The organism is Mesorhizobium sp. M0938 (genome assembly GCF_040319125.1).
GTDB classification, from domain to species: Bacteria; Pseudomonadota; Alphaproteobacteria; order Rhizobiales; family Rhizobiaceae; genus Mesorhizobium; species Mesorhizobium robiniae.
The window spans coordinates 1-222404 of the sequence record NZ_JAMYNS010000002.1 but is presented as its reverse complement, the minus strand read 5'-3'; the positions used below and the strand labels follow the sequence as shown (position 1 = coordinate 222404).

General features: G+C 62.0%; 221 protein-coding genes, 1 tRNA gene, 2 pseudogenes and 1 riboswitch (1 of these 225 running past the window's edge). Of the genes and pseudogenes, 118 read left to right on the top strand and 106 right to left on the bottom strand.

Features of this window, described 5'->3' with window-relative positions; translation table 11 throughout:
- Positions 1-338, top strand: the 3' portion of a protein-coding gene (locus tag NKH73_RS03745) for a TetR/AcrR family transcriptional regulator (RefSeq protein ID WP_352928241.1). Its footprint begins 304 nt before the window's first position; only the last 338 of its 642 coding nucleotides appear in the window; its start codon lies beyond the left edge, outside the window; its stop codon occupies positions 336-338.
- Between the two features lie 67 nt (positions 339-405).
- On the opposite strand, the gene rpmE is transcribed toward NKH73_RS03745, so the two are convergent.
- Entirely contained in the window at positions 406-627 is a 222-nt protein-coding gene (rpmE, locus tag NKH73_RS03740) for a 50S ribosomal protein L31 (protein ID WP_352928238.1), read from the bottom strand.
- Between the two features lie 233 nt (positions 628-860).
- On the opposite strand from rpmE, the gene NKH73_RS03735 reads away from it, so the two are divergent.
- Positions 861-2663, top strand: coding sequence for an ABC transporter transmembrane domain-containing protein (locus tag NKH73_RS03735; RefSeq protein ID WP_352928235.1), 1803 nt, complete (start codon positions 861-863; stop codon positions 2661-2663).
- 14 nt (positions 2664-2677) lie between these two features.
- Here the strand turns inward: NKH73_RS03735 and NKH73_RS03730 are convergent, their stop codons facing one another.
- The 11 genes from NKH73_RS03730 to NKH73_RS03680 form a co-directional block, all read right to left on the bottom strand.
- A complete protein-coding gene (locus NKH73_RS03730) occupies positions 2678-4582 on the bottom strand; it encodes a DUF3857 domain-containing transglutaminase family protein (RefSeq protein WP_352928232.1) in 1905 nt (634 codons plus the stop codon).
- Positions 4583-4823: 241 nt separating this feature from the next.
- Positions 4824-6308, bottom strand: a complete 1485-nt coding sequence (locus tag NKH73_RS03725; protein ID WP_352928229.1) for a carboxypeptidase M32 — start codon at positions 6306-6308, stop codon at positions 4824-4826.
- Between the two features lie 215 nt (positions 6309-6523).
- The gene (locus NKH73_RS03720) at positions 6524-6940 is read right to left on the bottom strand and encodes a hypothetical protein (protein ID WP_352928227.1); all 417 of its coding nucleotides are present in this window, start codon (positions 6938-6940) and stop codon (positions 6524-6526) included.
- A gap of 339 nt (positions 6941-7279) precedes the next feature.
- Positions 7280-8311: a peptidoglycan -binding protein gene (locus tag NKH73_RS03715; protein WP_352928224.1), complete on the bottom strand. Its 1032-nt coding sequence runs from the start codon at positions 8309-8311 to the stop codon at positions 7280-7282.
- A gap of 1 nt (position 8312) precedes the next feature.
- Complete coding sequence (locus tag NKH73_RS03710) at positions 8313-9338, bottom strand: MotA/TolQ/ExbB proton channel family protein (RefSeq protein WP_352928221.1); 1026 nt, start codon at positions 9336-9338, stop codon at positions 8313-8315.
- A gap of 105 nt (positions 9339-9443) precedes the next feature.
- On the bottom strand, positions 9444-10136 hold the full coding sequence (gene trhA, locus NKH73_RS03705) for a PAQR family membrane homeostasis protein TrhA (protein ID WP_352928219.1): 693 nt from the start codon (positions 10134-10136) through the stop codon (positions 9444-9446).
- 148 nt (positions 10137-10284) lie between these two features.
- Positions 10285-11085, bottom strand: coding sequence for an inositol monophosphatase family protein (locus NKH73_RS03700; RefSeq protein WP_352928216.1), 801 nt, complete (start codon positions 11083-11085; stop codon positions 10285-10287).
- 82 nt (positions 11086-11167) lie between these two features.
- Positions 11168-11734: an elongation factor P gene (gene efp / locus NKH73_RS03695; RefSeq protein ID WP_352928213.1), complete on the bottom strand. Its 567-nt coding sequence runs from the start codon at positions 11732-11734 to the stop codon at positions 11168-11170.
- A 175-nt stretch (positions 11735-11909) separates the two neighbouring features.
- Positions 11910-12941, bottom strand: coding sequence for a tetratricopeptide repeat protein (locus NKH73_RS03690; protein WP_352928210.1), 1032 nt, complete (start codon positions 12939-12941; stop codon positions 11910-11912).
- 1 nt (position 12942) lies between these two features.
- On the bottom strand, positions 12943-13590 hold the full coding sequence (locus tag NKH73_RS03685) for a thiamine phosphate synthase (protein WP_352928207.1): 648 nt from the start codon (positions 13588-13590) through the stop codon (positions 12943-12945).
- Between the two features lie 134 nt (positions 13591-13724).
- Positions 13725-14654, bottom strand: a complete 930-nt coding sequence (locus NKH73_RS03680; RefSeq protein ID WP_352928204.1) for a DMT family transporter — start codon at positions 14652-14654, stop codon at positions 13725-13727.
- 134 nt (positions 14655-14788) lie between these two features.
- Between NKH73_RS03680 and NKH73_RS03675 the strand changes: the two genes are divergently transcribed.
- The 10 genes from NKH73_RS03675 to NKH73_RS03630 all read left to right on the top strand — a co-directional run bounded on the left by NKH73_RS03675 (position 14789) and on the right by NKH73_RS03630 (position 22022).
- Positions 14789-15238, top strand: a complete 450-nt coding sequence (locus NKH73_RS03675; protein ID WP_352928201.1) for an Lrp/AsnC family transcriptional regulator — start codon at positions 14789-14791, stop codon at positions 15236-15238.
- Between the two features lie 239 nt (positions 15239-15477).
- Positions 15478-16248, top strand: coding sequence for a sulfite exporter TauE/SafE family protein (locus tag NKH73_RS03670; RefSeq protein WP_352928198.1), 771 nt, complete (start codon positions 15478-15480; stop codon positions 16246-16248).
- A 273-nt stretch (positions 16249-16521) separates the two neighbouring features.
- A complete protein-coding gene (locus NKH73_RS03665; protein WP_352928195.1) occupies positions 16522-16926 on the top strand; it encodes a hypothetical protein in 405 nt (134 codons plus the stop codon).
- Positions 16927-17316: 390 nt separating this feature from the next.
- Positions 17317-17847, top strand: coding sequence for a protease adaptor protein RcdA (gene rcdA / locus NKH73_RS03660; protein ID WP_292397823.1), 531 nt, complete (start codon positions 17317-17319; stop codon positions 17845-17847).
- Between the two features lie 88 nt (positions 17848-17935).
- Positions 17936-18445, top strand: coding sequence for a crossover junction endodeoxyribonuclease RuvC (gene ruvC / locus NKH73_RS03655; protein WP_352928191.1), 510 nt, complete (start codon positions 17936-17938; stop codon positions 18443-18445).
- A gap of 151 nt (positions 18446-18596) precedes the next feature.
- Positions 18597-18866 (top strand): AbrB/MazE/SpoVT family DNA-binding domain-containing protein, encoded by a 270-nt coding sequence (locus NKH73_RS03650; RefSeq protein WP_352928189.1) that lies wholly within the window; start codon positions 18597-18599, stop codon positions 18864-18866.
- The gene (locus NKH73_RS03645; protein ID WP_352928186.1) at positions 18844-19263 is read left to right on the top strand and encodes a type II toxin-antitoxin system VapC family toxin; all 420 of its coding nucleotides are present in this window, start codon (positions 18844-18846) and stop codon (positions 19261-19263) included. The genes NKH73_RS03650 and NKH73_RS03645 overlap by 23 nt, the downstream gene beginning before the upstream one ends.
- Before the next feature lie 27 nt (positions 19264-19290).
- Positions 19291-19911 carry a Holliday junction branch migration protein RuvA gene (ruvA, locus tag NKH73_RS03640; protein ID WP_352928183.1) on the top strand — a complete coding sequence of 207 codons (621 nt, stop codon included), beginning with the start codon at positions 19291-19293 and terminating at the stop codon, positions 19909-19911.
- A gap of 43 nt (positions 19912-19954) precedes the next feature.
- Positions 19955-20992 carry a Holliday junction branch migration DNA helicase RuvB gene (ruvB, locus tag NKH73_RS03635; protein WP_352928180.1) on the top strand — a complete coding sequence of 346 codons (1038 nt, stop codon included), beginning with the start codon at positions 19955-19957 and terminating at the stop codon, positions 20990-20992.
- Positions 20993-21113: 121 nt separating this feature from the next.
- Entirely contained in the window at positions 21114-22022 is a 909-nt protein-coding gene (locus tag NKH73_RS03630; protein WP_352928177.1) for a metallophosphoesterase, read from the top strand.
- 6 nt (positions 22023-22028) lie between these two features.
- Here NKH73_RS03630 and NKH73_RS03625 read toward each other — a convergent pair whose 3' ends face one another.
- Positions 22029-23279 carry a glycoside hydrolase family 5 protein gene (locus NKH73_RS03625; protein ID WP_352928174.1) on the bottom strand — a complete coding sequence of 417 codons (1251 nt, stop codon included), beginning with the start codon at positions 23277-23279 and terminating at the stop codon, positions 22029-22031.
- 132 nt (positions 23280-23411) lie between these two features.
- Between NKH73_RS03625 and ybgC the strand changes: the two genes are divergently transcribed.
- The 9 genes from ybgC to ftsH all read left to right on the top strand — a co-directional run bounded on the left by ybgC (position 23412) and on the right by ftsH (position 33463).
- Positions 23412-23885, top strand: a complete 474-nt coding sequence (gene ybgC / locus NKH73_RS03620) for a tol-pal system-associated acyl-CoA thioesterase (RefSeq protein WP_352928171.1) — start codon at positions 23412-23414, stop codon at positions 23883-23885.
- Between the two features lie 285 nt (positions 23886-24170).
- Positions 24171-24881 carry a protein TolQ gene (tolQ, locus tag NKH73_RS03615; RefSeq protein WP_095487401.1) on the top strand — a complete coding sequence of 237 codons (711 nt, stop codon included), beginning with the start codon at positions 24171-24173 and terminating at the stop codon, positions 24879-24881.
- A 9-nt stretch (positions 24882-24890) separates the two neighbouring features.
- A complete protein-coding gene (gene tolR, locus NKH73_RS03610; protein WP_352928166.1) occupies positions 24891-25349 on the top strand; it encodes a protein TolR in 459 nt (152 codons plus the stop codon).
- Positions 25350-25356: 7 nt separating this feature from the next.
- Complete coding sequence (gene tolA, locus NKH73_RS03605; protein WP_352928163.1) at positions 25357-26514, top strand: cell envelope integrity protein TolA; 1158 nt, start codon at positions 25357-25359, stop codon at positions 26512-26514.
- Positions 26515-26581: 67 nt separating this feature from the next.
- Entirely contained in the window at positions 26582-27865 is a 1284-nt protein-coding gene (gene tolB, locus NKH73_RS03600; protein WP_352928763.1) for a Tol-Pal system beta propeller repeat protein TolB, read from the top strand.
- Between the two features lie 269 nt (positions 27866-28134).
- The gene (pal, locus tag NKH73_RS03595; RefSeq protein WP_352928160.1) at positions 28135-28641 is read left to right on the top strand and encodes a peptidoglycan-associated lipoprotein Pal; all 507 of its coding nucleotides are present in this window, start codon (positions 28135-28137) and stop codon (positions 28639-28641) included.
- A 201-nt stretch (positions 28642-28842) separates the two neighbouring features.
- Positions 28843-29988, top strand: a complete 1146-nt coding sequence (ybgF, locus tag NKH73_RS03590) for a tol-pal system protein YbgF (RefSeq protein WP_352928157.1) — start codon at positions 28843-28845, stop codon at positions 29986-29988.
- Positions 29989-30022: 34 nt separating this feature from the next.
- Positions 30023-31411, top strand: coding sequence for a tRNA lysidine(34) synthetase TilS (gene tilS / locus NKH73_RS03585; RefSeq protein WP_352928761.1), 1389 nt, complete (start codon positions 30023-30025; stop codon positions 31409-31411).
- A gap of 123 nt (positions 31412-31534) precedes the next feature.
- Complete coding sequence (ftsH, locus tag NKH73_RS03580) at positions 31535-33463, top strand: ATP-dependent zinc metalloprotease FtsH (RefSeq protein WP_065011263.1); 1929 nt, start codon at positions 31535-31537, stop codon at positions 33461-33463.
- A 426-nt stretch (positions 33464-33889) separates the two neighbouring features.
- Here ftsH and NKH73_RS03575 read toward each other — a convergent pair whose 3' ends face one another.
- Positions 33890-34552: a hypothetical protein gene (locus NKH73_RS03575; protein ID WP_502893886.1), complete on the bottom strand. Its 663-nt coding sequence runs from the start codon at positions 34550-34552 to the stop codon at positions 33890-33892.
- A gap of 843 nt (positions 34553-35395) precedes the next feature.
- Here NKH73_RS03575 and glmM point away from each other — a divergent pair.
- The 5 genes from glmM (at position 35396) to serA (ending at position 41811) form a co-directional block, all read left to right on the top strand.
- Positions 35396-36748, top strand: a complete 1353-nt coding sequence (gene glmM, locus NKH73_RS03570) for a phosphoglucosamine mutase (protein WP_126104543.1) — start codon at positions 35396-35398, stop codon at positions 36746-36748.
- Positions 36749-36975: 227 nt separating this feature from the next.
- On the top strand, positions 36976-37806 hold the full coding sequence (locus NKH73_RS03565) for an outer membrane protein (RefSeq protein ID WP_352928152.1): 831 nt from the start codon (positions 36976-36978) through the stop codon (positions 37804-37806).
- Between the two features lie 187 nt (positions 37807-37993).
- A complete protein-coding gene (locus NKH73_RS03560; RefSeq protein ID WP_352928149.1) occupies positions 37994-38740 on the top strand; it encodes an outer membrane protein in 747 nt (248 codons plus the stop codon).
- Between the two features lie 224 nt (positions 38741-38964).
- Positions 38965-40140: a phosphoserine transaminase gene (locus NKH73_RS03555; RefSeq protein ID WP_352928147.1), complete on the top strand. Its 1176-nt coding sequence runs from the start codon at positions 38965-38967 to the stop codon at positions 40138-40140.
- A 69-nt stretch (positions 40141-40209) separates the two neighbouring features.
- Positions 40210-41811 carry a phosphoglycerate dehydrogenase gene (gene serA / locus NKH73_RS03550; RefSeq protein ID WP_352928145.1) on the top strand — a complete coding sequence of 534 codons (1602 nt, stop codon included), beginning with the start codon at positions 40210-40212 and terminating at the stop codon, positions 41809-41811.
- A 154-nt stretch (positions 41812-41965) separates the two neighbouring features.
- Here the strand turns inward: serA and NKH73_RS03545 are convergent, their stop codons facing one another.
- Both NKH73_RS03545 and NKH73_RS03540 read right to left on the bottom strand, forming a co-directional pair.
- Entirely contained in the window at positions 41966-42388 is a 423-nt protein-coding gene (locus NKH73_RS03545) for an SH3 domain-containing protein (protein WP_352928142.1), read from the bottom strand.
- Positions 42389-42646: 258 nt separating this feature from the next.
- Positions 42647-43537, bottom strand: coding sequence for a DMT family transporter (locus NKH73_RS03540; protein ID WP_352928140.1), 891 nt, complete (start codon positions 43535-43537; stop codon positions 42647-42649).
- Positions 43538-43857: 320 nt separating this feature from the next.
- Here NKH73_RS03540 and NKH73_RS03535 point away from each other — a divergent pair, with 320 nt between their 5' ends.
- Together NKH73_RS03535 and NKH73_RS03530 are read left to right on the top strand one after the other, a co-directional pair.
- Positions 43858-45156 (top strand): adenylosuccinate synthase, encoded by a 1299-nt coding sequence (locus NKH73_RS03535; RefSeq protein ID WP_192363284.1) that lies wholly within the window; start codon positions 43858-43860, stop codon positions 45154-45156.
- A gap of 74 nt (positions 45157-45230) precedes the next feature.
- Positions 45231-46829, top strand: a complete 1599-nt coding sequence (locus NKH73_RS03530; RefSeq protein WP_352928136.1) for a hypothetical protein — start codon at positions 45231-45233, stop codon at positions 46827-46829.
- Positions 46830-46860: 31 nt separating this feature from the next.
- Here NKH73_RS03530 and NKH73_RS03525 read toward each other — a convergent pair whose 3' ends face one another.
- The 4 genes from NKH73_RS03525 to NKH73_RS03510 all read right to left on the bottom strand — a co-directional run bounded on the left by NKH73_RS03525 (position 46861) and on the right by NKH73_RS03510 (position 49930).
- Entirely contained in the window at positions 46861-47160 is a 300-nt protein-coding gene (locus NKH73_RS03525) for a CcdB family protein (RefSeq protein WP_352928133.1), read from the bottom strand.
- Positions 47160-47402 (bottom strand): type II toxin-antitoxin system CcdA family antitoxin, encoded by a 243-nt coding sequence (locus NKH73_RS03520; protein ID WP_352928131.1) that lies wholly within the window; start codon positions 47400-47402, stop codon positions 47160-47162. Before NKH73_RS03520 ends, NKH73_RS03525 begins: the two co-directional genes overlap by 1 nt.
- 64 nt (positions 47403-47466) lie before the next feature.
- A complete protein-coding gene (locus tag NKH73_RS03515; protein WP_352928128.1) occupies positions 47467-49284 on the bottom strand; it encodes an ABC-F family ATP-binding cassette domain-containing protein in 1818 nt (605 codons plus the stop codon).
- 1 nt (position 49285) lies between these two features.
- Positions 49286-49930 carry a thiamine diphosphokinase gene (locus NKH73_RS03510; RefSeq protein ID WP_352928125.1) on the bottom strand — a complete coding sequence of 215 codons (645 nt, stop codon included), beginning with the start codon at positions 49928-49930 and terminating at the stop codon, positions 49286-49288.
- Between the two features lie 102 nt (positions 49931-50032).
- Positions 50033-50147, top strand: a riboswitch (TPP riboswitch).
- Positions 50148-50190: 43 nt separating this feature from the next.
- Here NKH73_RS03510 and thiB point away from each other — a divergent pair.
- The 4 genes from thiB to NKH73_RS03490 all read left to right on the top strand — a co-directional run bounded on the left by thiB (position 50191) and on the right by NKH73_RS03490 (position 55563).
- On the top strand, positions 50191-51204 hold the full coding sequence (gene thiB, locus NKH73_RS03505) for a thiamine ABC transporter substrate binding subunit (protein ID WP_352928122.1): 1014 nt from the start codon (positions 50191-50193) through the stop codon (positions 51202-51204).
- Between the two features lie 248 nt (positions 51205-51452).
- Positions 51453-53072 (top strand): thiamine/thiamine pyrophosphate ABC transporter permease, encoded by a 1620-nt coding sequence (gene thiP, locus NKH73_RS03500; RefSeq protein ID WP_352928120.1) that lies wholly within the window; start codon positions 51453-51455, stop codon positions 53070-53072.
- Positions 53069-53842, top strand: coding sequence for a thiamine ABC transporter ATP-binding protein (gene thiQ, locus NKH73_RS03495; protein ID WP_352928117.1), 774 nt, complete (start codon positions 53069-53071; stop codon positions 53840-53842). Before thiP ends, thiQ begins: the two co-directional genes overlap by 4 nt.
- A 293-nt stretch (positions 53843-54135) precedes the next feature.
- Positions 54136-55563 carry a M48 family metalloprotease gene (locus NKH73_RS03490; RefSeq protein WP_352928757.1) on the top strand — a complete coding sequence of 476 codons (1428 nt, stop codon included), beginning with the start codon at positions 54136-54138 and terminating at the stop codon, positions 55561-55563.
- 71 nt (positions 55564-55634) lie between these two features.
- Here the strand turns inward: NKH73_RS03490 and NKH73_RS03485 are convergent, their stop codons facing one another.
- A complete protein-coding gene (locus NKH73_RS03485; RefSeq protein ID WP_352928114.1) occupies positions 55635-56498 on the bottom strand; it encodes an RNA polymerase factor sigma-32 in 864 nt (287 codons plus the stop codon).
- A 330-nt stretch (positions 56499-56828) separates the two neighbouring features.
- Here NKH73_RS03485 and NKH73_RS03480 point away from each other — a divergent pair, with 330 nt between their 5' ends.
- The 3 genes from NKH73_RS03480 (at position 56829) to NKH73_RS03470 (ending at position 59211) form a co-directional block, all read left to right on the top strand.
- On the top strand, positions 56829-57602 hold the full coding sequence (locus NKH73_RS03480) for an amino acid ABC transporter substrate-binding protein (RefSeq protein WP_352928111.1): 774 nt from the start codon (positions 56829-56831) through the stop codon (positions 57600-57602).
- Between the two features lie 158 nt (positions 57603-57760).
- Positions 57761-58441, top strand: coding sequence for an amino acid ABC transporter permease (locus NKH73_RS03475; RefSeq protein ID WP_029348816.1), 681 nt, complete (start codon positions 57761-57763; stop codon positions 58439-58441).
- Positions 58438-59211 carry an amino acid ABC transporter ATP-binding protein gene (locus NKH73_RS03470; protein ID WP_352928106.1) on the top strand — a complete coding sequence of 258 codons (774 nt, stop codon included), beginning with the start codon at positions 58438-58440 and terminating at the stop codon, positions 59209-59211. The genes NKH73_RS03475 and NKH73_RS03470 overlap by 4 nt, the downstream gene beginning before the upstream one ends.
- Before the next feature lie 137 nt (positions 59212-59348).
- On the opposite strand, the gene NKH73_RS03465 is transcribed toward NKH73_RS03470, so the two are convergent.
- The 5 genes from NKH73_RS03465 to NKH73_RS03445 all read right to left on the bottom strand — a co-directional run bounded on the left by NKH73_RS03465 (position 59349) and on the right by NKH73_RS03445 (position 65862).
- Positions 59349-59930, bottom strand: coding sequence for a CarD family transcriptional regulator (locus NKH73_RS03465; RefSeq protein ID WP_027152934.1), 582 nt, complete (start codon positions 59928-59930; stop codon positions 59349-59351).
- A gap of 365 nt (positions 59931-60295) precedes the next feature.
- On the bottom strand, positions 60296-60634 hold the full coding sequence (fdxA, locus tag NKH73_RS03460; protein ID WP_095487362.1) for a ferredoxin FdxA: 339 nt from the start codon (positions 60632-60634) through the stop codon (positions 60296-60298).
- 148 nt (positions 60635-60782) lie between these two features.
- On the bottom strand, positions 60783-61169 hold the full coding sequence (locus tag NKH73_RS03455) for an RNA-binding S4 domain-containing protein (RefSeq protein WP_352928100.1): 387 nt from the start codon (positions 61167-61169) through the stop codon (positions 60783-60785).
- A gap of 14 nt (positions 61170-61183) precedes the next feature.
- Positions 61184-64588, bottom strand: a complete 3405-nt coding sequence (locus tag NKH73_RS03450; protein WP_352928097.1) for a helicase-related protein — start codon at positions 64586-64588, stop codon at positions 61184-61186.
- A gap of 689 nt (positions 64589-65277) precedes the next feature.
- Positions 65278-65862, bottom strand: coding sequence for a TetR/AcrR family transcriptional regulator (locus NKH73_RS03445; RefSeq protein WP_352928094.1), 585 nt, complete (start codon positions 65860-65862; stop codon positions 65278-65280).
- Between the two features lie 35 nt (positions 65863-65897).
- Here NKH73_RS03445 and NKH73_RS03440 point away from each other — a divergent pair, with 35 nt between their 5' ends.
- Positions 65898-67196 (top strand): FAD-dependent oxidoreductase, encoded by a 1299-nt coding sequence (locus NKH73_RS03440; protein ID WP_352928091.1) that lies wholly within the window; start codon positions 65898-65900, stop codon positions 67194-67196.
- 50 nt (positions 67197-67246) lie between these two features.
- On the opposite strand, the gene phbB is transcribed toward NKH73_RS03440, so the two are convergent.
- A complete protein-coding gene (gene phbB / locus NKH73_RS03435; protein ID WP_352928088.1) occupies positions 67247-67969 on the bottom strand; it encodes an acetoacetyl-CoA reductase in 723 nt (240 codons plus the stop codon).
- A 126-nt stretch (positions 67970-68095) separates the two neighbouring features.
- Positions 68096-69280, bottom strand: coding sequence for an acetyl-CoA C-acetyltransferase (locus tag NKH73_RS03430; protein WP_352928085.1), 1185 nt, complete (start codon positions 69278-69280; stop codon positions 68096-68098).
- Between the two features lie 297 nt (positions 69281-69577).
- Between NKH73_RS03430 and phaR the strand changes: the two genes are divergently transcribed.
- On the top strand, positions 69578-70189 hold the full coding sequence (phaR, locus tag NKH73_RS03425) for a polyhydroxyalkanoate synthesis repressor PhaR (protein ID WP_352928082.1): 612 nt from the start codon (positions 69578-69580) through the stop codon (positions 70187-70189).
- A gap of 94 nt (positions 70190-70283) precedes the next feature.
- Here phaR and NKH73_RS03420 read toward each other — a convergent pair whose 3' ends face one another.
- The 3 genes from NKH73_RS03420 to NKH73_RS03410 all read right to left on the bottom strand — a co-directional run bounded on the left by NKH73_RS03420 (position 70284) and on the right by NKH73_RS03410 (position 73411).
- Complete coding sequence (locus NKH73_RS03420; protein WP_352928079.1) at positions 70284-70442, bottom strand: hypothetical protein; 159 nt, start codon at positions 70440-70442, stop codon at positions 70284-70286.
- Between the two features lie 33 nt (positions 70443-70475).
- Entirely contained in the window at positions 70476-71126 is a 651-nt protein-coding gene (locus NKH73_RS03415; protein ID WP_352928077.1) for a hypothetical protein, read from the bottom strand.
- A gap of 1151 nt (positions 71127-72277) precedes the next feature.
- Positions 72278-73411 (bottom strand): helix-turn-helix transcriptional regulator, encoded by a 1134-nt coding sequence (locus NKH73_RS03410; protein ID WP_352928075.1) that lies wholly within the window; start codon positions 73409-73411, stop codon positions 72278-72280.
- A 353-nt stretch (positions 73412-73764) separates the two neighbouring features.
- Here NKH73_RS03410 and NKH73_RS03405 point away from each other — a divergent pair, with 353 nt between their 5' ends.
- Entirely contained in the window at positions 73765-74547 is a 783-nt protein-coding gene (locus NKH73_RS03405; RefSeq protein ID WP_352928072.1) for a 3-hydroxybutyrate dehydrogenase, read from the top strand.
- Between the two features lie 44 nt (positions 74548-74591).
- A complete protein-coding gene (locus tag NKH73_RS03400) occupies positions 74592-75722 on the top strand; it encodes a patatin-like phospholipase family protein (protein ID WP_352928069.1) in 1131 nt (376 codons plus the stop codon).
- A 14-nt stretch (positions 75723-75736) separates the two neighbouring features.
- On the opposite strand, the gene NKH73_RS03395 is transcribed toward NKH73_RS03400, so the two are convergent.
- Positions 75737-76336 carry a TetR/AcrR family transcriptional regulator gene (locus tag NKH73_RS03395; protein ID WP_352928065.1) on the bottom strand — a complete coding sequence of 200 codons (600 nt, stop codon included), beginning with the start codon at positions 76334-76336 and terminating at the stop codon, positions 75737-75739.
- 120 nt (positions 76337-76456) lie between these two features.
- On the opposite strand from NKH73_RS03395, the gene NKH73_RS03390 reads away from it, so the two are divergent.
- The 5 genes from NKH73_RS03390 (at position 76457) to NKH73_RS03370 (ending at position 84244) form a co-directional block, all read left to right on the top strand.
- A complete protein-coding gene (locus tag NKH73_RS03390; RefSeq protein WP_352928062.1) occupies positions 76457-76918 on the top strand; it encodes a (2Fe-2S)-binding protein in 462 nt (153 codons plus the stop codon).
- Between the two features lie 2 nt (positions 76919-76920).
- The gene (locus tag NKH73_RS03385; RefSeq protein WP_352928059.1) at positions 76921-79194 is read left to right on the top strand and encodes a xanthine dehydrogenase family protein molybdopterin-binding subunit; all 2274 of its coding nucleotides are present in this window, start codon (positions 76921-76923) and stop codon (positions 79192-79194) included.
- Between the two features lie 419 nt (positions 79195-79613).
- Entirely contained in the window at positions 79614-80795 is a 1182-nt protein-coding gene (locus tag NKH73_RS03380) for an efflux RND transporter periplasmic adaptor subunit (protein WP_352928056.1), read from the top strand.
- 2 nt (positions 80796-80797) lie between these two features.
- Entirely contained in the window at positions 80798-83977 is a 3180-nt protein-coding gene (locus tag NKH73_RS03375) for an efflux RND transporter permease subunit (protein WP_352928053.1), read from the top strand.
- 108 nt (positions 83978-84085) lie between these two features.
- Positions 84086-84244, top strand: coding sequence for a DUF3309 family protein (locus NKH73_RS03370; protein ID WP_036267059.1), 159 nt, complete (start codon positions 84086-84088; stop codon positions 84242-84244).
- 81 nt (positions 84245-84325) lie between these two features.
- Here the strand turns inward: NKH73_RS03370 and NKH73_RS03365 are convergent, their stop codons facing one another.
- Positions 84326-85285, bottom strand: a complete 960-nt coding sequence (locus NKH73_RS03365) for an NAD-dependent epimerase/dehydratase family protein (RefSeq protein WP_352928049.1) — start codon at positions 85283-85285, stop codon at positions 84326-84328.
- Positions 85286-85379: 94 nt separating this feature from the next.
- Here NKH73_RS03365 and NKH73_RS03360 point away from each other — a divergent pair, with 94 nt between their 5' ends.
- A complete protein-coding gene (locus tag NKH73_RS03360; RefSeq protein WP_352928046.1) occupies positions 85380-86291 on the top strand; it encodes a LysR family transcriptional regulator in 912 nt (303 codons plus the stop codon).
- Here the strand turns inward: NKH73_RS03360 and NKH73_RS03355 are convergent.
- The 3 genes from NKH73_RS03355 to NKH73_RS03345 all read right to left on the bottom strand — a co-directional run bounded on the left by NKH73_RS03355 (position 86249) and on the right by NKH73_RS03345 (position 88765).
- Complete coding sequence (locus tag NKH73_RS03355) at positions 86249-87445, bottom strand: MFS transporter (protein WP_352928043.1); 1197 nt, start codon at positions 87443-87445, stop codon at positions 86249-86251. The genes NKH73_RS03360 and NKH73_RS03355 overlap by 43 nt on opposite strands.
- Before the next feature lie 188 nt (positions 87446-87633).
- Positions 87634-87942, bottom strand: coding sequence for a DUF1244 domain-containing protein (locus NKH73_RS03350; protein WP_352928040.1), 309 nt, complete (start codon positions 87940-87942; stop codon positions 87634-87636).
- Positions 87943-87967: 25 nt separating this feature from the next.
- Positions 87968-88765 carry an N-formylglutamate amidohydrolase gene (locus NKH73_RS03345; protein ID WP_352928037.1) on the bottom strand — a complete coding sequence of 266 codons (798 nt, stop codon included), beginning with the start codon at positions 88763-88765 and terminating at the stop codon, positions 87968-87970.
- A 246-nt stretch (positions 88766-89011) separates the two neighbouring features.
- Here NKH73_RS03345 and NKH73_RS03340 point away from each other — a divergent pair, with 246 nt between their 5' ends.
- Both NKH73_RS03340 and pyk read left to right on the top strand, forming a co-directional pair.
- Positions 89012-89500 (top strand): DUF1036 domain-containing protein, encoded by a 489-nt coding sequence (locus NKH73_RS03340; RefSeq protein WP_352928035.1) that lies wholly within the window; start codon positions 89012-89014, stop codon positions 89498-89500.
- The gene (gene pyk, locus NKH73_RS03335) at positions 89497-90933 is read left to right on the top strand and encodes a pyruvate kinase (protein WP_352928033.1); all 1437 of its coding nucleotides are present in this window, start codon (positions 89497-89499) and stop codon (positions 90931-90933) included. The genes NKH73_RS03340 and pyk overlap by 4 nt, the downstream gene beginning before the upstream one ends.
- Positions 90934-91149: 216 nt before the next feature.
- Here pyk and NKH73_RS03330 read toward each other — a convergent pair whose 3' ends face one another.
- From NKH73_RS03330 to NKH73_RS03280, 11 genes are all read right to left on the bottom strand, one after another.
- A complete protein-coding gene (locus NKH73_RS03330) occupies positions 91150-91353 on the bottom strand; it encodes a hypothetical protein (RefSeq protein WP_352928030.1) in 204 nt (67 codons plus the stop codon).
- Positions 91354-91505: 152 nt separating this feature from the next.
- Positions 91506-92090: a tetratricopeptide repeat protein gene (locus NKH73_RS03325; protein ID WP_352928028.1), complete on the bottom strand. Its 585-nt coding sequence runs from the start codon at positions 92088-92090 to the stop codon at positions 91506-91508.
- Between the two features lie 114 nt (positions 92091-92204).
- Positions 92205-92330 (bottom strand): type B 50S ribosomal protein L36, encoded by a 126-nt coding sequence (gene ykgO / locus NKH73_RS03320; RefSeq protein WP_006327841.1) that lies wholly within the window; start codon positions 92328-92330, stop codon positions 92205-92207.
- Between the two features lie 199 nt (positions 92331-92529).
- The gene (locus NKH73_RS03315) at positions 92530-93606 is read right to left on the bottom strand and encodes a 5-(carboxyamino)imidazole ribonucleotide synthase (protein ID WP_352928025.1); all 1077 of its coding nucleotides are present in this window, start codon (positions 93604-93606) and stop codon (positions 92530-92532) included.
- The gene (gene purE / locus NKH73_RS03310) at positions 93603-94100 is read right to left on the bottom strand and encodes a 5-(carboxyamino)imidazole ribonucleotide mutase (RefSeq protein WP_352928023.1); all 498 of its coding nucleotides are present in this window, start codon (positions 94098-94100) and stop codon (positions 93603-93605) included. Before purE ends, NKH73_RS03315 begins: the two co-directional genes overlap by 4 nt.
- A 103-nt stretch (positions 94101-94203) precedes the next feature.
- A complete protein-coding gene (locus tag NKH73_RS03305; RefSeq protein WP_352928021.1) occupies positions 94204-95409 on the bottom strand; it encodes an aminotransferase class V-fold PLP-dependent enzyme in 1206 nt (401 codons plus the stop codon).
- 24 nt (positions 95410-95433) lie between these two features.
- On the bottom strand, positions 95434-95895 hold the full coding sequence (locus tag NKH73_RS03300; protein ID WP_352928018.1) for a RidA family protein: 462 nt from the start codon (positions 95893-95895) through the stop codon (positions 95434-95436).
- 35 nt (positions 95896-95930) lie between these two features.
- Positions 95931-96725, bottom strand: a complete 795-nt coding sequence (locus NKH73_RS03295; RefSeq protein WP_352928016.1) for an amino acid ABC transporter ATP-binding protein — start codon at positions 96723-96725, stop codon at positions 95931-95933.
- Positions 96726-96729: 4 nt separating this feature from the next.
- On the bottom strand, positions 96730-97380 hold the full coding sequence (locus tag NKH73_RS03290) for an amino acid ABC transporter permease (protein WP_352928014.1): 651 nt from the start codon (positions 97378-97380) through the stop codon (positions 96730-96732).
- Between the two features lies 1 nt (position 97381).
- Complete coding sequence (locus NKH73_RS03285) at positions 97382-98047, bottom strand: amino acid ABC transporter permease (RefSeq protein WP_352928012.1); 666 nt, start codon at positions 98045-98047, stop codon at positions 97382-97384.
- Between the two features lie 77 nt (positions 98048-98124).
- On the bottom strand, positions 98125-99006 hold the full coding sequence (locus NKH73_RS03280) for a transporter substrate-binding protein (RefSeq protein WP_352928009.1): 882 nt from the start codon (positions 99004-99006) through the stop codon (positions 98125-98127).
- A 126-nt stretch (positions 99007-99132) separates the two neighbouring features.
- Between NKH73_RS03280 and NKH73_RS03275 the strand changes: the two genes are divergently transcribed.
- Entirely contained in the window at positions 99133-99936 is an 804-nt protein-coding gene (locus NKH73_RS03275; RefSeq protein WP_352928007.1) for an IclR family transcriptional regulator, read from the top strand.
- A 31-nt stretch (positions 99937-99967) separates the two neighbouring features.
- Here the strand turns inward: NKH73_RS03275 and NKH73_RS03270 are convergent, their stop codons facing one another.
- Positions 99968-100171, bottom strand: a complete 204-nt coding sequence (locus NKH73_RS03270) for a YdcH family protein (protein WP_077380473.1) — start codon at positions 100169-100171, stop codon at positions 99968-99970.
- A 239-nt stretch (positions 100172-100410) separates the two neighbouring features.
- Between NKH73_RS03270 and NKH73_RS03265 the strand changes: the two genes are divergently transcribed.
- The 6 genes from NKH73_RS03265 to NKH73_RS03240 all read left to right on the top strand — a co-directional run bounded on the left by NKH73_RS03265 (position 100411) and on the right by NKH73_RS03240 (position 105499).
- Positions 100411-100590 (top strand): YdcH family protein, encoded by a 180-nt coding sequence (locus NKH73_RS03265; protein ID WP_095487303.1) that lies wholly within the window; start codon positions 100411-100413, stop codon positions 100588-100590.
- A gap of 241 nt (positions 100591-100831) precedes the next feature.
- On the top strand, positions 100832-102085 hold the full coding sequence (ispG, locus tag NKH73_RS03260) for a flavodoxin-dependent (E)-4-hydroxy-3-methylbut-2-enyl-diphosphate synthase (protein WP_352928003.1): 1254 nt from the start codon (positions 100832-100834) through the stop codon (positions 102083-102085).
- Positions 102086-102089: 4 nt separating this feature from the next.
- On the top strand, positions 102090-102959 hold the full coding sequence (locus NKH73_RS03255; RefSeq protein WP_352928001.1) for a lytic transglycosylase domain-containing protein: 870 nt from the start codon (positions 102090-102092) through the stop codon (positions 102957-102959).
- 36 nt (positions 102960-102995) lie between these two features.
- Positions 102996-103547 (top strand): chloramphenicol phosphotransferase CPT family protein, encoded by a 552-nt coding sequence (locus NKH73_RS03250; protein WP_352927999.1) that lies wholly within the window; start codon positions 102996-102998, stop codon positions 103545-103547.
- A 28-nt stretch (positions 103548-103575) separates the two neighbouring features.
- Complete coding sequence (locus NKH73_RS03245; protein ID WP_352928755.1) at positions 103576-104313, top strand: class I SAM-dependent methyltransferase; 738 nt, start codon at positions 103576-103578, stop codon at positions 104311-104313.
- A 274-nt stretch (positions 104314-104587) separates the two neighbouring features.
- Positions 104588-105499 (top strand): LysR family transcriptional regulator, encoded by a 912-nt coding sequence (locus NKH73_RS03240; RefSeq protein WP_352927997.1) that lies wholly within the window; start codon positions 104588-104590, stop codon positions 105497-105499.
- 9 nt (positions 105500-105508) lie between these two features.
- Here the strand turns inward: NKH73_RS03240 and NKH73_RS03235 are convergent, their stop codons facing one another.
- On the bottom strand, positions 105509-106426 hold the full coding sequence (locus NKH73_RS03235) for a polyprenyl synthetase family protein (RefSeq protein WP_352927995.1): 918 nt from the start codon (positions 106424-106426) through the stop codon (positions 105509-105511).
- A gap of 78 nt (positions 106427-106504) precedes the next feature.
- Between NKH73_RS03235 and NKH73_RS03230 the strand changes: the two genes are divergently transcribed.
- The 8 genes from NKH73_RS03230 (at position 106505) to NKH73_RS03195 (ending at position 112181) form a co-directional block, all read left to right on the top strand.
- On the top strand, positions 106505-107275 hold the full coding sequence (locus tag NKH73_RS03230) for a biosynthetic peptidoglycan transglycosylase (RefSeq protein WP_352927993.1): 771 nt from the start codon (positions 106505-106507) through the stop codon (positions 107273-107275).
- A gap of 138 nt (positions 107276-107413) precedes the next feature.
- On the top strand, positions 107414-107596 hold the full coding sequence (gene rpmF, locus NKH73_RS03225) for a 50S ribosomal protein L32 (protein ID WP_008834724.1): 183 nt from the start codon (positions 107414-107416) through the stop codon (positions 107594-107596).
- A 259-nt stretch (positions 107597-107855) separates the two neighbouring features.
- Positions 107856-108350: an Lrp/AsnC family transcriptional regulator gene (locus NKH73_RS03220; RefSeq protein WP_352927991.1), complete on the top strand. Its 495-nt coding sequence runs from the start codon at positions 107856-107858 to the stop codon at positions 108348-108350.
- Between the two features lie 2 nt (positions 108351-108352).
- Entirely contained in the window at positions 108353-109210 is an 858-nt protein-coding gene (locus NKH73_RS03215; protein WP_352927988.1) for a transporter substrate-binding domain-containing protein, read from the top strand.
- Positions 109211-109312: 102 nt separating this feature from the next.
- The gene (locus NKH73_RS03210) at positions 109313-109972 is read left to right on the top strand and encodes an amino acid ABC transporter permease (RefSeq protein WP_352927986.1); all 660 of its coding nucleotides are present in this window, start codon (positions 109313-109315) and stop codon (positions 109970-109972) included.
- Positions 109969-110643 carry an amino acid ABC transporter permease gene (locus NKH73_RS03205; RefSeq protein WP_352927984.1) on the top strand — a complete coding sequence of 225 codons (675 nt, stop codon included), beginning with the start codon at positions 109969-109971 and terminating at the stop codon, positions 110641-110643. The genes NKH73_RS03210 and NKH73_RS03205 overlap by 4 nt, the downstream gene beginning before the upstream one ends.
- Positions 110644-110674: 31 nt before the next feature.
- Entirely contained in the window at positions 110675-111628 is a 954-nt protein-coding gene (locus NKH73_RS03200) for an agmatinase (RefSeq protein ID WP_352927982.1), read from the top strand.
- A gap of 151 nt (positions 111629-111779) precedes the next feature.
- Positions 111780-112181 carry a hypothetical protein gene (locus NKH73_RS03195; RefSeq protein ID WP_352927979.1) on the top strand — a complete coding sequence of 134 codons (402 nt, stop codon included), beginning with the start codon at positions 111780-111782 and terminating at the stop codon, positions 112179-112181.
- A 100-nt stretch (positions 112182-112281) separates the two neighbouring features.
- On the opposite strand, the gene NKH73_RS03190 is transcribed toward NKH73_RS03195, so the two are convergent.
- Positions 112282-112473, bottom strand: a complete 192-nt coding sequence (locus NKH73_RS03190; RefSeq protein WP_352927976.1) for a hypothetical protein — start codon at positions 112471-112473, stop codon at positions 112282-112284.
- Between the two features lie 120 nt (positions 112474-112593).
- The gene (locus NKH73_RS03185) at positions 112594-113121 is read right to left on the bottom strand and encodes a winged helix-turn-helix transcriptional regulator (RefSeq protein ID WP_352927974.1); all 528 of its coding nucleotides are present in this window, start codon (positions 113119-113121) and stop codon (positions 112594-112596) included.
- Between the two features lie 99 nt (positions 113122-113220).
- Between NKH73_RS03185 and NKH73_RS03180 the strand changes: the two genes are divergently transcribed.
- Positions 113221-114072 (top strand): alpha/beta fold hydrolase, encoded by an 852-nt coding sequence (locus NKH73_RS03180; protein WP_352927971.1) that lies wholly within the window; start codon positions 113221-113223, stop codon positions 114070-114072.
- Between the two features lie 202 nt (positions 114073-114274).
- On the opposite strand, the gene NKH73_RS03175 is transcribed toward NKH73_RS03180, so the two are convergent.
- The 3 genes from NKH73_RS03175 to NKH73_RS03165 form a co-directional block, all read right to left on the bottom strand.
- Positions 114275-114550 (bottom strand): ArsR/SmtB family transcription factor, encoded by a 276-nt coding sequence (locus NKH73_RS03175; protein WP_095487281.1) that lies wholly within the window; start codon positions 114548-114550, stop codon positions 114275-114277.
- 31 nt (positions 114551-114581) lie between these two features.
- Positions 114582-115829 carry an MFS transporter gene (locus tag NKH73_RS03170; RefSeq protein WP_352927967.1) on the bottom strand — a complete coding sequence of 416 codons (1248 nt, stop codon included), beginning with the start codon at positions 115827-115829 and terminating at the stop codon, positions 114582-114584.
- Positions 115830-115912: 83 nt separating this feature from the next.
- Complete coding sequence (locus NKH73_RS03165; protein WP_352927964.1) at positions 115913-116107, bottom strand: DUF1192 domain-containing protein; 195 nt, start codon at positions 116105-116107, stop codon at positions 115913-115915.
- Between the two features lie 225 nt (positions 116108-116332).
- Between NKH73_RS03165 and NKH73_RS03160 the strand changes: the two genes are divergently transcribed.
- Both NKH73_RS03160 and NKH73_RS03155 read left to right on the top strand, forming a co-directional pair.
- Complete coding sequence (locus NKH73_RS03160) at positions 116333-117313, top strand: NAD(P)H-quinone oxidoreductase (protein ID WP_435528761.1); 981 nt, start codon at positions 116333-116335, stop codon at positions 117311-117313.
- Positions 117314-117444: 131 nt separating this feature from the next.
- On the top strand, positions 117445-117585 hold the full coding sequence (locus tag NKH73_RS03155) for a DUF1127 domain-containing protein (RefSeq protein ID WP_023720976.1): 141 nt from the start codon (positions 117445-117447) through the stop codon (positions 117583-117585).
- 190 nt (positions 117586-117775) lie between these two features.
- Here the strand turns inward: NKH73_RS03155 and NKH73_RS03150 are convergent, their stop codons facing one another.
- Positions 117776-118393 carry a LysE family transporter gene (locus tag NKH73_RS03150; protein WP_352927960.1) on the bottom strand — a complete coding sequence of 206 codons (618 nt, stop codon included), beginning with the start codon at positions 118391-118393 and terminating at the stop codon, positions 117776-117778.
- A 308-nt stretch (positions 118394-118701) separates the two neighbouring features.
- Between NKH73_RS03150 and NKH73_RS03145 the strand changes: the two genes are divergently transcribed.
- Positions 118702-119820 carry a helix-turn-helix transcriptional regulator gene (locus NKH73_RS03145; protein WP_352927958.1) on the top strand — a complete coding sequence of 373 codons (1119 nt, stop codon included), beginning with the start codon at positions 118702-118704 and terminating at the stop codon, positions 119818-119820.
- A 64-nt stretch (positions 119821-119884) separates the two neighbouring features.
- Here the strand turns inward: NKH73_RS03145 and NKH73_RS03140 are convergent, their stop codons facing one another.
- The 4 genes from NKH73_RS03140 to NKH73_RS03125 form a co-directional block, all read right to left on the bottom strand.
- On the bottom strand, positions 119885-121027 hold the full coding sequence (locus NKH73_RS03140) for a helix-turn-helix transcriptional regulator (protein WP_352927956.1): 1143 nt from the start codon (positions 121025-121027) through the stop codon (positions 119885-119887).
- 21 nt (positions 121028-121048) lie between these two features.
- Positions 121049-122188, bottom strand: coding sequence for a helix-turn-helix transcriptional regulator (locus NKH73_RS03135; protein WP_352927953.1), 1140 nt, complete (start codon positions 122186-122188; stop codon positions 121049-121051).
- Positions 122189-122379: 191 nt separating this feature from the next.
- Positions 122380-122886 (bottom strand): invasion associated locus B family protein, encoded by a 507-nt coding sequence (locus NKH73_RS03130; protein WP_352927951.1) that lies wholly within the window; start codon positions 122884-122886, stop codon positions 122380-122382.
- Positions 122887-122986: 100 nt separating this feature from the next.
- Entirely contained in the window at positions 122987-124222 is a 1236-nt protein-coding gene (locus tag NKH73_RS03125) for a YadA C-terminal domain-containing protein (RefSeq protein ID WP_352927948.1), read from the bottom strand.
- 188 nt (positions 124223-124410) lie between these two features.
- Here NKH73_RS03125 and NKH73_RS03120 point away from each other — a divergent pair, with 188 nt between their 5' ends.
- The 3 genes from NKH73_RS03120 to NKH73_RS03110 all read left to right on the top strand — a co-directional run bounded on the left by NKH73_RS03120 (position 124411) and on the right by NKH73_RS03110 (position 127240).
- Positions 124411-125082 carry a hypothetical protein gene (locus tag NKH73_RS03120; RefSeq protein WP_352927945.1) on the top strand — a complete coding sequence of 224 codons (672 nt, stop codon included), beginning with the start codon at positions 124411-124413 and terminating at the stop codon, positions 125080-125082.
- Positions 125083-125427: 345 nt separating this feature from the next.
- Positions 125428-126282, top strand: a complete 855-nt coding sequence (locus tag NKH73_RS03115) for a hypothetical protein (RefSeq protein ID WP_352927943.1) — start codon at positions 125428-125430, stop codon at positions 126280-126282.
- Between the two features lie 262 nt (positions 126283-126544).
- Positions 126545-127240, top strand: a complete 696-nt coding sequence (locus NKH73_RS03110; protein ID WP_352927940.1) for a DUF1013 domain-containing protein — start codon at positions 126545-126547, stop codon at positions 127238-127240.
- Between the two features lie 71 nt (positions 127241-127311).
- Here the strand turns inward: NKH73_RS03110 and NKH73_RS03105 are convergent, their stop codons facing one another.
- The 5 genes from NKH73_RS03105 to NKH73_RS03085 form a co-directional block, all read right to left on the bottom strand.
- Positions 127312-128031, bottom strand: coding sequence for a helix-turn-helix transcriptional regulator (locus NKH73_RS03105; RefSeq protein ID WP_008873880.1), 720 nt, complete (start codon positions 128029-128031; stop codon positions 127312-127314).
- A gap of 73 nt (positions 128032-128104) precedes the next feature.
- Entirely contained in the window at positions 128105-128515 is a 411-nt protein-coding gene (locus NKH73_RS03100; RefSeq protein ID WP_352927936.1) for a hypothetical protein, read from the bottom strand.
- Positions 128516-128522: 7 nt separating this feature from the next.
- Complete coding sequence (locus NKH73_RS03095) at positions 128523-128888, bottom strand: VOC family protein (RefSeq protein WP_352927933.1); 366 nt, start codon at positions 128886-128888, stop codon at positions 128523-128525.
- Between the two features lie 53 nt (positions 128889-128941).
- Positions 128942-129544 (bottom strand): DJ-1/PfpI family protein, encoded by a 603-nt coding sequence (locus tag NKH73_RS03090; protein WP_352927931.1) that lies wholly within the window; start codon positions 129542-129544, stop codon positions 128942-128944.
- A gap of 78 nt (positions 129545-129622) precedes the next feature.
- Entirely contained in the window at positions 129623-129787 is a 165-nt protein-coding gene (locus tag NKH73_RS03085; protein WP_352927928.1) for a hypothetical protein, read from the bottom strand.
- 218 nt (positions 129788-130005) lie between these two features.
- Between NKH73_RS03085 and NKH73_RS03080 the strand changes: the two genes are divergently transcribed.
- Positions 130006-130167: a hypothetical protein gene (locus NKH73_RS03080; RefSeq protein WP_352927925.1), complete on the top strand. Its 162-nt coding sequence runs from the start codon at positions 130006-130008 to the stop codon at positions 130165-130167.
- Positions 130168-130180: 13 nt separating this feature from the next.
- Here NKH73_RS03080 and NKH73_RS03075 read toward each other — a convergent pair whose 3' ends face one another.
- From NKH73_RS03075 to tkt, 7 genes are all read right to left on the bottom strand, one after another.
- A complete protein-coding gene (locus NKH73_RS03075; RefSeq protein WP_352927922.1) occupies positions 130181-130912 on the bottom strand; it encodes an SGNH/GDSL hydrolase family protein in 732 nt (243 codons plus the stop codon).
- A 98-nt stretch (positions 130913-131010) separates the two neighbouring features.
- Positions 131011-131751, bottom strand: coding sequence for a DUF899 domain-containing protein (locus tag NKH73_RS03070; RefSeq protein WP_352927919.1), 741 nt, complete (start codon positions 131749-131751; stop codon positions 131011-131013).
- Positions 131752-131886: 135 nt separating this feature from the next.
- Positions 131887-132912: a class I fructose-bisphosphate aldolase gene (locus NKH73_RS03065; protein ID WP_352927916.1), complete on the bottom strand. Its 1026-nt coding sequence runs from the start codon at positions 132910-132912 to the stop codon at positions 131887-131889.
- A gap of 145 nt (positions 132913-133057) precedes the next feature.
- Positions 133058-134254, bottom strand: a complete 1197-nt coding sequence (locus tag NKH73_RS03060) for a phosphoglycerate kinase (protein WP_352927913.1) — start codon at positions 134252-134254, stop codon at positions 133058-133060.
- Between the two features lie 109 nt (positions 134255-134363).
- Positions 134364-136253 carry a potassium/proton antiporter gene (locus tag NKH73_RS03055; protein WP_352927910.1) on the bottom strand — a complete coding sequence of 630 codons (1890 nt, stop codon included), beginning with the start codon at positions 136251-136253 and terminating at the stop codon, positions 134364-134366.
- Between the two features lie 428 nt (positions 136254-136681).
- A complete protein-coding gene (gene gap, locus NKH73_RS03050) occupies positions 136682-137692 on the bottom strand; it encodes a type I glyceraldehyde-3-phosphate dehydrogenase (RefSeq protein ID WP_352927907.1) in 1011 nt (336 codons plus the stop codon).
- A 154-nt stretch (positions 137693-137846) separates the two neighbouring features.
- The gene (gene tkt / locus NKH73_RS03045) at positions 137847-139838 is read right to left on the bottom strand and encodes a transketolase (RefSeq protein ID WP_352927904.1); all 1992 of its coding nucleotides are present in this window, start codon (positions 139836-139838) and stop codon (positions 137847-137849) included.
- 305 nt (positions 139839-140143) lie between these two features.
- Here tkt and NKH73_RS03040 point away from each other — a divergent pair, with 305 nt between their 5' ends.
- The 4 genes from NKH73_RS03040 (at position 140144) to NKH73_RS03025 (ending at position 142649) form a co-directional block, all read left to right on the top strand.
- A complete protein-coding gene (locus tag NKH73_RS03040; protein ID WP_023797069.1) occupies positions 140144-140416 on the top strand; it encodes a DUF4164 domain-containing protein in 273 nt (90 codons plus the stop codon).
- 12 nt (positions 140417-140428) lie between these two features.
- On the top strand, positions 140429-140794 hold the full coding sequence (locus NKH73_RS03035) for a cell division protein ZapA (RefSeq protein ID WP_254816554.1): 366 nt from the start codon (positions 140429-140431) through the stop codon (positions 140792-140794).
- Positions 140795-140969: 175 nt separating this feature from the next.
- On the top strand, positions 140970-141629 hold the full coding sequence (locus NKH73_RS03030; protein WP_352927899.1) for a peroxiredoxin: 660 nt from the start codon (positions 140970-140972) through the stop codon (positions 141627-141629).
- 147 nt (positions 141630-141776) lie between these two features.
- A complete protein-coding gene (locus NKH73_RS03025) occupies positions 141777-142649 on the top strand; it encodes an MBL fold metallo-hydrolase (RefSeq protein ID WP_352927896.1) in 873 nt (290 codons plus the stop codon).
- Between the two features lie 124 nt (positions 142650-142773).
- Here NKH73_RS03025 and rpoH read toward each other — a convergent pair whose 3' ends face one another.
- Both rpoH and NKH73_RS03015 read right to left on the bottom strand, forming a co-directional pair.
- Positions 142774-143685: an RNA polymerase sigma factor RpoH gene (gene rpoH, locus NKH73_RS03020; protein ID WP_352927893.1), complete on the bottom strand. Its 912-nt coding sequence runs from the start codon at positions 143683-143685 to the stop codon at positions 142774-142776.
- 208 nt (positions 143686-143893) lie between these two features.
- On the bottom strand, positions 143894-144964 hold the full coding sequence (locus NKH73_RS03015) for an RluA family pseudouridine synthase (RefSeq protein ID WP_352927890.1): 1071 nt from the start codon (positions 144962-144964) through the stop codon (positions 143894-143896).
- Between the two features lie 26 nt (positions 144965-144990).
- Here NKH73_RS03015 and NKH73_RS03010 point away from each other — a divergent pair, with 26 nt between their 5' ends.
- The 3 genes from NKH73_RS03010 to NKH73_RS03000 all read left to right on the top strand — a co-directional run bounded on the left by NKH73_RS03010 (position 144991) and on the right by NKH73_RS03000 (position 145940).
- Complete coding sequence (locus tag NKH73_RS03010) at positions 144991-145371, top strand: fimbrial protein (RefSeq protein ID WP_352927887.1); 381 nt, start codon at positions 144991-144993, stop codon at positions 145369-145371.
- Complete coding sequence (locus NKH73_RS03005; protein ID WP_352927884.1) at positions 145368-145775, top strand: VOC family protein; 408 nt, start codon at positions 145368-145370, stop codon at positions 145773-145775. Before NKH73_RS03010 ends, NKH73_RS03005 begins: the two co-directional genes overlap by 4 nt.
- Positions 145776-145865: 90 nt before the next feature.
- A tRNA-Glu gene (locus NKH73_RS03000) sits at positions 145866-145940 on the top strand.
- Positions 145941-146442: 502 nt separating this feature from the next.
- Here NKH73_RS03000 and NKH73_RS02995 read toward each other — a convergent pair.
- Complete coding sequence (locus tag NKH73_RS02995; protein WP_008873904.1) at positions 146443-147510, bottom strand: adenylate/guanylate cyclase domain-containing protein; 1068 nt, start codon at positions 147508-147510, stop codon at positions 146443-146445.
- Positions 147511-147626: 116 nt separating this feature from the next.
- Here NKH73_RS02995 and NKH73_RS02990 point away from each other — a divergent pair, with 116 nt between their 5' ends.
- From NKH73_RS02990 to NKH73_RS02980, 3 genes are all read left to right on the top strand, one after another.
- Positions 147627-148067 (top strand): SRPBCC family protein, encoded by a 441-nt coding sequence (locus NKH73_RS02990; protein ID WP_008873905.1) that lies wholly within the window; start codon positions 147627-147629, stop codon positions 148065-148067.
- Between the two features lie 418 nt (positions 148068-148485).
- Positions 148486-149067: a VOC family protein gene (locus NKH73_RS02985; RefSeq protein ID WP_352927880.1), complete on the top strand. Its 582-nt coding sequence runs from the start codon at positions 148486-148488 to the stop codon at positions 149065-149067.
- A 28-nt stretch (positions 149068-149095) separates the two neighbouring features.
- Entirely contained in the window at positions 149096-149995 is a 900-nt protein-coding gene (locus tag NKH73_RS02980) for a glutathione S-transferase family protein (protein ID WP_352927878.1), read from the top strand.
- A 169-nt stretch (positions 149996-150164) separates the two neighbouring features.
- On the opposite strand, the pseudogene NKH73_RS02975 reads toward NKH73_RS02980, so the two are convergent.
- Positions 150165-151705 (bottom strand): annotated as a pseudogene (locus NKH73_RS02975) (bifunctional AfsR/SARP family transcriptional regulator/alpha/beta hydrolase).
- Positions 151706-151811: 106 nt separating this feature from the next.
- Here NKH73_RS02975 and NKH73_RS02970 point away from each other — a divergent pair.
- Both NKH73_RS02970 and NKH73_RS02965 read left to right on the top strand, forming a co-directional pair.
- Positions 151812-152618, top strand: a complete 807-nt coding sequence (locus NKH73_RS02970) for an alpha/beta fold hydrolase (protein WP_352927875.1) — start codon at positions 151812-151814, stop codon at positions 152616-152618.
- 3 nt (positions 152619-152621) lie between these two features.
- Positions 152622-153263: a class I SAM-dependent methyltransferase gene (locus NKH73_RS02965; RefSeq protein WP_352927872.1), complete on the top strand. Its 642-nt coding sequence runs from the start codon at positions 152622-152624 to the stop codon at positions 153261-153263.
- A gap of 525 nt (positions 153264-153788) precedes the next feature.
- Here the strand turns inward: NKH73_RS02965 and NKH73_RS02960 are convergent.
- A complete protein-coding gene (locus NKH73_RS02960) occupies positions 153789-154673 on the bottom strand; it encodes a hypothetical protein (RefSeq protein WP_352927869.1) in 885 nt (294 codons plus the stop codon).
- A gap of 463 nt (positions 154674-155136) precedes the next feature.
- Between NKH73_RS02960 and tolA (NKH73_RS02955) the strand changes: the two are divergent.
- A pseudogene (gene tolA / locus NKH73_RS02955) lies at positions 155137-155522 on the top strand (cell envelope integrity protein TolA).
- Positions 155523-155607: 85 nt separating this feature from the next.
- Here the strand turns inward: tolA (NKH73_RS02955) and NKH73_RS02950 are convergent.
- Positions 155608-155823, bottom strand: coding sequence for a hypothetical protein (locus NKH73_RS02950; RefSeq protein WP_352927866.1), 216 nt, complete (start codon positions 155821-155823; stop codon positions 155608-155610).
- Positions 155824-156545: 722 nt separating this feature from the next.
- Between NKH73_RS02950 and NKH73_RS02945 the strand changes: the two genes are divergently transcribed.
- The 7 genes from NKH73_RS02945 (at position 156546) to phoB (ending at position 164741) form a co-directional block, all read left to right on the top strand.
- Entirely contained in the window at positions 156546-157247 is a 702-nt protein-coding gene (locus tag NKH73_RS02945) for a DUF2865 domain-containing protein (RefSeq protein ID WP_352927863.1), read from the top strand.
- Between the two features lie 1096 nt (positions 157248-158343).
- Positions 158344-159348: a PstS family phosphate ABC transporter substrate-binding protein gene (locus tag NKH73_RS02940; protein ID WP_127204277.1), complete on the top strand. Its 1005-nt coding sequence runs from the start codon at positions 158344-158346 to the stop codon at positions 159346-159348.
- 121 nt (positions 159349-159469) lie between these two features.
- Entirely contained in the window at positions 159470-160858 is a 1389-nt protein-coding gene (pstC, locus tag NKH73_RS02935; RefSeq protein ID WP_352927859.1) for a phosphate ABC transporter permease subunit PstC, read from the top strand.
- Positions 160851-162464: a phosphate ABC transporter permease PstA gene (pstA, locus tag NKH73_RS02930; RefSeq protein ID WP_352927856.1), complete on the top strand. Its 1614-nt coding sequence runs from the start codon at positions 160851-160853 to the stop codon at positions 162462-162464. The genes pstC and pstA overlap by 8 nt, the downstream gene beginning before the upstream one ends.
- 13 nt (positions 162465-162477) lie before the next feature.
- On the top strand, positions 162478-163293 hold the full coding sequence (gene pstB, locus NKH73_RS02925) for a phosphate ABC transporter ATP-binding protein PstB (protein WP_352927853.1): 816 nt from the start codon (positions 162478-162480) through the stop codon (positions 163291-163293).
- 37 nt (positions 163294-163330) lie between these two features.
- Positions 163331-164035 (top strand): phosphate signaling complex protein PhoU, encoded by a 705-nt coding sequence (gene phoU, locus NKH73_RS02920; protein ID WP_352927850.1) that lies wholly within the window; start codon positions 163331-163333, stop codon positions 164033-164035.
- A gap of 16 nt (positions 164036-164051) precedes the next feature.
- Positions 164052-164741: a phosphate regulon transcriptional regulator PhoB gene (phoB, locus tag NKH73_RS02915; protein ID WP_031254097.1), complete on the top strand. Its 690-nt coding sequence runs from the start codon at positions 164052-164054 to the stop codon at positions 164739-164741.
- A 197-nt stretch (positions 164742-164938) separates the two neighbouring features.
- Here phoB and NKH73_RS02910 read toward each other — a convergent pair whose 3' ends face one another.
- On the bottom strand, positions 164939-166186 hold the full coding sequence (locus NKH73_RS02910) for an ROK family protein (RefSeq protein ID WP_352927846.1): 1248 nt from the start codon (positions 166184-166186) through the stop codon (positions 164939-164941).
- Positions 166187-166453: 267 nt separating this feature from the next.
- Here NKH73_RS02910 and xylF point away from each other — a divergent pair, with 267 nt between their 5' ends.
- The 4 genes from xylF to NKH73_RS02890 all read left to right on the top strand — a co-directional run bounded on the left by xylF (position 166454) and on the right by NKH73_RS02890 (position 171567).
- On the top strand, positions 166454-167494 hold the full coding sequence (gene xylF, locus NKH73_RS02905; protein WP_352927843.1) for a D-xylose ABC transporter substrate-binding protein: 1041 nt from the start codon (positions 166454-166456) through the stop codon (positions 167492-167494).
- Between the two features lie 161 nt (positions 167495-167655).
- Positions 167656-168987 (top strand): sugar ABC transporter permease, encoded by a 1332-nt coding sequence (locus NKH73_RS02900; RefSeq protein WP_352927840.1) that lies wholly within the window; start codon positions 167656-167658, stop codon positions 168985-168987.
- Between the two features lie 12 nt (positions 168988-168999).
- Positions 169000-169794: an ATP-binding cassette domain-containing protein gene (locus NKH73_RS02895; RefSeq protein WP_352927837.1), complete on the top strand. Its 795-nt coding sequence runs from the start codon at positions 169000-169002 to the stop codon at positions 169792-169794.
- A gap of 129 nt (positions 169795-169923) precedes the next feature.
- Complete coding sequence (locus tag NKH73_RS02890; protein ID WP_352927834.1) at positions 169924-171567, top strand: CHASE domain-containing protein; 1644 nt, start codon at positions 169924-169926, stop codon at positions 171565-171567.
- A gap of 196 nt (positions 171568-171763) precedes the next feature.
- On the opposite strand, the gene NKH73_RS02885 is transcribed toward NKH73_RS02890, so the two are convergent.
- From NKH73_RS02885 to NKH73_RS02860, 6 genes are all read right to left on the bottom strand, one after another.
- Positions 171764-172006, bottom strand: coding sequence for a YMGG-like glycine zipper-containing protein (locus tag NKH73_RS02885; protein WP_352927831.1), 243 nt, complete (start codon positions 172004-172006; stop codon positions 171764-171766).
- Between the two features lie 83 nt (positions 172007-172089).
- On the bottom strand, positions 172090-172413 hold the full coding sequence (locus tag NKH73_RS02880) for a hypothetical protein (protein ID WP_352927828.1): 324 nt from the start codon (positions 172411-172413) through the stop codon (positions 172090-172092).
- A gap of 134 nt (positions 172414-172547) precedes the next feature.
- Positions 172548-172730, bottom strand: coding sequence for a hypothetical protein (locus NKH73_RS02875; RefSeq protein ID WP_352927825.1), 183 nt, complete (start codon positions 172728-172730; stop codon positions 172548-172550).
- Positions 172731-172871: 141 nt separating this feature from the next.
- Positions 172872-173906: a sensor histidine kinase gene (locus NKH73_RS02870; RefSeq protein WP_352927823.1), complete on the bottom strand. Its 1035-nt coding sequence runs from the start codon at positions 173904-173906 to the stop codon at positions 172872-172874.
- A 156-nt stretch (positions 173907-174062) separates the two neighbouring features.
- On the bottom strand, positions 174063-174230 hold the full coding sequence (locus NKH73_RS02865; RefSeq protein ID WP_023797107.1) for a DUF1328 domain-containing protein: 168 nt from the start codon (positions 174228-174230) through the stop codon (positions 174063-174065).
- Positions 174231-174456: 226 nt separating this feature from the next.
- Complete coding sequence (locus NKH73_RS02860; RefSeq protein WP_352927818.1) at positions 174457-175251, bottom strand: response regulator; 795 nt, start codon at positions 175249-175251, stop codon at positions 174457-174459.
- Positions 175252-175487: 236 nt separating this feature from the next.
- Here NKH73_RS02860 and NKH73_RS02855 point away from each other — a divergent pair, with 236 nt between their 5' ends.
- Both NKH73_RS02855 and NKH73_RS02850 read left to right on the top strand, forming a co-directional pair.
- The gene (locus tag NKH73_RS02855) at positions 175488-175682 is read left to right on the top strand and encodes a NepR family anti-sigma factor (protein WP_352927815.1); all 195 of its coding nucleotides are present in this window, start codon (positions 175488-175490) and stop codon (positions 175680-175682) included.
- 3 nt (positions 175683-175685) lie between these two features.
- The gene (locus NKH73_RS02850; RefSeq protein WP_352927812.1) at positions 175686-176237 is read left to right on the top strand and encodes a sigma-70 family RNA polymerase sigma factor; all 552 of its coding nucleotides are present in this window, start codon (positions 175686-175688) and stop codon (positions 176235-176237) included.
- Between the two features lie 55 nt (positions 176238-176292).
- On the opposite strand, the gene NKH73_RS02845 is transcribed toward NKH73_RS02850, so the two are convergent.
- Positions 176293-176613: a response regulator gene (locus tag NKH73_RS02845; RefSeq protein ID WP_502894150.1), complete on the bottom strand. Its 321-nt coding sequence runs from the start codon at positions 176611-176613 to the stop codon at positions 176293-176295.
- A gap of 265 nt (positions 176614-176878) precedes the next feature.
- Between NKH73_RS02845 and NKH73_RS02840 the strand changes: the two genes are divergently transcribed.
- From NKH73_RS02840 to NKH73_RS02830, 3 genes are all read left to right on the top strand, one after another.
- Positions 176879-177640, top strand: a complete 762-nt coding sequence (locus NKH73_RS02840; protein WP_352927807.1) for a Crp/Fnr family transcriptional regulator — start codon at positions 176879-176881, stop codon at positions 177638-177640.
- Positions 177641-177766: 126 nt separating this feature from the next.
- On the top strand, positions 177767-178093 hold the full coding sequence (locus NKH73_RS02835; RefSeq protein ID WP_352928753.1) for an ElaB/YgaM/YqjD family protein: 327 nt from the start codon (positions 177767-177769) through the stop codon (positions 178091-178093).
- A 10-nt stretch (positions 178094-178103) separates the two neighbouring features.
- Positions 178104-178568, top strand: coding sequence for a hypothetical protein (locus NKH73_RS02830; RefSeq protein WP_352927804.1), 465 nt, complete (start codon positions 178104-178106; stop codon positions 178566-178568).
- A gap of 187 nt (positions 178569-178755) precedes the next feature.
- On the opposite strand, the gene NKH73_RS02825 is transcribed toward NKH73_RS02830, so the two are convergent.
- A complete protein-coding gene (locus NKH73_RS02825; protein WP_352927801.1) occupies positions 178756-180288 on the bottom strand; it encodes a sensor histidine kinase in 1533 nt (510 codons plus the stop codon).
- Positions 180289-180469: 181 nt separating this feature from the next.
- On the opposite strand from NKH73_RS02825, the gene NKH73_RS02820 reads away from it, so the two are divergent.
- On the top strand, positions 180470-180664 hold the full coding sequence (locus NKH73_RS02820) for a hypothetical protein (protein ID WP_352927798.1): 195 nt from the start codon (positions 180470-180472) through the stop codon (positions 180662-180664).
- A gap of 29 nt (positions 180665-180693) precedes the next feature.
- Here the strand turns inward: NKH73_RS02820 and NKH73_RS02815 are convergent, their stop codons facing one another.
- Positions 180694-181614 carry a diacylglycerol/lipid kinase family protein gene (locus tag NKH73_RS02815; protein WP_352927796.1) on the bottom strand — a complete coding sequence of 307 codons (921 nt, stop codon included), beginning with the start codon at positions 181612-181614 and terminating at the stop codon, positions 180694-180696.
- Positions 181615-181908: 294 nt separating this feature from the next.
- On the opposite strand from NKH73_RS02815, the gene NKH73_RS02810 reads away from it, so the two are divergent.
- Positions 181909-183294, top strand: a complete 1386-nt coding sequence (locus NKH73_RS02810; protein ID WP_352927793.1) for a PRC-barrel domain-containing protein — start codon at positions 181909-181911, stop codon at positions 183292-183294.
- 49 nt (positions 183295-183343) lie between these two features.
- Here NKH73_RS02810 and NKH73_RS02805 read toward each other — a convergent pair whose 3' ends face one another.
- Complete coding sequence (locus tag NKH73_RS02805) at positions 183344-184921, bottom strand: alkaline phosphatase family protein (RefSeq protein ID WP_352927790.1); 1578 nt, start codon at positions 184919-184921, stop codon at positions 183344-183346.
- A 219-nt stretch (positions 184922-185140) separates the two neighbouring features.
- On the opposite strand from NKH73_RS02805, the gene NKH73_RS02800 reads away from it, so the two are divergent.
- From NKH73_RS02800 to NKH73_RS02785, 4 genes are all read left to right on the top strand, one after another.
- Positions 185141-186073: a VOC family protein gene (locus NKH73_RS02800; RefSeq protein ID WP_352927787.1), complete on the top strand. Its 933-nt coding sequence runs from the start codon at positions 185141-185143 to the stop codon at positions 186071-186073.
- Between the two features lie 10 nt (positions 186074-186083).
- Positions 186084-186707 carry an alpha/beta hydrolase gene (locus NKH73_RS02795; protein WP_352927784.1) on the top strand — a complete coding sequence of 208 codons (624 nt, stop codon included), beginning with the start codon at positions 186084-186086 and terminating at the stop codon, positions 186705-186707.
- A gap of 3 nt (positions 186708-186710) precedes the next feature.
- Entirely contained in the window at positions 186711-187010 is a 300-nt protein-coding gene (locus NKH73_RS02790) for a GNAT family N-acetyltransferase (protein ID WP_352927781.1), read from the top strand.
- Between the two features lie 184 nt (positions 187011-187194).
- A complete protein-coding gene (locus NKH73_RS02785; RefSeq protein WP_352927778.1) occupies positions 187195-188253 on the top strand; it encodes a dipeptidase in 1059 nt (352 codons plus the stop codon).
- A 12-nt stretch (positions 188254-188265) separates the two neighbouring features.
- On the opposite strand, the gene NKH73_RS02780 is transcribed toward NKH73_RS02785, so the two are convergent.
- The 4 genes from NKH73_RS02780 to NKH73_RS02765 form a co-directional block, all read right to left on the bottom strand.
- On the bottom strand, positions 188266-188520 hold the full coding sequence (locus NKH73_RS02780; RefSeq protein WP_352927775.1) for a hypothetical protein: 255 nt from the start codon (positions 188518-188520) through the stop codon (positions 188266-188268).
- 2 nt (positions 188521-188522) lie between these two features.
- Entirely contained in the window at positions 188523-189758 is a 1236-nt protein-coding gene (locus NKH73_RS02775) for an aminomethyl transferase family protein (protein ID WP_352927772.1), read from the bottom strand.
- A 212-nt stretch (positions 189759-189970) separates the two neighbouring features.
- Positions 189971-191545, bottom strand: coding sequence for a phytoene desaturase family protein (locus tag NKH73_RS02770; protein WP_352927769.1), 1575 nt, complete (start codon positions 191543-191545; stop codon positions 189971-189973).
- Positions 191532-193151: a phytoene desaturase family protein gene (locus tag NKH73_RS02765; RefSeq protein WP_352927766.1), complete on the bottom strand. Its 1620-nt coding sequence runs from the start codon at positions 193149-193151 to the stop codon at positions 191532-191534. The genes NKH73_RS02770 and NKH73_RS02765 overlap by 14 nt, the downstream gene beginning before the upstream one ends.
- Positions 193152-193339: 188 nt before the next feature.
- On the opposite strand from NKH73_RS02765, the gene NKH73_RS02760 reads away from it, so the two are divergent.
- The 5 genes from NKH73_RS02760 (at position 193340) to NKH73_RS02740 (ending at position 198465) form a co-directional block, all read left to right on the top strand.
- On the top strand, positions 193340-194134 hold the full coding sequence (locus NKH73_RS02760) for a class I SAM-dependent methyltransferase (protein ID WP_352927763.1): 795 nt from the start codon (positions 193340-193342) through the stop codon (positions 194132-194134).
- A gap of 6 nt (positions 194135-194140) precedes the next feature.
- A complete protein-coding gene (gene betI / locus NKH73_RS02755) occupies positions 194141-194857 on the top strand; it encodes a transcriptional regulator BetI (protein ID WP_352927760.1) in 717 nt (238 codons plus the stop codon).
- A 27-nt stretch (positions 194858-194884) separates the two neighbouring features.
- Entirely contained in the window at positions 194885-195967 is a 1083-nt protein-coding gene (locus NKH73_RS02750; protein WP_352927758.1) for an ABC transporter substrate-binding protein, read from the top strand.
- Positions 195968-196081: 114 nt separating this feature from the next.
- Positions 196082-197158, top strand: a complete 1077-nt coding sequence (locus NKH73_RS02745) for an extracellular solute-binding protein (RefSeq protein WP_352927755.1) — start codon at positions 196082-196084, stop codon at positions 197156-197158.
- Entirely contained in the window at positions 197155-198465 is a 1311-nt protein-coding gene (locus tag NKH73_RS02740) for a flavin monoamine oxidase family protein (protein WP_352927752.1), read from the top strand. Before NKH73_RS02745 ends, NKH73_RS02740 begins: the two co-directional genes overlap by 4 nt.
- Here NKH73_RS02740 and NKH73_RS02735 read toward each other — a convergent pair.
- Genes NKH73_RS02735 through NKH73_RS02725 form a run of 3 tightly spaced genes read right to left on the bottom strand, consistent with a single transcriptional unit; the run spans position 198429 to position 201310 of the window.
- The gene (locus tag NKH73_RS02735) at positions 198429-199502 is read right to left on the bottom strand and encodes an ABC transporter ATP-binding protein (protein ID WP_352927749.1); all 1074 of its coding nucleotides are present in this window, start codon (positions 199500-199502) and stop codon (positions 198429-198431) included. The genes NKH73_RS02740 and NKH73_RS02735 overlap by 37 nt on opposite strands.
- Before the next feature lie 40 nt (positions 199503-199542).
- On the bottom strand, positions 199543-200367 hold the full coding sequence (locus NKH73_RS02730; RefSeq protein WP_352927746.1) for an ABC transporter permease: 825 nt from the start codon (positions 200365-200367) through the stop codon (positions 199543-199545).
- 25 nt (positions 200368-200392) lie between these two features.
- On the bottom strand, positions 200393-201310 hold the full coding sequence (locus NKH73_RS02725) for an ABC transporter permease (protein WP_352927744.1): 918 nt from the start codon (positions 201308-201310) through the stop codon (positions 200393-200395).
- Between the two features lie 332 nt (positions 201311-201642).
- Between NKH73_RS02725 and NKH73_RS02720 the strand changes: the two genes are divergently transcribed.
- Positions 201643-203055 carry an aminotransferase gene (locus NKH73_RS02720; protein WP_352927742.1) on the top strand — a complete coding sequence of 471 codons (1413 nt, stop codon included), beginning with the start codon at positions 201643-201645 and terminating at the stop codon, positions 203053-203055.
- 173 nt (positions 203056-203228) lie between these two features.
- Here NKH73_RS02720 and NKH73_RS02715 read toward each other — a convergent pair whose 3' ends face one another.
- The gene (locus tag NKH73_RS02715; RefSeq protein WP_352927739.1) at positions 203229-204431 is read right to left on the bottom strand and encodes an aromatic ring-hydroxylating oxygenase subunit alpha; all 1203 of its coding nucleotides are present in this window, start codon (positions 204429-204431) and stop codon (positions 203229-203231) included.
- 477 nt (positions 204432-204908) lie between these two features.
- Between NKH73_RS02715 and NKH73_RS02710 the strand changes: the two genes are divergently transcribed.
- Positions 204909-205319, top strand: coding sequence for a hypothetical protein (locus NKH73_RS02710; protein ID WP_352927736.1), 411 nt, complete (start codon positions 204909-204911; stop codon positions 205317-205319).
- 85 nt (positions 205320-205404) lie between these two features.
- Here the strand turns inward: NKH73_RS02710 and NKH73_RS02705 are convergent, their stop codons facing one another.
- Together NKH73_RS02705 and NKH73_RS02700 are read right to left on the bottom strand one after the other, a co-directional pair.
- Entirely contained in the window at positions 205405-207492 is a 2088-nt protein-coding gene (locus tag NKH73_RS02705; RefSeq protein ID WP_352927733.1) for a PAS domain S-box protein, read from the bottom strand.
- Between the two features lie 104 nt (positions 207493-207596).
- Positions 207597-208376: a response regulator gene (locus tag NKH73_RS02700; protein WP_352928751.1), complete on the bottom strand. Its 780-nt coding sequence runs from the start codon at positions 208374-208376 to the stop codon at positions 207597-207599.
- Between the two features lie 46 nt (positions 208377-208422).
- Between NKH73_RS02700 and NKH73_RS02695 the strand changes: the two genes are divergently transcribed.
- A complete protein-coding gene (locus tag NKH73_RS02695) occupies positions 208423-209109 on the top strand; it encodes a winged helix-turn-helix domain-containing protein (RefSeq protein WP_352927731.1) in 687 nt (228 codons plus the stop codon).
- A 96-nt stretch (positions 209110-209205) separates the two neighbouring features.
- Here the strand turns inward: NKH73_RS02695 and NKH73_RS02690 are convergent, their stop codons facing one another.
- A complete protein-coding gene (locus NKH73_RS02690; protein ID WP_352927729.1) occupies positions 209206-209373 on the bottom strand; it encodes a hypothetical protein in 168 nt (55 codons plus the stop codon).
- 28 nt (positions 209374-209401) lie between these two features.
- Entirely contained in the window at positions 209402-209740 is a 339-nt protein-coding gene (locus NKH73_RS02685) for a hypothetical protein (RefSeq protein ID WP_352927726.1), read from the bottom strand.
- A 366-nt stretch (positions 209741-210106) separates the two neighbouring features.
- Here NKH73_RS02685 and NKH73_RS02680 point away from each other — a divergent pair, with 366 nt between their 5' ends.
- Entirely contained in the window at positions 210107-210580 is a 474-nt protein-coding gene (locus tag NKH73_RS02680; protein ID WP_352927723.1) for a L,D-transpeptidase, read from the top strand.
- 92 nt (positions 210581-210672) lie between these two features.
- Here NKH73_RS02680 and NKH73_RS02675 read toward each other — a convergent pair whose 3' ends face one another.
- Both NKH73_RS02675 and NKH73_RS02670 read right to left on the bottom strand, forming a co-directional pair.
- A complete protein-coding gene (locus NKH73_RS02675) occupies positions 210673-213759 on the bottom strand; it encodes an efflux RND transporter permease subunit (RefSeq protein ID WP_352927720.1) in 3087 nt (1028 codons plus the stop codon).
- Positions 213756-215015 carry an efflux RND transporter periplasmic adaptor subunit gene (locus tag NKH73_RS02670; RefSeq protein ID WP_502894148.1) on the bottom strand — a complete coding sequence of 420 codons (1260 nt, stop codon included), beginning with the start codon at positions 215013-215015 and terminating at the stop codon, positions 213756-213758. The genes NKH73_RS02675 and NKH73_RS02670 overlap by 4 nt, the downstream gene beginning before the upstream one ends.
- A gap of 150 nt (positions 215016-215165) precedes the next feature.
- Here NKH73_RS02670 and NKH73_RS02665 point away from each other — a divergent pair, with 150 nt between their 5' ends.
- Positions 215166-215702 carry a TetR/AcrR family transcriptional regulator gene (locus tag NKH73_RS02665; protein ID WP_352927717.1) on the top strand — a complete coding sequence of 179 codons (537 nt, stop codon included), beginning with the start codon at positions 215166-215168 and terminating at the stop codon, positions 215700-215702.
- Between the two features lie 130 nt (positions 215703-215832).
- On the opposite strand, the gene NKH73_RS02660 is transcribed toward NKH73_RS02665, so the two are convergent.
- Positions 215833-216993, bottom strand: coding sequence for a patatin-like phospholipase family protein (locus NKH73_RS02660; RefSeq protein WP_352927714.1), 1161 nt, complete (start codon positions 216991-216993; stop codon positions 215833-215835).
- Between the two features lie 27 nt (positions 216994-217020).
- The gene (locus NKH73_RS02655; protein WP_352927711.1) at positions 217021-217767 is read right to left on the bottom strand and encodes an acetoacetate decarboxylase; all 747 of its coding nucleotides are present in this window, start codon (positions 217765-217767) and stop codon (positions 217021-217023) included.
- A gap of 213 nt (positions 217768-217980) precedes the next feature.
- On the opposite strand from NKH73_RS02655, the gene NKH73_RS02650 reads away from it, so the two are divergent.
- Entirely contained in the window at positions 217981-218769 is a 789-nt protein-coding gene (locus tag NKH73_RS02650) for a 3-hydroxybutyrate dehydrogenase (RefSeq protein WP_352927709.1), read from the top strand.
- 222 nt (positions 218770-218991) lie between these two features.
- Positions 218992-220047, top strand: coding sequence for an ABC transporter ATP-binding protein (locus NKH73_RS02645; protein WP_352927706.1), 1056 nt, complete (start codon positions 218992-218994; stop codon positions 220045-220047).
- Positions 220048-220309: 262 nt separating this feature from the next.
- Here NKH73_RS02645 and NKH73_RS02640 read toward each other — a convergent pair whose 3' ends face one another.
- Positions 220310-220792: a pyridoxamine 5'-phosphate oxidase family protein gene (locus NKH73_RS02640; RefSeq protein ID WP_352927703.1), complete on the bottom strand. Its 483-nt coding sequence runs from the start codon at positions 220790-220792 to the stop codon at positions 220310-220312.
- Between the two features lie 167 nt (positions 220793-220959).
- Here NKH73_RS02640 and NKH73_RS02635 point away from each other — a divergent pair, with 167 nt between their 5' ends.
- Positions 220960-221325 carry a low affinity iron permease family protein gene (locus tag NKH73_RS02635; RefSeq protein ID WP_352927700.1) on the top strand — a complete coding sequence of 122 codons (366 nt, stop codon included), beginning with the start codon at positions 220960-220962 and terminating at the stop codon, positions 221323-221325.
- 112 nt (positions 221326-221437) lie between these two features.
- On the opposite strand, the gene NKH73_RS02630 is transcribed toward NKH73_RS02635, so the two are convergent.
- Complete coding sequence (locus tag NKH73_RS02630) at positions 221438-222346, bottom strand: ABC transporter permease (RefSeq protein ID WP_352927697.1); 909 nt, start codon at positions 222344-222346, stop codon at positions 221438-221440.
- Positions 222347-222404: the final 58 nt, after the last annotated feature.

The following is a 222404-nucleotide window of genomic DNA, read 5'->3' as shown; positions in this document are numbered from 1 at the left end:
AGGGGCTGCGGCGTGCGTTTTCCGAGCTGGTGGATATCTATTACGGGCTGTTCCTGGCGGAGCCTGTAATGCGCGACATCTGGTCGGGCACGCAGGCCGACAAGGCGCTGCGCGAGCTCGAGCTCGCCGACAGCCGGGCCAATGCAGAATTCCTCACCGCCGTGCTGAAGCGGCTGCGGCCTGCCGCCGATTCGGCGGCGCTGGAAACGACGGCGTTTCTCATCTGGCAGATGGGCGAGGCCACCGTGCGGCTGGCGATTTCGGTGGGGCGGCAAGAAGGCGACGATCTGGTCGCCGCCTACAAGCGCATGGCGCTGCGTGAACTGGTCGGCGAATAGAGCCGCATTCGGCAACAAAAAACCCGCCACGAGGGCGGGTTTCTTCAATGCGAAAAGTCGATGCGGCTTAAATGCCGAAACCTTCGAAACGCTTCTTGAACTTCGACAGGCGACCGCCGCGGTCGAGCAGGGTCTGCTGGCCGCCGGTCCAGGCCGGGTGGGTGGTCGGGTCGATGTCGAGGTTCATCGTATCGCCTTCCTTGCCCCAGGTCGAACGGGTCATGTATTCGGTGCCGTCGGTCATGATGACCTTGATGGCATGGTAGTCGGGATGGATGTCGGTCTTCATTGTGCTATTCCTGGGCTCTGTTTTTGCTGGGCGGCGCTGCCGACGAGCATAAAGCCTGCGTCGATGCGCCCCTTTTTAAAACTCGAAGCCGCAGCTATTGAGGAGCCACGGCTTCTAAAACGGTCGGCGAGCCTATACATCAGCCGGAATTGAATCACAAGCCCGCGGTAAGCGACAGGCCGCGGCAAGCGCATATTGAGGCGCATGACAAAAGGCGGCCAGAGGAAACGGTCATGGCGGACATCAGTGGCGATGCAGACGAGCGCCGGCGCTCGCTGAGGCCGCTGCGGCGCCTGTTCCCCTACATCACCCGTTACCGGAAAATGGTCATTGGCGCGGTCGTCTCTCTGACCGTCGCGGCGGCGACGACGCTGGCGCTGCCGCTGGCCGTGCGGCGGATGATCGACCACGGCTTTTCCGCTTCCGATTCCAGTTTCATCGCCGAATACTTCGCCATGTTGGTGGTGATGGCCGCCTTGCTCGCAGCGGCATCGGCCAGCCGCTATTATTTCGTCATCACGCTGGGCGAGCGCGTCGTCGCCGACGTCCGCAGCGACGTGTTCCGCCATGTCACCACGCTGTCGCCGTCTTTCTTCGACACCGCCCAGTCGGGCGAGATCGTGTCGCGGCTCGCCGCCGACACCACGCAGGTGAAGTCGGCGGTCGGTGCTACCGCTTCGGTGGCGCTGCGCAACGTCATCCTCGGCCTCGGCGCCGTGGCGATGATGGTTTTCACCAGCCCGAAGCTGTCGGGCCTCGTCATCGCCGCCATCCCGGTGATCGTGCTGCCGCTGGTCGCCTTCGGCCGCTCGGTGCGACGCAAATCGCGGCTGGCGCAGGACACGCTGGCCGACGCCACGGCCTATGCCAGCGAGCAGATCGGCGCGGTGCGCACGCTGCAGGCCTTCACCAATGAGAAGCTGGTCACCGGGCATTTCTCGTCTGCCGTGGAAGCCGCCTTCGAGGCGGCGCGGTCCTCGATCTTTGCCCGCTCCTTCCTCACCTTCTTCGCCATCTTCATGATCTTTTCCTCGGTGGTGGCGGTGCTTTGGTTCGGCTCGCGCGACGTGCTTGACGGCACGCTGTCGCCGGGCACGCTCGGCCAGTTCCTGCTCTATTCGGTGTTCGCCGCCGGCGCCCTCGGCGCGCTTTCGGAAGTGTGGGGCGAACTTTCCCAGGCGGCGGGTGCCGCCGAACGGCTGACCGAGATCCTGGCCGAGAAGCCCGCGATCCAGGCACCCGCGCATCCGAAACGGCTGCCGACGACGGCCAGAGGCGCAATAAGCTTCGACGACGTATCGTTCTCCTACCCCGCTGGACCCGACCGCGCCGCCGTCCACGGCCTGAGTTTCCAGGTCAAGCCCGGCGAGACGGTGGCGATCGTCGGCCCCTCCGGCGCTGGCAAGAGCACCGTCTTTTCGCTGCTTCTGCGCTTCTATGATCCCGAGACGGGCAAGATCATGATCGACGGCGTCAATGTGCGCGAGGCCGATCCCGTCGCCATACGAGAGCGCATCGCCATCGTGCCGCAGGACGTCACCATTTTCGCGGCCAGCGCGCGTGACAATATCGGCTTCGGCCGTCCGGACGCCGGCGACGCCGAGATCGAGGCGGCGGCCAAGGATGCGCTTGCCGACGAATTCATCCTGAAGCTCGAGAAAGGCTATGACAGCCAGGTCGGCGAGCGCGGCGTGACGCTGTCCGGTGGCCAGCGCCAGCGCGTGGCGATTGCTCGAGCGATTCTGCGCGATGCGCCGATCCTTCTGCTCGACGAGGCGACCTCGGCACTCGACGCAGAAAGCGAGACGCTGGTGCAGACGGCGCTGGAACGGTTGATGCAGGACCGCACCACCATCGTCATCGCCCACCGTCTGGCGACGGTGCTGAAGGCCGACCGGATCCTGGTCATGGATGGCGGCTGCATCGTCGAGGAAGGCACCCACCAGAGCCTCGTCACCGAGGGCGGCATCTATGCGCGGCTGGCCAAGCTGCAGTTCGAAACCGGGGCGAATGCTTTCAGGGGAGCGGCTGAGTAGCCTTTCCACTGGCGTCAGTTCGCTTCGGCGTCCGAATAGGCGAAATTGTAATTCCAAGTCGCGTTGTCGTTTATCTTCCTGAGGGACTTTAAATAGGGGCCGATGTTCTTGGCGGGAACCTGGTCATTGATGGTCTTGAGAAACCAGTCGACCTGAAATTCGGTGGAGGTGCTCGTCCAACGAGCCTTGAATGCAACATAGGGCGTGACGACGTCGTCATTGTCCTCGGGGCCTACGAAGCGGGCCTTCAGATTTCTGACGGTGCTCCGGTGTCGTCGGAAGATCGGGCTGCCCAGCCAGATTGGCGCGCTCCTTTCGAGCAGCACGGGCTCTGGCAGATACCTGATGCCGACATCCGATTTCAGCGCGAATTCCTTGGAGAGGTTATCGGCGTCGAGATCGTCTGCCGGCAGTTCGTAGGATTCGATTACCGAGACCAGATTCTTGTCGCGGCTGTCGTTCGTCACCAACGGTCCCAGGCTTTTCATTCCGGGATACTGGCGATTGTAATATTTGAGATAGTCGTCCGCGATCTTTGTCGCCGATTGCGCGACAAGCTTATAGCGCATGCTATCGGCATCTGCGCCCAAATAGGTGGTGGTAACCGTCAGCTTGAGCGGCTCGCCTTTACGTTTGGGAAAGTCGAATTCCTCGCTCACAAAGGCGGTCGGCTGGTAGAGTTCCTTCCGGTCTATCTTTTCCATCCCCACATTGTCGGCGACGATGGGCAACGCAAAGCCGTAGTCGGGCGGCATAAGATTATCTGCTCTGCCCCCCTGCAAATAATTGGTCGCGTCGATCCAGTACGTCTGGCTGTCGATGACGACCTTTACGATGACGTGATCAAACGCCCTGATCGTCGGAAGAATCGTGGCGAGGGCAAGCCCTTCATCAAGGTCCGTGAGAGCCACGTCCGCATGGATTCCCAGTCGCCGCAGGCCGGAGGCGAGAAGCAGCGCCTTGTCCTTGCAATCTCCGAAGCCGCTTGCCACCACTGTCGTCGGGCTACGCGGGATATAGGAACCGCGGCCCATCGACAGGCTGACATAGCGGATGGTATCCTGGACCAACCGCATTGCCTCGATCATCCTCTCTTCGGGCGTATCGTATTCTGCGGCAATGGCATCGAGCTTCGATGCGAAATCTGCAGGCAGCTCCTGGTCGAGCCGATAATACGGAAGGACCGTGTCGACGATATCTTGCCATTCCGATGTCGAAGAGATCTCGATGGACGGATATATGGGAAAGTCCGGCGGCAGATTTTCCTGGGATTTCACCGGGATCGGGTTGGCGCTTTGCCAAAGATAGGTAGTCGTTTCTCCGGTAGACTGGACATCCGGGCGTATGTCCGTCCTGACCTGTCGGAAATTCAGGGGCTGCACCGTTGGCCACGTCACTCTTTCGCGGATGAGAGCGATCGGTTCGTCCCAAGCCACGGCAAAGGAATGGAAAAGAAGATCCGTGCCGATGATCGGAGTTCTGACCGTGGTCTTGCCATAGTCGACGATGTCTCCGACCCGAACATCGTTGATGTTCACGTAAGCGGTAAGCCAACCATCAAAGAGGCCCTTCTCCGCATCCCTCTCGCGCCGAAACACGTCGAAATCAGCATCGGAAAGGCGCTGGATCACCACGCCGTCACGAATGATGTCGATCCAATTCACGGTGACATCGGCGGTCGCAGGATCGAATTCAAAACTTATGCTGGCGCCGCGTTCCAGGCCTGTGCGGTCGACGATCTTGTAGGCATAGCGGTCGAAGATCTCCAATCCGCCCGGGCGCTTCCGGATCTGATAATCCGACAGCAGGTTGGATATGCCGTTCTTGATCTGACTGTCCAATTGCGGGTCGGCCTTGGGGAGTGCGACTCGCTCGATCCAATTACCAAGACTGCCCTTGTGCACGTTCGTACCGGCCATGGCTGGCCAGCAGACCGTGCAAATAACAATCAATGCGGTGAGTCTTGCGACCGCCGCCGTCTGAAAGTGCCTTACCCGCCCCATGCCCCTGTATGCCCCGCCAGATCACAGTCGAACACTACTAGTGATAGAAAAGTAAACTGCGCCCCGCAAGGCAGGGTGGCCTTGCCGAGATCGAGAATGGTGGATCGTGCGGTATCTTCGAGAATGCCAACGATCGGCAAGGCGGAGGGGAACGGCCCTAAGTGCCGTAGCGCTTCTTCAGATGCTCCGTGAAATGCGTGGCGTTGAGTTTTTCACCCGTCGCCCGTTCGAGCAGGCCCGGCGTTGACCAGCGCGAGCCCTGCGACCAAATCTTTTGGCGGCGCCAGTCGTTGATCGCCGCGAAGTCTCCCCTGCCAAGATCCTCGCCGGCCGAAGGATGCTCCCTAGTCAGCGCCGCCCATTGCTGCGCCGCCATCATCGCGCCCAGCGTGTAGGATGGGAAATAGCCGAAGGCGGCACCCGGCCAGTGCACGTCCTGCATCGGTCCGTCGGCCGGGTTGTCGATGGTCGACAGGCCGAGATAGTCGCGCATCTTGGCGTCCCATGCCTCGGGCAGGTCGGCAGCCTCCAGCCGCCCCGAGACAAGCTCCTGCTCCAGTTCGTAGCGCAGGATGACGTGCAGTGGATAGGTCACCTCGTCGGCGTCGACGCGGATCAGGCCGCGCTCGACCCGATGCACATGCGGCAGGATGTCGTCGATTGACCAGGCCTCGCCGAGGTGCTTTTCGACCACCGGCAGCGCCCAGCGCCAGAATTCTGGATTGCGACCGATCTGCTTTTCGACGAACAGGCTCTGGCTTTCATGCACGGCCATGCCGCGGGCCTTGCCGAGCGGCCAGTGCGCCCACGCCTTCGGCAGGTTCTGTTCGTAAAGCGCGTGGCCGGTCTCGTGCAGAACGCCCATCAACGCCGACAGGAAGTCGGAGGTCTTGTAGCGGGTGGTGATGCGGACGTCGCTCGGCACGCCGCCGCAGAACGGATGATGCGACACCGAAAGCGAGCCGTGGGTGAGGTCGAAGCCGACCGCTGCCATCATGGCGAGGCCGAGCTCGCGCTGCTTTTCGATCGCATAGCTGCCGGAAAGCGGCTTCAGCGGGCGCTTCGTCAGCCGCGCCTCCTGCACGGCCAGCGCCTCCGGCACGAAATCCCTGAGGAAGCGCTTCAACTCGGCGAAGACCGGTGTGATATCGGCGGCGCGATTGCCGGGATCATATTGCTCCATCAGCGCGTCGTAGGGGTCGAGACCGAGCACCTCGGCGCGAAGTGCGGCTTCCTCGCGCACCAGCGCCACGACGCCTTCGAGCGCCGGCAAGAATCCTGCCCAGTCGTTTTTCGCGCGCAGGTCGCGCCAGAGCTGCTCGGAGCGCATGCGTGCGGTCGTTTGGCGCTCGACGAATTCGACCGGCAGGCAGGTCAGGTTGGTGTACTGCCGCCGGAATTCCTTGACCGCTGCCTGCTGTTCTTCGTTCAGCGTTTCCTGTTCGGCCGCTGCGATCCAGTCGGCGATCTCCGGCGCGGTCGCTCTGGCGTGATGCATGCCGGCCAGCGCCGACATCGCCTCTGCGCGTTTCTCGCCGCCGCCGACGGCCATGTGGGTTGCCTCATCGGCGCCGAGAATGGCGAGCGCATGTTCCAGCGCTTCGAGCTTGTGGCCGAGGTCGTCGAGTTTTTGAAAGGACATGGTGGGTCCCGCTGAATTTGAACGGCGGGAAAAGATACCAATGCGCTGGCATTGGCAACCCTGAAGGCAGTTTGCAACAGGCGCTTTGAATGCCCACTACAGCGCCGCGCTTCACAAAAGGACGCGCGGCGCTGTAGTGAAAAAGACGCCCGCGAGGCAAAAGCCCGAAGGCGCCGGGCCGGCCGGCGACATAACGCGGCGCTGTCCGGATGACTTCAGGGGTTTGGATAATTTGGGCCGTAGCCGTTTGGATAATATCCGCCATCGCCGCCGCTGCCGATGAGGAAGGCGCTGCCGGTGGCGGCCCGCAGCTTTTGGCTCACATCGTCGAGTTGCGCCAGCAACTGGTGATATCGCGTGGTCGGCATCGTTCCATCTCGCGCGGCCCTCTGGGCGGCCCGATCAAGTCGAGTGATCTGCGTGCGCAAGTCACGCGCCTCGCCCGGCTCGAGCTGGTTCGCCTGCGTGGCGGCCCGGATACCGGTATCCACGCTCTGGATCTGGTCGATCAAAGCTGTCTCACGCGGGCCGTAGAAGGCGGTCGATGCTGCATAGGCGCCAGCAAACGGAACGGTGACGAAAAGTGCGGCAAGCGTCGCGGCCCTGAGGGTCCTAGGGGTGAAAGAGCGCATGGCTGCGTCTCCTTTTACTGGGGAAGGCGGCAATCTGGGACGCCCACCTTCCGGCCGTGGGCCGTCCGGTTGCGTCGCGTCGCGATGGGGGTTCCACCGCCGGCGGTCCTCGGCCCCATAACACAGGTAGGCGCGGTTCTCGGCAAAGTGTAATCAAAAAAAGGTAATCTTTTCAAGCCTTGCCGGCCTGCATTGGCGCCCTAAAGCGCGTCGCGTTTGACCGGTCTTATGCGACGCGCTTTAGGTTGCGTTTTGCATGTCGTTATCGCAAAACCGCTGCACACTTTTGCGCGACATGCATTAAATCCGCGCGTTCGCCTTGAGCCAGCCTGATCCGGATCAGCGCTCGGTCAGTTTCAGCTCGATGCGGCGGTTCTTGTTGCGCGCGTCTTCGGTGTCGGCGGGATCGAGCGGCTGGAATTCGCCGAAGCCGGCCGCAACCAGCCGGTTGGCCGGCACGCCGTTCTCGATCAGGAACTTCACCACCGAAGTCGAGCGCGCCGTCGACAATTCCCAATTGTCGCGGTAGCGGCCGGTGCCCGATAGCGGCTTGTCGTCGGTATGGCCGTCGACGCGAAGCACCCAGTTGATCTCCGGCGGGATCTCCTTCTGCAGGTCGATAATGGCGTCGGCGAGTTTCTTCATCTCGACTTTGCCGGCGTCATTGATCACTTCGGACCCGGTCGGGAAAAGCACTTCGGACTGGAAAACAAAACGGTCGCCGACGATTCGGATGTTCTCGCGGTCGGCGAGGATTTCGCGCAAGCGCCCGAAGAAGTCGGACCGGTAGCGGTTCAGCTCCTGCACACGCTGTGCCAGCGCGACGTTCAGGCGGCGGCCGAGATCGGCGATCTTGGTGTTGGACTCGCGATCGCGGGTTTCAGACACGTTGAGTGCTTGTTCGAGCGCTCCGATCTGCCTGCGCAGCGCCGCGATCTGCTGGTTGAGGATTTCAACCTGGCTCAGTGCCTGCTGGCTGATCTGGCGTTGGCTGTCGAGTTCGCCCGAAAGTGCGGTGGCGCGCTGGTTGGCCGCGTCGCCGGCACCAGCGCCTTGCGCCAGCAATTGCTCGAGCCGGCTCTTTTCCGCCTCCGACGCCGACAGCGAAGCCTGCAAATTGGCGAGCGAATCTTCCTTGTCCTGCGTCGTCGAGCGCTCCAGCGCCAGAAGCTGGGTCAGTTCGTTGATCTGCAGATTGAGGCGGTTGAGCACCGTGTCCTTGCCGGAGATTTCGCGGCCGAGCAGGAACTGCGCCAGCACGAAGACCGTGAGCAGGAACATGATCGCCAGCAGCAACGTCGACAGCGCGTCGACGAAGCCCGGCCAGTAGTCGATGCGGCGATCGGTACGCCGGCTCCTGGCGAGTGCCATGCTAATGGACCCCAGGCTTCTTCAGGGCGTCGGCAATCTTCTCCAGCGTGCTGCGCATCGCCTTCTGCTCGTCCGACTGGGCTTCGACCCAATCGCGCATGATCTGCTGCTCCGAGCGCATATTTTTGACCAGGCCCGAAATGCCGTCGGCAAGATTGGCCATGGCGGTGGCGACGCGCGGATTGGCGCCGCCGCCATTCTCCTGCAAGCTGCGCAGTCTTTCCGACAGGACGCGGATCTCGTCGGAGGATTCGGCCTTGGCCGGTTCGGCGACGACGATGTCGGACGACAGGTCGGTGACCGAGGACAGCCAGTTTTCGAGCTCGGTGTAGAAGCGCGTCTGGGCGCGGCCGGCCTGCAGGTCGAGGAACCCGAGCACCAGGGAGCCGGACAGGCCGAACAGCGAGGACGAGAAGGCGGTGCCCATGCCGGCCAGCGGGGCGGAAAGCCCCTGCTTCAGGGATTCGAGCACGGCGGCGGCATCGCCTGTGCCGGGATCGAGCGACTCTATGGTTTCGCGGATCGAGCCGATCGTGTTGAGCAGGCCCCAGAAGGTGCCGAGCAGGCCAAGGAACACCAGCAGCCCGACAAGGTAGCGCGAGGTGTCGCGGGTTTCGTCGAGGCGGGTGGCGATCGAATCGAGCATGGTCCGCATCGAACTGGTCGAGAAGGCGATCGTCGACGAGCGGCCGATCATCGCCTTCATCGGCGCCAGCAGCACCGGTTCGGTGGTTTCGGAGCCGGCCCGAAAGGAGTTGACCCAGCGCACTTCGCGAAACAGCCGGCCGACCTGCACGAAGGCCAGCAGGATGCCGACCACCAGCACGCCGATGATCAGGCCGTTGAGACCGGGATTGGTGACGAAGGCGCTCGAGATCTGACGGGTCAGGATGGCGGCGATGAAGGCGACGATCATCAGGAAGATGACCATGGTCATGAGAAAGACCTGCGGACTCGACAATTTGTGAGGGTCGTACATCAGGACGTCGGAGCGTTTGCCCATGCCGAAAGATTTGAGAAAAGTCATCCGTGCCCCGTTTCCGATGCCGCCGATCACGTTGAGCGCGACTCTAAACGGAATTATGACGAAATTGAATGGCGTGTGGCAATATTGCCGACCGGATCATTGGCGTCAAAGCCGGTTGATGACCAGGCAGTCGACCATGGCGGCCAGATGCAGGCCGGCGCCGGTGACGACAAAGCCGTGCCACAACGCATTGTGGAAGCGCAGGCCCTTCCAGGCGAAGAAGACGACGCCGCAGGAATAGACGATACCTCCGGCAATGATCAACGCGATCGATGTCGTCGGCAATGTCTGGACGAGCGGCTCGACCAGAACGATGCCGCTCCAGCCGATGGCGAGATAGAAGACGATCGCCAGCCGGTCGAAACGGCCGGGAAGAAACACCTTGATGGCGATGCCGATTGCTGCTGCACCCCAGACCAGGATGATCATCGAAATGGCCAGCGGCGAGCCGTCGAGCTGGGCGAGGAAGGGCGTGTAGGTTGCGGCGATCAGCAGATAGATCGCGGCATGGTCGAAGCGCCGCAATATCCACTTGGCCGGCGACGACACGGGCCACAGATTATAGGCCAGCGATACCGTCAGCACGGTGAGCAGCGAAACCACATAGAAAGCAGCGGCGATGTATTCGCCCGGACCGGTATGGAAGGCGGCCAGCGCCAACAGCGCCGAGCCGGCGGCAATGGCCAGCACGATGCCCACCGCATGGACGATGCCGTCGGCGATCATTTCGGCGCGCGAGTAGTGCCAGCGTCCCACGAACGGGATTTCGATCTGGGATTCGGGCCCGATGTCCGTCATGAGCGATCCTGCATCCCCTTATCTGGGCGGATGCCGGTCAGTATTTCAAGCTTTGCTTGCGGTTTTGCGACTGCGGCGGTTCAGCGCGCCAAGTCCGCTAGAGCCTGATCCGTCCCGATAGAATCGGGATGGTCTCTATCTTTTTGATCTAGCGCGGCGCCACCGGCTTCTTGACGGTCTTCAACAGCGCGCGCTGGATGATCTCGTTGCCGGCGACGACCGAACCGCCGTCCAGCATGTCCTGTCCGCCGTCGAAGTCGGAGACGAAACCGCCCGCCTCGCGGATCAGCAGGATGCCCGCAGCGATATCCCAGGCCGACAGGCCGATCTCCCAAAACCCGTCCATGCGGCCGGCGGCGACATAGGCGAGATCGAGCGAGGCGGAGCCGAGGCGGCGCACGCCCGAGACTTCGGCCATCACGTTGCGCAGCTCGATAAGGAAATTACCGTGCTGGCCGCGCCCGAGATGCGGCACGCCGCAGCCGATCACCGTGTCGATCAGCTTGGTGCGGCCGGCGACCCGCAGCCGGCGATCGTTCATGAAGGCGCCGCCGCCGCGCTCGGCGGTATAGAGCTCGTCCATCGCCGGGTTGTAGACGACGCCAGCGACGATCTGGCCCTGGCGCTCCAGCGCGATCGAGATGGCGAAGAGCGGAATGCCGTGGAGGAAGTTGGTGGTGCCGTCGAGCGGGTCGACGATCCAGCGGTGCTGGCCATCGTCGCCTTCGATCACACCGCGCTCCTCCATCAGGAAGGCGTAGCCCGGCCGCGCCTTCGACAGCTCGGTGAAGAGGATGTCTTCGGCCTTGCGGTCGGCCTGGCTGACATAGTCGCCCGGCCCTTTCATCGAGACCTGCAGGTTCTGCACTTCGCCGAAATCGCGCGCCAGCGAACGGCCGGCCTTCATGGCAGCCTGGACCATGACATTGAGGATCGCGGAACGCGCCATAGTGTTTCTTCCTGCTGCTGCGCCTACTTGCTTCGAGGCATGATCTTATCCAAAAAGTCTGCAACTTTTTGGGATCATGCTTTTAGTCGGCGCGGCGCACGTAAGTGATTTCGTTGGTGTCGACGATGATGCGCTCGCCCGAACCGATAAAGGGCGGCACCAGCACGCGGATGCCGTTCTCCAGTATCGCCGGCTTGTAGGAAGAGGCCGCTGTCTGGCCCCTCACCACCGGATCGGCCTCCGTGATGGTCAGCGTCACCTGGTCGGGTAACGAAATACCAATCGGCCTTTCGTCATAGAGCTGGACCGTCACCATCATGCCGTCCTGGAGGAAGGCGGCGCGGTCGCCGACAAAATCCTTCTGCAATTCGAGCTGCTCGTAGCTTTCGGTATCCATGAACACCAGTGCCTCGCCTTGTTCGTAGAGGAAGGAAAAATCCTTCATCTCCAGCCGGATCTGTTCGACGGTTTCGGCGGAGCGGAAACGCTCGTTGAGCTTGGTGCCGTTGATCAGGTTCTTCAGCTCGACCTGGTTATAGGCGCCGCCCTTGCCGGGCTTGACGGTGTTGGTTCTGACCGCCACCCACAGGCCGCCATCGTGCTCGATGACGTTGCCGGGACGGATTTCGTTGCCATTGATCTTGGCCATGCTGATCTTGATCCGGAATGAGATGGTCGCCCAATGGGCAATTTGGCGCCTCCAAGACCACAAAATGCCGGAAGAGGCAAGGGAGCGAGGCAGCAGAGGCTTGGCTGCGGCGACGCCATTTCGGGGAAAACGTCCTGGTCGCGCTACGACATAGGTGCCCACAATCTGCGGCGCCTTAGGGCAGACGGTTGGCCTTCTGCAGCGCCTGCTTCGTCTGGTCGTCGGTCAGGCCCCGCAGAAAATCGTCCATCTCAGGGTCGATGAGCCCGGCGCGACGGGCAACGACGTACCAGGCGCCGGCGAGGATCGGATCCGGATCAGTGCCGATTCCCCCCATGTAAAGTTTGGCGAGGCGGTTCTGGGCGGCGACATTGCCGCCCTCGGCGGCCTGCTTCATCCAGCCGAAGCCGGATTTCAGGTCGCGGACGCCACCGCGTCCCTCGATCATCCAGGTGGCGAGGTCGATCTGTGCCGTATCGTAGTTCTGCCGTGCTGCCTGCGCCAGCAGCCCTCGGGCCTGGACATCGTCGCGCGGCTTGCCGCCGACGCCATTGGCATAGACCTGCGCCATCGCATATTGCGCGTCGGCAAGGCCGGTCGCGGCGGCGCGCTGATAGTACGACACCGCCTTTGCGATGCCGGCATCGCCGGGATCCTGCTGGACCAGCAGCTGTGCAAAGTTGAACTGCGCCAGACGGTTCCCGGCCTCGGCGGCGGCCTGCATCAACGCGTAGGCGCCCTTCTCGTCCTTCTTGACGTAGCGGCCATCGAGCAGCATCAGCGCGTACTGGAATTGTGATTCCGGTATCCCCTGCTCGGCGGCAAGGGCGTACCACTTTGCCGCCTCCGCCGCGTTGAGCGGCACGCCGAGACCACGCGACAATATTTCGGCAACCAGAGTCTGCGCCGCCGGATCGCCGTTCTGGGCACGGACCAAAGCGAGGTTGTAGGCCGTCTTGTAAAGGCCGCGCTGGAACGCGCCATAGGCCGAATCCGATGGTTTTGCACCGAAGCGTTCCGGATTGATGGCGTCGGCCGACGGCAACGGGGTCGTGGTGGCGGGCTGCGGCAGCGGCGTGGCGATCGGCCTGTCCGTCTTTGCACCGATGTCGGGCTTGGTTTGCGGCAATGGGACAGTTTCCGCCACGGCGGCCCGAACCGTGAGCGCCGCAAGCAAAGCACTGAAAAGGATTGTCCGCGCCGGCACGTCAGTCCTCGAAACGCGGCGCGGTCTCGTCGAGCAGCGCATTGGCGCTGGCGACTGCCATCTTTGGGTCGACGCCTTCGGCAAAGACCGCGCTGGACAGCGCCACGAATTCGGCGCCAGTGGCAGCCACCGCTTCCACCGAGGCGAGGTCGGACCCGGCCATGACGATGCAAGGGATCTGGATCACATCCGCCCACCATTGCCCCAGCGACAGGTTACGCGGGTGCGGCTCCGGCTTGTTGTCGTAGCCGAAGCGGCCGAAGAAGATGTAGTCGGGTCTGGCCTCGCCGAGTTCCAGCGCATCGTCGCGGGTCTTGGCGCCGCCGGTGCCGACCATCATTTTTGCCTGAAAATGTTCGATCGTCTCGGCGAGTTCGGCCTTGCCGACCTCGACATGGATGCCATCGGCCTGAACGCGGCCGGCGATGCGGGTGTCTCCGGCAATGACGACAGCAACGCCTGCCGCTTGCGCCGCCGGCACGATCTGTTCGGCGAAGGCCTGGAAGGAGGCCTCGTCCATGCCGTTTTCAGGCAGGATGAGCGAGGCGACATCGCCGCCCTCGAACGCCGCGCCGATGCGCTCAGCCGGCACGCCGGGCGGCGCGATCAGCACGATGCGGCAGCGATTTGGAGGCGTTGCGTCGTTCATTGGTTTTCGATCCCGGTTTTCGCCTATGCCGGGCGAAGATGGTTGCATTGCGGCATAGAGCAAAGTGCCGGCCTTGAACAGGCGGGCGGGGCAGGATCATTGGCGCATGATTGTCGTCGGGCGACGTCCTTCCCTCACTTGATTGCCTGAGTGCTCTCGGCTGGGGTCTTTGATTTCCACAGCGTCCAGCCAAGATTCATGCCGGCGGCGGCGATCAGGATGGCGGCGGCGCCGACGATCTGGGCCGGATGCAGCCGGTGGCCGAAGGCGACGACATCGACCAGGATCGCGACCACAGGGTAGATGAAGGACAACGACCCCTGCAGATGCGTCGGCAGTTTCTGAATGGCGCCGTACATCAGGATGTACATCAGACCGGTATGGACGACGCCAAGCGTCGCCAGCATGCTCCAGCTCCACGCATCGGCGGGAAGTTGGGAAAAGTTGGCGAAGGGTGCCAGCATAACGACGCCGACGCAGACCTGGATCAGGGCGATCAGGTGTGGTGGCGTGCCTTTGAGCTTCTTGGTGACGATGGCGGCGACGGCCCAGAAGAAAGCCGCACCCAGCGCCATCGCGATGCCGGTAAAATAATCCGTGCCGACGTTACCTGTATTGGGGCCTACATCGGAGCCCGCATCAGGCGAGCCTTGCACGATCAGCAGCATGCCGGCGAAGGCGATGCCAAGCCAGGCCAGCTTTGTCATGGTCAGCCGCTCTGAGAAGAAGAGCGCGCCAAAGCCAACCAGCATGAAGGGCTGGGTGTTGTAGACAGCCGTGGCGATCGAGATCGAGGCGCGGGAGAACGAGCTGAACAGCAGCAGCCAGTTGATAACGATGGCTGCGCCGCCAAGGGCCGCGATCGCCACGATGCGCAGCGACAGCCTGCCGCGCAGCAGCCCCAGCGCAGCACAGATGATCAGCAGCGTTATCGCGCCGAAGGCACAACGCCAGAAGACGACATCCATGATCGGCTGGCCCGACATGACGACGAACCATCCGATTGTACCGAGGATCGCCATCGCGGCCGTCATTTCGATCGTGCCGCGCACCGTGCTGTCCATGAAATACCCCTGAGCTTTGTTGAGACTTGACAATCTCACGTGGCTCGGGCGATTTATATGGTTTGCAGAAGGTGTTTCCCTCATTTTGCCTAATTAAGTGAGGCAAAATTTCGTTTTTGATTGAGGACCGTAAAATGCTGGACGAGCCGGACAAAAAGCTTCTCGACATCCTGATCCGGGATTCGCGAACCTCGCTGAAAGAGTTGGCCCAGCAAGTCGGATTGTCGTCGCCAAGCGTTTCGGAGCGGCTTCGGCGTCTCGAGGATCGCGGCGTTATCAGGGCTTTCACCATCGAGATCGATCCGCAAGCGCTCGGCTATACCTTGCAGGCGATCGTTCGCATCCGGCCCTTACCCGGCAAGCTGCACATCGTGCAGAAGCTGATCGAGGAGATCCCTGAGTTTGGCGAATGCGATAAGGTGACGGGCGACGATTGCTTTGTTGCCCGGCTGTTCGTGCGCTCGATCGGCGAGCTCGACAAGCTCCTCGACCGTATCGCCGACAAGGCCGAAACCAGCACCGCCATTATCAAGGCGCAGCCGATCCGGAGGCGCCCGCCACCGCTCGACATGCCAAACATCTGAGAGACCGTTTGGAAACTCTACTCTGGCGGCCATCTGATGGCGTTTTCTGCGCTTCCGGTGCTCACGGACCCAAATGTCCGCTCCGCTCCGGTTCTCGAAACCACCACCATATGACTCGCCAGAGCGAATTTCGAAACAGTCTCTGACAGGCTCCGGTGGCATGTGCATATTTGCGGTCGCGGCGTGACCATTTCTGGTCTATTCCAGAGCCCAACCTTCCCTCCAACTGCTCCCCTCAGATGTCAGGCCTGCTTCTCGATCCGTGGTTCTATGCCGCCGCCATTCCAGCCGTCATCCTGGTCGGTCTGTCCAAGGGCGGCTTTGGCGGTGCGGTCGGCTTCGTCGGCGTGCCGCTGATGGCGCTGGCCATGCCGCCGGTGCAGGCCGCCGCCATCCTGCTGCCCATACTGTGCCTGATGGACATCGTCTCCGTCTGGACATGGTGGGGTGTCTACGATCGCAAGATGCTTATAGACATGATGCCTGGGGCGGTAATCGGCATCGGCCTCGGTTGGCTGACCGCGGCGCTGGTGACAGAGGAAATGGTGCGACTGATCGTCGGCGCCGTGGCGATTATCTTCGTGCTTCGCTGGGTTTATCTGCAGATGCGGCATGGTGCAAACCACTCCGCCGAGCCCAACCGCGCGGCTGCCGCCTTCTGGGGGACGGTCGCCGGCTTCACCAGCTTCGTCGCCCATGTCGGCGGTCCGCCCTTTCAGGTCTATGCGCTGCCGATCAGGCTCGATCCGAAAGTGCTGTCGGGCACCGCCGCAATCTTCTTTGCCGCCACCAACGCATTGAAGCTCATCCCCTATTTTGCGCTGGGACAGTTCGACACCACCAACCTGACCGCGTCGGCGGTCCTGGTGCCGCTGGCGCCGCTTTCGACCATCGCCGGCGCCTGGCTGGTGCGGCGGATGCGGCCGGAACTGTTCTACCCCTTCACCTACGCGACCGTGGCGGTCGTCGCGGTCAAGCTTCTGTGGGACGGGATCGCCGGCCTTCTATAGATCGCCGTCCTATAAAAGCTTTCTGTGGCCGAGCGCCAGCAGCTTCACGTCCGATTTCAAGCGGCGCTCGGCACCGGTATCGTTCGGCGATTGCGCGAGCGCGCCGCACTGTCTTCTGCTAATGTGACGGTGCCGAGAAGGGTCGGGGCGCCATGCGGCATCGTTCAGAAACATTGCCGATGTTAATGCGCCCGATGCCGGGGACCCGGTGGCGGGCTGACCGCCTGAATTCAACCCATTCCCATGACGGGAAAAGGCAAATCGGGGGATATTATGCATAAGGTAGCACGAAATTTCTTCACACTGGCCGTCGTCTACGCACTGTTCGGGATGGCGCTCGGCCTTCAGATGGCGATCAGCAAAGACCATGCGCAGATGCCGACGCACGCCCACATCATGGTGGCCGGATGGCTGATGTCGGCGGTGTTCGCCTTCTTCTACCACCTTTTTCCGGCAGTCGCGGAAAAGAGGCTTGCCGCCGTCCACTTCTGGTTGACGGCAATCAGTGGCATCGGCCTGTTGATCGGCCTTTACATCATGCTTGGTGGCAACCCGGAGATCGAGCCGCTGGTGGCAACGTCCTCGATGGGATTTTACGCGGGATTGTTGCTGTTCGCCTATATCGCGCTGCCGGTGGTGTGGAAAACCGAGCGGCTTCCCGAGGCGCAAAAAGCCTGAGTTCCAACGGTCTGAGCCCAAGGCCTGAACATTTGCTGTTACGGCACAGGCGGGCGACGCTCGATCAAAAAATATCCGCGCCGTTAAGGCTTCATTAAGCTTTACAGGCGTTTACTATGTGCATCCAGTGATCTGGATTCTTACCGAGTGGTTGGAGCCACTTCGTTTGACGCCTCCCTGTTAAACTTCTGAGAGCCGCCTTATCCGCGGCTCTTTTTTTGCCCGCGATCCGGATTGTCCGGGTGCGTGCGCCGCCGTTAACCGTTTGTTAAACATGTGCTTGCCTTCGCCCGCCCCGAAGCGCATTTTCAAGCCTCGGTCATATAGGGTGCAGGACGTGACGGCGATGACGCCGATTCGGCCGGCTGTAGGCAAGTGCAGGGCGTATCGATGAACGATCCTTCGAAAGGAAGCGCGCAAACCATCAAGCTGGCGGAGCGCCGGGTTTTCTCCCAATCCTTCAAGCCGCTCTACCAGGAAGGCATGGGCCTGGTCGAGCAGGCGGCCGAATATCTGGACGGCAAGGGCCGGGCCGAAGCGAAGAAACTGTCCAGGCTGGCGGCGACGCTCTATGCGGCCGAATCGATGCGGCTGACCACGAGGCTGATGCAGGTCGCCTCCTGGCTGCTTTTGCAGCGCGCGGCGAATTCCGGCGAGATGACCCGCGACCAGGTTGCTTCCGAAAAATCCAAGGTGCGTCTCGACACGGCTTCCGCCAACAACGATGCCGCAGGCTGGGTCGAATTGCCCAAGGATTTTCTTGACCTCATCAACCGTTCGCTGCGCCTGCAGGCGCTGGTGCGTCGCATGGACGAGGAAATCTATGGCGGCGCCGTGGCCGAGGTGTCGCCATCCGGCCGCCGCGTCAATCCGGTTTCCGACCAGATCACGCTGCTGAACACGGCTTTCGCCCGCGGCTGACAGTTTGCTACGGGACATAGTGGGAGCCCGTTTCTGGTTTGTTCACATTTTCGCTGGCATCGCTGTCCGCTAGGGGTAGACTTGGCGGATGGGGGAAACGATTCGCATCATCGGTATCGATCCCGGGCTGAGGCGCACCGGCTGGGGCATCGTCGAAAGCCTCGGAAATTCGCTGCGCTTCGTCGCCTCCGGCACCGTGCGTTCCGACGACAAGGCGGCGCTGGCGACGCGCCTTTGCCAGTTGCATGATGGGCTCGTCGAGATCCTGCATACCGCCATGCCGCATGAGGCGGCGGTCGAGCAGACTTTCGTCAACAAGGATGCGGCAGCGACGCTGAAGCTCGGCCAGGCGCGTGGCATCGCCATGCTGGTGCCGGCGCGGGCGGGCCTCGTCGTTGCCGAATACGCGCCCAACGCCGTCAAGAAGGCGGTGATCGGCGTTGGCCATGGCGATAAGAAGCAGATCCACATGATGGTCAAGGTGCTGATGCCGAAGGCGACTTTCGATACCGACGATGCCGCCGACGCGCTGGCCATTGCCATCTGCCACGCACACCACCGGCAGAGTGTCATCTATAGGATGGCGGCGCTGGCCTAGAGCGACGTGCGTCCATTTGGACGCACAAAGTACGCTCTCTTTGAATCTACGCATCGGCCCGAAAATCGATTCCGATTTTCGGGCCGATGCGTAGTTTTGTTCTTGACTTGTTCTGGGGTGCGGCAGTAAGTAATACCTGTGAGGTATTACCATGCGGGTGACAACCAAAGGACAGGTGACGATCCCGAAAGAGATACGGGATCGCCTGGGTATCGGCCCAGGCTCGGAGGTGGAGTTCTTGCCTAATGACGATGGCGTTCGTGTTGTCGCGGTCAACGAAGACATTTCCGAAGAGGAGGCCTCTCGCAAATTCAGCCGGCTGCTCGATCAAATGGCCGGCACGTTGGATCTGGGAGGCATGACTACGGACGAGTATATCGAGTGGCTGAGGGGTCCACGTGAAGATCTCGACATTGATTGACACGAAGGTCCTGATCGACGTTTGGGGTCCTGCTGGACGGGAGACGAAGTGGTCAGCGTCGGCGATTACCGCGTGCAGGCGCGATGGCGCACTCGTTATCAACACAATCGTCTGGTCCGAACTGGCGCCGCTGATAGCGACGGAGCCCGCACTTCGTAAAGCAGTTGAGACGCTCAAGATGGATCGAGAACTCTTGCCATGGGAAGCGGCATTCCTTGCCGGCGTCACGCATTCTCGCTATCGCCGCGCAGGCGGGCTCCGCGAACGAACGCTGCCGGATTTCTTTATTGGAGCCCATGCCGTCGTTGCGGGACATCGTTTGCTGACACGCGATGCCGCGCGTTATCGCAGCTACTTCCCAGACCTCGACATCATGTCTCCGGAAACCTATCCATGAGGGCCTTGCACAAATGAGAGTCTTGGCATGATCGGCAAGCTCAAAGGCACGCTGGACGAGGTCGATGAGGATTTCTGCATGGTCGACGTACACGGCGTCGGCTATGTCGCCCACTGCTCGGCGCGCACGCTGGCGGCACTGCCGGCGCCTGGAGAGGCGGTGGTGCTGTTCATCGAGACCTATGTGCGCGAGGACATGCTGCGGCTCTACGGTTTCCAGTCGGTGCTGGAGCGCGAGTGGTTCCGGCTGTTGATGAGCAATGTGCAGGGCGTTGGCGCCAAGGTGGCGCTGGCCATCCTGTCGACGCTGGCGCCGGCCGATCTGGCTAATGCCATCGCGCTACGTGATATTGCCATGGTCAGCCGCGCGCCGGGCGTCGGCAAGAAGGTGGCCGAGCGCATTGTCACCGAACTGAAGAACAAGGCGCCAGCCTATGCGGGCACTGCCTCCGGCACCATCGGCCTGAAGCAGGAACTCGGCGAAGGCGTCGCGCCGGCGCCGATCACCGACGCCGTCTCGGCGCTGGTCAATCTCGGCTACTCCCGCGACACCGCTGCCAATGCGGTGACGGCGGCGCTGAAGAGCGCCGGCGAAGACGCGGATGCGTCGAAGCTGATCCGCTTCGGGCTGAAGGAGCTGGCGCGGTGAGTCTGCGCTTGTCCCGTTCCCTGCCCTGTGCAAGGAAGGCGGCATGAGCCTTTCGCCACGCCTCATTGCTCCCGACAAGCGCGGCGAGGATGCCGAGCAGACCTTGCGGCCGCAGACGCTCGGCGACTTCGTTGGCCAGGCGGCGGTGCGGGCCAATCTCAAAGTGTTCATCGAGGCCGCCAAGGGCCGCAGCGAGGCGCTCGACCACGTGCTGTTCGTCGGGCCGCCCGGCCTCGGCAAGACGACCTTGGCGCAGATCATGGCGCGCGAGCTCGGCGTCAATTTCCGCTCGACCTCCGGTCCGGTCATCGCCAAGGCCGGCGATCTCGCAGCACTGCTCACCAATCTCGAAGACCGCGACGTGCTGTTCATCGACGAGATCCACCGGCTCAACCCGGCGGTCGAGGAAATCCTCTATCCGGCGATGGAGGATTTCCAACTCGACCTGATCATCGGGGAGGGGCCGGCGGCGCGCTCGGTCAAGATCGATCTCGCCCGCTTCACTCTGGTTGCCGCCACTACGCGGCTCGGCCTCTTGACCAATCCGCTGCGCGACCGCTTCGGCATTCCGGTCCGTCTCAATTTCTATTCGGTCGAGGAACTGGAGCAGATCGTGCGCCGCGGCGCCCGCATCCTTGCCATGCCGCTTGGCGACGATGGCGCGCTGGAGATCGCCCGACGCGCGCGAGGCACGCCGCGCATCGCCGGCCGGCTGTTGCGCCGCGTGCGCGATTTTGCCTCTGTCGCCGGCGACGGTCATGTCGATCGCCAGATCGCCGACGAGGCGCTGACGAGGCTCGAGGTCGACGCGCTCGGCCTCGATGCGCTGGACCGCCGCTATCTCCAGATGATCGCCAGGAATTTCGGCGGCGGGCCGGTCGGCATCGAGACCATCGCGGCGGGACTTTCCGAGCCGCGGGACGCGATCGAGGACATCATCGAGCCCTATCTGATCCAGCAGGGCTTCATCCAGCGCACGCCGCGCGGCCGCGTGCTGACCGCCAATGCCTGGCGGCATCTCGGCCTCGATGCGCCGAAGGACTTGGCGCAGCAGCAGATCAGCCTGTTCCAGGAAGAGTAGCGTCGCGCGGCCCTTCGTTCCTGCGCAAAATCTCCTAATCCCGGTCAGCTTGCCGGCGCATTTGCGGACTTAAAGCTTCGCGCTGTGGGACCGTCGATCCCGCGAACGACGGAGCTGAGCGATGATCACAAGACGTGGCTTCCTGCGCCTCATCGGCGGCTCGCTCTTTTCGATGGTGTCGCTCAGCGCCTATGCGGTCGGCATCGAGCCGATGCTTCTGACCCATGTGAAGCGTTATTCGCTGACGCCGCCAAACTGGCCGGCAGGCTTGCGGCTGCGGGTCGTTGCCCTTGCCGACATCCATGCCTGCCGGCCATGGATGACGCCGGAGCGGATCGCTTCGCTCGCCCAACAGGTAAACGCATTGCAGCCGGATCTGATTGTCCTGCTTGGCGACTATGCCGCCGGCACCCGGATGGTGACGGAATGGGTGGATTCTTCCGAATGGGCGCCAGCTTTGTCAGGGCTAAGGGCCCCGCTCGGTGTGTGGGCAATCCTTGGCAACCACGATTGGTGGGAAGATCTTTCGGCGCAAAGGGCCGGAGTGGGGCCAACGCTGGCGCGCAAGGCGATCGAAAGCGCCGGCATACCGGTGCTGGAGAACGATGTCGTGCGCCTGGAAAAGGACGGGCATGGCTTCTGGGTTGCCGGGCTGGCGGATCAGCTTGCATTGCGACCAGGCAAAGCCTGGGGCTGCAGTCGATTCAAGGGATTGGACGACCTCGAAGGCACACTGGCAAAGGTGACCGATGAAGCGCCGGTCATCCTGCTCGCGCACGAGCCCGACATATTCCCGAAAGTGCCGTCACGCGTTTCGCTCACGCTTTCCGGCCATACCCATGGCGGGCAGGTGCGGCTGTTCGGCTTTTCTCCGGTCGTGCCGTCGCGGTTCGGCAACCGCTTCGCCTATGGCCATGTCGTGGAGGAGAACCGCAACCTGATCGTTTCAGGAGGCCTCGGCTTCAGCATCCTGCCGGTGCGTTTCGGGATGCGTCCTGAGATTCTTTCGATCGAACTGGGCTCAGCGTGAACCGCTTCAATGAAGCGACCTGATCGCGTCCAGCACATCCGGCTCGGCCTTCTCGCCATTGAAAGCGTCGACGATGCCGAAGGCGCCGCCATAGCTCCACACCGACCATGAAAAGCCATGCGCTTCGGCGCGCGCGATCATGTCCTTGACGTAAGCGGCGCGATATTCTGCCGGCATCACATAGGCATTGCCGTATTCCTGGCGGATCATGCCGAATTCGCCGAGCGTGACGTTTTCGGATTTTATCCCATGGGCCTTCGCCCAGGCTTCGACAGTCTTGAACGGCGCGTCCATGACAGCGAGCAGCTTTTCGTGCGTGTCGATGCTGGCGACCTGTTCATCAAGGTAGGCGAGCAGGCCGTTCTGGCGCGCCCATGGCGCCTCGGCCTTGATCCTGGCGCGGATCGTGTCGAGCGTCGCATCGAGTTCGGCACGCGGCACGGCGGTGAGCGGATAGGGCAGTCCGGTGACATAAGGGATGAAATCGCCGGCCCAGGTCGCACCCTGATGGGTGAGCAGGAACGGATCGTAGGAGTGGAAGGTCCAGATCACGTTGTCGTCGGGGACCGCCTTCGGATCGATTTTTGCCAGCGATGCCGCATTCGAGTAGCAGGCGCCGGTCAGGATCAGCGTGAGCTTCGTGGCCGATGAACGCGCCGCCGCGAACAGTTTTTGCTGACGCTCCGGCCACAGGCTGGTGCCGTCGCTGTCGCAGTCGACGATCGGCTCGTTCATCGGCTCGAAGGCGACTTGGCGCGGATCCTCATCGGCCAGCGTGCGCGCCATCTTGCGCACCATTTCGACATAGGCTTCGAACACTTTCGGGTCGTCCATCACCTGGCCCATGCCGATCTCGCGGCTATTGCCGCTAGGGATCAGGTGCATGTCGACGATCACTTTCAGTCCGGCACGATTGATCATGCGCACAGAGTCCAGCACGCTGGCATAGAGCTCGTCGCGCAGCGCCAGCGTCTCGCCCGACAGGAACGGCGACGGATCGACCGGCAGGCGCAGGAAATCGAAGCCGGCGCTCTTCAGCGCCTTGAGGTCATCATCACCAAGGAACTTGCGCCATTCCGGATAGGGCAAAATTGCCTGCCGGTCGCTCCATTTGTCCTCGCCCGGCCATGTCGTCCACTGGTCGAGGTTGAGACCGCGTTTTATCGAAAAGCTTGCGGCCTGGCTGGGCAACGCCAGCACGCCGAGCATAAGCAGCGCCGCCATCAAGGTCTTGATCATCGCCGTCAACAGTGCCATCGGGTTCTTGCGCCAAGCTAATGCGTGTCGCCCACAAGTGTGTAGCGGTTTTGGGACAACGACACGCACTGATACAACCACCTAAGCGCGTCGCACTTTAGGTGCCCGGCCAGACCCAAAAAGGGAAGCGCAATGGACGATCATGGTGAATCGGCGGCGCTATCCGCCGGACTTTCCGGCGCGCTGACGGAATTCGGCCACCGGCTGATGGCGCGGGTCTATTATGCCGACACCGATTTCTCCGGCGTCGTCTATCACGCGCGCTATCTCGAATTCTTCGAACGCGGCCGTTCCGACTATCTCAGGCTTGCCGGGGTCCATCACACCGAACTCGCCGAGGGCAAGCATGGCGAAAGAATAGTCTGGGTGGTGCGGCGCATGGAAATCGACTTTCGCGGGTCCGCCCGCATGGACGACATCCTGACCATCGAGACGCGCACCGAGGACATTTCAGGCGCCCGCATCTTCATGGCGCAACAGCTGAAGCGCGGCGGCGCGGTGCTGGTCGAGGCGCGGGTCGAGGCGGCGATCATCGGCGAGAATGGCCGGCCAAGACGTTTTCCGAAGGAATGGATCCCAGCCTTCATGCCCAAGACAAATCGGTAAGTTCAAATCGGTAAATTACTGACGCCGATGATCCGCTGACGATGCTTGGCGGCTCGCCCAAGGCGCGGCAATGCGCCGCGCTGTACGTCCTAACCCATCCTTAACCATAACGGTTCATGAAGAGAGTGGTGAAGATTGGAGGAATCCAGCGCCTTCCTTTCACCAACATTTGCCCCGAAAAGGCCGCCAACGGTGCATTTGGGGTTATTCCGGAAGCTTTGCGCGAACGGACCACAAGGGATGCCCATGGGCCAGCCGCGCCCGGAAAATCTTAAGGACGTAACCATGGAAAATATCGCACTCGCCGAACCGGGCGCGCATTTGTCGATTTGGGCGCTGTTCATGCAAGCCGGCTGGGTGGTCAAGCTGGTTATGATCGGGCTGCTCTGCGCCTCGATCTGGACCTGGGCGATCATCGTCGACAAGCTCGTCGCCTATGGCCGCATGCGGCTCGCGCTCAATCGCTTCGAACAGGTGTTCTGGTCGGGGCAGTCGCTGGAAGAGCTTTATCGCACGCTCGCCGACCGCAAGACCACTGGCATGGGCGCCATCTTCGTCGCCGCCATGCGCGAATGGAAGAAGAGCTTCGAGAAGGGCGCGAAATCGCCGCTTGGCCTGCAGAACCGCATAGACAAGGCGATGGACCTGGCGCTGACCCGCGAAATGGAAAAGCTGGAAGGGCGGCTTGGTTTTCTCGCCACCACCGGCTCGGCAGCGCCCTTCATCGGCCTGTTCGGCACCGTGATCGGCATCATGACCTCGTTCCAGGCGATCGCCGCATCCAAGAATACCAGCCTGGCGGTAGTCGCACCCGGCATTGCCGAAGCGCTGCTGGCCACCGCCATCGGCCTGCTCGCGGCCATCCCCGCCGTCATCGCCTACAACAAGCTGTCGTCGGACGCGAGCAAGATCGCCGTGCGCATGGAGGGGTTCGCGGACGAGTTCTCCGCCATACTCTCGCGCCAAATCGATGAAAAAGTCGCGCAGAAGACCTGAGGAACGATCATGGGAATGTCTGTAGGCGCGGGTGGTGGAGGACGCGGTGGTCGTGGCCACAGGCGGCGCGGCCGCCATCACGCGATGATATCGGAAATCAACGTCACGCCGATGGTCGACGTGATGCTGGTGCTGCTGATCATCTTCATGGTCGCCGCGCCTTTGCTGACGGTCGGCGTGCCGATCGACCTTCCGGATACCCAGGCCAAGGCGATGAACGTCGACACGCAGCCGATCACCGTCTCGATCAACTCCACCGGCCAGATCTACCTCCAGGAGACCGAAATCCCGATCGAGGAGCTGGTGGCGAAACTGCAGGCGATCTCGAAGACCGGTTACGACGAGCGCATCTTCATCCGTGGCGATAAGTCGACGGACTATGGCACCGCCATGAAGGTGATGGCTCGAATCTCGGCCGCCGGGTACAAGAATATCGGCCTGGTTTCGCTGCAGGAACAGGATCAATAGACGCAAGATGAGGACGGGCCTCACCACATCGGTGATCTTGCATACGGTAGCGTTGGCCTTCGGGCTGTTCACGCTGTCGTCGCCGCCTGCCATGCCTGCGTCCGATGCTGAGTCTCTGGCGGTCGAAATCGTGCCGATGGAAGCGATCGCGCAGATGCAGAAGGGCGACAAGAAGGCTGCGGTGAGCGAAAAGCCGGCGCCATTGCCGACCCAGCGTCCGGACATCGTGGCCGACGCGCAGACAGTCGGCGACAACAGCGTCGATACCGACAAGCCGCCGACGCCTGAAGCCAAGCCCCAGCCGGTCGACAAGGCTGAGGCGCCGCCGCCCGCGCCGACGCCGAAAGAGAAGCCGAAGCCCGAGGACGTGCCGAAGCCGAAGGAACAGCCCACGCCTGTTCCGGCGACGGAGGTCGCACCGGTGCCGCAGCCGAAGGAAGAGGTCAAGCCGGAGCCGGTCAAGCAGGCGGAGCCAAAACCGACACCGGCCAAGGAACCGGCGCCGACGCCGCCGCAGGACAAGACCGCCGCCATCGACCCGAAGCCCGAGGTCAAGCCGGACGCCGTCGCCGAAGCGATTGCCAAGGAACCGCCTACCGAGGAGACGCAGCTTCCGGACTCTGCGCCGGCCCCGCAGGCGCGGCCGAAGCCGCAGCCGGCCCAGGCCGAAAGCGCCAAGGCGCCGGAGCGCAAGGACGCCGACAAGCCGATCAAGGAAGCCTCATCCAAGCCGAAGTCGGATGACAAGCAGTTCAACGCCGACGAGATTTCGGCGCTGCTCGACAAACGGAAACCGTCCGGCGGCGGCGCCAAACGCTCTACCCAGCAGGCATCGCTCGGTGGCGACAAGGATCAGGGCCAGAAGCTTTCAAGATCGGAGCAGGGCGCATTGGAGGCCCAGCTTGGCGGCTGCTGGACACTGCCGGCAGGGCTTGAGGGTTCGGAGAACTTCATCGTCGTAGTCCGGTTCAACCTGGACGCCTCCGGGAAGCTGGATGGCCGGCCGTCCGTCGAAAAATCGAGCGGAAACCGCCCGTTCGACGAAAGTGCCGTACGCGCGGTTCAAAAATGCGACATGGCCGGTCTGCAGGTTCCCGCCGGCAAACAAGACATCTGGGCCGACATTCGGGTCACGTTCGATCCGAGGGAGATGCTCGGCCTGTAGGCCTGGCGCCCGTAGAATCATTGAAGAGAAGCGAGAAGACATGAAATCCATTCTCAAGCCGCTCCTGATGATCGTAGCGATGGCGCTGGGCATGACTGCCGCCGCCACCTTGCCGGCGCGGGCGCTCGTTGAACTCAACGTCAACAAAGGCAATGTCGAGCCGCTGCCGATCGCCATTACCGATTTCCAGGGCGGCGATGCGCTGGGCGCGGAGATTTCGGGCATCGTCAGCGCGGACCTGAAACGCTCCGGCCTGTTCGCGCCGATCGACAAGAGCGCCTTCATCGAAAATATCTCGAACCCCGATGCCACGCCTCGCTTCGAGGACTGGAAAGTGATCAATGCCCAGGCGCTGGTCACTGGCAGCGTCAGCAAGGAGGCCGACGGCCGCGTCCGAGCCCAGTACAGGCTGTGGGACACCTTTGCCGGCCAGCAGATGTCGGGCGAGCAGTTCTTCGCCAACGACGCCAATACAAGGCGCGTCGCCCATATCATCGCCGACGCGATCTACGAGCGGCTGACCGGCGAGAAGGGCTATTTCGACACGCGCGTCGTCTTCATCGACGAGTCGGGCGCGAAGAACGCGCGCAAGAAGCGCCTCGCCATCATGGACCAGGACGGCGCCAACGTCCGCTACCTGTCGGATGGCAAGTCGATCGTGCTCACGCCGCGTTTCTCGCCGAACCGGCAGGAAATCACCTACATGTCCTATGAAAGCGGCCAGCCGAAGGTCTATCTGCTGCAGATCGAGACCGGGCAGCGCGAACTGGTCGGCGACTTTCCCGGCATGACCTTTGCGCCGCGCTTCTCGCCCGACGGCCAAAAGGTGATCATGAGCCTGCTGCGCGACGACGGCAATTCCAACATCTTTGCCATGGATTTGAGAAGCCGCTCGACGACTAGGCTGACCAATTCGACGGCCATCGACACCTCGCCGTCCTATTCGCCTGACGGCAGCAAGGTCGTGTTCACCTCCGACCGCGGCGGCCGCGCACAGATTTATGTGATGGGCGCCGACGGTTCGGGCCAGACCCGCATCTCGTTCGGCGACGGCGTCTATTCGACGCCGGTGTGGTCGCCGCGGGGCGACCTCATCGCCTTCACCAAGCAGACCGCCGGCGAATTCCAGATCGGCGTCATGCGCATCGACGGTTCGGGCGAGCGCATCCTTTCAACCGGCTTCCAGCAGGAGGGGCCGACCTGGGCGCCCAACGGCCGGGTGCTGATGTTCTTCCGCGATTCAGCCGGCGGTCCGAAACTCGTTTCGGTCGATCTCACCGGTCGCAACGAACAGTCGATCCCGACCGCGAATTTCGCGTCGGATCCGGCCTGGTCGCCGCTGCTCGAGTAAGAGAGGAATTGGGGAAATGAAGAATTGAAGAGATGGAGAGAACGGGATTCCTCAATTCTTCAATTCGCTCCTTTCCACGCCTTGGTCGCGTTTTGGCCGCATTTCCGCCTACGGTCCGCGCGCATTGTTGCTCCCTCGGATGCTCTTGGGCAAACGGCTGCGGACGGCAGCCGAAACCAAATTTTAACCGTGTTTCTTGAACGCCGGTTAACCCAAACGTGGTTACTGGACGATCAACGAAATCACTCGAATTGCGAAGGAGAGGCGGCATGGGCCGTATCGCAGCACTTACCAGAAACCCGGTGATGATCGCGTTGGTGGCGTCGCTCGCCATCGCCGGTTGCGCTTCGAAGAAGACCCCGAACAGCGCCGCCGATCTCGGTCTCAGCGGCGCCGGAGCGGCAACGCCCGGATCGGCCCAGGACTTCACCGTCAACATCGGCGACCGCATCTTCTTCGACACGGATTCGTCCTCGATCCGCGCCGACGCGCAGACGACGCTTTCGCGCCAGGCGCAGTGGCTGAACCAGTATAGGCAGTATGCCATCGTCATCGAAGGCCATGCCGACGAGCGCGGCACGCGCGAATACAATCTGGCGCTCGGCGCTCGCCGCGCCGCTGCCACCCGCGACTTCCTCGTCGCCAGGGGTGTTTCCGGCCAGCGCCTGAAGACCATTTCCTACGGCAAGGAACGTCCGGTCGCGGTTTGCGACGACATCTCATGCTGGTCGCAGAACCGCCGCGCCGTTACCACGCTCAGCGGCGCCGGTTCTTGATCGGCAATTCCTGATCGGCAGAAATGCAACACATATATGCGAAAGGCGGCCCCGGCCGCCTTTTTCATGTCCGGCGCCCGGATATGAAACTTGAAACAAAATTTGGCCGAAGTCCTGCGTCCTGCTAAGAGCCGAGGCGCCTGACGGTCCCACCCGGATCGGAGGCATGCAACAGGCTAACAATTTCACGGCGAGAGGCACATGCATTTCAGATCGGTCTTGAGCGGCACGCTTGCGCTGCTGCTCGTATCAGGCGTCGCCGCACTTGCTGCCAGTACCGGGGCAAGCGGCAACGAGCAACAACCGTCGAAGGGCGTTTTTTCCTTCCACCTGCCGACGCTCGGCATTTTCGGCGAAAAGCCGGGCATTTTCAGTGAAAAGCCTGGCATTTTCGGTGAAAAGAAGAAACCGGATCAGGTTCAGTTCGCACAGGATGGCACCGGCACCACCGCGCTGCAGGAACAGCTCCGGCAAATGAACGGCAAGATCGAGGAGCTCAACTTCCAGGTCCTGCAGATGCAGGAGCAGATCCGCAAGCAGCAGGAAGACAACGAGTTCCGCTTCCAGCAGCTGGAAGGCGGTTCGCAAGGCGCGCCGCAACCAACGGAGCAGAAAAAGTCGGACGCCACGACCAACACCGACAGCAGCGTCGCCGAGGCTCCGGCGACGCACGCCCCGGCCGATGCTGACCCGCCGCCCGCCGGCGCTCAGGGCGAGGACGTTATCGTCGAATCGCCGACGGGCGAGCCCGGCAGGGTGATCCCGGGTACGCCGCCGAAGACATTCGGCACCATCACGGTCGATAAGAACGGCAATGTGATCGACGCCGACGGCAACACGCAGGCTCATGCACCGGCGCCGAGCACCGCCCCAGCCACTAACGGTCAAGCCACGGGCGACCAAGCCACTGGCGCCCAGGCCGGCAAGTCCGACAATACAGTGGTCGCGGCGCTGCCCGCCACCGACGACCCGGAGGAGCTTTACCGCAACTCCTACCAGTTTATCCTGTCGGGCGACTATAGCACTGCCGAACAGGGTTTTCGCGACCACATCGCCCGCTTCCCCAAGGACACCAAGACGGCGGACGCGCATTACTGGCTGGGTGAATCGCTGCTCGGCCAGCAGAAATACCGCGACGCGGCCGAGACTTTCCTCGCCGCCAGCAAGGACTATCCGAAGGCCAAGAAGGCTCCCGACATGCTGCTGAAGCTCGGCGTGTCGCTGGTCGGGTTGAACCAGCGCGACGTAGCCTGCGCCACTTTCGGCGAGATCGGCAAGCGCTATCCCAACGTTTCAGGCGCACTCAAGGAACGCGTCAAGCAGGAAAGGGCGCTCGCGGCGTGCTAGTTTTTCTCTTGCATGTCGTTGGCGACATGCATTGATGCTCGAAACCGAGCCTGACCTTTCGGATTTTTCGAAGATCGATTTTTCCAACGGCGCTGTTGCGGCCGTGTCCGGCGGCAGCGACTCGACCGCCCTTCTCCTTCTCCTCAAAGATCACCTCGACCGTACCGCGCCCGCTACGAAATTGCTGGCTGTGACGATCGACCACAATCTGCGGTCGGGCTCGGCAGCGGAAGCGCAAGCCGTGGCCAGGCTTTGCGCAGAGCGCGGCATTGCCCACCGCATCCTGGTCTGGTCCGGGCGCAAGCCGTCGACCGGCCTGCCGGCTGCCGCGCGAGAGGCACGCTACCGGCTGCTGGCCGAGGCAGCGCAGGCGGAAGGCATCGGCCTGATCCTGACCGGCCACACTGCCGACGACCAGGCCGAGACCGTGCTGATGCGGCACGCGCGCCAGGAGGGGCCGCGAGAGGCGGGGCGAGGCCTAGCCGGCATGGCGCCTGCAACCCTTTACGACTGGCGGATCTGGATCGCACGGCCGCTTCTCGGTACACGGCGTGCGACGCTGCGCGACGTCTTGCGGCGCGCGAGTGTCGGCTGGACCGAAGACCCGACCAATGAAGACGTGGCTTTCGAGCGGCCGCGTGTCCGCGCAGCACTTGCTGCGGGTAACGGTGCGCAGCGCGTGGAAGACGCGGTGGCGCTGGCTGTGCGGGCTGCGGTGGAGCGTGAGCAGCTTGGCCATAGGGCGGCCGCGCTGATCCGTGGATTTGCCAGCAGGCCCGCTGACGGCCTTATCCGTCTCGATCCGGGTTTCGCGACGGCCGGCGACGAGCCTGCGGCCGTTTACGCGCTGCGCATCCTGCTGGCGACTGTCGGCGGCGTTGCCTTTCTGCCCGACCAGGCTCGCAGCGAGGCGCTGCTCGACCGGCTGAGGGCCTCCCCATTTTGCGCTACCCCATTTTGCGCTACATTGTCGCGGACGGTGGTCGATGCACGGCGTGCCGGCATCTTCCTGCGTCGCGAAACCCGCAACCTGCCGCCCGCTGCTCCTGCCGCGGACAATGCTCTCTGGGACGGCCGCCGGAGGATCACATTGGGCGACAGGCCAGGTGCATTTTTGATCGCGCCGCTCGGCGCGGCTCGTGCCGCAAAACAGGCAATTTCCGAAGACGGCACGCCGCCAAGCCTTGTCCGCGCGGCCCTGGCGGCCGAGCCGGTGCTGTGGCGCGCAAGCGAATATCCTGGCGAATGCTTTGGTTCGGCGCAGGCCAGCCCGGTTTTGCCAGGAATGGCGGTATGGCCCGTCGTCGCGCCCTTTGTCCGCTTCCTGCCGTCCTTCGATCTGGCGCCGGCCATGACAGTCGCTGCGCTGATCGGCGCGCCGCTCGTTCCAGCCATGCCTTTCACCGGCCACACTGCCGGTTGATCATGGGCGAAAGCTTAACCGCGACATGCTGTTCTGCTTGGCAAGGGAGGGCGCCATCCCTATGTTAGGCCCAAGTTTCCTCTCACGACGCGTGTCCGCCAGCGGACGCCAACGGGACAATTGATGAATCCGAATTATCGCAATCTCGCGCTCTGGGCGATCATAGCGGTCCTGCTCATCGCTCTTTTTAACTTGTTCCAGACGCCACAGACGCGCGGAGCAGCGAGCGATGTTCCCTATTCGCAGTTCCTGCAGGATGTCGCGGCGGGCCGGGTCAAGACGGTGACCATCGCGGGTGCGCGCATTTCCGGTACCTATACCGACACCTCCACCGGCTTCCAGACCTATTCGCCTGGAGATCCGTCGCTGGTTTCGAGGCTGCAGGACAAGAACGTCACCATCAATGCGCGCCCCGAATCCGACGGCTCCAATTCGCTGTTCGGCTATCTCATCTCCTGGCTGCCGATGATCCTGATCCTTGGCGTCTGGATATTCTTTATGCGCCAGATGCAGTCCGGCTCCGGCCGCGCCATGGGCTTCGGCAAGTCGAAGGCCAAGCTTTTGACCGAGGCACATGGCCGCGTCACCTTCCAGGATGTCGCCGGCGTCGACGAAGCCAAGCAGGATCTGGAAGAGATCGTCGAATTCCTGCGTGACCCACAGAAGTTCCAGCGGCTCGGCGGCAAGATCCCGCGCGGCGTGCTGCTCGTCGGCCCTCCCGGAACCGGCAAGACGCTGCTTGCCCGCTCAGTCGCCGGTGAAGCCAACGTGCCGTTCTTCACCATTTCCGGCTCGGACTTCGTCGAGATGTTCGTCGGCGTCGGCGCCAGCCGCGTCCGCGACATGTTCGACCAGGCCAAGAAGAATGCGCCCTGCATCATCTTCATCGACGAAATCGACGCGGTCGGCCGCCATCGCGGCGCCGGCCTCGGCGGCGGCAATGATGAACGCGAGCAGACGCTGAACCAGTTGCTGGTCGAAATGGATGGCTTCGAATCCAACGAAAGCATCATCCTGATCGCCGCCACCAACCGGCCCGACGTGCTCGATCCGGCGCTGCTCAGGCCCGGCCGTTTCGACCGCCAGGTGGTGGTGCCGAACCCCGACATCGTCGGCCGCGAGAAGATCCTGAAGGTGCATGTGCGCAACGTGCCGCTGGCGCCCAACGTCGACCTCAAGGTGATCGCACGCGGCACGCCAGGCTTTTCCGGCGCCGACCTGATGAACCTCGTCAACGAATCCGCCCTGATGGCGGCTCGGCGCAACAAGCGCCTGGTCACCATGGCCGAGTTCGAGGACGCCAAGGACAAGATCATGATGGGTGCCGAGCGCCGTTCGTCGGCCATGACCCAGGCCGAGAAGGAACTCACCGCCTATCATGAAGCCGGACACGCCATCCTGGCGCTGAACGTGCCGTCGGCCGATCCGCTACACAAGGCGACCATCATCCCGCGCGGCCGGGCGCTTGGCATGGTCATGCAGTTGCCGGAAGGCGACCGCTATTCGATGAGCTACAAATACATGATCTCGCGCCTCGCCATCATGATGGGCGGCCGCGTCGCCGAGGAGTTCAAGTTCGGCAAGGAGAACATTACCTCGGGCGCCTCCTCTGACATCGAGCAGGCGACCAAGCTGGCGCGCGCCATGGTCACGCGCTGGGGCTTTTCCGACAAGCTCGGCCATGTCGCCTATGGCGACAACCAGGAGGAAGTGTTCCTCGGTCATTCGGTGGCGCGCACGCAGAACGTCTCGGAAGAGACGGCGCAGATCATCGACGCCGAAGTGCGCCGGCTGATCGACGAGGCCTATTCGACGGCGAAATCCATCCTGACCAAGAAAAAGAAGGAATGGATCGCACTGGCGCAGGGGCTGCTGGAATATGAGACGCTGTCCGGCGAGGAGATCAAGCAGTTGATCGCCGGCCACAAGCCCGCCCGCGATCTCGGCGACGACACACCGCCGAGCCGTGGCTCGGCCGTGCCGAAGTCCGGCAGCCGCCGCAAGAAGGGCCCGGAGCCCGAAGGCGGCATGGAGCCCCAGCCGTCAAGCTAGGGTCTGCTCAAGAGGTTGATTTCGAAACGCCGCGGTTTGGACCGCGGCGTTTTTGGCCTGCAGAGGCTTGCGCGGTCGGCTGAAAGTCCGTCGGTCGCAGCGTTGGGATCAATCGCAGATGTCAGCGCTGCCCCTCATCGCCCTGCCGGGCACTTCTCCCCGTATAGTGACGGGGAGAAGGGGCTGGCCGTAGCTTTGTCGCACTTTCTGCAACGTTGGCGATTGGCGAAACTGTCGATGGTGGCGTCCTTCGCCTCGTTTACGGGGAGAAGATGCCGGCAGGCAGATGAGGGGCGGCGCAGACGTTCGCAAATACTGCGCCAGCCTCGCAAGCGGGCCAGTCAACCTGCGTGAACATGCCCGGGCAGAAAAAGCCCGCGAACCTTGCGGTTCGCGGGCCTTCCGTCTTTCGGATACTGCTAGCTATCAGCTCTTCAGTGCGGCATTGCACAGGCTGTAAAAGCCGCCGCCCTTCTGGATCCACTTGAGGCCGCCCAGCGCATTGGCGTCCTTGTTGGCGTAGTACTGATCGAGGCAGGTATGCATACGGCCTTTGGCCGGGGTTTCGGTGCTGTATTTCTGGGAGATCGCTTTCGGAAACTTCACACCCTGGGGAGCGCTGACGGTCGGTGTTTCCGGGTCGCTGGTGTAGCTCGCCTCATCGGCCGCCGGCACGGTGTCGTCGTCGGATGCACCGGCGCCGCACTGGCTCTTGCGGAAGTCGTTCCACTTCATGCCGTTCAGCGTGTTGCCGGTTTTGGCCGCCTGGTACTTGGCACTGCAGTCCGCCATGCTGAGGCCTTTGCCGGCGTCAGCAGTTGCCGCCGCGCTGGTCGTCGCCGCAGCGGGTTCTACCGTAGCGCTAGCGCCGGCGGCGCATGCGCTCTTGCGGAAGTCGTTCCACTTCATACCGTTCAGCGTGCCGGCGGCCTTTGCAGCTTGATATTTGGTGCTGCATTCTTTCGCCGTCAGGCCCGGTGCCGCATCGTCGGTGGCGGCTGCCGTCTCAGCCGGTGCTGCCGCGGCCGGGGCTGCCGCAGCAGTGGCGCCGGCGGCGCATTCAGTCTTGCGATACTGGTTCCAGGTCAGGCCGTTCAGTGTGCCGGCGGCCTTGTCTGCCTGATACTTGGTGCTGCACTCTTTCGCCGTCAGGCCCGGCGCGGCGTCATCGCCAGTGGCTGCCGCCGCCTTGGTCGTCGGCTTGGCGGGTTCTGCCGTGGCGCTGGCGTCCGTACCGCATTCGGCCTTGCGGAACTGATTCCAGTTCTGCCCGCCAAGTGTTCCGGCGTCCTTGGCCGCGTTATACTTGGTGCTGCACTCTGCCATGGTCAGCGCATTGGCAGGCGCCGCCAGGAACAAGGTCACGACGGCAAGACCCGTCAAAGTGGCAAGTCGATGGATGAGCATGCGTTTTCTCCCTACAGCGGTTCATGATATGTCCCAGCAAAGCAATAGCGCTCAACGGCTGGTTGCGCCAGATGCTAAGTAGCGTAAAGAGTGTCGGAAAGGGCATTCTTTCCAGTAAGGTGATGAAATCGTTGCCGAGTGCTGGCGCCCAGTCAGGTTTTTCCGGGTGCATTTACACGGAGAGCGCGTATATAGCGGTTCGCAGTCAGGAGACTGCCTCACATGACGGCCAGTCGAGCCGGCTGGTGCGGTGGACCTAAATTCACCTCGGTCTGGAGCAGAACGGCGCGCGGATTCCGAATTCAAAGCCATACTGCCACACACCAAGGATCTGGATGCGGTTTGAGTTGAAGTTCCTGAACGCAAAGCAGGAAACTTGAAAATCAATACACTAGCGTGACACAAAACACACAAAACAACAATTTTCTAAGGATTGGTGACATATAATCATGCATTGTGATGATAGGGCGCGGGCCAATTTGTGGCATGACGTGCCGGAAAAGAACCATCGGGAAGCTGACTAGCATGGCAGGAAGTTATTTCGGTACGGACGGCATTCGCGGGCGCGCCAACAGGTTTCCGATGACGGCGGAGATCGCTATGAGGGTCGGCATGGCCGCTGGCCTTTCGTTCCAGCGCGGCAACCACCGCCACCGCGTCGTGCTCGGCAAGGACACCCGGCTTTCCGGCTACATGATCGAGAATGCGATGGTTTCGGGCCTGTGCGCCGCCGGCATGGACGTGTTCCTGCTCGGGCCGATTCCGACGCCTGCGGTCGCCATGTTGGTGCGCTCGTTGCGCGCTGACATCGGCGTGATGATCTCGGCCTCGCACAACCCTTACTACGACAACGGCATCAAGCTGTTCGGCCCGGATGGCTACAAGCTCTCCGACGAGATCGAGGAGCGAATCGAGGGGATGCTCGATAAGGACATCGACCTGGCGCTCGCCGATTCGGACGGGCTCGGCCGCGCCAAGCGCGTCGACGGCGTCCATGACCGCTATATCGAATTCGCCAAACGCACGCTGCCGCGGTCGATGTCGCTGTCGGGGCTGCGCATCGTCGTCGATTGCGCCAATGGCGCCGCCTACAAGGTGGCGCCCGAGGCGCTGTGGGAACTCGGCGCCGAGGTGGTCGCCATCAATGTCGAGCCCAACGGTTTCAACATCAACAAGGAATGCGGCTCGACCCATCCGGCCGGCCTGCAGAAAAAGGTGCACGAAGTGCGCGCCGATATCGGTATCGCGCTCGATGGCGACGCCGACCGCGTCGTCATCGTCGATGAGAATGGCGCGATCGTCGATGGCGATCAGATCATGGCGCTGATCGCCGAGTCCTGGCATCAGAGCGGACGGCTGGCCGGCGGCGGCGTCGTCTCGACGGTGATGTCCAATCTCGGCCTCGAACGCTTCCTCGGCGACATGAACCTGCAGTTGCACCGCACCAAGGTCGGCGACCGCTATGTCGTCGAGCACATGCGTGCGCACGGCCTGAATGTCGGCGGCGAGCAGTCTGGCCACATCGTGCTGTCCGATTTTTCCACGACCGGCGACGGTCTCGTCTCGGCGCTCCAGGTGCTCGCCTGCATCAAACGGCAGAACCGGCCGGTCAGCGAACTGTCGAAGAAGTTCGAGCCGGTGCCGCAGCTTCTCAAGAACGTCCATATATCCGGCGGCAAGCCGCTCGAGGAAGCCCCGGTCAAGGCAGCGATCGAAGATGCACGCCACCGCCTGGGCAAGGCCGGTCGCCTGGTCATCCGTCCATCCGGCACGGAGCCGCTCATCCGCGTCATGGCGGAAGGCGACGACCAGCAGCTGGTCGAGGCCGTCGTCAACGACATCGTCGAGATCATTTCGGAAACGCGCAGCGCCGCCTGATTCCGCAGCTTGCGCCAGTCGGAGAAGCCCGCCTGCCGGCGGGCTTTTTTGTTGCTCCTGTACGTCGATTCATCCACGAGGACGACGCGTAAATCCTAAAGATTTAGAGATTCATGGTTAAGCGATACGGTTAAACGCCTTTTAACTTTTCCAATTCATTATCCACAACTGAAGCCAATCATATTCGGACGCGTTCGCTGTGCCGAGGGTTCTCAGGGGTGACAAGCATGTTCAATACAGCAAGAATGGCCCTATTTGCCGCGCTGTTCGCGGGCGTAGCCGGACCAGTATTCGCCGCCGACTTCGTCGAGCCGCCCGTGATCGAGCCGGCCCCGCCGCCAGCCGTCTACGAGCAGCCGGCCGAATATGGCGGCTGGTACATTCGAGGCGACATCGACTATCACTGGTCGAAGTTTCGCGGCGGCGACTACATCACCTACGGCGAAACACCCGGCACCGGCCGCTTTGACAGCGGCAAGCTGGAGAGCGCCTTCTCGGCCGGTGCCGGCGTCGGTTATCAGATCAACCAGCATTTTCGCACCGATCTGACGGCGGACTGGATGAGCAAATCCGATTTCCGTGGCTCGACCAGCGGCATCTGCGAAGATGGAGATCCCTGTACTTCTGTCGACACCTCATCCTATACAGCGCTGCTGCTGCTCGCCAATGCCTATGTCGATATCGGCACTTGGCACGGCATCACGCCGTACGTTGGCGCCGGCATCGGCGGTGCCTGGGTCAAGTGGGATAAGCTCCACAACACGATCGAGGACGGCTCGTTTGAGCATGCCGGCGGCAAGGGCTGGCGTTTTGCCTATGCGGCCATGGCTGGCGCATCCTACTGCTTGACCGATCGCGTCAAGCTTGATGTCGGCTACCGCTTCAGTCATATCGACGGCGGTAAGATGTTCGGCTTCGCCAGCAATGTCGGTCCTGGCTATGACAAGGGCATCAACATCCACGAAGTGCGTGGCGGCTTGCGCTACCAGTTCGGCAACTCGGATTGTGTCCAGCCCGAGCCGGTCGCCTACGAACCCGAACCGGTCTACACCAAGTAATCGCTTCGACAGCAGGTTTGCGGACCGCCCGGCAAAGCCGGGCGGTTTTCGTTTGTGCGGGAAAGCCAATCAAAATCAATTCGCTAACACCCTGTTATCCTTAACCCCCACTTAACCACTATGGTTAACAATGCCTCCTGAAACGGCGCTCGCAATCGCGAATGGCGCCACCTTCGGGAGCGGGACTATGACAGTCAAATCGCGCATAGCGCTGGCGCTTGCAGCAATCGCCCTGACGCCGCTGTCGCAGGCGCTTGGCGCCGACTACGATCCGCCGGTCTATGTCGACCAGGCGCCGGACTACGTGCCGGTCGAAGTCGGTTCGGGATGGTATCTGCGCGGCGATGTCGCTTATTTGCCGGAAAAGAGTTTCAGGAATGTGGACTTCACTTTCACGCCTTCAAGTTATGACGAAAGCGAGGATCCCGTTTTTGCCAGTATCGGCTTCGGCTATCATCTGAACGACTATCTTCGAGCCGAGGTGAATCTCGGATACCTGCCTGGCAACGAGATTTCCGTTGGCTTCGACGATGGAACCATTGTTGCTTCCGCGAATGCGGAGAACTACGCCTGGACCGGCATGGTAAACGGCTATGTAGATCTGGGAACTTACGTTGGCCTCACGCCCTATGTCGGCGCCGGTGTCGGTATTTATCGAGGCAAACGCAGTCTTTCGGTGGACTATGCCGACGCCGATAACCCGGCAGACGATTTTGTCCTGCGCGACAACAAAACGCAGTATTCGTTTGCGTATTCGCTGAATGCTGGCCTTGCTTACCAACTGTCCAAGAACGTACTGGTTGACCTTGGCTACCAGTATCTATCTGCGCCGGATGCCGAATATGCAGTCGTGACTGACTTGGAAGACTCTCCGATCCGCAAAGGGATCAACTCCCATCAGATCAAGCTCGGGCTACGCTACGATCTTTGGTAGAACGCCTAACACTGAATTTGGGAGCGGCGGGTCTTCGGTCCCGTCGTTTTCGTTTGGGTGGACGCGGCTCCTTCCTGCCGGTCGTCCTCTATTTCGCGAGGCACAATCCGTTGTTCTCCCCGCGACAAAAACTTTCCCCTTGACGCCTGAGGCCTGAACGCATATCGCCGTCCGTGGGCCACCCCTCCCCAACGAGGGGCCACTATCTGGAAGGATAGACCACGATGACGACGCATACGAAGCCCGGACTCCGTCCGGCGAATCTCAATTTTTCCTCAGGTCCCTGTGCAAAACGTCCCGGCTGGTCGGTCGAGGCGCTGACCAATGCCGCGCTCGGACGCTCGCACCGCGCCAAGATCGGCAAGACCAAGCTCGAACAGGCGATCGAGCTGACGCGGGAAATTCTCCAGGTTCCGGCAGATTATCGCATCGGCATCGTGCCGGCGTCCGACACCGGCGCGGTCGAGATGGCGCTGTGGTCGCTGCTCGGCGAACGCGGCGTCGACATGGTCGCCTGGGAGAGTTTCGGCTCCGGCTGGGTTACCGACGTGGTCAAGCAGCTCAAGCTCGCCGACGTGCGCAGGATCGAAGCCGGGTACGGGGCGCTGCCGGACCTGGCAAAAATCGACTTCGACCGCGACGTGGTCTTCACCTGGAACGGCACGACATCAGGCGTGCGTGTGCCGAACGGCGATTTCATTCCGGACGCTCGCCGCGGCCTGACCATCTGCGACGCCACCTCGGCGGCCTTTGCACAAAGGCTCGATTTCCAGAAGCTCGACGTGGTCACCTTCTCCTGGCAGAAGGTGCTGGGCGGCGAGGGCGCACACGGCATGCTGATCCTCGGTCCGCGCGCCGTCGAACGGCTGGAAAACCACAAGCCGGCCTGGCCGCTGCCGAAGATCTTCCGCCTGACGTCGGGCGGCAAGCTCATCGAGGGCATCTTCAAGGGCGAAACGATCAACACGCCGTCGATGCTATGCGTCGAGGACTATCTCGATGCACTCAATTGGGCAAAGTCGATCGGCGGGCTCGAGGCATTGATTGCTCGCGCCGACGCAAATGCCGCCGTTCTCGACGGCTTCGTCGACAAGTCCTCGTGGCTCGGCCATCTGGCCACCGACCCGGCGACGCGGTCGAACACGTCCGTGTGTCTTTCCTTCACCGACCCGCAAGTCGCGGCACTTGATGCCGACGGACAAGCGGCGTTCGCCAAGGGCATCGTCTCGGCGCTCGACAAGGAAGGCGTCGCCTACGATATCGGCGCCTATCGCGACGCGCCGCCCGGCCTGCGCATCTGGTGCGGGGCGACGGTCGAGACCTCCGACCTCGAAGCGCTGCTGCCGTGGCTCGACTGGGCCTTTGCCGCGCAAAAAGCATCGCTCAAAGCGGCCGCCTGAGTATTCCCGTGGCGGCCCCTCGGGCCGCCCATTTCCAAACGGATCAAATCCCATTTGAAGGAGGTCGCCATGGCGCCCCGCGTTCTCGTCTCAGACAAACTCTCCACCACCGCCGTGCAGATCTTCAAAGACCGCGGCATCGAGGTCGACTATCTGCCCGATCTCGGCAAGGACAAGGAAAAGCTGCTCGAAGTGATCGGCCAGTATGACGGCCTCGCCATTCGTTCGGCGACCAAAGTCACCGAAAAGCTGATCAACGCGGCCACCAGGCTCAAGGTGGTCGGCCGCGCCGGCATCGGCGTCGACAATGTCGACATCCCGGCGGCGAGCCGCAAGGGCATCATCGTGATGAACACGCCCTTCGGCAATTCGATCACCACCGCCGAGCATGCCGTCGCGATGATCTTCGCGCTGGCCCGCCAGATACCGGAAGCCAACGCCTCGACCCATGCCGGCAAATGGGAGAAGAACCGTTTCATGGGGGTCGAGATCACCGGTAAGACGCTGGGCATTATCGGCTGCGGCAATATCGGCTCGATCGTCGCCACGCGCGGCGTCGGCCTGAAGATGCACGTCATCGCCTTCGACCCGTTCCTGTCGGACAGCCGCGCCGAGGAACTCGGCGTCGAGAAGGTCGAACTCGACGAGCTGTTCGCCCGCGCCGATTTCATCACCCTGCACACACCGCTGACCGACAAAACGCGCAACATCATCGACGCCGCGGCGATCGCCCAGATGAAGACCGGCGTGCGTATCATCAACTGCGCGCGTGGCGGGCTGATCGTCGAGGCCGATCTGATCGCTGCCTTGAAAAGCGGCAAGGTGGCGGGCGCCGGCATCGACGTATTCGAGGTCGAACCGGCGGAGAAAAGCGAGCTGTTCGGCATGGAGAATGTCGTGGCCACGCCGCATCTCGGTGCGTCGACGATGGAGGCGCAGGAGAATGTCGCCCTGCAGGTCGCCGAGCAGATGGCCGACTACCTGATCAAGGGCGCGGTTTCCAACGCCATCAACATGCCGTCGATCACCGCCGAGGAAGCGCCGCGGCTGAAACCTTTCGTCAAGCTGGCCGAGGTGCTCGGCGCCTTTGTCGGCCAGGTCACCGAGGACCCGATCAAGGAGGTCGAAATCCTGTTCGACGGCTCGACCGCGACGATGAACACGCGCGCGTTGATCAGCGCCGCGCTTGCCGGGCTGATCCGGCCGCAGGTCTCGGACGTCAACATGGTGTCAGCGCCGATTATGGTGAAGGAGCGCGGCATCATCGTCGCCGAGGTCAAGCGTGACAAATCGGGCGTGTTCGACGGCTATATCAAGCTGACCGTGAAGACCGAGCACAGGACACGCTCGATCGCAGGCACCTGCTTCTCGGACGGCAAGCCGCGCTTCATTCAGATCAAGGGCATCAATCTCGATGCCGAGGTCGGCCAGCACATGCTCTACACGACGAACGCCGACGCGCCTGGCATTATCGGCCTGCTCGGCACAGTTTGCGGCGAGAACGGCGTCAACATCGCCAACTTCCAGCTCGGCCGCAACCGGCCTGGCGGCGACGCCATTGCGCTTCTCTATCTCGATGCGCCGTTCCCGGAAAGCGTGCTGGAACAGGTGCGGGCGCACAAGTCGATCGATTCTGCCAAGAGGCTGCATTTCGATGTGGCCAGCGTGTGAGAGAAAATCGGACCTGATCGCTTGACGGCCGATCACGGCCGTCGAGCATCTACTTCCTTCTGGCCGGCTGCGATCCGAAGCAACGCATCTGCACACGCGCCCCGCATGCCTTGGAAGGCACGAGGGGCGGTTCGATTCAATTACCTGGCTGTTGTTACTTGCAGGAGAAGCCGGGCGCGATCTTGCACTGTGGCTTGTGAGGCCGCGGTGGGCGCGGCGGACGCGGCCTGTGTGGCCGGGGCGGTCTGTGCGACCAATGCGGACGATGATGGGGTGGGCGAATGACAATTTGCGGCTGCACGATGATCGGCCGGGAGACATAGGCGCGGTCCAGATAGTTTGCACTGGCCCAGCCTCGTATCCCAGCGGCGCGAACCGAGCACCAGCTCCCTTCGCAATCGAACACCGTCACCCTGTGGCCGGCCGGCAGCGTCGCGACCCTTGCATAGCCGGGGCCGGGGCCGCTTCGTACATTCAATGTCGTGGTGGTGTAGGCGGTGGCTGCGGAGGCCGATAGAGGAAAGGCTGCCAAGCCGACAAAACCAACGACAAGCGCCGCAAGCATTCGAAGATTCATGATCGTCTCCATTTCACCGAACTCAGCTAAACTGGCAGTGGCGAGATGAGTCCCGAAAGGTGAAAAAGTCAATCTCTTGGCGTTGCCGCCGTATATTGCAATGGTCCTATCCTTAATACAGTCGTACTAACAATCAGTCTCTTAATACATTAGTTGTTTTGGATATTCACCTGATCATTGCTGTGAGGTCTTGGTTTACCATGGGACGCCGGCAAGCTCTGGACTGCTCATCCTCATCCTGTGGCGAACATTCGCCGGCTAAAACGCCATCTTCCTTCCGCTGTATTCGGCGAGGCTGATGCCGCCGAGCACCAGGACGAGGGCCAGTCCCTGATAGAGTTGGAATGTCTCGCCGACGATCAGCACCGAAAGCAGCGTGCCGAAGATCGGCACCAGGTTGATGAACAACCCGGCCCGGTTGGCGCCGATCAGTTCGTTGCCCCTGATATAGAAGATCTGCGAGACGACCGAGGCGCCGATCGCAGTGTAGAATGCAACCGCCCAGCCGCGTGCATCGGGGACGATGACCTTTCCCGCAGCCACCTCCCACAGGAAGAAAGGCAGCGAGGTGGCAAGTGCCGCAATCGACAGCGCCAGCATCAGGCTCTGCCAGCGTATGGCCGGCTTCAGCCGCAGTCCGACCGAATAGAAACTGTAGCAAAGCACGGCACCCAGCATGATGGCGTCGCCGAAATTGAGATCCAGCTTGAGAAGCTGGCGCAGATCGCCATGGCTTGCGGTCAGCGCGACCCCGATGATCGTCAGCATGACGCCGGCGATCTGCACCCGGTTCACACGCAGGCGAAACAGCACGAAATTGGCGAGGATGATGACGATCGGTATCGCCGCCTGCTCGATCGAAACGTTGATTGCCGTCGTGTAGTTGAGCGCCGTGTAGAAAATCGCGTTGAAAAAGGTGAAGCCGCAAGCACCGAGCCCGCCAAGCAGCAACCAATGCCTGCGCACCACCGGCCAGTCCTCGCGCAGTGTTCTCCAACCGATCGGCAGCATGATCAGAACGGCCAGAATCCAGCGCAGGAAGACCAGCGTCATCGGCGAAATGTGATCGACCGCCAGCTTGCCGGCCACGGAGTTGCCTCCCCACAGCAAGGTGGTGAACAACAGGAACAGATAGGCGGTTCGATGCATCGCGAAATTTCCAGCCGGGGAAGGCAGGCGAAGGGTCATTGCCGACCCATTGCGGTGATCCGTTCAAGTAAATGATGTCAAAGGCGAAAATTATTGTGCCTGAGGGCACTTTCGGCGGCAAAGAATGGTCGCACTCGCCGGGTCTTGACGGTATAGAGCGACGTGCGCCCACTTGGGCGCACAAAGTACGCGCCTCAAGGCTTGAATGTTCGTACCGTGCTTTCCGAAAATCGATTCCGATTTTCGAGCCGATGCGATAGAAGCCTGTCGTTTCGAACCATTTCAAGCCGTCCCGAGCGGCGTCTCAAGGGAAAAGAAACATGGCCAATGTGGTGGTCGTCGGCTCGCAGTGGGGCGACGAAGGCAAAGGCAAGATCGTTGACTGGCTGTCGGAACGCGCCGACGTCGTCGTGCGCTTCCAGGGCGGCCACAATGCCGGCCATACGCTGGTCGTCGACGGCAAGGTTTATAAGTTGTCGCTGCTGCCGTCCGGCGTGGTGCGGCAAGGCAAGCTGTCCATCATCGGCAATGGCGTCGTCTTCGATCCGCACGCTTTCGTCGCGGAAGTGGCGAAGTTGAAGGCACAGGGCGTCGAGGTGACGCCGGAGCGCCTGAAAATAGCCGAAAACACCGCGCTAATCCTGTCCTTGCACCGGGAGCTGGACGGATTCCGCGAAGACGCCGCTTCCAATTCCGGAACGAAGATTGGTACGACCCGTCGCGGCATCGGCCCTGCCTACGAGGATAAGGTAGGCCGGCGCGCGGTCAGGGTGATGGATTTGGCCGATTTGGAAACGCTGCCCTTGAAGGTCGACAGGCTGTTGACGCACCACAATGCGCTGCGCCGCGGGCTTGGCCATGCCGAAGTCACGCATGACGCGATCATGAGTGAGCTGATTTCCGTCGCCGACGAGATCCTGCCCTATATGGACCGTGTCTGGAAGATCCTCGACGACAAGCGCCGCGCCGGCGAACGCATCCTGTTCGAGGGCGCGCAAGGCACGCTGCTCGACATCGACCACGGCACCTATCCGTTCGTGACCTCGTCCAACACGGTCGCCGGTCAGGCGGCTGCCGGATCCGGGGTCGGCCCCGGTGCCATCGGTTACGTGCTTGGCATCACTAAGGCCTATACGACGCGTGTCGGCGAAGGTCCGTTCCCGACCGAACAGAAGAACGAGATCGGCGAGTTCCTCGGCACGCGCGGCCACGAGTTCGGTGTCGTCACCGGCCGCAAGCGTCGCTGCGGCTGGTTCGATGCCGTGCTGGTTCGCCAGGCCGTCGCCGTCAACGGCATCAAAGGCATCGCTCTGACCAAACTCGACGTGCTCGATGGGCTGGACGAAATCAAGGTCTGCACCGGCTATCGCCTCGACGGCGAGGCGATCGACTATCTGCCGGCCAGCCAGGGTGCGCAGGCGCGCGTCGAACCGGTCTACGAGACGCTGGAGGGCTGGAAAGGCACCACCGCCGGCGCCAGAAGCTGGAACGATCTACCGGCGCAGGCAGTCAAATATGTCCGCCATATCGAGGAACTGATTGGCGCGCCGGTCGCACTCCTTTCCACCAGCCCTGAACGGGACGACACAATACTTGTGACCGATCCGTTTCAAGACTAGATTCTCAGCCGTTCCGGGCATCGCGGCCGATTTGCGGGGGCCGGCCCAGAAACGAAATGCAGGTCGACTGAAGCATGGCAGATTTAGTTGCTATTCTGAAAAACGCGCTCGACAAGCTCGGTGAGCCATCGGTGGAGATGCGCGCCAAAGTCTATGACAGAGCCCGTTCATCAATCGCGAAACAACTCGCAGAGAAGACCGCGATGTCGCCTTCTGACGTCGACAGGCAGATGCGTACGCTGGAAGACGCCATCGCCAAGGTCGAGGGAGGGTATGTCAAGCCTGCGCCGCCATCCGATCCGCTGGCGGAGTTGGAAGACATCTTCTCCTCCATCGACCGCAACAAGAACCAACCCAGCCATGTCCGGCAGCCGGCAAAGGCCGAGCCGGCATGGCAGCCGACGCCTGCCGCCAAAGCCGCGCCGAACTGGCAAAAGCCGCCGTCCGTTGCTTCTCCTCCAGAGCGCATCGATCCGGTGCCTTCGGACAGGGATTTTCCAGCGGCGGACGAAAAGGGCGACGTCTTTAGAAGCGATGTCTTTTCCAACGAGGAGGAACCGGCGGCGGACACCTTTCCGCGTCTGCGTCCTGCCGAGCGCAAGCGCAGCTATGGCGGGCTGATCGCCGCTGTCGTCGCTCTGCTCGTCGTTGCCGGCGGTGGCTACGGCATTTGGCTGAACAAGGACGCGTTCAGCGATATGCTGGGTCTCAACAGCACCGAAGTCGCAACGATCGAACCGCTGGTAAAGCCTGCCCCGGCCGAGCCGGCTACCGATGCTGCGGCAAGGCCTCCTGCCGCAGCGGCTCCCACTGATGCCGAAGGCGCAAAGTTCACCCAGCGCCTGACGCCCGAGGGCGGCGAGGTCGATCCCGGCCCCGCTTCAGGTCAAAGCGGCATCGGAGAGGGTGAATCCGTCGCAGCACTGACCACGCCGCCGCCGGCCGCTCCTGCGCCTGCTGCGCCGGCCGGCGATACGCCAGCCACGGCAGCGCCCGCCACGCCGGGCGCAGCCCCTGCGACACCGCCTGCCGATGGAGCAGCACCGCCCGATAGCGCAGCCGCCCCGGCAGCGCCGGCCCCGGGTGCCACACCAGTTGCACCAGTGGAGCCTGCGCTCGCGGTCGGCCAGAAGGCGATCTTCTACGAGGAGCGCACCAGCACCGCTCAAGGCTCGGCCGAGCCCGGCAATATCGTTTGGTCGCTGGTGCAGGAATCGCCCGGCGGCAATCTGCCGCCCGAACCGGCAATCCGCGCTGAGGCAACCATTCCCGGAAAGGACGTGCAGTTGCGCATGACCATCCGCCGCAACACCGACCAGACGCTGCCCGCCAGCCACATCATCGAGATGATCTTCCTGACACCCGACGGCTTTGACGGCGGCGGCGTCGACAACATCCTGCGCGTTGCCATGAAGGGTTCCGAAGAGGATGCCGGCAGCCCGCTGATCGGCATTCCGGCCAAGATCGCCGACGGCTTCTTCCTAGTCGCTCTCAACGACACCAAGGCCGATGAAGACGCCAATCTGACCCTGCTCCGGGGCCAGAACTGGATCGACGTGCCGGTCGTTTACAAGACCGGGCGGCGGGCGCTGCTCACCATGGAAAAGGGCATTCCCGGCGAAAAAGTGTTCGATGAGGCGCTGAAGGCCTGGCAAACAAAGACGGCGGGCTGAGGCCGGTCCGCCGGCTCAACGCTCCTTTGGTTCAAAAGCCTTGGAACAGCATGTCGAGCGCGGCCACAATGTCGTCGTGGTGCCTCGTCAGATTCAGTCGGCTTTCGCCTAGTTCAGTCGCTGCAACCGTGGCGATCAAATGGGTCGCCATGACCAATTTCCGCCCATTGATCTCAAAAATGGGATGAAGCTTTCGCATTGGCGATGGCGCCGTCGCAGCCGGCAGAAGCGGGACGACCACCCGGGTCTTAAAATGGTCGAGCAGATCGGCCTGGACGTCGAGGAGATAGCCGCCTTCAATGCTAACCGCGAAGACGTCATACCGCGCCATCAGAATTGCCGATGTTCTGCCAGTGGAATGCCGTGTTTTTCGACATATTCGTTCCACGCATCTATCGTTGTGCGGTTCTCAAGCTTCCACAGCCGTGTCTTTTCGGCGGCTACTGCCTCTGCAATGCCGGCTTCCGCGGCGCGCGAGACATTCACATCGAGCCCCTTGGCTTCTTTCATGAGCTTTGAGTCGATCGACAGATTTGCCGGCTGACGAACCGCATTCATAGCTATCTTTCGCATGATAACCTCCGCAGCATGCGCATAATGTATGCGCATTTTGGTGTTGGAGCAACGGCGAAGCGTTTTACCCCTCCATCTCCTCGCGCAGCATCTCCAACTCCAGCCATTCCTCCTCGAGCGCTGCCAGCGTGGCGCGCTCCTTGTCGAGGGCGGCAATGGTCTTCTGGAATGAGGCCGGGTCCCGTTCGTAATAGGCCGGGTCGGCGATATTGTCCTCCAGCCGTGAGATCGAGGCCGTCATCGCCTCGATCTTCTTGGGCAGTGATTCCAGCGCGAATTTCTGCTTGAACGACAGTTTCTTTGCCGGGCCCTTCGGCAACGCCTCAGCCTTTCTTGCCGGCACCGCGTCACCAATTTCAGGCTTCGTCCGCGCCCTGCGGTCGTCCAACCTGGTGCCGCCGCGTTGCGCCAGCATGTCCGAATAGCCGCCGGCATACTCGATCCAGCGGCCATCGCCATCAGGTGCAATCAGGCTGGTCACGGTGCGGTCGAGGAAATCGCGGTCGTGGCTGACCAGGATGACAGTACCGGCAAAACCGGCGACCAGTTCCTGCAGCAGTTCCAGCGTCTCCATGTCGAGATCGTTGGTCGGCTCGTCGAGCACCAGAAGGTTCGCCGGCCGCGCCAAAACACGAGCCAGCAGCAACCGTGCCCGCTCGCCGCCCGAAAGCTCACGCACCGGCGTGCGCGCCTGTTCCGGTTTGAACAGGAAATCCTTCATATAGGAGACGACGTGGCGCTGCTCGCCATTGATGACAAGGTTCTCGCCGCGCCCGTCGGTGAGGTATTGCGCCAGCGTTTCGGCCGGATCGACCGCCTCGCGCTTCTGGTCGAGCGTGGCGATCTCAAGATTGGTGCCGAGCCGCACCATGCCTAAGTCCGGCTTCAATTCACCGGTCAGCATCTTCAAGAGCGTCGTCTTGCCGGCGCCGTTCGGCCCGACCAAGCCGACACGGTCGCCGCGCTGGATGCGGGTCGAGAAGCCCTTCACCACGGTGAGGTCGCCAAAACTTTTCTCGATGTTCTTGGCCTCGATGACCAGCTTGCCGGATTCGGCGGCGTCGCTTGCCACCATGGTCGCCGCGCCCTCGGCGCCGCGATGGCCGCGAAAGCGCTGGCGCATGGTCTGCAACTCGCCGAGCCGGCGCATGTTGCGCTTGCGCCTTGCCGTCACACCATAGCGCAGCCAGTGCTCTTCGCGCACGATCTGGCGGCCGAGCTTGTGCTGCTCGCGCTCTTCCTCTTCCAGCACGGTGTCACGCCATTCCTCGAAATGGCCAAAGCCCTTGTCCAGCCGGCGGGTCTGGCCGCGGTCGAGCCAGATGGTGGCGCGCGATACGCGCTCGAGGAAGCGACGGTCGTGCGAGATGACAATCAGCGCCGAAGAGGTGCGGGCAAGCTCCTCCTCCAGCCATTCGATAACCTGGAGGTCAAGATGGTTGGTCGGCTCATCGAGGAGAAGAATGTCGGGCTCCGGCGCCATGACACGGGCAAGGGCGGCGCGCCGCGCCTCGCCGCCAGACAGATCGCCCGGCCGTTCCTCGCCGGACAGGCCAAGGTGCTCCATCAAGTAGGTGGCACGGTAAGGATCGTCAGCGGGTCCGAGCCCCGCCTCGACATAGGCGCGGACGCTGGCGAAACCGTCCATGTCGGGCATTTGCGGCAGGTAGCGCACTGTCGCCGAAGGCTGGCGGAACACCTCGCCATCCTGCGGCTCGATCAATCCCGCAGCGATCTTCAGCAATGTCGACTTGCCCGAACCGTTGCGGCCGACCAAAGCGATCTTGTCGCCCGCCGACGCCGTCAGCTCCGCCCCGTCGAGCAGCGGTGTGCCACCGAAGGTCAGTTTTATCCCGTCGAGATTGAGAAGTGGCGGCGCCATGTCAGCTTTCAGGTAGGGGAAAAGGATGGGCGAGCAACAGCGCGCGGCCGCTGCCCAGCGCGATTTCGAGCCGGCCCTTGACTTCGTTGGAAATGGTCAACGACGAGCCGAACGCCACTTCGACATGGTTCAGCGGCCATTTGGCGCCGGTAACGGTCAGGCCGGAAAGGTCGGAGAAGCCGAGGATCGAAAACAGCGTGCCGTCGGTGTAATCGAAGCCGGTCTTTCCGGGAAGCAAGGGGATGCCTTCCTGTGCGCCGCTAGTCAAAAGCACCTCTATGCCTGCCTCGGCCAGTCGGATGCTGAGCGCGAGGTGCAGGAAGGCGTGGTCGGTGCGCTTGCCGCCGAACGCGCCGGCGAGCACGAGGCTGGTCGCGCCGCGTTCGAGCGCGGCGGCGATAGCCAGTTCGCCGTCGGTCTTGTCCTTTTCTGCCGGAAAGACCTGGCGGGGTACGGCGGCCAGATCGTCCGGCAAATCCGCCGGCACCGAATCAAAGTCGCCGACCCAGAGTTCCGGCGTCAGGCCCAGCGTCCGAGCATGGCCGATGCCGGCGTCGGCGGCGATGACACGGGAGCCTTCGACCTGGCGGTCGAGCAGCGGCGTGCGGATAAGATCGCCGCCAAGCAGGATGGTAAATTTGCTCATATGCGTGGCCCTTACCAGCCCTGCTTGCGAAACGGAAGGCCGTGCTCCGGATGCCCTGCAAACTTCAGCTTGCGCAGCACTTCGGCCGGGCCTATGTGTCGAAACGCTCTAACGGGGTGCTGGACGCGATCTTCGCGGACCGGCTGAGAGGCAACAATGCCAACCCGCTGAACCTGATCCGGTTTGTACCGGCGGAGGGATTAGACGTTTCGGACAACCCGACGCCTCAATTCCTTTCAATGCCAACGAAGGAGGCGCCGATGCGCACGCTGTTATACTCTCTTGTTTCGGCAATGCTGCTTGCGGCATCCATTCTGGGCGGCACCGGGCCGGCATCCGCGCAGGAGAAACTCACCGTCTATACCTATGAGAGCTTCACCGCCGAGTGGGGTCCAGGCCCCGCGGTGAAGAAGGCGTTCGAGGCGGAATGCGGCTGTTCTCTCGAATTCGTCGCGGTCGCCGACGGCGTCGCGCTGCTCAACCGCGTCAGACTGGAAGGGGCCGCGACCAAGGCCGACATCGTGCTCGGCCTCGATACCAATCTGACGGTGGAAGCCAAGGCCACCGGCCTGTTTTCGCCGCATGGCCCGGTGTCGGACGTCAAAGTGCCGGGGGGCTGGAGCGACGATATTTTCGTGCCGTTCGACTATGGCTATTTCGCCGTCGTCTACGACACCGAAAAGCTGAAGACCCCGCCGAAAAGCCTGAAGGAATTGGTCGAGGGCAATGCCGATGAGAAGATAGTCATCCAGGATCCGCGCACCTCAACGCCAGGTCTCGGCCTGCTGTTATGGGTGAGGTCGGTCTATGGCGACAAGGCGCCGGAAGCCTGGGCCAAGCTCAGGGCAAAGGTGCTCACCGTGACGCCGGGCTGGAGCGAGGCCTATGGCCTATTCACTAAGGGCGAGGCGCCGATGGTGCTGTCCTACACCACGTCGCCGGCCTATCACATGGTCGCCGAGAACACCGAACGCTATCAGGCGGCCTCCTTCGAGGAGGGCGAATATCTGCAGATCGAGGTCGCCGGCATCACCACGTCAGGCGCGAAGAACCCGCTGGCGCAAAAGTTCCTGACCTTCATGACCGGGCCGAAATTCCAGAACGTCATCCCCGAGACGAACTGGATGTTCCCGGCCGGGAAAACCGACAAGCCACTCAACCCGGCTTTCGACAAATTGGTCAAGCCCACCAAGACCTTGCTGTTCAGCCCCGAAGAGGTCGCCGCCAACCGCAAGGCCTGGGTCGACGAATGGCTGTCGGTGATGAGCAAGTAGCTTCTGATTGACGATGATCACTCTACGGCGCCCCCCTCTGTCCTGCCGGACATCTCCCCCACAAGGGGGGAGATCGGCCGTCATGCCGGCTTTCGCCAATCTCCGACATTGCCGGAATGAGCGGAGCGCTGAACCTGCCAATCTCCCCCCTCGTGGGGGAGATGCCAAGTGGTGGCAAAGAGGGCAGGACAGAGGGGGGCGCGAAGGAACGCAATCCTCGCTAAGAATCTCGAATCTGGTGGTCTAGCGTGCAACGCGCGCCATCATCGGATTCCCGCATCACCGCCGGCATTCTTGCGCTCGCCGCTATCGCATTGCTGATCGGCGGTGCGTTTGCCGGTCTCATCGTCGAGGGCGCGCGCGACCTGTCCGGCGCCGCGTCGGCCTTTGATTCCTACCTCTTCCGCATCGCCCGTTTCACCCTGTGGCAGGCGCTTCTCTCGACGCTGTTCTCCGTCGTGCCGGCGTTGTTCGTTGCGCGGGCGCTGTCGAGGCATCCGCGGTTCTTCGGCCGCGGCTTCATCCTGCAGCTCTTCGCAGTGCCGCTGGCGCTGCCGGCCATCGTCGCAGCGCTCGGCATTCTGGCCCTCTATGGCCGTGCCGGCTATTTCGCCGGTGTGCTCAGCGCGATTGGCGGTCAGGGCTGGCCGGGCATCTACGGCCTGTCCGGCATCCTCGTTGCCCATGTCTTCTTCAACCTGCCGCTGGCCACGCGGCTGTTCCTTGAGGCGCTGAGTACCGTGCCGGTCGACCAGTGGCGACTGGCGAGCCAGCTCGGCATGGGCGCCAGACCCGCCTTCCGGCTGATCGAATGGCCGACGCTGCGCGCGGCACTGCCGGGGGTCGCCGGGCTTGTTTTCATGCTTTGCATCACATCCTTCACCATCGTGCTCACGCTGGGCGGCGGGCCGCGCGCGACGACACTGGAGGTCGCCATCTACCAGGCGCTGCGTTTCGATTTCGATCCCGCCCGCGCCGTCACGCTGACGCTGCTGCAGATCGCGTTGACCTTCGTCGTGGTGCTGGCACTGATGAGGCTTGGCGCCAACACCGTCGGCGATGCCAACCTGCCGGTGGCGCAGCGCCGGTATCTTTCGGCCGGCCTTCCCGAGACCGTGCTGAACACAACATTGATCGTTCTGGCGTTGCTGTTCGTCGCCGGGCCGATGGCGGCCACGGTGATGTCGGGCCTTGGCGCCGATCTCGGCCGGCTGGCGGGCGAAAGCGCGGTGCGGCAAGCGGCGCTGACCAGCGCCGTGCTCGCCTTGCTGGCGGCGCTGCTTTCCGTCGCCCTGTCACTGTCGCTCGTAATGGCGCGAAGGGCGCTGGACTTGAAGCGCAGCGCCGGTGCCAAGACGCTGCTCGAACATGCCACCGATACCGGCGCCGGCTTCGTCCTCGTCGTGCCGCCCATCGTCATCGGCGCCGGCTGGTTCCTGCTCTTGCGTACCGTCAGCGATGTCTTTGCCATCGCCCCTGTCATGGTCGTCACCGTCAATGCGGTGATGGCGATGCCGTTTGCCATCCGCGCTATTCGCCCCGGCTATGATGCGGCGAGCGAACGCCACGAACGGCTCTGTCTGCTGCTTGGCATTTCGGGCTGGAGCCGGTTTTGGCTTATCGACTGGCCGTCGTTGCGGCGGCCGCTCGCCACCGGCTTCGCCTTTGCCATGGCCTTGTCGCTCGGCGATCTCGGCGTCATTGCGCTGTTCGGCAGCGACGCCCTGCAGACGCTGCCCTATCTCTTGCTGGCGCGCATGGGCAGTTACCGTACGATGGACGCCGCGGGCTTGGCGTTGCTGCTCGGCCTGGTCTGTCTCGCGCTTGTCCTGGCCGCGGATCGGCTGGGGCGGGGAGAAAAGACATGACGCTCAACAGCACGGAAAACGGTACGGCTGTGCGGCTGGAAAAGGTCTCGTTCAGCCATAGTGAAGCGCCGTTTTTGTTCGATGTCGAATTCGCCGCCTCGAAGATCACCGCGATCATGGGGCCGAGCGGCTCGGGAAAATCGACGCTGCTCAATCTGGTGGCCGGCTTCGAAACACCGCGATCGGGTCGCGTGCTGATCGGTGGCGCCGATGTCGGCGCCAAACCACCATCGACACGACCCGTATCGATGGTGTTCCAGGAAAACAATCTCTTTGCGCATCTTTCGGTCGAACGAAATGTCGGTCTTGGCCGCTCGCCGACGCTCAGGCTGACCGAAGCCGACCGCGCGGCAATCGCCGAGGCGCTCAAGCGCGTCGGCCTTGCCGGCAAGGAACAGCGTCTGCCCCGCGAGCTCTCCGGTGGCGAGCGGCAGCGCGTCGCGCTCGCCCGCGTGCTGGTGCGCAACCGGCCGGTGCTTTTGCTCGACGAACCGTTCGCTTCGCTCGGGCCGGCCTTGCGCGACGACATGCTCGATCTGGTAGCCAGCGTCCATGCGGAGCGGCGCATGACAGTGCTGTTCGTCACGCATCAGCCGGAAGAGGCGCACCGTATCGGCCAGGACATGGTGTTCCTGGACAATGGCACGGTTGCCGCAACCGGGGCTGTCGCCGATTTTTTCACCAAGGCTGGACCGGAAGCCTTCAGGCGCTATATCGGTGCAGGTTCGTTTGGCGCCGAATCACGAGATATTGCCCGGAAGCGGACATAATTTACGGCCAAACCGGCTGCAGGCGATGCGGCGCTTGCTTGCCATGGTCAAAGTAGTGTGGCTAGGTCCTCCGATACTGGTCCGGCATAGGCTGTGATTTGCCACTACGTGCCGCGCGTGCTCGTACACGCGAAGCTGTTGCAGTTTGATTTGCGCATGATCCTTCCGAAAATCGATGCCCGATTTTCAGGGAGTCATGTGCCGAGACCCGAAAGGAAGCTGTTCTGCCGACCGGCACCGACAGAGTGAGAAGGAAACCGCTGGCGCGCTTCGTCGCGCTGGCCGGCCTTGCCATGGCGCTGGCAAGCTGCCAGATGTTCACGCCTCCGGACGTTCAGGAATCCGGCTTCCAGCCTTCCAGCAAACCGGTCACGGTCGACAACGTCGCCGCCAACAGCAAGCTCGCCGAAATGGCGAAGGCGCAGCACCCGCGCATCCTCGCCACCTATGGCGGCGAGTATTCCGATCCCAAGCTCGAGCGTATGGTCGCCAAGGTCGTCGGCAGCCTGACCGTCGTGTCGGCCAATCCGACCCAAACCTACCGCATCACCATCCTCAATTCGCCCAACGTCAATGCTTTCGCGCTGCCGGGCGGCTATCTCTACATCACGCGCGGCCTGTTGGCGTTGGCCAACGATTCGGCCGAGCTCGCCGCGGTGATCGCGCATGAGATGGGCCACGTCACTGCAAACCACGGATTGCAGCGCCAGCAGCTCGAAGCCGAGGAGGGGTTTGCAACCAAGGTCGTCTCGGATGTGCTCGGCGACAGCCCGACCGCCAAGGCGGCACTGATCCGCGGCAAGCTGCGGCTTGCCCAGTTCTCGCGCAATCAGGAGTTGGAGGCCGACGGCATCGGCATCAGGTCGATCGGCGAGGCGGGCTTCGATCCCTTTGCCGCCGGCCGATTCCTGCAGTCTATGTCGGCCTACACCGATTTCCGCTCGATCAGCGGCGCCACCGACGCCAGTCTCGACTTCCTGGCGACGCATCCCAATACGCCGCAACGCATCGATTTGGCGCAGCGCCATGCCCGCCAGTTCGGCGCCCCCGGCGTCGGCACGCGCGACCGTGCCCCCTTCCTCGCCGGCATAGACGGCCTGCTGTATGGCGACACGCCGGAAGAAGGTTATGTGCGTGGCGAAACCTTCCTCCATCCGGGGCTCGGCGTGTCGTTCTCGGTGCCCGATGGCTTCATCATCGACAACTCGGCTGCGGCAGTGACGGCAACCGGGCCGGGCGACATAGCGATCCGCTTCGACGGCGTTTCGATCGACAAGAGCCGCTCGCTGACCGACTACATCCGCAGCGGCTGGGTGGCCGGGCTCGATGAAAGCAGCGTGCGCCAGGAAACGATCAACGGCAACGAGGCGGCGACGGCGCATGCCAGCGCCGAGGGCTGGCAGTTCGACATCGCGGTGATCCGAGCCGGCGGCCAGGTCTACCGGCTGTTGACGGCAGCTCCCTCCGCCAGCACCACGCTGGACTCGGTGGCGCGCTCGGTCAGCGGTTCCTTCCGCGTGTTGAGTGCGGCGGAGAAAGCGGCGCTGAAGCCGCTGCACGTCCGCGTCGTCACGGTGCAGCCCGGACAGACCATGGGTTCGCTTGCCGCGCAGATGGTCGGCGTCGACCGCAAGCTCGACCTGTTCCGGGTGCTCAATGCGATGTCGCCCGGTGCTGCCGTTTCGGCCGGCGATAAGGTCAAGATCATCACCGACAGGTAGGGTGTGTCGATATTCAGGTGACTGCGGCCCGCAAACGGTAGTTTCCCGCGCTTCCAGCCTTCGCTGGTACGCTAGGCGGCTGTCGCCAAAAACTCGGGGTTTTGCTTCACCAGCGCCACCTTGAGCTTTTCCATGGCGCGTGCCTCGATCTGGCGGACGCGCTCCTTGGAGATGCCGAGTGCCTCGCCGAGTGCTTCGAGCGTCGCGCCCTCGTCGCTCAACCGACGCTCCTCGATGATCCTGAGCTCGCGGGCATTAAGCGCGCCGAGCGCCGTTTTCAGCCAGAGAGAGCGGCGTTCGACGTCGATCGTGTCACCCACGACCTCGTCCGGCAAAGGATCGTCCGAAACCAGGAATTCCATCCGTTCGGTGGCGCCGGAATCATCGGCGAGCGGCTGGTTGAGTGAGCTGTCCGGCGCAGAAAGGCGGGAATCCATCATCGCCACGTCGGCCTCGGAGACGCCCAGCGCCACCGACACCTCGCGATAGAGCGAGGTGTTCGAGATCGGCTCGGCGCCATTTGCCAAGCGGGCGCGCAAGCGCCGCAAATTGAAGAACAGTGCCTTTTGCGCCGAACTGGTGCCGCCGCGCACGATCGACCAGTTGCGCAGGATATAGTCCTGCATCGAGGCGCGGATCCACCATGTCGCATAGGTCGAAAACCGCACTTCGCGCTCCGGTTCGAAGCGGGCCGCTGCCTCCAGCAGGCCAACATGGCCTTCCTGAACCAGGTCACCCAGGGGCAAGCCATAGTGGCGGAACTTCGAGGCCATGGAAATGACCAGCCGCATATGCGCCATGGCGATTTGGTGCAGCGCCTGCTGGTCGTTATCTTCCTTCCAGCGCAATGCGAGCACGTGCTCCTCGTCGCGCTCGAGATAGGGGGCTTTCATCGCCGCGCGGACCATGGTTCGCCCTGCCGTATCTTCCATCATGCCGCGCTCCCTGTTCCGGGCGTTGCGGTGCGATCGCTCGACCCTGAGCTGGCATCGTGGTTGAATTGGCGACGCCGCGCCCTACAACAGCCAAGAACGTGCCACGCGGGTGAATGGTTCCGCCGCTGATGTCGCGTGGATTGGGCTGTCAGAAAAACCCATCACGGCGGTCGCTAGGTGGCGGGTTGGTGTGATTCGACTGGTTGTGAGAATTGGATTTCGGAAGCGGCTCATTTTTGAAATCTGGTTCCTTATTTTGCCAGTCCGTATCTGTCAGTTTCCGGCGCTTAGAATGTGCCGGGCACCGGCCAAGGACGGGATCACAGAAAAATGAAATGGCTTAAATCGCTCATCGTCGTCGCAACATTGCAGGTTCTGGCCGTCACATCAGGCCATGCTGGCGCCAATCTCGATCAGATCAAGCAGGCCGGTGTCCTCAAGATCGGCACCGAAGGCACCTATGCTCCCTTCACCTATCATGATGCCTCAGGCGCGTTGGTCGGCTTCGATGTCGAGATCGCCCAGGCGATCGCCAAGCGCCTTGGCGTCAAGGCCGAATTCCTCGAGGGCAAATGGGACGGGCTGATCGCCGGCCTCGACGCCGAGCGCTATGACGCCGTCGTCAACCAGGTGGGCATCACCGAGGCGCGCAAGGCCAAGTATGATTTCTCCGATCCCTACATTGCTTCCAAGGCGGTGCTGATCGTGCGCGGCGACAACACCGACATCAAGAACTTTGCCGATCTCAAGGGCAAGAAGGCGGCGCAGTCGCTGACCTCGAATTTCGGCAAGCTCGCCGAAACGAACGGCGCCGAGCTCGTCGGCACCGATGGTTTCGACCAGTCGATCCAGCTGCTTCTTACCGGCCGCGCCGACGCGACCATCAACGACAGCCTGTCGTTCCTTGATTTCAAGAAGCACAAGCCCGACGCCAATGTGAAGATCGCCGCCCAGGAAGAAAACGCCGACTATTCCGGCGTGATCGTGCGCAAGGGCGATCCGGAGCTGGTCGCCGCGATCAATCAGGCGCTGGCGGACATCAAGGCCGACGGCACCTACCAGAAGATTGCAGACACCTATTTCGGCCAGGACGTTTCGAAGTAAACGCATTTCACTGAGCGGGCCTTTTGCCGGCCCGCATGACAAGTATCGCGGCGAGCCGTCTTTGACGGCCGCCGCTTTTCGCGTGATATGACGACCGTATGATCGCGCCTCGATGCTGCCGGGCCTGTTTTGGGCGGCAATCTCGCAAGGAGGTTTTCGTGCCGCACTGGCTGCAATTGATGCTGGACTCGTTACCCACGCTGCTATGGGCCGCGCTGATCTTCACCGTGCCGCTAACACTGCTGTCGTTCGCATTTGGTCTGTTCGTCGGGCTGGTTGCGGCGCTTGTCCGGCTGTTCGGCCCGAAGCCGCTGGTCGCCGTGGTCCGCTTCTACGTTTGGATCTTCCGTGGCACGCCACTCCTGGTGCAGCTCTTCCTGATCTTCTACGGCCTGCCCTCGGTCGGCATCCTGCTCGACGCTTTTTCAGCCGCGCTGATCGGCTTCACGCTTAACATCGGCGCCTATACGTCGGAAATCATCCGCGCCGTCATAGGCTCGGTGCCGAAGGGGCAATGGGAGGCAGCCTATTCGATAGGCATGACCTGGAGCCAGGCGATGCGGCGCACCATACTGCCTCAGGCCGGCCGCGTCGCGGTGCCGCCGCTGTCCAACACCTTCATCTCGCTGGTCAAGGATACATCACTGGCCGCCGCCATCACCGTGCCGGAAATGTTCCAGGCGGCGCAGCGCATCGTCGCCACCACCTATGAGCCGCTGATCCTGTACATCGAGGCGGCGGCCCTCTATCTGGCGTTGAGCTCCGTGCTGTCGGCATTGCAGACGCGTTTGGAAAAGCGGCTCAACCGCTATGGCGGCTTCCTGGAGGCGCGCTCATGATCGGTCTCACCGACATCGAGAAGCGCTTCGGCGACAACCTCGTGCTGAAGGGGGTGACCGTCACCATCGAGGAGGGCAGCGTCACCGCCCTTGTCGGTCCCTCGGGCGGCGGGAAAAGCACGCTCTTGCGCTGCATCAACCTGCTCGAGATTCCGACTTCGGGCACAGTGCGCATCGGCGACGACGCGCTCGAATTCCAACCCGGCGGCAAGGTTTCCGCAACGGCCATCCGGCGCCTGCGGCTGCAGACCGGCATGGTGTTCCAGAATTTCCAGCTGTTCCCACACCGCACCGCGATCGAGAATGTCATGGAGGGGCTGGTGACTGTGCTGAAATGGCCGACGGCGAGGGCGCGCGAGCGGGCGCTCGCTCTGCTCGAGAAGGTCGGCATGGCGCACAAGGCCGATGCCTGGCCGGCGACGCTGTCAGGTGGCCAGCAGCAACGCGTGGCGATTGCCAGGGCGCTGGCGCCATCGCCGAAAGTGCTGTTGTGCGATGAGCCGACCTCGGCGCTGGATCCGGAACTGGCGCAGGAGGTGGTCGACGTGCTCAGCCAGCTCGCCCGCGAGGGCACTACCATGGTGATGGCGACGCACGACCTGCGCCTCGCCTCCAAGATCGCGCAGGAGGTGGTGTTCCTCGACGCCGGCGCCGTCGTCGAGAAAGGCCCCGCCGCTGTTCTGTTCAGCAATCCGGAGCGCCAGCGAACCAAGCGGTTCATCGCGACGCTGAAACAGGAGGCGGAGAAGGAAGGCGGCGGCAAAAGCTAGGTCTTCGCCTGTATGCGCTGCTACTGGCTGTCGGCGGATGAGGCACGACGAGAGACTGCACCGCGCTAAAGCACCCGATCCCCAAACAAAAACCCGGCGCGAGGCCGGGTTTTTCTAAATTCTAAGACGAGAAGCGATCAGGCAGCTTCTTCCTGCTCGGCTTCTTCGTTGTCGGCCTTGGCGCCGCGCTTCGGCCCCTTGTTGAGGTTCACCTCGATGAGACGCACCGCTTCGGTTTCCGACATGCGGTTGACGGCCGCGATCTCACGCGCCATGCGGTCGAGTGCCGCCTCATAAAGCTGGCGCTCGGAATAGGACTGCTCCGGCTGGTTGTCGGCGCGGTAGAGGTCGCGCACCACTTCCGAGATCGAGATCAGGTCGCCGGAATTGATCTTCGCATCGTATTCCTGGGCGCGGCGCGACCACATGGTGCGCTTGACGCGGGCGCGGCCCTGCACGACCTTCAGCGCGCGATCGACATAATCCTCTTCCGACAGCTTGCGCATGCCGATGGAAGTCGCCTTGGCAACCGGCACCTTCAGACGCATCTTGTCCTTCTGGAAGTCGATGACGAACAGTTCCAGCTTGTGGCCCGCAACTTCCTGCTCGTCGATCGAGACGATCTGGCCGACGCCATGCGCCGGATAGACGATGTACTCGCCGGTCTTAAAACCGTGACGCGCTGCACTGGACTTCTTCTGCGGGGTGATTGTTGCCATTACGCCATGAACTCCTTGGTGTGGTACCGGCATTCTGCCGGCCGAACTCGCGCGATCGGTAACCGATCGTTAGCCGCACAACGATGAACCCGCCGGAAAAGCCGAGGCCGGCAAACCGCATAATTGCGACTGCCTGCCCCAGATCACTCTGGTCCGGATTGAAAAATTCACCTTTCAGTGATTTGGGGCGTTTGCGCCATAAATCGACGTTGTGTCACCGGCATGTTTGGTTGATGTAACACAAAAAGTCGGAAGAATCAAGGTTTTGCTGCATGCGCGAAGGCCATGCACGACCGCCGCCTGTCACGGCAGTTAAAGCACCATGCCCTTTACGCAGCGTTACGCTGGCTGAATCAGCGGTCTTGTCAGTCGCCCTCGCCGGGCTCGGCGGAGAAATATTTCTCGAACTTGCCGGCCTCGCCATCGAAGGATTTGGCGTCGGCCGGGGGCTCCTTCTTGGCAGTGATGTTGGGCCATTTATCAGCGTATTCGGTGTTGATCTGCAGCCATTTGTCGAGGCCAGGCTCGGTGTCCGGCTTGATCGCGTCGGCCGGGCATTCCGGTTCGCAGACGCCGCAGTCGATGCACTCGTCGGGATGGATGACGAGCATGTTCTCGCCTTCGTAGAAACAGTCGACCGGACAGACCTCGATGCAGTCCATGTATTTGCATTTTATGCAATTGTCGGTCACGACATAGGTCATCAGTCGGCTCCGGGACGTCCCGCTTTTGTTGGGCTTTTTTGGTCAGGTAACGCCTTTACCTGCCGCTTGCAAGGGCAGCCATTGCGCGCGATACCGATGTTCCGGAATGGAATTCCGGAGCGGTTGGCGCCGCGAAAGCCGTTGTGCGTCAATCCTCGCCGAATAGCCGGTCGGTTTCCCGGCGTTCCTTCTTGGTCGGGCGGCCGCTGCCGGCATCGCGCAGCACGGGAATCGCATCGGGAAGGGCCTCCCCCTTTGGCACCGGCGGTGGCGACATATCCTCGTAGAGCAGGCGCGCTTCCTCGGCCGGACCGCGCCGGCTCCCTGTGCCGAGCACCTTCCAGACGAAGATGCGCCGATCGAGAGTGATGGTCAGGACGTCGCCGACCCGGACCATATCGGAGGCCTGCGCTGCTTTGTCGCGATTGATGCGGACGCGTCCGGCCACCACCAACTTCGCTGCCAGCGAGCGCGATTTCACAGCACGCGAAAAGAACAGCCATTTGTCGATGCGCTGGCTGATATCACTGACCATCGGAGCGAGCGAACTTACTTCTTCAGCTGGTCGCGCAACGCGGCGAGCTTGGCGAAGGGCGAATCCGGGTCGAAGCGCACGGGACGCTCCTCGCGAGGCTTCGGCTGGAACGCGGGCTTTCCACCTGGCGCGCCACCCTTGCCGTCCTGCCTACCGCCTTTCCAGTCAGGCCGGCTTTCGCGACGATCGGAACGCTCGCCCTGCGGCTTGCCATCGCGCCGCTCTCCCGCTTCGCCCTGGGGCTTGGGCTTGAATTTGCTGCGGTCGAAGCGCGGCTTGCCGGTGCCGTCGCGGCGCCCTTCATGGGTGGGCCGGCCGCCAGGAGCGCCGGTCGCTTGTCCGCCAGTGGCATCTGCCGGCGCGTCGCCACGGCCGTCGCGCGCGGCTTGCCCGTTGCGCGGACGATTGTCACGAGGTCTGTTGTCGTGATGGCGGTGGCGCGGGCGCTGGTCGAAGCGGCCCTGCCGCCACAACAGAATGGGTTTTGGTTCCTCGGCCTCTGCCGGAACCTCTGGAGCGGCCTCGACCGTGGCGGCTTCCGCCGACACGGCTTCCGTCGCAGGCGAAGTTTCAGAAGCCGGCTCTGCCGGTGCGACCTCAACCTCGGCGGCTTCGGGTTCTGCCTCTGGCTGAGCCGCCGATACCGCAGGTATTTCAGCTGCGGCTTCGGCCGGAGACTGCTCCTCTTTCGTGACCTCAGCTAGAGTTTCCAACTGAGCTTTCGCGACAGGTTCCGCTTCGATGGCGGGTTCTGCGGTAACTTCGGCTGTGGCCTCTGCACCGGCAGCCGCATCCGCTCCCGGACTCTCTGCCGGCGTCTCGACGTCCATAGTCTCGGCGTCCGCAGTCGCGGCTTCCGCTGCCTTGGCCTGCTCGGCTTGTTCTTGCGCCGCCTGCTTGGCCGCGGCGGCTTCACGCGCGGCATTGTCCTGTGCTTCGAGCCTGGCCCTCACCTCGACCGCCGGCTTCGGCTCGGCCCGGTAGCCGAGGCCTTTCAAAATCTCTTCCATGTCGTCGGCGGTGGCGCCGAGGATCGACATCATCGGCGGCGTCACCATGAAGGACTGGCCGTCATAGGCGCCGTCGGGGCGCTGGCCGAGTCCAGGCTTCCAGTTGGTTGCGGGCCGGATCAGGTCGGCCAGCCGTTCAAGAATGTCGACGCGCACCGCACGACGGCCGAGATTGCGATAGCCGGCCAGCTTGTAGAATGTCTTGTCGAATGTGGGGTCGATGACCACCGAGGTGCGGCCGGAGGCCAGCGCGTGAACCACGTCGCCAAAGCCGGGCTTGTCCTTGCCGTCGTTCTGCAGCGCCCACAACAGCGTCACCAGTCCGGCCGGGGCCGGCTTGATCAATGCGGGCACGAAGACGTGGTAGGCGCCGAAGCGTACACCGAGCCGGCGAAGGGCGGCGCGGCCTTCCTGGTCGAGCGACTTCATCTCCTCGGCGATGTCGCGGCGGTTGATGAGGCCGAAATTTTCGACGAGCTGGAAGGCGATGCCGCGGCCGATGCCGGTGATCTGCTCGGCGTTCTTGAGGTCGACCAGCGGCTTCAGCAAGGACTCGATCTGGAAATTGACGAAGCGCTCGGCGCGCGCCGCAACCTTGTCGCGGGCGGGTCCGGTGAGCTGTTCGTCGGCCAGCAGCACAAGGCGCGGCTTCAACGGCTCGTCGCCTGCGACCAGCGTGCCGATCGGCGCGCCGATCCAGCGCAGCGTGCCGTCGGAGCCAAGCGCGATGTCGCCGTTGGCCGAGGCGCCGAAGCGTTCGGCCCGCGCCTCGAACTCGGCTGCAAGCGCTTTCTGGGCTGCCGTGCGCACCGCCTTGGCGTCCTCGCCGCCGGCGCTCTGGTCGGCAGTGAAGCGGAACCCCTGCAACTCGCCGACATGGTGGCCTTCGACAAGGACGGTTCCGGTTGGGCTAATTTCGGCTTCAGGCATGGTATTTTCTCTAAGGCGCCGCATGAGGACGGAAGTCCTGCGGTCTACGAAGCGTTTCGTCAACCGCTCATGCAGCGCATCCGACAATCTGTCTTCGATTTCGCGCGTCTTTTCCTGCCAGTGTGCCTGATCGGCCAGCCAGCCGGGCCGGTTGGAAACGAACGTCCAGGTGCGGATCTGGGCAATCCGGTGCGACAGCGTGTCGATGTCGCCCTCGGTGGTGTCGGCGCGGCGCACCTGCTCGGCCATGTAATTCTCGTCGACATGGCCATGCCTGGCAAGGTCCATATAGATCGAGGCGATCAGGTCGGCGTGCTGGGCCGGTGCGATTTTCCTGTAGTCAGGGAGTGCGCAGGCCTCCCACAACAGCGCTACGCGCCTTGCGTCGGTGGCAAGCGCCCTTATGTCCTCGTCGCGGGACAAATGCTCGAGCGCCTGCGCATCCACCGCCGGCAGCGCACGCGTCAGGCCTTCGACCGGCGCGTTGGTCTCGGTGGAACGCTTCAGCGCATCGAGGCTGGCGAAATCGAATTGCGCGGTGCGCCATTGCAGCACTTTCACCGGGTCGAACTCATGCCCTTCGATTTTCTTGACCAGATCTTCGTCCAGCGGATCGACTTGGCCGGTGACGCCGAAGGTGCCGTCGCGCAAATGCCGGCCGGCGCGGCCGGCGATCTGGCCGAGTTCCGCCGCGGTCAGATTGCGATACTGATAGCCGTCGAACTTGCGGTTCTGGGCGAAGGCGACATGATCGAGATCGAGATTGAGGCCCATCCCGATCGCATCGGTGGCGACCAGGTAATCGACATCGCCCGATTGGAACAACTCCACCTGCGCGTTGCGCGTGCGGGGCGATAGCGCGCCAAGCACGACGGCTGCACCCCCTTGCTGGCGGCGGATCAGTTCGGCAATGGCATAGACCTCGTCGGCGGAAAAGGCGACGATCGCCGTGCGTCGCGGCAGGCGGGTCAGCTTCTTCGAGCCGGCATAGGCGAGATGCGACAGCCGTGGCCGCGTCACCACCGACACGCCTTTCAGCAGGCGCTGGAGAATGCCATGCATGGTGGCAGCACCCAGCAGCAGCGTCTCCTGGCGGCCGCGCAGATGCAGGATGCGGTCGGTGAAGATGTGGCCGCGCTCGAGATCGCCAGCCAGCTGGACCTCGTCGATGGCGACGAAGGCGGCGTCGGTCTGGCGCGGCATGGCTTCCACTGTGCAGACCGAATATCTGGCGCCGTCGGGCTGAATCTTCTCCTCGCCGGTGATGAGCGCCACCTTGTGAGCGCCGACCTTCTCGCAGACGCGCGAATAGACCTCGCGGGCGAGCAGCCTGAGCGGCAGGCCGATGATGCCGCTTTCATGCGCCACCATGCGCTCGATGGCGAGATGGGTCTTGCCAGTGTTGGTAGGGCCGAGCACGGCGGTCACGTCGCGACCGGACAGGATCAGCGGCTCTGTATGTTTCGGCTGGATGTTCATCGACCTGGAAATAAGGCTCTCTGCCTCGCATTGTCGGGTGCGCGCCCCGTGTTGGCGCGTGTGACAGCCGACACATAGGGATTTCGGGCGCGAAGCGAAAGCGGAATGTTCCGATGGCAGGTCGAAGCCTCTCGTCCGGTGTCATCAACCGATCCTGATTAAGAGTTGGAACGAGTCTGGAACGAATCAGCTACGAATCGCTGACTCCACCTGATTCAGGGTTTGTTCACGGCTATATCTGGATTTTTAAGCGGCGTAGCGCACCACATGCTGAATCCGCGAATTGGCCCGATTCATGCAGGGAGAACGCTGTCGTTAACCTTTTGCCGGCAAGCGATGACGCGGGCCAACCGGCCCGTGCCAAGATTATGAAATTATTGATCTTTCCTAATGAGCCTTAACTTTTCCGTCACTGATTAAGGCATTCGCCGTTAACGTTCCGCCCAAAGCCGGAACGAAACGGCGACGAATCAGAGATAGCCCGGAATTCCCGTTTTGTTCACCCCAACATCTTGTGTTGTGAACAGGTTTTCCACCGAGAATCCACAGGTTGTGGAGCCGGTTTTGCACACGTGGCTGAACCGCCCTTAACCTTTGCGTGCCGCTTCGGCACATATAGGCGATGCGACCGTCGGCGGCGCAGCCGCGGCATGGCGACCAGACCCCGCGCAGCAATTCCAAGCGCTGGTTCAAGGTCCATCTTTTCCCATCGCATAGCGCTGCAGCGTAGGCCCGATATTCTGAATAATGTCGTCATGGGACAGGGCGACGACGGGCGGAAGCCGCAACAAATAGCGGCACATTGCCAGACCCAGCAACTGGCTCGAAACAAGCCCGGCCCGTCGGCCTGCGTCGGCCGGATTGCCGATCGCCGCAACCACCGGCCTCACCTGATTGGCAAATACCTCGCGCAACTTTTCGGCTGCAAATTCGTGCGATGTCGACGAGCGTAGCAGGATTGCCATGCCAGGACCACTGGCCGGACCTTCCCAGACTTCGAGAAAACGCCTGATCAGTGTTTCGCCGACGGCGTTTCGGTCGATCACCCGCAGTGCCGGTAATTGCAGATCGACAACCGCCGCCCTGGCGAACAACTCGTCCTTGCTGCGGAAATAGCGGATCACCATGGCCGGATCGATCGAGGCATGCGCGGCGACGTCACGTATGGAGGCGCCGTCATAGCCGTGCTCGCCGAACAGATGCCGAGCGGCCTCAAGGATGTGGGCCCGGGTGCGGTCCGACTTGCTGGGTTTCTTCGGCTGGTTCTCGGTCATGAAAATTCATATGCCAACGACCGTTGACAAATGCAATGGGGTCGATTAGAAAGTCAACAGTTGTTGATAAATGGAGAGAGAAAATGTTGCCCGAGACAACGGAAGTCTTGATCATTGGCGCCGGCCCGACTGGCATGGCACTGTCCATCGCGCTGCATCAAGCTGGCGTCGATCACGTGCTGATCGACAGGCTGGCGCAGGGCCTGCAGAGCTCGCGTGCTGGCGTTATCCATGCGCAGACGCTGGAATCGCTTGAACCTCTAGGCGTCACGGGACGGCTGCGTGAACTTGCGCTGAAGCTGGAAAACTTCGCCATCCGCGACCGCAACCGGGCGCTGCTGAAGCTCGATTTCAGCAAGCTTCCGTCAAGACATCCCCATCTGATGATGTTGCCGCAAAATCTGACCGAGCAGGTATTCGCCGAACGGATCGCTGTCTTGGGAGGCCTCATTCATCGCTCCGTCGAGGCCAAGGCGATTGCCCGAGACGCTCACGGTGCGCATGTGACGGTGGTCGAGAACGGTCATAAGAAAGTCATATCGGCACGTTACGTCGTTGGCGCCGACGGCATGAACAGCCTGGTGCGCAAGTCGACCGGCATCGAGTTCGACGGCGCAGCCTATGATGCTTCTTTCGTGCTTGCCGATGTTCGCCTCGACTGGCCTGTCGGGCCAACCGAAGTATCGCTGTTCTTCGCACCGGCCGGGCTGGTGGTGGTGGCGCCGCTTCCGGACGGGTCGTACCGTGTTGTCGCGACAATGGATGACGCGCCGGAAAAGCCGGAGGTCGCCGATATCCAGGCGCTGCTCGACAGCCGTGGGCCAACCAGGGAAAAAACCAGGGTTCTCGACGTGGCGTGGAGCTCGCGTTTTCGCGTGCATCACCGGCTGGTCAGGTCATACCGCAAGGACCGGCTGTTCCTGATGGGCGACGCCGCGCATGTCCATAGCCCTGCGGGTGGGCAAGGCATGAACACCGGCATTATCGATGCGGTTGTGCTTGGCCAGCTGCTTGGTGACGTGGTGAACGGCGTTCGCCCGGAAGCAGAATTGGATCTCTACGAGAAGCTGCGGCGGCCGGCGGCCCAGGAAGTGCTCGAGCTGGCGGGCAGAATGACCGACATGGCGCTTGCCCGTAATCCGGTGAAGCGGTTCGTCCGGAATCTGGCGCTTTCGGTGCTGAACCTCAATCCATTCCTGAAGCGGCGCATCGCCTTGAAACTGTCGGGTCTGAGCAGGACGACGCTTGCCCGGCTGCCTGCGCCTTCGCACCAGCCGGGTCCAGTCACGCGGACCGGGCTTGCCGCCAAGACAAGGGTGAAACTCGCTGCCTGACGGCCTTTGTCTGGTGCCGGCCGTTGGCCGGCACAGGGGATCTCAAAGCCTCAGGTGATATACTGACCGCCATTGGCGGTGAGGGTCGAGCCGGTGATGAAGCCGGCGTCCTCGGAAGCGAGGAAGACGACGCAGCGTGCGATCTCCTCCGCCTCGCCGAGCCGGCCAATCGGGATTTGGGCGATGATCGATTCACGCACTTTTTCCGGCACCGCCATGACCATTTCGGTGGCGATATAGCCGGGGCAGATGACATTGACGGTGATGCCCGCGCGAGCACCCTCTTGCGCTAAGGCCTTGGTGAAGCCGATATCGCCGGCCTTCGATGCCGAATAGTTGACCTGGCCGGTCTGGCCCTTCTGGCCGTTGATCGAGGAGATGGTGATGACGCGGCCGAACTTGCGGTCGCGCATGCCGCCCCACAGCGGGTGCGTCATGTTGAAGACGCCGGACAGATTGGTGTCGATCACCTCTTTCCACTGCTCGCGCGTCATCTTGTGGAACATGGCGTCGCGGGTGATGCCGGCGTTGTTGACCAGCACGGAAACCGGGCCGAGATCGGCCTCGATCTGCTTGATGCCGGCGGCGCAGGCATCGTAGTCGGCGACCGACCATTTGTAGACCGGGATGCCTGACATCGCGTTGAATTTTTGTGCCGCTTCGTCATTGCCGGCATAATTTGCGGCGACATTGTACCCGGCATTTTTCAGGCCAATCGAAATCGCGGCGCCAATACCGCGCGATCCACCGGTGACGAGCGCTACCCTTGTCATATCTCTCCTCCCGTTATTCATGAGCGGTGGGCGACGAATAGGATCGCTCTGACGGCGATTGGACCCGTTCGCCACCGACTATTTCATGGCTTGCTCAGACTGTCTCCACGGCTTCGCATATGGCCCTCACAGTGCTTCCACGCACATGGCAACGCCCATGCCGCCGCCGATGCACAGCGTGGCGAGGCCTTTCCTGGCACTTCTGCGGCGCATCTCGTAGACCAACGTATTGAAGATGCGGGCACCTGAGGCACCGACCGGATGGCCGATGGCGATGGCGCCGCCATTGACGTTGACGATGGATGGGTCCCAGCCCATGTCCTTGTTGACGGCGCAGGCCTGGGCGGCAAAGGCCTCATTGGCCTCGACCAGGTCAAGATCGCCGACCGACCAGCCGGCCTTTGCCAGCGCCTTGCGCGAGGCAGGAATAGGCCCAGTGCCCATGATCTGCGGATCGACGCCCGCGGTTGCCCAGGAAACGATGCGCACCAGCGGCGTGATGCCGCGCTTGGCGGCTTCGGCTTCGGTCATCAGCACCACGGCAGCGGCACCGTCGTTGATGCCGGAAGCATTGGCGGCGGTCACCGTGCCTTCCTTGTCGAAGGCGGGCTTGAGCTTGGTCATCGCCTCGAGCGTGGCGCCGTGGCGGATGTACTCGTCCTGGTCGACAATGGTGTCGCCCTTCCTGCCCTTGACAGTGAAGGCAACGATCTCGTCCTTGAATTTTCCGGCCTTCTGGGCGGCCTCGGCCTTGTTCTGCGAGCCAACGGCGAACTGGTCCTGGTCGTCGCGGGTAATCTGGAACTGGTTGGCGACGTTCTCGGCCGTGTTGCCCATGTGGTAGCCATAGAAGGCGTCGGTCAGGCCGTCCTTGATCATGGTGTCGATCAGCTTGAAGTCGCCCATTTTGACGCCGCCACGCAGGTGCTGGGCATGCGGCGCCATCGACATCGATTCCTGACCGCCGGCGACGATGATTTTTGCGTCGCCCTGGGCGATCTGCTGCATGCCGAGTGCGATGGCGCGCAGGCCCGAGCCGCAGAGCTGATTGAGGCCCCAGGCGGTCGCTTCCTGCGGCACGCCGGCCGCCATTGCCGCCTGCCGTGCCGGGTTCTGGCCTTGAGCCGCGGTCAGGATCTGGCCGAGGATCACCTCATCGACCTCCTTGCCGTCGACGCCGGCACGGGCAAGCGCTTCCTTGACGGCGACGGCGCCCAGTTCATGGGCCGGTGTGTTGGCAAAGGCGCCGTTGAAGGAACCGACGGGCGTGCGCGCCGCACTGGCGACGACAATGGCATTGGAAGCGGACATGTTCTTCTCCAGACTTCGGGGGTCGAATTGGGGTGCGGTTAGCGACTTTTCTTGCCCTTTCCATGGCCCAAGTCAAACCGGAAATGGGCATGCCGGCCATGCGCCGCAAGCAGGTTGCGCATCGCCATGGAAACAGCCCGCCCGTTGCTGCGCAGCATTTTTAGCCCGCCATGCAGCATTAATCGATCCCGCACTGCACAAACCGCTTGGAATTGTGACGCTTTTGCGCATATCCTTGAAAAGCGCAATCGTTATCGGCCGCTTACTCAAGTGTGCCGGTGTCCCGGGAGGATATTGATGGCCGCGAAAGACGAACCGATTATCATCAAGAAGTATGCCAATCGCCGCCTCTATAACACCGGCACCAGCACTTATGTGACGCTCGAGGATCTTGCCGAAATGGTCAAGAAAGGCGAGGAATTCACCGTCCAGGACGCCAAGACCGGCGACGACATCACCCATCCTGTGCTGACCCAGATCATCTTCGAATTGGAGAACAAGGATGGCCAAAACATGCTGCCCATTCCGTTCCTGCGCCAGTTGATCGCCTTTTACGGCGACCAGATGCAGATGATCGTGCCGAGCTTCCTCGAGCAGTCGATGATCGCCTTCTCAAAGGAGCAAGAGCGCTTCCGCGAGCAGATGAAGGGTGCCTTGGGCAAGTCACCGCTCGACATGATGAGGATCGCCACGCCGATCAAGGCGCTGGAAGAACAGACGCGCCGCAACATGGAGATGTTCCAGAACGCCATGCGCCTGTTCACGCCCTTCCCACCCGCAGGCTCGAACGGCTCTTCCGCAGCGCCGGCAGAGCCGGCCAGGAAAGAAGCATCGGAAAAACCCGATGACCTTCAGGAGTTGAAGGAACAGATCGCCGCCATGCAGCGCAAGCTCGACACCATGTCGTGATCACTGGCCGGACAAGTCCGGCCGAAACCATCCTCAGCAGCCCGTGTCAGAACATCTCCGCCTCGAATGAGGCAGAGATGCCAGCCGGCCCACGCTATTTCGTCGTCACCGTCACCAGAGCGGTAACGGGTTTGCCGTCCACGAGGATGGGCTTGTGATGATCATCGGCAAGGAGGATGCCGATCACGTGCTTGCCGGCGGCATCCGGGCAATGGCCGAAACGAGCCTGGTTGAAGGCTGCGACCTTCCGCAATCGATCAAACAGTCAGACGCTTTGGGGGATGTCTCAGGAGCGTGGCAACAGGCACAGGCGCGAGTGCTTTTTGACCCCTGTCATATCGCAGACGTAGTATCGAACCGACCAGTCGGGCTTGGACGAGGTTGAGACGCTCCTGGTGCTGCCTCTTGGTTTGATGGTGCTAGTTGTTCCCCAGCCGCCGCCCTTCGTATTTTCGCACTTGCTCTCTTTCCCCTTGTCGTAATAGCAGGCTATTACTTGGACGGGGATGTCGCATGTGTTCGTGATTGTAACGCTATCCCAGTCGACGGTACCTCTGTTTTTGCTCGGCTTGATGTTTACACATTTGACATCTGTGTAGGGCGCTCGACCGTCGTCGTTTGATTTCTTGGAGGGCTTGGCACTCTTCGACGATGAGTCTCGCATGGCATCGGCATCGGCCTGGTCCGCCTCCTCCGTGCATTTCCATACCTTTTGCATCCAAGTTATATCAGTGTATTCTCCATACTTGGCTTCGATTTTGCGGTAGCATTTGTCGTAGTTTGCACTGGCGATGGCCTGGTTAGCCAAGAATAGGGCGAATGCGATAGCAAAACACTTCACTAAAGTTGCAATTCGTATTGTCATGGCGATCCCAAAGGAAAATTGAACTTTGTTCGAAACAGGCGCCTGTGCGCTTTGGCTCCTGCCGATGCCCACCCTAGAATTCCTTGGGAGAGCATGACCGGCCTTGGCAGGCGGTAAACTTATATTTGCCTTTGATCTTGGTAATGGTTGACCGGCCACCCGCTGGGGCACCTGACATGCATCCTGTTTTGCAAGAGCCCGCATCCTTCCAGCGGACCACAATTGGAACGCTGCAGTTGTTGACAATGAAGTGGGCCAAGGAATTGCTCCTGCGATCCATCGTCACGCATTTCACGGCGTCCTTGTATGGAGCTTTTGCTTTCTTGGCTGCGGGTTGAGCGTTATTGCTTGACGATTGATTTTGTTGGGATCCCCTGTTTGCGTAGCTTTGGCCGCAATTTACAAAGCCCTTTCCTCGTATGTTATTCCATGCTTCTTCCAAGAATTCCTCTGTGCATCCACCTTGGTTGCATGAATTTGCACGGTAGTCTCGAATTATTTTCTCTAAATATTCGCATCCATATTCGGACGCTGAAGCACCAAAGGTGCCAACTGACATAATCGACATAGATACTATAGTAGTGAGCCAATAAATCTTCATCGGTCTATTTACTAAGAAATGGATAATATTCATTTGAGAATTCCATCTGCTTTCTTTTTAGTTCAATTTCTTTTTGATCTATGCTTTGCCCATCTTAAACCGGGAGCAAAGCTGCCCCTTGTGCGACCAATCGGTGCCGTTTATGGAAATGTCGAGGACGGGCGGACTTTGTCGTCACTGTACGCAGCTTTGCCTCTCAAGCAGCCTTGGCAGTTCACCGCACTCCGTTGCACTGGCCAAGTTCAGAATCCCATCCGTTCACACAGCCTCTGCCGGAGGAGCCCGACCCTGAAGGAGGGCGCTTGGTGGGGGGCGGCGTGAAAGTGCCCGGGGCAAGTGGGGTATCATTGACGGGCGTAGGTCGATAAACCTGTATCGGCGCGGGCCTATAAGGTTGATAGTTCGAACTCGATTGTCCTGCCAAGCCGGTGATCAGAGCCGCTGCCAGTTCCTGATCGGTAGTAGAGCAGCCGCTCGATACCAAAAGACAGGCAGTTCCGATAACAGATGCATAAATCGATTTTGAATTATTCATTATGATTTGCCCCCCGGCATGTGTTCATATCCTTGATAGAACAGCTGTCCGAGGCAGTCATACCGCATTTGAGGTATGCGGATAAATTCAGCCTGTTTTAGCCAGGCGCAGCATCAAGGCAGCGAGCTCATTCTGCCGTCTGGTTTCAGTCTTCGCGAAAACCATTTTAAGCTGCGTGCGCACGGTATGGATGCTGACGCCTCGCGCTTCAGCATAGTCGCTGGGCGCCATGCCTTCAGCGACGGCTTGGGCAAGGGCAGACTCGGCGGGTGTCAGGCCGTAAACCTGGGATATAGACGTGGAGGCTGGGCGCGGAGGATGGTTTCGTACGACTAGGCTGGCGATGGGCAGGTCATCGAAAGCCTGATCGAAGATTGACAGGGCGGCCCTACGTTCGATGGGCGCAATCATTGCGCGCAATGGTGCGCCCATCGCCTGGCGAATGATGAAATCGCCCCGAAGCCGCGAAAAGTCTGCCCTTTTGATCACGCCCAATGCCGCCTGTAGTGCAGCCTCTGCCTGAGGGTCGCGGAACTGTAAAAACCCGCCGCGGCGAATGGACGCCAAGCCTGCTTCCCTTTGCAGGGTTGTCGCCGCACGATTGGCGTGAGTGACCCGCCCATGCTGGTCGATTAGAAAGAAGGCATCGCCCGACACCTCCATCATGGTGCGGTAGTCTTCACCTTCCGCGTAGGCCGGAAGGTTTCGCATCATCTCACAGGCGCGTGCGATATGCGGCGCGAGCATATGAAGCATCGATTGCAAAGGGGGCCGCACCCGATCTAGTTCTTGCTGGCGGACGTTTCCCGCAAGATAAAACAATTTGTCGCGGGAGCGGTGAAACACGATACCGCTTGCGGCAACCAGATTCTGGGTCCGCAGACAGTCATTATAAAACTCGGATTTCATCAGGTCGGCCTGATCGCAAAGCTCTTCGGAGTGAACAACTCTGCCAACGGCGCTCGCCGCCAGTCCCGCAGCCCAGACATTCTTTGAAGCGTAATACTGTCCATAGGTGTCGAGAAAATCTGGATCGATCGTGGATGTGTAGATCCCCAAACCAATCTTTTCGGCGGCGTCATGTGCATGAAGACTAATGAATGTACCGCCCAGAAGGCTTGATAGCGTCTCGACGAAGATCGCCCATTCTCGTGGCTCAGTGCTTGCTCGATAGATCGAGTGAACCAGGCCATTGAAGTCTTCGAGGGCTATCTTGGCCATGGCATCCGCGCGAAGTCGTGCTGGTGACGCTCACATCATCAAACCTGCATATTGCTAAAGATGCCGGTTTGTCGAGATGATCGATGGGGTTCGCCCCGGTTCTATCAGGTTGGATCGATATTTAGTGTGGCCGGCTTCAATGCCGCGGCCCCGAATGGATCGTGCGCTGACGCGGAAGGCGTGGGCTCCGCAGAGCTCCTCGCGTTCAGCATCCACAACTTCGAGTTAAGGCAGCATCTTCATGACGAAAATTTCATGTCGTCGCCGATCCGTGCCGCTGTTCTTGCGCCACACGAGACATATATGCTGCACTGCAATATGTTCCCGTTAGCACCCTACCGAAGGATTTCGCCTTGCCCAGCAGAAAAACCGCCATCGTCACGGGTTCCACCTCGGGCATCGGCCTGGCCATCGCCCATACACTCGCGGCGGAAGGCTGCAACGTCGTTGTCAATTCCTTTTCCGACACGGCCGACGACCGGGCCATCACCGAAGCGATTGCCAAACATCACAAGGTGAAGGCCGCCTATATCAAGGCGGACATGTCGAAGCCGGCCGAATGCCGGGCGCTGGTTGCGAAGGCAGCCGAGACATTCGGTTCGGTCGACATTCTGGTCAACAATGCTGGCATCCAGCATGTCGCGCCGGTGGAAGAATTTCCGATCGAGAAGTGGGACGCGATCATCGCCATCAATTTGTCGTCGGCCTTTCACACCATCGCTGCCGCCATCCCGCTGATGAGGCAAGCCGGCGGCGGCAGGATCGTCAACATCGCCTCGGCCCACGGGCTGGTCGCCTCGCCGTTCAAGTCGGCCTATGTCGCGGCCAAGCACGGCATCATGGGGCTGACCAAGACAGTCGCGTTGGAACTGGCGCGCGACAAGATCACCTGCAACGCCATCTGCCCCGGCTATGTGCTGACGCCGCTGGTCGAGGCTCAGATCCCCGACCAGATGAAGGCCAACAAAATGGACCGCGACACGGTGGTCCGCGAGGTCATGCTCGAAAAGCAGCCGACCAAGGAATTCGTCACGGTCGAGCAGGTCGCCGCTGCCGCGCTGTTCCTGTGCTCGGGTGCCGCAGCGCAGATCAACGGCACGCATATCTCGGTCGACGGCGGCTGGACCGCCCAGTGAATTTGGGCGCGCGAAACAAGTCTGGACAAATAAAGGGCAGCGCCATGACGACAAACGGCAAGGCGGAGGAGCCCAAGAAGATCAATGTCGCACTGCAGGGTGGCGGCTCGCACGGCGCTTTTTCGTGGGGCGTGCTCGACCGACTGCTGGAGGACGGGCGGCTCGAGATCGCGGCGGTGTCGGGCACCAGCGCCGGCGCCATGAACGCGGTGGCGCTGGCCGACGGCTTCGTGCGCGGCGGCGTCGAGGGCGCGCGGCGCAAGCTCGACGATTTCTGGCGCGCGGTCGCGCTCAAGGGCCGCTTCAGCCCGGTGCAGCGCATGCCGTGGGACGTGGCCTGGGGCAACTGGTCGATTGAGAATACGCCCGGCTACCTCTTTTTCGACACCATGTCGCGGGTGTTTTCGCCCTATGTCGCCAACCCGCTCGGCCTCAACCCGCTGCGCGACGTGATCGAGCATGAGATCGATTTCGGCAATGTGCGCGCCTGCAAGTCGATGGAGTTGTTCATCTCCGCGACCAATGTCGAGACCGGACAGTTGCGCGTCTTTTCCGATGGCGAGATCGATCTCGACACGGTGATGGCGTCGGCCTGCCTGCCGCAATTGTTCCGCGCCGTCGAGATCAAGGGCGTACCCTACTGGGATGGCGGCTATGGCGGCAATCCGGCGCTGTTTCCATTCTTCAAGACGGCCGCCACCGAGGACGTGTTGTTGGTGCAGATCAATCCGGTGGTGCGCGAGGGGACGCCGAAGAGCGCCAACGAAATCCAGAACCGCATCGACGAGATCACCTTCAACGCCGGACTGCTGCGCGAATTCCGCTCGATCGCCTTCGTCAAGGAGCTGATCGCCGCCGGCCGGCTGCCGCATGGCGAATACCGGGACATCCGCATGCACCGGATCGATGCCGACGAGGCGTTCAAGGACCTGTCGGCATCATCCAAGGTCAATGCCGAATGGGCGTTCCTGACCTATCTGCGCGACCTCGGCCGCACAGCCGCCAGCGACTGGCTGGAGGAGAATTACGACGCCGTCGGCAAGCGGCCGACGCTCGATCTGTCCGGCGAGCTCGACGACGGCTTCAAGCCGATGCGTGGTCCGGCGCCGGGCCGGCGGGTGAAGGCGTTCCTCGCGGCGCGCAAGAAGCCCGAGGCGGCGCGCCGCCAAGTCTGAGGCGTTTGGGGACGTCAACCTTTTTTCAAGGCTAGATCGATCACCCTGATCAGGGCGGCGGCTGCTTGTCGTTGCTCGTCCGGATCGCTGATGCGCGTCTTCATGCCTTCCAGCCCGTCAAGTAGCATGTCGGCCAGCAGTCTTGCCGACAGGCCCCTGCCGGTGAGGTCGACGCCGTTTTTCCTGGCCTCGTTCTCGATTGCCGTGGCGACATGCTCGACAAGACCGCCGCGCCAGCATCCGACCAGATCGGCCACACTCGACTTCATGTCGAGGAGTTCGGCGCCATGCGGCGAGGTGACGACGGTGCGCATCATCGAGATCAGCGCTCCGTCGATGGCCCGCGTCATGCGCTCGGCGAAGGCGCCGTCGCCGGCAAGCGCCGTTTTCGCCTGCTCGATCGAACGGCCGAGCAGCATCATGGCTATGGCGCGGAAAATGTCGGTCTTGTTCTTGAATTGGAGGTAGAGCGCCGGCCGCGACATGTCGGCCGCACGTGCAATGTCGTCCATGGTGGTGCGGGCGAAGCCATAGGCCAAAAACACCTTCATCGCGCCGTCGAGGATACGGGCGCGTTTGGGGTCTATGTCGGCGATGTCTTCGATCTTGATCATTGGCAAACACTATCTGTCATACCTCTATTGACAAAATAACGAAATTTGTCAAGATGTATGAGGACGAATGACCAGTTGGCCATTCGCCTCGGGCTGTGGACGACAACGAAGGGTATCCCCATGCGCCTCACTGTCGACGGACAGGCATTCGACATCAACGCCGATCCGGAAATGCCGTTGCTGTGGGCGCTGCGCGACCTCATGGGCAAGACCGGGCCGAAGTTCGGCTGCGGCATCGCCGCTTGCGGCGCCTGTACGGTGCATATCGACGGTCAGCCCGTCCGCTCCTGCTCGCTGCCGGTCGGTCAGGTCAGCGGCGCGGTCACCACGATCGAAGGCATCGGCATCGAGGGCAAGCTGCATCCGGTGCAGCAGGCCTGGCTGGAAGAACAGGTCGCCCAGTGCGGCTACTGCCAGGCCGGCCAGATCATGAGCGCGGTGGCGCTGCTCGACGAGATTGCCGACCCGACCGATGCCGATATCGACAATGCCATGGGCGGCAATCTCTGCCGCTGCGGCACCTATCCGAAGATCCGCGCGGCGATCAAACGAGCGGTCGTGCTCAAGACGGCGAGGATCTGACCATGGCCAGTATCGGAAAGATCGCCCGCCGCACGTTTCTCATCGGCGCGGCCGCCGTCGCGGGCGGCGTCGCCGTCGGCTATTATTACTACCGCAGACCCTATCCGAATCCGCTGGAAGGTGATCTCGCGGCCGGTGAAGCGACCTTCAATCCCTATGTGAAGATCGGCGCCGACAACACCATCACCGTCGTCGCGCCGAGAGCCGAGATGGGCCAAGGTATCTCGACGACGCTTGCCGCCATGGTTGCCGAAGAGCTCGATGTCGGTCTCGATCAGGTCAAGGTCGAGCATGGCCCGGCCGCCTACGCCTACTACAACGCGGCGATCCTGGAAGAGGGTGGTCCGTTCGCCTTCTTCGACGAAAGCATGACCGCGGAAGCAGTGCGCGCCGGCATGGGCGTCGTCGGAAAATTCCTCGCCCTCCAAGGCACCGGCGGCTCGGCCTCGACGCGCGACGGTTTCGACAAGATGCGGCAAGCAGGCGCCGCCGCTCGGCAGATGCTGATTGCTGCGGCCGCGCAAAAGCTCGGCGTAGCCGCGACCGATCTGGAAACAGCCAATGGCACGGTCCTGCACAAGGCGTCAGGCAAGTCGGTGACCTATGGCGCCGTCGCCGCGACCGCTGCGACGATGCCGCCGCCTGCGGATGTCAGGCTCAAGGACAAAGCCGACTGGAAACTGCTCGGCAAAGCGCAAGAACGCGTCGACATGCGAGCCAAGGTCACCGGGGCACCGATCTTCGGCATCGACGTGACGCTGCCGGACATGCTGTACGGCACAGTGAAGATGAGCCCGCGCTTCTGGGCCAAGCCGGTCAAGGCGGACTTCTCCAAGGCCGAGAAAATGCCTGGCGTGATCAAGATCGTGCCGATCGAAACGAATTACGGCCACGGTTTCGGCATCATCGCCGAAAACACCTGGGCGGCGTTCAAGGCGGCGGAGGCGATCGACGCCGAATGGGCGGATCCCGAATATCCGTTGGACAGCGCCGCCATTTCCGAAGCCTTGAAGCAGGCGCTTAGGACCAAAGGGTCGGCGATGCGCGACGATGGCGATGTCAATACCGCCTTCGCCGACGCGCCGCGCGAAAGAATAGTCGAGGCCGACTATGCGGTGCCCTATCTGGCCCATGCGACGATGGAGCCGATGAACGCCACGGCGCAATTGAAGGACGGTGTCCTCGACATCTGGTGCGGCAACCAGGCGCCGACCCTGGTGCGCCAGCTTTGCGCCAATGCTGTCGGCATCGAACAGGACAAGGTCGGCGTGCATACCACATTCATGGGCGGCGGCTTTGGCCGACGTGTCGAGGTGGATTTTGCGCTCTGTGCCGCGCTGATGGCGAAAGAAACGGCAGGCCGGCCGATCAAGGTGATCTGGACGCGCGAGGAGGACATGCGCCACGACGCGTACCGGCCAGCCGCGATCGGCAGGTTCCAGGCGCGGCTTGGCGGCGACGGCATGCCGGTCGCCCTCGACATGACAATCGTCTCGCCATCGCTGATAGCCAGCACCTTGCGCCGGCTGTTTCCCTCGATATCGCCACTCGGCCCCGACAAGTCCATCGTCGACGGCGCCTTTAACCAGCCCTATACGATCCCGAACTACCGGGTGACCGGCGTCGCTGCGCCCGTCTCCATCCCGGTCGGCTCCTGGCGATCGGTCGGCAGTTCAATCAACGGGTTCTTCCATGAAGGGTTTCTGGACGAGATAGCCGTCGCCGGGAAAACCGACCCGGTCGAACTGCGCAAGAAGCTAATGGCTGCCTACCCGGCAGCGGTGAAGGTGGTCGAAAAGGTCGCCGAGATGGCGAAATGGGGCGAGGCGCTGCCCGCCGGCAAGGCCAAGGGCATGGCGTTTTCGCTGTCCTTCGGCAGCTGGGTCGGCGAGATCGTCCAGATCGCCGACACGCCTGCCGGCATCCGCATCGAGAAGGTGTGGATCGCCGCCGATGTCGGCACCGCACTCGATCCCGGCATCATCGAGGCACAACTCATTTCTGCCGCCATCTACGGCCTGTCGGCGGCGATGGGTCAGGAAATCACCTTCGCGGACGGCATGGTCGAACAGTCGAATTTTCACGACTACGATGCCATGCGCATCTCCCAGTGTCCGGCGTTCGAAGTCGCTATCCTGGAAAATTTTCACAAGATGGGCGGTGTCGGCGAGGTCGGCACGCCGCCGGCGGCACCGGCACTCGCCAACGCCGTCTTCGCGCTGACCGGCAAGCGCATCCGGACACTGCCCTTGTCAAAGGAGGTGACCTTTGCATGAAACTGTTTTCCACCATGCTGACAGCTGCTGCCATGCTGCTTCGACGGCGCCTTTCCCAATGGCATTAGCAAGCCAGGCACGGCACCGATGGCAGTCAAGCGCAGCCCAGGACTTGCCGGAGTGGGACGGCTTTTACACGGTGCTTCGCATTCGCGTTGGGCCGAATGCGATGTCGCAGACGAACGGCCACGCTGGTCCGGCACGCCTCGTGGCAGCGAGCGCGTCCTGCCCGGTGAAGTAATGTTGCCGCAACTTTTCTGACTATATTGCGGTGCAACTTTGATGTAGAAGCGCAGCTCGCCGATCACGGCAAATTGAACACGGCCTTGCGCGCACCCATATCGGCGACGCGCCCGAGTTAGAAGACGCGGTAGTTGAAGACACGGTCTGGCCGAACCCCGCGCACTGGAAAAACGACGATGCCGAAATACAGGTTTCACAAGCTTGCAGCCATTGTTGTGCTTGTCGGGTTCGCTGCCTGGATGGTGACGGGCGAGTTCTCGTCAGTCGGCAGCGCGGCCGCCGACGACGAACCCAAGGCGGGGCAGGTCGAGCAGCCAAAGGCGGCGGACGCGGGTAAGCTCAAGCCCACCGAGGCAGAACAGCCCAAGGCAGCCTTGCGCACCGTCGCGGTCATAACCCCGCCGCGGCGCACCTATGCGCGCGCCATTCGGATTTCCGGGCTGACCGAAGCCGACAAGCGCGCGGTCCTGGCGACGCGCGTTGCCGGCGTCATCGACAAGTTGCCGGTCAGCCAAGGCCAGCACGTCAAGACGGGCGACCTGGTGCTGATGCTTGCCGCCGAGGAAAAAATCTCGGCGGTCGACAATGCCAAGCAGCTTGTCGTGCAGCGTCAGGCCGAGCTCGCTGCAGCCCTTCGGCTGATGAAAACCGGCAATCTGCCCAAGCTGCAGCTCGACACCGCCCGCTCGAATTTGACCTCGGCGCAGGCCCTGTTGGAAACGGCGCAAGCCGAGCTCGACCGTAACGAGGTGAAGGCGCCGTTCGACGGCGTCATCGACCGGGTGCCGGTGGAACTCGGCAGCTCGGTGATGCAGGGCGGCGAGGTGGCGACCATTCTGAAGCTCGATCCGGTAATTGCCCGCGGCGAAGTCAGCGAACGTGATCTCGGCTTTCTGAAGAATGGTGACAAGGCGAATGTACGGTTGGTCAGCGGCCAGAATGTCGAAGGGACCGTGCGCTACATCAGCCGCGACGCCTCCTCCGCCACCCGCACCTTCCGCGTCGAGATCGCAATCCCTAATCCCGAAGGCACCATCCCAGCCGGGATGACGGCCGAGATCGCACTGAGCGCGCAACCGACCGACGCCGTCATGCTGCCGCGATCGGTGGTCACGCTCGGCGACAAGGGCGATCTCGGCATTCGCGCCGTCGATAAGGATGACAAGGTCGTGTTCTTCCCGATCGACCTGGTCGACGACACGCCAACCGGCCTGGTGCTCGGCGGCATTCCAGCCGATGCGCGTGTCATCGTCGCCGGTCAGGAACTGGTGACTGAAGGCGAAGTGATCAAGCCGGTCGAGGCCGACCAGGCGACCATCCAGAAGCTGTTGGGCGAAGCGACGGCCGGGACGCAGTAATCATGGATATCGTCAAACTTGCGATCAACAATGCCCGGCTAACCATTTCAGTCCTGATCTTCCTCATCCTTGCGGGTGCGGTCGCCTACCAGTCGACGCCGAAGGAAGCGGAACCCGACGTTCCGATTCCGATGATGTATGTCAGCCTGATCTATCAGGGCATCTCGCCCGAGGATTCGGAACGCCTTCTGCTGCGGCCGATGGAAGCCAAGCTGAAAAGCCTCAAGGGCCTCAAGGAAATGCGCTCGGCCGCCTTCCAGGGCGGCGGCTATGTGCTGGTCGAGTTCCAGCCGCAGACGGACCTGGCGACGGCGCTGCAGGACACACGCAGCAAGGTCCAGGACGGCAAGGCCGACCTGCCTCAGGCAGCCGAGGAGCCTGTGGTCACCGAAGTCAACATCTCCGAATTCCCCGTCTTGGTGGTGACGCTGTCGGGTGAGGTGCCCGAGCGCGTGCTGACCGCCGCCGCGCGCGAATTGCGCGATCGCATCGAGGAAGTGCCGGGCGTGCTAGAAGGCTCGCTGCAGGGCGCGCGCGATGATCTCGTCGAAGTCGTCATCGATCCGATGAAACTGTCTTCCTACGGGCTGCAGCTCGAGCAGCTGATCGGCGCCGTCGGCAATTCCAACAGTCTTGTCGCCGCCGGCAACATCGAAGGGTCCGAAGGCAAATACGCGGTCAAGGTTCCCTCGCTTATCGAGACTCCGGAGGACGTCGCAAACCTGCCGGTCGTGGCCACCCCCAACGCGGTGGTGCAGGCCAAGGACATCGCCACCATCCGCTCCACCTTCAAGGATGCCGAGACGGTTACCCGCCTCGACGGCAAGCCGGCGATTGCAATCGAGGTGAAGAAGCGCATCGGCTCCAACCTGATCGATACGATTGCCAAGGTCACGGAAGTCTCCGACGCCTTCATAAAGACCATGCCGGAAGGCATGCATGTCACCTACACGCAGGACAAGTCGGTCTTCGTCAACCAGTTGCTCGGCGATCTGCAGAACCACGTCGTGATCGCCGTGATCCTGGTGTTCATCGTCATTCTCTACGCGCTGTCGGGCCGGGCCTCGGTGCTGATTGGCCTCGCCATTCCATCGTCCTTCCTGATCGGCATCCTGCTGTTGGCCATGATGGGCTACACGATCAACATGATCGTGCTGTTCAGCCTCATCCTGGCGGTGGGCATGCTGGTCGACGACGCCATCATCGTCACCGAATTCGCCGAGCGCCGCATGAGCGAAGGCATGCCGAAGCGAGACGCCTTCGAGCTTGCCGCCAAGCGCATGGCCGGCCCGGTCATCGCGGCGACGATGACGCGCATCGCCGCCTTTTCACCGCTGCTGTTCTGGCCGGGCATCATCGGCGACTTCATGAAGTATATGCCGATCACGCTGATCGTCACGCTTTCGGCCTCGATGCTCTATGCGCTGGTCTTTGCGCCGACGCTGGGCGCCTTGTTCGCCAAGGCGCCGCCCCATGACGAAGACGACAACCGTGACGGCTGGTACATGGCCGTGGTCAAGCAGGCGGTGCGCTTCCCGGTCACCGTACTTGTGCTCACCGTCGCGCTTTTGTTCGGTGTCGGCTTTGCCTATTCGAAATACGGCGCCGGCGTCGAGTTCTTCCCGAATGTCGAGCCAGACTACGGCTTGCTCTATGTGCACGCCCGCGGCAATCTTTCGCTCGCCGAAATGGATGCGGCCACGAAGATCGCCGAGGACCGGCTTCTCGGCTGGCCAGGCGTGAAGTCGGTCTACACCCGCGTCGGCAAGACGCAAGGCGGCGGCCAGGACATACCTGAAGACGTGGTCGGGGTGATCCAATACGAATTCGTCGACTGGCGCGAGCGCAAATCGGCGAATGCGATCCTGGACGAACTGCGCGGCGTCATGGCCGGCATTCCCGGCGTCGACGTCGAGGTTCGCGTGCCCGAGGCCGGCCCGCCCACCGGCAAGCCGATCCAGATCAGGCTTTCGGCCGTCGATCCGAAAGGTCTCGACGACAAGGCGCGCGCGGTCGCCGCCCGCATTGCCAAGGTGCCCGGCGTCATCGACATTTCCGACGGCCTGCCGCCGCCCGCAGTCGACTGGGCGCTCGAGGTCGATCGCGCCAAGGCGGCACAATACGGCATCAGCCCGACCTCGGTCGGAACGGTGGTGCAACTGGTGACGAACGGGCTGAAGCTCAGTGAATACCGGCCAGCCGGTGCTGACGACGCCGTCGACATCAGACTGCGTCTGCCCGAGGACCGGCGCACGCTGTCGGCACTCGACGACCTCAGGGTGCAGACCTCGCAAGGGTCGGTGCCGATCTCGAATTTCGTCGTGCGCAAGCCGGAGCCGACTGTCGGCATCCTCAACCGCATCGACGGCGCACGCACCGTGGTCGTCCAGGCCAATGTCGCCGCCGGCGAACAGGTCGCTGCTGTCCAGCAGCAGGTCACCCAGGCTGTCGCCGACATGGACCTCGGCAGCGGCATACGCTGGAAGCTCGCCGGCTCGAACGAGGACAGCGCAGAGGCCAGCGCCTTCCTCAGCAAAGCCTTCGGCGCCGCGATCTTCCTGATCTTCATCGTGCTTCTGGCGCAGTTCAACAAGTTCACCAGCGTCTGGCTGGTGCTGTCCTGCGTGGTCATGGCAACGGTCGGCGTGTTCCTGGGACTCCTGATAACGGGAGAAACATTCGGCATCGTCATGTCGGGCATCGGCGTCATCGCGCTGGCCGGCGTCGTGGTGAACAACAACATCGTGCTGATCGACACCTATGACCGGCTGCGTGAAGAGGGCTGGGACAAGGTTGAAGCGGTGTTGCAGACCTGCCGCGAACGTGCCCGCCCGGTCGTGCTGACGGCAGTGTCGGCGATCCTCGGCGTGCTGCCGATCGCCTTCGGCCTCGGCCTCGAAATTTTCCATCACGAGACGACGATCAACGCACCGTCGACGCAATGGTGGATTTCACTATCCTCGGCGATCGTCTTCGGCCTGTCCTTCGCCACAGTGCTGACGCTGGTGGTGACGCCGTCGATGCTGATGGTGTTCACCCGGGCTAAGGTCAAGCCCGGCGCACGGCGCGGCTGGTTCAGCCGTCTGTTCGGGCGCGGCAAGGGAGCCATTTCATCGCCGCAGGCTCCTGAACCAGACCTCGGTACGGAGCCGGAGATAGCCTTCCCGAAGGCCGCCGAATAGGCCGATTCCTTCGTCAGGCAGATCAGCCAGGTAAAAAGGCCGCCGGGAACAACCCAGCGGCCTTTTGCATTGTCCTGTCGTGCGACACCTCAAAGCGGGGAGTTTCTCATGACGCTCAGCACCATTCTCGTCATCATTCTGATCCTCATCCTGATCGGTGCGGTGCCGGCATGGCCTCATTCGCGTTCCTGGGGTTATGGTCCCTCCGGTATCGTCGGTGTCATCCTGATCGTGCTTTTGGTGTTGCTGCTGATGGGCCGGATCTGACCGGAGTTTGATGCGCATACACACTGCAGCGTTGCGCGTCCTTGGCCCGCGGCGCTGTAGTGTTTGATTGCGCATGGCCATTCAGGCAGCTTTCGCAACACCATCAACCGTGACGACACCGATATCATCGAGAGCTTCTGCCACCGCCCTATCCAGCGGCGTATGCGGGATCGTGCCGATGATGCCTTCCAGCCTTGCCGAGGCCAGCTGGTGTGGCTCGAAGCGGAGGTAGGACATCGAGACGAGCTCGCGCCACATCGCCACGAATGGGCTGCCGGCGCGCAGCACCCACCACGGCATCGACGTCAGTTTCAGCGTGCGCCCCAGGGCCTGCTCCGCGACCGCCTTGATCTCCAGATCGGTGACGGCGTGGCCCGGAAAATTCAGCGCCTCGTAGGAGCCGAGCTTGTCGAGGTTTTCGGTCAATCCGACGAAAGCCTTGGCCAGGTCTGGCAGATAGGCCCATTCATGCACGAGATTGGCCGGCCCGGGGGCCGTATACACACCCTTGTCCATCTTGGCGGCCACAATCAGATCGAACCACGAGCCGGTGCCGGTGCCGCCGAAGAAATCGCCGGCGCGCAGCAGAATGGTGCGCACGCGGCCCGCTTCGGCCTCGCGGCGAAAGAGGTCTTCCATGGCGACGCGGGTGCGGCCCTTCTCGGTCGTCGGGGAAAATGGGGTGTCTTCGGTGATGACCGCCGGCATCGGCGAGCCGTAATTGTAGACGCTGCCTGGAGCGAGGTGCAATGCGTCGTTCGCCCGGCAGGCGGCCATGACGTTCTCGGCCATCGGCAGGCACTTGCTCCAGTCGGTGTAGATCGGATTGAGGCCGTTGAAGATGATGTCGACGCCTTCGGTGGCGCGGATCAGCGCTTCGCGATCGAGGCCGTCGGCGGCGACGGCCGTGGCGCCGGTGAGTTCAGCCGGTAGCTTGCCGCTGCGAGTGACAGCGCGGACATCGTAGCCGGCGTCGATGAAGGCCTTGGCGACCACGCGGCCGAGCCGGCCATTGGCACCCAGAATCGCGATCTTGGTCATTTTTCGTCTCCGTGTTTGCGTTACGCTCACAATATGGTCTGCTCGCAAACGAATGGAAATTGACTGAATCTGGCGATATGGTATTCAATTTTGAATGGATATCGACTGGAACCTGATCAAGAGTTTCGTCACCGTAGCGGAAACCGGCAGCCTGTCCGCTGCCGCGCGCAAGCTGGCTGCAAGCCAACCGACGCTTGGCCGCCACATCGCCGAACTGGAGCAGGCGCTCGGCGTCACCCTGTTCCGGCGCGGGCGCCGCGGCTATGCGCTGACCGAAGCCGGCAGCACGCTCTATGAACGCGGCCGGGCGGTGAGCGAGCAGGCGAGCGCCTTTTCGCTATTGGCGCTGGGATCGGCTGAGGGGATCGAGGGCACGGTGCGCATTGCCGCCAGCGAGGTGGTGGCGGCCTATGTCCTGCCCGACATGACGGCTCGGCTGGGTGCCGAGGAACCAGGCATCGAGGTCGAAATCGTTGCGTCGAACCAGGTCGAGAACCTGTTGCGCCGCGATGCCGATATTGCCATCCGCATGGTCAAGCCGGCGCAGAACGAATTGGTGGCGCGCAAGGTGACCGACATTCCGCTCCGCGCCTGCGCGGCAAAATCCTATCTCGACCGGCGCGGTCGTCCGCTCAAGCCCGGCGATCTCGTTGGCCACGATCTGATCGGCTTCGACCGCAGCGACGAGATCATTCGCGGCTTTTCGCAGTTCGGCGTCCCGCTCACCCGCAATGCCTTCCGCTTCAGGACCGACAACCAGATCGTGCTGTGGGAGGCGGTGCGGGCGGGAAACGGCATCGGCTTTGGCCAGGAGCCGCTGGCCGACCGCGACCCGCTGGTGGAGACAGTGCTGCCGGGCCTCGCACTGCCGATGCTGCCGGTATGGCTGGCCATGCATCGCGACGTGCGCACAAGCGTGCGAATCCGTCGTGTCGCGGATTTCCTCTACGAGGAGCTGAAACGCTATTCGGCTGGCGCAGCGTCGGGAGCGAATTCGGCGCGGTGAGCGAGCCCGGCCATCAAGAATACGATGACCAGCAGCCCCGACAGAGCGACGAAGATCGGACCGAAGCTTGAGTGCTCGGCGACGAAGCCGATTGCCGACGGCGCCACCAGAATACCCGAATAGCCCATTGTGGTGACGACGCTCATGCCGGTGCCGGACGACATGCCCTCCTGGTTGCCGCCGGCCGAAAACAGGATCGGCACCATATTGGCGATGCCGAAGCCGCAAAAGGCAAAGGCTGCTATGGCGAGCCAGGGCGAGGGAGCCAGCCCGGCCACCAGCATCCCGGCCGCGGCGACGATGGCTGAAACGCGCAGCGTCGTCACAGCACCGAAACGGTTGCGGACCCCGTCGCCAGCGAAGCGCATCACGGCCATGACGCCGGAAAAAGCGGCGTAGGCCAAGCCCGCTATGGCAAGGTCGGTGCCGAGTTCCTGCTGCAGATAGAGCGCCGCCCAGTCGAGCACCGCGCCCTCGGAGATCATCGTCAGCAGCGCCATCAGCCCGACCAGATAGACCATCGGGTTTCCGGGAAGCGCAAATTTGCGGTGCCCGGTGACCGCTGACGATCCATGGCGCGGCCTGTCCTCGGCGATCAGGTAGCGAACTGCCACTGAAATCACCGCGAAAGCGAGCGCCGTCACCACGATCGCATGGGCTAGGTGCCCATAGCTCTGGATGGCGATGCCGCCGAGAGCGCCGCCGGCGAAGCCGCCAAGGCTCCAGAAGCCGTGCGAGGACGACATGATGGCGCGAGACAATCGCCGTTCCACCGTGACCGCATTGGCGTTCATGGCGACATCCATGCCGCCGATCGAACCGCCGAAGATGAACATGGCAATAGCCGCCAGCGGCACGTTGGGGGCAAGCGCCACAACCAGCAGGCCAAGGCTGCCGAGGAGCGCAAACCAGCGCAGCACGGTGCGCGAACCATGCCTGGAGATCAGGTGGCCGCACCAGGACATCGCCGTGACCGCGCCGGCGCCGAACAAAAGGATCAGCAGGCCGAGCGTAAATTTGCTGATGTCGAGCCGGGTCAGAAACACCGGGATCTGCGGCGCCCAACTCCCGGTCAGGAAGCCGTTGGCGAGGAAGATGGCTGCCACGGCCCATCGTCCACGAATGGCGGTCTGCATGATTTTTTCCGCGTCCATCGCGTAGAATCCGGTCTGAAAATGGCTTCGAGCGGCAAATTAGATCGATTCAATCGTCAGTCAAGCGCCGCTCTCCGGGAAGTGCTTGGACCAAAAAGCGAAATAGGACCAGCCCCGTTCGTGACGGGTTTTCCCATGTTGGAGAGATTTGCTGAGACGCCTCTCCTGTTCGTCAGAGTGGGGGGAAATCAGTGATCCCCAGGGCGCCTTGCCTCGAACTCCGCCTTCTTGGCGTCGGAGGCGTCGGTCTGGTTAAGCGCCTGCCATTCGGCATAGGGCATGCCGTAGATGATCTCGCGCGACCGGTCTTTGCTGAGGTCGACACCCTCGGCCTCGGCGGCGTCGCGATACCAGTTGGACAGACAGTTGCGGCAGAAACCGGCGAGGTTCATCAGGTCGATGTTCTGCACGTCCGTGCGTTCGCGCAGATGCGCGACCAGCCGTCGGAAAGCGGCGGCTTCGAAATCGCGTTTTTGCGCGTCGCTGAGTTCGGTCATGTCTTCTTGGCCTCCTCGGGCCTCCTTACAGCGGCCCGGTGCGCGAGCCGAATCGTTTGATCTGATGTATATCGGGACGGCGGTTGATCGCGTCAACGATCGGCGCCAGCCGTTCGGCCCAGGCGGCCGCGTTCTTCCGATCGGCGATCAGATCCTGGCGGATCTCTATCAGCGCATGAGCAAAGCCGTTGACGATGGCATGCCTGAACATGGTGTCGCCGCGCAATGCGCCGTCGTAGGGCTCGTTGTCGCCAACGACGAGGCTTTTGTCGGCGGCGAGCATGTCGATCAGCGGTCGCGCCACCCGGTCGTCGCGATCCCACAAAATACCGACATGCCACGGGCGCGCGAATCCCTGCATGAACGGGGTGAAGGAATGTACCGACAAGATGAAAGGCGCATTTGCGGAAGCCTGCGCCACCGAGGCGACCATGGCGCCGACCGCGTCGTGATAGGGCCGGTAGAAGCGGTCGAGCCGCCTTTCGCGTTCTTCTGGGGTAAGCGGATAATTTCCCGAAATGACGGTTCCGTCATAGAGTTGGCGGATCAGCGTCGGATCGTCCTCGCCACGATTGGGATCGATCAGAAGCCGCGAAAAGTTGGCGAGCACCGCCGGCACGCCGAGCAAAGCCGCCAGTTCGCGCGTCACCGTCTCGACACCGATGTCGTAGGCGATATGGCGGTCGAATTCCGCCGCCGGCAGGCCGAGGCTGCCGTAGTCCTCCGGCAGATCGCGACGGGCGTGATCGGCCAGAAGCACGATGCCTCGCTTGCGGTCGCCTTCGACGATGTCGAAAGGCGCGAAAACTGTGGATCGGGTCATGGGCGGGAAATGGTCTGTTCGCTGGCTTCCGGGGAGGGTGGTATCGTCATTCCCACGAAGAGGACGCGTGCGCAATGCCGTCGTTTGGCCACGGTTTCTGCAGAAATCTGGCAGAAGGCGGAAGACCGCGCGCGGGAGCCTTCCTAAATCGATTGGAATTGGGCAAAAGGGCGCGTTGACATGCGTCCGGACTTTTCCGAAAAGGGGCGTTGAGAGATGCAAATGTCGTTCTTCAGGGGTTTCAGGATGGGTTCCGCCGGCAGGCCGCGCGCGCGCTACGCGTTCGCCATGCCGCTCCTGACCCTTGCCGTGGGGCTCGCCGCGCTGGTTGCTGCCTCGCCCGCGCGCGCCGATTTCCGTGTCTGCAACGCCACGCAGAACCTGGTCGGCGTTGGCATCGGCTATCGCGCCAAGGCCGGCTGGATCACCGAAGGCTGGTGGCATATCGAGGGATCGAGTTGCAAGACGTTGATCGAAGGGCCGCTGTCATCAAGGTTTTACTATCTTTATGCAGAAGACGCCGAGCGCGGCGGACGCTGGGATGGCCCGATCAACATGTGCGTGGCCGAAAAAGAGTTCAAGATCGCCGGCGTTGCCGATTGCGTCGCCCGGGGCTTCCAGCGCGCCGGATTCCAGGAATATGACACGGGCGAGCAGGCGAGCTGGATGGTCCAGCTGACCGATGACCCCGCAACGGGGGGCGCTCCAGCCGCCCCGGGAACAAACAGTCAATGAGACGCAGCCGCAAGGTCAAGATACTCGCCACCATCGGTCCGGCCTCTTCCTCCGAGGACATGCTGAAGAAGCTCTTCGAAGCCGGCGCCGACGTGTTTCGCATCAATATGAGCCACACCGATCATGAATTGATGCGCACACTTGTCGGCCGCATCCGCACCGTCGAGAAAGCGGTCGGCCGGCCGATCGGCATCCTTGCCGACCTGCAGGGGCCCAAGCTTAGGGTCGGCAAATTCGCCAACGGCAAGGAGGCGCTGACCCTCGGCCAGACGTTCACGCTCGACGACAATCCCGAGCCCGGCAATTCGACCAGGGTCTATCTGCCGCACCCCGAAATCCTGAGATCGGTCGAGGCTGGCCACCGGCTTTTGATTGATGACGGCAAGCTCGAACTGAAGGCGGTGAAGAGCGACGGCAAGGCGATTGTCTGCACGGTCGTCGCAGGCACCGGCATCTCCGACAAGAAGGGCGTCAGCCTGCCCGACACCGACCTGCCAGTCGGCGCGCTGACCGAAAAGGACCGCAGGGACCTCGATGCGGTGCTGGCCACCGGCGTCGACTGGGTGGCGCTGTCGTTTGTGCAGCGGCCGGAGGATCTGGCGGAAGCGCGCAAGATCGCGCGGGGCCGGGCGCTCATCATGGCCAAGATCGAAAAGCCGCAAGCTGTCGCCCGGCTGGCCGAGATCATCGAACTTTCGGATGCGCTGATGGTCGCTCGCGGCGATCTCGGCGTCGAAATGCCGCTCGAAGCCGTGCCCGGCATCCAGAAGCAGATCACCCGCGCCGCGCGCCGCGCCGGCAAGCCGGTGGTGATCGCCACGCAGATGCTGGAATCGATGATCGCCGCGCCGGTGCCGACCCGCGCCGAGGTGTCTGACGTCTCGATCGCGGTGTTCGAAGGCGCCGACGCCATCATGCTCTCTGCCGAATCCGCTGCCGGCGCCTACCCGGTCGAGGCGGTTGCGATGATGAACCGCATCGCTAGCAAGGTCGAAACCGACCCAACCTATGCCGGCATCATCAATGCGCAGCGCTCGGAGCCGGAGGCGACCGGCGCAGACGCAATCTCGCTTGCCGCCCGCGAAATCGCCGAGACGCTGAAACTGTCGGCGATCATCAGCTATACGGCGTCGGGCACGACCGGGTTGCGCGCTGCGCGCGAGCGGCCGCAGGTGCCGATCGTCGCGCTGTCGCCGATCGTCAACACGGCGCGGCGGCTGTCGCTTTTGTGGGGCACGCATTGCGTCGTCTCGCCCGATGCCATTGACCTCGACGACATGGTCGACCGCGCTTGCCGCATCGCCTTGGACGAAGGGTTCGGCAAGCCGGGCGACCGTGTCATCATCACCGCCGGCGTGCCGCTGAGGACGCCCGGTTCCACCAACATGCTGCGCATCGCCTATGTCGGTTCGGACGCCCAGGCCAGACGCTAAATCTAGAGCGGTTCAGCTTTTGATAGAATCGCTGACCCGCTCTAAGTATTTGTTTTTACGCAATTCCGAACGGAAAACCGCTACGCACTTTTCCTGGAATTGCTCTGAAGCTGCGCAGGTCTCTTGAACGCGACAGGCTTTAGGCCGCTCGCGGGCAACTAACCAATCTGAAGCCTCGCCTCGATGAGCGCAGCGGCTTGCCGGCCCGCGACCGAATCAAGACGGTGAGGCGACGGCGAGCACGACCGCGATTATCAGCAGGAGCGGCCCCATCCATTTGAAATGGCTGGGAAGGCGTGTCAGCCAGGTCTGTTGTCCGGTTTGGGGTTGGTTTGGCATCTGGAGGAACCCGTAGCCGACGCCCGTCATCCATAGACCGGCGCAAAACATTATGAATTCATCGATGTAAGCTGCAATCATGATAGCCTGACCTCTCCAATCTGGACAGGAAACCACACGGCGCGCTCACCGACAAGCAGTGCCGACGCGGTGGTTATGGCTATGACCACGCAAGAACGACAGCGATGTCGAAATTGGGGCCGTCGCGATCCAAGGACACCGGCCCCCCGGTATCAAATCCCCTCGCCGGCAAGTTCTTCCGAAAGCGTGCCGACCTGATCCTGGGCGCTGCGCAGCATCGGATAGATGCCAAGCACGCGTTGCCAGGCTTCCAGCGCCGATTCCTTGTGGCCGGTTACGGCCATGATCTGTGCCAGGCCGGACAGCGCGCCGAAATGGCGCGGCTCGAGCTGCAGCGTGCGGTCGATGTCCGCCATCGATTTCCCAAAATTATTCATCATGAAATGTACGGTAGCGCGCCGGTTCCAGCCTTCCGCATAGTCCGGTTGCAAGGTCACTACCTGGTCGAGGAAGTCGAGCGCCACGTCGAACTTCTTGTCCTCGATCGCCTTTTGCGACCATTGCATCATCAGGTCGATCGAGGCGCTGCCGGATTGCACCCATTCGTTCGAGATGCGCGCGGCGATGCGCTCTGCGGCTCTTTCGTTGCGCTCGCGCTTCAGGTCGACAAACAGCTGGTCGAGCCTTGCCTCTCTGGTCGTGGCAACTGGAGGCGCGACCGGGTCGTCCGCTCGAGCCGGAAGCGGGGCGAAACCGAAAAGAAAAAGCGCCGCGAAGAATGCAAAACGAATCCGCATGACCGGGAATCTAACCCCGGACAGCGGATCGTCAAACTGAATTTAGCGTGAGAGGGCCGGAAGGCCAGCAATTACATCATGCAAGCGTGGAGGCAGGCCTCCACGCGAAAAGACTCAGCCCTGGCGCGCCTTGTAGCGCGGAGCGGTCTTGTTGATGATGTACACGCGGCCCTTGCGGCGAACCAGCTGGTTGTCGCGGTGACGCGCCTTGAGCGCCTTGAGCGAATTCTTGATCTTCATGGTCTTGCCCGTCGGTCTGGGCCCGCTTGGGCCGAATTATTAAGGCGCGCTCGGAAAGCGCGCCTCTCAACTTGTGCGAGGCTCATAAACGAGGAGCCTTACCCGTGTCAACCGCAGCATGCTTAATGGATGAAGCGAGTACGGCGGATTTTGAGTTTCCGCTCTATCGACGGCAATAGAGCGGCGCTGCCCAATAGCCTCAACGGTGACGGGTCATCCGCGTAAAATGACCCATTTTGCGACCGGGCCGCGCCTCGGCCTTGCCGTAGAGATGCAGCATCAGATCGGGCTCGGCGAGCAGGGCTGCGACGCGCAAGACGTCGTCGCCGATCAGGTTTTCCATGACGCAGTCGAAATGGCGACCGGGATTTCCCAAGGGCAGGCCGGCGACAGCACGAATATGCTGCTCGAACTGCGAGACGATGCAGGCGGCTTCCGTCCAGTGGCCGGAATTGTGAACGCGCGGCGCGATCTCATTGGCCAGCAGTGCGCCGTCGGCAAGGACAAAGAACTCGACGCCGATGACGCCGACATAGTCGAGCGCGGCAAGTATCTCTGCTGCTGCCGCCTGGGCTGCGGCGGCGGTTTCGGACCCTATCCTGGCCGGCAAGGTCGAGCTATGCAGGATGCCGTCGCGGTGGACGTTTTCTGCCGGGTCGTAGGCGGCGAGCGAACCGTCTATGCCGCGCGCCGCGATCACCGAAATCTCGCGTTCGAAGGCGACGAAGGATTCGAGGATCAACGGCACGTTGCCCATCGCCTCGCAGGTGCCGGCAAAGCCGCCCGTTTCCATGTTGCGGAAGACACGCTGGCCCTTGCCATCGTAGCCCATGCGTCGCGTCTTCAATATGCCGCTGCCGTCGAACTTTTTCAGCGCCGCCGTCAATTCGTCGTCATTGTCGACGGGACAGAAATCCGCAGTGGGAATGCCGATGCCGTTGAGGAATTTCTTTTCCGCCACCCGGTCCTGCGCCACTTCCAGTGCGCGTGCCGGCGGATAGACCGGGACCGTGACGGCAAGCGCGCTGGCGGCCACGACCGGAACGTTCTCGAACTCGTAAGTGACGACGGCGCTGACTGCTGCCAGTTCGGCGAGCGCGGCCGTGTCGTCGTAGGCAGCGGCGATCTGCCGGTTGGCGACCTGTGCTGCCGGGCAATCCAGCTGCGGTTCCAGCACGACCGTGCGGTAGCCGAGGCGGGCCGCTGATATGGCCAGCATGCGGCCGAGCTGGCCGCCGCCAATGATGCCGATGGTCGATCCGGTGGGCAGGCTCATGGCGCGTCCGTCGGCTCGGCGGCGACCTTGGCGGTCTGGGCGGCGCGCCAGGCATCGAGCCGGGCAGCGAGCTTTTCGTCGGTCAGCGCCAGCACGGCCGCAGCCAGAAGGGCGGCATTGGTGGCGCCCGCCTTGCCGATGGCCAGCGTGCCGACCGGAATGCCGGCCGGCATCTGGACGATGGAGAGCAGCGAGTCCTGCCCGGAAAGCGCCTTCGATTCCACCGGCACGCCAAAAACGGGGAGCGGCGTCATCGCCGCCGTCATGCCGGGCAGGTGCGCCGCACCGCCGGCGCCGGCGATGATCACCCGAAAACCAGCCGCCTTGGCGCCCTTGGCAAAGTCATAGAGCCGGTCGGGGGTGCGATGGGCCGAGACGATCAGCCGCTTGTGCGGGATGCCCAATGCCTCCAGCGTCTCGGCGGCGTGGCGCATCGTCGCCCAGTCGGACTGGCTGCCCATGATGATGGCGACGTCGGCGCGTTGATCGTCCAAGCTTCTGCTCCCGGCGGCAAAGGCGCGCATTAGCGGAATTCGGGATCGACGGCAAGGATGCGATGCCCCTGCGCAGCATTTGAACGGGTGGCGTCAACGTTACCTAATCAGGCCAGCGCAAGGCGCCGGCGGAGTCCTTGCGAGCCTGCTTCATCGCATCCTCAGGGCGTTCAGCTGCGCTCAACACCGCCCGCAGGCGTTCGGCGACAATCTCCGCCTCGCCGGGGTGGAGGTTGCATGGGTCCAGGAAGAAGTGACCGCGCTCGACCTCGTGGTTGCGCACGATAATAGGAGGCGAGCCTGCCGCCAGCGCCGAAGCAAGGCCGGCAGCGGTGAACCTGCTTTCAGGCGTAACAAACACCTGCATGCGGTCGAGCGGATTGGCGGTCGGGTCGGGAATGATATGCGCGGCGATGCCGGGCAGGCTCTGCAATGCGTCCTCCCACAGATGCAAAGCCGCTTCCTCCCGCTTGCGGATGCCGGCATGGTCGCGCCGCTCCCAGGCCTCCAGCGCGGCCATGGTGCCGGCGATGCTTTCCTTGCCGACCTTCATCGCCCGCGCAACGCCACGATTCTGGAGATAGGCGGCCCGCACCAGATCCTTGCGCCCGGTTACGATGCCGCTTGTCGGTCCGCTGAGAAACTTGTGCCCGCTATAGACGACGATGTCGGCGCCTCGGGCGAGAAAGCCGCGCAGGTCGTACTCGGAAGCCGCGTCGACGATCACCGGGACGCCCTTGGCGTGGCAGATCTCGCAGAATTCCTCGAGCGAGAGCATGCCATATTGCACCGTGTGATGCGCAACGACATAGAGGCCTGCAGCGGTGCGGTCGCGGATCGCCTCGCGTACATGATAGTCCTGCGTCACGCTGACCGTGCCGGCCGGTATTGTCTTTGCCCCGGCCAACCGGATCGACTGGTCGATCGGCGCGCCGTAATTAACGATATGGCCGAGTTGGACGATGACCTCCGACTTGAGGCCCTCGGTGTCATCCGGCAGCCGCTCGATTGCGAGAAGGTTGGTGCCGGTCATCGTGCCAGCGATCGCCATGGTGATGCCGCTGGCGCAGCAAGCCGTGATGAAGCCGGCCTCGCCCCCTGTGAGGCGCGCGACGACCGTGCTTGCGGCGCGTTGCAGATCGTCCATCTCGACCCACTGCGAAGCGATCTCCGACATCGCGGCGATCGCCTCCGGGACGACGATCGAGGCGCCGAGCGCCGTCATCGTGCCGGAAACGTTGATGATCGGGCGAAGGCCAAGTCGTTGGCGAATGGTCGTGTTGGCGCCGTTTCCGGAATAGGTTTTCATCTTTGCAAATCCCATTGATGGACGTCAGGCGGCGATCTCGACGATCGCCTCGATTTCAACTGTGATGTTTCCCGGCAAAGAGCCGACACCGATCGCCGAACGTGCGTGTCCGCCGATGCTTTCAAAGACAGCGGCGAAAAGATCGGAACAGCCGTTCACTACCTTCGGGTGATCGCTGAAGGTCGGGATCGCGTTGACGAAGCCAAGCAGCTTGACGACACGCACGATGCGGCCGAGGTCGCCCGCTGCGGCATGCATGACGGCAAGCAGGTTCAAGCCGGTGAGACGGGCATGCTTATAGGCCTCCTCCACCGTGACGTCCTCGCCTACCTTGCCGGTGCAAAGCGTGCCATCGGCGCGCAATGGACCCTGGCCGGAAAGGAAGATCAGCCGTCCGCTTTCGGCGTGGGTTACGAAATTGGCAATCGGCGTCGGCGGCTCGGGCAGCGTCAGGCCCAATTCGGCGAGCCGGATGTAAGGCGTCATAAAAGGCTCCTTGCGACAGCTTTCGCCGTCCGATGTCAGAAATGCGAGGCGCGGAACCGCGCCAGAAAGCTGCGAAGGCGTTCATTATCGATCTCGGCGCCCAGGATCTCGGCAGGCGGGCCCGCGGCGCTGACGCCACCATCCGCCATGAAGACGATGCGGCTCGAAGCGTCGCGCGCAAAGGCCATCTCGTGCGTGACCATCACCATGGTCATGCCGTCCTCGGCCAGGCTGCGCACCACCTCGAGCACTTCGCCGACGAGCTCCGGATCGAGCGCGGAGGTTATTTCGTCGAGAAGCAGGATTTTTGGCTCCATCGCCACCGCGCGGGCGATGCCGACGCGCTGCTGCTGGCCGCCGGAAAGCTCGGCCGGCAGGCTGTCGGCCTTGTGTGCAAGGCCGACCCGGCCCAGCCAGTGCTCGGCAATGGCACGGGCCTCGGCGCTGCTCTTGCCGCGCACCTTGCGCAGGCCGAGCATGATGTTGCCGGCCGCCGTCAGATGCGGGAACAGATTGAAACTCTGGAACACCATGCCGGTCTCGGCGCGCATCGCCGCAAGGTCGCGCTCGCTGCGGCGCTGGCGTGCTCCGGCCTCGCGGTAGCCAACCTCCTTGCCGTCGATGCGGATCGAGCCGCTATCGTAGCTCTCCAGGAAGTTGACGCAGCGCAGCAGCGTGGTCTTGCCGCTGCCGGAAGGCCCGATGACAGTCACCACTTCGCCTCGGGTCACTTGCAGACTGACGGAGCGCAGGACCTCGACGGATCCAAAGGATTTGGAAACGTCGCGGATATCGAGAAGCGCCGGATTGGCGGGCGGGGCGATGGACATCTTGCTATTCCCGGATGAAGGAGAAACGCCGCTCCAACCGTCGGCTGGCCAGGGAGAGGGCGTAATTGACGGCGAAGTAGATGACCGCGCCGAGGATGTAGAGCGGCATCGCCTCGTAGGTGCGGCCGATGACCTGGTTGATGGCGTGCATCAGGTCGGTGATGCCCAGCAGCGAGACCAGCGCGCTGCCCTTTACCGCATCGGTGACGCCATTGATCCATGGCGGCAGGAAGCGCCTGAACGCTTGCGGGAAGATGACGTAGGCCAGTCGCTGGCGAAAGGTCAGCCCGATTGCCATTGCCGCTTCGGACTGCCCTTTCGGTATGGAACCGACCGCGCCGCGCAGATATTCGATGACCTGCGCGGTCTTGAACAGAGTGAGCGCCAGCACGGCTGCCCAGAAGGATTCCAGATGGATGCCGACGGCAGGCAGGCCGTAATAGACGAAGAAGATGAGCACCAGGATCGGAATGCCGCGTATGGTGTCGCTGAAAATGCGCACCCCCCAGCGCAGCGGCGCGGGGCCGTAGACAAGGCCGACGCCCATCATCACACCGGCGACGAGCGACAACGCCACGACCAGCAGCGACACCCACAAAGTCACGGCAAAACCTTGAGCCAGGAAGGGCAAGGCATAGGCGATCTGGCCAAGCATGTTAGTGCGCCGCCCTGAACCGGCGCTCGACAAGCCGAAGCGCATAGAGAAGCGCGTAGCCCGTCAAGAGGTACATCGCTGTCACCACAAGGTAGACCTCCACGATCCGGAACGTGTTGAAGTTGATCCATTGGGCGCCGTAGGTGAGTTCGGGCACTGAAATGACCGAGGCGACGGACGTGTCCTTGAAGAGGGATAAGAAGGTGTTGGAAAGCGCGGGCAGCGTTATCCGCAGCATCGTCGGCAGACGCACATGGAGCAGCCGCTGCCAGGGCGTCAGACCGATCGCCTTGCCGGCGTCGAGCTGTCCGCGCGGCACGGCTTCGAGCCCCGAACGAAACACCTCGACCAGATAGGCGCCGCTATAAAGCGACAGCGTCGCGACGAACGAGGTCTGCGCGCTGTAGGCGATATCGACCACGGTCGGCAGGCCATAGAAGACCAGGTAGACGAGCAGGATCAGCGGCACGTTGCGGATGAATTCGACATAGGCCGCGATGCCGGTCCGGACCAGCCGTCCGGCCGAAACGTACCAGACGGCCAGAAGCAGCCCGATGACGATGCCGATCGCTATGGAGATCACGGCGAGCTCGAGACTGAGCAGCAGGCCGCCCCACAGCTTGTCGAAATGCCGCCAGATCAGGTTGAAATTGAGGGCGTAGCCCATGCGTCTGCCTCAGTGCGGAGGGCCGTCGAGGAGAAGGAGGCGGAAGGGCGCCGATTGCTGCCCTTCCGCCAGCTGCATCAGATGACCGGAAAACCGGGATGCCGGGCCGGCGGCTCCAGCCCGAAATAGTCCTTGAACGCCGCGTCGTAGAGCGCCGTTTCATGACCGAACATTGCAGTCGCGAAGGATGCGTTGACAAAGGTCAGCCAGTCGAGATCGCCTTGCCTCAGCGCTGCGCCGTAAAGCATGCTGAACCAGCTTTTGCCGGCATCGAAGTAGCGGTCAGGATTGCGTGAGGCGAGCCAGCGCACCGTGGAGAGATCGACGGCGGCGGCGTCGACGCGCTTCGACTCCAGTGCCTGCAGCACGTTGGCCTGGGTGTCTATCTGCATCACCTGCGACTCCGGCAGGACAATATGCACATTTGCCTCGGCATCGACATTCTGCAGGATGGAAATACGCGTTGCCGAACCGCCGGCAAGCAGCTTGTCGAAGGTCTTGTTCTCGGCGGTCGGAAGGGTCAGCAGAGCGATGCCTTCGACGTAATAGGGCCGCGAGAAGTTGATCAGCTGCGAGCGCTGGGCGGTCATGGTCATGAACTGGATCGAGATGTCGACCTTGTTGGTGGTCACATTCGGAATGCGTTGTGAAGGATCCTGCATGACGAAATCGACCATGGTCGGGTCGTCGAAAAGTCCCTTGGCAAGAATCCGGCCCATGGTGATGTCCATGCCGACGAGTTCGCCGGCATCATTCTCGAAGTGCCAGGGCGCGTTGGTGCTGCCGGTGCCGACGATCAGCTTGCCGCGATCGAGAACAGTACGCAGCAGGCTGTCGGGCGCCGCCTGCGCCGCCGCCTTCTGAACATCGACCGTTGCTGCTGCGCCCACCACTCCGGCCGTTGCAAGCCCGGCCATTCCCAATTTCAGAAATTCACGTCTTTTGGATGTGTCGTTCACGGCGACCTCCTTCGTGTTGTGTTCCCCTTTGGACGAGCAACATGCCTCGTTGCAATGAACGTGATTGTCCCTTACAAGAGACGCGTGTACTCTATACAAGACAGATACTAACATCAGGAGCCGGTAATGCAAGATGGCAATGCCTTGGCAGTTCGGCTGGACGCCGGGCTGGACGAAGACAGGGCTTCGGGCTCTCGTGAGAAGGGTCTCAACCGGGTGCTCCAGATCCTGGAGTTTCTTCACGCGACCCAGCGTGCGATCGGAATTGGCGATCTCGCCAAGGGCGTGAATGCGCCTCGCTCGACGACCTATGCGCTTGTGCGCTCGCTGGTAGATGCTGGCCTGCTGGAAATGGCCGGCGACGGCAATCGCGTCTATTTCGGAAAAAAGCTTTATCTCTACGGAATGGACTATGTGCGCGGCAACGACCTGCTCAGGAGAGGGCGTCAGGAGGTCGACAATCTGTCGCGCGAGACAGGCGAGACCTCCGAATTGTGCATGCTGCAAAGCGGACGTTACACAATCGTCCATTCAAGTCCGGGCACCAGGCCGTTCCGGATCAGCTCGGCCACAGGTCTGCAGATCCCGCTTCCCTGGACCGCTTCCGGGCGGTTGCTTCTCGCCGGTTTCGAAAGGGCCGTGATCGAAGGCATGGTGTCCGAGGACGATCTCGTCCTGCCGGACGGCCGCAGATTGCTGCTCGACGACTTCATCGCCGATATTGCCCTGGCCGGGGCTGCCGGCTACTGCGTGACCTCAGGCCTTGTCGACGCCTATACTAAATGCCTTGCCGCGCCGGTCTTTTCGGTGCCCGGCAAAGTCGAGGCGACGATATGCCTGGTGGTCCCGATAGACACTTCCGAGGGAAAAACCGCCGATCTGATTGCCCTGCTGCGCGAACGCGCCGCAAGGCTTTCGATCGCGGGATGAGCAGGGTTGCTGAGACGGTAAGTGGATTTGCTCAGGCAATGATATCGGGAATGATCCGGTCTTCGAGAGCCATCAGCCGGTCTTTCAGGAAAAGCTTCTTCTTCTTCATTCGCTGGATCTGCAGAGGGTCGCAGTTCATGGCGATCATCGCGTTGATGGCCGCGTCGAAATCGGCGTGCTCCTGCTTCAGCCGAGAATATTCGAGGCGGATATCAGCCTGTTCCTGTTCGGACATTACCTACCGTCTGCACGTCTGCGGCGCCCAAAAATGGGCCTGATTGGGCGAGGCCGGAGGCATCTTGCTCCGGCGCGCAGCCAATATCACATTTCGTATTGTCGTGGAATGCTACCACGCAGCATTCGACATCGGTGCCCGATGGTGGCACACTGTCATTATGCCGTCACAGAAGCGAACCTGCGGTGGACGCCCCTTGACGGCTGCAATCGAGGAAACCATGAAAGGGAGAACCAATCATGTCTCTTGCATCCCATCTTGATGAGTTGCAGCGGAAACACGGCGACATCGAACGCGAAATCGATGACGCGATGAATCATCCATCAGTGGATGACCTCGAAATCGTGAATCTCAAGCGGCGCAAGCTGGCACTCAAGGACGAGATTGAAAAACTGAAAGCGAAACCGACCACGCACTGACCCTCTTCCTGGAATAGCCGCGCCGCTTCGGCGCGCAACCATCTTTCCGGTGGCAGCCATGCCGCCGGATAGAGGTTTTATTTTACATTTCGCGTATTATGGCTCCGGTCGCCGGCGATATCGGAGATGGTGCTGCTGTCTTTCGTTATGGTTTTGCTAGGTCTGCCTGCCTGTCGCCATTGACAAGCCATCTTTGCTCCTCCACCTCATGCCCGGACCTTCTAGATAAAAGGCACCGGCCATGACCGGATATTTTTCCTCACCCTTCCCGCGCCGCACGTCTGTCGGTGTCGATGTCGGCGGCGTGATGGTCGGCGCAGGTTCGCCTGTCGTCGTTCAGTCGATGACCAACACCGACACCGCCGATGTCGACCAGACAGTCGCTCAAGTTGCGGCGCTGCATCGCGCCGGCTCCGAGATCGTGCGCATCACCGTCGACCGCGACGAGAGTGCTGCCGCCGTGCCCGCCATCCGCGAGCGACTCGAACGGCTCGGCATCAATGTGCCGCTGGTCGGCGATTTCCACTATATCGGCCACAAGCTGCTCGCCGACCATCCGGCTTGCGCCGAGGCGCTGGCGAAATACCGCATCAATCCCGGCAATGTCGGCTTCAAGGACAAGAAAGACCGGCAGTTCACTGATATCGTCGAGATGGCGATCCGCTACGACAAACCGGTGCGCATCGGCGTGAACTGGGGGTCGCTCGACCAGGAGCTTCTGACCCGGCTGATGGACGCCAACCAGGGTCGGGGCTTTCCGCTGACCGCGCAGGAAGTGACGCGCGAGGCGATCGTGCAGTCGGCGATCCTTTCGGCCGAAATGGCCGAGGAGATCGGCCTTGGCCGTGAGAAAATCATCCTGTCGGCCAAGGTCAGCGGCGTGCAGGACCTGATTGCGGTCTACACCGAGCTTGCCACCCGCTCCAACCACGCGCTGCATCTTGGCCTCACCGAGGCCGGTATGGGGTCGAAAGGCATCGTCGCCTCGTCCGCGGCGATGGGCATCCTTCTCCAGCAAGGCATTGGGGACACGATCCGCATCTCGCTGACGCCGGAGCCGAATGGCGACCGCACCCGTGAGGTGCAGGTATCGCAAGAGCTGCTGCAGACCATGGGGTTCCGGCAGTTCGTGCCGATCGTCGCCGCCTGCCCCGGCTGCGGCCGCACGACCTCTACGGTGTTCCAGGAACTCGCCCAGAATATCCAGGCGGATCTGCGCAAGAACATGCCGGTGTGGCGTGAAAAATATCCCGGCGTCGAAAACCTCAAGGTGGCGGTGATGGGCTGTATCGTCAACGGTCCGGGTGAATCCAAGCATGCCGATATCGGCATTTCGCTGCCTGGCACCGGCGAGACACCGACGGCGCCGGTGTTCGTCGACGGCAGGAAGGCGGCGACGCTGCGCGGTCCTTCGATCGCCGCCGACTTTGAGAAAATGGTCGCCGATTATATCGAGCAGCGGTTTGGGCGAGTTGGCAAGGCCGCGGCGGAGTAGGTCGATGCACCTCCCCTGGGCGACGCTGGTCTTGCTCATTGGGCTGGGCTTGTTTGGCGCGCTGGGCTGGCCGACAGCCGCCAAGGCCGATCCGCCGCGCCCCGCCAAACAGCGGCTGCTCGACCGGGTTTGCAACCTGATAGAGGTCCATGCAGACCAGAACGGCCTGCCCAAAGATTTCTTTGCCCGGCTGATCTGGAAGGAAAGCCGCTTCGATCCCAATGCGGTCAGCCCGGTCGGCGCCGAAGGCATTGCCCAGTTCATGCCGGGCACAGCCAAGATACGCGGTCTCGCCAATTCCTTCGATATCGAGCAGGCCATCCCGGCCTCGGCAAAATATCTCGCCGAAATGAAAACCGGCTTCGGCAATCTGGGCCTGGCCGCCGCTGCCTACAATGCAGGCGAAACCCGGGTGTCGCGCTGGCTGAGTTCCGGTGGCTTCCTGCCGATGGAGACCGAAAACTACGTTCTGGACATTATGGGCGAGCCGGCCGACAGGTTTACCGACACCGCCTATGCCGGCATCATCCGGCCGCTCGACAAGAAATCGAGCTTCGCGGTCGCCTGCCGCAGGCTGCCGGTCATCAAGTCCAGAACCGTGGCCATGGCGTCGATCAACGTCAAGCCATGGGGCGTGCAGGTGGCTGGCAACTTCCGCCGCGCCGCGGCGCTCAGTCAATGGAACGGTGTAAAGCGCCGGTTTCCGGCCTTGCTCAAGGGCCATGATCCGGTGGTCAGCCGGGTGCGCTCGCCGATCGGCAGGCGTGGCATCTATGCGGTCCGGATCGGCGCCGACTCCAAAGCCAAGGCCGACAACATCTGCCAGAAACTGCAAAGCGTCGGCGGTGCATGCATTGTGGTGCGGAATCGGTAAAGTCTGCGCTTCGCCGTCACCTGAAAGTGCTGGAACATGACCGCCAAGATCGTGCTTCTCAACGGCGTCGGCAGCGCCGGCAAAAGTTCGATCGCCAAGGCGTTGCAGACGATGACCACCGAACCCTTTCTGCATGTTCAGATGGACGCGTTCGTCGAGATGCTGCCCGAGGCCCTCCAGAATCATGCCGACGGCTTCTCCTACGAAACGGTCGAGGAAGACGGCAAGCCGCAGGTCGTCATCAAAACCGGGCCGGTCGGCGAGCAAACCTTGCGAGGCATGCGGCACGCAATCGCCGCGATGGCGGCACAAGGCAACAACCTCATCGTCGATGATGTGCTCTGCAACGGCAAAATGCCGGAATATCTAGAACTGCTGTCGAAGTTCGCTCTTCACCTGGTCGGCGTGTTCGCTCCGCTCGACGTTCTCGAGGCTCGCGAAATCCAGCGGGCCGACCGCTTGCCGGGGCTGGCGCGCTGGCAATATGACCGCGTGCACAAGAATATCGGCTACGATCTCGAAATCGACACCAGCATGCTGACGCCGCTGGAATGCGCCAGGCGCATAAAAGCGACGTTCCAGCTATAGGCCAGGACCACCCAGCTATATGACCACCATGACCGACCGTCTCTACAGCGATCCCGACCTTGTCCAGTTCTACGACATCGAGAACGAAGGCGGCGTCGACTTCGACTATTGCGTCGGGTTTGCCAAGGGTGCCGGGTCGGTTCTCGACCTCGGCTGCGGCACCGGGCAGTTGGCCGCCGCGCTCGCCGACCGGCGTAGCGTGACCGGCGTAGATCCCGCGCCGGCGATGCTCGACATCGCGCGCCGCAGAGCTGGCGGCCAGAGGGTCGACTGGGTCGAGGCCGATGCGCGCGACGTCCGGCTCGGACGACGCTTCGATCTGGTGCTTTTGACCGGGCACGCCTTCCAGGTGTTTTTGACGCCGGAAGATCGAGAGGCGGTGCTTGCCACGATCGCGGCACATCTGGCTCCCGACGGGCGCTTTATCTTCGACACGCGAAATCCAGCGACGGAGGAATGGCTCGAGTGGACGCCGGAAAAATCCGAACGGGAATTGAGGCATCCCGGATTAGGCACGGTAAGAGCGTGGAACGATTCCCGGCGCGATCCCGCTACCGGTGTCGTCACCTACTCGACCCATTATGAAATCCCCGCCAGTGGGCGGGTGCTCAGCGCCGAGTCGAAAATAGCCTTCCCGGCAAAGGAAAGCCTTGCACAGATGCTGGATAAGACCGGGCTGCTCGTCGAAGAATGGCTCGGCAACTGGCAGGGCGAGCCATATGGCCCGGCCACGCCGGAAATCATCCCGATTGGCCGGTTGCGCTAGCCCGGCCGTCGCTTCGCCTTAAGCGGTTCCCCAGCTTTGTTCCGCACCCGACTGAGCACGCGGATAATCCGGAGGCACCACCGCCCAATTGCGGCGCTGCGCTGGCGACGTGCCCACCGATGCAGCTCGTGGCCATCGCGCAGATTTGGCTGTTCTGAACGCATCGCACCTCCTCGCCAGCATTTCCGTATGCTGAGGAGGGAGTCATATTATGTATCGCTGTCGCCGATAATTGGTGATAATTTCGGTTCATCTGTGACGAATTGGAATAAGCATGATGGACCGGCAGGAAGCGATGGGCGTGTTCCTGTCGGTTGTCGAGGAAGGCGACTTCTCGGCAGCGGCACGCCGGCTGCGGATGACACCGTCGGCCGTCAGTAAAATCATCGGTCGGCTCGAGTCCCGCCTCGGCGTGCGCTTGTTGCAACGCTCGACGCGGCGCATCAGCCTGACGGCGGAAGGCAGCACCTATGCCGACAGCGCTCGCCGTATCCTGAACGACATCAAAGAGGCTGAAATCGCGGTTCAACCCGGCGCAGAACCGCGCGGTCGCCTGCGTATCAGTCTTCCGAGCGCCTTCGGCCATCGTTTGATCGTACCGATGCTACCGGCTTTCATCGATCGCTTCCCGGCCATTGAGCTCGAGCTGATGTTTACAGATGCGATTGTCGACCTGTTGGCTGAGGAAACGGATGTCGCCGTGCGCGTTGCCGCCCAGAGCGATTCCAGGCTGGTGGTGCGCCGGCTGGCGCCCAATCACCGTGTCATTTGCGCGTCAGCTCAGTATCTCGAAAAACACGGCATACCGATGACGCCCGGCGACCTTCAACACCATACATGCCTTGGCATCACATCACGCGGCGGCCTCAACATCTGGGAATTCGATGGGCCGGATGGCCCGCAAAGCATGCGTATCCGCAGCCCCATCGAGGCCAACAGCACAGAAGCCCTGCGCCGGCTGGCGCTCGCCGGTGTCGGCATCATCCGGATGTCGGAGATATTGGTCGGGCCGGATATCAGGATAGGCAGGCTGGCCGCACTGCTCACCGGATACAATCATCATGACGGACCGCCAATCTGCGCCGTTTATCCGCCTGGCCGGATCCTGTCGCCACGTGTCCGCGTGTTCGTGGATTTTCTGGCCGAGCAGTTCGCCAACCCTCCTTGGCTACACGGCGCGGCATAAAGAGCAGCGTCAGCTGTTGCGGGTCGCCACGAATTCCGCCGCTTGCTTCAGAAGCACGGCGTCTTCGCCATAGGGGTAAAGCAAGGCATGAGCCTGGTCGACGAGGCCTTGAAGCTGGTCCCGCGCCCAGTTCGCGCCGTGCAGCGCCACCAGCGTCGCCTTGCCGGCGGCTGCATCCTTGCCGGTCGCCTTGCCCATCTGCTGCGCGTCCGCCGTCAGGTCGAGCAGGTCGTCGGCAAGTTGAAAGGCAAGCCCGATCGCCGAGCCGAACTCGGCCAGCCTTTCACGGTCGGCCAATGGCGCGCCGGCAATGATCGCGCCCGCCTCGCAGGCGAAGCGGATCAGGGCGCCGGTCTTCATCGCCTGAAGCCGGATGATGCCGGCTTCGTCCGGCCTGATACGCTCGGCCTCGAGGTCGTGCATCTGGCCGCCAACCATGCCGCCGGCTCCGGCGGCGCGGGCCAATGCCAGCACCAGCGCCGCCCTTCGCTCGGCCGGCAGCGTGGTCGCTTCGTCGGCAATGATGTCGAAGGCCAGCGCCAGCAAGGCGTCGCCGGCGAGGATGGCGGTCGCCTCATCGAAGGCCTTGTGCACGGTCGGCTGGCCGCGGCGCAAATCGTCGTCGTCCATGGCCGGCAAATCGTCATGGATCAGCGAATAGCAATGCACGCATTCGAGCGCCGCCGCGACGCGCAGCGCCGCCTCGCCGTCCGCGGAAAACAACGCGGCACTTTCGATGACCAGGAAGGGGCGCAGGCGCTTGCCCCCGTTCAGCACGCCGTGGCGCATCGCCGCCATCAGACGTTGCGGCCGCGCGATCTCACCTGAAAGCGGGCGGTCGTCGAGGAGCCGCCTGAGCAACGCCTCGATCGGACCTGCGCGCGCGACAAGGGCTGCCTCGAACGGAATTTGATGGTCTTTCGTCATGGCCGGGACCGGTAGCCGACACTCAGACGTTGCGCAAGAAGCCAAGCGCCATTATGCCGGGGCAGGGAGTAGCATGGATTGGGCGGCTTGGCGGAACCGATCGTCGATCACGAAACCGAAGGGTTGGACATGGTGAGGCCGAAACGCGGCAACCGCATCGGTCTCAAACGCTGGCCCCGGCGCTGGGCCCGGCGCGGCATCACCGTCGCAGTCGTGCTGGCGCTGTTACCAGTGGTGTTGACGTTTCTGTATCTGCCGCCGTTCGTGCACCCGGTGTCGACCCTGATGCTGAAGGATCTGGCGACGTTTTCCGGCTATGACCGGCGCTGGGTCCCGATCGACGACGTGGCGCCGGCGCTGGCGAATTCGGTCATCATGTCGGAGGACGGGCAGTTTTGCTTCCACCGCGGCATCGACCTTGGCGAGTTGAGGGGCGTCGTCGACGACGCGCTAGCCGGCGAGATGACGCGCGGCGCCTCGACCATCACCATGCAGACCGTGAAGAACCTCTATCTGTGGTCGCGGCCGCTGGGCTCGGTCCGGAAAGTGGTCGAGCTGCCGCTGGCCGTCTATGTCGACATGGTGATGTCGAAACGGCGCATCATGGAGATCTACCTCAACATCGCCGAATGGGGGCCGGGCATCTATGGCATCGAGGCCGCCGCCCAGCACCATTTCGGGGTTTCGGCAAAACGATTGTCGCGTCGCCAGGCGGCGCTGCTTGCCGTCACCTTGCCGAATCCGATCGCGCGCAATCCGGCGAAACCCGGACCGGGGCTGAGACGGCTGGCCGCGCTGATCGAGCGGCGCGCAGGCCGGTCCGGCGCATATGTCGGCTGTCTGCGATAGCTCAAAAAAATTCACCGCGGCGCTGGCCAAAACGGCGCGGGGCGTGTATAGGCAGCCGACTTTCTCAGATTCCGGCCCTGACGCGGCCCTTTCACGAGGGCCAGCTGGGGCGTTTTGACCATGTAGTGGAGCATATCCATGGCCGTACCGAAACGAAAAACCTCTCCGTCGAAGCGCGGCATGCGCCGTTCGGCCGATGCGTTGAAGGCCCCGACCTATGTCGAGGACAAGAATTCCGGCGAGATGCGCCGCCCGCATCATATCGACCTGAAGACCGGCATGTATCGCGGTCGCCAGGTGTTGACGCCCAAGGAGAGCTGAGAGCAGCTTCTCCGAAGTTTTGAGTTATCGAAAGACCGGCCTCTGGCCGGTCTTTTGCGTTCGGCCTCCGGTTTGACGCCGAGCTGACCTGTCGGCGGGTCGCGCCTCCTCCCGAATCCCAGCAACATTCGAATATCCGGTGCCCCTCCCGCCAGCCTTCGGTCGGGGCCAGGTTTTCGTTTGCGGCGGGCTTGCAAATGACGAATTCCTATGTAAATTTACATTCTATCGTCGGAAATCGACATGAATGTGAGGTTTTATGTGGGATTTCGTCAGCACCAGCGATCTCGATGACACCGAACAGGCCGTCCTTTCACAATTGAAAGGCGACGGGCGCATGTCGAGCGTCGACATCGCCAAGCGCATCGGCGTGACCGAGGCGACGGTGCGGCGGAAAATGGCTCGCATCCTCGAAGATCCGGATATCTGTATACAGGCGGTCGTGCGCCCGTTGCGCAGCGATGTCGGCATCGCCGCCATCGTCGGCCTCGACGTCGACCGCGAACACATCATCAGCGTCGCCAGGAAACTGTCGGAATATTCGTTCGTAGACAGCGTCTACGCGATGACCGGTCCGTTCGACATCATCATCCAACTAACCTTGCCGTCGACGACAAGCCTGCATGATTTCCTGGTCAGCGAATTGTCCAATGTTCCCGGAATCAAGGATTCCGAGAGCTATATGATCGGCCGCGTGTTCAAGCACAGCGGCCGGGCCTACCAGCACAGCAAAACCGAAGAAAAAAGAGGGTGACAATGGGTGAGTTCTTTTCTGCTTCGCGCCGCCGCGTCCTGTCTCTGCTCGCCGCCGCGCCGTTTTCCCTGTCGTTCGCGACCTCCTCGCATGCCGACGGCCTGATCGACCAAATCAAGCAGCGCGGCACCATCGTGGTCGGTACCGAGGCAGCTTTCGAGCCGTTCGAGTTCGTGCGCGACGGTCAGATCGTCGGCTACAACAAGGACATACTGGACTATGTGGTGAGCCAGCTGGGCGTGAAGCTCGAACAGCTCAACCTGCCTTTCCAGGGATTGCTGCCGGGCCTGCTTGCCAAGAAGTTCGACCTGATGGCGACGTCAACCGGCATCAATGCCGAGCGGGCGGCGAAATACGCCTACACCCGGCCGACCGGTTCCTTCGAGAATGTCATTGTCGTGCGCGCCAATGAAGACCGCATCAAGAAGCCGGAGGACGTCAACGGCATGGTCGTCGCCACGCAGCTTGCCTCGTCGGTGCAGCCGATCATCGAAGCCTACGACAAGGAACTCAAGGCAAAGGGTGGCGCCGGCCTTGGCGAGTTGAAGCTGTTCACGTCTTTCCCGGAAACCCACGTTGCGCTCGCTTCAGGACAGGTCGACGCGATCGTCATCGCCTCGCCGTCGGCGGCCGTGCTGATGAAAAACGTGCCCGACACCTACAAGGTCGTCGGCCCGATCGGCGAATTCTCATACCTTTCCTGGGTCGTGCGGCCTGAGGACAAGGATTTGCGCGAGTTCATCAACGCCAAGATCGGCGAGATCAAGGACAGCGGCAAGCTGAAAGAGCTGCAGATGAAGTGGTTCGGCTTCGAGATGAAGACACCCGCCGAGGGTTATTTGCCGGAAGGAGCTCTCTAGCAGAATCCACGCATTGTCCGGCGCATTGCGGAAGAAGCCGACCTCCTGTCGGAATCGATTCCAGCAACATGCACCGGACGGCGCCAAACCGCCGGTTGAAAGATGTTCGACTTTTCCAGAACCCTCGGGTTCCTGCCGCAATTCCTTATGGGTGCCGGCGTGACCCTCGGCGTCTCGGTGCTGGGCTTTGCCGTCGGCACGGTGATCGGCTTCGGCTTGCTCGCCTGCGGCAGGTCGCGTTGGCGTGCCGTTCGCTGGATCGGTGCGCTCTACACCAGCTTCATCCGCGGCACGCCGCTGATCGTCCAGATATTCGTCGTCTATTATGTGCTGCCAGGCTTGGTCGGCATCGACCTGCCGCCGCTGCTGGCGGGCATCCTGGCGCTCAGCTTCAACAGCGCCGCCTTCGTGGCCGAAATCCTGCGCGCCGGGCTGACGCGCATCCCCGCGGGCCAATATGAAGCGGCCAAGGCGCTAGGCCTGAAGCCGGTGGTGACCTGGTTCAAGGTTATCCTGCCGCAACTTTTCCGCGCCATCATCCCGCCGATGGTCAACGAGTTCACCATGCTGGTGAAGGCGTCATCGATCCTGTCGGTGATTGCCGTGGTCGAACTGACCCGCACGGCGCAGAATATCATGAACGCCACCTACCGGCCGGTCGAGGCCTTCTGCATCGCGGCGGTGCTGTATTTCATCGTGCTGTTCTCCTGCAGCCTGCTGACCAGGCATCTGGAACGCAGCGCGGGGGGAGCTCGCGCATGAGCTTCGACTTCTCCCTCATAGCGGACAATTGGCAGATACTGGCCAAGGGGTTTGGCAATACGGTGCTGATGTGCGTCGTGTCGTTGCCGCTCGGATTAGCCCTTGGAACCGTGCTGGCGCTGATCAGGCTACGGGGCGGAAGACTGCCGGCAGTCATCGTCTCGGCCTATGTCGAGATATTCCGCAACATTCCGTTCCTGATCCAGATTTTCCTGCTGTTCTATGCATTGCCGATGTTCGGCGTCAGGCTTTCGCCGATAATCGTCTCGGTCGGCGCGCTGTCGGCCTATGCCAGCGCCTATTCCGCCGAAATCATAAGAGGTGCGATCCAGTCGATACCGCATGGGCAGGTAGAGGCAGGCTATGCACTGGGGATGCGCTACCTCACCATCTTTTACAAGATCCTTGTGCCCCAAGTGATCGGCTACATCCTGCCCGCGGCCACCAACCTCACCATCACGCTGATCAAGGAATCGGCGATCCTGTCGGCGATCACCGTACCGGAACTCACCTACGTGGCGCAGAACATCATCGGCCGCACCTTCTCGCCAGTGGAGATCTTCACCGCCATCGCATTGCTGTACTGGGGGCTGACCGCCCTTGTGGCAGCGATCTCGCGCAGCCTGGAGCATAGGCTGCAACCTCATCTCGCAGCCCGCCGTGGCGCCTGATCACAAAGACTTTCAACACAAAGGAGACCCTATGCCCAAGCTCACCACCGCGCCACGCGATGTGTTTCAGACATTCCTGAACTTCCCGCTAGCGGAGGACCTCGATACGCTGAAAGCCGACGTTGCCATCATCGGCATGCCTTATGGCGATCCCTACACGATCGACGAACTGATCAACGACCAGACGAACGCGCCGACCGCCGTGCGCCGCGCTTCGCAGCGCATCAGCCAGGCGCTTGACCGCTATGATTTCGACATTGGCGGCCCTGTCTTTGCCGGCCAGGATATCAGGGTTGTCGACGTTGGCGATGTTCCCGGCAACGCCGCCGACCATGTTGGGCACTACAAGCGCGCCGAAGCGGCGATCCGCAAGATACGCGCGGCCGGCGCGCTGCCGATCACCATCGGTGGCGATCACGGCGTCCCGATCCCGATCTTCCGGGCGCTCGACGGCGAGGGTCCGATCACGCTGGTGCAGCTCGATGCCCATCTCGATTGGCGCGACAACGTCAACGGCGTCAAGGAAGGCTACTCCAGCACCATCCGCCGCGCCTCCGAAATGGCGCACATCAAGGAGATTTTCCAGGTCGGCATTCGCGGCCAGGGCAGCGCCCGCACGGAGGAAGTCGAAGCAGCCCGGGCCTATGGGGCCAACATCATCACCACCGACGAATGGCAGGATATCGGTACCGCCGCGCTGCTCAAGCGCATTCCGGATGGCGGCCGGTACTATCTCACCATCGATGCCGACGGGCTCGATCCGGCCGTGATGCCGGCGGTCGAAGGGCCGCAGCCGGGCGGCGTCACCTATCGCCAGACGATCGAACTGATCAAGGGACTGTTCGCCAAGGGAAAAGTCGTCGGCATGGACATCGTCGAGATCGCACCTGCCCGCGACATCAACGAGATCACCTCGATGACTGCCGGCCATATCATTCTCAACGTCATCGGCGCCGCCGTGCGCGCCGGACAGTTCAAGCGCTGAGCTTCGACATATCGAATGTCAGCCGGAAGGTGTTTCCGGCTGACATTGTTATTTCGCACCGTCTTTGTCCGTGTTCGCGGTCGCACACGAAAATTCTTGACGGCGAACGCCGGGCGCATTCTACAGAAGGCAGTCCAACCGGAGCCGCCTGATGTTCGGTGCCATCCCGCTGCTGATCGTGCCCTTCGTCCTCTATAATCTCGGGCTTCTGGGAATATTCGGCGGCGGCGACGATCCCTGGGCAAGCGAAATGTTCTCGATCCGCATGATGTCGGGCGGGGTGTTCTCGATGACGCTCGGCGATCTGATCGTGCTGATCGGGCTGATCCTCTTCTTCGTCGAAATCGTGAAATCGACACGTACGACTAGCGCCTCGATCATGGACCACCTGTTGTCGACCTTCGTCTTCGTGGCTTTTCTGGTCGAGTTCCTGCTGGTGAAGGGCGCGGCGCACTCCGTTTTCTTCACGCTGATGGTCATCGCACTGGTCGACGTCCTGGCCGGCTTCTCGGTGTCGATGCGGGCGGCCACCCGTGACATAAACATGAATTAGTGGCTAAGCCCTGGATCGGTGTCGGCCGTTCGATGCCGACCCGTTCATTATTGTCCGATCTGTCGCCGGAAATGCCGGCGCCGGTCGTGACGGGCCAGCTCTATTTTTTCTTGGCGCGCGCCGGCTTCTTCACCGGAGCAGCCGGCGCATTGGCGAGGTCTTCCGCTTCCTTGGCGAGGCGCAATGCCCGCAGTTTGTTGGTCTTAATCTGGCGGGCGTCGCTCTCGGCGACATATTCGGCCATCGCCTTCTGACGCACCGTGGCTGCCTCTTCCTGCTTCTTGAAACGCAAATCTGCTCGCGCGCGCGCAGTATCCTTAGAGTTCTCGACCAAGGGCTTTTCCAATCCCGTAAATTATAGTTTTCAATCCCTTAATAGCAGAGCCGACCTGCCATGGGGAAAATAAGTTGGTCAGACGCTCGGATCGCACCCGGCCCCCGGCGCCTTTCGGGCGACAACCGCCTGGTATCCGGCCTGCATGGTCGCACGCACGGTAGCTTCCGGCGGCGTGTCGGAAGGCGTGCCCAGATGTTCGTGGCGCAGCTCGTCCATGAACTTTTCCCACATTGGCGGGCCGCCCTTTTCCAAAAGTTCGGCGCGGATCGAGAGTTCCTCGCTGACCGGTAGCCAGACGCGACCCCAGGCGCCGAGATGCGCCAGGATCGGCACCAGTGTTATCGCCATTTCGGTGAGGGAGTAGATCGCCTTCTGCTTGTGGGTGGGATCGTCGGCCCTGGTCAGCATGCCGAGCTCCATCAGCCGCTTCAGCCGATCGGCGAGGATGTTGGAAGCGATGCCTTCCAGCGACCCGTTGAGCAGCTCGCGAAAGTGGCGTTTGCCTCCGAAAATCATGTCACGAAGGATGATCAGGCTCCACCGGTCGCCAAACACTTCAAGGGACAGGTTGATCGGACACCCAGACCGGCGATCGATGCTCATGCGATTCTCCGAAAGAAACCGGTTGCATTATTATATCAGTTTTATTATGGTGCAACCGATTGCAAAATGCAATTGGTTTGCGGAGAGGAGACACCGATCATGATGAAGGCTGCGGAACTCGAAATCGCGTCCCAGACGTTTGGCGATCCCGCGCATCCACCGATGCTGCTGATCATGGGCGCCATGGCTTCGATGCTCTGGTGGCCCGAGGCGTTCTGCCGGAAGCTGGCCGACGAGGGTCTATTCGTGATCCGCTATGACAATCGCGATACCGGCCGTTCGACCAAATATGTGCCGGGGAAGCCGCCTTACACATTCGACGACATGGCCGACGACGCCATCCGCGTCCTCGACAGACACGGCGTCGCGAAAGCGCATGTCGTCGGCATGTCGATGGGCGGCATGATGGCGCAGCTTGTCGCGCTGAAACACCCGTCGCGGGTCATTTCGCTTACGGCGATCAGCACTTCTCCTGTGGAAACCGACACGTCGCATCTGCCTGGGATGACCGAGGCTTATAGGAGGCATTCGGCCGAAGGCGCTGATGTCGACTGGTCGGATCGTGATCAGGCCATCGATTTCGTCGTCAAGGACGCGCATGCGATCGCCGGCACCGCGCATCCTTTCGATGAGAAGCGGACGAGAGCGTTCGTCGAACAGGATTACGACCGATCGGGCGGCTTCTTGAGCGCGACCAATCATTTCATGCTCAAGAGCGGCGAAGATCGGGGCGGCGAGGACCGGAAGGGCGGGCTGCAGCCATTGAAGGTCCCGCTCCTCGTCATCCACGGCACCGAGGATCCGATCTTTCCGGTCGAGCATGGCGCCGCCCTTGCCGACGCAGTTGCCGGTGCCAACCTTGTCCGTATCGTAGGCGGCGGCCATGAGCTGCATCCCAACGATTGGCTCACGATTGTCGATGCCATCGTCGCCCATAGCCAGGTCAGGTAAGTAGCGGGGTGAACTACCTCGACACCGAATGCCGGCGCAGCGTGCCGAAGCCGACGATCGTCATCGAGTATCCAACTCGTCAAATTCCCTCTGCAGCGTTGCCAGCAGGCAGTTGACGACGTGAAGATCGTTCCCGTCCGGCACCTTCCTGCCACCTTCTATGGCGCGATCAGCTTGCCCGAGGTGCGTTGGCGCTCTGCGGTCAACCCAGCTGCTCTGCATCCCAGAACTGGTCGAGCCAGATGTTGAGCTTCAGGAAGCCGGCGCTGCTGACCGTGTAGACGCGTCTTGTCCCTTCCGGCTTGGCGTTGACCAGTCCGGCATCGAGCAGCACTTTCAGATGTTGCGACACCGCCGGGCGCGAGACCGGCAAGCCGGCGGCCAGTTCGTTGACGGTCTTTGGGCCGCGCCGGAGCTCTTCCAAGAGATAGCGCCGGTTGGGGTCGGCAATCGCCATGAAGGCGTCGGAAAACATCATGCCTTATTTGTGAGGCAAAGTTTTCCAAATCTCAACCGTTGGTTTCAGGCTTTCTGCGCGGATCGAGCCGCAGCGCTTCCGGCGTGATCGAGCGCTCGGCCGGTTGCGTCTTGAAGGCGTCGCGGTCCTCGATCGGCACCGGCGCGCGCCGGCTGATGCGCAGCAGCGTGTAGCCTGCCAGGCAAAGATGCGCAAAGGCAGTCGCAAGAAACAGGGCCTCCGGCCGCATCCAGCCCATCAGGCCGGCGGCCAGCAGCGGCCCGATCATCGTGCCGAAACCATAGAGCAGCAGCAGGCCGCCCGACACTTTGACGAAATCCTCCGCCCTGGCGTGGTCGTTGGCATGGGCCACGGCGATCGAATACAGCGTGTAGGCAAAGGCGCCGTAGGCGGCAGTGCAGACGATGACGAAGACGCCGGAGCGCGGCTCGAATAGGAAGACCGCGAGGGCGAACAACGCCGCGCCGAAGGCCAGGCCCGCAAGCACAAAGCGGCGGTCGGTCTTGTCGGAAAGACGCCCTGCGGGAAGTTGCATGGCGGCGCCGGCGACGACCACCAAGCTCATCATCAGCGCGATCTCGGCCGTGGAAATGCCGATGCGGGCGCCATAGACGGCACCGAGCGTGCCCCAGGCGCCGTTGGCGATGCCGATCAAAAGGCAGGCGATCGCCGACACCGGCGAATTGATGTAGAGCCCCTGGACGTCGAGCGAGACGTCCTGCAGCGGCTTGGGGTGCGAAGCCGTCGAGACCGCGGTCGGAATGAGCGACAGGCAGAACAGGATACCGGTGATCATGAACAGCGAGGCCGACTTCACGTCACCCCCGGCCACGATCATCTGGCCACCCATGATCGAGGCATAGGTGACCATCATGTAAAGGCCGAAGACGGCGCCGCGGTTCTCGTTGGTGGACTTCTCGTTCAGCCAGCTTTCGATGACCATGAAGGCGCCGGCCATGGTAAACCCGGTGAATGCGCGCAGCAGGATCCAAAAATATTCGTCTATGATCAGGCCGGTGAGCAGTGCGACGATGGCTCCCGATGCCGCAAAGGCGCCGAAAGCGCGTACGTGGCCGGCGCGGCGAACGATGCGCGGCGCAAAGAAGCAGCCGGTGACGAAGCCGCCGGCCCACGCAGTGCCCATCAGGCCGAGCGATGCGGTCGAGAAACCTTCCAACTGGCCGCGCAGCGGCAATAGCAGTCCGTGCAGCCCGGTCGCCGCCAGCAGGAAAGCGGTGCCGCGAAGCAGCGAGAGGATCGGTCGGTAGCTTGCAAACATTTAGCTGATCCGGCTGGAATGGGGGAGGATCTGAAGACAGTCGCATTCGGGCTTTTCGGCGGCGGGCCTTTCGGCTCTGGAAACTATCCGCGGCGGAACAGCGCCTCGGCCGCCGACTTGGTGGTGCCCTTGGACTTGAGCTCGGCTTCGAGCCGGCCGATTTCGGCGCGCAGGATGCCGATCCGCTCGGACAGTTCGTCGACCGAGAGCAGCGACAGGTCCTGGCCGATCTCGTGCGGGCGCGCTTTCTTTTTGGGTTCGTCGTCGAAGATCGCCATCGTCGCTCCTCGCTGATGCGCAAAAATTAGACTGCTACAGCGTCCTTTGCGCGTCCAATCGGACGCCCGGTGCTGCAGTGGCCATTTGCCTGATTTGGCAATCAGCATACATAGGGCAGAGGCACGGATGCAAATAGTCGACAAGAAAACTGGCAGCTGGCAAGAAACTGGCGAAGCGAGACGGGAAAATTCATGGTGAGTGGACAGAACAAGATTCCGGCGACGATGACCGCCATTGCGATCTCGGAACCCGGCGGGCCGCGGGTGTTGAAACCGGAGACGCGCGACGTACCCGTGCCGGGTCCCGGCGAAATCCTGATCCGGGTGCGCGCCGCCGGTATCAACCGGCCGGATGTGCAGCAGCGCAAGGGCGCCTACCCGCCGCCACCCGGTGCGTCGGACCTGCCGGGCCTCGAAGCGTCGGGCGAAGTTGCAGCTCTTGGCGACGAGATATCGCGCTGGCGCGTCGGCGACCGGGTCTGCGCGCTGACGCCAGGTGGCGGCTACGCCGAATATGTCAAGGTTCACGCCGGCAGCGTGCTGCCGCTGCCCGCCGGCTTTACCCACACCGAAGCGGCGGCAGTGCCGGAAAACTACTTCACCGTCTGGCACAATGTCTTTGAGCGCGGGGCCTTGAAGAGCGGTGAGACGCTGCTCGTGCATGGCGGCTCGTCCGGTATCGGCACCACGGCGATCCAGCTTGCCTCGGCCTTCGGCGCCTATGTCATCACCACAGCTGGCAGCCAGGACAAGTGCGCCGCCTGTCTGAAGCTCGGCGCCGATCGGGCGATCAACTATCGCGAGGAGGATTTTGTCGCGGCGGTCAAGGACGCGACCGGCGGCCGTGGCGCCAACGTCATCCTCGACATGGTCGGCGGCGACTATGTGGCGCGAAATTACGAGGCCGCGGCGGTGGAAGGCCGCATCGTCCAGATCGCCACGCAGGGTGGAGCAGTCGCAAGCGCTGATTTCTCGAAGCTCATGGTCAAGCGGCTCACCCATACCGGCTCGACGCTGCGGCCGCGCACGGCCGAATTCAAGGCGGAAATCGCCGCAGCACTTGAGGCGCAGGTGTGGCCATTGCTCGGCACCCGCAAGGTCGCACCCGTCATGGACATGATCTTCCCGCTCAAGGAAGCGTGGCGGGCGCATGAGCGGATGGAGGAGGGCGACCACATCGGCAAGATCGTGCTCGATGTCGGCTGACGGTCGGTAACAAGCTGAACAAGAGCTTAATTGTGCAATGCAACAAACGCATTGCGGCCATGCAAAAGCGTCTGTTCAACTTTTCATCAACGATGCCTATTTGAGCGGCATCGAAACGATGGAGGACTACCATGAACCCGATCCGCGCTTTCCGTAACTGGCGCATGTACAATGAGACCGTGCGCGAACTGAACCGCTTGAACGCTCGTCAGCTCAACGACCTCGGCATCAACCGTGGCGACATCGAGAGGATTGCCCGCCAGGGGCTTTGATCTCAAGCGTATCTCGCCCGATAGCATCAAGCCGCATTTTTGTGCAGTGGTGCTTCGGTCAGAGGTCACGTCTTGGAAGCCAGAGCCGCAACAGACGGATTTCCGTCGCCGGTTCCAAACCCGCTGGACCTCGTCCGGCGGGTTTTGTCGTTTGACGTCCGCGCAACAGCGGCGGCTGCGTGTATTTTTCTCAATAACCAAGTGCGGCAAAGCCGAACGCAACCAGGGCTCCTCCCAGGATGATGTCCGCATGCTTTCGGAAACGACTATAAAATCGCCGTGCAGCCGGTTGGGAAATGGAAAGGCCGAGAAGACCAAACCAGGCGATCGCGATGGAAAACACCAATGCGACCACGGACAGGTGAGTTGCCCCGCGAGCATTTAAATTCAGCGTCGAGGATGCGAAAAACAGCGCTGTGGCAGGATTTGCCGCTGCCGTGATAAACCCCAGCCGAAAGTATCGAGCGATTGGAACCGGCTTCGGCTCGTTGACGCCGGCCTTGATCGACAGCGCCCGCCGCATCGAATTCCAGCCGATAAAGACCAGGATTGCGCCGTAAAGGCTGGCCGCCATCTGGTGTGCGATGCCCCCCGGCGGCAGCGCGCCGGCTCCCGTCGCGACGATCGCCGCCAGCGAACTCGCGCCAAGGGCAATACCAGCGGCAGCCGAAAGCGCCGTGGCACGCGAAGCGGTTAGCCCGGCCTGCGCGACGACAGCAAAATTGGCGCCCGGCAGCATTGCCAAAAGCGCATAGGAAATGGCGAACGGAAACAACCCCGCCGCGACAGCGTGCCCGGTTTCCAACATCGATCAGCCCCGCATCATCAGCGGCCCACCTTTTCAAGGGCAGGCCACCGCAATCGAAGCCGAAATCTGAACGAAAGGACTGGCCCTAACAATCGGCATATGCCGACTGTCGGGTGTTTTAAAGGTCGGCTGCCCGCCACGCCTGCTGAGTTGGAACGCGTCTACGCTTCGCTTCAAAACCCGCAACCATTAGCAATCCAGAGTTGACCTCAGCTTTCAGCGTGGCATTTTGGTCGTGCGGGAATCGGTTAGCGTCTGGGAGCGTTGGCGGTCTGCGTCGGTAGACTCCGAAAAAGGCTTTGCGTCCCATGTTCGACGACCTTACGGACAAGATCTACGAGGCCGCCTTCGTTCCGGATTTATGGCCGGGCGTGCTCGAAGCGGCCAGCGGCCTTTCGGGCTCTGCCAGCGGTTCGATCTTTGTGTTCAGCGATGGCTCTCCTGTTCGAGGCAGATTCAGCGACGATTCACCAGGTCATGCCAGATCCCTCGAAAACATACGGCCCGTGTTCGATGAATTCATGACGGGCGATAACTGGAAGTTGTCGCCTGGCGTCATGCGGATGTACGACATGCAACCGGCGAGCTTCGTCCATGTAGAAGCTTTCATGACCGCCGAGGAGATTGAGCGTGATCTACAGCGGACGCGCCTGAGAGCGGCAGGTATCGGTGCCCACCTTTGCGCTGCAATCCCGGTGCCGAGCGGGGAGCTCGTCACATTCGTCTTTCAGCGTTGGACAAGGGATAGCGTCTACGATCAGGCGTCGGTCGACCGGCTCGACCAGCTTCGTCCCCATTTTGCCCGGGCCGGGCTGGTGTCGGCGCGACTGGGAATGGAACAAGCCAGGGCGACCGTCTCGGCGCTCGAGGCCATCGGGCTGCCGGCCGCGGTAATGACCGCATCGGGTCGCGTGCTGACGGCCAATGTCCTGCTGGAAAATATGCCATCCGTTTTCATCGCGACCGCTCATGGCGGCATCACACTTGCCAATGCGTCCGCCAATGCGCTTTTCCAGGAAGCCATCACCCACAACCGGCAAGATCGTGTCGTGCGCTCCATTCCAATTCCGGCGAAGGAGGACCAGCCGGCGTTGGTTATCCATGTTCTGCCGCTGCGCCGTGTCGCGCACGAGATCTTCTCGGGCGCGGACATATTGGTTGCGGCGACGGCCATGAGTGCCAGTTCCATCGTGCCTTCGCCAACCCTACTTGCCGGGCTATTTGATCTGACGCCATCCGAGTCGCGCCTGGCCTCGGTCCTTTCGCAAGGGCGGCCCTTGAAGGATGCCGCGCACGAACTGAACATCACCGTGAAGACCGGCCGCACTTATCTCGAACGGATTTTCGCCAAAACCGGAACCCGCCAGCAAAGCCAGCTTGTCGCGTTGCTCAGGAGCGCCGAGCCCTTGCCGGGAGCACTACGCTGACTGTCTCTAGTTAGAATTAGCAGATCAAAGAATTAGCAAATCTAAGAGACAGGGCTCGCACCGGCTAGCAGCCACGCCCGCTGAGCGGTTCCGTGCTTTTGAGCAGTGCAACCAGTTCACTCTGCTGCCGGGTGCGGGTCTTGGAGAAAATCCGTTCGAGATAAGTGCGGCAGGTCTTCACGGTGATATTCGAACTTGCGGCGGCTTCCTTCAGCGTCCGCCCGGACGCCAATGCGGCGGCAAGCCGGGCTTCGGCCGACGTCAGATCGAACAGGCTGCGGACATGTGTCTCGAAGCCATCGGGGATGCGGCGGGCGACCTCCGTGACCATGATCACCGCGCAACGTTCCGAGGCCAGACCGTAGGCTCGGGCATCGACGAATGGCGCAACCGACAGCACCAGCCGCGTCAGGTCGGATCGCTTGTGATCCGACGGCACCATCAGCGTTCCTCCGGTTCCGGGCATGGCGCCGTCCCGCAACGAGCAGGCATCCGCGACCAGCTGCTGAAGCTCCTGCGCATCCCTGGGATTGGAGGCGACGATCGAGCCGCCATTCAGCGCCAGAGGGCTGTCGGGCCGCGCCAGCATTGCCTCGGCGGCCTCGTTCATCTGCGCGATTTGCTGGTGGCCATTGACCAGAAACACGCCGAAGGGCAGGTGCGAGAAGGCCGATGCCAGCGCCGACGTGTTCTCCAGCCGCCGGCCGATCTGCCCGGCGCGCAGCATATGCGGTACGATCTTCTGCAGCAGGTCGATGTCGTCGCCACCGAACGCTTCCTGCCTTGAGCCGCGGTGGATATCGAAAAACCAATAGGAGCCGTTCGAAGCCAGAAGATTGGAGGCGAGCCCGTGATGCATGTCGCGCGGCCTGTACCATTCCTGCCAAAGCTCACGACGGCGGAATCCGGCTCCGTCTTCCGTTATTCGTGTGCGATCATAGATTTTGCCCACCGGCAGTGCTGCCGCGACCGTGCTGATGGGGTCACGCATGTGAGCCGCTGTTACTTCCAGCGAAACGAACTCGGGATCATAAACCGTTGAAACCGCGTTGCTCGTCCTTGGATCGAGCCGCACGATGCAGGATCGCGAGCCATTAAGGAGATCGCGCAGGCTGGTTACCACATCAAACCAGCGCTCCTGATCATAGGCGGCCTCGTAGATCTGACCGACAACGGCGGAGACTGATTCAATGGTGACGTCAGCCATGGGTTGCCTTCCGCGGATGCTCTACCGGCCGCGCCCGCTGAGCGGTTCCGTGCTCTTGAGCAGCGCGACCAGTTCGCTCTGCTGACGGGTGCGGGTCTTGGAGAAAACCCGTTCCAGATAAGTGCGGCAGGTCTTCACGGTTATGTTCGAATTTGCCGCCGCTTCCTTCAGCGACCGCCCCGATGCCAAGGCCGTTGCAAGCTTCGCCTCAGCCGCCGTCAGATCGAACAGATAGCGGATATGAGTCTCGAAACCGTCGGGAATGCGCCGGGCGACCTCGGTGACCATGATCACCGCGCAACGTTCCGAGGCCAGGCCGTAGGCGCGGGCATCGACGAATGGGGCTACCGACAACACCAGTCGCGTCAGGTCAGAGCGCTTGTGATCCGACGGAACCAGCAGCGTTCCTCCGGTTCCGGGCATGGCGCCGTCCCGCAACGAGCAGGCATCCGCGACCAGCCGCTGAAGCTCCTGTGTGTCCTTGGGATTGGTGGCGACGATTGCGTCGCCATTCAGCTTCATCGGGCCGTCGGGTCGCGCCAGCATCGCCTCGGCGGCTTCGTTCATCTGCGCGATGTGCTGACGCCCGTTTACCAGAAACACGCCGAAGGGCAGGTGCGAGAAGGCCGACGCCAGCGCCGAGGTGTTCTCCAACTGTCGACCGATTTGCCCGGCGCGCAGCATATGCGGCACGATCTTCTGCAAAAGGTCGATATCGGCGTTATGAAATGCCCCCTGCCTTGAACTGCGATCGATACTAAGCAGCCAGTTTGCGCTGTTGGAGGAGAGCAGGTTGCAGGCGAGTCCGTGATACATGTCGCGCGGCCTCAGCCAGTCCTGCCAGAGCTCGCGGCGGCGGAACGCCGCCACGTCGAGGCCCATTGGCCAGTGGGTGACCGCGCCGACAGGTATGGCTGCTGACGCCGCAGCCAGGGGATCGCGCAGAAGAGCCTCGATGCCCTTTTGCGAATTGAATTCCGGGTCCAGGTCGGACGCGACCGCATCGAACGTTTCCGGACTGAGGCGCACAATGCAGGAGCGCGAGCCGCCGAACAGGTCGCGCAGACCGGTTACCGCACCGAGCCATCGTTCCTGGTCATAGGCAGCTTCGTAGATCTGGCCGACAACAGCAGATACCGCTTCGATGGTGACGTTAGCCATAGGCAGCTCTTGGTCCCGCTGATGTCATGAGGCTAAACGGACCAAAGCTCTCGCGCAAGTTGCAACATTGACGAGCCAGGCGGTGCAAACGTCCAATCCCGCTTCGCCCAGGTTTGACGAATCGATTGTGAGGCTCGACGGCAACAACCTGCCCAGGCAGGGCGGTAGTCCGAGAACAGTCGTCATATGCATCAGTTCGGTTTTGCTGGATGTTGCGGTTCTGTCGCAGCCTCGGCTGGCGGTGAGGTGGATGCTTGGTTCCTGCCGGCCAGGAAACCGGCATATCCGGCGGCGAAGCCGTCGAGCGAGTAATCGTAGGCAAAGTACTGGCTGCTGGTGCGCGGCGAGAATGCGAGCTTCAGCGAGGCGCCCCGCTTCATCTGAAGGACAAGGTCCGGCGAGAGCGAGGCATAACCGACACAGCCCGACGCGTCGCAATAGAGAGCCCGCGTCGGAAAATTCCGTTTCTCGTCGATCTGCACCACGACGCCCTTCTGCAGATTGACGCCGAGCGGCACCAGATACTCAATCACGACCCGTTCGCCGACCTTGTAGATCAGCAGCCGGGTTATGAGCTTGCCGTCTCTGATCTGGCTGGAACCGAGCTCACATTTCCCGTCGGCGACGCAATTGAGGCGCCAGCCGCTCTTCTCGACGAGCGGCGCTTGCTGGGCGACGGCTACGACGCTGGTGGTCATCAGGGTCATCAAGAGAACGGTGGCCGAACGAAACAATCGCCCGGCCACCGCCCGTCCCGCCGCCCTAAGATGATATGATCGGCCAGCCATGGCCGACCGATCAGAATTCGATGGCAAGACCGCCGCCAGCGCCGAACTTCTTGTCATCCGTGCCGCCGAGCGTCATCCGGCCGACGACGCTTTCGCTGAAGCGGGCATTGGCGCCGAACGCATAACCGAAGCCGCCTTCGAAGGTGCCGACACCCATGCCGAGCGAGAAGTTCTTGCTCGAGCTGAGCTGCGGGATGTTCGACATCGCCATTGCCAGCGAAACGCCGCTATAGGCTGTATCGATGCCAGATTCGATGGAGTTGAAGCGGTCGAGCACGTCGCCGCCCAGCTTGCTCATCGAAACCGCGCCATCCTGGATTGTGCGGTTGGAGACCGAATTGTCCGCCAGCTTCTGCTCGGTTACGGCGAGATCCGCAATCTTGGCGGTGGTGACGGCACCGTCGGCGATTTTGACCGTGGTGACGGCATTGTTCTGGATAGTGCGCGTCGACACCGAATTGTCGGCCAGGTCCTCTTCGAGGATCGTGCCGTTGAGGATTTTCTGAGTGGTGACAGAGTTGTCGCCCAGCTTGACATTGGTGATCGAACCATCTGCCAAGGCATCCACGGTCACCGCGCCGGGAGCAAGGTCCTCGGCCAGGATCGTACCGTTCAGGATCTTGTCGGTGGTGACCGCGTCGCCTCCCAGATCGGCGTTGGCAATCGTGCCGTCAACGATCTTTGCGCCGGTGACGGAATTGTTCGCCAGATCGGCGTTCGTAACGCTGCCGTCTGCGATCTTCGAACTCGTGACCGAATCGGCTCCCAGCCTGGAATTGGTGACGGCTCCAGCCGCGATCTTATTTGTGGTCACCGATCCGTTCGCCAGATCATCGCTGGCAACGCTGCCGTCTTCGATTTTCGCAGAATTGACAGATCCGTCGGCTAGGTCGTCATTGCCGACCGTGCCATCCTGGATCTTGTCCGATGTCACCGCGTCGCCGCCGATCTTGGAGTTGTCGACCGCGCCGTCAGCCAGTTCACCTGTACCGACAGCACCATCGACGATTTCGGCGGAGTTAACCGAATCATTGCCGAGATCGGCAGCATCGACCGTGCCGTTGCAGATGATTTCGGTGTTTTGAGGAGCAGTATCGAAAGTCGCGTGGATGCCCAGGAAGTCGCTGTCGATGCTTATGGTCGGCCCGCAATAGTCTCCGGCGTTTGCTGTCCCGGCAAGGCAGGACGCAATAGCGAAGGCGCTGAACCCCGCGAGCAGTGAAATCTTCTTGGATTGAAAGTTCATTATCGGCACCCCCTGCAGTTATGTTCCAAAATCACTGTCACGCGATTGCCTGTTCCCCAGGCATCGAGACAAGTCGGGCGCAGCTTGTTGATTCCGCAGCTACGACGCAGTCGGCATTTGACGACTGCTCTTGCTATGACGTTGCGCTATGGCATTTCTGCAACATCAGTTGAGAGCCTCTAATCGGCATGACCGACCGTATCATCCAAGCACCCGGTCGGACTTTCGATCGGCTCCGGCCGCGCGGCGTCGGATACGCCGGGATGGTTCTAGGCTGGGTTCTGTCTGTGGTTGTCTCGGTCAGCCTGGTACTTTTCCTCGCCAGCCCGCAGGGCGTAGCTGTTCCCGGCAATCCGTTTGCTCGGTTGGCCGAGCCTGCAGCGCCCAAATTCTCGGTCGCCATGAAAACCAGCAGGACGGGCGAGGGCGGAACCAAAACAAATGGCGAGGCGCAAGGCTCGCCCGAGACCGAACGCGCCCTTGCACCGCTGCGCCAGGCGCTGGAGAAACCGCAGCCGGCCATCGCCCGCATCAACGCGCTGATCGCGCTCGGCGCCATTCTCAGGGATTATGCGGCCAAGACCAAAACCTATCCCAGTTCGCAGATGAAACTGGTGCCTGCTGCCGGAGCCCTAGCGGTCCTGAAAGACGCGGAATTCGAAAGGAACGTGCCGACCAGCATCATCAATGAAATGCAATATGTGTCGGACGGCAGATCCTACAAAGTCATAGTGCTGGGATCGGGAGACTGTGCCGTCGTCCATGCACTACGCCCGGCAATGATCGATCCCAAGCGGTCGGCCGGCGATCTGGATTGCATTGCCTACGGAATATGGACGCCGGCAGGGCGGGAATTCTGATTGCCGTGGAATGCGTCGATCTGGTGTTCCCGCGAGAGTGGGGCGCGGAACCCAATCGTACGCCAAGTTCCATGCAACTTACCGATCCTTCGGATGCTCACGTTCGCGAAGGACAGTAGAACAGGAATTTTCCCAAGTTAATCATCGATGAATCTAACAATTCGGCCTCCAATCCTGCGTCAGCCGATGATTAGCAAAAATGAATGTGTGACCTGGCAGCGACAAACCGTCCCAGCAAGGCAGTAATCGTGTCACAAACCGACGAGCAGTCGTCATATGACGATTGTTCGGTCTGTGGCTTTGTTTGCAATCTCTGCCGCATCGGAATTCTGTCAGGAGGATGTCATGCCTAAATCATATATCGCCAGTATTTCTGTAAGCCAGATCGATGTTGTTGATGACGGTAACCCGAGCGGAGGGTTGCTGCTTTGGTCCAGGCTTGGTTGCAGTCTTCTGGACATAAATTACTATCTTTTTGACTATCAAAACCCTGTAAAATCGGGAGACACTGTCAAGTCTCGTCCAGGTCTATTTCAGTCGCTGTTCACCAAGACGAGCGTTTCAAGCAAGCCGAAGGTCCAGTTCGAATTCGAAATTTCCGGCAGTCACCAACTCAATGGGCAGTCGATCTATCATGCGACAGCAACGATGGATATCGACTTGTCGAAGAACAGCGAGGACACGGTGTGGTGGCTGGAAACCCATGCCAATAGTAAATATGGAGGGACCGCCAAGGTCAAAATACATTTCCGAATGAAGACCTACGCGGTCGACTATGCAACCGACGGGTTCCCGACCGTCTGGGGCTGTCGCGACACATATGGTCGTGGGCCTATTGTCAACCTGGTGGCCTCCGAAAGAAAAGTCGATGCCTATCCGATCGGCGAGGACAGCGGCAATTTCCAGCGGGGCGTCTGGCGCACAAATTACGATCAGCTCGGCGCAGTCGGCAACGATCAGATCAGCAGCCTGGTTGGCGGAACATCCGGGTCCTGCGTCGTATTTCTCTACGAGCATGCGTTCGGAGACCCAAAATTCGCATCGGGAATGAAAAAAGTCATCAGAGTTGGTGGTGTCTATGACCGCGTTGCCAACCTTCCTTACATGGGTACCATGATACCTTGGCCACCAAAGCCGACCATGAACGACAGAATTTCCTCAGTAGAGGTTGCGATCCCCGTTCCGCCGCCGATCCATTGAGCTCCCTCGCCGGCGAGTGAGCACTGCTAAACGGGAAGCAGACGACCATTCTGAGGAATGGGACCGCCAGTCGGATAGCCACGGCTATCCGACTGGCGGATTCGTGCCGCCTTCGGCGAGCGCCAGGAATGCCTCCGCGCCTTTCCCAAAAACGTTGCGAAATGGTGAGAGAGCGGTTATACACGCAGCGAATTTCCCATTTTGGTGGCTCTAAAACCACCGCCCGCGCGGGAACGCGGGCGAACGAGAAGGATATTTTGCAATGGCCAATACGCTGCTGATGCCCAAGGCGACCGCCGTCTGGCTGGTCGACAACACCGCGCTTTCCTTCGAGCAGATCGCGCAGTTTTGCGGCTTGCATCCGCTGGAGGTCAAGGCGATCGCCGACGGCGAATCGGCGCAAGGCATCAAGGGCATGGACCCGATCATGACCGGCCAGCTGACCCGCGACGAGATCGCACGCGCCGAGAAGGATGCGAACCATCGGCTGAAGCTGTCTGACCCCAAGGTGCGGGTGCCGGAATCCAAGCGCAAGGGCCCGCGCTACACGCCGCTGTCGAAGCGCCAGGACCGGCCCAACGCCATCCTCTGGCTGGTGCGCAACCATCCCGAGCTGAAGGACGCGCAGATCGCGCGCCTCGTCGGCACCACCAAGTCGACGATCGACCAGATCCGCGACAGAAAACACTGGAACTCGGCCAATCTGCAGCCGATGGATCCGGTGACGCTGGGTCTGGCCTCGCAGATCGACCTCGACATGGAAGTCAACCGCGCCTCGCGTGGCCGCGAGCAGGCACAGCCGGCCGGCGACACGCTGCTGCCGGCGGCGCTGACCGAGCGGCTGGTGCCGGCGCCGGAGAAGCCAAAGGACGAGGATGCGGAACTCGACGCCAACGCCGTCTTCGCCAAGCTTTCGGCGCTGAAGTCGAAGGACCAGGATACCGACGACGAGGAGTGAGAAGCGGTCGGCTATAGCCAATCAATTACAAAAAGCCCGCGTCACGCGGGCTTTTTTTGCGATCGTGCGTGTCAGGTTCGCGCGGCCCGGTCCGGCGCCATGCCGTAATCCTCGCTGCGCTCGACCGCACGATAGAAATCGGCGAGTTGCTTGCCGCGCTCCGGCTTGAAGACGCGGCCGGCTATGACCACTGAAGCGATGCGGTCGATGCGGAAGGCGCGGAAATCGTCGCGCATCTCGCACCAGGCGACCAGCGTCCACACCTTGCCCCAGAACCACAGGCCCAATGGCCTGATGTCGCGCGCGGTGCCGCGGCCGGCTTCGTCGGAGTAGTCGATGGTCAGCACCTGGCGTTTTTCCACCGCGCGCTCGATCAGGTCGATTGCCTCGCGGGCGGCGTCGCTCACCACCCACATCGGCGTGTGGATCTCGGTGCGGGCGATGCGGTCCTTTTCAGCGTCGGGGAGCACGGCGCCGATCTTGACCAGCGCCTCGTCGGCGGCCCGCGCCATGGCAGCGCCGCCAAACGCGCGCACCATGCGGGCGCCGGCGACCAGCGCCACGATCTCGTCACGCGTGAACATCAGCGGCGGAAGGTCGAAACCCTCCCTCATCATGTAGCCGACGCCGGCCTCGCCGTCGATCGGCACACCGGTCGACTGCAGGTCGGCGATGTCGCGGTAGATGGTTCGCTCGGAAACCTCGAGCCACGTGCCCAGCTTCTGGGCGGTGACCAGACGGCCACCGCGCAGATGCTGCACGATCTGGAAGAGCCTGTCGGCGCGGCGCATCGTATGGTCCCTCGGTGTTGTTTCTATGCATGTCGTGGTCCCAAAACCGGTTCCCACTTTTGGGCGACATGCATTATGGTTCCAGCCCTTCGCGCTTTCGCTGCGCGGCGACGAATGCCGCGCCGAAGGACAATTTCCCTGTTGTCGGCGTCTTTGCATCCAGCACCCGCCAGAACGGCGCAATGTCGCTCAGCTTCATGCCGCGTTCCAAATCTTCGTTGGCGGCCTCGGCGACAGTGCGCAAATGATAGCCGATAGTGACCGGACATGTCACTTCGGCACCGTGCTCGATGGCGAGCGCGGTGCGCAATGCGCGGACATCCACGTCCACGCCCTCTGGGATGGAGCGGATGAAATCATCGACCTGCCGCGCTGTCGGCACCAGCATCGGCTGGCCCTCGACGACGTCACCGACAGTGCGCGGCGACGGCTTGATGCCATTGATGCCCGGCGTATTCAGCCTGTCGTTCCAGCTTTTTGCCATGTGCCACCTAGACGAAGAGCCCGAAACTGTTGCCGTCCGGGTCGAGGCAATAGGCGAATGTGCCGGCCGGGATGGAGATCGCCGGCGAGACGACCTGACCGCCGTTCTGCCTCACCCGTTCCATGGCGTCTTCGATCGGTGCGGCAACCGACAGATGGATGGTTGGGCCGGTTCCCGGTGCCGCGGGTTTTCCGGGGTAGACGTGCCCGGAGGCCATTCGGTCCTGCGCGGCGAACATGGCCAGTGGGTTCGGGCCGCTCTCCTCCTGGAGAAGAGCGTTCTGAAGCACCGACCCATAAAAGGCGCGCGCCCGATCCATGTCGGTGACGGGGATCTCGAACCATGCTGAGGCTTTTGCGGGGATGAAGGCCATGCCAGTCTCCTGATACTGCCGCACTATTGCACGCCGCTCCTGACACCATACTGTCAGGAGGCTTCAGCATGTTCCCCTTCGACATGCTCCTTGGCGAACAGCGTACGCATCTGCGTGAGGTCGCCGCTTCTCTGGGGATAGAGCGTCTTCAAATAGGCAAGAGCGAAGGTGCCGGGAGCCGAACCTGGCGCGGACACGATGCGGCCGTCGGCGACGGCATAGGGCACATCCAGATAGTTCTGAGCGCCCGGATAGCCCGGTTCCTTTTCATTGATCCATTCACGACCATTGCTGGTGTGTTTGGCCTTGTCGAACAGGCCGGCGCGCGCCAATGCCAGCGTGCCGGCGCAGATGCCGCCGACCACGCCGCCACGCGCCGCAATTGCCGTCAGCAGTCCGGAGATATCAGGCGATGCATCGACCCACTGGTCGGAGCCGATGACCGCGACAGCGTCGAGATCGGTGTTTTCATCAATCTCGGTGGAGCGGTCGGGCATCAGCATGAATCCGCTGGCCGAGGTCACCGGCTTGCCGTTCGGCGTCAGCGACACCGCGCGGGCGCCGAACCATTCGACCGCCGAAGCCGCCAGCAGGCCGTATTCCCAGTCGGCGTAGCGATCGATGAAAACGAGGCCGATTGTCTTCTGTTCGGACATTTCCTGCTCCGCCTTTCGGCCCGCCGGACCTATTATCTGGGCGCTGTAGCGCCCGCATCCAAGCACTACGGCGAAAAATTACCGGCGGCCGTGGCAGCCTTCGTAATTATCCGGCCAACCGATGTCCTTGCGGATGCTCTGCGGCAAGTCATTCATGAAACGTTGGGTGCGGATCTCGTTGCGCATCGTCCGGATCTTGCCGACATAGTGCTGCACGCTGCGCAGAATGGTAAAACCGTTCATAGCTGGTCTCCTCTCTTTCGATGGAGACACTATCGCACACCCCTCCTGACAGCAGTCTGTCAGGAGGATGGATGGCATCTGACGACGCTGCCGGTTTGCCGGTTCCGCGGTCCACCACGTTGCATTCAGAGCGCCGGCGACCTTGTCGTGAATGGTGACCAGGGATGAGCGCACAAGGAGCGCTTTGACAGCCGGCCGCGATGCTGGTCAAAGGCGGCATGTCGAAACTCCTTGCGCTCGTCATCATCGCCATGATGGTCATCCAGCTGATCAAACCGCTCGGCTGGCCGGGGCTGAGGCGGCGCAGCGATTTCTGGAAGCTGGCGGTACTGGCAATGGCGGCGATTTCGATAACAGCGGCGCTGGGGCATTGGGGTTAGGGCCGACGGGCCGCTACGCGACGTGGGGTTCGTCGGCCAGCACCAAACCGACGAGATGTTCCGCCCAGGCCCGGTAGCCGGCTTCCGAGGCATGAAATCCGTCGGATGCAAAGCCGGCTTCGGCATCGGTGATCGGCAGGCGCGAAGCAGGGACCGCGCCGCGTTCGAGACAAAGGCGCTCGCCCATCCGGTTCATCTCGGCGGCGCGGATTTCCAGGATCTTGCCGAGCAGCGGCGGCATTGCCGGTGCCCGGGTGAATTCCAGCACTGGCGACCACACCACGCGCGCCTCAGGCCATTTGGCGCGCAGCGCGTAGAGCAGGCCGCCAAAATCGCTCTTGAAGCGAGGCACCGAGTGGAAGTTCTTGGTGTCGTTGGTGCCGATGGCGAGCACGATATGCGTCCACGGATCGGCCGATAGATTGGGCAGCACATGGTCGCGGATCTGGCCCGAGGTCGCCGAGTTGAAGCCGGCTGCCCGCCAGCGCACCGCACTGCCAGTGCGTTGCGAGATCAGCTTGGCCAGTTGCGCGGCCAGCCCGTACTCGGAATTGCCGATTCCGACGGAGGCGGCGGAAGAATCGCCAAGCATCAGAAGCGAGATCGCCGGCGCCTGGCCTGATATCTCGTGCATGACCGGACCTTGCGCCGGCAGCATGCGGGTGGTGCGGCGGCGCACGCCGAGCCCCTGCCAGACATAGACCGGAAAGGCGAGCCAGGTGAGGAGGGCAAGAAAGCGCTGCATCGCAAACCGTTAATGGGCAAGTCCGTTAAAGGGCATAGCGAGCAGCACTTAGCGCATATCGGGCTAGAGGCGAAAGACTTTGCGTCGACGGCCCGTCGTCAATGGCAACAGGCGTCCTGCATCTCGGGCCTGTCGGCATATTCATCGTGCAGCCGTACCCAGTCCATCAGGCTGTGATAGGGACCGGTCTCGTTGCGGCCTTTCGGCGTCAGGTCGAGATAGTGATAGGCGCCGATCAGCGGATCACCGCCCCTGGAGCGCGACATGAAGGTCAGAAAGATGTCGCCGTTCTCATCCCTGTAGAATACGCTGATGCCGGGAAGGTCTTTTGATTTGCGCGCGCGCTGCTCGAAATTGTAGGTCGTGTCGCCGGCCGCGATCTGCTTGTCGGTGAAGGATACCTGCATGTCGAAATTGAAATCCGAGGCGTAGGACGACACCCAGTCGAATTTCCAGCCCATGCGCTGTTTGTAAGGCAGCAGTTCGGCCAGCGGCGCCCGCGCCACCACGACCAGCGACACATCGTGATGCCTAAGGTGCTGATTGGCGCCGTCGATGTGGTCGGCAAGGAAGGAACACCCTTCGCAACGGTAATCGGCGCCCGGCCCGAACATGAAGTGGTAGACGATCAGCTGGCTTGCGCCGGCGAATAGTTCGGCCAGTTTCTTCGGGCCCTGTTCGGTCTCGAGAACATAGTCTTTCCGGACCTTCAACCAAGGCAATTCCCGCCGTTCGGCAGCGATGCGGTCGCGAAATCGCGTCAATTCCTTCTCGCGGGCCAGATGCGCCTTGTGCGCCTGGAACCAGTCTTCCCGTGAAACGATCTTGTTGTTTGGCATGGGTCTGCTCCTCTTTGAGACCCAAGGACGTTTGGGCTCAATGCAAGCCGACACGGTCCTCGCATTTTTGGAGCGATTTCAGAGCACATGGAACCCGGGCACATGACCCGGGTCCAGATGAAGGCAAAAAACCGGTCAGGCGGCCTGTTCCAGTTCCTGCTGCCATTTTCCAAGCGCGGCCAGATGGTTCATGTGGGCGCGGTGGGCGAAGGCGGCCTGAGCAGCGGCGACGTTTGCCGACTTGCCGCTCCAGGCCTTCTGTGGCGCCGCCTGCAAGGCGCGGCCGTAGGAGAAGGTCAATTTCCATGGATGTGGGCCGATGGCATTGATGGCATTGAGGTTGGCGGTCGCCTCCTCGTCCGATTGCCCGCCGGAGAGAAAGGCAATGCCCCCAATCGCGGCCGGCACCGTTTCGCGGAACAGTTTTATGGTCTTTTCGGCGACTTCCTCGGGGCTGCTCACCTTGCCCGACTTCTTGCCGGCGAGAACCATATTCGGCTTCAGGATGGTGCCTTCCAGGACGACGCGGGCTGCGTAGAGCTCGGTGTAGAGCTTCGTCAGCGTTGCCTTGCTGATCTCATAGCAGGTGCCGATGTCATGGGCGCCGTCCATCAGCACCTCCGGCTCGACGATCGGCACGATGCCGGCCTCCTGGCAGAGCGCCGCATAGCGGGCGAGCGCATGGGCGTTCGAGCCGATCGACGTGGCGGAAGGCACCCCCTTGGCGACGTCGATGTCGATCACCGCACGCCATTTGGCGAAACGGGCGCCGAGCTTGTAATAGTCGGCAAGGCGCTCGCGCAGGCCGTCGAGGCCTTCGGTGATCGTGTCGCCGGGGTATCCGGCCAGCGGCTTGGCACCGGCATCGACCTTGATACCTGGGATGGCGCCGGTCGTCTTGATGAGATCGACCAGCGGCGTGCCGTCGGCGGCCTTCTGGCGGATGGTCTCGTCATAAAGGATGACGCCGGATATGTACCTGGTCATCGCCTCCTTGGCGCGGAACATCATCTCGCGATAGTCACGGCGGCTGTCGGCGGTCGATTCGACGCCGATCACGTCGAAGCGCTTCTTGATGGTGCCGGAGCTTTCGTCGGCGGCCAAAAGCCCCTTGCCGTCGGCCACCATCGCGGCGGCAATGTCCTCGAGACGTTCGCTCATCGTGCTTCTCCTGAAACGGTTTGTCCGTATTCAGCAGACCACTAGAGCAAGGCGGGTTCAAGTCGAACCATTCCGAGCGGAAAGCTCGAATCGATTGAAATGCGCCACCGCCCGCGTTCGCCTGCCGCCTCAGGACCCCAGGGCCTCAGCGCTTCAGCACATCGACACCGGGCAGCGGCTTGCCTTCCATCCATTCCAGGAAGGCGCCGCCGGCGGTCGAGACATAGGTGAAGTCGTCGGCGACACCGGCGTGGTTGAGAGCGGCAACCGTGTCGCCGCCGCCGGCGACCGAGACCAGTTTGCCGGCCTTGGTGCGGGCCGCGGCGTGCTTGGCTGCCGCCACCGTCGCGTGGTCGAACGGCTCGATCTCGAAGGCGCCGAGCGGGCCGTTCCAAACCAGCGTCGCGGCGCGGTCGATCCAGTCGGTGATGGTCTTGACGGTCTTTGCGCCGACATCGAGAATCATACCATCGGCCGGCACCTCCGATATGGCGACGGTCTCGCTGGCAGCACCGGCCTTGAACTCCCTGGCGACGACGCCGTCGACCGGCAGGATGATGGCGCAGCCGGCCTCAGCCGCTTCGATCATGATCTGCTTGGCGGTCTTGGCGAGATCATGCTCGCACAGCGATTTTCCGACATCGGTACCGCGCGCGGCGAGAAAGGTGTTGGCCATGCCGCCGCCGATGACCAGCGCGTCGACCTTCTTCACCAAATTCATCAGCAGGTCGATCTTGCTCGAGACCTTGGCGCCGCCGACGATGGCGACGACAGGGCGGACGGGGCTGCCGAGGCCCTTTTCCAGCGCGTCGAGCTCGGCTTGCATGGTGCGGCCGGCGAAGGCCGGCAGCAAGTGCGCAAGCCCTTCCGTCGACGAATGGGCGCGGTGGGCGGCCGAAAAGGCGTCGTTGACGAAGATGTCGCCATTGGCGGCGAGCTTTTCGGTGAAGGCGGGATCGTTCTTCTCCTCGGCCTTGTAGAAGCGGGTATTTTCGAGCAGCAGCACGTCGCCCTTGCCCATGGCGGCGACGGCGCTCGCGGCCTTGTCGCCGATGCAGTCGGATGCGAAACCGACAGGACGGCCGAGCACCTCAGCTGTCGCCTTGGCGATCGGCTCCAGCGAGAACTCCGGAGTTGGTCCCTCCTTGGGCCGGCCGAAATGGGCAAGCAGGATGACCTTGGCGCCCTTGCCGGAAAGCTCGGCGATGGTCGGCCAGATGCGCTCGATCCGGGTGGCGTCGGTGACCTTGCCGTCGGCGACGGGAACGTTGAGGTCGACGCGCACCAGCACACGCTTGCCGTCGATATTGCCGATGTCGTCCAGTGTCTTAAAGCCGGCCATATTGTTCCCTTTCGCGAAAAACGCCGGGACCTTAACCCGCACCAACGACGATGCAAGACCTGCAATGGTGCTACACGGAAAATATGACCACGGCTCGTACGGAGAGCCGTCAGCCCTCGCCGGTCGACTTTTCCACCACTGGATGTGGAGCCGGTTCAGCGTCCGCTGGCGCCTCGGCGCCCTGCATCTTGGTCCGCTTGCGCCAATTGCGCACAAAGGCAACGATACGGTCGGCGATCTCGCCGGCGCTCAGGAACACCGGCACCCGCGCCACCGGCGCGGTCGGCTCGAAAGAAAGGCCCAGACCGGTGATTTTGCCCTTGTCGTCGACGTCGCGAACGATCAACTCGATCGGGCCAAGCAGCACCCGGTCGGCATATTCGGCATGGCCGCCGAGCCGCTCGGTCACCAGATCGCCGACGGTCAGCTTGCGTTCCTCCTCGGTCAGACCCGGCGCGTAAGCGGCTTCAAGTTCCGCGGCGGAGCGCGCCGGATCGACGGCGAAGGCGCCGAAGAAGTCCGCATCCTCCGGATCGACCACGGCGCGGCTGGCGAACAGCTTGTCGAGCAGGGCTGGATAGCGATCCGGCACGAAGATGTAGACATGGTCGCCGGCGGCGAGCCTGCCCATGTCCTGGAAGCGCATCGAGCGGCCGTCGCGCAGCACCAGCGACGGCCGCGCCCAGCGCGGAATGCGCTCGCCGCGCGCCACCGGGCTGCCAGGCGCTACGCGGTAGGCGAGAAGCTCGTGATGGGCGGAACCCGGCAATTCGAGTTCGACCTTGTCCAACGGACCCAGGCGGGCCGGCACGATCAGGCCGAGGCGGCGCGCCAGCGGTCCTACGGTCCATCCCTGGATGACCAGCGACACCAGCACGACGATGAAGGCGGTGTTGAAGATGAGACGGCCGTTCTCAAGGCCGCCAAGCAGCGGCGTGATGGCGAGCAGGATAGACACGGCGCCACGCAGTCCCACCCAGGAGACGAAGGCGACTTCCGGGCGCGGCAGACGGAACGGCATCAGGCAAAGCCAGACGGCGATCGGCCGCGCCACGAATATCAGGAACAGGCCCAGCAGGATCGCCGGCAGCAGGATCGCCGGGAATTGCGAGGGCGTCGCGAACAGGCCGAGGATCAGGAACATGATGATCTGTGCCAGCCACGACATGCCGTCCTGAAAGCGCTTGAGGATGGTGACGGCGCGGATGTCGGAATTGCCGGCAATGAGGCCAGCGAGATAGACCGCCAGAAAGCCGGAGCCGCCAATGGCGCCGGCGGCTGCGAACACCATCAGCGACAGCGTCAGCACGAAGATCGGCAGCAGCCCGTGGTCGAGATTGAGCCGGTCGACAAGGCGCACGATGGCGAGGCCGCCGAAAATGCCGACGATGGCGCCAAGCCCCATGTTGAGAAGGAAGCCGAGGACGAGATCGGTAACCAGCACCCCGGTCTCGGGACTGGCGTTGGCGGCTATGATCTCGACCAGGCTGATGGTCAGGAAGATGGCGATTGGGTCATTGGTGCCGGATTCCACCTCGAGCGTGGAACGCACGCGTTCGCGCAAATTGATATCGCCGGCGCGCAACAGGAAGAACACTGCTGCCGCGTCGGTAGACGCGACGGCAGCCCCAAGCAGGAAGGATTCCAGCCAGCTGAGATCGAGCAGGTAATAGGCGACGACGCCGAACAGGCCAGTGGTCAAAAGGACGCCGACAGTCGCCAGCGACAGCGCCGGTCCGGCCGCCTGCCGCAAGGCGTTGAGCGGCGTGCCGAAACCCGAATCGAACAGGATGACCGCCAGCGCCAGTGAGCCGGCAAAATAAGCCAGTCGCGCATTATCGAACTGGATGCCGAGGCCGTCTGTACCCGTGGCCAGGCCGATGCAGAGAAACAGCAGCAAGAGAGGAGCGCCAAAGCGGAAGGCGATCAGGCTCGAAAACGCGGCGGCAACGACAAGTGCGGTGCCAACCAGCGTTACGAGATAGATCGCATGCTCCATCCGAAAACCGCCCCCCTCAAATTCGTGTACCTCTCGCTTTACGGGAGAGTGAGGCGAAGACATGACGGGTGCAAGGCGGGAGGGTGGTTTTTTGCCCTATGCGGCTCCAACTTCGTCATCCCAGGGCGGAGCAGCCGCGAAGCGGCGTCGCGCAGACCCTGGGATCCATGCCGTGACATCAGCCGAGAAATGCTGCGTCAAAGAATTCTGCACGGCGGCAACACTCCAACGGCACGGCATGGATCCCGGGGTCTGCGCCGCGTCGCTTCGCTCCTTGCTCCGCCCCAGGATGACGAAGCGCGATGGTCGTTCAGGCCAATCTCCCAAGACGTGCGATCCGCCGACACAAGAACGCGAGCGAAGGGGCTTAAACAAAAACGCCCGGACAGAGCCGGGCGTTTCCAAGTCGCAAGAAGATGGCTCTGCGATCAGGCGATGGTCTTGCCGAAGGCGACCGCCGTGTCAGACATGCGGTTGGAGAAACCCCACTCATTGTCGTACCAGGACAGCACCGAAACGAAGTTGCCGTCCATGACCTTGGTCTGGTCGAGCGCCATGATCGAGGAATGCGGATCGTGGTTGAAGTCGATCGACACGTTCGGGTGATGGGTGACGGCGAGAATGCCCTTCAGCTTGCCGTTGGAGGCGGCGATCACCGCCTCGTTGATCTCCTGCACGGTGGTCGCGCGCTTGGCGATGAACTTGAAATCGACGACCGAGACGTTCGGGGTCGGCACGCGGATGGAGATGCCGTCGAGCTTGCCCTTGAGGTCTGGCAGCACCAGGCCGATCGCCTTGGCCGCACCGGTCGAGGTCGGGATCTGCGACAGGGCCGCGGCGCGGGCGCGGTAGAGATCCTTATGCATGGTGTCCAGCGTCGGCTGGTCGCCGGTGTAGGAGTGGATCGTCGTCATCATGCCCTTCTCGATGCCGACGGCCTCATGCAGCACGGCTGCCAGCGGCGCCAGGCAGTTGGTGGTGCAGGAGGCATTGGAGATGACGATGTGGTCCTTGGTCAGCTTGTCGTGGTTGATGCCATAGACGACGGTGAGATCGGCGCCCTCGGCAGGCGCCGAGACGAGGACCCGCTTGGCGCCGGCGGTCAAATGCGCCGCTGCCTTGTCGCGGGCGGTGAAGATGCCGGTGCATTCGAGCGCGATGTCGATGCCGAGCTCCTTCCACGGCAGCTGCGTCGGATCCTTGATCGCGGTGACCTTGAACTTCTCCGTGCCGACGGTGATCTGGTCCCCGTCAACCGTCACTTCATGCGGGAAGCGGCCATGCACGCTGTCGTAGCGCAGCAGATGCGCATTGGTCTCGACCGGGCCGAGGTCGTTGACGGCGACCACATCGATGTCCTTGCGGCCAGATTCGTGGATGGCGCGCAGGATGTTGCGGCCGATGCGGCCGAATCCGTTGATGGCAACTCTGACGGTCATTTTTTTCTCCCTGGGAGTTGGAGGCCGAAGATCAAGTCCGCAGCTTCATAACGGCGGGCTGCCAAAGAATCCAGCCGTCGAGGGGTTGGATTTAAGTCCACCAAACTGAGGCTGCCCGCAAAACCGCTACGCGCGTTTTCGCGGGCGCCAAGCTTTATTCGCCGTGCAGGCGGGCTTCCGCCGCCTTCACCGTCGCTTCGGCGGTAATGCCGAAATGCGGATAGAGCTGTTCGATCGTACCAGAGGCGCCGAAGCCGGTCATGCCAATGAAGATGCCGTCGGTGCCGATGAAATGATCCCAGCCCTGGCGGATGCCGGCTTCGATGGCGATCTTGATCGGCGCGTTGCCGATCGTCTTCTTGCGATAGTCGGCGCTCTGCTTATCGAACAATTCGAAGCAGGGGACAGAGACGACGCGGGTTGCATGACCGTGTTTCTCCAGTGCCTCGCGCGCTGCCAGCGCGATTTCGACCTCGGAGCCCGAAGCAAAGATCGTCACCGCCGCATGGCCATTGGCGGCGGCCAGCTCATAGGCGCCCTGGCGGCTGAGGTTTTCCGCAACGAAGTCGTTGCGCACGGTCGGCAGGTTCTGCCGGGTCAGCGCCAGCGTCGACGGCGTCTTTTCCGATTCAAGGGCCAACTGCCAGCATTCGGCGGTCTCGACCGCGTCGGCCGGGCGGAAGACATTGTGGTTTGGGATGGCGCGCAGTGCGGCCAGGTGCTCGACCGGCTGGTGGGTCGGGCCGTCTTCGCCAAGACCGATGGAATCATGGGTCATGACGAAGATCGAGCGAATGCCCATCAGCGAGGCAAGCCGCATCGACGGACGGGCGTAATCCGAAAAGCACATGAACGTGCCGCCATAGGCGATGAGGCCACCATGCAGCGTCAGCCCGTTGATCGCGGCCGCCATGCCGTGCTCGCGGATGCCGTAGTGAACGTAGCGCTGGCCGTAATCGTCTGCCGTGATGTTCTTGGTCTGGCTGGTCTTGGTGTTGTTGGAGCCGGTGAGGTCGGCCGAGCCGCCGATGGTTTCCGGTACCGCGCCGTTGATGACCTCGAGCGCCATTTCCGACGATTTGCGGGTAGCGACCTTCGGCTTGTCGGCGGCGAGCTTTTTCTTGTAGTCGGCAATGACAGCATCGAAGTTCGACGGCAGCTTGCCAGCGATGCGGCGCTCGAACTCAGCCTTCAGCTTGGGCTCGGTCTTGGCGAGGCGGCCTTCCCAGTCGGTGCGGGGCTTGGCGCCAGCCTTGCCGGCGGTGCGCCACGCATCGAGGATGTCGGCTGGAATCTCGAAGGGAGGATAGTCCCAGCCGAAGAACTTCCGCGCACCGGCAATTTCCTCGGCGCCGAGCGGCGAGCCATGCGCCTTGTTGGTGCCGGCCTTGGTCGGGGCGCCGAAGCCGATGGTCGTCTTGCAGGCGATCATCGTCGGCTTGTCGGAATGGCGGGCAGCCTCGATGGCATAGGCGATCGCTTCGGGATCCTGGCCGTCAATGTGGCTGGCGTTCCAGCCGGAGGCCTGAAAGCGGGCGACCTGATCGGTGTTGTCGGCAAGCGATACCGGACCGTCGATCGAGATGTTGTTGTTGTCCCAGAAGACGATCAGCTTGTTGAGCTTGAGGTGCCCGGCAAGCGCGATGGCCTCTTGGCTGACGCCTTCCATCAGGCAGCCGTCACCGGCCAGCACATAGGTGTAGTGGTCGACGAGGTCGTTGCCGAAGGCGGCGTTCATGATGCGCTCGCCGAGCGCGAAGCCGACCGAATTGGCAAGGCCCTGGCCGAGCGGGCCGGTCGTCGTCTCGATGCCCGTGGCATGGCCGTATTCGGGATGGCCCGCTGTCTTCGATCCGAGTTGCCGGAAATGTTTGATCTGGTCGAGGGTCATGTCCTCGTAGCCGGTCAAATGAAGCAGCGAATAGAGCAGCATCGAACCATGGCCGGCCGACAGGATGAAACGGTCGCGGTCGGGCCAGTGGGGGTTCTTCGGGTCATATTTCAGGAAACGCGTGAACAGCACCGTGGCGATATCGGCGCAGCCCATCGGCAGGCCGGGATGGCCGGAGTTCGCCTTCTCGACGGCGTCCATGGAGAGAAAACGGATCGCATTGGCCATCCGGTCATGTTGTTCGCGCGAGGTCATGCTTCCTCCAGTGAGGGGGGTTGGGGCCTTGGGAGAGCCCTTGAAAAGGGTGCGCGACACATAGCAGGCGCGGCCTTTTAGTCAATAAACCGGCGCGCTTTTGCCAATCTTGCTAGTCAACAAACCGGCGCTTTTGCCGGTCTTGTGATGCTGCCGGAAGGGTCATGGAGGCCCTACATTAGCGTTAGCAGGGGACAGTCGCGAGAGCTTTGTTGACGTTGGCTTCACACGGCGCGTAATGTTTCAGACATAACGCGTTCTGAACGTGGATGATTCGGTGATGGGCAGGGCGCAGGACGAAAGCCATGACCGGGGAAACGACACTAAAGGAAGTTATCGCGAGGCTGGGTAAGGCCATCGAGGGGCTGGAAAATGCCGTCGCGGCCAAGCTCGAGCACGAGCGCGACTATACCGAAGCCGAGGCGGAGGTGCAGCGCATGAACGCTGACCGCTCGCGGCTGGCGCAGGAACTCGACAATTCCGAAGCGCGCGCCGAACGGCTGGAAGACGCCAACAAGGAAGTGTCGCGTCGGCTGGTGACCGCCATGGAAACCATCCGCGCCGTGTTGGACAGATAGGAGGCTGGCCCAATGGCACAAGTCACGGTTTCCATCGACGGCAAGCAATATCGCATGGCTTGCGACGAGGGCCAGGAAGAACATCTGATCGACCTTGCCGAGCGCTTCGACCGCTATGTCTCGCATCTGAAGGACTCCTTCGGCGAGATCGGCGACCAGCGGCTGACTGTGATGGCCGGCATCATGGTCATGGACGAGCTTTCGGAACTGCAAAAACGCGTCAAGGGCATGGAAAGCGAAGTGCTGACGCTGCGCAAGACACGTGACGACGCGCTGACCAAGGCCGACAAGAACGATTCCGTGCTGACCGGTGCGCTTGGCGCGCTCGCCCAGCGCATGGAAGACCTGGCGACGACGCTGGCGGTGAACAAGGCCTGAGCTAAGGCAGCGAAAATTCCTGCTGCATTTGCCGAAAAGCAATGAAAATTTTTCGCCGCCGACTTCAATTGCCGGCGGCAACAGGCGTTTGAAGGATGACGCCGGAGTGATAGAAAGACAAAAGCAGCGCTGGCGGTGCCGGCTGCAATCTGCACTCACAGGGTAGGGACACGTCATGAGCCTTCGTATCAACGATATCGCGCCGGATTTCACTGCTGAAACCACGCAAGGGACGATCAGCTTCCACGAATGGATCGGTGACGGTTGGGCGGTGCTCTTCAGCCATCCGAAAAATTTCACGCCGGTCTGCACGACCGAGCTTGGCACGATGGCGGGGCTGGAAGGCGAATTTAGGAAGCGCAACGTCAAGATCATCGGCATTTCCGTCGATCCGGTCGTGAACCACGCCAAATGGCAGGACGACATCAAGACGGCGACCGGCCATTCGGTGAACTACCCGCTGATCGGCGACAAGGATCTCAAGGTCGCCAAGCTTTACGACATGCTGCCGGCGGGCGCCGGCGAAACCTCGGAAGGACGCACGCCCGCCGATAATGCGACGGTGCGTTCGGTCTACGTCATCGGCCCCGACAAGAAGATCAAGCTGGTGCTCACCTATCCGATGACCACCGGCCGCAACTTCGATGAGATCCTGCGCGCGATCGATTCGATGCAGCTGACCGCCAAGCACCAGGTGGCGACGCCGGCGAACTGGAAGCAGGGCGAGGACGTCATCATCACCGCCGCCGTTTCCAATGAGGATGCGATCAAGCGTTTCGGCGCCTACGAGACGATCCTGCCCTATCTCAGGAAGACCAAACAACCCTCTGCCTGAACCAAACGGCACGGACGGATTTTCGGCCTTTTTGCCTCAACAAAGCATGCGGTGCTTGACGGCATGGTGCCGGCAGATGACCATGCTCTTCTTTTAACCCGGCAGAGAAAATCATTCCTGCCGGGTGGGAACTGAGAGGAGCCGGGATTGGACGCAACATCGGCCAAGCTGCAGGTGGCAGGCTTTTACGACAAGCCGACCGGGTCCATCCAATATGTCGTCGCCGACCCGCAGACGCGACGATGCGCAATCATTGATCCTGTCCTTGATTTCGATGAAAAATCCGGCGCAACGGCGACGAAGAATGCCGACGCCCTGCTCGATTTTATCAGGGAAAACGGGCTGGAGGTCGAGTGGATCCTCGACACCCACCCGCACGCCGACCATTTCTCGGCGGCACACTATCTCCGAGAGAAGACCGGAGCGCCTACAGCGATTGGCGAGAAGGTCGTCGACGTCCAGAAATTGTGGAAGGCGATCTACAACTGGCCGGATTTTCCTGCCGACGGATCCCAATGGAACAGGCTGTTTGCCGATGGCGAAAGCTTTTCGGTCGGCGGCATTCCGGCAAAGGTGCTTTTTTCGCCGGGCCACACGCTGGCCTCTATCACCTATGTGATCGGCGACGCCGCCTTCATCCATGACACGCTGTTCATGCCGGACAGCGGCACGGCGAGAGCGGATTTTCCCGGCGGCAGTGCCGCGCGGCTCTGGCGCTCGATCCGGGATATCCTCGCGCTACCGGACGAGACACGTCTGTTCGTCGGCCATGACTACGAGACGGGAGGACGCGAGCCCTCGTGGGAGAGCACAGTCGCGGAACAAAAATCCAAGAACACCCATATTGCGGCATGCAGGACTGAGGCCGATTTCGTGGCAATGCGGGAGGCACGCGACAGGACGCTGCCGATGCCCAGGCTTATCCTGCACGCGCTGCAGGTCAACATGAATGGCGGCCGCCTGCCGGAACCGGAATCCAACGGCCGCCGGTATTTGAAATTTCCGTTGGATTGTCTTTGAGGGGTTGTTGGCAGACGGCGTTACGCATCCCGGGAAGTCAGCGCCGCCACGATTGGCCGAACCCACAAAAAGAAAAGCGGCGCCAGTTACCTGACGCCGCCGTTATTTCTTTCCGTCGGAAGCTTTACGCCGCCGGCTGCGCCTCGATGGTGCGCAGGGCCTGCATCTGGCGCTTGGCTGCGGCCTTGACCGCGTCCTGCACCTTCTCGAAGGCGCGCACCTCGATCTGGCGCACGCGCTCGCGGCTGATGTCGAACTCGGCCGACAGCTCTTCCAGCGTCAGCGGCTCCTCGGCCAGGCGGCGCGCCTCGAAGATGCGCCGCTCGCGCTCGTTGAGCACGGCGAGAGCGCCGGACAGCATGCCGCGCCGGTTTTCCAGCTCGTCCTGCTCGATCAGCGCATCTTCCTGGCTTTCGTGGTCGTCGACCAGCCAGTCCTGCCATTCGCCGGATTCACCTTCGCTCGCGCGGATCGGTGCGTTGAGCGAGGCATCGCCCGACAGGCGGCGGTTCATCGACACCACCTCCGCTTCGGACACGTTGAGGCGGGTGGCGATCTCGGTGATCTGGTCGGGCTTCAAATCGCCGTCGTCGAGCGCCTGGATCTTGCCCTTCACCTTGCGCAGGTTGAAGAACAGGCGCTTCTGGTTGGCGGTCGTGCCCATCTTGACCAGGCTCCACGAGCGCAGGATGTATTCCTGGATCGAGGCCTTGATCCACCACATGGCGTAGGTGGCGAGCCGGAAGCCGCGCTCCGGTTCGAATTTCTTGACGGCCTGCATCAGGCCGACATTGCCTTCCGAGATCACCTCGCCGATCGGCAAGCCATAGCCGCGATAGCCCATGGCGATCTTGGCGACGAGCCGAAGATGGCTGGTGACGAGCTTGTGTGCAGCCGTGGTGTCCTCATGCTCGGCGTAACGCTTGGCGAGCATGTACTCTTCCTGCGGCTGAAGCATCGGAAAGCGACGGATTTCTTCCAGGTAGCGGCTGAGGCCGCCTTCGCCGGAAACGATACTGGGTAGTGACTGGGCCATGATAGCGCCCCTCTCTCTCTGGAGTGGTGCCCCCGAAACGCGGCGGGCATATGTTGCGAACGCCAAAGGCTCGTTCGCGACGTCAGGTGTATACAGGAACAAAACCAGAAAGGACAGCATTGGTTCAACACGAAACAGTGTGTCACACCAAAGTGAACAACGCCGGTCAGGTTTTTGCCAATCAGGTTTTGAACGGGCGGAAGGTGGTTCAGAGTTTACGAAAACCGCCGACGAGTTCCTCCATGTCCCTCGGTACCGGCGCCTCGAACCTCATCGTTAGATGGGTAGCCGGATGCCGAAATTCAAGAAGGCGGGCATGCAATGCCTGTCGCGGAAATGCCTTCACCCGGCCTTTCAGCGGCTCTGGAAGTCGGTTCGCCTTGGTGCGAAAGGCCTGGCCGTAATCGGGATCGCCGACGACCGGATGGCCGATATGAGCCATGTGGACGCGGATCTGATGGGTGCGGCCGGTCTCGAGCCGGCATTCGACGAGGCTTGCGGTGGCGAATTCCTTTTGCTGCTCGCCAAAGCGCTCGATCACGGTGAAATGGGTGACGGCGTGGCGGGCATCGTCGCGGCCTTCCGGCACCACCGCACGGCGCACGCGGTCGGCGGCGCGGCCGAGCGGCTCGTCCACAGTGCCTGTCGGTCTCGTCGGTATGCCCCAGACCAAAGCCAGATAGGCGCGTTTGAGATCGCCGGTCAGGCCGTGGTCGGCAAAGGCCTCCGACAACGACTTGTGGGCGCGATCGGTCTTGGCGACGACCATGACGCCGCTGGTCTCCTTGTCCAGGCGGTGGACGATGCCCGGCCGCCGCACACCGCCGATGCCGGAAAGGCTGTCGCCGCAATGGTGGATCAACGCGTTGACCAGCGTGCCGGTCCAGTTGCCGGCGCCGGGATGGACGACCAGCCCCGGCGGCTTGTTGATGACGATCAACTCATTGTCCTCATAGAGGACGTCGAGCGCGATGTTTTCGCCTTGCGGCTCCGCCGGCTCCGGCTCCGGCATGTCGACCGACACGCGGTCACCGGCCGCCATCTTGCGCTTCGTCTCGTCGGCCGGCTGGCCGCCGATCTTGACGGCGCCCTGCCGGATCAGCATTTGCACCCGGCTGCGCGACATGTCCGGTCCGAGCTTACCCGCCAGCCATTGGTCGAGCCGCTGGCCGGCCGCATCGGGACCCGCTTCCAGCACGATCGGTCGCCCGTTTGGCGATCCGCCCTCCATCAATCCATCCTCTATCAATATGGGGGCCTCTTCGTTATGAGCGCTCATCGAAAAAAATTCCGGAATGTTTTGCCATGGCTGCTGCCGACGAAGACGAGGAAAAGCCGCTCGACCCCGAAGTCGAAAAGGTGCGCAAGAAGCTGGTCCGCTTCGTCGCCATCAATCTCGGCCTGCTGTTCCTTGCCCTTATGGTGGTGATCGCAGCCCTTGTCTACAAAACGCGCACCGCGCCGCCGCCAGCCACACCGCCGCTGGCCGGCGATATCCAGGTGCCGGCAGGCGAGCCGCTGACCGGCGACATCGTGCTGCCGGTGGGCGCCAAGGTCGTCAGCCAGTCGCTCTCCGGCAACCGCGTCTCCATCGATGCGGAGCTTGCCGACGGCAGCCGCGCCATTTTTGTCTACGACATCGCGGAGCGTCGCATCATCGGTCGCTTTTCGATCCGCAACAAATGACTGAGTTTGCGGAACATCGCCGTGTGGCTACCGTCGCGGTCGTGGTCAGAAACTATGACGAGGCGATTTCCTGGTATGTCGGCAAGCTTGGCTTTTTGCTTACCGAGGATGTCGATCTCGGTGGCGGCAAACGTTGGGTCACGGTAGCGCCGGCGAATGGGCAGGGCGCGCGCCTGCTGTTGGCCGAGGCGTCCGACGAAGCGCAAAGGGATAGCATCGGCAACCAGACCGGTGGCCGGGTCTTTTTGTTTCTCGAAACCGACGATTTTGTCCGCGACCACGCAGCAATGCTCGAAAAGGGCGTTGAATTCCGCGAGGCGCCACGCCACGAGGTCTATGGCACTGTGGCGGTTTTCGCTGATCTCCATGGAAATCTCTGGGACCTGATCCAGCCAAAACGGTAAGCTTGCAACGGATATTTTCCCGGCGCCATCGACTGTCCGAAGCCCAGTTGCTTTTTCCCAGCCGTCAGCCTATATCGCCGGTTCTTGAACGCGCCCATCGTCTAGCGGTCAGGACACCGCCCTCTCACGGCGGGAACAGGGGTTCGATTCCCCTTGGGCGTACCAAGTCTCTCCAAGCTGTCCGCAAACCATCAATCCGATCCATCGCCTTGGGTCGCGGCGGGTTTGGCTCATTGCCGCTTCTGGCGAGCGGAGCCGATTGCATCAGCATTGCATCATGGGTCTTGAGGCACAGCTTTAGCGGCGCGCTGAACAGGGCAGTCGATGCACGCGGGGAGGAGCCAGATACAGAAACTACAATCACAAGGCGTCCATCACGCTGGTCGGCACTGCCTGGAGCCGACCTGAGCTACAGCTGCCGGCGGCGCATCGTTTTGGCGAGCTCAGCGAAGGCGCCTCTCCCTCGAAGGGTGGATGCCGGGAACAGTCGGCCCTTAGCACCGGCCAGCGAAGCTGCGCGCGACGCGCATGGCCGGGCTATAAACGCGCCATGCTCCAGTTGTAGTATCGTAGCTTCTTTGTCGTTCGAATTTCTCTCAGTCATGGCTTCGCACGATACCAAGATATGCTGCGAACGACACATCCACGGCGTGCTCAACCATTCGATCTATTCCGGCAAGCCGAAAAGTGTTTGCGCGCCTGCTATTCCTCGGAGCGGATGACTGCCCATGGCGATCATCGGCTCGGTAGTTTCTGCCTCGAACACTGTCGACGCGAGCACCGTCCGTCCCAACGGCTTGCACAGCCCTTCGATGCGGCTGACAAGATTTACAGCCTTGCCGATCGCGGTGAAGTCCAACCTGCCGGCAGTGCCGATATTCCCCCAGAGTATCTCGCCGACATGCAGGCCAATGCCATATCCGAGCTCAGGGCCGCCATTGCGGCGCCGAGTTTGGTTGAGATGATCTATCCCGGCGCGCGTGGCCTTCACGGCGCGTACCGCAGCGTCACATGCGGCATTTGCATCGCGCTCGCCAATCGGGAAAATTGCGAGGACGCCATCACCTATAAACTTGAGAACCTCACCACCAAATGCGTGCACCGCGCCGGCGACGCAATCGAACCAGGCATCAAGTACCAATACGATCTCGTCTGCATCATGAACCTCGGATAGATCGGTGAAACCTCGAAGGTCCGCGCACAGAAGCGCAGCCCGTATCGTCTCTCCCTTTACTCGACGAGAATGACCGTTGAGCACATGTGCTGCACTGCGCTTTCCCAAATATGCTTCGAGCAATGCGCGTTTCGCGGACCGTTCTGCGAGTGCGGTCATCGGAGCCGCAGCAAACCGGGAGATTTGCCGCAGCAGCTCTGACTGCGCCTCATCCGGAGTATGATCGAACGCCCACACCAAAGTCGGTGCGACACCGCCCGCTCGCTCGTCGAACACGATCGCCCGCGTCGTGCCAAGCCACTCCCGCAGCACGAGCCGGGGATCGGCATTCTGGCGGTCGGCGCCTATCCCCAAAGCCTCGACCACTTCACCCCCAGGCGCTCGCCAGAGCCAGATGCGGCGTGAAATGATCGGGTCGGGAGCATCCTGCGCCAGCGCGCCGGCGATGATCGGCAAGCCGTCTTCCATTAAATGCGTTGAGAGCTGCAATAGAAGTCGCCCACCGTCGCCAATATGCGCGGCGTCGTCCAGAAGGAATGAAAGCGAGTTTGCAAGAAGCATCGGTAGAAGGTCACTCGGCACCAGCTTATGCTTACGCCTCGAACATCTTCTTGCAACGCCCCACATTCGCTTCAATCATGTACGGCATTCGATGTGGATGTGACCTGGAGTGAGCGATGGCGGAATCGGTTTACACAGAGATTGAGGTCGCCGCGCCACAAGCGACCGTGTTCGCGCTTTTGACGGATCCGGACCAGATCGTGCGATGGATCGGGACCGAAGCGAATTTGGATGCAACGCCGGGCGGTCTGTTCCTCGTCAATGTCGGTGGTCGTCATATGGCGCGCGGTGAGTTCACCGAGGTGATCCCGGTCCACCGTCTTGCCTACAGTTTTGGCTGGGAAGACAACGAGACCGTGCCGCCCGGCTCTAGCCATGTCGAGATCGACCTGATCGCGAGGGATGCGGGGACACTGATCCGCTTCACGCACAGCGGACTGCCGAACGCAAAGGAGCGTGACAGCCACCGAAGGGGATGGGAGCACTACCTCTCAAGGCTGAAGATTACTGCCGATGGGGGACATGTCGATCCCGACGTGCCGATGAAGAATATGTGATTTTCATCTAAGGACCGCGGGTACCCATAATCCGAACCAAGCGCGGCATGCGTCAACGAGGCCCCTTTGACCTGCCGTCGCCAAACCGGCCGCTCGGGAAACCCAGCGACCTGCGGGCTGCCGCACCATTACAGCTGCCGGCGACGGATCGTTTCGGCGAGCTCGGCGAAGGCGTCCGCGATCCCGGTGCCGCTCTTGGCGCCCGCGTGGAGTTCTTGAAACTCAGCGCTTCTGGCGCAACGCCTCGGATTGAATTAGCATCCGTTCATCAAAGCTCCGGCCGCACTCCTGCAGGATGCGGAACGCGGAGCGCAGGCGAGCGAGGCCGGGCGCGGTCACATGCCGGGCGCTGATCCAAGCGCGACTGGGCATCCGAACTGCCGTTCGGCGGCAAGACGGCGTGGCCGGGAGGAGTCAGATGCAGAAGCTGCAATCGCAGGGCGTCCATCACATCACGCTGGTTGGCGCCGGGCGTCAGACGTCGATCGATTTCTGGGAAGGCGTGCTTGGCATGCCGTTCATCTTCGAGCAGCCCAATCTCGACAGGCCCAGTGAAAGCCATCTCTATTTCGATCCTGGCGATGGAAGGCTGATCACCATCTTCACCGATGAGAGCCGCACGCCAGTGGCTCGGCGTACACCGACCGATCCGGGCTGCGTCCATCACATCGCCTTTGCTGTGTCGCGCGTCACCTTCCTGCAGGCGGTTGCCCGGCTCGATGAGCGCGCCATCAAGCATAGCGGCGTCAAGGATCGCGGCTTTATGGATTCGATCTACTTCGAGGATCCGCTCGGTCTGCTGATCGAACTCGCCTCCTACCGTTTCGAGCCGCCGGCGGGCTTCACCCATGCCGACGTGCTGATGCAGGCGCACAAGATCCGTGTCGCGCGCGGCGACTACGCAATCGCCGAAGTGCATCTCGCCGATGCGATCCAGGCGCTGGTCGAGCGCTCGCGCACAACCTTGTCGGAGGACCGGGCGCCGAAAAATCCATACTGACGACAGCAACCCCGAGGGAGGACCCACAATGGCAAAGACGACAACGAAGAGTGCGAAGAAGCCGGCTGCCAAGGCCGCCACGAAACCAGCTGCCAAGGCCGCGACAAAGCCTGCAGCCAAGACGTCGAAAGCTTCCGCCAAGTCGGCACCGAAAGCCGCGCCTAAATCCGCAGCCAAAACTTCCGCCAAAAAATCCGCGCCGAAGGCAAAGGCGAAACCGGCGAAGGCCGGGAAAAGCGGATTGACGCTCAGCATGCTGAAGCCGAGCGTCAACAATATGAGCGTTCGGGTGTTTGCCCGCGCGGCCGGGCTCGACCATTCCGAGACTGACGCCTGGGGCCACACGCGCACGCCGGAATACATGGCGCGAAACCCCGCCCATTTGACGCCGATGATCGAGGACAAGGGCTTGCCGAGAGGCGTCTTGTGGGAGAGCTGCGCCATCATGCAGTATCTCGCCAACAAGCACAGGCTGGAGAAATTTTACCCGAAAGCGCCGGCCAAGCGGGCGATGGTCGACAGCGCCATGTTCTACCTGATCGGCACGCTCTACCCCTATGTGGCGCGCGCCACCTATCCTGCGCTGAATTTTCCGCAATATGCCGGCGAGGTCGGCCACAGCGACGCCCACCCCGACAGGAAATCGGAGGCCCAGAAGGCCGCGGCGGCCGCGATCGCCGAGCCGCTGGAGGTCTTTCACTCCTTCTTCAGGAACGGCAAGCCGTTCATCGGCGGCAAGAACCCATCGATCGCCGACATCCGTCTGGCAGCGACGCTCGAATTCCTGGCCGTCATCGACTACCCGCTGCCCCAATGGGCAAAAGACTACATGGCGGCGATCGAGAAGAAGCTCGGCAAGGCCTATGCCGAGCCTGCCGGCGATGTGCGCGGCTATATCGCCTATGTGAAGTCGCAGGCCGAGGCGTGAGGCATTCGCTCTGAAGGTTGCCTCCAGCGGTCAAAGTCTGACGCTTGGGACCGGAGTCGTAAGCCGGCTCAGGCTGGAACTTTGCCGTACGGCGCGGCTTGGTTGCGCCGACATCCAGGCTGGTCGTTGGATGTGCTGCCCGATGCCTGAGTGTGCGCAAGCCGAGCAATCAGCGGTCGTGTCTCGCCAGCTCCGCAATGCTGCGGAGGAGCGGGTTCTGGTCACCGACCCAGAACCAGTGGTCGTCGCCGGCGACCTCCATGAACCGCCCTCCGGGAATCTTCGCAGCAAGGGAACGACCCGCCTCCGAGCGGACCGCGCGGTCGCCCGAGCGATGCAGCACCAGTGTTGGGACCGAGATGCTTGCAAGCAGATGGCGGACGTCGGTGTCGCGCAGCGCTTCGAGAACGCCCGTCACAGCGCCTGGGCTGGAGGCGGCCCTCAGCAACCCAGCCCACCAGGCTCCGCCTGGCGGTCTCCGACGAGGCTTGGGGCAAAGGTCTCGATCTCGGCCGGTCCACCCCAGTTGGCGATCAGGCGTCGCTTCCAGAGGTCATATTGCTCGGCGGTCAAGGCGAAGGGGTAGTCCGGCGCATGGCTGCCTTTGGCCAGGGAGCCCCAGAGAACGAGCCCGACCAGGCGATCGGGACGGTCGACCGCAAAGCGTATGCAGCCGGGTCCGCCCTCTGAAGTCCCGATGAGCAGAGCGCGGCGGCTCCCGGCCGCATCCATCACCGCCAATATGTCCTTTGCGGTCGCATCGACGGTTGGACGCGCTCCGACGCGGTCGGAAAGGCCGACGCCGCGTCGGTCGAACAGGATCAGGCGGCCGATACGCGAAACCGCCGCGATCCATGAACGACAGCGGCTGTCTTCCCAGATACGCTCCACATGCGAAACGAAGCCCGGAACGAGCACGATGTCAGGCGGACCATTGCCGACGGTCTGGTAGGCGAGGTGGATACCTTCCACTTCGACATAGCGCGTTCGCGGCGTCTCAGTGGCTTTGCTCGGCTCCTGCAACAAGGCAACGGTAGCAGGGTCAAGGCGCACGCCAAGCTCATCTCGCAAGTGCTGGGCGCATCCTTCGAGCTGGCGCTCGGCTGCCGCCCTGTCGCCGGCCGCCAGGTTTGCGCGGATCAGATGGCGGTGCGCGCTTTCGCTTAACGGATCCAGTCCCACCAGACGCGTCGCATGCACAACCGCAGTGCGGGCCTCTCCGGCGGCAACCTGAGTTTCGATCAGGCGCTCCAACGCCTGTGTCAGGCGGCTACGCAAGGCCTCGCGCCTGAAGAACGCCCATTCCTCGAATTCCTGACAATCCGGTAGGGAGAAGCCCGCAAGAAAATCGCTCGTGTAAGTGTTGGTCGCCGTTTCAAGAGGGCCGCGGTCGCAGGCGTACTCGAAAGCCTTGGAGTCAATCTCGACCGAAAGCGCCGGGTGCAGGCTGAGGGAGCTTGCGTTGGCAGCGACGAGCTCGCTGCCAAAGGCGACTCGGATCTTGTAAAGGGTACGCCGCAGACGCGCCCGAGCAGTCTCTTCGTCGGCTTCGGGCCATAGCAGTGTGGCCGCAGTCTCGCGCGCGACGGGTCTACCGGCCTCGGCAAGAAAGATGAGGAGCGCGGCTGCCCTGCGCAGGCCAAGCTCCACCCGCCGCCCGTTTATACGGAACTCCGGAAAGCCCAAAAGCCGAAACGTCAATCGCTCCATCGATCCGCACGCAACAAATGTACAGGCAGGGGACGTTGAGGGGACGCCGGCCGCCTATTGCTTCGACACCGGGCCGGTCACGCCCGAAGAGTTTCTGGAGCGAGAAATGCCACGGGTCAATACTTCCACCTCTCACGGTCTTTCCGAGGCAGTTGCCGAGGACGGCGTCCCGATAGCTTATGAAGACCGCGGCCACGGCGAGCCGCTCGTGCTGCTACACGGCATGACCGAAAGCCATGAGTCCTGGCATGAGGCCGGTTATGTCGAGCAATTCCTGCAGCGCGAACGGCGGCTGATCCTCGTCGATTGCCGCGGCCATGGCCGGAGCGGGAAGCCACACGATCCGGCCGCCTATTCGGGCCGCAGGCGGGCGGCGGATATCGTTGCCGTCCTCGACCATGCCGGCATTCGCCGTGCCGCGCTTATGGGATATTCGATGGGCGGCGTCATCGCGCTGGCCACTGCCTCGTATCACCCGGACCGCGTTACCGCACTGATCGTCAACGGCGCACATCCCTTCGCGGAGGACTTGATCCCCTTGCGAGCCGCATTTGAGGATAACTTCGAGACGTGGCTCGCTCTCCTGAAGCAATTGGCCCCTGACCTTTCGCCGGACAGCTGCCGGCGCATCCGTGGCAATGATCTCGCCGCCGTTCAGGCAAGCCTTGCCAGGGACAGACCTGATTTCGCGGCAGCCTTTGCTAGATTTGGCATACCAGTGCTGGCGATCAGCGGCACGCTCGATCCCCGATGCGATGCCGCCCGTAAGTTCGCAGAACTGGCCGGAGGCGAATTCCTGCCGCTTGTGGGCAAGAACCATGTGACGGCCTTTCTCGATGCCGAGACGATCGGGCCGGTTGTCGACGAATTCCTCGGCCGTGTCAGCACTCGCAGTACAGGACGAGGAGGCTGAGCCATGTGCCGTTCCTGTCTCTCCTGGTACGGACGACGCATAGCTCCTTACGTCGTCAACGCCGGCTGTTCGGCGAACGCTTTTTCGCGCATGCGGCAGCGCATGGTGCCGCTGGCGAAGGGCGTTGTGGTGGAAGTCGGCTTCGGATCAGGCCTGAACCTGCCCTACTACGATACGGCCAAAGTACGGCGGCTCGTCGGCGTCGATCCCGACGGCGCCATGCTCGCCGCGGCGAAACGGCAGAACCACGCCTTGCCCTTCGAACTCGAATGCCTGCAGGCCTGCGGCGAAAGCATACCGTTGGCGGATGGTTTCGCCGACACGGTTGTCGTCGCTTATGCCTTCTGCACCATTCCACGCCCCGGAGCCGCGCTGGCGGAGATCCGGCGCATCTTGAAGCCTGGCGGGCGGCTGATCTTTCTCGAACACGGGCAGGCGAATGCCGGCTGGCGGAGAAGGCTGCAGGACCGGTCCAACCGGCTCTGGGGCGTTCTTGCCGGTGGCTGCAATCTCAACCGCAACCCGTTTCAGCTCGTCGCGAGTGCCCGTTTCGACGTTCGAGACGCTTTGCAGGAAGGGTTTCCGCCTGCCTTCTGGCTGTTGGGCAGCCATTACGCGGGCGTCGCCATAAGGCAGCCCGACTAGCCAGCCGTCATCCTCCAGCAGGTGCCGACTGTGCAGACAATATGACGGCCTGCGCGATCGGAACAGGTGTTCCGCACCGGATGCCGATTGTCAGATTTCGCCACTGGCCGACCTAAGCGAAGCCGAAGGCCCGCTGCTTTACTGGACGTAAGAATGTTTGAAGCGCCGATGAAGAAGCGAGGTTGACCTGGAGGCCTCGATCCCGATGATCGGGCCGCGCGGGTGGCGTCCATGGAAGGGACTGTAAATGACCCGCAAACTACCCTTATTCGCCGCGTTCGGTCTGGCGCTTGCTGCCCTGGCGGCGTGTGACCAAACTCAATCGGGAGGAACGCCGACGACGACCGCCGGCCAACTGCCGCCACCTCCAGCCGACACGATGACGCCGGCCCCCGCAACCCCGCCACCGGCTCAGCCCGCCCCCGTTCAGTAGCGGATCGTCGTTTTTACAAGGTCGGATCCTCGCCCTGAGGCGGGGGTTCGCTTTCGGCATCGCCAGAGACCACACGTTGTTGCGCCTGTCGTTCAGGGACCGAATACCACCAGCTCGGTGAACGTCAGATCGCCAAGCGAGGGTGGTCTGGGGCCCTTGAAATATTTCAGCCCGCTGTTGTGGCGGTACCGCCCGAACAGACCTGCAATCGGCTCCTTGGCGTCGACGACGCAAAGCAGGATGCCACTTCGCAAGAGAAAGCGCCCCACAGCACCGGCGCAACGGCTCAAATCCTCGAGGGAGCGGCAATAGATGACCTGATAGCACGGGACAAGACCGTGCAATATTCGGCGCGGCATCAACACGAAAGGGAACGCCACTCCGTCGCAAATGCAAATCAATGATAGGCAACCCAATGCGGAGTGTTCCGAAAGTATGTATCTCTCACTGTCGGGCAGCATCGCCATTTCCGCAAGATCGGGACGAACCTCGAGCACACGATATGACCGCGGCACCGAATTCAAAGCCGGCAAGAAGGCGAATTGTCCGGTGGAAAAGGGGCGAAAGCCGAGCGCCCAGTTAGCCTTCAATGTCGCGGGCGCCGGCGAAATGTTCGTGTAAGTCACGTCCCTTTGCTTGAGGATCGTCGTCACCAATTTGGCGCCATAGGGACGGGATTCCGCGTCGACGGACCAGCTTGACAGATTGCAGCGGATCTCGTCGCCTTCCTGCCCGCGATAACGGGTATAAAGGGTCAGCACAACGCCGACGATCCGACCAGCCTTCTCCAAAGCCAGGCCGTATTGTGGGAAATCGGCGACAGCAGGCCGTTGCGACAAACGGGTCAGCGCCTGTGTCCAGTAACTCCGGTCACGCTCCGGAAAGCCCCGGCAGAGGCAGTCGACCACTCCTTCCCAATCAGCTTCACGAATCGGTCGACAGAGAACGTCGGGAGGGAGGGCGCCAAGTACGGCCATAAATCGACTTCCAGGACACGATAGTTACTTAGATATGTCTCACGCGCCAACATGTTGGTGCACAACGATTAAGAGTCTGTGCTGCTTTTAAAAACGACTTTCTGCATTCGTGACGAAAACGCAGATCGCATTGGTCAGGATGCGTCGACGACCAGCCCGTCAGTTAAGGATTTGTTAACCAAAGCCCTATCTATTGGTCGGCAATTCACCTCCAGTTTCGTGACCACGGATGTACTGGCGCGCGTCGAGGTGGAAGGAAAGGTCGGCCATGCGCCGGCCTTTTTGCTTTCAAAGGCTGTCATTCTGGGAAACTGCGGCCTAATTTCGCGATTGTCAGCGGCATCAAGCTCTTGCGAAACATCAAGCTCTTGCAAAGTATCAAGCTCTTTCGAAACATGTTGTCATTGCCTGCATTGTCCGTACCATGTCGCGGTGCGGGCAAGCGGAAGGACGAAGACTTGCAATGAAACGCGCTGCAGGGAAACGCGCCGCAAGACTGTCGGCGATTGCGGGCGCAATATTGGCAGGCGTCACCTGTCAATCGAATGCCGCATCGCTCAACACCATGGACGATGTCGGAGCTGCGATCCAGGCGTGCTGGACCCCGCCGGCGGATGCCGGAAATGCAACCGTCACATTGAGCTTCAGCTTCAAACGCGACGGAACGCTGATTGGCCCGCCCAGCCGACTGCCATCCAGGTGACCGGCGACGCGAAGGCGCGGCAATCCTTTGTCGATGCCGCGATCGCCGCCGTGCAACGGTGCTTGCCACTGAGCTTTTCGCCGGCGCTCGCCCAAGGGATTGCGGGCAATGTCTTTACCCTGCGATTCGGCTCGCCCAAACAATAACCGGTGTCATTCCAAGCAAAAGCCACTCGGGCTGAGAACGATTCATCTCTTCCAGGAAACGCCGGACCGCTCTGTCCACTAGACCTCAGTGTTGCCCGCGTCTCGCATTGACATGGCGTGCCAACTCCGGCGTCTCAAAGACGTAGTCGCTCCAGGCCGATTCTGGAATCTGGCCGGCCAGATAGCATTCCAGCAAAAGACTTTGCTCGGGGCTGAGAGGCCCCGGCGCGCGCTCATGATCCAATCCAAGCGAATGAAAGAGATTTCTGGTCAGGCCCGAGACAGTGAAGTGAATCGACATGTGCGTCTCCTTTGACCATCCAGCGCATGACCCTGAAATCGGAACGAAATCATGCGCCAAATCAAAACGTTACAGTGTTCTTTGCGCGCCTAACGGCACACCCCGGCTAGTTTAACGCCGTAGAGGGGACAAAAGTTTCAGTGCGGAACTGCCGGTAACGCCGGATTGATCGGCGATTCACGGATCGGTCGGGATCCGAAACCCGCCATTCAGGTGAAACTTCCGGCAGCGGCGCGGGTGAGTTGGTGTTGCTTTTGGGTTCGTCTCAATCTTGAAACAAAAGTGCAATATTGAATTTACGAGAGTACATATAATACAGTAGTATTAAAGCTTCTGGAAACCGCTGTCTTGCTGGAATTAGGTAAACCTCATTTAGAGAATCCTTATTCATGATCAACAAAGAATGCGGCTCCAGGTTCTCGGCGGAGACAAGGGCAATGGTCGTTCCGGTGATACGCTTCTGGTCTGGCATGTTTCTTATGCTGGTGTTGGTGACGGCATTTATGCTAGGCACTTCCTCTTCATACGCGGATAGTTGCAGTGCGATCAGAAGCCAGATGCGTTCGGCCGATCGCGGCGGGTCGAGCCCGCAGCTTGCGCAGTTTCGCCGGCAGCTTGTTGCGATCCAGAGGTTGGAGAAACAGCGTCAATGCTCGGCCAAAAGTTCGCTGGTCGGATTCTTTTTCAACCCCTGTGCCGATCTCGTCAGGAGTAAGGCGGAGGTGCAACGCCGGATTGCGGCCGCATCGAATTCGGGCCGGAATACGTCCGGTCTGCGGGCCAGGTTCGTCGCCCTGGGCTGCACGACCGCCAAGAAGCAGGAGAGGCAGGAACGGGAAGAGCAAGCGCAACAGCGCTCGGCGCCCAAAAACCGGTCGGCTGGTGCGAACTATGCCGGCGGTTCGATGCTGTTTTGTGTGCGCCTTTCGGACGGATATTACTTCCCTGCACCAAAATCGCAGTTCGCCAAAAGAGACGATCTGAAGGAGACTGTCGATCAGTGCCGCTACATTTGCGAGGATGCCGGCGTCGACCTCTACACGCTGGAAGATCCCAGCCGTGAGACCGAAGAAATGGTCGCTATCGAAACGCGAAGACCCTATACGGAGCTTGCGACCGCTTTCAGGTACCGGGTCGACGCGAAATTCGAGGCATGTGACGTCAAGCGTTACAACAAGCGTGTCGCCGAACTCAGGGCACGGACGGTAACGCCGGCCAACATGGCCAACGCCATCATTCCATTGCCGACGATAAAGCCGGATGTGGCGGCCGTTGCGGAAATTCCGGGGCTCGAGGCCAAAGCTCCGGATGGCATGGCTCTCAATGTGGAGGCCAAAGGCGCCGCCCAACATCAGTCGATCGAAAGATTGACCGAAACGCGGCCGGTAAGGGTGGTCGGGCCGGCTTTTTTCCCAGAAAACTGACCCCGCTATTCGCAGACCATGCGGACGCGCTTTCCAGGTTGGCTGACGTTTTTGCAGGTGAGCGGTTTTGCTGGCTCGGATGACGGCGCTGGCCGATCGTTAGAGACCCTGGTAATGCGCCTTCTCGGCGCGGCGGGGGCGTTGGTTCTGCGGGTCGCCGCGCTTTCCGGCATTTCGGGCGCCACAGGAAACACATCGGTTTGCAGCTGCGGCTGTTCGGCTTGCGGCGGCCTGTCCCAGAACCGCCGGACATCGAGCGGCCTTGGAATGATGACGCTGCCGTCATAGCTGCGCGAACAGCCGCTCCCGAATGCCAGCATCGGGCACAGGAAAAAAGGCAGGATCCGTCCCAACATCGGCAATACTCCTACAGGATTTATAACGCGGCTTCGGTTCTGCCGACAACGTCGGAATACCGCGATAGGAATCCCGATCGTCGACGTCACCGCGCACGTACCGAAAGGAGCTTGCCAACGATGCCAGGATGCGGGCATGGACGGCTAGCTGCCCAAGCCCATCAGCCCTAGAGCCTTGCTCGAAATGTCGAGCGCGGGCTTGGTGCGGACGGAGAAATCCAGCGCAACGCGTATAGGAATCCCGTCAGGCTGTATAGTTCAGCCGGGATTCGGCGACGCGTCGGGGAGCAAGACTATGGTGCGATCGCACCATACCAAAGCGCGCGCCGGTTGGGACAATAGGCATATTCGAGTTCCGCTCCTCCAGTTACGGGCGGGAGCAGCGACCGCCGGCAAGAAACAGGGTCAGATTTACCCCAACGGACCTGTTTCGGCGATGGCGCGGCCCATGACCTCCTTTGGCCGCATGCAACGCGCTCCCGCCCGGATTTTCTTTTTCGACGCCATCTGCAGCGCCTGTCGAGGAGGGATGGCGGCTGGAAATCGTGCAAGCTGCTGATTCCAGCGGCAAACCACGGCTGCGTCAGCGAGACTCGCAACGCTACCTTTTCGGCATGGCCGTGCGGCGTTACCGGGCTGACATCAAACTGTCATGAGACTGTAATAATCGGGGGCTATTGGCCTCAGCGGGCGCCGAAGGAAGGCGCCGAGAGACCATCTTCCGAACAGGAGCAGGCCACATGAAGAAATTCCTCCTTACGGCGTCGGCCGCGGCGCTTGCGCTCGCCGCGTCGGCTGGTTATGCCGCCGCGCGCGACCAGATCCAAATCGTCGGTTCGTCCACAGTATTCCCCTTCACCACGGCTGTCGCCGAAAAGCTCGGCCAGAGCGGCCAGATCAAGACCCCAGTCGTTGAATCGACTGGCACCGGCGGTGGCATGAAGCTGTTTTGCCAGGGCGTCGGCGAAAATACCGCTGACTTCACCAATGCCTCGCGCGCCATCAAGGACAGCGAGCTTAAAACCTGCAAGGCAAACGGCGTGACGCCGGTCGAGATCAAGGTCGGCTTCGACGGCATCGTGCTCGCCAACTCGAAGGCAGGGACCGTCGTTGATCTGACCAAGGAACAGGTTTTCAAGGCGCTCGCCAAGAATGTCGCAGTTGACGGTAAGGTCGTCGCCAATCCTTACAAGAACTGGTCGGATGTCGATGCGTCGCTTCCCGCGACAAAGATCGAAGTGCTTGGCCCGCCGCCCACGTCCGGCACGCGCGACGCGTTCGTTGAACTCGTCATGGACGCGGCCTGCCAGGAAGAAGTGAAGGCGGCTAATGAAAAGGGCTGCGGCGAAATCCGCGAAGACGGCGCTTTTGTCGAGGCCGGCGAAAACGACAATCTGATTGTCCAGAAGCTGGAAGCAAACCCCAATGCCTTCGGCATCTTTGGTTTCTCGTTCCTTGACCAGAACGCGGACAAGCTGCAGGGCCACAAGGTCGACGGCGTCGAGCCGACCTTCGAGAACATCGCATCCGGCAAGTATGGCGTTTCCCGCTCGCTCTACATCTATGCCAAGAAAGAGCATGTCGGCGTCATCCCCGGCATGCAAGAGTTCATCGCCGAGTATACCTCCGAGGGTGCATGGGGTCCTGAGGGTTATCTGGCCGACAAGGGCCTGATCCCGCTGCCGGACGCCGAGCGCGCCACGTGGGCCGAAAACGCCAAGGCCCTGAAGGGCATGGGCTCCTGATTTTTTCGGGGTCCGGGCAAATATCCGCTCTGACCCTCATGCTCTAAAGCACAAAGCGCGGGACCAACGTCCCGTGCTTTGAGCCGGTGGATGGCCGGCGGTCGAGGGGACGTCCTGAATCATGGTCGGTTATCTCGTTGTTCTTCTGTTAGTTTTGGCTGCTGCGGCCTATTGGATAGGCCGCACACGCGCCATTGCCAGTGTCAATGGCGACGTCGCGCGGCTGCATTCGCTGCCTGGGCAGCATGGCATGTTTCTGGCGCTCTTTGCTGCCGGTCCCGCGCTGCTTGCGATCGTGTTGTGGTCGATGGTGACGCCGGGAATTGAATCGTCAATCATCGCCGACCGCTTCTCCGCCGAGTTGTCGGGAATGGGCATTCCGCAAGTCGAAGCTTTCATCCGCGACGCTCGTGCGATGGCCTTTGGCGGGCTTGTCGGCTTCGCCGATCCTACGAAAGAGGCAGCCGCGGCCGCCTACAAATCGATCCATGCGACCAGCGCCTGGATCATCTGGGCCGTCGCGCTTCTGCTTTCCGCGTCCGGATTTTACTGGGCCTATTCGCGCATCGCACAGGCCTACCGGGCGCGCCACGTGGTCGAGCGCGTTCTTCGAGCATTCTTGATCACCTGTTCGGCGGTCGCGATCCTGACGACGATCGGCATCGTCCTGTCGCTCATCTTCGAATCCTTGCGGTTCTTCCAACAGGTGCCGCTCTATAAATTCCTGTTCGGCACGCATTGGTCGCCACAGAGCGCCTTTACCGGCGCCGGAGCGGAAGCCGGGGCGGTCAACCAGGACATTTTTGGCATGGTGCCGCTGTTTGCCGGCACGTTGCTCATCACCTTCATTGCCATGCTGGTAGCTGCGCCCATCGGGCTGATGGCTGCGATCTATCTTTCGGATTACGCTTCCAAAAGCGTCCGCGCGGTCGCAAAGCCGGTGCTGGAAATCCTCGCCGGCATTCCGACCGTCGTCTATGGCTTCTTCGCCGCGCTGACGGTTGCACCCTACTTCCGTGGTCTCGGCGAAAGCCTGGGCCTCAACGTTGCGTCAGAATCCGCGCTCGCCGCAGGCGTGGTCATGGGCATCATGATCATTCCCTTCGTTTCCTCGCTTTCCGATGATGTGATCAACGCCGTTCCGCAATCGCTGAGGGACGGTTCCGCCGGCCTCGGCGCGACCAAGTCTGAAACCATCCGAAAGGTGATCCTTCCCGCGGCCCTTCCGGGCATCGTTTCGGCGATGCTGCTCGCCGTCAGCCGCGCAATCGGTGAAACCATGATCGTGGTCATGGCGGCGGGGCTGGCAGCTAATCTCACGGCGAACCCACTCGAAGCCGTCACCACCGTGACGGTGCAGATCGTGACGCTGCTTGTGGGCGATCAGGAGTTCGACAGCGCCAAGACGCTTGCAGCCTTTGCGCTCGGCCTGGTGCTGTTCTGCATCACGCTTTCCCTCAACATCGTCGCTTTGCGCGTCGTCCAGAAGTACCGAGAGCAATATGACTGATGCGATCTCGTCATTCGGCGTCGTCGGACGCCCCGTCAGCATTCATACCGACGATGCCGCGAAGGCGCGGCTGAAGGGCCGTTACCGAACGGAAACGTGGTTCAAATGGCTTGGCGCCGCAGCCGTCGCGTTGGCCGGCCTCTTCCTTGTGCTGCTCCTGTCGACGATCGTCACGCAGGCGATCCCGGCGCTGCGGCAGAATTATCTGACGCTGCCTATCGATCTTTCGGCGGCCAAGGTCGACCCGGCGAAACTCGATGCCGTCAACTACGACGCCATCGCCCAGGAAGCGCTTACGGCAAAATTTCCGGATGTGACGAGCCGTCAGGACAAGCGCCTGCTGCGCGGGCTGATTTCCACCGGCACAGGCGTCTTCCTGCGCAAAGATATCGCTGCTGATCCAGGGATGCTCGGAAAAACGGTGGACTATGCGGTCCCACTTGACGATTTCGCCGATCTTTATCTCAAGGGTCTGCTTGCCGACGTCGGTTCGGACGAAGCGATTTCGACAAGCGTCACACCTTCGCAAACCAGCGGCGACATCGATCTGACCTTCGGCGACGATGCCATGCTGGCGCTGGCGCGCGGCCATGGTGCGACCGAGGGCGAAAACGGCATGCTCACGCTGACGAGCGGCGCGTCGTCGCTGCTGGTCGCGTTCAATGGCGGCACGGTCAAGCTGACCGCGCTGTCGCCTGGGGCCAACGGGACGGCGATCGCAAAGGGCACGGTGATCGAGGCGCTCGACAGCACGACGCCCGCCGCGAGCGGCCAGGCATTCCTGCGCGTCATCAATACGCCGGAAGCATCGCGAAAGATTTCGGACAAGACGATCGTCTGGCTCGATACGCTGAAGAGCGCCGGCCTGATCGAAAGCCGGTTCAACTCGATCTTCTTCTTCACCGGCGCAAGCCGCGAGCCGGAACTGGCCGGTGTCTGGGGCGCGGTCGTCGGTTCGTTCCTGACCATGATCGTGACGCTCGCCATCGCATTCCCGATCGGCGTTTCGGCGGCGATCTATCTTGAGGAATTTGCACCCAAGAACCGGCTGACGACGATCATCGAAGTGAATATCAACAATCTGGCGGCGGTGCCCTCGATCGTCTTCGGCCTGCTTGGACTTGCCGTATTCCTGAATTTCTTCGGCCTGCCGCGCTCGGCCCCGGTGGTCGGCGGCATGGTGCTGGCATTGATGACGCTGCCGATCATCATTATCGCCTCACGCGCTTCGCTGCGCGCCGTGCCACCGTCGATCCGCGAGGCCGCACTTGGCATCGGAGCGTCCAAGGTCCAGACCGTATTCCATCACGTCCTGCCGCTGGCGATGCCGGGCATCATGACCGGCACCATCCTCGGCATGGCGCATGCGCTGGGTGAAACCGCGCCGTTGCTGATGATCGGCATGGTCGCGTTCATCGTCGACATTCCCGGCGGCTTCACCGATCCCGCGACGATCCTGCCGGTGCAGATATTCATGTGGGCCGATTTCCCGGAAGCTGGATTCCAGCAGAAGACTTCGGCGGCGATTTTGATTTTGCTAGTGTTTTTGGTCATCATGAATGCCATCGCGGTGATACTGCGCAGGCGCTTCGAGCGGCGCTGGTAAGGAGTTAGAGGATATGAACATCATGACGGAAGCCAGCGTCGAACAGAAACTGAATAGCGGAACCAACGAACCTTCGATCAAGATGAAGGGCGAAAAGGTCTCTGTTCATTATGGCGAGAAGCGCGCTCTGTTCGACGTGGATCTCGATGTCCGCGAGAACCAGGTGACGGCGTTGATCGGCCCGTCGGGTTGCGGCAAGTCGACCTTTCTGCGTTGCCTGAACCGAATGAACGACACGATCGACATCGCGCGAGTAAGTGGCAAGATCACGCTCGACAACGAGGATGTCTACGACCCGAAAATCGACGTCGTCGAGCTGCGGGCTCGCGTCGGCATGGTGTTCCAGAAGCCGAACCCGTTTCCGAAGTCGATCTACGAAAACGTCGCCTACGGTCCGCGCATTCACGGTCTGGCCAGAAGCAAGGCGGAGCTGGACGGCATCGTCGAATCGAGCCTGAAGAAGGCCGGCCTGTTCAACGAGGTCAAGGATCGCCTGCTCGAATCGGGCACCGGCCTTTCCGGCGGACAGCAGCAGCGCCTGTGCATCGCGCGCGCCATCGCGGTGTCGCCGGAAGTGATCCTGATGGACGAGCCCTGCTCAGCGCTCGATCCGATCGCCACCGCCCGCGTCGAGGAGCTGATCGACGAGCTGCGTCAGAACTACACGATCGTCATCGTCACCCATTCGATGCAGCAGGCAGCGCGCGTGTCGCAGCGAACGGCGATGTTCCATCTCGGCTATCTGGTCGAGGAAGGCGCGACCGACAAAATGTTCACCAACCCCGACGACAAGCGCACCCAGGACTACATCACCGGCCGGTTCGGCTGAGCGGTCCGGCGGCGAATTCGAACACGAGGACAGCATCATGGGTGAACATACCGTCGCCTCCTTCGACGAGGAATTGGAACACATCGACAGGCTGATCCGTGACATGGACGAGCTTGCCGCCGCGATGGTAGCTGCGTCGATCCGCGCATTGCTCGCGTCGGACAATGCCATGGCGCAGCGCGTCGTCTCTGACGATGCCATCATGGATGCCCGGCAGCGCGAGCTCGACGACAGCGCGATCACACTGATCGCCAAGCGGCAGCCGATGGCGCAAGACCTGCGCGCCGTGGTTGGCGCAATCCGGATGGCCGGCGATCTGGAGCGCATCGGCGACCTGGCCAAGAACATAGCCAAGCGGGTCAGCGCAGTCGGACAGAGCGCCACGCCGCGTAATCTCTCGCACGGTATCGACGCAATGGCGGATCTCGTTCTCGAACAGCTCCGTGGCGTGGTCGAGCACTACGTGTCGCGAGACGCCAACGCGTTGAAGGAACTACGCGCCGCCGACGAGAAGGTCGATGTCAAATACACGGCGGTTTTTCGCGAGCTCCTGACCTACATGATGGAGGACCCTCGTAACATCACCGCCTGCACGCATCTTCTGTTCTGCGCCAAGAATCTCGAGCGTATTGGCGATCATGTAACCAACATCGCCGAAAACGCCTACTATGTCGTGACCGGGCAGCAGTTGCCGGCGGATCGCCCGAAGCTCGACGAAACGACGACGGCGCCGGCGACATGACGGGGGTGACCGATCGATGATCGCGCCGCGCATCATGGTGGTGGAGGATGAAGAGCCGCTGGGCGTCCTCCTCCGCTACAATCTGGAATCCGAAGGCTATCAGGTCGAGGTGGTGACACGCGGCGACGAGGCCGAAATCCGGCTGCAGGAAAACGTGCCCGATCTTCTGGTGCTCGACTGGATGGTGCCGGCAGTTTCCGGCATCGAGCTTTGCCGGCGTCTTCGGGTGCGTCCCGAAACCGAGCGGTTGCCGATCATCATGCTGACCGCGCGCGGCGAGGAGAGCGACCGGGTGCGCGGCCTCTCGACCGGGGCCGACGACTATCTGGTCAAGCCGTTCTCGACACCGGAATTCATGGCCCGAGTCAAGGCGCTGCTGCGCCGCGCCAAGCCGGAAGTGCTGTCCAGCGTGCTGAAGGTCGGCGACATCATGCTCGATCGCGAATCGCACAGGGTCTACCGCAAGAAGAGCGAGATCCGGCTCGGGCCGACCGAATTCCGGCTGCTCGAATTCATGATGCGGCACCCCGGTCGCGTCTTCTCGCGCAGCCAGTTGCTCGACAATGTCTGGGGCGAGACGATTTACATCGATGAACGCACGGTGGACGTCCATGTCGGGCGGCTGCGCAAGGCGGTCAACAATGGTCGCATGCCCGATGTCATCCGTACCATCCGCGGCGCGGGCTATGCGATCAGGGAAGACTAGGCTGATACTCCAGGTGATGCCGGCCCGCGAATGGCGATTTCCTGCGTTTCCGGTACGTACTTAAACGTTACGCTCCGTTCCGGTTCTCGGAAGCCACCGGTTTGGTTGTTTCGCGCCCGTCTTCGACTCCGGCGTGGCCTGACCTGAATCTCAACACATCCAAGTCGCAATCCGCCTTTGTTCCTTGCCTTTCGAACTCAGGCCACGTCCTTCCTGATCGTGCCGGACTTTCCTTGCGCGCCCGGCGCGAAAATCTCCTGGTCGACGAAATTCAGCGCCTGCATGGCGCAGCCTTCGCGGATCAGCGGCAATTCGTTCGGCTCGGTGTCGAAGGAAATCGAACCCGAATGCTGGCCGCCGGCGGTCTGGGCGATGGCTTCGCGCAGGGCAGGCTCGATCAGGTCGAAAGCGGCAGCGCTGGCGCCGACCATGGCGACCGGCGCCGGATCGATCAGCGCGAACAGGCTGCCTAGGCCGAAGCCGAGCGCTTCGCCGGCCTTGCGGTAGGCTTCGCGCTCCGGTCCGTCCGTCTCGCGCGCCCGGGCCGCCAGTGCCCGCATGTCGGCATCGCTGACATCGGCAACCGGTTCGGCATTCTCGCTCAATTGCCTTGCATTGCGCCAGATGGCGTAGTTGCCGGCATAGGCTTCGACGCAGCCGCGCCGTCCGCAACGGCAAAGCGCGCCGCCCGGCCGATGGATCATGTGGCCGAATTCGCCGCCTGAGGAATGGGTGCCGGTGAACAGTTCGCCCTTCAGCACCAGCCCCATACCGATGCCGTGTGAGAGGAGAATAGCGATGAAATCGTTGCGGTAGCGATCCGGGTCGCGCCAGCGCAGCGCCACGGCCATCATGTTGCAGTCGTTTTCCATGATGGCCGGGATGCCGAATTCGCGTTCAAGAATGTCGGCGAAAGCGATGTTCGTTTGCGGCGTGATCGGCGACCACAACATGGCGCGCGCATGGGAATCCGTAATACCCTGGATCGCCAGTGCGATGCGGGCGACGCTTTGGACGTCGAGGTCGGGATCTTCGAGCCGTCGCCGGACGATGGCGACACATTCGCCGATCAGCTCGTCGCGCGACATGGTCAGCGTGTCCAGCCGGCGCTGTTCCTCGGCGACGACTTGTCCGGCATAATCGATGACGGCGACCGACAGGAAATTCAGCGACAACACGACGGCCAACACCGCTGCCGCTTCCGGATTGAGGCCGAGGCCGACCTGCGGCCGGCCGCGTTTCAGCGAAACGGCCTCGCTCGCCCTGCTCTCGGTCAGGATGCTTTCCTGGATCAGGTCTGAACAGATCGCCGATATGGTCGAATGGCTGAGGCCGGTGGTTGCCGCGATCTCGGTCCGCGATGGTTGGCCGGCCCGGCGTACGGCCGAAATCACCATCGCCCGGTTGCGGCGGCGCAAATCGTCATGACGGATTCCAACCGACATTCTGCTGCTTCCTCCCTGTCACCGCGGCGACTCATAAATCGGAAGCCGTCGATAATGTCGGACAAATAGTGGCAGAAGCAGAAGCCGCTGTCACGGTTTATTCCGAGGCTCGAAAAAAAGCCGGAAAGCCATCAAAATCCATCAGAATTGATGTTGACAGCGCTTCGGCGTTGGATCAGTGTTTTTTCGAGGCTCGAAAAAATAGAGCCTTTGTGCCGGCCCTCGGGTCAGTCTGGTCGCGCCGCACGCGGTGCAGGGAGGAATATCATGAAAAGATTCGCAGCCGCCATTCTGGCGGGGGTCGCCATGTCGCTGACGCTCGCATCGGTCGCACAGGCCAAGGACAAGGTCATTGGCGTTTCGTGGTCGAATTTCCAGGAAGAGCGCTGGAAGACCGACGAAGCCGCCATGAAGGCGGCGATCGAGGCCGCCGGCGACAAGTATATTTCAGCCGATGCGCAGTCCAATCCCGGTAAGCAGCTGACCGATGTCGAAAGCCTGATCTCGCAGGGCGCCAATGCACTGATCATCCTGGCGCAGGATGCCTCGGCCATCGGGCCGGCGGTGCAGAAGGCGCTGGACGAAGGCATTCCGGTCGTCGGCTATGACCGGCTGATCGAGAACAAGGACGTGTTCTATCTGACTTTCGACAACCAGGAAGTCGGCCGCATGCAGGCCCGCGAAGTGTTCAAGGTAAAGCCGGAGGGCAACTACGTCTTCATCAAGGGCTCCGGCGCCGATCCGAATGCCGATTTCCTGTTCGCCGGCTCCATGGAAGTGCTCAAGGACGCCATCGACAGCGGCAAGATCAAGAATGTCGGCGAGGCCTATACGGACGGCTGGCTTCCCGCCAATGCGCAGAAGAACATGGAACAGTTCCTGACCGCCAACGACAACAAGGTCGACGCGGTGGTTGCCGCCAATGACGGCACCGCCGGCGGCGTCGTCGCGGCACTAACGGCGCAAGGCCTGGCCGGATCCGTCCCGGTATCGGGTCAGGACGGCGATCATGCCGCGCTGAACCGCATCGCGCTCGGCACACAGACCGTATCGGTCTGGAAGGACGCGCGCGAGCTCGGCAAGAACGCTGCCGAGATCGCTTCGCAGCTGGCCGATGGCAAGCAGATGACCGACATTGCGGGCGTCAAGGATTTCACCACGCCGGGCGGCAATGCCGTCAAGTCGCTGTTCCTAACACCGATTGCCATCACCAAGGACAATCTCAACGTCGTCATCGACGCCGGCTGGATCAAGAAGGACGAAGTCTGTGCGGGCGTCGCCGCAGGCAGCGTTGCGGCCTGCAACTGATCTGGACAACTTCGCAGGGAAACGAACGCCGCGGCTGTCAGGCCGCGGCGTTTTTCGAGAGGCTTTCCACTTCAAATGACTTCCGCTTTAAATGACTGGGGAAAGCAAATAGCATCCTGTTCCGGCATCCGCGCCAGACGGCAACCCGGTCGGAGGACATCATGACCGACACGGCATCCAACTCACCGGTGGCCAACACGGCCGAAGACCGGGCGCGCGAATCCGAGCTCAGCGCAGTCGGGCGGTTCCTCAAGGCAACCGAGCTCGATATACGCATGCTCGGCATGGTCGGCGCGCTGCTGGTCATCTGGGTTGGAATTCACATCCTGTCGGGCGGGCTTTTCCTCACGCCGCGCAATCTCTGGAACTTGTCGGTGCAGACCTCCTCGGTCGCGATCATGGCGACCGGCATGGTTCTTGTCATCGTAATGCGCAACATCGATCTTTCGGTCGGCTCCGTCGAAGGCGTGATCGGCATGGTGATGGGCGTGGCCCAGGCCGAATTCCTCATCCGCGTCTTGGGATTTCAGGTTGGAAATCCCTGGATATGGATTATCGCACTTGCCGCCGGCGTGGTGCTCGGCCTCATGATCGGCGCGCTCCAGGGCTTCATCATCGCCTATCTCGAGGTTCCGGCTTTCATTGTGACGCTGGGCGGCTTGCTGATCTGGCGCGGCATGGCTTGGCTGATGACCAGCGGGCGCACCGTCGCGCCGCTCGACACCACCTTCCAGCTCATGGGGGGCGGGCCGCGTGGCTCGATCGGCGCAACCGCAAGCTGGATCGTCGGCATTCTGGCCTGTATGGCCGTCGCCTTCATGCTGCTCAACGGCCGGTCGCAGCGCAAGCGGTTCAAATTTCCACTGCGCCCCGTCTGGGCGGAGAGCTTGCTTGGTGTTGTTGCCTGCGCCGCCATCCTCGGCGCCGTCTGGATCGCCAATTCCTATCCTTGGCCGGTCGGCATCGTTCGCCAATACGCCCAACGGAACGGCATCACCGTCCCCGAAGGCGGGCTGTTCATCGCCCATGGCATCGCCATACCGGTGCTGATCGCGGTCGCAGTCGGCATCGTCATGACATTCATTACCAAGCGTACGCGTTTCGGCCGCTATGTCTTTGCCATCGGCGGCAATCCGGAAGCGGCGGAGCTCGCCGGCATCAACACGCGCTGGGTGACGATGAAGGTGTTCATGATCATGGGCGTGCTGGCCGCAATCAGCGCGGCGATTGCATCGGCCCGCCTCAATGCGTCGACCAATGCGCTGGGTACGCTGGACGAGTTGCTGGTCATCGCCGCAGCCGTCATCGGCGGTACATCGCTGGCCGGCGGCTCCGGCACAGTGCTCGGCGCCATGCTGGGCGCGCTTCTGATGCAGTCGCTGCAGTCCGGCATGGTGCTGCTCGGCATCGATTCACCGCTTCAGAGCGTCGTCGTCGGTGCCGTCCTGGTGATCGCGGTCTGGCTCGACACCGTCTACCGCAAGCGCGTTTAAGGAAAGGCGATTATGGCTGATACGACTGCTCCCACGCCACTGATAGATATGCGAAACATTTCGATTGCCTTCGGCGGCATTCGCGCCGTCGACGATGCGTCGATCGACCTTTTCCCGGGTGAGGTGGTGGCGCTGCTCGGTCACAACGGCGCCGGCAAGTCGACGCTGATCAAGATCCTGTCCGGCGCATATAAGCGCGATTCGGGCCAGATCTTCGTCAATGGTGAGGAGGCTTCGATCTCCAATCCGCGCGACGCCAAGAAATACGGCATCGAGACGATCTACCAGACGCTGGCGCTCGCCGACAATGTCGACGCCGCCGCCAACCTCTTCCTCGGCCGCGAACTGATGACCGGCTGGGGCACGCTCGACGATGGCGCCATGGAGGCCGAGGCGCGCAGGGTGATGGGCAGGCTCAATCCCCGCTTCCAGCGCTTCAAGGAACCGGTGGTCAAGCTTTCCGGGGGGCAGCGGCAGTCGGTGGCGATCGCACGCGCCATCCTGTTCAACGCCCGCATCCTGATCATGGATGAGCCGACGGCCGCACTGGGGCCGCAGGAAACCGCGCAGGTCGGCGAACTGGTGATGCAGCTCAAGGCCGATGGGATCGGCATCTTCCTGATCAGCCACGACATCCACGATGTTTTCGAGCTTGCCGACCGCGTCTGCGTGATGAAGAACGGTCAGGTGGTTGGCACCGCGCGGACGAGCGATGTGACCCAGGACGAGGTGCTCGGCATGATCATTCTGGGCAAGTGCCCGCCCGGTGCCATTCCGGGGCCTGGGGCGCTCAAGATCGCCGCCTAAAGCTCTCAAATAAGCCGGCTAAGTACCAGTCGTGTAGTATGCCAGCCGCCATGATGGCTTGGCCTCGCCATTGTGTTGGCGCAACGACTTGCGCATAAAGATGGGGAACCGCATGGGCCGCATCAGCAATTGAAGAAGTTCTTCCCGATCGTCGCTTTCATTGCCGTCGCGCTGATCAGCCTGACGATGGCAGGATTCGCCTATTTCGCGACGCAGGAAGCTGCGCGCATCAAATTCGAAGCGACGGCGGACGACGCGCTCAACCGGATCGATAGCCGCATCGACCTGCATCTGTCGCTGCTGCGATCGACCCAGGCGCTGTTCAACGCTCGCAATGGCGGGCTTTCGCGGGACCAATTCAAGGCGTTCTTCGACGCGCTCGATATTGACGACAATTTCGCCGGCCTGCGCGGCATCGGCTTTCTCCGGTTGGCGAGAGCCGGCGACGAGGCAGCGGTCGAGCGTGCCATCCTGCAAGACTATGGCGCCAGCCATCCCATCTATCCGGCTACGACGACGCTGCCATGGCGCACGCCGATCGTGATGTTCGAGCCGCTTGATCCTTCCAATCAATCCAGCATCGGCTATGACATGTTCACCGAACCGGTGCGGCGCGAGGCGATCGAAAGGGCGATGGCCGACGACCAGCAGCACGCCAGCGGGCGGGTGCAGCTAGGCCAGGAAACAGGTGCTGCGCAGACCTTCACCGGCTTCCTGGTTTTCGTGCGGCTCAACGTCGAAACCGCGCCGGACGGCATCGATGCGTCCCGATCCTCGACGTCAGGCTTTCTTTATGCAGCCTTCCGCGCCCGCGATCTGTTCCAGACAGCGCTCAGCCGGACGCCGCTGCTGCCGGTCAACATCGAAATCTATGACGGCAAGGTGGATGCCGACCATCTTTTGTTCCAGTCGGAAACGCCGCCGGTGTCGACTTTCGGCGACAGGCTGCTGGTTTCCCGTAAGGTCACCATCGCCGGGCGTCCGTGGACTGTCCTGTTCAGGCCGACAAGCGCCTTCTCGCAGCCGTCCTCGCGCGCCATTCCGGTGATGCTCGGCCTGTTCGGGCTGCTGCTCGCGGGAACGATCGCGCTGGTGGCACGCTATCAGGAGCGGGCCTACGACGCGGTCTCGCTGCTTCATGAAACGACGGAAAAAAGCCTGCTCGAAAAAGATCTGATGCTGCAGGAGATGAAGCACCGCATCAAGAACTCGATCACGCGGGTGCTGGCGATCGCGCGCCAGACGGCGTCGCACGCTACCGACGTTCAGGAGTTTTCGTCATCTTTTTCGGCCCGGCTGCAAGCGATGGCGGCCTCCCAGGACATGCTGACGCGTTCGCGCTGGCAGAAGGCCGATTTAGGCGATCTTTTGCGCATCGAGCTCGGCCAGGTGTTCGGCAAGGAGCTTCCCGAGGGGATATTGTCGGGGCCGGAGGTGCTGCTCGACGAGACGACGACGCAAGCGTTGGGCCTGACCTTTCACGAACTGGCGACGAACGCGCTGAAATATGGCGAAACCGGCAATTCGCCCAATGCTAAAAAGGGCGACTGGCCGCTCAAGGTTGACTGGTCGGTCGAGGGCCGCAGGCGAGACAGGACGCTGGTTCTCAACTGGCGCGAATTCGGCCAGAAGAAGCTTGAAGCGCCTGTTAAAACCGGTTTTGGCACCAAGCTGATCGATTTGAACGTGACACGCGAATTGCGCGGTACGATCAATCGCGATTTTCACGATGGCGGATTGAACGTGGAAATCAGGATTCCACTTTCAGGCTGAAAAGTTGCCGCAAGGCGACCGTTTTGGTGGGCACAAGCAGCGGACACCGGCCGAGCCGGTCTCCGCTTCTAGGGCGGTTCATCGTTTCACGGAAACGCCGAACCGCTCTATCTCTTTGGTTTTGCGCAATTCCGGACGGAAAACCGTTTCACACTTTTCCTGGAATTGCTCTATTGCTCATGCGTTTTGAAACGGATCAGCAGCGAGCCGTATAGAGACGGCCACGGTTGTCACGGTATTGGCAATAGCCATTGCGCAGGTTGCGCACCAGCAGGCCGGAACCGGCACCGATGGCTGCGCCCACCAGCGCACCCTTGCCGCCGTTGATCAGGCCGCCAGCCAGAGCGCCGACACCGGCGCCGACGCCGACATCCTGCTCGGTGGTACTGCAACCGCTGACCGCGACCACGGCAACCATGGCAATAATCATCTTCCGCATAGAGTTACTCCTCGCTTTTGTCCTCACTTGTAGCTCCACCCGTCACTTACCACGCGAAAAAGGGCTTTGCCTGTTCGATTTCGTTATTGGCTAAGAGAATCTTGTTCCTGGCTCGCGTCGTTCGAGGCAACCACAAGGCCGGAAATCTCCACGGAAGCGTCGAGGGTGCCGTCCGGGCGCACATTCCAGACGATCTGGTCGTAATCATCCTCCAGCGCCGGATCGACGGAAAGGCATTTGGCAATTATGCGCGGAGCCTGACCTTGCACGTCTTCCAACGCAAACGGACGTTCGGCGGTGCATTCCTGAGCGGTTTCGAAAACGCTCACCGATACCGGCAGTTCACGGCACTCGGTCATCGTGTTGGAACAGCCAATGACCAGCAGCAGGGCAGCGATATGTTCCATGGCGACAGTCCTCTCGCCATAAGAACGGCCATCATCCGCCAAAGTTCCTGCGATGCAGGCTGGCGCGCGACTGATTGGAGAAACAGGCCGACATAAGGCAAGCAAAAGCCGCCGGCCACTTTGGGTCCGATGCTCTAGATCAACTGGAACGCGGCCGCCAGAACGACCGCCGCAGCCAGCGCGATTGCGGCGAAACCGGGCGTCGGCAGGGAAGTACGAGGCGACCGCATGGCTGATGCTTCGAGGTCCTGAAATCCTCCCATCGAAACGCGTGCGGCCTGTTCCAGCCTGTCGATGTCGGCTACCGTCAAAGCCATTCCTCCCTTGCTGCGCAGCAAAACTGCGATCGAATGCGGAGCGGTGTTTGGGAAAACAGCATCGGACGTTATGGTGAACAGGTGGTTAAAGCCGGCGCGGCCGGGTTCATCCTGAGCCGTGTCTGGCTGAACGTTGTCCGTTCAATCCATCTCGAAATTGCCGCGGGGAACGACAAGTCGATATTCGAGGCGGTCCCCGGTGATTTCAAATGTCGCCGTACCGTTCAACGACGCAGGCACGATGCGCTCGAGCGCGACGCTGCCAAAACGCTTCTCGTTGGGCTGATTGTCATTGGCTCCGATGGCTTCGGCCCATGTCAGCGAAAGGGCGGTCTCGCCAGCGGAAGCAGCCGTCAGATCAGCCGTCACCTCGACGAATCCGTCGGCTCGCGACAGAGCGCCGTAGCTGACCGAATTGACGGCCAGCTCGTGCATGGCCAAGCCGATATGCAGCGCGGCATTAGGGTTGAGGTATGGATTTGCACCCCGGAAACGCAGGCTGTGCGAGGGCTCGGCTCCATAGCGGCCGACTTGGCCAGACACGAGTTCGCGTAGTGCCGCCCCCCGCCAGTTGGAAGAGGTCACCAGATCCTGGGATGAGGCGAGCGACTGCAACCGGCCGCGAAAACGCGTCAAGAAATCACCGAGCGTGTCTGAATAACGGCTGGTCTGGGTGGCGATGCTCTGGATGATGGCCAAAAGGTTCTTCGAGCGGTGGCTTACCTCGCGCAGCAGCGTCTTCAAGGTCTGCTCGCGACGTTTCTGCTCGGTCGTTTCGACCATGGTGGTGACGACGCCCTGCACGGCGCCGCCGTCGTCGTGATCGGCGTCTACCCATATTTGGAACCAGCGTACGCCGTCGTCGGCGGGAATGCTGAGCTCGAGATGTTCCGGATTGCCTGATGCGACGACGTTGCGTTTGGCCGCGCCGATACGCTCCGCCTGCGCCACCGGCAGGATGCCGTCGCTGTCGGCCGCATCGGAAGCCCATGGCGGGCGCATGTTGCGGGCCCAGACAGTTTTCATCTCGCGATCCTGGTAGAGAACCGAGATGCCGGCATTGTGCAACGCGTGAAGAAGGGCCCGGCCAAGCTGCATTCCACTTTCCGCGGAACGCAAAGCGATGATCTCATCACTCCGTCCGTTGTCTTTCGTATCTCCGGGTCTGGATTGCATCGGCTCTTTATCCGCCCAATCCAGGCTGAACGGCTGACGAAAAAATGGGTTCCCAAAAAGCGGTCCGCCGAGCGACGTTCCGTTAAGAACACCGCTCGGCGGTAGCTGGAAACCGCTTGAGGGGTGCGGCTCCCAGTGTTCGATCGCATTAAGCGTTCACGACGCCCGTTTAAACAAGCCGGCGATAAGCGAGATGATCAGGAACGCGAGGAAGATGAAAAACAATATTTGCGCTATACCGGCCGAGGTGCCGGCGATGCCGCCGAAACCAAGAGCGCCTGCAATGATCGCGACAACGAGAAATACCAGCGCCCAGTAAAGCATGATCGATCTCCTTCAAATGGTACGGCAAAAACGTTGCTCGCTGCCGTTTGTTCCGCCATTTCCCGAAAAAGGCGTTCTTGGAAATCTTTCGGCCCGAGTGGAACGGTCATGCGCAGAGGAACTTCGACGCGCAAGCGACGTTTGCTCGCGCCAAGGCGCCAGCGTCACCCAACCTGTGGAAAACGGGGCGAAACGAGGCCTGCTGCGAGGTTAGGCCCAGTCGCTCCTAGGCAGCGGCCTTTGCATGCCGGTCGAAGAACAGCGCCTGGCTGATCAGCGCCTTGACCATGTCCGGATTGAATGGCTTGGTGACGAGGAAGGCCGGCTCAGGCCGCTCGCCGGTCAAGAGGCGCTCGGGAAAGGCGGTTATGAAGATCACCGGCACCGGCGTGGACGACAGGATCTCGTTCACCGCTTCGATGCCCGAGCTGCCGTCGGCAAGCTGGATGTCGGCCAGTACCATCTTTGGTCGCGTCTTTGCGAACATCGCCACCGCCTCGGCATGAGTGCGCGCGGTTCCGACGACGCGGTGGCCGAGGCTTTCGACCATTTGCTCGATGTCCATGGCGATCAGCGGCTCGTCCTCGATGATCAGAACATCGGTTGCCACCTGGCGGGAAATCTCGTTGCTGGCTTCGGCCAGAAGTTCGGAGAACTCCTGATCGTCAACGTCGAGAATCTCTGCCGCCTCGTCTTCGCTGAAACCTTCGACGGCGACCAGCAGGAAGGCCTGGCGGGGACGGGGTGAGATCGCGTTCAGATTGGCGGCGGCGCGCTGTTCCCACGCCGACTGCGGGTGTTCTTGCGGAACGCGGATGGCGACCGAGGTGAACAGCTTGGCGAAGACCTTGTAGAGCGCGATGCGGTCGCTCGACGCGTTCGGAAAGATGTCAACGTCGGCGATGATGGCTTCGAGCATCGCGGCGACCAGCGCGTCGCCACTCTCCTGCGATCCCGAAACGGCCCGCGAGAAGCGGCGCAGGAACGGCAGGTGCGGTGCGATGGTTGCGGATAGGCTCATGATGGACGTCTCCCTCTGACGTAATTGCATAAATTGCAGGCCAAGCCGATTACAAGCCCCGAAAATCGGCGCTAGAGATACAAACGCCGGCTTTCCGAAAAAGTTCCGATGCTTTGGAACTAATATAAGGGGAGGGCGTTTGAGATCGGATGGGCAACCAGACGAGGGGGTGCCGCTCGCTTTGCGCCGTGTATTGAAAGGCGGCAGGTACTGGAAATAAAGGGCAAAATGAAGACATGACGAAAGACACCACGGCTGGCGCTCCACCCAGGCGCCGGGCTGCTTCCGGCGACCCGCTCGGGCCAAACTCGGAAATCGGCCGAAAACTCAAACAATATTACGACGAGCTGGTCTCCGACAGTGTGCCGGATCGCTTCGCCCAATTGCTCAGCCAGTTGGAACAAGCCCAACCCGCACGAAAAAAGGACTGAGGCATGGCAGCCGTCTCCCAGAGCTTCAAGACGGATCTGCTCGGCTCGATTCCGAGCCTGCGAGCCTTTGCCGTATCGTTGACGCAAAACGCTGACAAGGCCGACGATCTGGTGCAGGAAACGCTGGTCAAGGCCTGGGACAAGCATGAAAGCTTCGAGCCAGGCACCAATCTCAAGGCATGGCTTTTCACTATCCTGCGCAATGAATTCTATTCGCAGATGCGCAAACGCGGCCGCGAGGTGCAGGACAGCGACGGCGTCATGACGGCCAGGCTTGCCGTCCATCCGGCCCAGCACGGCCAGCTCGATCTCAAGGACTTTCGTGGCGCGCTCGAGCAATTGCCCGAGGACCAGCGCGAAGCCATCATCCTCATCGGCGCTTCGGGCTTTTCGTACGAGGAAGCCGCCGAGATCTGCGGCTGTGCAGTCGGAACGATCAAGAGCCGCGTCAGCCGAGCCCGCACCCGATTGCAGGAAATCCTGAAGATTTCCGCCGATGACGAGTTTGGCCCGGATGCGATTTCGGCTCAGGTGACGGGGTCGAACGCCGCCTGAATACGGCCGCCGATTTTCCGCACCTCAGAGCTTCAAGATCAAGCAAGCTCGGGCATCAAGCAAGAGGTCCGCGCCCGCACGCTGCCGCCACCGCCTCCACCAGATCATCTCCCGAGTAGGGCTTGGTGACCAATCTGATATCGGGAAAGGACAGCTTGATTTCGTCGATGTCGGAATAGCCCGAGGCGAAGACGAAAGGCACGCCCGATTCGCGTAGCCGCGAAGCGAAATCGAGCGTCGAAGTGCCGCCTAGCATGAGATCGACGATGGCCGCATCGAATTGCGAGGCGATGCTCTTTCGATCGATTTCAGCCAGATCGCGGGCGATGATCACCTCGCCGGCGCCATAGTCGCGGCAAAGCTGCTCGACATCCATGGCGATCAGGAATTCATCCTCCAAAACAAGAATCCGCAATCCGTCAAGCAAGGGTGGCACGTGGCAGAGTCTCCGTGGCGCGTAGGAAAAGGGGAAACGCAGGGAACAGGGAGTCATGGTCTGTATTTGGGTTCCTGTCATCTAAAGTTATTTGCAAATCTGTCATTTAAAAAAGACATGCCGTCCCAGATGACGGAACCTCCGTGGCCACAGGGCGTTTGCTCTCGCCTCTTTGGAAGAGGGAGACGCTTTCGAAGGGGGGTTGATGCCTAGCCAGAACGGCCGTTCTTTTTCCACCCGCCGCTATTCATGTGACGACTGCCCATTGCGGCCGTTGCCGGCGTTTCGGGAGTTCGAGAAGGAGGAACTTGTCTTCGTCGACACGGTCAAGAAGGGCGAACTGGCCGTCGACAAGGGGGCTACGGTTCTGGTTGAGGGAAGCCGCAGCGCTCATCTTTACACAGTGCTTTCGGGCTGGGCATTCCGCTACAAGCTGCTGTCGGATGGCCGCCGTCAGATCATGAATTATTCCATGCCTGGTGACCTCATCGGCTTGCAGGGGAGCCTGATGGGCGAGATGCAACACTCCGTCGAAGCGCTGTCGCCGATGCTGCTCTGCGTCTTCGATCGAGAAGTCCTTCCCGAACTTTACCGCGGCCATCCGGGCCTCGCCTATGACATCACCTGGATCGCTTCGAGGGAGGAGCGCATGCTGGACGAAAACCTGCTCAGTATCGGCAGGCGCACCGCGCTTGAGCGTGCAGCCTATCTTATCGCCTTCATCTCCAGCCGCGCCAGGACGGTCGGGCTCAATGGCAGGACCCCCCTGCAGATTCCGATCACGCAGCAGCACGTTGCCGATACGCTCGGCCTGTCGCTGGTTCACACCAACAAGACGATCCGCAAACTAATGGATCGCGGGCTTATCCTCTGGCGCGACGGCGGCTGCGAGGTGGTCGACAGCGACGGGCTCAAGGAACTCGCACGCTGGGAAGGGCTGAACGAAGATCGCCGGCCATTGATCTGAGCGCCCGGCTGAAGACCAGCCGGCTGGACTTACCTTCGAAAACAACCTTTCATAGACCTTGTTCCTATTTCGGAACCTTGGGGGGGATTGAACGTTTCGACCCGAGCAAACGCAAGGAGTCAAGTAATGGCGACTGCCGCAGGAAAGTCCCCGAACGAAAGCCGGACGAATTCGGACCTTGAAGCCGACATCAGGCAGTTGAAAGCCGACATCCAGAAACTCACCGAACAGCTGGCCGAGACCGGCCAACATGGTTACGGAGCTGCTCGTCGCGCCGCTACCGAAGGCGTTGAACAATTGCGCGCCCAGGGCGAAGCGGCGTTCGACACCCTGCGCGGCAACGCCAAGGACATCGAAGCGCAAGTGGCGGCGAGCGTGCGCGAAAAGCCAGTGACGTCATTGGCGATTGCCGCAGGCGTCGGCTTTTTGTTCGCGCTTCTCGCGCGCCGTTAGCCTCAGCCAGATGGGAATGCTGGCATCGCTGATCTCGGGGTTCGCCGCGGGTGAAACCATGGCAGCCGTGCGACGCGCACGCACGGCTGCCATCGTCTATGCGCTCGCGGCACTTGCAGCGCTGTGCGGGGTTGGGTTCCTCATCGGAGCTGCCTACGTCTGGGTGGCGGGCCGTTACGGGCCGATAACAGCCTGCCTTGGTTTCGGCGCCGGCTTCCTGGTGATTGCAGGGCTCCTTCTGCTCATCCATAAGCTGTCGGCTGGCGCACGCACCCGACGCGGAGCGCGGAGGCGCAATGCCGACATGAAGGCGATCGGCATGACGGCCGCGCTTGCCGTGCTGCCGACGCTGCTCAAGCGGAAAGGCGGCCTTGGCACCATTCTCGGCCCGGCGATCGCACTCGCCGCCTACGCCATTTACCGCGAGAACACAAAGCCCGACGCCGACGATCCGGATGCCGGCGAAGCAAAATAATTCGCAGCGATTCAGGACCCTGTCCCATCCCGGGATGGGACTCTTGTCCGGCCTTATCCGAGAACCAAGCTGCACTCTTCGCCGACCCGGACCTCGGGTTCGGAAAAGAGTGCGTTGCGTCTGACAAGGTTCTTGCGGTCCACTTAGTTCTTTTTGTGCATTTCGCGTCCAGACAATCGCGGCAACGTCACTTCGACAGATCCTCCAGCGGCATCGATATCTCTGCGAACACGCCTTCCGGTCGGAATTCGTGGGTCACCTCGCTGGAGATGACCTTGGCCAGGCTGCGGCGGATCAGGATCGAGCCGAAGCCGTGGCGTTCGGGCGAGGCAACTTCGGGCCCGCCGCTTTCGCGCCAGGTCAGCACTAGGCGCCGTGCGCCTTTGCGGCCTTGTGCCTTCCATTCGAGGTCGACCTTGCCAGCAGCCGCCGACAATGATCCGTATTGCAGCGCATTACTGGCCAATTCATGCAGGATCAGGCCGAGCCCGACTGCCTGATCCGGCGAAAGCAGGAGATCGGCGCCCGAGATCGTCATGCGCGGCTGTGCGGCGGTGTCGAACGGCTTGACCTCGATCTGCACGAGTTCGCGAATACCGATGCCGCGCCACTCGCGGTCGGACAGCAGGCTGTGGGCAGCGCCCAACGCCTGAAGCCTGGCGCTGAACGCCTCAAGAAACTCGCTCGGCTGGTGGGCATGGCGAACGGTCTGCGTCGCCAGCGCCTGAACGGTGGCCAGCGTGTTCTTGACGCGATGGTTCAGCTCGCGCAGCAACAGTCGTTGCCGCTCGTCGCCGAGCTTGCGTTCGGTGACGTCATAATTGACGCCGAAGATCAGCGTCGGCTTGCCGTGGCTGTCGCGCTCGATGACACGACCGCGCGTAGCCACCCAGCGTGGCGGACTGAAGCCCTTGATGCGATATTCGCCAAAACAGTCGTCACCGCCGGCCAGCGCGTCGCGAAAGTGCGTCTCGGTCTGGTAGATATCGCGTGGGTCGATGGCGGCAAGGATATCGCGCGCCCTCAGCAGGGTCGAGCGCGGCAGGTCGAACAACTCGGACAGCCGGACATCGCATTCAATCATATCGGTGTGAATATCCCATGCCCAGCTGGCAAGCGAGGCGGCATCGAGCGCAATGCCGCGCCGTTTTTCCTCGCGCGCCAGCGCGGCTGCGGCGCTGGCGCCGTTGCGGGTGGCGTCCTTCAATGTCAACAGGCTGGCGGCGAGGCTGGCGAGCGTTGTCAACTGTTTGAGCTTGGCGGCAGACGGGGACGCGCGCGGCTTTCGGTCAAGCACGCAGAGCGTGCCGATCCGGGCGCCGGCCACTACAATCGCTGCACCCGCGTAAAAGCGGATATGGTGCTCGCCAGTGACCAGCGGACTGGCGTTGAAACGTGAATCCGTGGTCGCATCGGTCACCACCATCGGCTCGTCGGCGGCGGCAATGGCATGGGCGCTGAAAGATGTATCGATAGCAGCCTCGGTTTCATCCAGTCCGACACAGGATTTGAACCATTGCCGTTCGGCGTCGAGCAGTGTCACCAGCGCGATTGGCGCCTGCATCACCGCGGCGGCGAGTCGAGTGATATGATCGAAGTCAGGATCGGCCGCCGTGTCGAATGCGTCGAGACCGTGGAGTACGGCAAGTCGATCCTGGGCCCTTACGGCGCTAAGGACATTGGCCGGCAGATTCGGTTTTTTTTCTACCCTGCTATCCACAAGGCCCCCAGGTGCATCAGCTTGCAGCCATTCGCGCTAGGTCCGTTGCCTGGCTCCGAAACCGGAACCTTCGCCTTGAGGAACCGTTACCCAACCACGTTTGCCCAGCCGTGCCCGTCGGCGCCAAACGACATTTCCGCGCCAAACGACATGCCCGCACCAATCGATATGGAGGCCGATCATGCCCAAGACCGTTCCTGAAGACAAAGCCCGCCAGGGACGATGGGGGTGGCACACTTTCCGTATCCTGATCGCTGCGCTGCTTTTGGCATTTATCGCCTGGGGCATCGCGGAGATTTACGGCAACATGATAGACAAAACGCCGACCACCGAACAGGGCGAGCTTCCTGGGAATGAACAGCTTCCCAAAGGCTGATGCCTCCCTGTTGGCCGTGCGGGGGTGCATCACGCAGCCTTCGCTTGGGCAACGCGTGCCGGGACGAGAATCTTCAGCGCGCCAGGATGGATTTCGATCGTCGTTTCGCTGTCAAGCCTGACCAGTTCGCCATCCATGACGGCGCGAAGTCTCTTGGCCGTCGAGTGGACTTTCAAAACGACCCGGTCGGCCTGGTGGATTTCGACGTGCTCGCTGTCGCGCCATTTGCCCCGCGCCATGTCGAAGAGAAACCCGACCAGTTCGCCACGCCGCCGCGCCACCGTGATATAGATGCCGAGCACGCCGCCGGCGGGATTGTCGGCATAGGGCAGATGACCCTCACCAAACAGATTGTTGGTGATGCCGATGGCGGTGGTGCGCGTCACGATCTCGGCTTCGCCGATGGTCAGCGTCACCTTCATTGCCGACGGGTTGTTGATCGCCGCCCAGGCAGCCTTCACTGAAGCCCGCATCTTTCCCAATCGCGAGCCAAACTCCATGGTCTGGCGAAGCTGAACCATCTTGGCATGCATGCCGATCGAGAACTGATGAACGAACGGGCGACCGTTGGCGGTTGCAATATCGACTGCGATCACGTCGCCGTCGGCAAAGGATTCCACAGCCGCGTCAACCGTTTGTGGGATGCCCAGCCCGCGCGCAAACAGGTTCATCGTGCCGGCCGGCAAAATGGCAAGTGCCGTCTTCCTGCCCATCAACCGAGCCGCTGCTGCCGAAATGGTGCCGTCGCCGCCGCCGGCCAGCACAATGTCGATGCCCCGCTTCGACGTAACGCGGTCCAACGTCGCGACGATGTCCTTGCCGGCAACGACGTCGATATCGATAGAGTGACCTGCTGCCTCCAATTTCTGGCGCATTTGGTCTGTGAAGGCGGAAAGGTCAATTGTGCGCAAGGTGCCGCCCTCCTGGTTCAGCACCGCCGCAAATCGCATCCCCCCGCTCCGTTTTTTCTTGGCAACCATCTGGTATCATCGGCCAGGACAGACCCAGCCGCAGGCTAAAACGCGGCGACTGAAAAAAAGTTCCGCAGCTCTGGCAAAAATACAGCAGCAACCTCCTTGGCCGGCCGCATGATTGAGTACGATTCGGATGGTTTTTTCGCGCGGCTCGCCATGGTGTCGGAACAACGACGTGGTCACGACGTTGTGAATATGTGAAGACGCCGCGACCGATCTCCCACCCAGCGGGGCGTGGCGCGTACGAATAACGCACGAGGAGAGATTACGATGATCCGCACCCTTTTAACCACAACCGCACTCGCAGCGTTGCTTGCGACCGGTGCTTATGCGCAGTCGTCCACAACCCCGGCACCGTCGCAAGACCCGGCAGTTCAGGAGACCGCTCCGGCTGCACCCGTTCAACGTGCTGAAGGCAGCCTGGTAACCAATATTATCGGTGAATCGGTCTATAACGGGACAGGTGACGACGCCGAGAACATCGGCGATGTCAGTGATGTCGTTTTCGATGAAAATGGTCAGGTGAAGTCCGTCGTCATCGGCGTGGGCGGTTTCCTTGGCGTTGGCGCCAAGAATGTCGCTTTCGATTACAACAAGCTGCAATGGGCCGAACGGAATGGCGACCGCTGGCTGATCGCCCAAACGACAAAGGACGATTTGACTGCTCTGCCGGACTTCGACCGCAAACCCTATGATCCGGCTCCTGCGGCCAACGACACCACGGCTGCGGCTCCTGCCGCTCCTTCCGGCTCGACCGATACCACCGCGCAGAACGCTCCGGCGGCTCCGGCCGAACCCGTGAAACGCGCCGATGGGAACCTCGCCACCAATATCATTGGCGAAACCGTCTACAACGGCACTGGCGACGACGCTCAAAAGATCGGCGACGTGAACGACATCGTAATGGCCAAGGACGGCAAGGCCGAGTCGCTGGTCATTGGCGTCGGCGGCTTTCTTGAGGTTGGCGAAAAGAATGTGGCCTATCAGTTCGACAAGGCCAAATGGGCGGAGAGGGATGGCGATCGCTGGCTAGTGGCCGAGACGACCAAGGAGGATCTGGAGGCGTTGCCGGACTTCGACCGCAGGTCCTATGATCCCGCCCCGGCAACTACCGCATCCAATGATGCGGCGGCACCAGTAGCCACCACTCCTACCGTCACCGCGGCTCCAGCACCGGCAGAGAAGACGGCGCAAGCCCCAGCGGCAAAGCCCGATACCGCTGCTCCGGCGCCAATGGACCAGAAGGCCGAGGCTCCCGCTGCAACAGCGCCTGACGCGTCAGCTCCCGACCAGACCCAGACCGCGGCGATAGACAAGTCGGCGCTGACCGAAATGCCGGTCGACAAAATCCGGTCGGAGGATTTGGTTGGAACCACCGTCTATGGCGCCAATGATGTCAACGTCGGTGAGATTGGCGACGTCGTGCTGACGGGCGACAAGAAGGTCGATGCCGTCGTCATCGACGTTGGCGGTTTCCTTGGCGTCGGCGAGAAGGAGGTGGCGATCGGCATGGATAACCTGAAATTCATGACCGACAAGGATGGCAACCGCTATCTCTATACGAACTTCACCAAGGAGCAGCTCGAAGCGCAGGTCGCCTACGACAAGGGCACCTATGCTGAGAAGCGCGACGAGCAGCGCATGATCATGCGGTAGTTTGCTCCCACGATGAAAAGGCCCGTGCCGGCAACGGCGCGGGTCTTTCTCACGACTGGAAAGGTAGCAGACCTGCGACGTGGCCTGCAACGCCATCCCCGGTCAGTTCGGCAAGCGCCAGCGACTGGTCGAGATGTTCGGCCCGCCAGGCGAGCAATTTTTCGGCAAGCTCCAGCCGGACCGGCAGATAGGCCGGATCGGCAGCGACATTGGTTAATTCGTCTCGATCCTTCTCCAGATCGAACAGCAGCGGCGGCAGGCCGCCGAAATGTACATATTTGAATTTTTCCGTGCGGACGACTGCGAGATTGCACTGGCGTGGACCTATGCCGAAATGCTGTTCGGCATCGCCGTCGGCAACCGAGCGGAAGTCGAACTCCCAGTGGGCGGCCTCGCGCCAGTTGTCAGGCTCTCTGGCGTCCAGGAATGGCTTCAGCGAGCACCCATCGAGATGTGGCGGCGTTTCCTGGTCAAGCAGATCGAGCAATGTCGGAACTATGTCCACCGCCTCAGTAAAGCGGTCGATTCTGGCGCCGGCCGCTGTGCGGCGACGCGGGTCGCGTATGATCAGCGGAATGTGAAAGCTGCCGTCGAAGAAGCCGCCCTTGCCCAGCATGAAATGGTCGCCCATCATCTCGGCGTGGTCCGAGGTCAGCACGATTATGGTGTCATCCCATAAACCCGCCGCCTTGACCGCCTGCCAGATGCGGCCAAGCTGGGCGTCTACTTCCGAGATCATGCCGTAATAGAGCGCGCGGAGGCGGCGAAAATTGTCGTCGCCCCAATCGCGGACCTTGCCGTCGGCGCCGGGACGGAAGTTCGTCCGCTGCTGCCGGTCAAGATCATAGGCAAGATAGGGATGACTTTCTGCCTCGGCCTGCCAGTTCGCGGCGCGGCGGAAGGCTGTAGCGTCGTCCGGGTCGTACATGCTGTTGTAAGGCTCCGGCACGATGAAGGGTGGATGCGGGCTGAGGAAGGAAAGATGCGCGAACCACGGCGTATCGCGCTCCTGTTCGCCAAGCCAGCGGACGAACTCGCCGGTCAGGAATGCTGCTGGGGTCTCGTCCTTCGAGTAGATGGGCGGCGCGTTGGTCACCGTGCCTTCCACCCTGCCACCATGGATGTCGTCCGCAGGGCGATGAATGTCGGGAAAGCCGACAGCGGCATCGACGCCGCGCGTTTTGAGCCAGGACAGCCATGGTTTCTGGTGCTCCGGCAGGAGTTGGCGCGCGGTGAAGCCCGGCAGCACGCCTTCGTAGCTTTTCAGCCGCGGGTCGCCCGGCACCAGCATACGCGGATCGAGCGACACATCGGTATAGCCGAACAGCGTCGGATCATAGCCGAGACCGCGCAAGGAAAGCGCGATGTTGCCGTGGCGGCCATCGAGCGGCGTGCCGTTGCGACAGACGCGGTTGTTCATCTGGTAGAGGCCGGTGTAGAGACAGGCCCGCGCCGGCGAGCAGGGCGCGGCCCCGCCATAATGTTTTCTGAACAGTACGCCCTCGGCAGCAAGCGCGTCGACATTCGGGGTCCGCACCACCGGATGGCCGACAGCCGACAGGCAGTCACCGCGCCACTGGTCGCAGGTGATCAGGAGAATGTTCGGGCGTCTGCCTCTTTCGGCCATTCGCTGTATCTTTCAATGTGTAGCGTGCCGCTCATGGAGCCGAAATTTGGTGACGGCGCAAGCCTGACAGATTTTCTGAGAAGTGAACATAGTCGTAGGATTGTTCACTTTTACAGCACAGTCCATTCTGCGTTTGCGGCCTTTGTCGCTGACGGCTGTATCCTCATATTGGCGTGGACCGCGGCATGGGCCGCACGGAACAAGGGAAGGAGCAGGAAAATGCTCGACCAAATCAAGGGCCTGCATCACGTCACTTCGATGGCCAAGGATGCGCGCCAGAACAACGAATTCTTCACAAAAAAGCTCAGCCTGCGCCGGGTCAAGAAGACTGTCAATTTCGACGCGCCGGATGTCTACCACCTCTACTATGCCGACGAGGTCGGCACGCCCGGCTCGGTGATGACGTATTTCCCGTTCCCCAACATCGGCAAGGGCCGCCACGGGGTCGGCGAGGTCGGCACGACGGTCTATTCCGTGCCCGAAGGCACGCTCGCCTATTGGGAAAAGCGTTTTGCCGATGAGGGCGTCACGGGACTGTCGCGCGAAGAGATATTCGGCGAAAAACGGCTTGCCTTCGCCGGTCCCGATGGCGAAGGGTTTGCGCTGGTCGAAGACAAGGCGGACACCAGAGCGCCCTGGGTAAAAGCTGGCATTTCCGCCGACGAGGCGATCCGCGGTTTTCACTCAGTGTCGCTCAGGCTGAAGGATGGCGGCGCCACCGAAGAGCTGCTGAAATTCATGGGCTATGAGGAGATCGACAAGGCAGGCAATGTCAGACGGCTGGCGGTGAGGAACGGCAATGGCGCCGATGTCGTCGACATCGAGTCGCTGCCGGGCGCTGCTTTCGCCGATCTCGGCGCTGGCTCCGTTCACCATGTCGCCTTCGCCGTCGAAAACCGCGCCAAGCAGCTCGAAGTGCGCAAGGCGCTGATGGACACTGGTTACCAGGTGACGCCGGTGATCGACCGCGACTATTTCTGGGCGATCTATTTCCGCACGCCTGGTGGCGTGCTGTTCGAGGTCTCGACCAACGAGCCGGGCTTCGACCGCGACGAGGATACGGCCCATCTCGGCGAGGCGCTGAAGCTGCCGACGCAGCACCAGCATCTGAGGCCCTATCTCGAACAGCATTTGCAGAAGCTGGAAGACTGAGGACAAGGTCATGAGCAAGGACGCTTACATCCACAAGGTGCTGTCCGGTCCGCCGGGCAGTCCGCTGCTTTTCGTCTTCCACGGCACTGGGGCGGACGAGAGCCAGCTTCTATCGCTTGGGCGCGATCTCTCGCCGCAGGCGACCATCGTCTCGCCGCGCGGCGATGTCTCGGAACAAGGTGCTGCGCGCTTCTTCCGCCGCGCCGGCGAGGGTGTCTACGACATGGGCGACCTGGCTCGGGCGACCGACAAGATGGCTGGCTTCGTCAAGGCGCATGTCGAGGCGGCGAAACCCTCGTTGGTGCTTGGCCTCGGCTATTCCAACGGCGCCAACATCCTGGCCTCGGTGGTGTTTGCGGCACCGACGCTTTTCGATGCGGCGGTGCTGATGCATCCGCTGATCCCGTTCGAGCCGGAGATCGAGGGCAGCCTCGCCGGCCGCCGCATCCTGGTCACGGCAGGCAGGCGCGATCCCATCTGCCCGCCCAACCTGACGTCGCGGCTGGAGGCTTATTTGCGTGCCGATGGCGCCGATGTCACAGTGGAGTGGCACGACGGCGGCCATGAGGTGCAGTCGAACGAGATCGAGGCGGCACGGCGGTTCCTATCCGCTATGCCGGCTGAAGGAGCATAAGCAATGCCTGACCAACTGCCGGAGATCGAACTGGAGGATCGCGGCTCCAAGGGCCGCTATCTCTTGCGCGGCCCTGATGGCGCCGAGGCGGAGATGACGTTCACCAAGATCGGCGAGCACCAGATTATCATCGATCACACCGAGGTGCCGGATGCGTTTCGCGGCCAGGGTGCGGGGCTTCGCCTCGTCACCCGCGCCGTCGAGGATGCGCGTGCGGCGGGCAAGAAGATCATCCCGCTTTGTCCGTTCGCCAACGCCCAGTTCCGTCGCCACCAGGAATGGGCCGACGTGCTGAAGCGATAGCGTTGATCCTACCCACAGGCGTTGGCGCGCGATGATGGTCGGGGCAGGCGGCCAGAAGAGCATGCCCCGGCCGAGGCATTCGCGTAGGTCGCCGGTCTTGTGGGTATCGGTCTTGCCTAGTGGGTATCGTCTTGCCTAAGTAGGTGTATTGCCCGCCCGACCAATCGAAACGAATGATCCCCTGATGACCGAAACCGATCTCGTTCCCGTCTTCGACGGCCACAACGACACGCTGCTCAGGCTCTATCAGTCGAAGGACGCGGACGTCGAGAAGCTGTTCATCGAGGGGACGCAGGGGGGCCACATCGACCTGCCGCGGGCAAAGAAGGGCGGATTTGCCGGCGGCATGTTCGCGATCTTTCCACCGCCGGTCGAGAGAGCCAAACGCAGCGCGGTGCCGCCGGCGCCAAGAGACGACGAACCGTTGCCGCCGGAACTCCCCCGTGCCGATGCGCTCAATTCCACCATCGGCATGGCCTCGATCCTGTTCAGGCTGGAACGAGCATCGGCGCTTACCGTCTGCCGCAGCGCCGGCGACGTGCGAAACGCGATGGCGCAAGGTTCGATGGCGGCGGTGTTTCATATCGAAGGCGTCGAGGCGATCGACCCCGAACTGACGATGCTCGACGTGCTGCATGCGGCCGGCTTGCGCTCGCTCGGCATCGTCTGGAGCCGGCCGAACGCCTTCGGCCACGGCGTGCCGTTCCGCTTTCCGTCGACGCCCGATACGGGGCCGGGCCTGACCGATGCCGGCAAGGCGCTGGTCAAGGCCTGCAACCAACTCAAGATCATGGTCGATCTTTCGCACCTCAACGAAAAAGGGTTTCGCGACGTCGCCGAGATCAGCGACGCACCGCTGGTCGCGACCCATTCCAATGTGCATGCGATCTGCAGCCATTCCCGCAACCTCACCGACTGGCAGCTCGGCGCGATCCGCGAGTCGGGCGGCATGGTCGGGCTGAATTTCGCCACCGGGTTCTTGCGCGAAGACGGCAGGATGAATGCCGACACCAGTCTCGACATCATGGTGCGCCATGTCGATTCGCTGCTGCAGGCGCTGGGCGAAGACGGCGTCGGCCTCGGGTCCGATTTCGACGGCGCCATGATCCCGGCTGCAATCGGCGACGTCACCGGCCTGCCGAAGCTCATCGATGCGTTCGCCGCGCGCGGCTTCGGTCGGGCGCTGATCGAGAAGATCGCCTATCGCAACTGGATCAACATGCTGGAAAAAACGATTGGTTAAGTGCGTGAGGGCTTACTCGAAACCCATGCGCTTCAGCCAGTCCTGGCCGACGCGACGGTCGCGGATGATCGGCAGCGGATCCGTCGAATCCAGCCTTGCGCAGATGCGGTAGACTTCGAGCGTCTCGGCGCTCATCTCGCCGCGCTTATAGAAGAACATGGCGGCTGCGTAGCGGGTGCGACCCGACCATTTTTCGCCGAGCGGCGTGTTGATCAGCTGCCACTGCTCAGTGGCTTCCCCGTCGAATTCGCACCTCTCGCTTGTCATGGTCAGAAATCAGCCGGCGGAGTGGCGGTGCGGCGGTCGAGCTTGATGAAGGGACGCTGCACCACCTTGGCCCGCTTCATCAGCTTCTGGTACTGCAGTTCGCGCATGGCGTAGATCTCGACCCAGAGGTCGTCGACGGCCGTGTCGCCAAACGGCCGCGCCAATGAGGCGATGGCGATGTTGCGCTTGGCCATCGGCGACCACATGGCGGCGCTGATCAGCCCGACCTCCTGGCTTTTCCTATAGTAGACGATGGCGTGTTCGGCGGGAATGTTGCCCTCGATCTCCAGCCCGACCAGCACATGGCGCAGCTTGTGTTTGGCCCTTGCTTCGAGGATGGCACGGCGGCCGTTGAAATGGCCCTTTTCCATGTCGATCATGAAGCCGAGACCGATCTCGTCCGGCGTGCGCAAGCGGTCGGCGCGGATGGCATGCCCGGACGTGACGAAATCGGAATTGGCAACGATCAGCCCGGCTTCGAGCCGGGCGCGATTGAGTGCGGTATAGCCAATGGCGCGGATGCCGCGCAATTCGCCTGCTGTCATCAGCCGGTCCCAGAGGCTCAGGGCCTGCCCAGACTGCACGAACAACTCGTAGCCGAGATCGCCGGTGAAGCCGGTACGCGAGATGGTGACCGTGCCACCATCATGCTGGAACTCGGCTAGATCAAAAACCCTCAGCCTTTCGACGCCGGCGAAACCGGCATCGCGCAATACGGCGAACGAGGTCGGCCCCTGCAGCGCCAGACCGGCGACGGCCTCTGTTTCTTCCTCGACCGTCACGTCAAAACCCACGGCGCTATCCAGCAGCCAGGGCAGATGCCGCTCCTGCGAGCACAGCCGGAACCGCGTTGGCGACAGGCGGAACAGCGTGCCGTCGTCGAGGACGAAACCCTCGTCGTCGCACCAGGCGGTATAGTGAACACGGCCGGGCTTGAGTTTTGTTACGTCGCGCAACGTGACGCGATTGAGGAAGGCCTCGGCGTCCGGCCCGGCGATGCGGTACCTCGTCATCGGCGAGATATCGAACAGGGCCGCCTGGCTGCGGATGGCGAAATATTCGAGTTCCTCGTCCCACAGCGAATGTGGAGCGCGGTAGCCGGCCCAATTGGACCAGTCGTTGGTCCTGGCCAGCGCGTCGATGCGCGGCTGGAACGGCGTGCCGAGCCGCAGGGTACGGAAATGGGATTGTGCTGAGGTGCGGGCTGTCGAAGGATCGACGGTGGGTTGATGATTCATGACGGCGTTCCTTCGCGCCCCTCTCTGTCCTGCCGGACATCTCCCCCACGAGGGGGGAGATCGGCAGCTTGGGCGCCTCTGCTTATTCCTCGGGCGTTGGTAATTGGCGAAAGCCGGGACGACAGCCAATTTCCCCCCAAGTGGGGGAGATGTCCGGCAGGACAGAGGGGGGCGCCGTAGAGTTCGGCCTTGGCCGATTGAATATTCATGGCCTACCCCTTCATCGCAATGATGCGTTTGGCGGCATTCAAGCCGGGCGCGCCGGAAACGCCGCCGCCCGGATGCGATCCGGCGCCGGCGAGAAACAGCCCGTCGACCGGCGTGTCGTAGCCCGACCAGCCGGAGACGGGGCGCGACATCAGCATCTGGTCGGCCTGCAGTTCACCGTGATGCCAGTGACCGCCCGGCATCCGGTAGCGCGCCTCGATATCGGCCGGCGTCAGCAGCTCTGCATGGAGCACAGTCTTGCCGATTTCCGGCGCATAGGTCTCCAATTGAGCCATAATCGCCCTGAGGAATTTCGGCTTGCCGGCACTCCAGCCTTCTTTCAGCGCATAGGGCGCATACTGCACGATCGCAGACAGCACACAGGCGCCGTCCGGCGCCAGCGACGAGTCGGCAAGGCTGGGCAGCGTGATCTCCATCACCGGCTCGGGCGAGAACTCACCATATTTCGACGGATTGAAGGCGCGCTCGACGTGATCGGGCGAAGGCGCGATGACCAGCCGGCCCTTGTGGCCGGCGGCATCGACGCCGGCGAATTCAGGCTGCCGGTCGAGCGCCAGATGAAGCTTCGCTGCGTCGCCCTTCATGCGGATGTTTTTCACCTTGCGCACGAAGCCGGTGTCGATCTCGCGCGGTCCAACAAGATCGAGAAACGTGGTCGCCGGATTGATGGCCGAGACGATCGTCCTGGCACGGATCTCCTGGCCATTGTCGAGCGTAATGCCAACGGCACGGCCCTTCTCGACGATGATCTTCGCCACTGACGTCCCCGTGCGGATCGTCGCGCCGGCCTTTTCCGCCGCTGCGCGGATGGCTGAAATGACAGCACCCATGCCGCCCTTCGGCGATATTTGCGCGCCGGCAGTGCCGCCTGCCTCACCCGCCAGCCGATGATAGAGACCGAGCAGCGAGGTCGGCGAGCGCGGGCCGAGATGGCTGCCGAGCGTAGCATCGAAGGCGAGCAGCCCCTTCAGCCTAATATCGGCAAGCTGCTCGTCGAGCAGGTCGGCGACATTCATCAGCAGCACGCGCAGGAAGTCTCGCATGTCCTCCTTACCGAGCTTCTTCAACGCCATCGCAGCCTGGCCGAGCGACACCGTCTCAAGCAGTGACATCACGCCGAGATCGGGCGGCCGGCGCGCAAGGAACGGCTTCAGGATGCCGGCGTAGCGCAGCAGCTGCGCACGCAGTTCCGTCCAGGCGGTCTGCTCCGTGGAAGTGGCGCCGGTCAGCGTCTCGCCATAGGCGCCGTGCAGGACAAGCGGCGGGCCGTCTTTCGACAGCGCCACGGACGGCACGAGGTCGCCGCGCGCGAATTGCAGCCCGTGCTTCTCCAGCTCCAGCGTCTTCACTACTTCGGGGTGAAGACGGTTCAGCAGGTGGGCGATCGAGGAGACGCGAAAGCCCGGCGCGAATTCCTCGGTGCGCGCCGCGCCGCCGACGTCGCCGGCGGCTTCCAGCACCAGCACCTTGCGGCCGCTCTTCGCCAGAACCGCAGCTGAGACGAGCCCGTTATGGCCGCCGCCAACGACCGCGACATCCCATTTATCAAATGACGTCATGGGCCGGGCTCATATGCTTAGTCGGCTTGGCGAGGTCGCGCAGGATTTCGGCCGCTGCATTGCGACCGGGCGCGCCCATGACGCCGCCGCCGGGATGGGTTGAGGAGCCGCACATATAGAGCCCACCGACCGGCGAGCGGTATTGCGCGTAGCCCGGCACTGGGCGGTTGAACAGCAATTGATCGAAGGTCAGTTCGCCCTGGAAAATATTGCCTTCGGTGAGGCCGACCTCGGCCTCGATCTCCCGCGGCGTGCGCACCTCCATATGGATGATGCGGTCGCGAAAGCCGGGCGAATAATCCGATATCTGCGAAATCACGCTTTCGGCGAAGCCGTCGCGGTCGGCGTCGGTCCAGTCGCGACCGCTCACCTTCGGTGGCGCGTACTGCACAAAGCAGCTCATGAAGTGCTTGCCCGGCGGCGCCATGGTCGGGTCGAGTGTCGTCGGGATCACCATGTCGAGGAAAGGGTCTGATGACCAGCGCCCGGCCTTCCAGTCGTCATAGGCGCGCTCCATGCGCTCTATCGAATCGGTGAAATGCATGTCGCCGCGATAGACCGGCGAATCCTTCGGTAGCGCCGGAAACTCGGGCAGCGAATCCAGCGCGATGTTGACCTTGCCCGACGAGCCGCGAATCCTGAAGTTCCTGACCCGGCGCAGGAAGATGTCGGGCAGTTCCTTTTCCTCGACCAGCTTGAGGAAGGTGCGTTTCACGTCGGCGTTGGAAACGACGAGCTTGGCATAAATCTCCTCGCCGTCGGCAAGGACTACGCCTTTGGCCTTGCCGCGCTGGATCAGCACTTGGTCGACCTCGGCCCCGGTGCGGATAGTGCCGCCGGAGGCCTGGAGGCTCGCGGCCAGCGCGTTGGTGACCGCGCCCATGCCGCCGCGCGCATAGCCCCAGGCGCCGACGGAGCCGTCGACCTCGCCCATATAGTGGTGCAGCAGGACATAGGCGGTGCCGGGCGACATTGGCCCGAGCGCAGTGCCGATGATACCGGACAGCGCGAAATTCGCCTTGATGACGTCGGTCTCGAAATATTCGTCGAGGAAGTCCGCGATCGACATAGTCCAGAAGCGCAGCGTCAGCGCCATTTCCTCAGGCGTGAGCCCGCCGAACTTTTTTCCCAGATACAGAAGTTCGCCAAGGTCGCGTGGCCGGAAACTGGTCGGGTCGGGCGCCGTGCGCATCAGCAGCGGCTGGATGAAGCGGCACTGCCGCGTCACGTCACGGGAATAGCGGTCATAGGCTTCGGCGTCGCGCCTGGAGAAGCGGGCGAATTCGCGCCGGTGGGCATCGTGGTCGCGGTAGTTGGCGAGGTAGTCGCCGTCGCGGGTGAACACCGCGCCGCCCTCATAGGAGATCACCTGCAGGCCGAAGCGCGGCAGTTCGAGGTCGCGCATGATCTCGGGGCGAAACAGCGAGCAGACGTAGGAGCAGTTGGAATAGAGGAAGCCGGGCGTCAGTTCCCGGCTGGTGGCGGCGCCGCCGACCCAGTCGTTCTTCTCGATGACCAGCACGTCGAGGCCGGCACGCTGCAGGTAGCAAGCATTGACCAGACCGTTGTGCCCGCCGCCGATGACGATCGCATCCCAGGCTTTCATTGTGGCCCAATCCTCATCCCGCTCGCCCCGCCATTTTCGCGTGATCTGCTCCCGAATGCGCGGAATTTCGCATGACGACGGCCATTCTGTCCAGCCATTCTGAATGAATGTTCAACAAATGATGTTGCGTTTTCGGCGACATGCGCTAGGCTTTGCCGGCATTCGAGAGTGGACTGGGACTAGGTCTGATGATCGAAACGGCGGACGCCGAGCCGGAATATGACGATACCGCCATCCGCTTCCTCGAGGCGCTGTGGGGCGATGGCTACCTGTCGCCCGGCGGGCCCGATGAGGTCGACCGGATTGTCGAGGATCTTACGCTCAAGGGCAGGACGATCCTCGACATTGGCTGCGGCTCCGGCGGCATCACGCTGCATCTGCTCGAGCGCCATGGCGCTGCCCATGTCACCGGCTTCGATGTCGAGCGGCCGGTGATCGAGATGGCCAGGCAACGGGCCGCCGTACGAGGGCTTTCCGATCGCGCCAATTTCGTCCAGACGCCGCCCGGGCCGTTGCCGTTCACGGATGCTTGCTTTGACGTGGTGTTCTCCAAGGATGCGCTGCTGCATGTTTCTGACAAGGACGCCTTGTTTGCCGAGATCTTTCGCGTGCTGAAGCCGGGCGGGGTCTTCGCTGCCTCGAACCGGATGATTTCGCATGACGGCGAGCCGTCGCCGGAGATGAAGGCCTATGTCGCCGCAGAAGGCCTGTCCTTCGCCATGGCGTCGCCGGCCCGCTATGCCGCGGCGATGCGCCGGGCAGGCTTTGCCGATGTCACGGTGCGCGACCGCAATGCCTGGTATCGCGGGGTCGCACGAGAGGAATTGCACCGTCTCAAAGGGCCGCTCTACCCGGAAGCCGCGGCAGCCGTCGGAGCGGCCTATGTCGACAAGAACATACGAACCTGGGAAGCCATGCAGAAGGTTCTTGACAGCGGCGAGCACCGCCCCACTCATCTTCGCGGTCGAAAGCCGGTTGGATAGCCGGCGATGCTGGAGACCATCACGCCCATGAAGACAGCCGAGGCCAAGGAGGCCCTCCTCGAATCAACGCGCAAACACGAGCCCGAAAAGCGCGGTCGCAAGGCGTCGAAGGAGGTCAGGCAGTTGCAGCTGATCGAGGCGACAATCGATTCGCTGGCCAAGCGCGGCTATTCGGAGACGACGATGGCCGATGTCGCCGATGGCGCCGGCCTGTCGCGCGGCATCGTCAACTTCCATTTCGAGAGCAAGGAGAAGCTGCTCGTCGCCACATTAGCATACATGGCCGACGAATATGCCGCGCACTGGCGGGCTGCCCTCACCAGGGCCGGCGACGATCCTGCCCGCCAGTTGCAGGCCCTGGTTGCCGCGGATTTCGATCGCTCGATCTGCAACAAACGCAAGCTGGCCGCCTGGTGCGCCTTCTGGGGCGAGGCCAAGTCGCGCCCGACTTATCAGGCGCTGTGCGGCGCGCGCGACGCGGCCTATCAGAAAGTCTTCATCGACCTTTGCGCGACGCTCAAGCAAAGCGGCGGCTACGCCTTCGAGCCGCAAGTCATGGCGCTGGCGCTCAGTGCCATGCTGGAGGGTCTGTGGCTGCGCCTGATGATGGGAACAGAGGACGTCACCCGCGAAACCGCGCTGCAGGCGGCGAACGAGTTCCTGTCGGCGGCATTTTCAAAGCATTATCCGTGGCCAACAGCCGGCGGCGACAAGACCGCCTGAACAATCAAAAAAGAGGATGGAACAGCAATGAAGACAATGACCCGACGCCTGACACTGACATTGGCGCTGACCGGTGTGCTGGCGGCTTCGGCCGCCGCACTTGCGGTTGCCGCGGACAAGGATCTGATCGTGTTCGACTGGTCCGGCTACGAGGATCCCGGTTTCCACCAGAAATATGTCGAGAAGAACGGCGACTCACCAACCTTCACCTTTTTCGGCGACGAGGACGAGGCGTTCGAAAAAGCCCGTGCAGGCTTCAAGGCCGATCTAGGTCATCCCTGCTCGCAAAGCGTGGTGAAATGGCGCGAGGCGGGACTGCTGCAGCCGCTCGATACGTCGAAAATATCGGGCTGGAAAGACCTCAATCCCGGCATCATGGCGATGAAGGATCTCGCCACCACCGCCGATGGCAAGGTCTGGTTCATGCCCTGGGACTGGGGCAACTCGCAGCTGACCTATAATTCCGACAAGGTCGATGAGAAGGACGTCCAGTCGCTGAAGGCCTTGGCCGATCCCAAGTTCAAGGGCAGGGTTTCCATCGGTGACAATGTCGACGACGCCTATGCACTGGCCTCGCTGGCGATCGGTCTCAAAGACTGGACCAAGATGACCGACGACCAGTTCAAGCAGGCGTCGGACTTCCTGCGCGAGGTACATAAGAATGTCCGTTCCTACTGGACCGATTCCACCGATATCGTTCAGCTGTTGAGCGGCGGCGAGGTCGACCTTGCCTGGGCGTGGAACGACGCGACGGTGCAGTCGGTCGCCGCTGGCGTGCCGATCAAGGCCAAGAAGGACACCGACGAGGGCATTTCAACCTGGGTCTGCGGCTATGTGCTGTTCAAGGATGCGCCAGGGAATACCGACAAGGCGTATGACTATCTGAATGCCGTCAACGATCCGGAAGTCGCCAACATCCTGGTCAAGGACTGGGGCTATGGCCAGGCCAACGCCAAGGGCATGGCCGGTGTCGATCAGGCCGTGCTGAAGGAAAAGGGTTACGACGACGTGCAGAAGTTCGTCGACAAGACGCTGTTCCAGGCGCCGGTTCCCTCGGAAATCAAGCTCAAGATGATCGCCGAGTTCGAGAAGATCAAAGCCGGCTATTGAGCTTGTTTCACCTATCCCGTCTGCCCACCAAACCGGGGGGCAGACGGGCTCGCCAAGGTCACTGAAATTCCGTAACGTCGCTGCGCCGCTTCCCGCGATGAGGAGTTTCGCGCCATGGGTTCCATGCTTCGCCGCCTTGCCGTTGCTGCCGCATGCACGATCGGCGCAGGCGCTGCCCTCGCCGTTGCGGCGGACGGGGGCGATCTCGTTGTGTTCGACTGGTCCGGCTACGAGGATCCGCTGCTTCATCCGGCCTATGCCGTCAAATACGGGACTGAACCGACCTTTGCTTTCTTCGGCGACGAGGACGAGGCCTTCCAGAAAATGCGGGCCGGCTTCAAGGCCGATATTGCGCACCCATGTTCGCAAAGCATGGTGAAGTGGCGCGAGGCCGGCATGCTGCAGCCGCTCGACACCACCCGCATCGCCGGCTGGAATGACCTCAATCCCGGCATCATGGCGATGAAGGATCTTGCCACCACCGCCGACGGCAAGGCCTGGTTCATGCCTTTCGATTGGGGCAACACATCGCTGCTCTATCGCACCGACAATGTGACGGCGGAACAAGCGCAGTCACTGCGGATCTTCGCCGACCCGAAATTTAGGGGACGCGTTACCATCGGCGACAATGTCGACGACGCCTATGCACTGGCAAGCCTGGTCATCGGGTTGAAGGACTGGACCAAGATGACCGATGCACAGTTCAAGGAGGCGTCCGATTTCCTGCGCCAAGTGCACAAGAACATCCGCTTCTACTGGACCGACGATACCGACATCAATCAGGCCTTCTCCGGCAACGAGGTCGATCTGGCCTGGGGCTGGAACGAAACCTTCGTCACGCTCAAAGGCCAGGGTGTGCCGATCGCCATGAACCGCGGCACCAGGGAAGGCCTGTCGACCTGGGTGTGCGGCTATGTGCTGATGAAGGATGCGCCGGGCAATCTCGATCAGGCCTATGATTTCCTGAACGCGGTCAACACGCCTGATGTGTCAGGCTACATGGTCACGACCTTCGGCTATGGCCATGGCAACGGTGCCGGCATGGCGGCGATCGAGCCTAAGCTGCTGGCCGAACGAGGTTTTGACGATCTCGACAAATTCCTCGACAAGACCTTGTTCCAGCAGCCGGTGGCGCCGGAGCTCAAGCAGCGGATGGTCGAAGAGTTCGAGAAGATCAAGGCCGGCTATTGAAGAGCGGGACCGAAACAACCGACGTCGTCATCGTCGGCGCGGGGTTCACTGGCCTGTCGGCCGCGCATGAGTTGAAGAAAGCCGGCATCGATTTCCTGTTGCTCGAAGCGCGTGATCGTGTCGGCGGGCGCGTTGAAGCCAAGCGCAACGGGCTCGGCGAGCGGATCGACAGCGGCGGCCAGTTCCTGTGCGAGGATATGCCAGAACTGATGGCGCTGTTGCAGGCGCGAGGCAAGACGCTGGTCGAGACCTATGTCGAAGGAGAGTTCGTCACTCAGCCGCGGATGGGCGCGCGGCAGGCCGAGCGAACCTACGTTGCATCAACGGCTATCCGCGATCGCATGAATGCGATCGCGCCGGACGATCAAACGATTGCCGGATTGACTGTCGCCGCTTGGCTCGATCGCCAGCATGACACCAACGAAGCCAAGGCAGCCTTCCGTTCGATGATCGAGGGCTTGTGGTGCCAGGCGCTCGAAAAGCTGCCGCTGTGGCATCTGATCGACAATGACAGTCGCATTACCAACGAGGTTTCGGAACTGCAATATTTCGTGCGTGAAACCATGCAGTCGCTGGCCGACGATCTGGCCGGTGACCTCGGTGATCGTGTGCGGCTGGACACGCCGGTCGGAGCCATCGAGCACGGGCCGGAAGGGGTCCGTCTGGCCTCGGCGATGGCTGCGGTCGAAGCGCGGGCGGCCCTGATCGCGGTGCCGCCAATGACGGCCTCAAAGCTGGACTTTGTACCGCCGCTGCCGGCTGGCCTGAGAAGCGCGCTCGGTGCCTGGCAAAGCGGCGCGGTGATCAAGGTGCTGGTGCGCTATCCCAGTGCCTTCTGGCGTGCAAGAGGCTTGAGCGGCGTGGTGATGTGGCGCGATCCATCGGGTCTCTTTGCCTGCGACGCCAGCAAGGACAAAGACCATGCCGCGCTGGTCGTTTTCGTTGGCGGGCCGCTGGCCCTGCGCTGGCGTGAGCTCGGCGACGCATCATTGCGCGCCGAGGTGATGACGAGGCTCGAAGATGCGCTCGGCACGGAGGCCGCCGACATGCTCGATTTCAGCTATCGCGACTGGACGCATGATCGCTGGAGCGGCGGCGGCTACAGCGATCTCATCGTCGATGCGACGGCGACCGACGCCGAACGCATCATCCTGGCCGGCGCGCCGCCGCTGCACTTCGCCGCGTCCGAACTGTCGCCGTCATTCCCGGGTTACATTGAGGGCGCTGTTGTGGCCGGGCGCATCGCTGCACGAAAGATCATCTCGGGCCTTCAGTCTGCCATCGCCACCAGCGCCTCGGGATCGTAGGCGAGACGGATCGAGGTGCCGACCGGTATGTCGTCGGCGCCGAAATCGTTGGTTTCGGTCACCGAAAGCGGCTTTTCCAACCCCGGTATCTCGACGATCAGATGGGTGATCTCGCCAAAGTAATGGCGCTCCACCACCTTGCCGGCCACCTCGAATTTCGCCGTGGCATTGTCCCACAGCACGCGCAGACGCTCCGGTCGGATGCCGAGCGTTGCAGCCCCGCCATTGCGGACGAAAGCCCTGGGCTTGTCGGTCTTGACGCGGCCGAAGCCCAGCGTGTCGAGGACCAGCGAAGCGCTGTCCTCCTCAACGATTTCGGCCTTGACGAAGTTCATGCCGCCGAGGAAATCGGCAACCTGGCGATTGACCGGACGCTGGTAGATCTCCTTGGGCGAAGCGACCTGCGCGATCCTGCCGCCGAACATCACGGCGATGCGGTCCGACATCGCCAGCGCCTCATACTGGTCGTGCGTGACCAGTACGAAGGTGATGCCGACCGCCTGCTGCAAGCGACGCAGTTCGACTTGCATCTGCTCGCGCAGCTTCTTGTCCAGCGCCGACAGCGGCTCGTCGAGCAGAAGTACCTTGGGCCGCATCACCAGCGCACGGGCCAGCGCGACGCGCTGGCGTTGGCCGCCGGACAGCTCGGTGGCGAGGCGCTTGCCGAGGCCGGTCAGCGACACCTGGGCCAGCGCCTCTTCGACGCGGCGCTTTTCTTCCGAGCGTTCGAGCCTCAACCGCTTCAGCCCATAGGCGACGTTCTGCTCGACATTGAGATGCGGGAAAATCGCATAACTCTGGAACACCATGTTGGTTGGCCGGCGATTGGCCGGGATGCCCTCCATCGACTGACCGTCGACCGAGATCAAACCGCTGGTCGGATTGTCGAAGCCGGCGATCATGCGCAACAGCGTAGTCTTGCCGCAGCCGGACGGACCGAGCAACGAGAAGAATTCGCCCTCCTTGATGGTCAGCGAGGCGTCGTCCAGCGCCTTGAACGAACCGTAGCTGCGGGTGACGTTGCGAATCTCGATCATTGGTCGTTCGGTCTGATGGGGTCGTTCGGTTTGGAGCCGCTCAGCCATAGAGGCCTCCCTCGTTCTGGGTGCGTTTGGCCGCGCGGCGGCGCAGGATCTCGGCAACGGTCATCAGCAGGAAGGAGGCAGCCAGCAGGAGCGTGCCCAGGGCCAGCACGCCAGGCAGCTTGGAGGCGAAGCGCAACTGGCCCCAGATGTAGATCGGCAGCGTCGCCTCGGTGCCGGTCAGGAAGAAGGCGATGATGAACTCGTCGAGTGAAATGGTGAAGCAGACGAGCAGGCTCGAAATGATGGCCGGCGCCACCATCGGCAGCGTCACCCGCCGAAAGGTGCCGAAGGCGCTCTCGCCGAGATCGGCGGAGGCCTCCTCCAGGCTGCGGTCGAAGCCCTCGAAGCCGGCGGTCAGCACGGTCATCGAATAGGGAACGCAGATCAAGACATGGCCGAGCACGATGGTGAGCAGCGACAGGCTCAAACCCAGTTGCAGTATTACCAGGAGCATGGAGATGGCGATGATGATTTCGGGCAGCACCAGCGGCGCCATAATCAGGCCATTGATGGCGCGGCGGCCGGGATAACGGTAGCGGGTGATCGAGCGGGCGGCGAGAATGCCGAGCACGGTAGAGAGGATGGAAGCCGACATGCCGACGACCAGGCTGTTCCACGCGGCGTCAAGCAGCGCCGGGGTGCGCGGCAGATCCTCATACCATTTGAGCGTGAAGCCGGAGAGCGGGAATTTCGGCGTCGCGGCGGTGTTGACCGAGAAGATCGGCAGGAAGATGACCGGCAGATAGAGGAACACGACATAGAGAAACGCATAGGTCGACAGCCAGCTGCTGGCCAGGAAGCGCCGCATCGTCGTCATCGCGCCAGCCTCATCGTGCCAGCCCTCATCGTGCCATCCTCTGGGCGGCGCGGATGATCAGCACGGTGGCGCCGGCCATCAGCGTCACGATCAGCATTGTGGTGACCGAGAGTGCCGCGCCAAGCGGCCAGTTGGAGGCCTTGCCGAATTGCGCCTGGATGGCGTTGGCAATCATGACGCCATCCTTGCCGCCGACGAGCTTCGGGGTGACATAGTCGCCGACGGTCGGGATCATGACGATGAGCGCCGCCGAGATGATGCCGGGCGCTGACAGCGGCAGTGTCACGCGCAGAAAGGAACGGATGGGACCGTCGCCGAGGTCCTTGGCCGCCTCGACCAGGGTACGATCGATTTTTTCCAGCGAGACGAAGATCGGCAGGATGGCGAAGGCCGCCCAGGCGTGAGTCAGGGTGATGATGACGGCGCTTGAGTTGTAAAGCAAAGCGGTCGACGGCTCGTCGATGATGCCAAGGCCGAGCAAGCCGGAATTGAGCACGCCATTGTAGCCGAGGATGACCTTCCACGACATCACCCGCAGCAGGTAGCTGGTCCAGAACGGGATGGTGATGAGGAACAGCCACAGGCTCTTGTGGCGGCCGCCATGGAACGAAATGAAGTAGGCAATCGGGTAGGCGAGGACGACTGTGAAGAAGCTCACCATCAGCGAAATGTAGAGCGAGCGCCAGAGCAGGTCGCGATAGATCGGCTCGGTCAGCGCGATGCGGTAGTTTTCCAGGGTGAAGGTACGATCGATGGTCAGATAGTTCTGCGTCCAGAAAGAGTGCGCGACGACCACCAGGATCGGCAGGACCAGAAGTATGAGCGCGTAGAGAAAGGTCGGGCTGATCAGGGCAAAGCCCTGGACGGGTTCGGACTGCAGAAGGGCATTTCGCCTGGCCCGCGTCATGCCAAACGCGGGCGACCCTTCCGCGGCCGCCGTCATTGCAAGCCCTCGGGCAGGGCTCCAGGCGCGATTTCGGTTTCTGGCTCGGACTGTCCTGCCATTCGCCATCCCATTGGTTCCGGCGGCTTGTTCCCAATTATGTGCCTGGAGCGCGATCGATAAGCAAAACCGGTAACCATTTTGCTGGTCGCGCTCCGAGCTTGCCGGCTTTCTTTCATCATGCGCGCATCCGCCGATTGAAATCAAGCGCTATTTCTGCAATATTGATTGAACGGACATTCAGAATGTGACGAAGAAGACTAGTTTTTCCGGTGCTTGGCGCCGGGCTTCGTGTCAGATGGTATTTGCGACGAAACAATGCGAGGCGACGGATGGCGGCTGCAAGAGATTTGAGGGCGACTGAAACGGCTGGGCCCGCCGATGCCGTCGAGCTAGCCAAGCGCCACCTCGTGCAGCCCTGGCCGTTCGCCGGCTCGGTCGGCGCAGAGGCGCGCGCCCTGATCGGTGAGGGCGACGGCATCCACATCACCGATAGCACCGGCAAAAAGCTGATCGACGGGCCGGCCGGCATGTGGTGCATCAATATCGGCCACCGCCGTGAGGAGCTCGCGAAGGTGATGTACGACCAGGCGATGGCGCTGTCCTACAACACGCCGTGGTACACGATGAACGCGCCGTCTGCGGAACTCGCCATGCGCATCGCCGGTCATGCGCCCGGCGATCTCAGCCATGTCTTCTTCACCACCGGCGGCTCTTCGGCCGTTGAGACGGCGCTGCGCTTCATGCAGTTTTACAACAATGTCCGCGGCCGTCCGGAAAAGAAGCTGATCCTGAGCCGGGGCGGCGCCTATCATGGTTCGACCTATCTGTCGGCCTCGCTCAACGGGCGCCCGCGCGATCGCGACTGGATGGACGGCGCCGACGATCTGGTCGTCAAACTGACGTCGCCCGATCCGTTCCGCCGCCCGCGCGGCATGAGCATTTCAGCCTTCACCGATGTCCTGGTCGACGAATTCCGCGATACTGTCGCCCGTGTCGGAGCCGACAGGATCGGCGCTTTCGTCGGCGAGCCGGTGCAGGCGTCGGGTGGCGTCGTCGTGCCTCCAGACGGCTATCTCAAGCGCATCCGCGAGATCTGCCGCGACAACGACATTCTCTATGTTTCCGATGAGGTGGTGACCGCCTTCGGCCGGCTTGGCCATGTCTTTGCTTCCGGCGATATGTTCGGCATCGACCCTGATATGATCACCTTTGCCAAGGGCGTCACGTCAGGCTATTTCCCGCTTGGCGGCGTCATCATCTCGGAACGGTTTCTCGAGGAGCTGCGCCGCTCAAACCATCCGGACGCCATGTTCGGCCATGGGTTGACCTACACCAGCCATCCGGTCGGCTGCGCGGTGGCGCTGAAGAACCTCGATATCCTGGAAGAAAGCGTGCTGACGCACGCGCGTGAGGTTGCGCCCTATTTCCAGGCGCAACTGAAGACGCTGGAAGAGCTGCCGCTGGTCGGCGAAGTGCGCGGCCTCGGGCTGATGGCTTGCGTCGAGTGCGTCGCCGATCGCGAAAGCAAGGATCCGCTGCAGCTCGACAAGGATGTCGGCAAGCGCATCGATGCGCATTGCCATGAACTTGGCCTGCTGGTCCGGCCGCTGATCAACATGTGCGTGATGTCGCCGCCGCTGATCATTACGCGAGAGCAGATCGATGACATGGTGTCGATCCTGCGCGAGGGCATTTCGCGCACGATGGACGATTTGCGGAGCGAAGGGGCGTGGCAGGGGTGAGAGCCGATCTCCCCCTTGAGGGGGAGATGTCGCCAAAGGCGACAGAGGGGGTCGGCCCGACCGGGCGAGACTACTGCGGTAGATCGAGGTTGGCGTTCTATGTGAAGCGACCCCCTCTGGCCTGCCGGCCATCTCCCCCTCAAGAGGGGAGATGGCAGCTTCGGCGCCTCGCCTTATACTTGCGACCTCAATGCGTCGTTGAGCGCCCACATATCCTTTTCCTCCGGCGCCGTTTCTAGCCCGAGCACCGGGATTTGCTTGCGCAGATGATCGTGGTGGGTGCGCACGCCATATTCGAGGTCGGAGAGATAAAAGCCGCCGAACGCTTCCGACAGCATGGATTCGTTCGACCAGACGGAAAGCTGCACGTCCTCGTTCATGGTGTCGCGATCGATGCGGTAGGCGAGATAACGCGCCGCTGCCTGCTCCCTGGTCTCGTCGGGATAGCGGTAGATGGCGCCGCGCAGCAGCGTCTCGCCCGTCGACAGGGGGAATTCCTGGTAGAACTGCACGGATTCCGGCATGATCGACAGCGCGTTGTTGGGGAAGATGCCGTAGTAGATCCAGGCCTTGCGCAGATGCTCTGGCAGATGCGTCGCCTCTGGCGCGATCTTGAGGTATTGCGCGACGCTCCAGCGCCGTCCGGCATGCGGATTGTAGGTGGCGAAGGAGCGTGACACGCCGTTGATGAACGGCTCGTCGAAATAAGTCGCGCCGTAAAGATCCTGCAATGCGGGATGCGCCATGGCGACATGGTAGCCCTCATTGTCGACATCGCGCACCGACTTCCAGTTGACCGGGCTCTTCTGAGTCCAGATACCCCAGGACGGCACCATCTCGGCGACACCGTAATGGGCGATCTCGGCCTCGATCGGCTTCAGCATCTCGGCCACCGGCGGCTGCGGGCCACCCTTGCGAAAGCGGATGAAGATGAGGCCCATCCAGATCTCGAGATCGAGCGGCATCAGGCCGAATTCGGTCTTGTCGAGATCCGGGAAAGAGCGCGGACGGGCAGCGCCCCGCAGCGTGCCATCGAGATTATAGACCCAGCCATGGAAAGGGCAGACCAGAGCATTCTTGCAGGTGCCCTGGCTGTCGGCGACGACGCGGCTGCCGCGATGGCGGCACATATTGTTGAAGGCGCGCACCACGCCGTCCTTGCCACGCACGATCAGCGCCCGCTCGCCGACCACGTCCATGGTCAGATAATCGCCGGCGTTCGGCACGTCGCTGATGTGGCCGGCGATCTGCCAATGGTTGCGGAAGACGTACTCTTTCTCGAGTTCGAGAAGGGCGTTGGAATGATAGCTCCAGCCCGGCAGACCCCGCCGGTCCCAATTGTTGGGGATCGCCACGTCACGGAGGTGCGGGTTCATAAAAGGCTCTTCTTTTGTTGAATACTCATTCAATAAAATCATATTTTTCTTTGAAATGCAACGGGTTGAGTAAGTTGATGATTTTCCTGGTGCCAGCCCCCTTCGGCTTTCCAGGCCGAGATCGAAATGCTCAAGGCTGTGGAAATCCCCAAGAAATCCGGGTGTTAGCCAAGGTTCGAATAGTCGTGCCCGTCTCGGCTTGAGCTGTGAAAACGGCGTGGAAAAATAGAGCTCCAGACGGTGGAAAAGGCCACTCAGGGGTTTGCCCCGTCCGATGCTCAAATGGCGCGCTTCCCGACTGCAATCAGCAAGACTTGAAGCGTCACCGCTCTGCGGTTTGTGACCGGTTTTCCGGGACGTGTCCGAAACATCGGTTTCGCGCCCGTTACAATGCCGAATACGCATCATCGTTGGCCTGTTACAAAGCGCGACTAGGTTCGTTTCATCAAAAAAAGAAAGTCAACGAAGGGAACGGCGATGTATACGAAAATCCAGACTGCCTATCGTGATCTCCGTCTGCAAGCTCCGGAGCGCAACGATCGGCGGCCGAGACTGGCGCTGCGTCAGCGCGCCAACGATCATCCGATGGCGCTGTTCGTGGTGCTGGCCGCTGCCGCATTTGCCGGCATGGCGTTCGCGCCGACGGTTGGTCCAGCCTTCGCGTCGCTGAACCCGCCGGCAAACATCGTCGACGGTGCGCCGACCACAACAAAGACCTCGCGCCTGCCGATGCCGGAGATCGATTTTGTCTGCAAGGGGCAGGCCTGGGGCGCCGAGAGTGCGGACTGCCTGCGCGTCATCGCCGAGCAGTCCGGTATCCACAAGGCTCGCGCGGTCCGCGTGATCGCCAATGCCGCGCCAGCCACCGGTACGCCGAACGTTTTTTGAGGCCCCGAGCGACCTCCAGCGCTCCAGGCAAGCTCCCGCCGCATCGCCGGTCGGGAGCTTTCTTTTAGGGTTCTACAATCCAACCTTAGCTGCCTAGGGCGACCTGCTCGGCAATGGCAGAGAGCACGCCGCGCACGTCCAGCGTGCTGAACGGCTTTTCCAAGATCTGCGGCCGCTGCGGCGCAGGCAACGCCTCGATTTCGGCTTTCGCACCGATCAGATCGCCGGTGACCAGCACGAAGCGCCGCGCCAGATCAGGCATTTCGGCGAGCAGTTCGCGATAGATCGATATGCCGCTGATGCCGGGCATGCGCAGATCGGAAAAGACGATGTCCGGCGGCATATGGCCGGTCAAGGTCGCGGCGGCCGATGCCCAGGCCGGCACGATCCGCGACTTGATGCCCATCAACTCCAGAATGTCGGACAATGAGGCGGCGACATCCGGCTCATCGTCGATGATCAGAGCATGGCGCAATCCGCTCGATCGCACCGGGCCTTCGCCGGCAGTGGCCGCACCGGCGGAGATCGCCGGCAGCTGGACGACGAAACGCGCGCCCCTCGGCAGAACTTCCTCGAACCAGACATTGCCACTGTGCCGTTCGATGATCGATTTCGAGATCGACAGGCCAATACCGGTGCCGACGCCGACCGGTTTGGTGGTGAAGTAGGATTCGAAGATGCGGGAGCGTATCGCTTCCGGCACGCCCAGCCCGTTGTCCTCAACGGAGAAACAGGGATTGCCGCGGTCGCTGCGAAACGTGCGGACCTTGATCAGCCGGTCGCCGGCAATGCCGGCCAAAGCATGCTGGCTGTTGATGAGGAAGTTGGCGACCACTTGCGTCACATGGTCGGCGTCGGCCATGGCCAGCAGCGGGCCGCTGGCGAAATCGGTGTCGATGATGATGCCGCTGGACCTGGCGCCGTAGGCGGTCACTTCGAGCGCAGCGCGAACGACCTGGTTAAGGTCGGTCTCGGCCTGTGACGCGGGGTGCAGGCGAACCATCGACAGGAAGCTCTTGACGATGCGGCCGCAACGTTCGGCGGCGGCGCGCACCTTCTCGGCCCGCACCTTGGTCTGTGGGTCTGAGGCGAATTCGTGCAGCAGCGTCGATTGGGCGACGACTACGGCAAGCGGGTTGTTGAGTTCGTGTGAGACGCCGGCCAGCAGCGAACCCATCGCCGCCATCTTCTCGTTCTGGTGCAGTTTTTCACGCTGCCGGCCGATTTCCTCCTCGGCACGCAATTTGTCGCGCAGATCGCGGATCGAGCCGAAGATCAGGCGCCGGTCGGCAACCCGCATCTCGGTCGCCGTCAGCTCGATCGGAAAGACCTCGCCGGCCGCATTCTGGGTGACGGTCTCGATCCGCTGGCCGACCATCGGCGCGCCGCGGCCCGACATATATTCGGCGCCCGACACATAGCCCTTGCGATAATATTCCGGAACGACGGTGTCGAGCAGGTCCTTGCCGAGGATGTCGCTGCGCTGGTAGCCGAACATCTTTTCAGCGGCGGGATTGAATTCGATGATCGAACCGGTTTCGTCGATGACGATGATGGCGTCGAGCGAAGCCTGCAGCATGGTGCGGCGGATGACTTCGCTGGCATGGGCATCGGAAAGCGATCGTTCGATGGCGTCGCCTATGGCCAGTGCCACGATGTGCAGCGTTGCCTCTTCCTCGTCGGTCCATTCGCGCTCGTTCACGCAATCGTTGACAGCCAGCGTGCCCCACAGATGGCCATGCGCAAAGACGGACACCGACAGGAACGACTTGATGTGCTGCTTTTCGAAATCGGCTCTCAGAAAACCTTCGAGGTTGCGCGTGTGTCCAGCGAAGATCTTGCCTTGCCGCTCGTCCTCGGCCAGCCGCTCCAGCAGTGGGTCCGAATTGACCACCGACTGCACGATCACGGTCGGCGATGCCAGTTCGCCGCCAAATCGGGGGTTGATCCAGTAGGCCGCGACCGACTGGGCAAAACCCTGGCCGGGCAGCTCGCGCAGACGAAACAGGATCCCGCGCTGGCAATCCATGGGCCCGCAGAGCGTTTCAAGAATGTTCTCGATCTCGCGCTGCCAGTCGCCAGCTTCGCGAAGCCGGCGAACGATATGGACAGCAGCCATCGCCGCGCCCTGCTTGACGCCTTGCATATCGGTGCGTGTTGCCTCAACCGTCATGGTCAATCGTCATTCAGAATCATGCCTGCCCAGAGCCACGTCAGGCCAGAGTCACGTCAGGCCGGAGTGACGCCAGGCCAGAGTGGTGCCAGTGGTGGCGCCGCTCAGTTGCTTTCGCCGGTCGGCAGCGAGAAGATATAGCCTTCGCCGCGGACCGTGCGAAGGAATTTCGGATTGGCCGGGTCCGCCTCGATCTTTTTCCTCAGCCGCATGATGCGGATGTCTACCGCGCGCGACGATTCAGTATCTTCCAAGAAGCCGATCGCCTCGGAGATCGCCGCACGCGTCAATAATCGGTTGGCGCGTGTCAGGAAGACCTCCAGCACGTCGAACTCGCTCTTGGCCATGTCGATGACCGTCCCATTGGCGCCGGTGACAAACCTGCCGTCGAGATCGGCATGGAAGGAGCCAAAGCTCATGAAACGGCGGTTGGCAGTTGCTTCGGCCTTGGCGCCCTGCGGCTCGGTCGGCTGCGGAACGCGGCGCAGCACGCTGCGCACCCTCGCCAGCACTTCGCGTAACTCGTAAGGCTTGACGATATAGTCGTCGGCGCCGAGTTCCAGCCCAACGATGCGGTCGAGCGCGGTGCCGGCGGCGGTGGCATAGATGATGCCGATCGGCATTTTCGAGCGCAGCCAGCGGCCGAGCGAAAGGCCGTCCTCGCCGGGCATGGCGATATCGAGGATGGCCAAATGGAACGACTGCGTCTCCAGCAAGGTTCGCGCGGCGCTGGCACTCTCGGCCGTGGCGACATCGTAGCCGCTGGCGCCGAGATACTCGGCGACCGCGTCCCTCAGATCGGGCTCGTCCTCGACGATGACAATTCGTGCCCGCACTATGCTCTCGCTCCCGCTTTCAGCGGAAAGTAGATTGGGTATAAACATCATGTCCAGCGCTCATCTTGGGTTGCCGGTTGCAGGGTCGCAAAAAATGGCTGCACGATCGATCATCGCGCTTGTTTCCGTCGCCGAAGTGGTCGCGACCGATCTCGCCGACCATCTCAAGCGGCGCGGTCACGACGTGCGGGCGGTGCGGCAGCCGTGGGAGGCCGAATCCTTGCTTTCCGGAAAGGACATCGATGTCGTCGTCGTCGGCGACAGCCTCAGCCAAGCGGAAGGGCGTGATCTGCTCAGACGCCATGGCGGCGAGGGCGGTCCGGATTTCATCCTGATCTGCCGGCCGGCCGATCTCGTCGACAAAGTGCTGGCGCTCGAACTTGGTGCTGCCGACGTTGTCGAAAGCCCACTCAACGTCAGGGAACTCGCAGCCCGTATCGGCGGCTTGCTGGCGCGGCGCGGCAGGAATGCCGGGGAACTGGTGGTGCTGGAGAACGCGACGGTCGACCTCCGGTCGGCCATGGTCATGCATCGCTCCGGCACCGAAGAACAATTGTCGCCGGGTCAGGTGGCGCTGCTCAGGCTGTTCCTGGCCAGCCCGCGCAAGGTCTTGACGCGGGACGACATCATCGCCGCCGCGCCCGCCGAGAATGCTGATGCCTTCGATCGCTCGATCGATTCGCGGATCGTGCGGCTGCGCCGCAAGCTCGACACCGAAACCATCACTACCATACGTGGTGCGGGCTACCGGTTCGATCCGCCGACGCAGTTCGCCGACTAACGGCTGGGCTGACTCACAAAGGCTGCTGCAGCCCTTCAATTCTGCGCATGATTCCCAGCGAAAATCGTCTCCGATTTCGGGGTCATGCGCTTCCACTCAGCGCACCACGAGGAGCGACGGACCTGACGGTATCTCGTTGGCCGTGCCGAGTTCACTGGCATGGGCCCGATCTTTCAGGAGCACGGTGGCGAGGCCGGCAAAGCCGAGCAGGCCCTGCGCGTAAAGCAGTGCGGAAAGCACCGTAGCAGCAAATTTCGTGTTCATCTCTTCATTCCCAAATTCGGTTTCAGGCTCACTTCAGGGAAACCCCCGAAGCGCCCGCGCCGCCAGCGGAGCCCCCCGTCGCGGCGCGGGCCTTCGGTCCTCTCGGCTGCAAGTTGCCGGAGGGGCCGCGCATCTTCTTCAGCCCAAAACCGACCCGCCAGAGGGCCTTGAGCCGGTTAATGCGCAGGCTGGATACGATCCAGACCGTGGCGAAAAACAGTGCGGCATGCAGCGTCGAAACTTCGCCTGAAGTCATCCCCGCAAGCTTCGTCGTCGGGCCGCCGGCTAGGGTGCCGACGCCGCCAACGATCGCTGTGGCTATGCTTATCCCGAAAAGCCAGGATGTTGCGTTCGATTGCAGGTTCATCTTCGTTTGTGCCGGCTGTTCTCGTTGGGTCAACTCTGCGTGTGGCCTGTATCCAGATCATGCCGCCAGCTCGCGCGCTTGGTTGCAAATTGGTTTCGAAGCAGGTCAAATTTCTTTCATATGAGGGAAGACCGCGCTTTCGTTTGGCGATGACTGTATCTTTTCGCTGGTCCGAGCTGGCCAGCCGACGGCGTTGTCCTTGGTTCCAGCTTGGGATGCGCCTCGGGACAGGATTCCCGGCTGTTAACCAGAGGAAACAGATCCGAAACACAAATGGCTGCGATACGAAATCAATTCGAAACATCACCAAACGATAAGCCGGTCATCGAATTGGAGCCGGCCACGTCCGGTAGACAGGGGGATCTCATGTACACTGCCATTTCCGCCAAGCTCATCAACATCGCTGCCGTTGCCGTCACAGGTGCGGTTCTTCTGCTCGGCGCAGGCAACAGCGTTGCCCATGCGACCAGTCGGGCCGCCAATCAGATCGTGGCGCGAATTTCGCTTTCGCAGCAGACGATGGAAGTCCTGGTCGACGGGCGGCCGACTTTCGCGTGGAAGGTCTCGACCGGCGGCAAGGGGTATGTCACCCCGACTGGCTCGTTCAAGCCGACGCGCATGCACCAAATGTGGTATTCGAGGAAATACGACAATGCGCCGATGCCGCATTCGGTCTTCTTCAAGGGCGGCTACGCTGTCCATGCGACCAATTTCGTCAAGCGCCTGGGACAGCCGGCCTCGCATGGCTGCGTGCGGCTGCACCCGGCCAATGCCGCCGATTTCTACCAGCTTGTCGAGATTTTCGGCCCGGCCAACACCCGGATCGTCATCATCAAATAAATAGCCAAAGACGATCCGCCCGCCGGTGCAAGCACATGCCGGGTCGGACATCGCTCACGAAAAAGGCCGGAATTTCCGGCCTTTTTCGTTAATCAATCAATTGGCACCGGCATCAGCTTCGGGTCCGGCTTCTCGGCGTGATGCGGCAAGTCCTTGCTGGCGATAAAGGTGTAGAACATCGGCACCACGAACAGGGTGAACATGGTTCCGACCAGAATGCCGGTGAAGATCACCAGGCCCATCGAATAGCGTGCCGCAGCACCCGCGCCGCTGGAGATGATCAGCGGCACCACGCCGAGCGCCATCGCCGCCGTCGTCATCAGGATCGGCCGCAGACGCACCTTGGCCGAGGCGATGATCGCATCGCGCCGCCGCATCCCGTGCAGTTCGCGCTGCTGGTTGGCGAACTCGACCAGAAGAATGCCGTGCTTGGTGATCAGACCGATCAGCGTGATCAGGCCGACCTGCGTGTAGATGTTGAGCGTTCCCAGCCCCAGATTGAGCGGCACGATCGCGCCGAAGATCGACAGCGGTACCGACATCATGATGATCAACGGATCGCGGAAGCTTTCGAACTGCGCCGCCAGCACCAGATAGATGACGAGAACGGCTGCCGCGAAGGCGATGATGATTGTGTAGCCCTGTTCCTTCTCCTGCCGCGACTGGCCGGTATAGTCGATGAAGAAGGTGTCGGGCAGGCTTTCCCTGGCGATGTCCTCGATGGTTCTCAGCCCGTCGCCGGTGGTGACGGTGGGCAATGGCAGAGCGGAAATCGTGGCGGAGTTCAACTGGTTGAACTGCTCGATCACCGCCGGCGAGGCGTTGTTCGAAATCTTCACCACCGCCGAGAGCGGCACCATCTCGCCGGACGCACTGCGCACGAAATACTCGGCCAGCTTTTCGGGGTTGTCGCGGAAGTTCTGCGGCACCTGCGGGATGATGTCGTAGCTGTTGGATTCGCGGTCGAATTGCGCCACTTCGGCGCCACCGACCAGGAGCGTCAGCGTCCGGCCGATGTCGGCGATCGGCAAGTTGAGCGCCGCGGCGCGGTCGCGGTCGATCGTCACCGTCACTTGCGGCGCATCGAAAGTCATCGAATTCTGCACCACCAGGAAGCGGCCGGAGGCCTGTGCCTTGTTCTTGATGTCCTCGGCCGCCTCGTAAACCTGGGAGGCCTCGCCGGTCGAGCGCACCACCATCGTGATCGGCAGGCCGCCGCCGGAGCCGGGCAGCGTCGGCGGTGCGAAGACGAAAGCTTCGACGCCCGCCACTTTTCCGAGCCGGCCCGTGATGTCTTCCTGGAGTTCCTTCGAGCTGCGCGTACGCTCGGCCCAGTCCTTGAACGCAAAACCGACGAAAGCGCTGTTCGTCTGGCCGCCGCCGAAGGCGACTGCCGAGAACCGTGCCCGCGTCTCAGGCAGGTCGTCGACCAGGCCGAGGATCTGATTGACGTAGCTCTCGGTATAGTCCGACGTCGCGTAGCGCGGTGCGGTCACCAGCGAAAGCAGAAAGCCCTGGTCTTCCTCCGGCGCCAGTTCGCTCGCGGTCTTGGTAAACATGAAGCCGGTCGTGGCGACCAGGGCGACGACGATCATCAGCGTCACCGGGCGATATTTCAACGAGCCGCTGACCAGCCGCTCATAGATGTTCTCGACGCGTCCGAACGTGCTGTCGACAATGCGCTGGAAGCGGCTGTGCGAGCCGGCCCTCAGGATGCGTGCCGACATCATCGGCGTGATGGTGAGCGCGACGATACCCGAAATCACCACCGAGCCGGCAAGCGTCACCGCGAACTCGCGAAATAACGCGCCGGTCAGGCCGCCGGTGAAGGCCAGCGGCGCGAACACGGCGGCGAGCGTTATCGTCATGGCGATGACGGCGGACGAGATCTCCCGCATGCCGTTGAAGGCCGCCTGCATCGGCGACATGTTGTCTTCTTCCATGTGGCGGTGAATGTTTTCCACGACCACGATGGCATCGTCGACGACGAGGCCGATCGCCAGCACCATAGCCAGCAACGACAAAAGGTTGATCGAGTAACCCAGCGTAAACAGCAGGAAGCAGACGCCGATCAGCGACAGCGGAATGGTCACGATCGGCATCAGCACCGACCGGAACGAGCCGAGGAAGAGCAGGATGACGACGATGACGATGATGACCGCCTCGCCGATGGTCTTGAACACCTCCTCGATCGAGGCGCTGATCTGCTCGGTCGAATCGTAGACGATCTCGATCGTCATGCCGAGCGGCAGCGTCTCCTGGATCGTCGGCACAATTTCGTGGATAGCCCCTGCTGTCGTCAGCGGATTGGCGGCCGGCGTCGGGAAGATGGCCAGAAAGATACCGGGCTTGCCGTTGAAGCTGACCCTGGTGTCGGTGTTTGCAGCGGCGAGCTCGACGCGCGCGACGTCGCGCAGCCTCACCACATTGCCGTTGTTGGAGCGGAGCGGAAGGGCGGCGAAGGCCTCCGGCGTCTGCAGCGTCGAGCGGACGGTGATCGAGGAAGCCACATACTCGTTTTCGGTATTGCCGGGCGCGGAGAGAAAATTCGATTCGTTGATGGCGGTCAGCACTTCCGACGCCGTCACGCCGCGCGCCGCCAGTTTTATCGGGTCGATCCAGACGCGCATCGAATATTCGGCGGCCCCGAAGATCTGCACGTCGGCGACACCCTCAACCGTCGACATGCGCGGCCGCACGACGCGCTCGATATATTCGGTGAGCTGTTCGGGCGTCATGTTCGGATTCTGCATCGAGATATACATCATCGCGAACTGCTCGCCGGTGCCCTTGACAATCACCGGGTCCTCGGCCTCGTCAGGCAGATCGCCGCGCACGCCTTGCACCTTCGACAAGACTTCGTTCAGCGCGATGTCGGGGTTGGAACCGAGTTTCATCTGCACCGTCACGGTGCTGGAGGACGGCCGGCTCGCCGACGTGACGTAATCGATGTTTTCGGTCGAAGCGACGGCACGGGCGATCGGCGCGGAAATGAACCCCTGGATCAGGTCGGCGCTGGCGCCGGGATAGGCCGTGGTGATCGTGATGGCCGTTTCTTCAACCTCAGGATACTGCCGGATCGAAAGATTGAAGATGCCCTGGAAACCCAAAAGCAGGATCATCAAGGCGAGCACGGTCGAAAGGACCGGGCGGCGGATGAAGAGGTCGGAAAAGCTCATTGCTGGGCCTGCTGGTTTGCCGGCTTGGTCGGGTCGATCGTGTTGTCGACGGCAACGGACATGCCGTTGGAGAGCCGGTTCTGGCCAGCGGTAACGACTTCGTCGCCGGGCTGGATGCCTTCCAGGATTTCAACCAGGCCGGCGTTGCGGCGGCCGGGCTTGACGAACACCTGGGCGAGCACGAGCTGCGGCTTCTGTTCTTCCGCCGTCGGTTCGGCCGCGGTAGCCGCCGGTTTTTCCTCGGGTTTTGCCGCGGGCGCTTCGGCCGCTGGCTTCGCAGTATCCGCGGCGGGCTTTTCCTCCGGCTTCGCAGCAGCAGGGGCGGCGCCATTGGTCGCGGCCGGCTTCGCCGGACGCACCACAAAGACAAAGTCACCGTACAGGCTTGAAGTCAGCGCGGTTTGCGGCACCGTCAGTACGTTGTTTTCCTCGGGCAGTTCGACGCGCACCTGCACGAACTGGCCAGGCGTCAGCTTGCCTTCAGGGTTGGCGACCTCGGCCCTGACCGTCACCAGCCGGCTGGCCGGGTCGATCTTGGGGTCGATACCGCGGATGGTGCCGGTGAACGGCAACTCGCCGTCACCAACGCCCAGCCGCACCGTCTGGCCGATCTTCAGCAGCGGAAGCTGCTGTTCGGGAACGGAGAAATCGGCCCGCATCGTCTCCAGATCCTGCAGCGTCGCTACGGAAGTGCCGGGGGAGAGATACTGGCCGAGATCGATCCTTGGAATACCAACGGTGCCGCTGAAGGGCGCGGTCAGCAGCTTCTGCTCGAGCACCGCCTGCAGCCTGTTGACCTGCGAAGTGGAAGCCGATGCGGCGGCCCGCGCCGAGTCGAGCGTCGATTCCGAGCCGACACCGCGTTTTTGCAATTCAAGGGCACGCGTCAACGCCGTCTGGTCTAGCGCTGCTTGTGCCTTCGTCGCATCGAGATCGGCGCGTTCGGCGGCATCGTCGAGCTGAAGGAGAACCGCATTGGCTTCAACCTTCTGATTGGCGTGAAACAGGATGTCCTTGACGATGCCGGCGGTCTCGACGGTCAAGTCGACGCCCCGTACAGCACTGACCGTGCCGATCGCCTCGACGCCCGGCATCCAGTTCGTCGGCTTGACGATTGTCGTCGACACGGTCGCGGCCGGCGGTTTCATCGTGGCGAAGAATTGCTGCATTGCATTGTCGCGGAACAAATTGAAGCCGACGATGCCGCCGCACACCAGCACGAGCAGAATGAAGGCGATGATGAAGCGCTTGATCACGAACAGTCCCCTTGGCCACGGCCCGGTATAACGGTCGGATGACCGGAACACATAGCTGTGACTGGTCCCGATTTCAAATGATGGCGCTCTTACTGTACCGTCTGGACGGTCTTGTCAATTCCGCGTAAGCTAATGTATGGGGAGCGATTGATGAAAGCCCGCAGAGTAAATTCGCGTGAGAAGATTCTCGCCGCTGCCGCTGATGTGGCGCGCGAGTCGGGCCCTGGCAGCCTGTCGCTGGATGCGGTTGCCAGCCGAGCCGGCGTATCGAAAGGCGGCTTGCTGTACAATTTCCCGACCAAGGCGAAACTGATGCAGGCGCTGGTGGAAGATTATCTGCGCGCCTTCGAGCGGGCGCTGGAATCCGCCCGCACGGCCGGCGCCACCGGTGAAAGCCCGCTTGCGACTTACATCAAGCTTTCGGCCGAACATGCCGAGGAGTCGAAACCGTCGGCCTCCTGGATCTTTTCGGCAATCGCCGAAGATCCCGATTTTCTGACCCCGATAAAATCGTTCAGACGGCAGGTTTTCGAGCGGCTCAAGGGAGAGACACCGGATCTCAAGGCGCTCCTTGTCTGCTACCTCGCTATCGAAGGGCTTCGCAGCATGAACCTCTTCGACTCGGACGTCCTTTCACATGACGAACGTCGGTTGCTGGTATCCTCCCTGCTGGAGATTGCGGGATAGGTCGAGGATGCCATCAGAGCCGGTCCGGCCGACGGTTTCTCGTCCGATGCGGGCCAGCGCATCCTTCCGGCCTATCCAAAATCGGTGCGCACCCTCGGGTCAACTCGAGAGCAGGTTTGAGTGACACGCATCATGTCGGATCGTCGCGGTGCAAATCGTAGATGGCGACGCCCTCGATATTGGTCGGCAGGACCAGCCATTGGCGATGGCGTAGCGTCCGCTGCGTATCCTCGAGCCCCATCTCCCAGTGCTCGCGCATCGAAGTGCCAGAGAATTCGTAGTCCTTGGCGTGCCCCTCGTAGCCCTTGTGCTGATAGATCAGGTGTATGATGTTGACCACGCCGGCATCCGAATAGTCCGCGATCAGCTCTTTCTCTCCTTCCTTCAGCAATTCGGCCGGGACGCGTTTCAGCGCATCGAGGAGCTTCATCTTCAGAGCGTGGATGCGCTGGAAATTGTCGGTGTTCTGCCGCGTGCGGCTCGAATACATGATGTCCTTGTGCCGCGACAAAACATCGGCCATGCCGCGCGGCAAGGCGCCGCGCGCGCTGAACAGGTCGACCTGGAACACCAGCGAGCTGCGGTCCTCTTCCTGATCGAGAAGATATTGCAGCGGCGTGTTGGAAACGATGCCGCCATCCCAGTAATACTCGCCCTCGATGCGGACCGGCGGGAAAGCCGGCGGCAGTGCTCCGCTCGCCATTATGTGCTCGGGCCCGATGCGTACATTCTCGGTGTCGAAATAGACGAAGTTGCCTGTTCTGACGTTGACCGCACCGACGCTGAGCCGCTTCTTGCCGTCGTTGAGGATGTCGAAATCGATCAGCCCTTCCAAAGTCTCCTTCAACTCGGCCGTGTCATAAAAGCTGGTGGCGCCTTCGGCACCCGGCTGCTCGAACCACGGGTTGGGGTGGCGCGGCTTGAAGAAGCCAGGCTGGCCCAGGGTCATCGTCATCCATGAGCTGGTACGGTTGCGGATATCGCGGTAAATGTCGCCCTCGGGCGTATAGGCCCAGATCTTGCGCCCCGAAATCGTCTGCCAGAATTGCTCGAGCCGCTCCAGCCGGCGGCTTGGCTCGTTGCCGGCGATGATCGATGCGTTGATCGCGCCGATCGACACGCCGGAGAGCCAGGTCGGCTCGCAGCCGGCTTGGGCAAGCGCCTGGTAGACACCGGCCTGATAGGCGCCGAGTGCACCGCCGCCCTGAAACACCAGCGCTACACGGTCGTATTGCGCCGAGATTTCCTCGATGGTGGCGGCGATTGCCTTCTTGCGGTTGCGTTCAAGCACGGCTTTGCCTCCGAATGGTTTCTGCGGTCAGGTGCGGTCGGCGAGATAGTCATGAACCACCTCGCCTAGCCCAAGCGTCAGATCGGCGGTGAAGTGAACGGCCGAGACGATGTCGAGCACGGGCAGGCGCGCCACGTCGGCCATGACGTGCGGCCGGAGATCGAGCGCCGCCGGTGCCGTCCAGGCCTCCTTCAACGTCACCTCGGTGAGATGATAGCGCACCAGTTCGAAGATACGCGGCGTGCCGTCGACATGCGGGATGATCTTGATGAGGAAGTTGGGCTGGGCAAGCGAGGCGAGGATCTGGTCATGATCGGCCGGCCGGTGCTTATAGCCCATCGTGCCGGTGGCGCACAGAACGCTGCCATAATGCAGCGTACCGACCACCACCTCGCCCTCATGCACAAGCTTCGGGTTGGCGAGCTTCTTCGGAAAACCCCAGAGCTCGCGCCCGCCGGCGATGGGCGCGTCGTCGTCGAGAAACATGGAATGGACGTAGGCGCCGTGTTCACCCTTGTAGCGCACGGGGATGACCTGGCCGGTCTCGGTGTAGTCACCGAAGCCGGTTGAATCGGGCATGCGGATGAATTCGTATTTGACCAGCGGCTCATCGATCTCCAGTGGCGCCGGCACCACCGCCTCCAAGGCTTCGCGCGTCGTGCGATAGGTGATGATAACGTATTCGCGGTCGAAGAAACGATAGGGCCCGGGCGGGAAGGACGGGTTGGTGAGCGGCATCGCATAGGCGCGCTTCATGACATCGGCGATTTCCAAGCTATAGCCCCATCCATTCTGGAACGACCGCGCGAGTGCGCAGGGGATTATGTTGCACGGCGCCATGACACTGCCGTGTCAGCCTGACGACCGTGGCTCCAGAGGGCTAAGGGCGCGTCGCATCGCTGTAATCGCGCCGACACATGGCCGTGGCACTGTCCGGCTGCGACGCACAAAGTCTGTCCTGTTTCCTCTCTTTCCCGCGAGATCATCATGGGTTTCCTGTCTTCGAAGAACGCGCTCGTCACCGGCTCGACCAGCGGCATTGGGCTTGGCATCGCCCGTGCCTTCGCCGCCGAAGGCGCCAACGTCACCATCAACGGCCTGGGCGACGCAGCCGCCATCGAGCAGGAGCGCGCCGGCATCGAAACGGATTTCGGCGTCAAATGCCGTTATTCGGGAGCCAACATGATGGACGGGGCAGCGGTGAGCGCCATGGTACGCGAGGCCGAGGAGGCCTTCGGCAGTCTCGACATCCTGGTCAACAATGCGGGCATCCAGCATGTCGCGCCGATCGAGGAATTCCCTGATGACAAATGGGAAGCCATCATCCGTATCAATTTGCTCGCCGCCTTCTATGCGATCAAGGCGGTGCTGCCCGGTATGAAGGCGCGCAAATGGGGTCGCATCATCAACACTGCGTCGGCGCACGCGTTGGTCGCCTCGCCGTTCAAATCAGCCTATGTGTCGGCCAAGCACGGCATAGCAGGCCTGACCAAGACGGTGGCGCTGGAGGCGGCACTCGACGGCATCACCGTCAATGCGATCGCGCCCGGCTACGTCTGGACGCCGCTGGTCGAAAGGCAGATTCCCGACACGATGAAAGCGCGCGGCATGACCGAGGAGCAGGTCAAGCACGATGTGCTGCTCGCGGCACAGCCGACCAAGGAGTTCGTCACCGTCGAGGAGCTTGCTGCACTGGCGCTGTTCCTGTGCTCGGATTCAGCCAAGCAGATCACTGGAACGACCTTGCCGATGGATGGCGGCTGGACGGCGCAGTAAGCACGGGCGTCAGTTCCGCCGTCATTGTCAGGGTCGAATTTCCAACGTATTGCCCACCTTAAAGCGCGTCGCGTTGATGAGATTCACGCGACGCGCTTTAAGGTCTTTTTGTATGCATTTCGTTATCGCAAAACCGCTGCGCACCTTTGCGCGACATGCATTGGGCCGCTCTGGTTGCGGAACAACGGGCGCGCGGCGCAGTGATACGCCAATGGGTAAAGCATGAGCGAAATCAAGGTGGAGCGTCTCAGCAAGCGGTTCAACGAAACCGCAGCACTTGACGCCGTTTCGCTGGACTTCGCGGCGGGCTCCTTCACCGCGCTGCTCGGCCCCTCCGGGTGCGGCAAGACCACGATGCTGAGGCTGATCGCCGGCTTCGAGGCGCCCAGCGAGGGCAGCGTCTTCTTCGGCAAGGAATTGATGGCCGATCCGCAGCGGCAGGTGCCGCCGGAAGCGCGCGGCGTCGGGGTCGTCTTCCAGTCCTATGCGCTGTGGCCCCATATGGATGTCGCGGCAAACGTCGCCTATCCGCTGAAAGCCCGGCACGTCGAACGGGGCGCAATCGCCGGCCGTGTCGGCGCTGTTCTCGACATCGTCGGGCTCAACGGATTTGAAGGCCGCCGCATCGAGGAACTGTCCGGCGGCCAGCGTCAGCGCGTCGCGCTGGCGCGCTGCCTGGTTGCCGACGCCAGGATCATCCTGTTCGACGAACCGCTCGCCAATCTCGACATGCATCTGCGCGCATCGATGGTCGACGCGTTTCGCGACATCCATCGCCGCACCGGCGCCACCATCGTCTATGTCACCCACGACCAGGCCGAGGCCCTGGCGCTGGCCGATCGCGTTGCCATTATGAGCCGAGGCAAGGTGCTGCAGGCGGCGGCGCCTCGGGAGGTCTACCGCGCGCCGGCCAATGCCACGATTGCCGGCTTTGTCGGGCGCGGTTCCATCGTTGCGGGGACAGTGATCGATCATGCCGAGGGAATCGCAACGGTCGACGTTGCAGGATATCGCTTTGCGGCGCGAAGCGCCGGGATATCGTCCGGACCGGTCAATATCCTGCTGCGGCCGGAAGCGCTGCGGATTTCACCTGAGGGCATGCCGGCGACGGTGCTCGACAGCATCTATAGAGGCCCGGTTCATGAGGTGCGGCTGGCGCTGTCGGCGCCGGAAGGGGGGCCGGGGCATGAACTGCTGATCGAAAGCGCCGAGGTTTTGGCAACCGGCAAGAAGGTGCACATAGCGGTCTCGGATGCGTGGATCATCCCCGACACCTGAGGTGGCTCAAGCTACGTCACCAGATAGCAAAGCGCCGAAATCAGGCTGTTGTATCGCACCTATGAAGCCAGGACGTTTCGGCTACGATCGCAGAAGAGGTGGGCGAATGGGGTGCCTGAACTCGTAGATCGCAGACGGCGGCGTCGCCAAATCGTATTATCCGAGATGACGAGTCTGTTGGGCGCCAATCGCAACGAGCGCGTCAGCAAGAGGCGCGCCGACGCAAGGACGCTGCATGAGGCCCGATTTCTAACGCGTGCCGTTACTTCATGCGGACCTCTGCCACGCTGTCTTTGTAGTCTTCTTTCGGGTCGCCCATCCCCAGGAAAAGCTTTGCCCCGGCGACGATGCTGGATGCATCCTTCCAGATTTCGGCGTCCGCAGGATCGAACCTGAGCAAGCAGAGCTTCGGATCCTCTTTGCCTCCCTCGAACCAAGCGGCGACGAAGCGGTTCCACAAGCGGTCGATGACCGCCCGATCGTTGTCGATCCTCAGTGTGCCTTCGACAGTGGCGAACAGGTCATGTCCCTTGGCGGCATAGACTAGTGTCGCTTCTTTTCCATCTGCGGTGGCTTCGGCCAGGTCGGTGTCCTTCGCAGTGAAGAAATAGATGACGTTGCGGTCACCATCGAATTGCGCTGTCATTGGTCGAGGGCGGACGCCTGGAACGCCGATCATTGCCGTCATGTCAGAACGGATCGAGTCCCAAAACTTGCTTTTGAAGTTCTGATCGTTGTCGCGCATGGCTTTTCTCCTGTGAGAACGGCAAACGCCGCGGGTTGACCCTGGTTCCAAGCGCTCGCTCAGAAGGCAGAGTCCCGCCCGCGCCTGTATCAGGACGGCCGAGAGTGCGCGATTGACGCGCACCTGAAATCAGGCCCCAATCGGGCGATGTTTGTCTGGGGATTCGCATGAACCGATTTCTCTATGTGATTGCGGACTTTCTGTCTCGTCCCCCCGGCTTCTATATGCTGATCGCCGTCATGATAGCGTGCACGGCGATGGTTCCTTTCGGGCTGACAAATGTAATCACCTTTGCGCTTTCGGTAGCTGCGATATTGATCACGGGCGTCGTCCTGATCCAGGGCTATCGCGACACTGCTGCCATCCATGCGAAGCTCGATGAAATCATCGTCGGATTGAACGAAACGAGGAATAATGTCGTCGGGCTCGAGCATGCCGAGCCCGAAGAGATCAGGGCCCATTTGGAGCGGCTTGAACTGGAAGCAGCGGCGGCTGAGCAAGAAGCTGAGGAGGAGGGCGGCTCCGGCGCCTAGTTACCCCAGCGGCGGCCAAGCGCAACGAGATGCGCCGGCAGCGGCAGGCTCTCTCAAAGTCGGGACTGAGCGAGAGGATTTTGCCTCCCTGCCCGCACATTGGCGGTATGCGTCACCGCCAGGGCAAGACGCCTGATGGAAGTCGCCGCCCGAACCGGTCGAGCACAAGCAGCAGGACGACGACAACGGCAATTGTGGAAACGGCGATCGCGGCTGCCTGCGTTCCCAAACCTGCTTCCTCGAGGCTGAACAGCACCACGCCAAGCGTCTCGTTGCCGCTCGACCAGAGCAGGGCCGAGACCGTCAGCTCATTGAAGGCGCTCATGAAGACGAGCAGCCCGCCGGCCACGGCTGCGGGTGCCGCAAGCGGAGCGGTTATCGTCACTAGCCGGCGAAGGGTTCCGGCTCCCGACACCGCCGCCGCCTCGTCGAGATCGCGTGAAATCTGTCCGACCGCGGTCGCCACCGGTTTCAAGGCAAGCGTGAAAAACCGCATCGCATAGGCGACAACGATGATCGATGCCGTTGCATAGAGGCTGCCGATCAGCGGCAGCGGGCGCAGGAACAAGAGGATGCAGGCTATCGCAAGCACGACGCCGGGGACGGCATAGGGCAGGTCGACGACGCCGCCGAGGAGGCGCTGCCAGCGCCGGCCGAGCCGTTCGAGCACCGCGGTCACCGGTATGACGCCGATGGCGAGGATCAGTGCGGCACTACCGGCAAAAAGAAGGGAATTGCGGAAGGCGCGAACGGTCGAAGCCTGGCGGACCAGAACCTCGGCATAGTTGGACGCGGTCATCGTCTCCCAGCCAAGCGGCACGCCGAACGACGGGACGAGCGACGTCGCCAGTAGCGCGCAAGCCGGAAGCACAAGGATGAAACCGATCACCAGCCAGCCAAGGCCGGCGAGCGGCAGTCGGTAGCGCCCAAGCTCGAAACGTGCCGGCGCGCCTGAAGTGAAGCGGTGGGCGGGGCCCCGCCCGGCCCACCCAAGGGAGGCGCCCCCCGCCCCCCCCCCCACGCCGCCCCCCCCCCACACCCCCCGGGGCTTCGGCCGCCCCCCCCGGGCCCACCGCGCC

Excerpts from the sequence above, each read along its gene's own strand:
- rpmE (WP_352928238.1), bottom strand. The coding sequence starts at position 627 with ATGAAGACCGACATCCATCCCGACTACCATGCCATCAAGGTCATCATG.
- NKH73_RS03735 (WP_352928235.1), top strand. The coding sequence starts at position 861 with ATGGCGGACATCAGTGGCGATGCAGACGAGCGCCGGCGCTCGCTGAGG.
- NKH73_RS03730 (WP_352928232.1), bottom strand. The coding sequence starts at position 4,582 with ATGGCCGGTACGAACGTGCACAAGGGCAGTCTTGGTAATTGGATCGAG.
- NKH73_RS03725 (WP_352928229.1), bottom strand. The coding sequence starts at position 6,308 with ATGTCCTTTCAAAAACTCGACGACCTCGGCCACAAGCTCGAAGCGCTG.
- NKH73_RS03720 (WP_352928227.1), bottom strand. The coding sequence starts at position 6,940 with ATGCGCTCTTTCACCCCTAGGACCCTCAGGGCCGCGACGCTTGCCGCA.
- NKH73_RS03715 (WP_352928224.1), bottom strand. The coding sequence starts at position 8,311 with ATGGCACTCGCCAGGAGCCGGCGTACCGATCGCCGCATCGACTACTGG.
- NKH73_RS03710 (WP_352928221.1), bottom strand. The coding sequence starts at position 9,338 with ATGACTTTTCTCAAATCTTTCGGCATGGGCAAACGCTCCGACGTCCTG.
- trhA (WP_352928219.1), bottom strand. The coding sequence starts at position 10,136 with ATGACGGACATCGGGCCCGAATCCCAGATCGAAATCCCGTTCGTGGGA.
- NKH73_RS03700 (WP_352928216.1), bottom strand. The coding sequence starts at position 11,085 with ATGGCGCGTTCCGCGATCCTCAATGTCATGGTCCAGGCTGCCATGAAG.
- efp (WP_352928213.1), bottom strand. The coding sequence starts at position 11,734 with ATGGCCAAGATCAATGGCAACGAAATCCGTCCCGGCAACGTCATCGAG.
- NKH73_RS03685 (WP_352928207.1), bottom strand. The coding sequence starts at position 13,590 with ATGAACGACGCAACGCCTCCAAATCGCTGCCGCATCGTGCTGATCGCG.
- NKH73_RS03680 (WP_352928204.1), bottom strand. The coding sequence starts at position 14,654 with ATGGACAGCACGGTGCGCGGCACGATCGAAATGACGGCCGCGATGGCG.
- NKH73_RS03675 (WP_352928201.1), top strand. The coding sequence starts at position 14,789 with ATGCTGGACGAGCCGGACAAAAAGCTTCTCGACATCCTGATCCGGGAT.
- NKH73_RS03670 (WP_352928198.1), top strand. The coding sequence starts at position 15,478 with ATGTCAGGCCTGCTTCTCGATCCGTGGTTCTATGCCGCCGCCATTCCA.
- NKH73_RS03665 (WP_352928195.1), top strand. The coding sequence starts at position 16,522 with ATGCATAAGGTAGCACGAAATTTCTTCACACTGGCCGTCGTCTACGCA.
- rcdA (WP_292397823.1), top strand. The coding sequence starts at position 17,317 with ATGAACGATCCTTCGAAAGGAAGCGCGCAAACCATCAAGCTGGCGGAG.
- ruvC (WP_352928191.1), top strand. The coding sequence starts at position 17,936 with ATGGGGGAAACGATTCGCATCATCGGTATCGATCCCGGGCTGAGGCGC.
- NKH73_RS03650 (WP_352928189.1), top strand. The coding sequence starts at position 18,597 with ATGCGGGTGACAACCAAAGGACAGGTGACGATCCCGAAAGAGATACGG.
- ruvA (WP_352928183.1), top strand. The coding sequence starts at position 19,291 with ATGATCGGCAAGCTCAAAGGCACGCTGGACGAGGTCGATGAGGATTTC.
- ruvB (WP_352928180.1), top strand. The coding sequence starts at position 19,955 with ATGAGCCTTTCGCCACGCCTCATTGCTCCCGACAAGCGCGGCGAGGAT.
- NKH73_RS03630 (WP_352928177.1), top strand. The coding sequence starts at position 21,114 with ATGATCACAAGACGTGGCTTCCTGCGCCTCATCGGCGGCTCGCTCTTT.
- NKH73_RS03625 (WP_352928174.1), bottom strand. The coding sequence starts at position 23,279 with ATGGCACTGTTGACGGCGATGATCAAGACCTTGATGGCGGCGCTGCTT.
- ybgC (WP_352928171.1), top strand. The coding sequence starts at position 23,412 with ATGGACGATCATGGTGAATCGGCGGCGCTATCCGCCGGACTTTCCGGC.
- tolQ (WP_095487401.1), top strand. The coding sequence starts at position 24,171 with ATGGAAAATATCGCACTCGCCGAACCGGGCGCGCATTTGTCGATTTGG.
- tolR (WP_352928166.1), top strand. The coding sequence starts at position 24,891 with ATGGGAATGTCTGTAGGCGCGGGTGGTGGAGGACGCGGTGGTCGTGGC.
- tolA (WP_352928163.1), top strand. The coding sequence starts at position 25,357 with ATGAGGACGGGCCTCACCACATCGGTGATCTTGCATACGGTAGCGTTG.
- tolB (WP_352928763.1), top strand. The coding sequence starts at position 26,582 with ATGATCGTAGCGATGGCGCTGGGCATGACTGCCGCCGCCACCTTGCCG.
- pal (WP_352928160.1), top strand. The coding sequence starts at position 28,135 with ATGGGCCGTATCGCAGCACTTACCAGAAACCCGGTGATGATCGCGTTG.
- ybgF (WP_352928157.1), top strand. The coding sequence starts at position 28,843 with ATGCATTTCAGATCGGTCTTGAGCGGCACGCTTGCGCTGCTGCTCGTA.
- tilS (WP_352928761.1), top strand. The coding sequence starts at position 30,023 with ATGCTCGAAACCGAGCCTGACCTTTCGGATTTTTCGAAGATCGATTTT.
- ftsH (WP_065011263.1), top strand. The coding sequence starts at position 31,535 with ATGAATCCGAATTATCGCAATCTCGCGCTCTGGGCGATCATAGCGGTC.
- glmM (WP_126104543.1), top strand. The coding sequence starts at position 35,396 with ATGGCAGGAAGTTATTTCGGTACGGACGGCATTCGCGGGCGCGCCAAC.
- NKH73_RS03565 (WP_352928152.1), top strand. The coding sequence starts at position 36,976 with ATGTTCAATACAGCAAGAATGGCCCTATTTGCCGCGCTGTTCGCGGGC.
- NKH73_RS03560 (WP_352928149.1), top strand. The coding sequence starts at position 37,994 with ATGACAGTCAAATCGCGCATAGCGCTGGCGCTTGCAGCAATCGCCCTG.
- NKH73_RS03555 (WP_352928147.1), top strand. The coding sequence starts at position 38,965 with ATGACGACGCATACGAAGCCCGGACTCCGTCCGGCGAATCTCAATTTT.
- serA (WP_352928145.1), top strand. The coding sequence starts at position 40,210 with ATGGCGCCCCGCGTTCTCGTCTCAGACAAACTCTCCACCACCGCCGTG.
- NKH73_RS03545 (WP_352928142.1), bottom strand. The coding sequence starts at position 42,388 with ATGAATCTTCGAATGCTTGCGGCGCTTGTCGTTGGTTTTGTCGGCTTG.
- NKH73_RS03540 (WP_352928140.1), bottom strand. The coding sequence starts at position 43,537 with ATGCATCGAACCGCCTATCTGTTCCTGTTGTTCACCACCTTGCTGTGG.
- NKH73_RS03535 (WP_192363284.1), top strand. The coding sequence starts at position 43,858 with ATGGCCAATGTGGTGGTCGTCGGCTCGCAGTGGGGCGACGAAGGCAAA.
- NKH73_RS03530 (WP_352928136.1), top strand. The coding sequence starts at position 45,231 with ATGGCAGATTTAGTTGCTATTCTGAAAAACGCGCTCGACAAGCTCGGT.
- NKH73_RS03525 (WP_352928133.1), bottom strand. The coding sequence starts at position 47,160 with ATGGCGCGGTATGACGTCTTCGCGGTTAGCATTGAAGGCGGCTATCTC.
- NKH73_RS03520 (WP_352928131.1), bottom strand. The coding sequence starts at position 47,402 with ATGCGAAAGATAGCTATGAATGCGGTTCGTCAGCCGGCAAATCTGTCG.
- NKH73_RS03515 (WP_352928128.1), bottom strand. The coding sequence starts at position 49,284 with ATGGCGCCGCCACTTCTCAATCTCGACGGGATAAAACTGACCTTCGGT.
- NKH73_RS03510 (WP_352928125.1), bottom strand. The coding sequence starts at position 49,930 with ATGAGCAAATTTACCATCCTGCTTGGCGGCGATCTTATCCGCACGCCG.
- thiB (WP_352928122.1), top strand. The coding sequence starts at position 50,191 with ATGCGCACGCTGTTATACTCTCTTGTTTCGGCAATGCTGCTTGCGGCA.
- thiQ (WP_352928117.1), top strand. The coding sequence starts at position 53,069 with ATGACGCTCAACAGCACGGAAAACGGTACGGCTGTGCGGCTGGAAAAG.
- NKH73_RS03490 (WP_352928757.1), top strand. The coding sequence starts at position 54,136 with ATGGCGCTGGCAAGCTGCCAGATGTTCACGCCTCCGGACGTTCAGGAA.
- NKH73_RS03485 (WP_352928114.1), bottom strand. The coding sequence starts at position 56,498 with ATGATGGAAGATACGGCAGGGCGAACCATGGTCCGCGCGGCGATGAAA.
- NKH73_RS03480 (WP_352928111.1), top strand. The coding sequence starts at position 56,829 with ATGAAATGGCTTAAATCGCTCATCGTCGTCGCAACATTGCAGGTTCTG.
- NKH73_RS03470 (WP_352928106.1), top strand. The coding sequence starts at position 58,438 with ATGATCGGTCTCACCGACATCGAGAAGCGCTTCGGCGACAACCTCGTG.
- NKH73_RS03465 (WP_027152934.1), bottom strand. The coding sequence starts at position 59,930 with ATGGCAACAATCACCCCGCAGAAGAAGTCCAGTGCAGCGCGTCACGGT.
- fdxA (WP_095487362.1), bottom strand. The coding sequence starts at position 60,634 with ATGACCTATGTCGTGACCGACAATTGCATAAAATGCAAATACATGGAC.
- NKH73_RS03455 (WP_352928100.1), bottom strand. The coding sequence starts at position 61,169 with ATGGTCAGTGATATCAGCCAGCGCATCGACAAATGGCTGTTCTTTTCG.
- NKH73_RS03450 (WP_352928097.1), bottom strand. The coding sequence starts at position 64,588 with ATGAACATCCAGCCGAAACATACAGAGCCGCTGATCCTGTCCGGTCGC.
- NKH73_RS03445 (WP_352928094.1), bottom strand. The coding sequence starts at position 65,862 with ATGACCGAGAACCAGCCGAAGAAACCCAGCAAGTCGGACCGCACCCGG.
- NKH73_RS03440 (WP_352928091.1), top strand. The coding sequence starts at position 65,898 with ATGGGGTCGATTAGAAAGTCAACAGTTGTTGATAAATGGAGAGAGAAA.
- phbB (WP_352928088.1), bottom strand. The coding sequence starts at position 67,969 with ATGACAAGGGTAGCGCTCGTCACCGGTGGATCGCGCGGTATTGGCGCC.
- NKH73_RS03430 (WP_352928085.1), bottom strand. The coding sequence starts at position 69,280 with ATGTCCGCTTCCAATGCCATTGTCGTCGCCAGTGCGGCGCGCACGCCC.
- phaR (WP_352928082.1), top strand. The coding sequence starts at position 69,578 with ATGGCCGCGAAAGACGAACCGATTATCATCAAGAAGTATGCCAATCGC.
- NKH73_RS03410 (WP_352928075.1), bottom strand. The coding sequence starts at position 73,411 with ATGGCCAAGATAGCCCTCGAAGACTTCAATGGCCTGGTTCACTCGATC.
- NKH73_RS03400 (WP_352928069.1), top strand. The coding sequence starts at position 74,592 with ATGACGACAAACGGCAAGGCGGAGGAGCCCAAGAAGATCAATGTCGCA.
- NKH73_RS03395 (WP_352928065.1), bottom strand. The coding sequence starts at position 76,336 with ATGATCAAGATCGAAGACATCGCCGACATAGACCCCAAACGCGCCCGT.
- NKH73_RS03390 (WP_352928062.1), top strand. The coding sequence starts at position 76,457 with ATGCGCCTCACTGTCGACGGACAGGCATTCGACATCAACGCCGATCCG.
- NKH73_RS03385 (WP_352928059.1), top strand. The coding sequence starts at position 76,921 with ATGGCCAGTATCGGAAAGATCGCCCGCCGCACGTTTCTCATCGGCGCG.
- NKH73_RS03380 (WP_352928056.1), top strand. The coding sequence starts at position 79,614 with ATGCCGAAATACAGGTTTCACAAGCTTGCAGCCATTGTTGTGCTTGTC.
- NKH73_RS03375 (WP_352928053.1), top strand. The coding sequence starts at position 80,798 with ATGGATATCGTCAAACTTGCGATCAACAATGCCCGGCTAACCATTTCA.
- NKH73_RS03370 (WP_036267059.1), top strand. The coding sequence starts at position 84,086 with ATGACGCTCAGCACCATTCTCGTCATCATTCTGATCCTCATCCTGATC.
- NKH73_RS03365 (WP_352928049.1), bottom strand. The coding sequence starts at position 85,285 with ATGACCAAGATCGCGATTCTGGGTGCCAATGGCCGGCTCGGCCGCGTG.
- NKH73_RS03360 (WP_352928046.1), top strand. The coding sequence starts at position 85,380 with ATGGATATCGACTGGAACCTGATCAAGAGTTTCGTCACCGTAGCGGAA.
- NKH73_RS03355 (WP_352928043.1), bottom strand. The coding sequence starts at position 87,445 with ATGGACGCGGAAAAAATCATGCAGACCGCCATTCGTGGACGATGGGCC.
- NKH73_RS03350 (WP_352928040.1), bottom strand. The coding sequence starts at position 87,942 with ATGACCGAACTCAGCGACGCGCAAAAACGCGATTTCGAAGCCGCCGCT.
- NKH73_RS03345 (WP_352928037.1), bottom strand. The coding sequence starts at position 88,765 with ATGACCCGATCCACAGTTTTCGCGCCTTTCGACATCGTCGAAGGCGAC.
- NKH73_RS03340 (WP_352928035.1), top strand. The coding sequence starts at position 89,012 with ATGGGTTCCGCCGGCAGGCCGCGCGCGCGCTACGCGTTCGCCATGCCG.
- pyk (WP_352928033.1), top strand. The coding sequence starts at position 89,497 with ATGAGACGCAGCCGCAAGGTCAAGATACTCGCCACCATCGGTCCGGCC.
- NKH73_RS03330 (WP_352928030.1), bottom strand. The coding sequence starts at position 91,353 with ATGATTGCAGCTTACATCGATGAATTCATAATGTTTTGCGCCGGTCTA.
- NKH73_RS03325 (WP_352928028.1), bottom strand. The coding sequence starts at position 92,090 with ATGCGGATTCGTTTTGCATTCTTCGCGGCGCTTTTTCTTTTCGGTTTC.
- ykgO (WP_006327841.1), bottom strand. The coding sequence starts at position 92,330 with ATGAAGATCAAGAATTCGCTCAAGGCGCTCAAGGCGCGTCACCGCGAC.
- NKH73_RS03315 (WP_352928025.1), bottom strand. The coding sequence starts at position 93,606 with ATGAGCCTGCCCACCGGATCGACCATCGGCATCATTGGCGGCGGCCAG.
- NKH73_RS03305 (WP_352928021.1), bottom strand. The coding sequence starts at position 95,409 with ATGAAAACCTATTCCGGAAACGGCGCCAACACGACCATTCGCCAACGA.
- NKH73_RS03300 (WP_352928018.1), bottom strand. The coding sequence starts at position 95,895 with ATGACGCCTTACATCCGGCTCGCCGAATTGGGCCTGACGCTGCCCGAG.
- NKH73_RS03295 (WP_352928016.1), bottom strand. The coding sequence starts at position 96,725 with ATGTCCATCGCCCCGCCCGCCAATCCGGCGCTTCTCGATATCCGCGAC.
- NKH73_RS03290 (WP_352928014.1), bottom strand. The coding sequence starts at position 97,380 with ATGCTTGGCCAGATCGCCTATGCCTTGCCCTTCCTGGCTCAAGGTTTT.
- NKH73_RS03285 (WP_352928012.1), bottom strand. The coding sequence starts at position 98,047 with ATGGGCTACGCCCTCAATTTCAACCTGATCTGGCGGCATTTCGACAAG.
- NKH73_RS03275 (WP_352928007.1), top strand. The coding sequence starts at position 99,133 with ATGCAAGATGGCAATGCCTTGGCAGTTCGGCTGGACGCCGGGCTGGAC.
- NKH73_RS03270 (WP_077380473.1), bottom strand. The coding sequence starts at position 100,171 with ATGTCCGAACAGGAACAGGCTGATATCCGCCTCGAATATTCTCGGCTG.
- NKH73_RS03265 (WP_095487303.1), top strand. The coding sequence starts at position 100,411 with ATGTCTCTTGCATCCCATCTTGATGAGTTGCAGCGGAAACACGGCGAC.
- ispG (WP_352928003.1), top strand. The coding sequence starts at position 100,832 with ATGACCGGATATTTTTCCTCACCCTTCCCGCGCCGCACGTCTGTCGGT.
- NKH73_RS03255 (WP_352928001.1), top strand. The coding sequence starts at position 102,090 with ATGCACCTCCCCTGGGCGACGCTGGTCTTGCTCATTGGGCTGGGCTTG.
- NKH73_RS03250 (WP_352927999.1), top strand. The coding sequence starts at position 102,996 with ATGACCGCCAAGATCGTGCTTCTCAACGGCGTCGGCAGCGCCGGCAAA.
- NKH73_RS03245 (WP_352928755.1), top strand. The coding sequence starts at position 103,576 with ATGACCGACCGTCTCTACAGCGATCCCGACCTTGTCCAGTTCTACGAC.
- NKH73_RS03240 (WP_352927997.1), top strand. The coding sequence starts at position 104,588 with ATGATGGACCGGCAGGAAGCGATGGGCGTGTTCCTGTCGGTTGTCGAG.
- NKH73_RS03235 (WP_352927995.1), bottom strand. The coding sequence starts at position 106,426 with ATGACGAAAGACCATCAAATTCCGTTCGAGGCAGCCCTTGTCGCGCGC.
- rpmF (WP_008834724.1), top strand. The coding sequence starts at position 107,414 with ATGGCCGTACCGAAACGAAAAACCTCTCCGTCGAAGCGCGGCATGCGC.
- NKH73_RS03220 (WP_352927991.1), top strand. The coding sequence starts at position 107,856 with ATGTGGGATTTCGTCAGCACCAGCGATCTCGATGACACCGAACAGGCC.
- NKH73_RS03215 (WP_352927988.1), top strand. The coding sequence starts at position 108,353 with ATGGGTGAGTTCTTTTCTGCTTCGCGCCGCCGCGTCCTGTCTCTGCTC.
- NKH73_RS03210 (WP_352927986.1), top strand. The coding sequence starts at position 109,313 with ATGTTCGACTTTTCCAGAACCCTCGGGTTCCTGCCGCAATTCCTTATG.
- NKH73_RS03205 (WP_352927984.1), top strand. The coding sequence starts at position 109,969 with ATGAGCTTCGACTTCTCCCTCATAGCGGACAATTGGCAGATACTGGCC.
- NKH73_RS03200 (WP_352927982.1), top strand. The coding sequence starts at position 110,675 with ATGCCCAAGCTCACCACCGCGCCACGCGATGTGTTTCAGACATTCCTG.
- NKH73_RS03195 (WP_352927979.1), top strand. The coding sequence starts at position 111,780 with ATGTTCGGTGCCATCCCGCTGCTGATCGTGCCCTTCGTCCTCTATAAT.
- NKH73_RS03185 (WP_352927974.1), bottom strand. The coding sequence starts at position 113,121 with ATGAGCATCGATCGCCGGTCTGGGTGTCCGATCAACCTGTCCCTTGAA.
- NKH73_RS03180 (WP_352927971.1), top strand. The coding sequence starts at position 113,221 with ATGATGAAGGCTGCGGAACTCGAAATCGCGTCCCAGACGTTTGGCGAT.
- NKH73_RS03175 (WP_095487281.1), bottom strand. The coding sequence starts at position 114,550 with ATGATGTTTTCCGACGCCTTCATGGCGATTGCCGACCCCAACCGGCGC.
- NKH73_RS03170 (WP_352927967.1), bottom strand. The coding sequence starts at position 115,829 with ATGTTTGCAAGCTACCGACCGATCCTCTCGCTGCTTCGCGGCACCGCT.
- NKH73_RS03165 (WP_352927964.1), bottom strand. The coding sequence starts at position 116,107 with ATGGCGATCTTCGACGACGAACCCAAAAAGAAAGCGCGCCCGCACGAG.
- NKH73_RS03160 (WP_435528761.1), top strand. The coding sequence starts at position 116,333 with ATGACCGCCATTGCGATCTCGGAACCCGGCGGGCCGCGGGTGTTGAAA.
- NKH73_RS03155 (WP_023720976.1), top strand. The coding sequence starts at position 117,445 with ATGAACCCGATCCGCGCTTTCCGTAACTGGCGCATGTACAATGAGACC.
- NKH73_RS03150 (WP_352927960.1), bottom strand. The coding sequence starts at position 118,393 with ATGTTGGAAACCGGGCACGCTGTCGCGGCGGGGTTGTTTCCGTTCGCC.
- NKH73_RS03145 (WP_352927958.1), top strand. The coding sequence starts at position 118,702 with ATGTTCGACGACCTTACGGACAAGATCTACGAGGCCGCCTTCGTTCCG.
- NKH73_RS03140 (WP_352927956.1), bottom strand. The coding sequence starts at position 121,027 with ATGGCTGACGTCACCATTGAATCAGTCTCCGCCGTTGTCGGTCAGATC.
- NKH73_RS03135 (WP_352927953.1), bottom strand. The coding sequence starts at position 122,188 with ATGGCTAACGTCACCATCGAAGCGGTATCTGCTGTTGTCGGCCAGATC.
- NKH73_RS03130 (WP_352927951.1), bottom strand. The coding sequence starts at position 122,886 with ATGACCACCAGCGTCGTAGCCGTCGCCCAGCAAGCGCCGCTCGTCGAG.
- NKH73_RS03125 (WP_352927948.1), bottom strand. The coding sequence starts at position 124,222 with ATGAACTTTCAATCCAAGAAGATTTCACTGCTCGCGGGGTTCAGCGCC.
- NKH73_RS03120 (WP_352927945.1), top strand. The coding sequence starts at position 124,411 with ATGACCGACCGTATCATCCAAGCACCCGGTCGGACTTTCGATCGGCTC.
- NKH73_RS03115 (WP_352927943.1), top strand. The coding sequence starts at position 125,428 with ATGCCTAAATCATATATCGCCAGTATTTCTGTAAGCCAGATCGATGTT.
- NKH73_RS03110 (WP_352927940.1), top strand. The coding sequence starts at position 126,545 with ATGGCCAATACGCTGCTGATGCCCAAGGCGACCGCCGTCTGGCTGGTC.
- NKH73_RS03105 (WP_008873880.1), bottom strand. The coding sequence starts at position 128,031 with ATGCGCCGCGCCGACAGGCTCTTCCAGATCGTGCAGCATCTGCGCGGT.
- NKH73_RS03100 (WP_352927936.1), bottom strand. The coding sequence starts at position 128,515 with ATGGCAAAAAGCTGGAACGACAGGCTGAATACGCCGGGCATCAATGGC.
- NKH73_RS03095 (WP_352927933.1), bottom strand. The coding sequence starts at position 128,888 with ATGGCCTTCATCCCCGCAAAAGCCTCAGCATGGTTCGAGATCCCCGTC.
- NKH73_RS03090 (WP_352927931.1), bottom strand. The coding sequence starts at position 129,544 with ATGTCCGAACAGAAGACAATCGGCCTCGTTTTCATCGATCGCTACGCC.
- NKH73_RS03085 (WP_352927928.1), bottom strand. The coding sequence starts at position 129,787 with ATGAACGGTTTTACCATTCTGCGCAGCGTGCAGCACTATGTCGGCAAG.
- NKH73_RS03080 (WP_352927925.1), top strand. The coding sequence starts at position 130,006 with ATGTCGAAACTCCTTGCGCTCGTCATCATCGCCATGATGGTCATCCAG.
- NKH73_RS03075 (WP_352927922.1), bottom strand. The coding sequence starts at position 130,912 with ATGCAGCGCTTTCTTGCCCTCCTCACCTGGCTCGCCTTTCCGGTCTAT.
- NKH73_RS03070 (WP_352927919.1), bottom strand. The coding sequence starts at position 131,751 with ATGCCAAACAACAAGATCGTTTCACGGGAAGACTGGTTCCAGGCGCAC.
- NKH73_RS03065 (WP_352927916.1), bottom strand. The coding sequence starts at position 132,912 with ATGAGCGAACGTCTCGAGGACATTGCCGCCGCGATGGTGGCCGACGGC.
- NKH73_RS03060 (WP_352927913.1), bottom strand. The coding sequence starts at position 134,254 with ATGGCCGGCTTTAAGACACTGGACGACATCGGCAATATCGACGGCAAG.
- NKH73_RS03055 (WP_352927910.1), bottom strand. The coding sequence starts at position 136,253 with ATGGAGCATGCGATCTATCTCGTAACGCTGGTTGGCACCGCACTTGTC.
- gap (WP_352927907.1), bottom strand. The coding sequence starts at position 137,692 with ATGACCGTCAGAGTTGCCATCAACGGATTCGGCCGCATCGGCCGCAAC.
- tkt (WP_352927904.1), bottom strand. The coding sequence starts at position 139,838 with ATGACCTCGCGCGAACAACATGACCGGATGGCCAATGCGATCCGTTTT.
- NKH73_RS03040 (WP_023797069.1), top strand. The coding sequence starts at position 140,144 with ATGACCGGGGAAACGACACTAAAGGAAGTTATCGCGAGGCTGGGTAAG.
- NKH73_RS03035 (WP_254816554.1), top strand. The coding sequence starts at position 140,429 with ATGGCACAAGTCACGGTTTCCATCGACGGCAAGCAATATCGCATGGCT.
- NKH73_RS03030 (WP_352927899.1), top strand. The coding sequence starts at position 140,970 with ATGAGCCTTCGTATCAACGATATCGCGCCGGATTTCACTGCTGAAACC.
- rpoH (WP_352927893.1), bottom strand. The coding sequence starts at position 143,685 with ATGGCCCAGTCACTACCCAGTATCGTTTCCGGCGAAGGCGGCCTCAGC.
- NKH73_RS03015 (WP_352927890.1), bottom strand. The coding sequence starts at position 144,964 with ATGAGCGCTCATAACGAAGAGGCCCCCATATTGATAGAGGATGGATTG.
- NKH73_RS03010 (WP_352927887.1), top strand. The coding sequence starts at position 144,991 with ATGGCTGCTGCCGACGAAGACGAGGAAAAGCCGCTCGACCCCGAAGTC.
- NKH73_RS03005 (WP_352927884.1), top strand. The coding sequence starts at position 145,368 with ATGACTGAGTTTGCGGAACATCGCCGTGTGGCTACCGTCGCGGTCGTG.
- NKH73_RS02995 (WP_008873904.1), bottom strand. The coding sequence starts at position 147,510 with ATGCTTCTTGCAAACTCGCTTTCATTCCTTCTGGACGACGCCGCGCAT.
- NKH73_RS02990 (WP_008873905.1), top strand. The coding sequence starts at position 147,627 with ATGGCGGAATCGGTTTACACAGAGATTGAGGTCGCCGCGCCACAAGCG.
- NKH73_RS02985 (WP_352927880.1), top strand. The coding sequence starts at position 148,486 with ATGCAGAAGCTGCAATCGCAGGGCGTCCATCACATCACGCTGGTTGGC.
- NKH73_RS02980 (WP_352927878.1), top strand. The coding sequence starts at position 149,096 with ATGGCAAAGACGACAACGAAGAGTGCGAAGAAGCCGGCTGCCAAGGCC.
- NKH73_RS02970 (WP_352927875.1), top strand. The coding sequence starts at position 151,812 with ATGCCACGGGTCAATACTTCCACCTCTCACGGTCTTTCCGAGGCAGTT.
- NKH73_RS02965 (WP_352927872.1), top strand. The coding sequence starts at position 152,622 with ATGTGCCGTTCCTGTCTCTCCTGGTACGGACGACGCATAGCTCCTTAC.
- NKH73_RS02960 (WP_352927869.1), bottom strand. The coding sequence starts at position 154,673 with ATGGCCGTACTTGGCGCCCTCCCTCCCGACGTTCTCTGTCGACCGATT.
- NKH73_RS02950 (WP_352927866.1), bottom strand. The coding sequence starts at position 155,823 with ATGTCGATTCACTTCACTGTCTCGGGCCTGACCAGAAATCTCTTTCAT.
- NKH73_RS02940 (WP_127204277.1), top strand. The coding sequence starts at position 158,344 with ATGAAGAAATTCCTCCTTACGGCGTCGGCCGCGGCGCTTGCGCTCGCC.
- pstC (WP_352927859.1), top strand. The coding sequence starts at position 159,470 with ATGGTCGGTTATCTCGTTGTTCTTCTGTTAGTTTTGGCTGCTGCGGCC.
- pstA (WP_352927856.1), top strand. The coding sequence starts at position 160,851 with ATGACTGATGCGATCTCGTCATTCGGCGTCGTCGGACGCCCCGTCAGC.
- pstB (WP_352927853.1), top strand. The coding sequence starts at position 162,478 with ATGAACATCATGACGGAAGCCAGCGTCGAACAGAAACTGAATAGCGGA.
- phoU (WP_352927850.1), top strand. The coding sequence starts at position 163,331 with ATGGGTGAACATACCGTCGCCTCCTTCGACGAGGAATTGGAACACATC.
- phoB (WP_031254097.1), top strand. The coding sequence starts at position 164,052 with ATGATCGCGCCGCGCATCATGGTGGTGGAGGATGAAGAGCCGCTGGGC.
- NKH73_RS02910 (WP_352927846.1), bottom strand. The coding sequence starts at position 166,186 with ATGTCGGTTGGAATCCGTCATGACGATTTGCGCCGCCGCAACCGGGCG.
- xylF (WP_352927843.1), top strand. The coding sequence starts at position 166,454 with ATGAAAAGATTCGCAGCCGCCATTCTGGCGGGGGTCGCCATGTCGCTG.
- NKH73_RS02900 (WP_352927840.1), top strand. The coding sequence starts at position 167,656 with ATGACCGACACGGCATCCAACTCACCGGTGGCCAACACGGCCGAAGAC.
- NKH73_RS02895 (WP_352927837.1), top strand. The coding sequence starts at position 169,000 with ATGGCTGATACGACTGCTCCCACGCCACTGATAGATATGCGAAACATT.
- NKH73_RS02885 (WP_352927831.1), bottom strand. The coding sequence starts at position 172,006 with ATGCGGAAGATGATTATTGCCATGGTTGCCGTGGTCGCGGTCAGCGGT.
- NKH73_RS02880 (WP_352927828.1), bottom strand. The coding sequence starts at position 172,413 with ATGGAACATATCGCTGCCCTGCTGCTGGTCATTGGCTGTTCCAACACG.
- NKH73_RS02875 (WP_352927825.1), bottom strand. The coding sequence starts at position 172,730 with ATGGCTTTGACGGTAGCCGACATCGACAGGCTGGAACAGGCCGCACGC.
- NKH73_RS02870 (WP_352927823.1), bottom strand. The coding sequence starts at position 173,906 with ATGCAATCCAGACCCGGAGATACGAAAGACAACGGACGGAGTGATGAG.
- NKH73_RS02865 (WP_023797107.1), bottom strand. The coding sequence starts at position 174,230 with ATGCTTTACTGGGCGCTGGTATTTCTCGTTGTCGCGATCATTGCAGGC.
- NKH73_RS02860 (WP_352927818.1), bottom strand. The coding sequence starts at position 175,251 with ATGAGCCTATCCGCAACCATCGCACCGCACCTGCCGTTCCTGCGCCGC.
- NKH73_RS02855 (WP_352927815.1), top strand. The coding sequence starts at position 175,488 with ATGACGAAAGACACCACGGCTGGCGCTCCACCCAGGCGCCGGGCTGCT.
- NKH73_RS02850 (WP_352927812.1), top strand. The coding sequence starts at position 175,686 with ATGGCAGCCGTCTCCCAGAGCTTCAAGACGGATCTGCTCGGCTCGATT.
- NKH73_RS02845 (WP_502894150.1), bottom strand. The coding sequence starts at position 176,613 with ATGGATGTCGAGCAGCTTTGCCGCGACTATGGCGCCGGCGAGGTGATC.
- NKH73_RS02840 (WP_352927807.1), top strand. The coding sequence starts at position 176,879 with ATGCCTAGCCAGAACGGCCGTTCTTTTTCCACCCGCCGCTATTCATGT.
- NKH73_RS02835 (WP_352928753.1), top strand. The coding sequence starts at position 177,767 with ATGGCGACTGCCGCAGGAAAGTCCCCGAACGAAAGCCGGACGAATTCG.
- NKH73_RS02830 (WP_352927804.1), top strand. The coding sequence starts at position 178,104 with ATGGGAATGCTGGCATCGCTGATCTCGGGGTTCGCCGCGGGTGAAACC.
- NKH73_RS02820 (WP_352927798.1), top strand. The coding sequence starts at position 180,470 with ATGCCCAAGACCGTTCCTGAAGACAAAGCCCGCCAGGGACGATGGGGG.
- NKH73_RS02815 (WP_352927796.1), bottom strand. The coding sequence starts at position 181,614 with ATGCGATTTGCGGCGGTGCTGAACCAGGAGGGCGGCACCTTGCGCACA.
- NKH73_RS02810 (WP_352927793.1), top strand. The coding sequence starts at position 181,909 with ATGATCCGCACCCTTTTAACCACAACCGCACTCGCAGCGTTGCTTGCG.
- NKH73_RS02805 (WP_352927790.1), bottom strand. The coding sequence starts at position 184,921 with ATGGCCGAAAGAGGCAGACGCCCGAACATTCTCCTGATCACCTGCGAC.
- NKH73_RS02800 (WP_352927787.1), top strand. The coding sequence starts at position 185,141 with ATGCTCGACCAAATCAAGGGCCTGCATCACGTCACTTCGATGGCCAAG.
- NKH73_RS02795 (WP_352927784.1), top strand. The coding sequence starts at position 186,084 with ATGAGCAAGGACGCTTACATCCACAAGGTGCTGTCCGGTCCGCCGGGC.
- NKH73_RS02790 (WP_352927781.1), top strand. The coding sequence starts at position 186,711 with ATGCCTGACCAACTGCCGGAGATCGAACTGGAGGATCGCGGCTCCAAG.
- NKH73_RS02785 (WP_352927778.1), top strand. The coding sequence starts at position 187,195 with ATGACCGAAACCGATCTCGTTCCCGTCTTCGACGGCCACAACGACACG.
- NKH73_RS02780 (WP_352927775.1), bottom strand. The coding sequence starts at position 188,520 with ATGACAAGCGAGAGGTGCGAATTCGACGGGGAAGCCACTGAGCAGTGG.
- NKH73_RS02775 (WP_352927772.1), bottom strand. The coding sequence starts at position 189,758 with ATGAATCATCAACCCACCGTCGATCCTTCGACAGCCCGCACCTCAGCA.
- NKH73_RS02770 (WP_352927769.1), bottom strand. The coding sequence starts at position 191,545 with ATGACGTCATTTGATAAATGGGATGTCGCGGTCGTTGGCGGCGGCCAT.
- NKH73_RS02765 (WP_352927766.1), bottom strand. The coding sequence starts at position 193,151 with ATGAAAGCCTGGGATGCGATCGTCATCGGCGGCGGGCACAACGGTCTG.
- NKH73_RS02760 (WP_352927763.1), top strand. The coding sequence starts at position 193,340 with ATGATCGAAACGGCGGACGCCGAGCCGGAATATGACGATACCGCCATC.
- betI (WP_352927760.1), top strand. The coding sequence starts at position 194,141 with ATGCTGGAGACCATCACGCCCATGAAGACAGCCGAGGCCAAGGAGGCC.
- NKH73_RS02750 (WP_352927758.1), top strand. The coding sequence starts at position 194,885 with ATGAAGACAATGACCCGACGCCTGACACTGACATTGGCGCTGACCGGT.
- NKH73_RS02745 (WP_352927755.1), top strand. The coding sequence starts at position 196,082 with ATGGGTTCCATGCTTCGCCGCCTTGCCGTTGCTGCCGCATGCACGATC.
- NKH73_RS02735 (WP_352927749.1), bottom strand. The coding sequence starts at position 199,502 with ATGATCGAGATTCGCAACGTCACCCGCAGCTACGGTTCGTTCAAGGCG.
- NKH73_RS02730 (WP_352927746.1), bottom strand. The coding sequence starts at position 200,367 with ATGACGACGATGCGGCGCTTCCTGGCCAGCAGCTGGCTGTCGACCTAT.
- NKH73_RS02725 (WP_352927744.1), bottom strand. The coding sequence starts at position 201,310 with ATGACGGCGGCCGCGGAAGGGTCGCCCGCGTTTGGCATGACGCGGGCC.
- NKH73_RS02720 (WP_352927742.1), top strand. The coding sequence starts at position 201,643 with ATGGCGGCTGCAAGAGATTTGAGGGCGACTGAAACGGCTGGGCCCGCC.
- NKH73_RS02715 (WP_352927739.1), bottom strand. The coding sequence starts at position 204,431 with ATGAACCCGCACCTCCGTGACGTGGCGATCCCCAACAATTGGGACCGG.
- NKH73_RS02710 (WP_352927736.1), top strand. The coding sequence starts at position 204,909 with ATGTATACGAAAATCCAGACTGCCTATCGTGATCTCCGTCTGCAAGCT.
- NKH73_RS02705 (WP_352927733.1), bottom strand. The coding sequence starts at position 207,492 with ATGACGGTTGAGGCAACACGCACCGATATGCAAGGCGTCAAGCAGGGC.
- NKH73_RS02700 (WP_352928751.1), bottom strand. The coding sequence starts at position 208,376 with ATGTTTATACCCAATCTACTTTCCGCTGAAAGCGGGAGCGAGAGCATA.
- NKH73_RS02695 (WP_352927731.1), top strand. The coding sequence starts at position 208,423 with ATGGCTGCACGATCGATCATCGCGCTTGTTTCCGTCGCCGAAGTGGTC.
- NKH73_RS02690 (WP_352927729.1), bottom strand. The coding sequence starts at position 209,373 with ATGAACACGAAATTTGCTGCTACGGTGCTTTCCGCACTGCTTTACGCG.
- NKH73_RS02685 (WP_352927726.1), bottom strand. The coding sequence starts at position 209,740 with ATGAACCTGCAATCGAACGCAACATCCTGGCTTTTCGGGATAAGCATA.
- NKH73_RS02680 (WP_352927723.1), top strand. The coding sequence starts at position 210,107 with ATGTACACTGCCATTTCCGCCAAGCTCATCAACATCGCTGCCGTTGCC.
- NKH73_RS02675 (WP_352927720.1), bottom strand. The coding sequence starts at position 213,759 with ATGAGCTTTTCCGACCTCTTCATCCGCCGCCCGGTCCTTTCGACCGTG.
- NKH73_RS02665 (WP_352927717.1), top strand. The coding sequence starts at position 215,166 with ATGAAAGCCCGCAGAGTAAATTCGCGTGAGAAGATTCTCGCCGCTGCC.
- NKH73_RS02650 (WP_352927709.1), top strand. The coding sequence starts at position 217,981 with ATGGGTTTCCTGTCTTCGAAGAACGCGCTCGTCACCGGCTCGACCAGC.
- NKH73_RS02645 (WP_352927706.1), top strand. The coding sequence starts at position 218,992 with ATGAGCGAAATCAAGGTGGAGCGTCTCAGCAAGCGGTTCAACGAAACC.
- NKH73_RS02640 (WP_352927703.1), bottom strand. The coding sequence starts at position 220,792 with ATGCGCGACAACGATCAGAACTTCAAAAGCAAGTTTTGGGACTCGATC.
- NKH73_RS02635 (WP_352927700.1), top strand. The coding sequence starts at position 220,960 with ATGAACCGATTTCTCTATGTGATTGCGGACTTTCTGTCTCGTCCCCCC.